The organism is Streptosporangium sp. NPDC050855 (assembly GCF_044456585.1).
In the GTDB taxonomy this organism is placed as follows: Bacteria; Actinomycetota; Actinomycetes; order Streptosporangiales; family Streptosporangiaceae; genus Streptosporangium; species Streptosporangium longisporum.
The window spans coordinates 1-182,879 of record NZ_JBITFY010000018.1 but is presented as its reverse complement, the minus strand read 5'-3'; the positions used below and the strand labels follow the sequence as shown (position 1 = coordinate 182,879).

144 protein-coding genes and 2 pseudogenes are annotated in these 182,879 nt (G+C 71.9%); 73 read left to right on the top strand and 73 right to left on the bottom strand.

What is annotated here, in order from left to right; all coding sequences use genetic code 11:
• The first annotated feature begins 693 nt into the window (after window positions 1-693).
• The 6 genes and pseudogenes from ACIBCT_RS31025 to ACIBCT_RS31000 form a co-directional block, all read left to right on the top strand.
• Window positions 694-7,071 (top strand): amino acid adenylation domain-containing protein, encoded by a 6,378-nt coding sequence (locus ACIBCT_RS31025; protein WP_399194609.1) that lies wholly within the window; start codon window positions 694-696, stop codon window positions 7,069-7,071.
• Between the two features lie 192 nt (window positions 7,072-7,263).
• Window positions 7,264-8,304, top strand: a complete 1,041-nt coding sequence (locus ACIBCT_RS31020) for a cysteine synthase family protein (protein ID WP_399194607.1) — start codon at window positions 7,264-7,266, stop codon at window positions 8,302-8,304.
• An 80-nt stretch (window positions 8,305-8,384) separates the two neighbouring features.
• Window positions 8,385-9,380, top strand: coding sequence for an arginine beta-hydroxylase, Fe(II)/alpha-ketoglutarate-dependent (vioC, locus tag ACIBCT_RS31015; RefSeq protein WP_399194605.1), 996 nt, complete (start codon window positions 8,385-8,387; stop codon window positions 9,378-9,380).
• A complete protein-coding gene (vioD, locus tag ACIBCT_RS31010) occupies window positions 9,377-10,531 on the top strand; it encodes a capreomycidine synthase (RefSeq protein WP_399194603.1) in 1,155 nt (384 codons plus the stop codon). The genes vioC and vioD overlap by 4 nt, the downstream gene beginning before the upstream one ends.
• The gene (locus ACIBCT_RS31005) at window positions 10,528-11,874 is read left to right on the top strand and encodes an MFS transporter (RefSeq protein WP_399194601.1); all 1,347 of its coding nucleotides are present in this window, start codon (window positions 10,528-10,530) and stop codon (window positions 11,872-11,874) included. The genes vioD and ACIBCT_RS31005 overlap by 4 nt, the downstream gene beginning before the upstream one ends.
• A pseudogene (locus ACIBCT_RS31000) lies at window positions 11,871-13,268 on the top strand (amino acid adenylation domain-containing protein); the annotation flags it as partial. The gene ACIBCT_RS31005 and the pseudogene ACIBCT_RS31000, both read left to right, overlap by 4 nt.
• A 254-nt stretch (window positions 13,269-13,522) precedes the next feature.
• Here the strand turns inward: ACIBCT_RS31000 and sigJ are convergent.
• Window positions 13,523-14,407, bottom strand: coding sequence for an RNA polymerase sigma factor SigJ (sigJ, locus tag ACIBCT_RS30995; RefSeq protein WP_399194599.1), 885 nt, complete (start codon window positions 14,405-14,407; stop codon window positions 13,523-13,525).
• A 106-nt stretch (window positions 14,408-14,513) separates the two neighbouring features.
• Between sigJ and ACIBCT_RS30990 the strand changes: the two genes are divergently transcribed.
• Window positions 14,514-15,320 (top strand): SDR family oxidoreductase, encoded by an 807-nt coding sequence (locus ACIBCT_RS30990; RefSeq protein ID WP_399194597.1) that lies wholly within the window; start codon window positions 14,514-14,516, stop codon window positions 15,318-15,320.
• Between the two features lie 62 nt (window positions 15,321-15,382).
• On the opposite strand, the gene ACIBCT_RS30985 is transcribed toward ACIBCT_RS30990, so the two are convergent.
• From ACIBCT_RS30985 to ACIBCT_RS30975, 3 genes are all read right to left on the bottom strand, one after another.
• A complete protein-coding gene (locus ACIBCT_RS30985) occupies window positions 15,383-16,528 on the bottom strand; it encodes an alpha/beta hydrolase family protein (RefSeq protein WP_399194595.1) in 1,146 nt (381 codons plus the stop codon).
• A 297-nt stretch (window positions 16,529-16,825) separates the two neighbouring features.
• Complete coding sequence (locus ACIBCT_RS30980) at window positions 16,826-17,461, bottom strand: transcriptional regulator (protein ID WP_399194593.1); 636 nt, start codon at window positions 17,459-17,461, stop codon at window positions 16,826-16,828.
• The gene (locus tag ACIBCT_RS30975) at window positions 17,458-17,853 is read right to left on the bottom strand and encodes a DNA-binding protein (protein ID WP_399194591.1); all 396 of its coding nucleotides are present in this window, start codon (window positions 17,851-17,853) and stop codon (window positions 17,458-17,460) included. Before ACIBCT_RS30975 ends, ACIBCT_RS30980 begins: the two co-directional genes overlap by 4 nt.
• Before the next feature lie 59 nt (window positions 17,854-17,912).
• Between ACIBCT_RS30975 and ACIBCT_RS30970 the strand changes: the two genes are divergently transcribed.
• From ACIBCT_RS30970 to ACIBCT_RS30960, 3 genes are all read left to right on the top strand, one after another.
• Window positions 17,913-19,208: a PEP/pyruvate-binding domain-containing protein gene (locus tag ACIBCT_RS30970; protein WP_399194589.1), complete on the top strand. Its 1,296-nt coding sequence runs from the start codon at window positions 17,913-17,915 to the stop codon at window positions 19,206-19,208.
• Window positions 19,209-19,387: 179 nt separating this feature from the next.
• Window positions 19,388-20,002 (top strand): histidine phosphatase family protein, encoded by a 615-nt coding sequence (locus ACIBCT_RS30965; protein WP_399194587.1) that lies wholly within the window; start codon window positions 19,388-19,390, stop codon window positions 20,000-20,002.
• A 43-nt stretch (window positions 20,003-20,045) separates the two neighbouring features.
• Entirely contained in the window at window positions 20,046-20,828 is a 783-nt protein-coding gene (locus tag ACIBCT_RS30960; protein WP_399194585.1) for an aminoglycoside phosphotransferase family protein, read from the top strand.
• 138 nt (window positions 20,829-20,966) lie between these two features.
• Here ACIBCT_RS30960 and ACIBCT_RS30955 read toward each other — a convergent pair whose 3' ends face one another.
• The 4 genes from ACIBCT_RS30955 to nadE all read right to left on the bottom strand — a co-directional run bounded on the left by ACIBCT_RS30955 (window position 20,967) and on the right by nadE (window position 26,067).
• Complete coding sequence (locus ACIBCT_RS30955; RefSeq protein WP_399194584.1) at window positions 20,967-21,563, bottom strand: hypothetical protein; 597 nt, start codon at window positions 21,561-21,563, stop codon at window positions 20,967-20,969.
• Window positions 21,521-23,278, bottom strand: a complete 1,758-nt coding sequence (locus ACIBCT_RS30950) for a PHP domain-containing protein (protein WP_399194582.1) — start codon at window positions 23,276-23,278, stop codon at window positions 21,521-21,523. The genes ACIBCT_RS30955 and ACIBCT_RS30950 overlap by 43 nt, the downstream gene beginning before the upstream one ends.
• 205 nt (window positions 23,279-23,483) lie before the next feature.
• The gene (gene betA, locus ACIBCT_RS30945; RefSeq protein WP_399194580.1) at window positions 23,484-25,139 is read right to left on the bottom strand and encodes a choline dehydrogenase; all 1,656 of its coding nucleotides are present in this window, start codon (window positions 25,137-25,139) and stop codon (window positions 23,484-23,486) included.
• Between the two features lie 76 nt (window positions 25,140-25,215).
• Window positions 25,216-26,067 carry an ammonia-dependent NAD(+) synthetase gene (gene nadE, locus ACIBCT_RS30940; RefSeq protein WP_399194578.1) on the bottom strand — a complete coding sequence of 284 codons (852 nt, stop codon included), beginning with the start codon at window positions 26,065-26,067 and terminating at the stop codon, window positions 25,216-25,218.
• 200 nt (window positions 26,068-26,267) lie between these two features.
• Between nadE and ACIBCT_RS30935 the strand changes: the two genes are divergently transcribed.
• Together ACIBCT_RS30935 and ACIBCT_RS30930 are read left to right on the top strand one after the other, a co-directional pair.
• A complete protein-coding gene (locus ACIBCT_RS30935; protein WP_399194576.1) occupies window positions 26,268-27,089 on the top strand; it encodes an SAM-dependent methyltransferase in 822 nt (273 codons plus the stop codon).
• Between the two features lie 90 nt (window positions 27,090-27,179).
• The gene (locus tag ACIBCT_RS30930; RefSeq protein ID WP_399194613.1) at window positions 27,180-27,293 is read left to right on the top strand and encodes a DUF397 domain-containing protein; all 114 of its coding nucleotides are present in this window, start codon (window positions 27,180-27,182) and stop codon (window positions 27,291-27,293) included.
• A 255-nt stretch (window positions 27,294-27,548) separates the two neighbouring features.
• Here ACIBCT_RS30930 and ACIBCT_RS30925 read toward each other — a convergent pair whose 3' ends face one another.
• A complete protein-coding gene (locus ACIBCT_RS30925) occupies window positions 27,549-27,935 on the bottom strand; it encodes a VOC family protein (protein WP_399194574.1) in 387 nt (128 codons plus the stop codon).
• A 63-nt stretch (window positions 27,936-27,998) separates the two neighbouring features.
• Between ACIBCT_RS30925 and ACIBCT_RS30920 the strand changes: the two genes are divergently transcribed.
• Window positions 27,999-28,964 carry a helix-turn-helix transcriptional regulator gene (locus ACIBCT_RS30920; protein WP_399194572.1) on the top strand — a complete coding sequence of 322 codons (966 nt, stop codon included), beginning with the start codon at window positions 27,999-28,001 and terminating at the stop codon, window positions 28,962-28,964.
• A 228-nt stretch (window positions 28,965-29,192) separates the two neighbouring features.
• Here the strand turns inward: ACIBCT_RS30920 and ACIBCT_RS30915 are convergent, their stop codons facing one another.
• Window positions 29,193-29,999 carry a hypothetical protein gene (locus ACIBCT_RS30915; RefSeq protein ID WP_399194570.1) on the bottom strand — a complete coding sequence of 269 codons (807 nt, stop codon included), beginning with the start codon at window positions 29,997-29,999 and terminating at the stop codon, window positions 29,193-29,195.
• Window positions 29,986-30,501 carry a SigE family RNA polymerase sigma factor gene (locus ACIBCT_RS30910; RefSeq protein WP_399194568.1) on the bottom strand — a complete coding sequence of 172 codons (516 nt, stop codon included), beginning with the start codon at window positions 30,499-30,501 and terminating at the stop codon, window positions 29,986-29,988. Before ACIBCT_RS30910 ends, ACIBCT_RS30915 begins: the two co-directional genes overlap by 14 nt.
• 184 nt (window positions 30,502-30,685) lie before the next feature.
• Here ACIBCT_RS30910 and ACIBCT_RS30905 point away from each other — a divergent pair, with 184 nt between their 5' ends.
• Both ACIBCT_RS30905 and ACIBCT_RS30900 read left to right on the top strand, forming a co-directional pair.
• Window positions 30,686-31,063: a hypothetical protein gene (locus ACIBCT_RS30905; protein WP_399194566.1), complete on the top strand. Its 378-nt coding sequence runs from the start codon at window positions 30,686-30,688 to the stop codon at window positions 31,061-31,063.
• Between the two features lie 221 nt (window positions 31,064-31,284).
• Window positions 31,285-32,571 carry a glycosyltransferase family 4 protein gene (locus tag ACIBCT_RS30900; protein ID WP_399194564.1) on the top strand — a complete coding sequence of 429 codons (1,287 nt, stop codon included), beginning with the start codon at window positions 31,285-31,287 and terminating at the stop codon, window positions 32,569-32,571.
• 113 nt (window positions 32,572-32,684) lie between these two features.
• Here ACIBCT_RS30900 and ACIBCT_RS30895 read toward each other — a convergent pair whose 3' ends face one another.
• Entirely contained in the window at window positions 32,685-33,536 is an 852-nt protein-coding gene (locus ACIBCT_RS30895; RefSeq protein ID WP_399194563.1) for an NAD(P)H-binding protein, read from the bottom strand.
• A gap of 52 nt (window positions 33,537-33,588) precedes the next feature.
• On the opposite strand from ACIBCT_RS30895, the gene soxR reads away from it, so the two are divergent.
• Window positions 33,589-34,062: a redox-sensitive transcriptional activator SoxR gene (soxR, locus tag ACIBCT_RS30890; protein ID WP_399194560.1), complete on the top strand. Its 474-nt coding sequence runs from the start codon at window positions 33,589-33,591 to the stop codon at window positions 34,060-34,062.
• 74 nt (window positions 34,063-34,136) lie between these two features.
• Here soxR and ACIBCT_RS30885 read toward each other — a convergent pair whose 3' ends face one another.
• The 4 genes from ACIBCT_RS30885 to ACIBCT_RS30870 all read right to left on the bottom strand — a co-directional run bounded on the left by ACIBCT_RS30885 (window position 34,137) and on the right by ACIBCT_RS30870 (window position 39,376).
• Window positions 34,137-36,455, bottom strand: a complete 2,319-nt coding sequence (locus ACIBCT_RS30885) for an FdhF/YdeP family oxidoreductase (RefSeq protein WP_399194558.1) — start codon at window positions 36,453-36,455, stop codon at window positions 34,137-34,139.
• A gap of 293 nt (window positions 36,456-36,748) precedes the next feature.
• Window positions 36,749-37,393 (bottom strand): response regulator, encoded by a 645-nt coding sequence (locus ACIBCT_RS30880; RefSeq protein WP_399194556.1) that lies wholly within the window; start codon window positions 37,391-37,393, stop codon window positions 36,749-36,751.
• Entirely contained in the window at window positions 37,384-38,520 is a 1,137-nt protein-coding gene (locus ACIBCT_RS30875; RefSeq protein WP_399194554.1) for a sensor histidine kinase, read from the bottom strand. The genes ACIBCT_RS30880 and ACIBCT_RS30875 overlap by 10 nt, the downstream gene beginning before the upstream one ends.
• A gap of 112 nt (window positions 38,521-38,632) precedes the next feature.
• Window positions 38,633-39,376, bottom strand: coding sequence for a sulfite exporter TauE/SafE family protein (locus ACIBCT_RS30870; protein WP_399194552.1), 744 nt, complete (start codon window positions 39,374-39,376; stop codon window positions 38,633-38,635).
• A gap of 224 nt (window positions 39,377-39,600) precedes the next feature.
• Here ACIBCT_RS30870 and ACIBCT_RS30865 point away from each other — a divergent pair, with 224 nt between their 5' ends.
• From ACIBCT_RS30865 to ACIBCT_RS30850, 4 genes are all read left to right on the top strand, one after another.
• On the top strand, window positions 39,601-40,437 hold the full coding sequence (locus ACIBCT_RS30865) for a carotenoid biosynthesis protein (protein ID WP_399194550.1): 837 nt from the start codon (window positions 39,601-39,603) through the stop codon (window positions 40,435-40,437).
• Window positions 40,425-41,897, top strand: a complete 1,473-nt coding sequence (locus ACIBCT_RS30860; RefSeq protein WP_399194548.1) for a phytoene desaturase family protein — start codon at window positions 40,425-40,427, stop codon at window positions 41,895-41,897. The genes ACIBCT_RS30865 and ACIBCT_RS30860 overlap by 13 nt, the downstream gene beginning before the upstream one ends.
• A gap of 38 nt (window positions 41,898-41,935) precedes the next feature.
• Window positions 41,936-43,156 carry a glycosyltransferase gene (locus ACIBCT_RS30855; protein ID WP_399194546.1) on the top strand — a complete coding sequence of 407 codons (1,221 nt, stop codon included), beginning with the start codon at window positions 41,936-41,938 and terminating at the stop codon, window positions 43,154-43,156.
• 81 nt (window positions 43,157-43,237) lie between these two features.
• The gene (locus ACIBCT_RS30850; RefSeq protein WP_399194544.1) at window positions 43,238-44,026 is read left to right on the top strand and encodes a spheroidene monooxygenase; all 789 of its coding nucleotides are present in this window, start codon (window positions 43,238-43,240) and stop codon (window positions 44,024-44,026) included.
• Window positions 44,027-44,057: 31 nt separating this feature from the next.
• On the opposite strand, the gene ACIBCT_RS30845 is transcribed toward ACIBCT_RS30850, so the two are convergent.
• The 8 genes from ACIBCT_RS30845 to ACIBCT_RS30810 form a co-directional block, all read right to left on the bottom strand.
• Window positions 44,058-44,204 (bottom strand): hypothetical protein, encoded by a 147-nt coding sequence (locus ACIBCT_RS30845; RefSeq protein ID WP_399194542.1) that lies wholly within the window; start codon window positions 44,202-44,204, stop codon window positions 44,058-44,060.
• A gap of 23 nt (window positions 44,205-44,227) precedes the next feature.
• Complete coding sequence (locus ACIBCT_RS30840) at window positions 44,228-45,139, bottom strand: phytoene/squalene synthase family protein (RefSeq protein WP_399194540.1); 912 nt, start codon at window positions 45,137-45,139, stop codon at window positions 44,228-44,230.
• On the bottom strand, window positions 45,136-46,596 hold the full coding sequence (gene crtI / locus ACIBCT_RS30835; RefSeq protein ID WP_399194538.1) for a phytoene desaturase family protein: 1,461 nt from the start codon (window positions 46,594-46,596) through the stop codon (window positions 45,136-45,138). The genes ACIBCT_RS30840 and crtI overlap by 4 nt, the downstream gene beginning before the upstream one ends.
• On the bottom strand, window positions 46,593-47,642 hold the full coding sequence (locus ACIBCT_RS30830; protein ID WP_399194536.1) for a polyprenyl synthetase family protein: 1,050 nt from the start codon (window positions 47,640-47,642) through the stop codon (window positions 46,593-46,595). The genes crtI and ACIBCT_RS30830 overlap by 4 nt, the downstream gene beginning before the upstream one ends.
• Window positions 47,643-47,916: 274 nt before the next feature.
• Window positions 47,917-48,303 (bottom strand): hypothetical protein, encoded by a 387-nt coding sequence (locus ACIBCT_RS30825; RefSeq protein WP_399194534.1) that lies wholly within the window; start codon window positions 48,301-48,303, stop codon window positions 47,917-47,919.
• A 280-nt stretch (window positions 48,304-48,583) separates the two neighbouring features.
• On the bottom strand, window positions 48,584-50,317 hold the full coding sequence (locus ACIBCT_RS30820; RefSeq protein WP_399194532.1) for a S8 family serine peptidase: 1,734 nt from the start codon (window positions 50,315-50,317) through the stop codon (window positions 48,584-48,586).
• Window positions 50,318-50,658: 341 nt separating this feature from the next.
• Window positions 50,659-50,979: a protealysin inhibitor emfourin gene (locus ACIBCT_RS30815; RefSeq protein WP_399194530.1), complete on the bottom strand. Its 321-nt coding sequence runs from the start codon at window positions 50,977-50,979 to the stop codon at window positions 50,659-50,661.
• Window positions 50,980-51,037: 58 nt separating this feature from the next.
• The gene (locus ACIBCT_RS30810; protein ID WP_399194528.1) at window positions 51,038-52,144 is read right to left on the bottom strand and encodes a M4 family metallopeptidase; all 1,107 of its coding nucleotides are present in this window, start codon (window positions 52,142-52,144) and stop codon (window positions 51,038-51,040) included.
• Window positions 52,145-52,468: 324 nt separating this feature from the next.
• Here ACIBCT_RS30810 and ACIBCT_RS30805 point away from each other — a divergent pair, with 324 nt between their 5' ends.
• Both ACIBCT_RS30805 and ACIBCT_RS30800 read left to right on the top strand, forming a co-directional pair.
• Window positions 52,469-53,308 carry a metallophosphoesterase family protein gene (locus ACIBCT_RS30805; protein ID WP_399194526.1) on the top strand — a complete coding sequence of 280 codons (840 nt, stop codon included), beginning with the start codon at window positions 52,469-52,471 and terminating at the stop codon, window positions 53,306-53,308.
• The gene (locus tag ACIBCT_RS30800) at window positions 53,305-53,967 is read left to right on the top strand and encodes a 4'-phosphopantetheinyl transferase (protein WP_399194524.1); all 663 of its coding nucleotides are present in this window, start codon (window positions 53,305-53,307) and stop codon (window positions 53,965-53,967) included. The genes ACIBCT_RS30805 and ACIBCT_RS30800 overlap by 4 nt, the downstream gene beginning before the upstream one ends.
• Window positions 53,968-54,151: 184 nt before the next feature.
• On the opposite strand, the gene ACIBCT_RS30795 is transcribed toward ACIBCT_RS30800, so the two are convergent.
• Window positions 54,152-55,321: a helix-turn-helix domain-containing protein gene (locus ACIBCT_RS30795; protein WP_399194522.1), complete on the bottom strand. Its 1,170-nt coding sequence runs from the start codon at window positions 55,319-55,321 to the stop codon at window positions 54,152-54,154.
• Between the two features lie 136 nt (window positions 55,322-55,457).
• On the opposite strand from ACIBCT_RS30795, the gene ACIBCT_RS30790 reads away from it, so the two are divergent.
• The 3 genes from ACIBCT_RS30790 to ACIBCT_RS30780 all read left to right on the top strand — a co-directional run bounded on the left by ACIBCT_RS30790 (window position 55,458) and on the right by ACIBCT_RS30780 (window position 58,647).
• The gene (locus ACIBCT_RS30790; RefSeq protein WP_399194520.1) at window positions 55,458-57,017 is read left to right on the top strand and encodes a hypothetical protein; all 1,560 of its coding nucleotides are present in this window, start codon (window positions 55,458-55,460) and stop codon (window positions 57,015-57,017) included.
• Window positions 57,018-57,219: 202 nt separating this feature from the next.
• Window positions 57,220-58,428 carry a hypothetical protein gene (locus ACIBCT_RS30785; protein ID WP_399194519.1) on the top strand — a complete coding sequence of 403 codons (1,209 nt, stop codon included), beginning with the start codon at window positions 57,220-57,222 and terminating at the stop codon, window positions 58,426-58,428.
• 81 nt (window positions 58,429-58,509) lie between these two features.
• Entirely contained in the window at window positions 58,510-58,647 is a 138-nt protein-coding gene (locus tag ACIBCT_RS30780; RefSeq protein ID WP_344887910.1) for a hypothetical protein, read from the top strand.
• Here the strand turns inward: ACIBCT_RS30780 and ACIBCT_RS30775 are convergent.
• Window positions 58,609-62,025 (bottom strand): AfsR/SARP family transcriptional regulator, encoded by a 3,417-nt coding sequence (locus ACIBCT_RS30775; protein ID WP_399194516.1) that lies wholly within the window; start codon window positions 62,023-62,025, stop codon window positions 58,609-58,611. The genes ACIBCT_RS30780 and ACIBCT_RS30775 overlap by 39 nt on opposite strands.
• A gap of 486 nt (window positions 62,026-62,511) precedes the next feature.
• The gene (locus ACIBCT_RS30770) at window positions 62,512-65,430 is read right to left on the bottom strand and encodes a carbohydrate-binding protein (protein WP_399194514.1); all 2,919 of its coding nucleotides are present in this window, start codon (window positions 65,428-65,430) and stop codon (window positions 62,512-62,514) included.
• 436 nt (window positions 65,431-65,866) lie between these two features.
• Between ACIBCT_RS30770 and ACIBCT_RS30765 the strand changes: the two genes are divergently transcribed.
• Window positions 65,867-67,468 carry a phospholipase D family protein gene (locus tag ACIBCT_RS30765; RefSeq protein WP_399194512.1) on the top strand — a complete coding sequence of 534 codons (1,602 nt, stop codon included), beginning with the start codon at window positions 65,867-65,869 and terminating at the stop codon, window positions 67,466-67,468.
• Window positions 67,469-67,541: 73 nt separating this feature from the next.
• On the opposite strand, the gene ACIBCT_RS30760 is transcribed toward ACIBCT_RS30765, so the two are convergent.
• The 4 genes from ACIBCT_RS30760 to ACIBCT_RS30745 form a co-directional block, all read right to left on the bottom strand.
• Window positions 67,542-68,045 (bottom strand): LLM class flavin-dependent oxidoreductase, encoded by a 504-nt coding sequence (locus ACIBCT_RS30760; RefSeq protein ID WP_399194510.1) that lies wholly within the window; start codon window positions 68,043-68,045, stop codon window positions 67,542-67,544.
• Between the two features lie 105 nt (window positions 68,046-68,150).
• Window positions 68,151-69,374 (bottom strand): SfnB family sulfur acquisition oxidoreductase, encoded by a 1,224-nt coding sequence (locus ACIBCT_RS30755; RefSeq protein ID WP_399194508.1) that lies wholly within the window; start codon window positions 69,372-69,374, stop codon window positions 68,151-68,153.
• A gap of 172 nt (window positions 69,375-69,546) precedes the next feature.
• Window positions 69,547-70,398, bottom strand: coding sequence for a glycerophosphodiester phosphodiesterase (locus ACIBCT_RS30750; protein WP_399194506.1), 852 nt, complete (start codon window positions 70,396-70,398; stop codon window positions 69,547-69,549).
• 207 nt (window positions 70,399-70,605) lie between these two features.
• Complete coding sequence (locus ACIBCT_RS30745) at window positions 70,606-71,607, bottom strand: hypothetical protein (protein WP_399194504.1); 1,002 nt, start codon at window positions 71,605-71,607, stop codon at window positions 70,606-70,608.
• A 659-nt stretch (window positions 71,608-72,266) separates the two neighbouring features.
• Between ACIBCT_RS30745 and ACIBCT_RS30740 the strand changes: the two genes are divergently transcribed.
• The gene (locus ACIBCT_RS30740) at window positions 72,267-72,665 is read left to right on the top strand and encodes an ATP-binding protein (protein ID WP_399194502.1); all 399 of its coding nucleotides are present in this window, start codon (window positions 72,267-72,269) and stop codon (window positions 72,663-72,665) included.
• 137 nt (window positions 72,666-72,802) lie between these two features.
• On the opposite strand, the gene ACIBCT_RS30735 is transcribed toward ACIBCT_RS30740, so the two are convergent.
• The 4 genes from ACIBCT_RS30735 to ACIBCT_RS30720 form a co-directional block, all read right to left on the bottom strand.
• Complete coding sequence (locus ACIBCT_RS30735; RefSeq protein WP_399194500.1) at window positions 72,803-75,061, bottom strand: S9 family peptidase; 2,259 nt, start codon at window positions 75,059-75,061, stop codon at window positions 72,803-72,805.
• A complete protein-coding gene (locus tag ACIBCT_RS30730; protein ID WP_399194498.1) occupies window positions 75,061-76,848 on the bottom strand; it encodes an N-acetylglutaminylglutamine amidotransferase in 1,788 nt (595 codons plus the stop codon). Before ACIBCT_RS30730 ends, ACIBCT_RS30735 begins: the two co-directional genes overlap by 1 nt.
• On the bottom strand, window positions 76,829-79,366 hold the full coding sequence (locus ACIBCT_RS30725; protein ID WP_399194496.1) for a glutamate--cysteine ligase: 2,538 nt from the start codon (window positions 79,364-79,366) through the stop codon (window positions 76,829-76,831). The genes ACIBCT_RS30730 and ACIBCT_RS30725 overlap by 20 nt, the downstream gene beginning before the upstream one ends.
• A 373-nt stretch (window positions 79,367-79,739) precedes the next feature.
• On the bottom strand, window positions 79,740-80,294 hold the full coding sequence (locus tag ACIBCT_RS30720; protein ID WP_399194494.1) for a hypothetical protein: 555 nt from the start codon (window positions 80,292-80,294) through the stop codon (window positions 79,740-79,742).
• A 307-nt stretch (window positions 80,295-80,601) separates the two neighbouring features.
• On the opposite strand from ACIBCT_RS30720, the gene ACIBCT_RS30715 reads away from it, so the two are divergent.
• From ACIBCT_RS30715 to ACIBCT_RS30700, 4 genes are all read left to right on the top strand, one after another.
• Window positions 80,602-82,068: an amino acid permease gene (locus tag ACIBCT_RS30715; protein WP_399194492.1), complete on the top strand. Its 1,467-nt coding sequence runs from the start codon at window positions 80,602-80,604 to the stop codon at window positions 82,066-82,068.
• Window positions 82,069-82,172: 104 nt separating this feature from the next.
• Window positions 82,173-82,817 carry a class I SAM-dependent methyltransferase gene (locus ACIBCT_RS30710; RefSeq protein ID WP_399194490.1) on the top strand — a complete coding sequence of 215 codons (645 nt, stop codon included), beginning with the start codon at window positions 82,173-82,175 and terminating at the stop codon, window positions 82,815-82,817.
• 97 nt (window positions 82,818-82,914) lie between these two features.
• Window positions 82,915-83,970: an LLM class flavin-dependent oxidoreductase gene (locus ACIBCT_RS30705; RefSeq protein ID WP_399194488.1), complete on the top strand. Its 1,056-nt coding sequence runs from the start codon at window positions 82,915-82,917 to the stop codon at window positions 83,968-83,970.
• 103 nt (window positions 83,971-84,073) lie between these two features.
• Window positions 84,074-85,033, top strand: a complete 960-nt coding sequence (locus tag ACIBCT_RS30700; RefSeq protein ID WP_399194486.1) for an endonuclease/exonuclease/phosphatase family protein — start codon at window positions 84,074-84,076, stop codon at window positions 85,031-85,033.
• Between the two features lie 65 nt (window positions 85,034-85,098).
• Here ACIBCT_RS30700 and ACIBCT_RS30695 read toward each other — a convergent pair whose 3' ends face one another.
• Together ACIBCT_RS30695 and ACIBCT_RS30690 are read right to left on the bottom strand one after the other, a co-directional pair.
• On the bottom strand, window positions 85,099-85,929 hold the full coding sequence (locus tag ACIBCT_RS30695) for a hypothetical protein (protein ID WP_399194484.1): 831 nt from the start codon (window positions 85,927-85,929) through the stop codon (window positions 85,099-85,101).
• A complete protein-coding gene (locus ACIBCT_RS30690; RefSeq protein ID WP_344907165.1) occupies window positions 85,926-86,306 on the bottom strand; it encodes a hypothetical protein in 381 nt (126 codons plus the stop codon). The genes ACIBCT_RS30695 and ACIBCT_RS30690 overlap by 4 nt, the downstream gene beginning before the upstream one ends.
• Before the next feature lie 313 nt (window positions 86,307-86,619).
• Between ACIBCT_RS30690 and ACIBCT_RS30685 the strand changes: the two genes are divergently transcribed.
• The 4 genes from ACIBCT_RS30685 (at window position 86,620) to ACIBCT_RS30670 (ending at window position 91,536) form a co-directional block, all read left to right on the top strand.
• On the top strand, window positions 86,620-88,110 hold the full coding sequence (locus tag ACIBCT_RS30685; protein ID WP_399194482.1) for a serine hydrolase domain-containing protein: 1,491 nt from the start codon (window positions 86,620-86,622) through the stop codon (window positions 88,108-88,110).
• The gene (locus tag ACIBCT_RS30680) at window positions 88,107-89,216 is read left to right on the top strand and encodes a sensor histidine kinase (protein WP_399194480.1); all 1,110 of its coding nucleotides are present in this window, start codon (window positions 88,107-88,109) and stop codon (window positions 89,214-89,216) included. Before ACIBCT_RS30685 ends, ACIBCT_RS30680 begins: the two co-directional genes overlap by 4 nt.
• Window positions 89,213-89,869: a response regulator gene (locus ACIBCT_RS30675; RefSeq protein WP_399194478.1), complete on the top strand. Its 657-nt coding sequence runs from the start codon at window positions 89,213-89,215 to the stop codon at window positions 89,867-89,869. Before ACIBCT_RS30680 ends, ACIBCT_RS30675 begins: the two co-directional genes overlap by 4 nt.
• Before the next feature lie 296 nt (window positions 89,870-90,165).
• Window positions 90,166-91,536, top strand: coding sequence for a hypothetical protein (locus tag ACIBCT_RS30670; protein WP_399194476.1), 1,371 nt, complete (start codon window positions 90,166-90,168; stop codon window positions 91,534-91,536).
• Window positions 91,537-91,643: 107 nt separating this feature from the next.
• On the opposite strand, the gene ACIBCT_RS30665 is transcribed toward ACIBCT_RS30670, so the two are convergent.
• Window positions 91,644-92,990 (bottom strand): MFS transporter, encoded by a 1,347-nt coding sequence (locus tag ACIBCT_RS30665; RefSeq protein ID WP_399194474.1) that lies wholly within the window; start codon window positions 92,988-92,990, stop codon window positions 91,644-91,646.
• A gap of 463 nt (window positions 92,991-93,453) precedes the next feature.
• Here ACIBCT_RS30665 and ACIBCT_RS30660 point away from each other — a divergent pair, with 463 nt between their 5' ends.
• From ACIBCT_RS30660 to ACIBCT_RS30640, 5 genes are all read left to right on the top strand, one after another.
• Window positions 93,454-95,331 carry an ABC transporter ATP-binding protein gene (locus ACIBCT_RS30660; RefSeq protein ID WP_399194472.1) on the top strand — a complete coding sequence of 626 codons (1,878 nt, stop codon included), beginning with the start codon at window positions 93,454-93,456 and terminating at the stop codon, window positions 95,329-95,331.
• A complete protein-coding gene (locus ACIBCT_RS30655) occupies window positions 95,328-97,319 on the top strand; it encodes an ABC transporter ATP-binding protein (RefSeq protein ID WP_399194470.1) in 1,992 nt (663 codons plus the stop codon). Before ACIBCT_RS30660 ends, ACIBCT_RS30655 begins: the two co-directional genes overlap by 4 nt.
• A 174-nt stretch (window positions 97,320-97,493) precedes the next feature.
• Entirely contained in the window at window positions 97,494-98,093 is a 600-nt protein-coding gene (locus tag ACIBCT_RS30650; protein ID WP_399194467.1) for a DUF305 domain-containing protein, read from the top strand.
• Window positions 98,094-98,198: 105 nt separating this feature from the next.
• Window positions 98,199-99,092, top strand: a complete 894-nt coding sequence (locus ACIBCT_RS30645; RefSeq protein ID WP_399194465.1) for an MEDS domain-containing protein — start codon at window positions 98,199-98,201, stop codon at window positions 99,090-99,092.
• On the top strand, window positions 99,089-100,042 hold the full coding sequence (locus ACIBCT_RS30640; protein WP_399194463.1) for an anti-sigma factor RsbA family regulatory protein: 954 nt from the start codon (window positions 99,089-99,091) through the stop codon (window positions 100,040-100,042). Before ACIBCT_RS30645 ends, ACIBCT_RS30640 begins: the two co-directional genes overlap by 4 nt.
• A 187-nt stretch (window positions 100,043-100,229) precedes the next feature.
• On the opposite strand, the gene ACIBCT_RS30635 is transcribed toward ACIBCT_RS30640, so the two are convergent.
• Window positions 100,230-101,174, bottom strand: a complete 945-nt coding sequence (locus ACIBCT_RS30635) for a sulfite exporter TauE/SafE family protein (protein WP_399194461.1) — start codon at window positions 101,172-101,174, stop codon at window positions 100,230-100,232.
• Between the two features lie 478 nt (window positions 101,175-101,652).
• Between ACIBCT_RS30635 and ACIBCT_RS30630 the strand changes: the two genes are divergently transcribed.
• From ACIBCT_RS30630 to ACIBCT_RS30620, 3 genes are all read left to right on the top strand, one after another.
• Entirely contained in the window at window positions 101,653-103,518 is a 1,866-nt protein-coding gene (locus ACIBCT_RS30630; protein ID WP_399194459.1) for a pentapeptide repeat-containing protein, read from the top strand.
• A gap of 168 nt (window positions 103,519-103,686) precedes the next feature.
• A complete protein-coding gene (locus tag ACIBCT_RS30625) occupies window positions 103,687-104,250 on the top strand; it encodes a YybH family protein (RefSeq protein WP_399194457.1) in 564 nt (187 codons plus the stop codon).
• Window positions 104,251-104,334: 84 nt separating this feature from the next.
• The gene (locus tag ACIBCT_RS30620) at window positions 104,335-105,306 is read left to right on the top strand and encodes an alpha/beta hydrolase (protein ID WP_399194455.1); all 972 of its coding nucleotides are present in this window, start codon (window positions 104,335-104,337) and stop codon (window positions 105,304-105,306) included.
• 61 nt (window positions 105,307-105,367) lie between these two features.
• On the opposite strand, the gene ACIBCT_RS30615 is transcribed toward ACIBCT_RS30620, so the two are convergent.
• Window positions 105,368-106,345, bottom strand: a complete 978-nt coding sequence (locus ACIBCT_RS30615) for an aldo/keto reductase (protein WP_399194453.1) — start codon at window positions 106,343-106,345, stop codon at window positions 105,368-105,370.
• Between the two features lie 131 nt (window positions 106,346-106,476).
• On the opposite strand from ACIBCT_RS30615, the gene ACIBCT_RS30610 reads away from it, so the two are divergent.
• From ACIBCT_RS30610 to ACIBCT_RS30600, 3 genes are all read left to right on the top strand, one after another.
• Window positions 106,477-106,986 carry an ArsR/SmtB family transcription factor gene (locus tag ACIBCT_RS30610; protein WP_399194451.1) on the top strand — a complete coding sequence of 170 codons (510 nt, stop codon included), beginning with the start codon at window positions 106,477-106,479 and terminating at the stop codon, window positions 106,984-106,986.
• 84 nt (window positions 106,987-107,070) lie between these two features.
• Window positions 107,071-107,199 (top strand): hypothetical protein, encoded by a 129-nt coding sequence (locus tag ACIBCT_RS30605; RefSeq protein WP_344907219.1) that lies wholly within the window; start codon window positions 107,071-107,073, stop codon window positions 107,197-107,199.
• 129 nt (window positions 107,200-107,328) lie between these two features.
• The gene (locus ACIBCT_RS30600; RefSeq protein ID WP_399194449.1) at window positions 107,329-108,405 is read left to right on the top strand and encodes a TauD/TfdA family dioxygenase; all 1,077 of its coding nucleotides are present in this window, start codon (window positions 107,329-107,331) and stop codon (window positions 108,403-108,405) included.
• Window positions 108,406-108,561: 156 nt separating this feature from the next.
• Here the strand turns inward: ACIBCT_RS30600 and ACIBCT_RS30595 are convergent, their stop codons facing one another.
• From ACIBCT_RS30595 to ACIBCT_RS30550, 10 genes are all read right to left on the bottom strand, one after another.
• Window positions 108,562-108,990: an ester cyclase gene (locus ACIBCT_RS30595; RefSeq protein WP_399194447.1), complete on the bottom strand. Its 429-nt coding sequence runs from the start codon at window positions 108,988-108,990 to the stop codon at window positions 108,562-108,564.
• Window positions 108,972-109,424 carry a VOC family protein gene (locus ACIBCT_RS30590; RefSeq protein ID WP_399194445.1) on the bottom strand — a complete coding sequence of 151 codons (453 nt, stop codon included), beginning with the start codon at window positions 109,422-109,424 and terminating at the stop codon, window positions 108,972-108,974. Before ACIBCT_RS30590 ends, ACIBCT_RS30595 begins: the two co-directional genes overlap by 19 nt.
• 58 nt (window positions 109,425-109,482) lie before the next feature.
• A complete protein-coding gene (locus ACIBCT_RS30585; RefSeq protein ID WP_344907232.1) occupies window positions 109,483-110,397 on the bottom strand; it encodes an ABC transporter permease in 915 nt (304 codons plus the stop codon).
• A complete protein-coding gene (locus ACIBCT_RS30580) occupies window positions 110,394-111,572 on the bottom strand; it encodes an ABC transporter permease (RefSeq protein ID WP_399194443.1) in 1,179 nt (392 codons plus the stop codon). The genes ACIBCT_RS30585 and ACIBCT_RS30580 overlap by 4 nt, the downstream gene beginning before the upstream one ends.
• Window positions 111,569-113,155 (bottom strand): ABC transporter ATP-binding protein, encoded by a 1,587-nt coding sequence (locus tag ACIBCT_RS30575; protein ID WP_399194441.1) that lies wholly within the window; start codon window positions 113,153-113,155, stop codon window positions 111,569-111,571. Before ACIBCT_RS30575 ends, ACIBCT_RS30580 begins: the two co-directional genes overlap by 4 nt.
• A 1-nt stretch (window position 113,156) precedes the next feature.
• Window positions 113,157-114,263 carry a BMP family ABC transporter substrate-binding protein gene (locus tag ACIBCT_RS30570; protein ID WP_399194439.1) on the bottom strand — a complete coding sequence of 369 codons (1,107 nt, stop codon included), beginning with the start codon at window positions 114,261-114,263 and terminating at the stop codon, window positions 113,157-113,159.
• A 117-nt stretch (window positions 114,264-114,380) separates the two neighbouring features.
• The gene (locus ACIBCT_RS30565; RefSeq protein WP_399194437.1) at window positions 114,381-115,049 is read right to left on the bottom strand and encodes a flavin reductase family protein; all 669 of its coding nucleotides are present in this window, start codon (window positions 115,047-115,049) and stop codon (window positions 114,381-114,383) included.
• Window positions 115,046-116,614, bottom strand: coding sequence for an amidohydrolase family protein (locus ACIBCT_RS30560; RefSeq protein ID WP_399194435.1), 1,569 nt, complete (start codon window positions 116,612-116,614; stop codon window positions 115,046-115,048). The genes ACIBCT_RS30565 and ACIBCT_RS30560 overlap by 4 nt, the downstream gene beginning before the upstream one ends.
• Window positions 116,611-117,639 carry a zinc-binding dehydrogenase gene (locus tag ACIBCT_RS30555; RefSeq protein ID WP_399194433.1) on the bottom strand — a complete coding sequence of 343 codons (1,029 nt, stop codon included), beginning with the start codon at window positions 117,637-117,639 and terminating at the stop codon, window positions 116,611-116,613. The genes ACIBCT_RS30560 and ACIBCT_RS30555 overlap by 4 nt, the downstream gene beginning before the upstream one ends.
• A gap of 377 nt (window positions 117,640-118,016) precedes the next feature.
• A complete protein-coding gene (locus ACIBCT_RS30550) occupies window positions 118,017-119,489 on the bottom strand; it encodes an aldehyde dehydrogenase family protein (protein WP_399194431.1) in 1,473 nt (490 codons plus the stop codon).
• A 74-nt stretch (window positions 119,490-119,563) separates the two neighbouring features.
• On the opposite strand from ACIBCT_RS30550, the gene ACIBCT_RS30545 reads away from it, so the two are divergent.
• The 3 genes from ACIBCT_RS30545 (at window position 119,564) to ACIBCT_RS30535 (ending at window position 123,547) form a co-directional block, all read left to right on the top strand.
• Window positions 119,564-120,646, top strand: coding sequence for an NAD(P)-dependent alcohol dehydrogenase (locus tag ACIBCT_RS30545; RefSeq protein WP_399194429.1), 1,083 nt, complete (start codon window positions 119,564-119,566; stop codon window positions 120,644-120,646).
• A gap of 155 nt (window positions 120,647-120,801) precedes the next feature.
• The gene (locus ACIBCT_RS30540; protein WP_399194427.1) at window positions 120,802-123,012 is read left to right on the top strand and encodes a cytochrome P450; all 2,211 of its coding nucleotides are present in this window, start codon (window positions 120,802-120,804) and stop codon (window positions 123,010-123,012) included.
• Window positions 123,013-123,064: 52 nt separating this feature from the next.
• A complete protein-coding gene (locus ACIBCT_RS30535) occupies window positions 123,065-123,547 on the top strand; it encodes a hypothetical protein (protein ID WP_399194425.1) in 483 nt (160 codons plus the stop codon).
• A 113-nt stretch (window positions 123,548-123,660) separates the two neighbouring features.
• On the opposite strand, the gene ACIBCT_RS30530 is transcribed toward ACIBCT_RS30535, so the two are convergent.
• From ACIBCT_RS30530 to selA, 4 genes are all read right to left on the bottom strand, one after another.
• Window positions 123,661-123,930 (bottom strand): hypothetical protein, encoded by a 270-nt coding sequence (locus ACIBCT_RS30530; RefSeq protein ID WP_344907264.1) that lies wholly within the window; start codon window positions 123,928-123,930, stop codon window positions 123,661-123,663.
• Between the two features lie 119 nt (window positions 123,931-124,049).
• On the bottom strand, window positions 124,050-125,273 hold the full coding sequence (gene fdhA / locus ACIBCT_RS30525; RefSeq protein WP_399194423.1) for a formaldehyde dehydrogenase, glutathione-independent: 1,224 nt from the start codon (window positions 125,271-125,273) through the stop codon (window positions 124,050-124,052).
• A gap of 284 nt (window positions 125,274-125,557) precedes the next feature.
• Entirely contained in the window at window positions 125,558-127,384 is a 1,827-nt protein-coding gene (locus ACIBCT_RS30520; RefSeq protein WP_399194421.1) for a SelB C-terminal domain-containing protein, read from the bottom strand.
• Complete coding sequence (selA, locus tag ACIBCT_RS30515; protein ID WP_399194419.1) at window positions 127,384-128,673, bottom strand: L-seryl-tRNA(Sec) selenium transferase; 1,290 nt, start codon at window positions 128,671-128,673, stop codon at window positions 127,384-127,386. Before selA ends, ACIBCT_RS30520 begins: the two co-directional genes overlap by 1 nt.
• Window positions 128,674-128,889: 216 nt before the next feature.
• Between selA and ACIBCT_RS30510 the strand changes: the two genes are divergently transcribed.
• Together ACIBCT_RS30510 and ACIBCT_RS30505 are read left to right on the top strand one after the other, a co-directional pair.
• Window positions 128,890-129,717: an NAD(P)H-binding protein gene (locus ACIBCT_RS30510; protein ID WP_399194417.1), complete on the top strand. Its 828-nt coding sequence runs from the start codon at window positions 128,890-128,892 to the stop codon at window positions 129,715-129,717.
• A 323-nt stretch (window positions 129,718-130,040) separates the two neighbouring features.
• A complete protein-coding gene (locus tag ACIBCT_RS30505; RefSeq protein WP_399194415.1) occupies window positions 130,041-130,541 on the top strand; it encodes a TIGR03618 family F420-dependent PPOX class oxidoreductase in 501 nt (166 codons plus the stop codon).
• Between the two features lie 102 nt (window positions 130,542-130,643).
• Here the strand turns inward: ACIBCT_RS30505 and ACIBCT_RS30500 are convergent, their stop codons facing one another.
• Genes ACIBCT_RS30500 through ACIBCT_RS30490 form a run of 3 tightly spaced genes read right to left on the bottom strand, consistent with a single transcriptional unit; the run spans window position 130,644 to window position 136,869 of the window.
• Window positions 130,644-131,888 carry an MFS transporter gene (locus tag ACIBCT_RS30500; RefSeq protein WP_399194413.1) on the bottom strand — a complete coding sequence of 415 codons (1,245 nt, stop codon included), beginning with the start codon at window positions 131,886-131,888 and terminating at the stop codon, window positions 130,644-130,646.
• 8 nt (window positions 131,889-131,896) lie between these two features.
• Window positions 131,897-133,270, bottom strand: a complete 1,374-nt coding sequence (locus ACIBCT_RS30495; protein ID WP_399194411.1) for a serine hydrolase domain-containing protein — start codon at window positions 133,268-133,270, stop codon at window positions 131,897-131,899.
• A 2-nt stretch (window positions 133,271-133,272) separates the two neighbouring features.
• A complete protein-coding gene (locus tag ACIBCT_RS30490) occupies window positions 133,273-136,869 on the bottom strand; it encodes an amino acid adenylation domain-containing protein (protein WP_399194409.1) in 3,597 nt (1,198 codons plus the stop codon).
• A gap of 171 nt (window positions 136,870-137,040) precedes the next feature.
• Here ACIBCT_RS30490 and ACIBCT_RS30485 point away from each other — a divergent pair, with 171 nt between their 5' ends.
• The 11 genes from ACIBCT_RS30485 (at window position 137,041) to ACIBCT_RS30435 (ending at window position 152,476) form a co-directional block, all read left to right on the top strand.
• Entirely contained in the window at window positions 137,041-138,672 is a 1,632-nt protein-coding gene (locus ACIBCT_RS30485; RefSeq protein ID WP_399194407.1) for a condensation domain-containing protein, read from the top strand.
• Window positions 138,673-138,756: 84 nt separating this feature from the next.
• Window positions 138,757-142,008 carry an amino acid adenylation domain-containing protein gene (locus ACIBCT_RS30480; RefSeq protein ID WP_399194405.1) on the top strand — a complete coding sequence of 1,084 codons (3,252 nt, stop codon included), beginning with the start codon at window positions 138,757-138,759 and terminating at the stop codon, window positions 142,006-142,008.
• Window positions 142,005-142,793, top strand: coding sequence for a thioesterase II family protein (locus ACIBCT_RS30475; protein WP_399194403.1), 789 nt, complete (start codon window positions 142,005-142,007; stop codon window positions 142,791-142,793). Before ACIBCT_RS30480 ends, ACIBCT_RS30475 begins: the two co-directional genes overlap by 4 nt.
• A complete protein-coding gene (locus ACIBCT_RS30470) occupies window positions 142,790-144,457 on the top strand; it encodes a condensation domain-containing protein (protein WP_399194401.1) in 1,668 nt (555 codons plus the stop codon). The genes ACIBCT_RS30475 and ACIBCT_RS30470 overlap by 4 nt, the downstream gene beginning before the upstream one ends.
• Entirely contained in the window at window positions 144,454-145,626 is a 1,173-nt protein-coding gene (locus ACIBCT_RS30465; protein WP_399194400.1) for an acyl-CoA dehydrogenase family protein, read from the top strand. The genes ACIBCT_RS30470 and ACIBCT_RS30465 overlap by 4 nt, the downstream gene beginning before the upstream one ends.
• Window positions 145,627-145,679: 53 nt before the next feature.
• On the top strand, window positions 145,680-146,762 hold the full coding sequence (locus ACIBCT_RS30460) for an ornithine cyclodeaminase (protein WP_399194399.1): 1,083 nt from the start codon (window positions 145,680-145,682) through the stop codon (window positions 146,760-146,762).
• Window positions 146,759-147,685 (top strand): ornithine carbamoyltransferase, encoded by a 927-nt coding sequence (locus tag ACIBCT_RS30455; RefSeq protein ID WP_399194398.1) that lies wholly within the window; start codon window positions 146,759-146,761, stop codon window positions 147,683-147,685. Before ACIBCT_RS30460 ends, ACIBCT_RS30455 begins: the two co-directional genes overlap by 4 nt.
• On the top strand, window positions 147,682-148,992 hold the full coding sequence (locus ACIBCT_RS30450; RefSeq protein WP_399194397.1) for a condensation domain-containing protein: 1,311 nt from the start codon (window positions 147,682-147,684) through the stop codon (window positions 148,990-148,992). The genes ACIBCT_RS30455 and ACIBCT_RS30450 overlap by 4 nt, the downstream gene beginning before the upstream one ends.
• A gap of 39 nt (window positions 148,993-149,031) precedes the next feature.
• A complete protein-coding gene (locus ACIBCT_RS30445) occupies window positions 149,032-149,223 on the top strand; it encodes an MbtH family protein (protein ID WP_399194396.1) in 192 nt (63 codons plus the stop codon).
• Window positions 149,220-151,064 (top strand): amino acid adenylation domain-containing protein, encoded by a 1,845-nt coding sequence (locus ACIBCT_RS30440; RefSeq protein ID WP_399194394.1) that lies wholly within the window; start codon window positions 149,220-149,222, stop codon window positions 151,062-151,064. Before ACIBCT_RS30445 ends, ACIBCT_RS30440 begins: the two co-directional genes overlap by 4 nt.
• A gap of 2 nt (window positions 151,065-151,066) precedes the next feature.
• Window positions 151,067-152,476 carry a KamA family radical SAM protein gene (locus ACIBCT_RS30435; protein ID WP_399194611.1) on the top strand — a complete coding sequence of 470 codons (1,410 nt, stop codon included), beginning with the start codon at window positions 151,067-151,069 and terminating at the stop codon, window positions 152,474-152,476.
• A gap of 35 nt (window positions 152,477-152,511) precedes the next feature.
• Here the strand turns inward: ACIBCT_RS30435 and vph are convergent, their stop codons facing one another.
• On the bottom strand, window positions 152,512-153,393 hold the full coding sequence (gene vph, locus ACIBCT_RS30430; RefSeq protein WP_399194392.1) for a viomycin phosphotransferase: 882 nt from the start codon (window positions 153,391-153,393) through the stop codon (window positions 152,512-152,514).
• A 71-nt stretch (window positions 153,394-153,464) separates the two neighbouring features.
• Between vph and ACIBCT_RS30425 the strand changes: the two genes are divergently transcribed.
• Complete coding sequence (locus ACIBCT_RS30425) at window positions 153,465-154,445, top strand: Rieske 2Fe-2S domain-containing protein (RefSeq protein WP_399194390.1); 981 nt, start codon at window positions 153,465-153,467, stop codon at window positions 154,443-154,445.
• A 38-nt stretch (window positions 154,446-154,483) separates the two neighbouring features.
• On the opposite strand, the gene ACIBCT_RS30420 is transcribed toward ACIBCT_RS30425, so the two are convergent.
• Window positions 154,484-155,098 (bottom strand): DNA-binding response regulator, encoded by a 615-nt coding sequence (locus ACIBCT_RS30420; RefSeq protein WP_399194388.1) that lies wholly within the window; start codon window positions 155,096-155,098, stop codon window positions 154,484-154,486.
• A gap of 854 nt (window positions 155,099-155,952) precedes the next feature.
• Between ACIBCT_RS30420 and ACIBCT_RS30415 the strand changes: the two genes are divergently transcribed.
• Entirely contained in the window at window positions 155,953-157,167 is a 1,215-nt protein-coding gene (locus ACIBCT_RS30415) for an alkaline phosphatase (protein WP_399194386.1), read from the top strand.
• Window positions 157,168-157,560: 393 nt separating this feature from the next.
• Window positions 157,561-159,345, top strand: a complete 1,785-nt coding sequence (locus tag ACIBCT_RS30410; RefSeq protein WP_399194384.1) for an IS4 family transposase — start codon at window positions 157,561-157,563, stop codon at window positions 159,343-159,345.
• A gap of 115 nt (window positions 159,346-159,460) precedes the next feature.
• Here ACIBCT_RS30410 and ACIBCT_RS30405 read toward each other — a convergent pair whose 3' ends face one another.
• Window positions 159,461-159,715 (bottom strand): helix-turn-helix transcriptional regulator, encoded by a 255-nt coding sequence (locus ACIBCT_RS30405; protein WP_399194382.1) that lies wholly within the window; start codon window positions 159,713-159,715, stop codon window positions 159,461-159,463.
• 143 nt (window positions 159,716-159,858) lie between these two features.
• Here ACIBCT_RS30405 and ACIBCT_RS30400 point away from each other — a divergent pair, with 143 nt between their 5' ends.
• Complete coding sequence (locus tag ACIBCT_RS30400; protein ID WP_399194380.1) at window positions 159,859-161,250, top strand: hypothetical protein; 1,392 nt, start codon at window positions 159,859-159,861, stop codon at window positions 161,248-161,250.
• A 76-nt stretch (window positions 161,251-161,326) separates the two neighbouring features.
• Here ACIBCT_RS30400 and ACIBCT_RS30395 read toward each other — a convergent pair whose 3' ends face one another.
• Window positions 161,327-161,698 carry a winged helix-turn-helix transcriptional regulator gene (locus tag ACIBCT_RS30395; RefSeq protein WP_399194378.1) on the bottom strand — a complete coding sequence of 124 codons (372 nt, stop codon included), beginning with the start codon at window positions 161,696-161,698 and terminating at the stop codon, window positions 161,327-161,329.
• Between the two features lie 291 nt (window positions 161,699-161,989).
• Here ACIBCT_RS30395 and ACIBCT_RS30390 point away from each other — a divergent pair, with 291 nt between their 5' ends.
• Window positions 161,990-163,399, top strand: coding sequence for a hypothetical protein (locus tag ACIBCT_RS30390; RefSeq protein ID WP_399194376.1), 1,410 nt, complete (start codon window positions 161,990-161,992; stop codon window positions 163,397-163,399).
• The gene (locus tag ACIBCT_RS30385; RefSeq protein ID WP_399194374.1) at window positions 163,396-164,139 is read left to right on the top strand and encodes a hypothetical protein; all 744 of its coding nucleotides are present in this window, start codon (window positions 163,396-163,398) and stop codon (window positions 164,137-164,139) included. The genes ACIBCT_RS30390 and ACIBCT_RS30385 overlap by 4 nt, the downstream gene beginning before the upstream one ends.
• Before the next feature lie 77 nt (window positions 164,140-164,216).
• On the opposite strand, the gene ACIBCT_RS30380 is transcribed toward ACIBCT_RS30385, so the two are convergent.
• The 6 genes from ACIBCT_RS30380 to ACIBCT_RS30355 all read right to left on the bottom strand — a co-directional run bounded on the left by ACIBCT_RS30380 (window position 164,217) and on the right by ACIBCT_RS30355 (window position 174,432).
• Complete coding sequence (locus tag ACIBCT_RS30380) at window positions 164,217-165,131, bottom strand: hypothetical protein (RefSeq protein WP_399194372.1); 915 nt, start codon at window positions 165,129-165,131, stop codon at window positions 164,217-164,219.
• A gap of 121 nt (window positions 165,132-165,252) precedes the next feature.
• Window positions 165,253-166,044: a hypothetical protein gene (locus ACIBCT_RS30375; protein WP_399194370.1), complete on the bottom strand. Its 792-nt coding sequence runs from the start codon at window positions 166,042-166,044 to the stop codon at window positions 165,253-165,255.
• A gap of 33 nt (window positions 166,045-166,077) precedes the next feature.
• Window positions 166,078-167,568 (bottom strand): hypothetical protein, encoded by a 1,491-nt coding sequence (locus tag ACIBCT_RS30370; RefSeq protein ID WP_399194368.1) that lies wholly within the window; start codon window positions 167,566-167,568, stop codon window positions 166,078-166,080.
• Window positions 167,569-167,615: 47 nt separating this feature from the next.
• A complete protein-coding gene (locus ACIBCT_RS30365) occupies window positions 167,616-168,398 on the bottom strand; it encodes an AAA family ATPase (protein WP_399194366.1) in 783 nt (260 codons plus the stop codon).
• A complete protein-coding gene (locus tag ACIBCT_RS30360; RefSeq protein WP_399194365.1) occupies window positions 168,395-169,981 on the bottom strand; it encodes a Mu transposase C-terminal domain-containing protein in 1,587 nt (528 codons plus the stop codon). The genes ACIBCT_RS30365 and ACIBCT_RS30360 overlap by 4 nt, the downstream gene beginning before the upstream one ends.
• A 680-nt stretch (window positions 169,982-170,661) precedes the next feature.
• Complete coding sequence (locus ACIBCT_RS30355; protein WP_399194363.1) at window positions 170,662-174,432, bottom strand: hypothetical protein; 3,771 nt, start codon at window positions 174,430-174,432, stop codon at window positions 170,662-170,664.
• Window positions 174,433-174,603: 171 nt separating this feature from the next.
• Here ACIBCT_RS30355 and ACIBCT_RS30350 point away from each other — a divergent pair, with 171 nt between their 5' ends.
• A complete protein-coding gene (locus ACIBCT_RS30350; RefSeq protein ID WP_399194360.1) occupies window positions 174,604-174,771 on the top strand; it encodes a hypothetical protein in 168 nt (55 codons plus the stop codon).
• A gap of 807 nt (window positions 174,772-175,578) precedes the next feature.
• Here the strand turns inward: ACIBCT_RS30350 and ACIBCT_RS30345 are convergent.
• Window positions 175,579-175,971, bottom strand: a pseudogene (locus tag ACIBCT_RS30345) (transposase); the annotation flags it as partial.
• 50 nt (window positions 175,972-176,021) lie between these two features.
• Between ACIBCT_RS30345 and ACIBCT_RS30340 the strand changes: the two are divergent.
• Complete coding sequence (locus tag ACIBCT_RS30340) at window positions 176,022-177,170, top strand: IS701 family transposase (RefSeq protein WP_399194358.1); 1,149 nt, start codon at window positions 176,022-176,024, stop codon at window positions 177,168-177,170.
• A 554-nt stretch (window positions 177,171-177,724) separates the two neighbouring features.
• On the opposite strand, the gene ACIBCT_RS30335 is transcribed toward ACIBCT_RS30340, so the two are convergent.
• Both ACIBCT_RS30335 and ACIBCT_RS30330 read right to left on the bottom strand, forming a co-directional pair.
• Entirely contained in the window at window positions 177,725-178,609 is an 885-nt protein-coding gene (locus ACIBCT_RS30335) for a hypothetical protein (protein ID WP_399194356.1), read from the bottom strand.
• Window positions 178,606-179,184 carry an RNA polymerase sigma factor gene (locus ACIBCT_RS30330; RefSeq protein WP_399194354.1) on the bottom strand — a complete coding sequence of 193 codons (579 nt, stop codon included), beginning with the start codon at window positions 179,182-179,184 and terminating at the stop codon, window positions 178,606-178,608. Before ACIBCT_RS30330 ends, ACIBCT_RS30335 begins: the two co-directional genes overlap by 4 nt.
• 545 nt (window positions 179,185-179,729) lie before the next feature.
• On the opposite strand from ACIBCT_RS30330, the gene ACIBCT_RS30325 reads away from it, so the two are divergent.
• Genes ACIBCT_RS30325 through ACIBCT_RS30315 form a run of 3 tightly spaced genes read left to right on the top strand, consistent with a single transcriptional unit; the run spans window position 179,730 to window position 180,980 of the window.
• The gene (locus ACIBCT_RS30325; protein WP_399194353.1) at window positions 179,730-180,077 is read left to right on the top strand and encodes a hypothetical protein; all 348 of its coding nucleotides are present in this window, start codon (window positions 179,730-179,732) and stop codon (window positions 180,075-180,077) included.
• 26 nt (window positions 180,078-180,103) lie between these two features.
• Window positions 180,104-180,463 carry a helix-turn-helix domain-containing protein gene (locus tag ACIBCT_RS30320; protein ID WP_399194351.1) on the top strand — a complete coding sequence of 120 codons (360 nt, stop codon included), beginning with the start codon at window positions 180,104-180,106 and terminating at the stop codon, window positions 180,461-180,463.
• Window positions 180,396-180,980, top strand: coding sequence for a cupin domain-containing protein (locus ACIBCT_RS30315; RefSeq protein ID WP_399194349.1), 585 nt, complete (start codon window positions 180,396-180,398; stop codon window positions 180,978-180,980). Before ACIBCT_RS30320 ends, ACIBCT_RS30315 begins: the two co-directional genes overlap by 68 nt.
• 23 nt (window positions 180,981-181,003) lie before the next feature.
• Here ACIBCT_RS30315 and ACIBCT_RS30310 read toward each other — a convergent pair whose 3' ends face one another.
• The 3 genes from ACIBCT_RS30310 to rpmF form a co-directional block, all read right to left on the bottom strand.
• A complete protein-coding gene (locus tag ACIBCT_RS30310) occupies window positions 181,004-181,816 on the bottom strand; it encodes a class I SAM-dependent methyltransferase (RefSeq protein ID WP_399194347.1) in 813 nt (270 codons plus the stop codon).
• Between the two features lie 31 nt (window positions 181,817-181,847).
• Window positions 181,848-182,612 carry a methyltransferase domain-containing protein gene (locus tag ACIBCT_RS30305; protein WP_399194345.1) on the bottom strand — a complete coding sequence of 255 codons (765 nt, stop codon included), beginning with the start codon at window positions 182,610-182,612 and terminating at the stop codon, window positions 181,848-181,850.
• Between the two features lie 76 nt (window positions 182,613-182,688).
• Window positions 182,689-182,853 carry a 50S ribosomal protein L32 gene (gene rpmF / locus ACIBCT_RS30300; protein ID WP_399194343.1) on the bottom strand — a complete coding sequence of 55 codons (165 nt, stop codon included), beginning with the start codon at window positions 182,851-182,853 and terminating at the stop codon, window positions 182,689-182,691.
• Window positions 182,854-182,879: the final 26 nt, after the last annotated feature.

The window sequence follows — 182,879 nt, the reverse complement described above, 5'->3', positions numbered from 1 at the left end:
CCGGCGGATACGACTTCATCGCCACGTGGAACTCCTTGTCTCCGGATTTTCATCATCCGGCACTCAAGGTGTCCACACATCGGGGTGAGGGCCCAGGTGCCGGGCCTGCCACAGCGGTCCGATCTCGGTCACCAGTTCCGCGATCACCTCAGCCGACAGGCCCGTGATCCGCCGGTTCTCCAGGATGATCGTCCGTCCGAGTGTTCTTACCACGTCTGGCCCAACGAGCCAGGGCCTCAAAGGCCACGGCTAATCATGCACGAGGTCGTTAGACCGAATCCACTGGCCTCTCTTGGACCGCGCGAGGAAAACATGTGCTGCTTCCAGCAGTCGCACGCAGTCATGTTCTAAGTACTTTAAATCCGCTTCGAAGTTATCAACCACTCTGCACATATTCCACTTCCTCGGTTTCGACAAATAAACAGGTTTATATCATTGCTTAGTCCCGGCGACATGCTAATTAAACCGCCGTCAACGGTAGAATTCGGGGAAGGTGCTCCTCGACCGATTCTCCTGATAGCAGAAGAGCACTGGTCCTCTCGGTGGAGTCCGTCCTGCCACCAAAGTAGTGGGGCCTGGACCATCGAAGGAGCCGGTACGCGCAGCGACGAAAGAACAATTGATTGAGATTCCCTGGCATACGCACCATGGAACGGTTGCAGTAAGCGAGCCCAGTGCCGGGAGTTTCCCTGTATGGAATCCAGAGATGACGTACGTCACCCATTTTCCCTGACCGCATCGATTGCCACGGCGCCGGCTGGCCCGGTTGACCACGACGCGACGTTGCACGAGCTCGTCGGCGCTCAAGCCGCCGCAACACCCCGGGCAACCGCCGTTGTCCACGACGACGGGCTGCTGACCTATGCCGAGCTGGACGAACGGAGTACGCGGCTCGCCCATCGACTGCGGGCCCTCGGGATCCGAGATGAGGCTCCCGTCGCAGTGATGCTGGAACGCGATCCCGAGCTGGTCGTTGCGCTGCTGGGTGTGCTCAAGGCGGGAGGTGCGTTCGTACCCGTCGATCCGGCTTATCCCGCTGAGCGGATTCGCCACATGCTGGACGACTCAGGGGCACGAGCCGTCGTACTGCGCCAGGTCCTGCGTGCTCGGCTGCCGGAGGATTTACGTGATGGGGCAGGGCGGGTCTCGGTGCTCCAGGTGGACCGAGAAGCCGAGAGCGAGACCGTGACGTCTGACCACTGTTCGGTCACGCCGGTCGAGTCAGCTACGCGGCCCGAGAACTTGGCGTATGTCGTCTACACATCGGGCTCCACTGGATTGCCCAAGGGGGTGATGGTCGAGCACCGTGGCATCGTCAGCTATCTGCTGGGCATGTTGCGGCACTTTCCGATGGGGCCACACGACCGGATGCTGCAGGTCACCTCGTTCTCTTTCGATGTCTCGGTGTATGAGATCTTCCTGCCGTTGCTAACCGGCGGCGCCACCGTGCTGCCCCGCTCGGGCAGCCACACGGACGCTCGTTATCTGAGTGGGCTGATAGCTGAGCATGGAGTGACGTCTTTTCACATGGTGCCCTCGCTGCTGCGGACCTTCGTGGACGGACTCGATCCCCGGCGGTGCGCCGGGCTGAGCCGGATTTTCGTCAGCGGAGAGGCGCTCGACCCCGCGCTGGTGGCCGATGTGCATGACCGTCTCCCATGCGACCTGGTGAACCTGTACGGAGCGACCGAGGTCTCCGTCGACTCCACGTGGTGGACGGCACCACGGGACCGCTCGGACACGCCGGTGCTGGTCGGCCGTCCCATGGCCGGAGCCACCGCGTATGTCCTGGACGACGAGATGAGGCGGCTGCCTCCGGGCGAGGTGGGAGAGGTCTACCTGGGCGGGGCCAGCGTGACCCGGGGGTACCACGGGCGTGCAGCTTTGACCGCACAGCGTTTCCTGCCCGACCCGTACGGACCTCCCGGTAGTCGGCTCTACCGCACCGGTGATCTCGGCCGCGTGGAGGACGGCGGCGAGCTGCGACTGCTGGGGCGCATCGACGATCAGGTGAAGTTGCACGGTCACCGGATTGAGCCCGGCGAGATCGAGGCGGCGATGACCGCCCATCCGCAGGTCTCCCTGGCCGCCGTCGTCACGGCGGGCAGCGGTACGGAGGCGGTCCTGACCGGATTCTTCACCGGCGCGATGGCCGACGTTCACGAGCTGCGCCGGTTCCTCGCACAGCGGCTGCCAGCCGCTCTCGTCCCCGCGCGGCTCATCCCGCTGGACACCCTGCCCTTGTCCCCCAATGGCAAGACCGACCGGAACGTGCTGGCCGAACTCGCCGCCCGGCAGGACATGCCCATGGCATCGGTCGTGCCCGAGGGCGCCGACCCCGTCCTGCGCACCGTCCTCGAAGCCGCAGCCGACGTCCTGGGCGGCACCCCTGTCGCCCCGCACGAGAACTTCTTCGACAGGGGTGGCAACTCACTGCATGCGACCCGGCTCGTAGCAAGGTTGCGCGCGGCCCTGGGCACAACGATCGGCGTACGCGCGGTCTTTGAGCATCAGTCCCCGGCCCAATTGGCTGACGCCCTACGCTCCACGTCCGCCGACCCCCTCGGGGGTGGCGCGCAGATCGCTTCGACAAGCAAACTGTCCGCTGCCCAACACCGCATGTGGCTGCTGGCGCAGATCTCCGAGACCCCCGCCGAGTACGCCATCACCCTTGCCCTGCACATCACAGGCGCCCTGGACACCGAGGCGCTGAGCTGGGCCGTCGACGCGGTGGTACGGCGGCACGACTCGCTTCGCTCATGCTTTCCCGACCGGGGCGGTGCTCCTGTGCGGGCCGAGACACCGGCCGAGGCATTACGGCTGCGCCATGCGCCACCGGAGCCGGGCGGAGACCCGGACGAGGTGGTGCGACGGGTGGTCACCGAACAGACGGCCGACCTCGACCTGGTGACCGGACCGCTGTTTCGCCCGGTGCTGGTGCCCCTCGGCGCCAAGGAACACCTTCTGGTGATCGTCCTACATCACATCGTGGCGGACGGCTGGTCCACCGAGGTGCTTTTGGAGGACATCGCCGCGCATTACCGAGCCCGGACCACCGAAGAGCCCGCACCCCGGCGGCCGGTCGTCAGCTACCAGCGCTATGTGGACATCGAACGCCGCAACGAGCGCGACGGCGTCACCGACCGGGACCTGGAGTACTTCACCACCGCGTTGCATGGCGTCCCTGAGGAGGTCACCCTGCCCCTGGACAGGTCCCGGCCCGTGCAGCGCACAGGGCGGGGTGCGACCCTGCGGTCGGCGTTCGGACCTCGTGGTTCCGACGCCGTGCGTGCGCTCGCAGCCGCGCACCGCACGACGCCGTTCGTGGTCCTGCTCACCGGGTTGAGCATCTTGCTTCACCGGGCGGGCGGTCACAAGGACGTGGTGATCGGCAGTGCGGTCGCCGGTCGTTTCGACGCCGAGCTGGACGACCTCGTGGGCTTGTGCCTCAACTCGGTGGCGCTGCGCTGGCCGATCGACCCTGATACCCCGTTCGCCACGGTGGTGGAGCGCGCCGAGCAGAGCCTGCTCGACGCCATGGACCACTCAGCCGTGCCCTTCGCCCGGGTCGTCGAGAAGCTGGGGATCCGCCGCGACGCGCGCCGCACCCCCGTCTTTCAGATCATCGCGCTGTATGACGACTTCCCCGACGTGCCGGACCTGCCCGGTCTGTCGGTGCGCGCGCTGGAGACCGACGACGGCTCCGCACAGTGCGACGCGTTGTTCACCTTCCGGCCACCGACCGATGACGGCATGGCCCTGAGCATCGAATTCAGCACGGATGTCTACGACTACACGACCGTGCAGCGCTGGGTGGAGCAACTGGAAACCCTGTTGACCGCCGCGGCGGACAGCCCCGGTACTGAGGCGGCCCGGCTGCCCCTGCTGTCCGGCTCCGCGCTGGATTCGCTCCTGGCCCTGGGCGAGGGCCCTGCGCGGCCGCTGCCGAACGATCTCTCACTGACGGAAATGTTTGCCCGCCAGGTGGCTCTGGCCCCTCAGCGCACCGCCTTGACCTGGCGGGACGCCACCGATACGGTCGCCACTCTCAGCTACGGGGATCTCGACGAGCGCTCCTCCCGCCTCGCGCATGCCCTGCGCGAGCACGGTGTCTGCGCCAATACACCGGTCGCCTTGTGCCTCACCCGCAGCGCCGATGTGCTGACCGCCGTGTACGGAGTACTCAAGGCGGGCGGTGGCTATGTGCCGGTCGAGCCGGACAACCCGCCCGAGCGGATCGCTGGCCTTGTTTCCGACAGCGGAGCCCGCCTCCTCCTCACCCAACGGCAGCTGGCCGTCTCGCTGCCGGAGCTGCCGGACGTGACCGTTCTCCTCGTCGACGACCACGAGGCGTTGAGCCGCTTCCCGGCCACGCGCCTCGAACCGGCACCGCGCCCGCAGGACCTCGCGTACGTCATCTATACCTCGGGCTCCACCGGCCGCCCTAAGGGTGTGATGATCGAACACCGCAGCGTGGTCAACTATCTCACGACTCTTCAAGAGAAGTTCCGGCTCACTCCCGACGACCGGCTGCTGCTGAAATCGCCACTCTCCTTTGACGTGTCCGTGCGTGAGGTCTTCTGGGCCCTGAGCACGGGCGCCACGCTCGTCGTCGCGGAGGCCGGGCGGCACGCCGACCCGGACTACCTGATCGAAGTGATCGAACGGGAGCAGGTGACCGTCGTCCACTTCGTGCCCAGCATGCTGCACGTCCTGCTGGAGACGCTCGACGGGTCGGGACACTGTCCCACCCTGCGCCAGGTGATGACCAGTGGTGAGACCCTGCCCGTGCGGACCGCGCGGCGCTGCCTGGAGCTGATCGGTGCGGAGCTGCGCAACATGTACGGCCCCACCGAGACCACGGTCGAGATGACCGACTTCGACGTCCGGGGCCGTACTGACATCGAACGGCTGCCGATCGGCCGCCCCTTCCCCAACACGCGGGTGTACATCCTCGATGAGGAGCTGCGCCCCGTGCCGCGCGGGACGGTGGGCGAACTGTACGTCGCCGGGGACCCGGTCGCCCGGGGCTATCGGGGCCGACCGGCGCTGACCGCCGACCGCTTCCTGCCCGACCCCTATGGACCACCCGGCACCAGGATGTACCGCACGGGCGACCTGGGGCGGTTCACCGGGGAAGGACTGCTGGACTTTCAGGGCCGCAGCGACTTCCAGGTCCAGCTGCGCGGCCACCGCATCGAACTGGGCGAGATCGAGAGCGTGCTGTGCGAGCAGCCGGGGGTGACCGCCGCCGTGGTCGTGGTCCGCAGGCCGGACAGCCCCGAGGCTGCGCACCTCGTCGCCTACGCGGTGCGGGCCCACCCGCCACACGGCCCCGATCAGGCGCTGCGTGCGAGGCTGGCGCAGTTGCTGCCGGGCTACATGGTGCCCACCGCCGTCGTCACAGTGGAGGCGCTGCCGCTGACGATCAACGGCAAACTGGACCGCGCGGCGTTGCCCGACCCGTGGGAGGCGCGCACCGCCACGGACTCCGGCTTTGGCGACACGGTGCCACCGACGCTGAGCGGGCCCCGAGAGCAGGCTCTGGCGAGGATCTGGCGAGAGCTGCTGGACATCGACGAAGTCGGCCCTGAGGACAACTTCTTCGGTCTGGGCGGTCATTCGCTGCTCGTGGCCACCTTGTCCGCCCGGGTCCACGCGGAATTGGGGATCAGGGCGCCACTGCTGCTGTTCCTGCGCCACCCGGTGCTGCGCGACCTGGCCGCTGCCTTGCCCGAGCCGGTCGGCGACCGGGCGCCGGGGGACGACACCGGTCTGCGGCCGCGCGGCACCGACCGCGCACCGCTGTCCGCAGCACAGCGCCGGGTCTGGATCGACGAACAGTTGTGGCCCGGTACCGCCGCGTACACCGTCCCGGAGGCATTCCGGCTGCGTGGTCCGCTCGACGAGGCGGCCTTCGAGGCGGCCCTGCAAGATCTAATGCTTCGTCACGAAGCGCTACGCACACGGATCGTGGGCGGTGAGGATCCCGAACTGGCCGTGGACGACCAGGTGACCGTACGGCTGTCGAGGACCGATGTACGGGGAGCCGGTGAGGCGGCGGTGCAGCAACTGCTGGAGCAGGCCGGTTGCAGGATCTTCGGGCTGGACGGTCCTTTGGTGGAGGTGTTCCTGGCGAGAACCGGTGCCCAGGAGTGGGTGTTCGTCTTCACCGCGCACCACCTGATCGTCGACGGCTGGTCCTTCGACATCTTGTGGCGGGATCTGGAGGCCTTGTACCGGCAGCACGCCACAGGCGGCGACCCGGGGCTTGCGCCGGTGCGGCTCACCTTCACCGACTACGCCTGGTGGGAGAGTGAACGCGCCGCAGCAGGCACCTACCGGCCCCACCTGGCCTTCTGGCGGCAGGAACTGGCGGGCCTTCCGCCCGGTGTCGGCCCGGCGGGCGACGCGGACACCGACCGGGCGGGCGGCAGCCGAGCCGTGCGTCTCGGTGCCGAGCTGTCCGAGCAACTACGGCTCGTCGCCGCCGAGCTGGGTGTGACACCGTTCATGCTCACACTCACGGCCTTCGCCATCGCCGTGACCGCCGAGGGCCCCGCGGAACAGGTGATCGGTGTCGAGGTCGCGGGCCGCGCCGACCAGCGAGTGGCCGACATCGTGGGCCTGTTCATCAACCACGTACCGCTGCGCTTGCGCCGGAGGCCAGGGCTGACGGCACGGCAGGCCGTCGCCGCCCTGGACGAGACCTGGCGCGGGGTGCTCGAACACGCCCACGTGTCCTTCGACGCGATCGTGGACGAGTTGAGCGGGCAGCGTGGCGCCGGTCGGGGTCCGGGCAGCGACATCGCCTTCTCCTACCTGGACTCCCGCACCCTCCCACGCCTCGACGACATCGCCGTTACCCCGCTGGAGCCGGTGTTCAATGGCACGGCCAAGTTCGGCCTGCTCCTTGAGGTGTTCGACACCCGCGATGGGCTGGTCGGGGTCTTCGAGCACCAGCTCGCGCGGTTCGGTCACAGCCGAATGACCCGCATCAGGAACCAGTGGGAGACGGTCCTGCTGGGTCTCCTCGCCGACGTCGACGTCCCGCTGGACCCACAGAGCTGAGCCTCGTCGCCCCAAGACCGACGCACCGCATCATCCCCAGGACAGAACCTTCACCCGTACGTGCAGGATCGAAAGGAGGGCGAGGAGATGCCACCCACTTCGCCGCCATCGGCAGCGGCGGCCACCCATGGCGGCACCCCCTGCCACCCACCGGCATCCGGCAATCCCGTACTGGAACACATTGGCCGTGCCATGGCCGCCTATCCGATCACTCCGGTCCGCACGGTCCGGGTCGAGATCGCCGGCATTCCCAGGACCATCACCCTCAAGCTGGAGGGCCACTCGCCCTGGCGGTCGATCAAGGGCCGCACCGCGCTCAGCCTGATCCAATCGGTGGCCGGTGAACTCACCGTCCCCGGTGCCACCGTCGTCGAATCGACCTCGGGCAACCTCGGACTGGCGCTCTCCGCGATCTGCCGGGACCTGGGATTGCGCTTCATCGCCGTCGTCGATCACAGGCAGTCCCCCGTCATCCAGCAGGCCATCGAGGCCAACGGCGGGGAACTGGACTGGGTCAGGACGCCCGACGACGCCACCACCCACCTCCAGGACCGGCTAGCCCGGGTGCGTGAACTAGTGCGGGACTTGCCGTACGCCGTGTGGCCCAACCAGTACGAGAACGACGCCAACTGGCACATCCACGAGACCTGGACCGCCCCCGAGTTCGACGCGCAGGCCACGGACGGCGCACAGGCCCTCTTCGCCGGGGTCTCCACCGGGGGTACCCTCGCCGGGCTCTCCCGCCACTTCCGGCGCACCCGGCCCGGGCTGCTGATCGTCGCGGTGGACGTCAAGGGTTCTACCGTGTTCGGAGGAGTGCCCCGTCCCCGCATCCTGACCGGCATCGGCGCCAGCCGGCGGTCTGCGTTCCTCACCGCCACCAGCACCGACGATGTGCTGCTGGTCGACGAACGGCAGGCCGTGGCCTGCTGCCACACGCTGCGAGCGGACACCGGCATCGCGGTCGGCGGTTCCAGCGGCGCGGTGCTGGCGGGTTGTCTGGAGTACCTCTACCGCCATCCCGAGGTACAGCACGCTCTGTGCCTGTGCCCCGACCTGAGCGACCACTACGGTCCCACCCTCTATCACCCGGCATGGCTGGACCGGATGGGCCTGCCCGCCGAGGCGTACCGGCTGCGACACCGCATGGGAGCTGCCTGTTCAGGCTTCGAGCCGGTCGACGACATCACCCCGATCCCCAGCGCGCCATCCGAGGAGGATGCATCGCGATGACCGACCTTCCCACGACAGACCACGGCATCACGCCGCCGAACCCGGTCGCCACACCTGTCCGGCCGTGGAACGAGTTACGGTTGACCCCTGACGAAGCTGCGGCCGCCGCCGCGCTGGCAGCTCGATGCGCCCAGCGCTATGACGATGCCGACGCTCCTGACTTCCTCCTCGACGCCCCCGTCATCGCCCACGAATTGCCCAGGCGGCTGCGGACGTTCATGACCCGGGCGCGTCTGGATGAGCGGCCGCACGCCCTCGTCGTACGGGGCAACCTCGTCGACGACGTATCGCTCGGTCCCACCCCTGCTCACTGGCGCAGCGCCCGCACCCCCGGCTCACGTCCGCTCTCCTTCCTGCTCACGCTCTACGCGGGACTGCTCGGTGACGTCTTCGGCTGGGCCACCCAGCAGGACGGTCGGATCGTCACCGACGTCCTACCGATCAAAGGCGGGGAGCACACCCTGGTCAGCTCCAGCAGCCGGCAAGAGCTCGGCTGGCACACCGAGGACGCCTTCTCGCCCTACCGAGCCGACTACGTAGGCCTGCTCTCGCTGCGTAACCCCGATCGGGTGGCCACCACACTGGCCGGCGCCCCTGTGGACGAGTTGGACGAGCGGACTCTCGACGTGCTCTTCCAGGAGCGGTTCCTGATCCGGCCCGACGACTCCCATCTGCCTGCCAACAACTCCGCGGTACAGCGGACATGGGCGGAGTTCGACGACATCGTCCGGGCTGCCGACCAGCCTGAACCGGTGGCGATCCTCACCGGTCACCATACCGCTCCCGACCTGCGGATCGATGGAGACTTCAGCGCGCCCGTCGAGGGCGATGAGGAGGCCGCGGTGGCCTTGGAGACCCTGCGCGAGCTGATCGATACGGCCCTGTACGAGCTCGTGCTCGACGTGGGCGACGTGGCCTTCATCGACAACCGCAGGGCGGTGCACGGCAGGCGTGCCTTCCAGCCCCGGTACGACGGCCGGGATCGCTGGCTCAAGCGCATCAACGTCACCCGCGACCTGCACCGGTCACGCCAGGTGCGGGCCGACGGTGACTCGCGGATCTTGGGGCAGCGGTGACCGGCCCGCTTACGCTGCCTGCGGCGCCCCTGGAGAACTGGCTGCGCGAGCGTTACTTCCAGGCGAAGATCGACATCAGCAGCAGCGGCGTGCACAACTACACCTTCGGAGAACTTCGCGCCCTCGACCCCGCGCTGCTCGGTACCGCAGAGCTGGACCGGTTGATGTTTCGTGACGGCCCGTCGCTGGGCGACGAGCGGCTGCGCGCCGCCGTGGCGGCCCGGGTACGTCCCGGCCCCGGCCATGTCGTGATGACGACCCACGGCTCCAGCGAGGCACTGTTTCTCGCCTTCACCGCACTAGTGAGCCCCGGGGACGAGGTCGTCGTCACCATGCCCGCCTACCACTCGCTGTCGGCCCTCGCCACCGCGGCCGGCGCGGTGCTGCGTCCCTGGCCGCTGCGGCCGGAGAACGACTTCGTGCCGGACCTGGCCGATCTGCGGGCGGTGCTCGGCGGGCGCACGCGTCTCGTGGTGGTGAACTTCCCGCACAACCCCAGCGGTTCCTGCCTAGATCCGCAAGGTCGTGCGGATCTGCTCGACCTGGTGGCGGGCAGCGGAGCGACCCTGATGTGGGACGGTGCGTTCACCGATCTCGTCTATGACCATCCACCGCTTGCGGACCCGTCCCGCGACCTCGACCGCGTCCTGTCCTTCGGCACCCTGTCCAAGGCGTACGGCCTGCCGGGACTGCGGGTCGGCTGGTGTGTCGTCCCCCGGGGCCTGGCCCATGAACTCGTACGGATCCGGGACTACCTGACGCTCAGCCTGTCTCCTTTGACCGAACGGATCGCGACTGTCGCCGTGGAGCACGCGGACGCCCTGATCGCGCCACGGCTGGCCGAGGCGCGAGGCAACCGGGAACTGCTGCTGCAGTGGGTTGCGGCGAGCGAAGGGGGCATTGAGTGCCCCGTCACGCGCGGTGGGGTCACGGCCTTCCCTCGTTTCAACGCGCACCCGGACGTCACCGGCACCTGCGAAAGGCTGCTGTCCGAGCACGGCGTGCTGGTGGTCCCCGGCCAGGTCTTCGGGTACGCCGACCGGATGCGCATCGGGTTCTCCTGCCCGCGCGCGCAGCTAGAGCACGGTCTGGCCGCTCTCACCGAGGAACTCGGTGCGCACGCGCACGGTCGGCGCTGGGGAACACGATGACCTCGACGCCTTCGGGCAGAGCTGCGGAGCACAAGGCTCCGTCCGACCGCGAAGCGATCGACGAGAAGCCCGCGTCGCTACGGCGCAACCGCGATTTCCGGCTCTGGTGGGGTGGCACCATGCTCAGCGCCGTAGGCGACGAGGTCACCGCCGTCGCCCTGCCGCTGATGGTGCTACTGCTGACCGGTTCCCCGCTCCACGCCGGTCTCGTCGGCAGCGTCGAGTCGATCCCTCCCCTGCTGTTGAGCCTGCCGCTCGGCATGCTGGTCGACCGGGTCTCGCGGCGGCTGGTGATGATCACGGCTTCCCTGCTCAGCGCGGCCTCGATCGCCACCGTGCCCATCGCCTACCTGATGGACGGGCTGAGCCTGCCGCAGCTGTACGTGGTCGCGTTCGTCAACAGCTTGGCCGCAACGGCGTACCGCATCGCGGACACCGCGGCACTGCCCGGGATCACCGGTCCCCACAAGCTGGGCGAGGCGGCGAGCCAGAGCGAGACGATCTTCGGCACCTCGGCGCTGATCGCACCGCCGCTGGCAGGCCTGATGTTCGAGAGCATGAGCCCTGCCGCGCCGTTCCTCCTTGACGCACTCTCCTTCGTGGCCATCGCCGCAGCCATTCTGGCGATCAGGTCGCGGCTCGGGCCCGAGGGCACTCCTGAGCCGCTGCGCTGGCGCCGCGAACTGACCGCCGGCATGCGGATCACCGCACGGCTGCCACTGGTGCGCACCCTGACCCTGCTGACGGCCGTGGGAGACTTCCTCTTCGCCGGGATCGGGCTGCTGCTGATCGTATTGGCCAAGGAGAGCGGCGCGTCCGGCTTCGAGGTGGGCGCCGTCTTCACGGCCGCGGGCGTGGGCAGCCTGCTCGGTGCGGCGCTCGCCCCGCGCATCGAGGCGGGTATCGGGCTGCGGGCCGCTGTGGTCGGCAAGCACTGGCTAACCGCGCTGCTCTTCCCGCTGCTCCTGGTCGACCTGCCCGGATGGGGCATCGGCCTGGTCTGGGGAGCGGTCGCCTTCCAGGTCGCCGTACTCAACGTGATTCAGATGAAGTACCTGATGAGCCAGGTCCACAGCGCCCAGCTCGGCCGGGTGCAGGGCTTCATGACCTTCCTGTCGAAGAGCAGCCTGCCCCTCGGCTACGCCCTCACCGGCTTCCTCCTCGACCGGTGGGGGTCCTGGGGCACCGTGTTGTTCTTCGAGGCCGTGCTGGTTTGCCTCGCCGTGTACGCCCTCATGGGGCGCGCTCTGCGCGCCTGCCACGTGACCAAGAGCACCGAAGGCGCCGGGACCGGCGCGCCGGACGACCAGCCACTGCCGAACCGACGGGGAATCGAGCGATGACGGATCTGGACTTCACCCGCTGGGACCTGCGCACCGAGGCCGACCGACGGGTCTTTCCCGGCGGACTGGACGGTCCCGCGCCCCTCTGGGACACCGATACCACCCTGGTGCGGATCGTGCTCGAGCAGGTGGCACGCACACCGGAGGCCGAGGCCGTACGCGTGGGCCGTGTGGCTTTGACATACCGGGAGTTGGCCGAGTCGGCGGCCCGGGTGGCGCGCTGGGCGGCCGGACTGCCTACCGGCACGGGACAGGGCTTACGCGTTGGTGTGGTCGCACACCGGTCACTGCCCGTCTACCCGGTGCTGCTCGGGATACTGGCCGCGGGAGGGGCCTACGTGCCACTGGACCCGGGGGCACCGGTGCGGCGGCTGCGCGAGATCACCCGGCGGGCGGAGCTGGCGGCGATGGTCACCGACGCGGAGGGGTGGGCCACGCTCGGCCTCTCTGAGATCGCCGGGCTCCTCCTCGACCGTGCGCTGCCGTTCCAGCGCGGCAGAGTCGGCTCAGGGCGGCTCACGGAGTTCGACGCGCTGCCCGAGGCCGACGACACGCTGCCCGCAGCCGGGTTCCGCGCCTCGCCGCAGCCGGACGACGTGGCGTATGCGATCTTCACCTCGGGTTCCACCGGAGTGCCCAAGGGCGTGCTCGTCGAGCATCGCGGCGCCGTCAATCTGGCACGGTGGGTGGCCCGTACCGCGGACCTCGGACCGGGCAGCCGGGTCACCCAGAACGCCTCCTTGCACTTCGACGCCTCGGTGCAGCAGATCTTCTCCGCCTGGTCGGCCGGGGCGACCCTGCTGCCGGTGCCCGAGCCCGTGCGGGTCGACGGCGCGCAGCTGTACGGCTGGCTCGCCGAACAGGGCATCACCCACTGGGACTCCGTACCCTCCCTGTGGGCCCCGGTCGTGGAACACTGCGCCGAGCGCATCGCTGCGGGCCAGACCGTCCTGCCCGCCCTCAAGGCCGTCCTGCTGGCAGGCGAGGCCCTACCGGCCGCCCGGGTCAACGCGTGGCGGCCCTGGCAGCAGGGGCACCGGCTGTTCAACATCTACGGCCCCACCGAGGTGACCGTCGACGCCACCGCGTACGAGGTGACCGGACCCGTCACCGGCGCCGCACCACCCATCGGCCGCCCCCTGCCCGGGCTGCGGGCCCTGGTCCTCGACGCAGGCGGGCATCCATGCCCGCCCGAGGCCGACGGTGAGCTCCTCCTCGGCGGTATCGGCCTCGCACGCGGCTACCTCGGCGATCCGGCGCTCACTCGTGAACGGTTCGTCATCCGTGAGGGCACCCGCTGGTACCGCACCGGAGACCTCGTCCGATACACCGCGGCAGGGGACCTGGTGTTCACCGGGCGTCGCGACGACCAGGTGAAGGTACGCGGCGTACGCATCGAACTCGCCGAGGTGGAGCGAGCGTTGCAGGCCGACCCGCGGGTCGCCGAGGCGATCGCGGTGGTGCTGGATGACGGCGGGGGGGGGGGGGGGGGGGGGGCCCGCCCCCCCCCCCCCCCCCCCCCCCCCCCCCCCCCCCCCCCCCCCCCGCACCGGGAGACCTCCCGCCTGCGCGTAACGGGGACGTCCCGCCTACGGGCACCGGGGACGTCCCGCCTGCCCGTACCGGAGGACGTCCCGCCGGCGGGTGCTCAGGCCCCGGGGACCGCCAGATCGAGCCGGTCCAGGCGTTCCGGGTCGGACAGCACGTCGATGGCGAGGATCCTCCCGCCCGTGACGGTGAAGGCCATGACGGACAGCGGCCTGCCGTGCGCGGCGACGACGACCCCGGCGGCCCCGTTGACCAGCGCCGGTCGCGCGAGCGGGAAGAGCCGCCCGAAGGTGAGCGCCCGCTCGGCCACGTTCCGGGAACCGGTGATCACGACCGTGTGCCGGGCCCGCGCGGCGCCGCCGTCGGAGCGCAGCACGACGCCGGGGTCCAGCACGGCGACGAGCGCGCCGAAGTCGCCGTCGCGGGCGGCGGCGAAGAACGCGTCGACGACGTCACGCTGACGGGCGAGGTCGGGGTCGGGAACCGGGGCCTGTCCCCGCACCCGGCGGCGGGCGCGGCTCGCGAGCTGCCGCGCCGCGGCCGGGGACCGGTCGATCATCGGGGCGATCTCCTCGAACGGCACGGCGAACATGTCGTGCAGCACGAACGCGAGCCGCTCGGCCGGGGTCAGCGTCTCCAGCACCACCAGCAGCGCCAGCCCGACCGAGTCGGCCAGCACCGCCTCCCCCTCGGGGCCGGTCCCGTCCTCGTGGCCGATGATCGGGTCGGGCATGCGCACCCCGAGCGGGTCCTCGCGCCGCCGCTCGCGTGAGCGCAGCACGTTCAGGCAGACCCGGGCCACCACGGTCGTCAGCCACGCGCCGAGGTTGCGCACCTCGCCGGTGTCGGCGCGGCCGAGGCGCAGCCAGGCGTCCTGCACGGCGTCCTCGGCCTCGCTCACCGAGCCGAGCATCCGGTAGGCCACGGCCTGCAGCCGGGCCCGGTGCTCCTCGAACCGCTCGCTGAGCCACTCGCGCTCGTCCACCGTGTCACGTTCCTTCCTCGGGTGGGGTCGTAAGGGTAGACACGCGCGACCCCGCCGATGTGACCGGGAGGACGAACTCCCGGAACGACGAGTTCGGAGAGACCACATGACCTCACCCATTCTGATCACCGGTGGCACGGGCACGCTCGGGCGCCTCGTGGTGCCGCTCCTGCGGGACGCGGGCCGGGAGGTGCGGGTGCTCAGCAGGCACGACCACGAGAACGGGAACGGCGTCGAGTACGTCACCGGCGACCTGCTCACCGGCGACGGCGTCGGGCGCGCGGTCGACGGGGCCGGGATCGTCCTGCACCTCGCGGGCGGTCCCAAGGGCGACGACGAGGCGACCCGGAACCTGGTCCGGGCCGCGTCACGGGCAGGGACGCGGCACCTGGTGTACATCTCGGTCATCGGCGCGGACCGGGTTCCGCTGGCCTGGATGAGGTCCAAGCTGGACGCGGAGCGGGCCGTGGCCGGCTCCGGGCTGCCGTGGACGACGCTGCGGGCCGCCCAGTTCCACGACCTGGTCCTGAACGTGGTGCGGAAGATGGCGGCGCTGCCGGTGATACCGATCCCGGGCGGGCTCCGGTTCCAGCCGGTCGACGCGCGCGACGTGGCGGCCCACCTGGCGGAACTGACGCTCGGCGAGCCGGCCGGCCTGGTGCCCGACCTGGCCGGGCCCGGGGTGTACGGGCTGGACGAGCTGAGCCGCGGGTACCTGAGGGCGCGCGGCGGGCGCCGGCCGACGGTGCCGGTCCGGATGCCGGGAAAGGCCGGACGCGCCTACCGGGCCGGGGACAACCTCACCCTCCGGGGGGCCGCCCTGGGCACCCGGACCTGGGAGGACTTCCTGGCCGAACGGGTACGGCCGGGCCGGCCCGGCCGGCCGGAGGCGGCCCTTCCCGGAAGGGGCTGACCCCCGCGTCGCCCCCCGGCCTCCCCCGCCCGTAACCGCCCGCCCCCGGTCGTCGTCGGCCGCTACCGTGGCACGTCCCCGCCCGCGTCCAGGTGTGAGGAGAGCCAGCCGAAGACCCGCTCCTGCGCGCCGAGACCGAAGGCGTGTCCCGCCTCGGCGAACACGCCCGTGTACTCCCGCGGGGAACTCCGGTAGCGGGCCGCGATCATCGTGTGGGCGCGGCGCATCCCGCTCGGCGGGAGGATCTCGTCGTGCTCGGCGTACCAGACCAACAGGGGCCGGGGGAAGGCGCAGGCGACCAGGTCGGGCAGGTCGCAGAGCCGGGACAGCCCCGGCGGGTACAGCATCCACGTGTGGCGCGCGACGTACCCGTCCAGCAGGTCCCGGTAGGAAGAGATCATCGCGACCACGGCGACCGCCCGCACGCCGGGGTCGAAGGCGCCGAGCAGGGTGGCGCGCAGCCCGCCGCCCGACAGCCCGGCGCATCCCACGGGCCCGACGTCGGGACGCGAGCGCAGGTAGGCGGTCGCGGCCAGGTCCTCCCCCGCGACGACGCCCGCGTAGGAGGTGCCGAGCACCGTGCAGTACTTGGCCAGGACGTTCTCGTACCGCCCGGCCGCGGCGTCGTAGCGGTCGGCCTCTCCGAGCCCGGGATCGTCGCCGGGGGCGCCGGCGACGTTCTCGGGCATGTCGGCGAGCGGGATCCTGCGGCTGCCCCAGCCCAGCACGTCGGGCACCAGCACGGTGAACCCCCGCCGGGCCAGCTCCCCCGCCCAGGCCCTGCCGTCGTAGATCGCGGCCCGCAGCCTCGCCACCTCCGGTGAGGGCCCCTGCGGACCGTCGGCGATCTTCTCCTTGCCCGCCCACTTCATCCCGGCGTGACAGTGCAGCGCGACGACGCCCGGTAGCGCCGCGCCGCCCGCCTCGCGGGGACGCAACACGTAGGCACGGGTCCTGGGGCCGAACCCGACGTCCCAGGAGACCTCCTCGCCGGACAGGTCGCCCGACGTCCAGGTGCGCTCGGTGCGCACGCTCGACGCGGTCAGGTCGAGCACGCCCAGGACGTCGCGCGCCCGCTCGCTCAGCCGCGGGCCCGGCGGGGGGAACAGGCCGCGCTGGGCGGCGGCGATGTCGGCCAGCCCGGAGAACTCCCCGAGGTGCCGCAGGCGGCGCGGGTCCGCGTGGTCATGGGCGGCGTCGGACGGCACCGCTCAACCGGCCGCGGCGCGGGCGCCACGGCCCCGGAGGGCTCCGGGACGGCTCGTCATCGGGGGACCTCCGGCTGTACGCGATCGGATAGCGCTTTCCTGCATGATCCCCTTCCTACAAGAGCCGAGGGAGGAGCGTCAACTTTCCTCAGCCCCCGCACCCTTCGTCGACGTGCCGTCGCTCGCGTTCTCCCGGCTCACAAGACCGGCGACGACCGCACGGGGACGAGCGCCGCCGATCCGTGTCGTCCGACGTCACGACCGGTCGCGACGAAGGAGGAGCAGCCCTGGGCCGGGTCAGGAGCGCGCGTTCCGGTCGAGGCCGAGGGTGGCGATCAGGTCCTCGTGGAGCTGGAACCAGACGCGATGGCAGGAGTCGACGTCGGTGCGGTCCACCCAGGCGCCCTCCCCGGCCCGGGCGCGCGCCAGGGCCGCGGCGAACCGGGTGTCGTACCCGCCCAGCCGTCTCAGGACGTTCCCGAGCCGGCCGGCCAGCGGTACGAGCGCGCGGCCGATGCCGGCGAGCTCGTCGAGGACCCTGGCGTCCCAGGCGGGGTCGCCGTGGTCGTTGACGGCGAGCCGGTCGCCGGCGACGGGCCGGAGCTGCCAGTCGGTGCAGGCCCGCAGCAGGAGGGCGTTCAGCGGGAGGAACGCGCGGTGGACGTCCAGGACCTCGTCGGCGCCGCCGGCGCGTGCGAGCTCGGCCGCGAGCAGCCGCTCGTTCTCGGCCCGGCCCGTTTCGGTCAGCGACCAGCCCGCGGTGCCGCCGAAGGAGGTGTACCCGACGTGTCCGTGCGCCTCGGCGTCGCGCAGCAGCTCCTCGGTCAGGGCCGGGTCGAGCCCGTACCGCCGAGCGACCGCCGGGGTGTCCGCGAACCCGAGGACGCGCACCGCGTGCAGGACCAGCAGGCCGGGCGGGGAGTCGCGCGTCACGAGCCGCCGTCCCGCCGCGCCGCCAGGCGGGTGTAGTGCTGCTGGCACGCCTGGGGGGAGTTGAACCCCATCGTGCTCGCGATCTGTGCCCAGGTCAGCCCGGCGTCGCGGGCGATGAACAGCAGGGCGGACTCGAGTCCTTCGACCTCGGCGTGCGCGGCGGGCAGGAGGGCCAGCGCGCTCAGGACGTCCTCCGGGTCCAGGTCCGCGTTGCGCCAGACGGCGAACTGGACGAGGTCGACCGCCGACGGCGGGGCCGGCGGGGGGCGCCACGGACGGGCGTCGAGCGCGTCCGCGCCCAGGCGCAGAAGGCGCTCGCCCGCCTCGTGCTCACGGTCGGCCTGGGCGTGGTCCGCGCGCCCGGTGCGAGTGATGTCCTGCTTGCGCGTCATGCCCTCCATGATCCACAATCAAGAAATTGTTGTCAATATTTTGTTGAAAGGTGGGATGGATGATCGTACCCCTCAGGTCGGCCGTCACCGGGACGTGCGGGGGCAAGGCCGGTGCGCTCGGCGCGTTGCTCCGCGCGGGACTGCCGGTCCCCGACGGCTTCGTCGTGCCGTTCGCCGCCTACCGCGCCGCCTACCGCGCCGCCGTCCGGGACCTGGACCCGGACCCGGACCTGGATTCGGACCCGGACCCGGACCCGGAGCGGTTCACCGGCGGGCCGGACCGTCTCGACGTCGTGCGGCGGGCGATCGGGACCCGCCCGGTCCACGCCGCCCTGGCCGGCGCGCTCGGGCGCGCCCTCGACGGGCTCGGTGATCCGTCCGTCGCGGTGAGGTCGTCCGCCGCGCACGAGGACACCGGCAGCGCATCGGCGGCCGGCCTGCACGACAGCTTTCTCGCCGTACGCGGAGCCGGCGCGGTCACCGACGCCGTACGCGCCTGCTGGGCCTCACTGTTCGGCCCGCGCACCGTCGGCCACCCGGGCGGCTCCGGTCGCGGCGGCCCGCCCTTCGCCGACCTCGCCATGGCCGTCCTCGTGCAGCGCCACCTGGACGCCGAGGTGTCCGGGGTCATGTTCACCCCCGCCGACCCGAACGATCCGGTCCGCATCGAGGCCTCCTGGGGACTCGGCCCCAGCGTCGTCGGCGGCACGGTCACCCCTGACGCCTACCGCGTCGCCGGGGACGGGTCGGTCATCCGCACGGTCGCGCGCAAACGGACCCGCCTCGACCGGCACGGCAGGCGGCTCGTCACGTCCGACGTGCCCGCCCGCGACCGCGACCGGCCGGTGATCGACGACGCGACCGCCGTCCTCCTCGCCGGGCTGGGCGGGCAGATCGCCGCCGTACGCGGTGGACCGCAGGACGTCGAGTGGGCGATCGCCGGTGGACGCCCGTGGGTCCTGCAGGCACGGCCGGTCACCGCCGCGCTCCCGGAGTGGCCCTCGCCCGCCGGTCGCGCCCCGGCCGCCGCGCCCACGCTGACCGGGACACCGGGCAGCCGCGGGGTGGTGACCGGTCCCGCGCGGATCGTCCGCGGCCTGGGCGACTTCGCGCGTGTGCACCCGGGCGACGTCCTCGTCTGCCCCTTCACCGACCCCGCGTGGACGCCGCTGCTGCGCATCGCGGCCGGTGTGGTCACCGAGACCGGAGGCGTGCTCTCGCACGCCGCGATCGTCGCCCGCGAGCACGGCATCCCCGCGGTCCTCGGCGTCCCGGACGCGACGGGCACGCTCCACGACGGCGGCACCGTCACCGTCGACGGCACCGCCGGCACCGTCACGGCGGCCGGCACGTGATCGGTCCCCCGCCCTGCCCGGCCGGGGAGCCGTCCCCCGCAAGCCGTCACCCGGGCCGTCCCCCCGGAGCCGCACCCGCACCCCCGTCACCCGGGAACCGCACCCTCGTCACCCACCCCGCCCTCGGACCGGAAGGAGACGGGGAGCGGGCCGACGCGGGCACCGCTCCCCGGCCGCTCATGACCACACGACACCTCTACCTGGCACGACACGGCGCGGCCGACGCGTTCGGGAACCTCACCGGCATCGGCCACCGGCAGGCGGGCCTGCTGGGCGAACGGCTCGCCGGCCTGCCGATCGACGCCGTGTGGCACTCCCCGCTGCCGCGCGCCGCGGCCAGCGCGCACGAACTCGCCCGGCACCTGCGGAACGCGCCCGTCGCCGAGGCCGCCGAACTCGTCGACCACGTGCCCTACGTCCCCCGGGCGGCCGAGACGCCCCCGTCCTGGGCCGGATTCTTCGACGGCTACGACGACGCCGAGGCGGCCGCGGGCCTGAGGCTCGCCGACGCCCTGGTCGCCCGGTTCGCGAGGCCCCCCGGCACGACCGCGGCGGGCGCCCGGCGCGACACCCATGAGGTGCTGGTGACGCACGCCTACCCGATCGCGTGGCTGGTACGGCACGCCCTGGACGCGCCGCCCTCCCGGTGGCTCGGCCTGAACAGCGCCAACGCCGCGCTGACGGTCATCGACTACCGCCCCGAACTGCCGCCGACGCTCGTGATGTTCAACGACACCGGCCACCTCCCGGCCGACCTGCGCTGGACCGGGTTCCCCGACGGCGTGAGGCCGTGAGATCCCGGTGGAACCCGGTCGCTCCGCGCGCCAGGATGGAACCATGGTCGAAGAGCACAGACTCCCCGGGGGGAACACCGGCGGAGCGGTCCGGGTCGGTGACACCGTCCGCCGTGTCCCGGGCCCCTGGACGCCCTCCGTGCACGCGCTGCTCCGGCACCTGGAGACCGTCGGCTTCGCCGGGGCCCCACGGGCGCTGGGATTCGACGAGCAGGGCCGGGAGGTGCTCTCCTTCCTGCCCGGTGACGTGGTCGGGACCGCACGGCCGTGGCCCGGCTGGGTGCACGGCGACGACGCGCTCCGCCAGGTGGGCCGCTGGCTTCGCGACTTCCACGCCGCCGTAGCGGGCTTCGTCCCTCCCGCGGACGCGGTCTGGCGCGAGGGGGGCGTCTGGCGGCCCGGCATGATCGTCGGCCACAACGACGCCGCTCCCTACAACGCGGCCCGGGCCGACGGGCGCCTCGTCGGCTTCTTCGACTGGGACTTCGCCGCTCCGGTCACGCCGGAGTGGGACCTCGCCTTCACCGCCTTCGCCTGGGTGCCGCTGCACGCCCGTCACGTCGTGGCGGCGGAGGGCTTCACCGCGTTCGCCGACAGGCCCCGGAGGCTGCGGCTGTTCCTCGACGCCTACGGCTGGAGCGGACCGGCCGGGGAGTTCGTCGACACCGTCCGCCGGCGGGTGAGCGCCTCGGCGGAGGGCATCCGGCGCACCGCGGCGGCGGGCGACCCGGCCTACCGGGCCATGGTGGAACACGGCGTCGACGCCGCGCTGGAGACGGCCGTGGAGGAGCTGGCCGGCTTCCCGTGGTCCCCGGACCCGGGGTGACACCGGGGAGCGGCCGGTCGTGACACCGGGCATCCCGGATCGGCGGGCACCCCGGATCGGCCGTGTCGCCCGCCGATCCGGGACCTCGATCCGGGACCCCGGGCCGGGCCCGCGGTTCACGGCCCCGGGCGCGCCGTCTCAGCCGTGGTCGGCGCAGCAGGGCGTCGGGTCGCGTACCTCGGCGGGCATGAGGCGCCCGTCCGCGGCGGGCATGGTCAGCAGGACCACACGCCCGTCGCGCAGCTGCGGCCGTACGTGGTCGCCGGTCGTGACGAGGGTGTCCGGTGACGGCTCCTCGGCCTGGGCCAGCACGGCGACCCGGTCGATCGCCGAACGGGCCAGGATCTCGGCCACGCTGAGCGTGCCGGTCAGCTCCGCCCGGCCCGGGTACACGACCAGGCGCCCTCCGGACCCGGCGGCGTGCGCGGCCGCGGCGAGCGCGGCGCCCCGCGCCGCCTCCTCGGGCCCGGTACGGTCCTCGCCGGACGCGGCCCCCACCCCGTCGGGGAGCGCCGCGAGGTCGATCGTCTCCCGGACGGCGAGCGAGCAGGCCACGTGCGGCGTGCCGTCCGCGACGCGTACGAAGTGCGTGCAGCCCACGATGCCGTCCGGGAGGCCGAGCGTCTCCACCACCCGGTGGAGAAGGTGCTCGGCCTCCGCGACCGTCCGTGAGCCTCCGTCGAGGCCGATGATCATCCGCGCGGCACGACCCAGATCGGGTTGCTGTAGAACCACAGGTCCTTCCACGGGTCGGCGTCGCCGAAGACGTCGATCCGCGGTCCGGCCGGGTCGATCGCCGCGCCGAGCAGCCCGGGGGCGCTGCGGTTGCCGTCGGTGCCCCGCAGCCGCACGTAGACCGGCCGGTCGACGGCGCCGAGCCGGTAGGTGAACCTCACGGTCCCGGTGTTCTTGCCGACCTCGAAGGAGGTCACGACCTTGGTGGCCGGGGTCGTGAAGACGTCCCGGTCGGACGCGGGTCCGGTGACGTCGCCCTGGATGACGTCCACGCGGGCCAGGGCCGGGACGTACTGCGCCCAGTTCGGCCGGTTCGCCAGCGTGATCTCGATGTTGAGCTCGACCTTGGCGCCCTTGCGGATGTGCAGGGTGTCGCCGAGCGAGACGCCGCGCTGTCCCCTGTCGGCCTGCCGCGCGCGCACGACCAGGCCGCTGATGAGGCCGCCGTGGTCCACCCACACGCGGCCCTCGCGGATGGCGTCCATGACCGCGGTGTAGGAGAAGTTCCTGGCGCCGACGTGGGTGCGGCTGTAGTACCCGGGCCAGAAGTCACCGGCCGTCAGGTTGGGAGTGCCCCGGTAGACGGGGTCCTCGTACCTGCCGTCGGCGTTGAAGTCCCCGCCCGGCCCGCGGTCGGTCGTGTCGGCGTAGACCGAGTGCGAGTCGGAGTTGGCGGTGATCCACCAGCTCTTGCCCTCGGCGAGCAGGCTGTCCCAGAGGCCGCCGACGGTCGCGGTCATCCAGTCGAAGCCGCCGAAGGTCTTGTAGCTCTCGGCGGGGTAGGCGGGGAAGGAGTCCGCGCCCGGGTTGCTGTCGTAGAAGCCGCGTCCGCCGCCCGGCCCGTGCGGCTTGGGGATGCCCGCGGCCTGGTGGCCCGGCGCTCCCTCCATGCCGACGGCGATGTCCGGCTGGGCGTCGCGCCAGCCCCGGATCTCGTGCGGGGAGTCGAGCCCCTTGCGCGAGGGGTGGTTGGCGAGGAACAGCGCGTCCCCGACGCGACGGCGCCTGACGGCGTCGGCCAGGAAGTTCAGCCCGGCGATGGCCAGGGCCTCGTTCTGCGGGGTGGAGGCCGAGGCGCCCTTCACCGAGCCGTCGAAGGAGTTCTCGAACTCCTTGAGGGTGGCCGCCTCGCCCCGGCCCGGGGCCACGAACACGGTGCCGTGCTCGGCGCCCGGGATGTTCCATTCCAGTCCCTGGAAGACCAGGGTGTCCCTGACGGCCTGCCGCGCGGCGACGATGTCGGGGTTGACCTTGTCGACACCGATCTTGGCGTGGGTGGCGCCCCCGTGGTCGGTGATGACCATCCAGTCCAGCCCGTACGCGTTCCCGTGCCGGACCTGGTCGCTGACCTTGTAGATCCCGTCGGAGCTGTACTGGGTGTGGATGTGGTGGTCGCCGGCGAGCCAGAGGTAGCCGTCGCGGGGCTCGGGGCCGTGCGGGGTCCGCGTGCCGGTGGCGGCCGCGGCGGCCTGGCCCTGCGCGCCGAGGACGCCGGCCGCGCTCAGGCCGGCGCCCAGCAGTCCCGCGCGGCGGAACATCTGGCGCCGCGAGAGCTGGCCGGGAGAGAGCTCGGCGTCGGGAACCGAGAGGTCGACGATCGGCGCCGTGTCGCCCTGGTCGAGGGCGTGCCCGGCACCGTGAGCGTGGTCGTGCGGGTGAGCATGAGTGTGATCGTGAGGGTGATCGTGCCCGTGGCCCATGGTGTGCCTTTCCATCCCCGCCGGAGAGAGCGCTCCGGCTACCCGTGGACCCTTGCAAAACCACCTGAATCACTCATTAACGCTATATATCCCTCAAGGGGGAAAATACCGACGTCCGACCGCCGGACGGGGCCGTCGGGCGGGATCACGGGGCGGGGTCGGCAGGCGCGGTCATCCGAGGTGAGTGGACGCGGTCGGCGGACGCGGCCGGCGGACGCGGTCAGCGGGCGGGCTCGCCGCGGTGCCGGTGGAAGGGCGTGTGCTCGGCCGCGAGCGGGGTGTTGCCCAGGATCAGGTCGGCCGCCTTCTCCGCCACCATCATGACCGGCGCGTAGATGTTGCCGTTGGTCACGTACGGCATCACCGAGGCGTCCACCACACGCAGTCCCTCCAGGCCGTGCACCCGCAGGGAGAGCGGGTCCGTCACGGACATGGCGTCGACGCCCATCCGCGCGGTGCACGAGGGGTGCAGCGCGGTCTCCCCGTCCCTGGCCACCCAGTCGAGGATCTCCTCGTCGGTCTCGACCCCGGAGCCGGGTGAGATCTCCCCGGCGTTGAAGGCGTCCATGGCGGGCCGGTTCAGGATGTCGCGCGCGATCCGGACGGCCTCCACCCACTCGCGCCGGTCCCGCGCGGTGGACAGGTAGTTGAAGCGCAGCGCCGGGTGCACCCGGGGGTCGGTGCTGGTGATCTTCACCGAGCCGCGCGCGTCGGAGTACATCGGCCCGACGTGCACCTGGTAGCCGTGCCCGCCCGCGGGCGCGGAGCCGTCGTAGCGGACCGCGACGGGCAGGAAGTGGAACATCAGGTTGGGATAGTCGACCTCGTCGTTGCTCCGGACGAAGCCGCCCGCCTCGAAGTGGTTGGTCGCGCCGGGACCGCTGCGCAGGAACAGCCAGCGCGCGCCGATCCACGGCCGGTTGCGCCACCTCATCGCCGGTTGCAGCGACACCGGCCGCCCGCAGGCGTACTGGATGTAGACCTCCAGGTGGTCCTGGAGGTTCTCGCCGACGCCCGGCAGGTGGTGCACGACGTCGACGCCGAGGGCCTCCAGCTCGGCCGCGTTCCCCACCCCGGAGAGCTGGAGCAGCTGCGGGGAGTTGAACGCGCCGCCGCACAGGATCACCTCGCCCGCGCGGACCGTCCGGCCGCCGCACTCGACGCCGACGGCGCGCCCGCCCTCGAAGAGGATCCGGGTGACGAACGCCCGCGTCCTGACCTCCAGGTTGGGGCGTCTCCCGACCGGGTGCAGGTAGGCACGGGCGGCCGACAGGCGTCGTCCGGCGCTGATGGTGCGGTCGAAGCGGGCGAAGCCCTCCTGGCGGTAGCCGTTGACGTCGTCGGTCAGCGGGTGCCCGGCCTGCTGCACCGCCTCGAAGAAGGCCCCGAACAGCGGGTTGCGCACCGGCCCGCGCTCCAGCACCAGCGGCCCGCCCCGGCCGCGCATCGGATCGCCGGGGTCGGCGGCCACGCAGTTCTCCATGCGCCTGAAGTACGGCAGGCAGTGCGCGAAGTCCCAGGTCCCCATCCCCGGATCGGCGCCCCAGCGCTCGTAGTCCAGGGGGTTGCCCCGCTGGAAGATCATCCCGTTGATGCTGCTGGAGCCGCCCAGCACCTTGCCCCGGGCGTGGTAGATCCGGCGGCCGTTCATGTGCGGCTCGGGCTCGGAGACGTACTTCCAGTCGTAGAAGCGGTTCCCGATCGGGAAGGGCAGGGCCGCCGGCATGTGGATGAGGACGTCCCAGGGATGGTCCGGGCGGCCCGCCTCCAGCACCAGCACGCGGTTGGCGGGGTCGGCCGACAGCCGGTTGGCGAGCGCGCACCCCGCCGAACCACCCCCGACGATGACGAAGTCGTACACGGCCGCCCCCCTCATCTCAGGAGGATAGGCAGGCGGACGTAAAGCGTACGGCGCGACAGGGTGCGCCGTACGCAACGAGGACCGCCGACGGTCACGCGTCCGTGGTCCGCCACCAGTCGTCGGACGGGCCGACCGGAACGGTCCGCTTGTGTCGGGTCGCGAGGTAGTGCGCCTCCAGCTTCGCCGCCGCCTCCGGCGCGATCTCGGCGCCCTCCAGGTAGTCGTCGATCTGGGCGTACGTCAGGCCGAGCGCCACCTCGTCGGGCAGGGCGGGCCGGTCCTCCTCCAGGTCGGCGGTCGGCACCTTCTCCCAGGTGCTCGGCGGTGCTCCCAGCTCCCGCAGCAGGGCGGCGCCCTGACGCTTGTTCAGCCCGGTCAGCGGGGTGACGTCCACGCCGCCGTCGCCGTACTTGGTGTAGAAGCCGGTCACCGCCTCGGCCGCGTGGTCGGTGCCCGCGACGAGCAGGCCCAGCTGCCCGGCGATCGCGAACTGGACCACCATGCGCTCGCGGGCCTTGACATTGCCGCGCACGAAGTCGCTCAGCTCGAACCCGTCGCCCTTGAGCTCCCGCAGGCCGAGCGCCGTCTGGGCGGAGACGGCGTCCGCGCTCGGCTTGATGTTCACCGTGATCGACCGGTCGGGCCGGATGAACTCCAGCGCGATCTGGGCGTCGTGCTCGTCGGCCTGCACGCCGTGGGGAAGCCGTACCGCGACGAAGGTGGCCTCACGCCCCTCGGCGCGCAGCTCCTCGCAGGCGAGCTGGCACAACCTGCCGACCAGCGTGCTGTCCTGGCCGCCGCTGATCCCGAGCACGTAACCCTTGGCCGGGGTCGACCGCAGGTAGTCCTTGAGAAAGTCGACCCGTTGCCTGATCTCGACCTCGGGGACGATGGTCGCCTTGACGCCGAACTCGGTGAGAATCTGCTTCCTTACGTTCGCCATCCGTGTACCTTACCGACCGGAATCGGGCCGCGAGGAAACGGGTTCGGGCCGAGCCCGCGGAGCGGCCCGCCGGGATCACCACGGCGGGTCAGGGTGCTCTCACCGTGAGATACACCACCCGAAAAGGTGGCGTTCGCCGGAAAACAACGGGATCATGACGGAGTTCAGCACGCGGAGACGAGACAGACGGCAGGACGCTGATGACGAAGGAGCAGGCGCCCCAGGGGGTGGATCCGCACATCCCGAACGCTGCCCGGATGTACGACTACTTCATCGGCGGCAAGGACAACTTCCGGGCCGACCGGGAGCTCGCCGAGATGGTGCTCAGCGTGCTCCCCGAGACCCGTGACGGCGCCCGGGAGAACCGCAGGCTGATCGGCCGGGTGGTGGAGTACCTCATCGGCAAGGGCGTCAGGCAGTTCCTCGACCTCGGCTCGGGGCTGCCCGCGCAGCAGAACGTGCACGAGGTCGCCCTCCGGCTGGCCCCGGACGCGCGCGTGGTCTACGTCGACCACGACCCCGTGGTCTGCGCGCACGGCCGCGCCCTGCTCGCCGGGGGCGACGGGGTGGCCATGGTCCAGGGGGACGTGCGCGACCCCGGGAGCATCCTCGGCGACCCCGAGGTGCGCGAGCTCATCGACTTCGACCGGCCCGTCGCGGTCCTGATGATGTTCCTGCTGCACCTCATCTCCGACGAGGACGACCCGCAGGCGTTCGTCGCCGCCTACCGCGAGGCCGTGGCGCCCGGAAGCTACCTGGCCGTCTCCCACGTCGGCAGCGACGCCGCCCCCGAGCGCACCGCCCGGATCAGCGAGTTCTACCAGAAGGCGAACACGCCGTTCTGCCCCCGTACGGGCGAGGAGATCGCCCGGTTCTTCGGCGACTTCGAGCTCATCCCCCCGGGCCTCGTCAACGGCCGGAACGCGGAGGGCATCGAGCCGTTCTCCGACCCGGACACGGAGCTGCAGGTCGACGAGGAGATGGCCCGGATGGGCTACGTGGGGATCGCGCGCAAGCCCTGACGGCCGCGTACGCGTCACGGCCGCCGACCGGTCCCCCGCCGGGTCCGACCGGCCGACGGTGAGCGGACGGGGCTCGGGAACGCCACCGGCCTGGTCGCCGTACGCGACTCCAAGGACACCGGCGGTCCCGCGCTCCTGTTCACCTCCGCCGAGTGGGGCACCTTCCTCGACCGCGTGAGGACCGACGGTCTCGGCCTCGGCTGACAGCGCCTGTGACCTCGGCCCGGTGATGTACGAACACCGAGCCCTTTTTCAGCCTGACGGTGCCGGTCAGGCTGGGGCCTTCCTCTGCCTCCTTCTTCCACAGCCTGCGGCAGGTGAATACCGATACCGACTGATCTCCGTCCTTGACGACGAAGCCGGAATGGCGTGCGCACAGCCGCCCTCCTGCTGAGGACGACGATGAGTTCGCCACCTTGCGTGGGCGCGTGGGCGTGGTCGTCGGCCGACCGCCGACGCTCAGTCCTGCGTGGAGATGCAGAAGGGGTGGCCCGCGGGGTCCAGCAGGACCCTGCGCTGATCGGGGTGCGGTTGGACAGGGGGTTCCATGGCGCCCAGTGCCAGCATCCGTGCGTGGGCGGCGTCCAGATCGTCGACGCCCAGTTCCATGTGAGCCTGCTTGCCCTGGGACGGGTCCGGCCAGGTCGGGCGCCGGTAGTCGGCCACCCGGATGAAGCCCAGTCCAGGTGAACCCTCCCGGCCGAGCAGGACGAAGTCGTCGCTGGAGTAGGCGACGGGCAAGCCGAGCGCGTCGCCGTAGAAGCGGGCCAGCTCGGCGGGGTCCGGGCAGTCGAAGTCGACGGACAGCAAGCGGATCGCGGGTCCGGATGTGGGTTCGGTACTCATGGGGAGGAGGCTATGACGGGACCAGGACAGTTCCGGTCCTGGTCATGGGGAACACTTCCGGATGTGATCAGCACCTCCGCCCGCCTGCTGCGACTGGTCTCGCTGCTGTCCACCCGACCGGCGTGGACCTGCCGCGAGCTGGCCGAGCGAATGGCGGTCACCGACCGCACGGTCCGGCGGGATGTCGCCCGGCTGAGGGAACTCGGTTACGGCATCGAGTCCGACCCCGGACCCTGGGGCGGCTACCGCCTCGGCGGTGGCACCCGGGTGCCGCCGCTGATCCTCGATGACGAGGAGGCACTCGCCGTGGCCGTCGCGCTGCGAGAGGCCGCGCTCAGCGGCGTCCTGGGCGGCGACCAGGCCGCGCTGTCGGCGCTGTTGAAACTACGGCAGGTCCTACCGTCCCGGATCGCGGACCGGCTGGGGGAGATGGATGCGACTTTCGTACACACTCCCAGGCCCGAGGGACGTCAGATCTCACCCGGCGCGCTGCTGGAACTGGCCGCCGCCTGCCGTCGTGGCGAGCGTGCCCGGCTTTCGTACCGCGACCACGCGGGGAAGGTCACCGTTCGGGACATCGACCCCTACCGCCTGGTGCACACCGGCCGCCGCTGGTACTTCGTCGCCCGGGACGTGGCCCGGGATCAGTGGCGGACGTTCCGGGCCGACCGGGTGGTACAGGTACAGCCGACCGGACATACCGTCGAACTCGTCGACCCGCCCGACCCGGCGCTCCTCGTCTCTCGGTCCATCGCGGGCGTCGTGTACCCGCTCTATGTCACAGTCCGGCTGGCGCACCCCATGGACCAGGCGCTACGGCTGGTCCCGCCCACGATCGGCACCCACCGCCCGGACGGCCCCGATGCCACCATCGTCGAGATCGGCGGCAACGACGCCGACCAGCTCGCCGCATATCTCCTCAGCCTGGGCACCAGGCTACGGATCCTGTCACCGGACCACGTACGGGAGGCGCTGCTGCGCCGTACCCGGGACCTGTTCGAGGACAACGGGGGCGGTCAGCCCCGGTAACGGGCGGGGACGCGTCCGGTGGCGCCGCGGCGATACCGGTCTGGGAGGGGAGCCTCATCGCGATCGGGCTCGCCGGGGTGGCCGTCGGGCCGGCGATCGGTCTCCGGCCTACCTGCGGGAGCGCCGGCCTCACGGTGGCGGTGGTCCAGCACGCCCTGGCCGCCGGCGCGGGCGCCGCCATGCCGGCCGGGATCGTGCGGACCTACCGCGACCGCGCCGCCGGGCGGGTCAGCCGACGGCGCTGAGACCCGTGGCGATCCTCCTCAGTTCGCGGTCGATCACCTTGGGGCTCCCGAGGTCGTCGGCGTAGCCGGGACCGAGCATGACCTCGACCCGCCGCCCCTCCCCCAGGCTCAGGAAGAGGGTCGGGGTGCCGTTCCCGCCGTCCTCGCCGACCCACTGCCTGACCAGGTAGCCGGTCCTGTCGTCGCCGAAGGTCACCTCCTTCCCCGTCCCCTCCTCGCGGTACTCCCGGACGCGCTCGTCGGCCTCCTGGACGGCCCGGCCCTCGTGGACGTAGATCTGGACGCAGTAGGCGCCGTTCCCGTCACCGTCGTAGTCCCACGAGGTCGTGTACTCCTCGCCCCGGTTCAGGGACCGGTTGGACCACAGCAGGCCCTCGGGCAGGTACCCGACCCGGATGCTCCTGAAGGCCCTTCCGTCGCCGAGGTCGCCGAGGTCGCCGGGCCCGGACGCGGGGGGCGGTCCGCTGTCGTCGATGGCGGGAGGTTCCGGCGTGGTCCCGGCGGTGACGTCCGGCCCCGGTGTCCCGGAGACCGTGATCCGCCCGGCGGGCCGGGATCCCCCGGTGGCCGAGCCGTCCGGGCCGAGGTCGAGAAAGAGGGGGGTCACCACGCCGACGACGGCCACGGCCACGGCCAGGGCGGTGAACCTGATCCGGTTCGCCCTTTTCCTGCGCGAGGCGCGCAGGACCCGCTCCACCAGGTCCGGCGGGGCGTGCAGCCTCTCGACCTCGTCCGCCATGATCCGCCGGAGGTCGTCAGGCGCGCGGAGGTCACTCTCAGGCGCGGACATTCCCGATCACTCCTTCCGCTGCTTCCGGGCCGATCGCCGCGCGGAGCTTGGCGAGCGCCTTCGATGCCTGACTTTTCACCGTGCCCGTCGAACAACCGAGGATCTCCGCGGTCTGCGTCTCGCTGAGGTCCTCCCAGTACCTCAGGACGACCACCGCGCGCTGCCGGGGAGGCAGTGCGCGCAGGGTGTCCATCAGCACGTGACGCAGGTCGACGTCGGTCTCGCGTGCCGCGGACTCCGGAGGGGTGTGCATCGGGACGATCCGCATGATCGCCCGGCGCCGGGCACGGCTGATGGAGGCGTTGACGATGATGCGGCGGACATAGGGCTCGGGGTTGTCGTACCGCACCCGGTCCCAGTGCTGATAGGTGCGCTCCAGTGCCGTCTGCACCAGGTCCTCCGCCTCCTTCTCGTCACCGCAGGCGAGGTAGGCGACCCGTAGCAGGCTCGTGCCGCGTGCGGCCACGAACGCCGCGAACCCGTTGTCCTCGGCCTCGCTCACTCCTGTCCGTCCAATGTCATGCCCCCTGATACGCCTGCGTCGCACCGCGCGTTGCCCGCGACCTCCGGCGATCTCACATTCCGTCGCGTCACCCCGCCGGGGTGAACGCCCTGCAAACCCGGATCGCGCAAATTCAAGATCGTACGCGGGCAACCTCCCCGGGGGGCCGGGCGTATAAGGGGTCATGACATCGCATGACCGAAGACAACAGACGAAGGCCGCGACCTCACCGGCCCGGTCGCTGACGGCGATCGGGGCCGTCCTGCCCGCGGTGTGCGTGTTCGGGTCCCGGAGGCTGGGGACGCGGCCGAAGAGCCCCGCCGACGAACGGGCGTGGCGCCGCGACGGCTCCCCGGCCACGTGGAACCGGTCGGCGGACGGCATGACCGTCGTCCTGTCCACCCGGCCGGACAAGGGCCGGGCCGGCGCCGCGAAGGGCCGCTCGGACGCGTTCCACGTGGCCGGTCAGCAGCTGTCGTACGAGGAGCTGCAGCGGCTGCCCGCGGACCCGGCCGGGCTGAGGGGGTGGATCGAGAAGGCCGTACGGGTCCGGAAGGCGTGAGGACCACGATCGACGGCAGGCCGTTCGCGAACAAGACGTCGACGGAGATCGTGCTCCACGCCGGCTGGACCGACGCGGCACCGTCGGTCCCCGCACTGCCCTGACCGACCGCCACACCGACCGATCCGCGCTCTCCTGCCAAGGGGCCGTCGCGATCCCGGAGCCGGGCAGGCCGCGGGATCGCGACGTGGGACGAGCACACCACTCGAACGGGACTTTCGATGACGGGGAAGATTCGCAGGCTGCTCGTGAACGCGGCGCTGTGGTCACTGAGGAGGATCAATGCGAGAAGGGCACGACGGGCGCCCGCGCCCGACACGGGAACGGTCCGGATCCTGCTGCACCACGCCTACGGGATGGGCGGCACGATCCGGACCGTGCTGAACCTGGCGGGGTACCTGGCGCGGGAGCGGGACGTGGAGATCGTCAGCGTCGTCCGCGCGGCCGAGGAGCCGTTCTTCCCGATCCCGCCGGGGGTGCGGGTGTCGTTCCTGGACGACAGGATCGGACCGCGCGGACCGGCGGCCCGGCTGCTCTCCCGCTTCGCCAGCAGGCTGGTCCCCGAGCAGGAAAACGTCCACCAGGCCGTCACGCTCTGGACCGACCTGCGCCTGCTCCGCTTCCTGCGCTCGCTGGACGGCGGCGTGCTCATCGCCACCCGCCCCGCGTACGCCCTGGCCACCGCGCTGCTCGCGCCCCCCGGCGTCATCACCGTCGGGCAGGAGCACGTCACCCTGCAGACCCACAAGCCCGAGATGCTGCGGCTCATCAAGAGGCGGTACGGCAGGTTCGACGCGTTCGTCACCCTCACCGAGGCCGACCGCAAGCAGTACGCCGGGGCGCTGAAGAACAACGCCCCCCGCCGGCTGCTGCGCATCCCCAACGCGGTCCCGCCCCTGGCCGGGGAGATCTCCACGCTGCGGGAGAAGACGGTGATCGCCATCGGCAGGGTGGTGTACGCCAAGGGCTTCGACCGCCTGGTCAAGGCCTGGAAGGACGTCGCCGAGGCGCACCCGGACTGGGTCCTGCGCATCTACGGCGGCGGCACCCCCGAACGGGAGCAGCGGCTGCGCGAGCGGATCGAGGAGGGGGGCCTGTCCGGGAAGGTCTTCCTGATGGGCAGCAGCAGGGAGATCGGCGAGGAGCTGGCCCGATCCTCGATCTACGTGGTCAGCTCCCGGTACGAGGGCTTCGGCATGACCATCCTGGAGGCGATGAGCAAGGGGGTGCCGGTGGTCAGCTTCGACTGCCCGCACGGCCCGCGTGAGATCATCACCCACGAGCACGACGGCCTGCTGATCCGCTCCGGCAAGCCGTCCGCGCTCGCCGAGGGCGTCCGCCGCCTGATCGAGGACGAGGACCTGCGCCTGCGGCTGGGGAGCAACGCGCTGCGCACCGCCTCCCGCTACGACCTCGACGTCGTCGGCGCCGAGTGGGACGCCCTGCTCGACGATCTGGGCAGGCGTTCCCACCTGCGGCCCTGCTCCCTGGGCACCGCGGTGTGGTGACCGGACGGGGCGGCCCGTAGCGGAGGACGCGTGCGGTGACCGGAGACGGTCACCGCACCCGTCCCGGCGGCCGTTCCCCGAGCCCCGGCCGTCGCCGCGTACGCGTGCCGGGCCTACCGGAAGCCGGCCGCGTGGTCACGTGCCCACTCGCGGAACGTACGGGCGGGACGGCCGGTCACCTCCTCGACGTCCGCGCTGACCGGCTCGGGCTCGGTGACGATGGAGGCCCAGTAGTCGAGCGAGGCGTCCACCACCGCCGGGTCGCCCCAGGCGGCGATCATCTGCTCGCGGGCCTCCTGCCGCGGCTGCTCCTCGAAACGCAGGGGACGGCCGATGACCTCGCCGATGACGCGGAGCTGGTCGGCCTGGGTGATGACCTCCGGCCCGGTGAGCACGTAACTCCGGCCGCCGTGCCCCTCCTGCGTCAGCGCCAGGAAGGCCACGTCGGCGATGTCGGCCTCGTGGACGAGCGAGCGCGCCGCGCCGGCGTACGGTGCGCGCACCACGCCGCCGTTCCTGATCTCGTCGGCCCAGGCGAGCGTGTTCGTGGCGAACCCGCCGGCCCGCAGGAACGTCCACTCCGTCCCGGACCTCCGCAGCAGCTCCTCGACCTCGCCCCACACCCCGTTCTGCACCGCCTCGTCCCCGTCCCGTACGGAGAAGGCGGAGACGTAGACGACGCGGCGGGCGTGCCGGGCGATCACCTCGACGACGGCCTCCGCCCCGGCGGCCGAGAAGGACGGCCACAGCAGGAACACCGCGCCCACGCCCTTCAGCGCCGCCTCCAGGGTCTCCGGCTCGGTCAGGTCCCCGCGTACCACCTCGACGCCGCCGGGCAGCTCCGCCCGCCGCGGATCACGGGTCATTGCCCGCACCGGGACGGCCGCCTCGGCGAGCAGGGACACCAGGTGCCCGCCGATGTTCCCCGTCGCGCCGATCACCAGGATCTTCTCTGAAGTGTTCATGCGACCATGGTCGAACTTAAACCAATGTTGAAGTCAAGTTAGGCTGGCGGGCATGACGAACGCCTCCCCGCCGGACGCCTCCCCCGCGGCCAAGGAGCTCACCATCGGCCAGCTGGCCGAGCGCAGCGGCGTGCCCACCTCGGCCCTGCGCTTCTACGAGCGGCAGGGCCTCGTCCGCAGTCGCCGCACCACCGGCAACCAGCGCCGCTACCACCGCTCCACGCTGCGGGTGATCGCCTTCATCCGCGCCTCCCAGTCGGTCGGCATCCCGCTGTCGGTGATCGGCGACGTGCTCGCCCTGCTGCCGGAGGGGACGCACCCGACCCCGGAGTTCTGGCGGCGGGCGTCGCACTGCTGGAGCGAGGAACTGAACGCGCGCATCGCCCGGCTGGAGCGGATGCGCGACCTGTTCACCGACTGCGTCGGCTGCGGCTGCCTGTCGTTCGAGCAGTGCGCCCTGGTCAACCCCGGCGACCGCCTGGGCGGCGAGGGCGCCGGGCCGCGCCGCCTGCTCGAACCCCGCTGACCCGGAGGGCACCGTCACCGGCGAGCCCCCCGGACACGGTCACGGGCCGTCTCCGGGGGCGCGGAAGCCGCGTGTCAGGGGCGCTCCGGATCGTCGGCGCGCAGGACGAGCCTGACCACGACGCTCTTGGAGGTGGGGGTGTTGGAGGTGTCGGCGACCGAGTCCAGCGGCACCAGCACGTTGGTCTCCGGGAAGTACGCGGCGCAGCAGCCGCGCGCGGTCGGGTAGGCGATCACGCGGAACGCCTCGGCCCTGCGCTCCCCGTCGGGCCACTCGCTGACCAGGTCCACCAGGTCTCCGTCGGAGAGGTTGCGCTCGGCCAGGTCACCGGCGTGCACGAAGACCACCCGGCGCCCCCCGCGCACGCCCCGGTAGCGGTCGTCCATGCCGTAGATCGTGGTGTTGTACTGGTCGTGGCTGCGGACCGTCTGGAGCAGCAGCCGGCCCGGCGGGACCCGCAGCACCTCCAGCGGGTTGACGGTGAAGTTGGCCTTCCCCGTCGCGGTCGGGAAGCGCCGCTCGTCACGGGGCGCGTTGGGCAGCGCGAAACCGCCCGGGGCCCGGACGCGGGCGTTGAAGTCGTCGAACCCGGGCACCACCCGGGAGATGCGGTCGCGGATGACGTCGTAGTCGGCCGCGAACTCCTTCCACGGCACGTGCGGGTCGTCGCCGAAGAGCTCCGCCGCCAGCCGGCAGACGATCTCCACCTCGGAGAGCAGGTCGGCGGAGGCGGGCGCCAGCCTGCCCCGGGAGGCGTGCACCAGGCCCATGGAGTCCTCGACGGTGACGAACCGCCCGTCACCGGCACCGCCGTCGGGGCCGGTGTCGCGTTCGGTGCGGCCCAGGGTGGGGAGGATCAGCGCCTCCCGGCCGCACACCGCGTGGGAACGGTTGAGCTTGGTGGAGACCTGCACGGTCAGCCGGGCACGTCGCATCGCCTCCTCGGTCACCGCGGTGTCCGGGGTCGCGGCCACGAAGTTGCCGCCCATCGCGACGAAGACCTTGGCCCTTCCCGACCGGAGCGCCCTGATCGCCTCCACGGTGTCGAACCCGTGCTCGCGGGGCGGTTCGAAACCGAACTCCGCGCGCAACGCGTCCAGGAACCAGGCCGGTGGCCGCTCGTAGATGCCCATGGTGCGGTCGCCCTGGACGTTGGAGTGACCGCGCACCGGGCAGACCCCGGCTCCCGGACGGCCCACGTTGCCGCGGAGCAGCAGGAAGTTCACGACCTCGCGGATGGTGGCGACGGAGTTCTTGTGCTGGGTCAGGCCCATCGCCCAGCACACGATGACCGACCTCGCGCCCAGCACCTCCCGTACGGTCTCCTCGATCGCCGGGCGGTCCAGCCCGGTCGCCTCCTCGACCTCGGCCCAGTCCAGGGAGCGCAGGTCCTCGGCCCAGGCGTCGAACCCCAGGGTGTGGGTCTCGACGAAGTCGCGGTCGGCCACGGTGCCGGGCGCCGCGTCCTCGGCCTGGAGCAGGAGCAGCGACATGGCCTTGAACAGCGCGAGGTCGCCGTTGAGGCGGATCTGCAGGAACCGGTCGGCCAGCGTCGTGCCCTTCCCCACCAGGCCGGAGATCCGCTGCGGGTTCTTGAAGCGGAGCAGCCCGGCCTCGGGCAGCGGGTTGACCGCGACGATCCGGGCACCGCCGCGCTTGGCCCGCTCCAGCGCCGAGAGCATGCGGGGGTGGTTGGTGCCGGGGTTCTGGCCGACGACGAAGATCAGGTCGGCCCGGTGCAGGTCCTCCAGCGAGACCGTGCCCTTGCCGATGCCCAGGGTCTGGTTCAGCGCCGAACCGCTGGACTCGTGGCACATGTTGGAGCAGTCGGGCAGGTTGTTGGTGCCGAACCTGCGGACCAGGAGCTGGTAGGCGAACGCGGCCTCGTTCGAGGTACGGCCGGAGGTGTAGAACAGCGCCTCGTCCGGGTCGTCGAGCGCGCGCAGCTCCCGCGCGACGATGGAGAAGGCGTCCTGCCAGCTCACCGGGACGTAGTGGTCGGAGCCCGGGGCCCTGTGCATCGGCGAGGTGAGGCGCCCCTGCTGGCCCAGCCAGTGGTCGGTGTGACGGGCCAGGTCGTCCACGCCGTGCCGGGCGAAGAAGTCCGCGGTGACCCTGCGGACGGTGGCCTCCTCGGCCACCGCCTTGGCCCCGTTCTCGCAGAACTCCGCGGGGCTGCGATGATCACCCTCGGGCCAGGCGCACCCGGGGCAGTCGAAGCCCTCCTTCTGGTTGACACCGGCCAGGGTCAGCAGGGTACGGCCGGCGCCCATCTGGGCCTGGGCGGCCAGCAGCGACCGGGTCACCCCCGGGATGCCGGCGGCCCACTCCTTGGGCGGGGAGACCTTGAGGCCGTCCTCACCGGCCTCGTCGCGCGGTGCCTTCCTGGCCATCTCACTCCTGTCTATGGCGACGCTTCGCGTCGCGGTGAGACCGCTCTGACCCGGCTCCTTCCCTCGTCGCTCATCCGCTTCGCTCCTTCGCTCCTCGGTCCAGTCGCCGGCGCGGTCTCACGGGTTCGGAACACTATAAGGGTGGGGCGGTTGGCGACCGGCTCGGGATTCTGGGCGGTGCGGTCTCACGGGCCGGTCATCGGCGCGGTCTCACGGGTTCGGAACACTATAAGGCTGGGGCGGTCGCCGGGCCGGCTCGGGAGGCCGGGCGACGCGGGAGGTGCAGAGGCGATTCAGGAGCCCAGGTAGTGCAGGACGGCCAGGACCCGGCGGCTGTAGCCGGTCGTGTGGGACAGTTCCAGCTTGTCGAACAGCGCGTTGACGTGTTTCTCCACCGCGCTCTGCGACACGTGCATGGCCTGGGCGATCGAGGCGTTGGTCATGCCCTGCGCCATCAGCTCCAGCGTCTCGCGTTCGCGGACGGTCAGCCTGGTCAGGGGGTCGGCGTGGCTGGTGCGCGCGAGCAGCTGCCGTACCACCTCCGGGTCGAACGCCGCTCCCCCGGCCCCCACCCGCTCCAGGGCGTCCAGGAAGTCGCCCACCTGCGCCACCCGGTCCTTGAGCAGGTAGCCGACGCCCTCGACGTTCGCGCTCATCAGCTCGGTGGCGTACCGCTTCTCCACGTACTGCGACAGGACCAGGACCTTGACCTCCGGACGGCGTCGCCTGATGTCCAGGGCGGCGCGCAGTCCCTCGTCGGTGTGGGTGGGCGGCATCCGCACGTCGACCACCACCACGTCCGGTTCGCAGGCGTCCACCGCCCCGACCAGCGCGTCGGCGTCACCGACGGCGGCGAGTACCTCGTGGCCCTCCTCGGCCAGCAGCCGCACCAGGCCCTCGCGCAGCAGGGTGGAGTCCTCGGCCAGGATCACCCGCACGGCAGTTCCGCCTCGATCGTGGTGGGCCCGCCGGGCGGGCTGGTCACCGTGAAGCGGCCGTCCAGCGCGGCCACCCGCCGCGCCAGCCCGGACAGGCCGCCGCCCTGCGGGTCCGCCCCGCCCACACCGTCGTCCCGTACGCGCACGACGACCATTGTGTCGTGCGCGCGGACCTCGACGGTGACCGCGGCGGCGCCGGCGTGCTTGGCCGCGTTGGTCACCGCCTCGCTGACCACGAAGTACGACGCCGTCTCCACCGCCGTCGGCGGCCGTACCGGCAGATCGACCACGACCTTGACCGGGACGCCGGAGCGCTCGGCCACCCCGGCGAGGGCGTCGGCGAGGCCGAGGGAGTCCAGTCCCGACGGGTAGACCCGCCAGGCCACCTCGCGCAGCTCGGCCAGGGCCTGCTGCGCCTGCTCGTGCGCCTGTTCCAGCAGCTCGGGACGTCCCCGGCGGGCCCGTCCGACCAGCATGGACAGCGCCACCAGCCGCTGCTGCAGCCCGTCGTGCAGGTCGCGTTCGATCCTGCGCCGCTCGGAGTCGACGGCCGTGAGCACGCCCGCGCGGCTCTCGGCCAGCTCGGTGATGCGCCGCCGCAGCGCCTCGGTGGGGTCGGACCCGAGCATGCGCGCGGCCAGCCGCCGTTCCAGCGCGTGCACCCCCGCCACGCCGCACAGGTCCAGGAACAGCAGGACGAGACCTCCCAGGAAGGCGTAGGCGAGCAGCGGAGCGGTCGGGGTCATGCCGTCGAACGGCAGGCCCCGCCCCCAGGACCACGCGAGCGCGACGGCCGTCCCGGCGCCGATGACGAGGAGGGCGACGACCAGGCCGCCGAGCACGCCCACCGGCACCCTGGCCGCCAGGTAGCGCAGCTCCCGCCCGTCCGGGCGTCCCGCGTCGAGCCCGAGGGCGACGGGGTCCAGGCGCAGGCGGCGGGCCTCGAACACGGCCAGCCGCCGCGCCGCCCGCGACACGGCCGGCCGGCCGGCGAACGCCAGCGCGGGCAGCGCGAGGGCCAGGCCCAGCAGGGCGGTGGCCGCGCCGAGGACCACCGTCCACAGCAACCGCGCCCCCTCGGCGGCGACGCGCGTGCCGTCCCCGGTGCCGTTCGGCCGATCCGTCATGCCCAGAGGCTACGGACGATCGGGGCACGGCGGGAATGAGGTGCGCGGCCGGCGCGGGGTGCGGAGAACCACACCCCTGCGTACGCCTCGGTGACGGCCGGCACGGGATCGCCTACGCGTAGGCGTCGAGGCCGAGCTTGACCGCGACGGCCAGGCCGCAGGCGGCGGTGCCGAGCTGGAGCGCGCGGCCGGGCAGCCGACGGGCGATCGGCGGGCCGAGCAGGCCGCCCAGGAAGAACCCCACCGAGAGCGGGGCCACCGCCGTCCACTGCACCGGCCCGAAGAAGGCGAAACCGATCATCGCCACGGCGTTCGCCAGCGAGGACACGACGGACTTGAGGGCGTTGGCCCTGACCGGCGTCTCGTCGAGCACGGCCGAGAGCACCGCGAACATGAGGATTCCGCCCGCCGCCCCGAAGTAGCCGATGTAGAGCGCTACGGCGAACATCGCGGCGCGCGCCGCCCACCCGTCCTCGCCGCCGAGCCCGCGTCCCACCTTGGGCGGGAGGACCAGCAGCAGCGAGGCGAACGCGATCAGCCACGGCGCGATCGCCTCGAACAGGGTGGAGGGGGTCGCCAGCAGCAGTGCCGCCCCGGCCGCGCCGCCGAGCAGGGTGACCCCGCCCAGCCGCACGACCCGGGAGCCCTGCCCGGTCAGCTCGGGCCGCGAGCCGATGGCCGACCCCACGCCGTGGAAGGTCAGCGCCACGGTGTTCGTCACGTTGGCGGCCAGCGGCGGCAGGCCGAGCGCCAGCAGCGCCGGGTAGGAGACGATCGAGGCCAGGCTCACCACGGTGCCGACCACCCCGGCGAGCGTCCCGGCTCCCAGCAGCCACAGCACCTCGGCGACGTCCACGGTCGCACAGCCAATCACATCCCCGGTCGCCGCCCGCCACCACCCCTGCACCCTTCCGGCACCCTTCCGGCACCCCTCCGGCATCCTTCCGGCGCTGCCCGCCGCCGCCTGCCGCCACCCGGCGCCGTCCCGCGGCACCGGCCGGGCCGGGGGATCGGGGACCCGGAGCGAGATCGGGACCTCAAAGTGAATCTGACCGCGCCCAGCCGCTCGAATGACCGTTCATGGGGCAGAGCCAACAGGTGAACGGCGGACGGCAGGGGCTCGGCGCGCTGCGGGAACGGCCACCACCGGAAGGGCCGGGAACGGTGCGCGCCAGGCGGGCGGCGGGCGCGCTGGGTGTGGTGCTGCTGGCCGCGATGGTGGCCGCGCAGGTCGCCTCGGGACTGCAGCCGAGGCCGATCGCGCTGACCGGCGTGGTGGTCCTGCTGCTGGCGGGGAGCGCGCTGGCCTTCGCCTCGGTGACCCACGGCGCCGCCAGGGCCGCGCCGGCGTTCGCCGCCGTGGTCGTGACCGGGTACGCGGCCGAGTGGGTGGGGATCAGGACGGGCGTGCCGTTCGGCGGTTACCACTACACCGGTGTGCTGCGCCCGCAGCTCGGCGGGGTGCCGATGATCGTGGCGCTGGCCTGGGGCGGCATGGGGCTGGCCGCGCACGCGGTGGCCGCCGCGGTGGCACCGGCGAGCCGGGCGGCGCGCGTCGTGCTGGGAGCGCTGGCGCTGACCGCCTGGGACCTGTTCCTGGACCCGCAGATGATCCGGCTGGGCCTGTGGGTCTGGCACGAGCCCGGCTTCTACCGGGGTGTCCCGCTCAGCAACTTCGCGGGCTGGATCCTCGTCTCGCTGCTGGTCATGGTCGCGGTGGAGCGCGTCGTGGCCCGGCCCGCGGCGTGGAGCGGGGGGCTGGTCTCGATCTACACGGTGATGGCGGTCATGGAGACGGTGGGGTTCGCGGCGGTCTTCGACCCGCCGGACCCGCTGGTCGCCGCCGCCGGAGGGGTCTCGATGGGATTGTTCGCAACGCTCGCCCTGCTCTCCAGGAGGCACCGATGCCGGACGTGATCGTGATAGGCGGCGGCGTGGGGGGCATGGTCTCCGCCCTGCTGCTGGCCGGGCAGGGGCACCGGGTGCGCCTGTACGAGCGGCTTCCCCGGCTGGGCGGCAAGCTCGCCGAGCACACCAGGGACGGCTTCACCTTCTCCCTGGGCCCCTCGCTGCTGACCCTGCCCGAGATCTTCACCGGCCTCGGGCTGGAGCTGGACCTGGTGGAGCTCGACGAGCTGTGCCGCTACCGGTTCGCCGACGGCTCGACGCTGGCGGCCCACCGCGACCCGGCCCGGATGGCCGCCGAGGTCGACCGGCTCGCCCCCGGTCAGGGCCGCTCCTGGCTGGCCTTCCACGACTGGGCGCGGAACTGCTACGAGGCGTCGCGGCGCACGTTCTTCACCGGGCCGCTGACCTCGCCGCCCGCCGAGGCCCGCCTGGCGGACCTGCTGGCGGTGGCCCCCGGCCGTACGCTCGACGGCCTGGCCCGGCGCTTCTTCACCGATCCGCGCCTGCGCCAGTACGTCGGCCGTTACGCGACCTACGCGGGCTCCGACCCGTACCGCGCCCCGGCCGCGCTGGGCTGCGTGCCGGCGATCGAGCACGGCGAGGGCGGCTGGTACGTCCCCGGCGGGCTGCCGCGCATCGCCGACGCCCTGGCGCTGATGCTGGAGAAGGCGGGCGTGGAGGTCGTGCCGGGCACCGCGGTGGAGCGGGTGCTCGCCGACGGCGACCGGGTCACCGGGGTGCGCCTGGCCTCCGGGGAGTCCGAGCGGGCCGACATCGTGGTCGCCAACACCGACGCGGCGGCGCTGTACGGGAGGCTGCTGCCGGACCGGCGCATGCTGCGGCGCGTCGCCGGGCTCGGCACCTCCTCGTCGGCGTTCCTGCTGCTGGCCGGGGTGGAGGGCAGGACCGAGGGGCTGGGGCATCACTCGGTGGTCTTCTCCGCCGACTACCGGCGGGAGTTCGGCGACATCTTCCGGCGTCGCAGGCCCCCGGAGGACCCGACCGTCTACATCGGCTGCTCGGTGGTGGACGACCCGTCGCAGGCGCCGCCGGGCACGGAGAACTGGGTCATGCTGGTCAACGTCCCGTCCCGGGATCCGGGGCGGTGGCCGATGTCGCCGGAGTCGTACCGGGACCTGGTGCTGGAGCGGCTGGCGGGCAGGGGGTACGACCTGTCGGGGCGGCTGCGGTTCGTCGACCTGTTCACCCCCGCCGACCTGCGCGACCGCTACGGCGCGTGGGGCGGCTCGATCTACGGCGGCGCCTACTCGGGGCCGCTGGCCCCGTTCCGCCGTCCCGGCAACCGGGGTCCCCGGCGCGGCCTGTACCTGGTGGGCGGTTCGGTGCACCCGGGCGGCGGGCTGCCGCTGGTGGCGATGGGCGCGAAGATCGTGTCCTCCCTGGTCGGCGAGGACTTCCCCGCGAGGACCGCGGGCTCCACCGGCTCCCCGGCCCGGGGGCGGGCATGAGATCCGGCGCACGGACGACTCGGCGTGGAGGTACGGCGATGGGAATCCTGAACGTCCTGCAGGCGGCGGCCGCGGTGGCGGTGGCGGCGCGGCTGGCCAGGGGACGGCGGCGGCTGCCCCCGCTGGCCGCCCCGCGGACCCCCGCGCCGACGGCGACGGCACGCGTCTCGGTGGTGATCCCCGCCCGGGACGAGGAGGCCCGGCTGGGGCCGTGCCTGTCGGCCGCGCTCGCCGATCCGGCCGTCACCGAGGTGATCGTGGTCGACGACGAGTCCCGCGACGGCACCGCCCGCCTGGCCGCCGGTCTGGGGGCGCGGGTCGTGGCCGGGACGCCGCCGCCCGAGGGCTGGATCGGCAAGCAGTGGGCGGTGCAGCAGGGCATCGAGGCGGCCGGGAACGAGGTCGTGGTGACCCTGGACGCCGACGCCCGTCCCTCTCCGGGGCTGTTCGGCGCGCTCGCGGCGGCGCTGGAGGAGTACGACCTGGTGAGCGTGGGCCCCCGGTTCGTCTGCGAGGGCGTGGCCGAGCAGGCGCTGCACGCCTCGTTCCTGACGACGCTGGTCTACCGGTTCGGCCCGATCGGGCCGTCGGCGCCGCCCGCGCCGCACCGCGCAGTGGCCAACGGCCAGTGCCTGGCCTTCCGCCGCACGGCGATGCTCGACGCGGACGGGTTCGCGCGGGTCCGCGGCAACATGGCCGACGACGTGGCACTGGCCAGGATCCTGGCGGCGGGCGGGTGGGCCGTGGGGTTCCTGGACGGCGGGGGCCTGCTGGAGGTCGACATGCACGACTCGGCCGGCGGGGTGTGGCGGGAGTGGGGACGGTCGCTGTCGCTGCGCGACGTCACCGGGCCCGGCTGGCAGGCCGCCGACCTGGGGGTGGTGTGGCTGGCCCAGGCGCTGCCCGTGCTGCGGCTGGCGGCCGGCCGCCCGACCCGGCTCGACCTGGGTCTTCTGACGGTACGGTTCCTGCTGGCCGGCGCGCTGCGCGGCAGCTACGCCCGGCCGGGGCCCGGGGTGCTGCTGTCGCCGCTGCTGGACCCGGTGGCGGCCCTGCGGCTGACGCAGGCCACGCTGCGGCCGGTACGCCACTGGCGGGGCCGCACCTACCCGGCGAGCACGACGGACGTCCGGCCGGGCCGCTCCCTGCCGTTCCAGAAGCCGGGGTCGCGGTCGCCGACCTCGCGAGGATCGAACCCGTACGTGCGGGCGACCAGCACGGCGACCGGCACGGCGACCGGCACGGACCCGAGAAGGTAACCGCCGATGACCGAGACGAGCAGGGGAACCATCGTTTCCTTCCATCTGACGAGATATCCGGATTTAGGGGGGATGCCGTACATGGCGTTCGACCGTCCGGTGCTGGCGCGGACGCCGGGGCTGCTGTTCTGGCGGATGCTGGGCTCCGGCCGCGGGGCGTCGACCAGCCTGGGGGCGGACCTGCGGCGCTGGGCGCTGCTCGCGGTCTGGCGCGAGGAGGGTGACCTCGACCGCTTCCTGGACGTCTCTCCGATACCGGCCCGCTGGCGGCGCGAGGCCCGGGAGTCCTGGCAGGTACGGATGGTCCCGCTGGCCTCGCGCGGCAGGTGGAACGGGGTGGAACCGTTCGGCCCGCTACCGGGCGCCGGGCGGCCCCCCACCCCCACGGGATCCTCCGGCCCCGCAGGATCCTCCGGCCCCGCGGGATCCTCCGGTCCGGCCGGGACGGCCGACCTCGGCGGGACGGCGGAAGCGGCCGTCCCGAGCAGGACGACCGGCACGAGCGGGACGACCGGCACGGGCCGGGCGAGCGGTACGGGCGGACCGGTGGCGGTGCTGACCCGGGCGTCGATCCGGCCCTCCCGGCTGGTGCCGTTCTACCGTTCGGTCCCCGGGGTGGACCGGCTCCTGGCCGAGCAGGACGGATGCCTGGCCTCGGTCGGCGTCGGCGAGTGGCCGCTGGCCCGGCAGGGCACGTTCTCGCTCTGGCGCGACGAGGACGCGATGCGCGGCTTCGCCCACCGGGGACGCGCGCACCGCCGGGTGATAGGCCGGACGCGCGCGGAGAGCTGGTACTCCGAGGAGCTGTTCGCCCGGTTCGCGCCGTACGCCAGCGAGGGCACCTGGGACGGCGCCGACCCGCTGGCCTGAGAGGGCCGATGCGCGGCTCAACGGGACCCGTTCAACGGACGGGTCCCGCACCGAACAGGTCACCGGACCGCTCGGCGGCCCCGCCCTCGGAGAGGTCGCGCGCCACCGCGCAGGCGACCGTCTCGACCGGTCCGTGGTCTCCGCCCATGGCGTCGACGACCACAGGTCGCGATGACACGGTGGCCGTTCCGTTCGACCGGCTCACGGGACCTCGACGGTCACGCGGCGCTCGGCGCGGTCGGCCGCGGAGGCGGCCAGCAGGTGCCGTACGAAGATCGCGGCTCTGCGCCGCTTGGGCACCGCGGCCCTGCCGCCGAGGACGTCGTAGCGGGCGGCCTCGATCCGGTCGAGGATGCCGCCGTACAGCGCGACGGCGGCGCGCAGGCACGGCCGGGAGGAGGGGGTGAGCATGTCGATGCCCTCCTCGGCCCGCGCGTAGTGCTCCCTGGCCCGGCGGGTCTCGAAGGCAAGCAGCTCGCGCAGGGCCGGGGTGGGGGCGGCGCCTCCCAGGTCGGCCGGTCCGACGCCGAACTTGTCCAGGTCCTCCATGGGCAGGTAGACCCGGCCGCGTTCCAGGTCCTCGGCGACGTCGCGCAGGAAGTTCGTCAGCTGGAAGGCCAGCCCGAGCTGGCGGGCGGGTTCCCGCGCCTTCCCGGCCAGGCCGGGCAGCGGTTCGAGGACGGGCAGCATCATCGTGCCGATCACCGCGGCCGAGCCCTCCATGTACTCCAGCAGGTCGTCGTAGGTGGAGTAGCGGGTGACGGTCAGGTCGGCCCGCATCGAGCGCAGGAACGCCGTGACGTCGCCGTGGTCGATGCCGAACGAGCGGACGGTCTGGGTGAACGCCGGGATCACCGGGTCACCGGCGGCGTCCGCGGGGGCGCCGCCCGCCAGCGCGCCGGACACCCGGACGGTCAGGTCCTCCAGCGCCCGCGCCCGGTCGCCGGTCATCGTGAACGAGTCCACGATCTCGTCGGCGTAGCGGGCGAAGCCGTAAAGGGCGTGCACGTGCGGGCGTTTCCAGGCCGGCAGCAGCAGGGTGGCCAGGTAGTAGGAGCGGCCGTGCCGGGCGTTCAGTCTGCGGCAGAACTCGTAACTCGCGGTCAGGGTCATCGGGGGGTCTCCAGTACGCGTTGCGCGGCCAGCCGGCCGGAGATGAGGACCGGGGGCACCCCCACCCCCGGTGCGGTGTACATTCCGGCGAAGTGCAGGCCGGGGACGCGCCGGGCCGCGCCCGCCGGCCGGAACCAGGCCGTCTGGCTGAAGCGGTGGTCCAGGGCGAACGGGGTGCCGGCCGAGTGGCCGAGCCGCGCCCAGGCCGGTGGGTCGATGGTGAGCCTCGGCGCCGAGGACAGGTCGCCGTAGCCGAGGTCGGCGAGCCTGCCCAGCAGCCGGTCCTGCAGCCGCGGGCTCAGGTCGTCCCAGTCGGCCTCGCCGCGCAGGTTGGCGGTCGGCTCCAGCACGGTGAGCGTGGCCTGGCCGTTCGGCGCGGCACCGGTGTCGGACTCGGGGTAGGTGACCAGCAGGTTGGGGTCGGGCTGCGGCCGTCCGGCGCGCAGCGCGTCGAAGGTGGCGTCCCACTGGGCGCCGAAGTGCAGGGTGTGGTGGGCCTGGCCGGCCAGTTTCCGGTCCAGGCCGAAGTGCAGGACCAGGCAGGACGGCGAGTAGCGGGGACGGCGCAGCCGCCAGTCGCCCGCCCCCTCGGGCAGCAGCCCGGTGTGGGCGCGGGGCAGGTCGCAGGCGACCACCACGTTCCCGGCCGCCAGGCGCTCCCCGGTGTCCAGCCGGACGCCGGTGACGCCCGAGGCCCCGGTCTCGATCTTCAGGGCGCGCACCCCGTACCGGATCTGCGCTCCCGCCTTCTCGGCCAGCGCCGCCAGGGCGCGCGGGATGGCGTGCATGCCGCCGTCGCGCGGGAAGAAGACGCCGCCGACGGTGTCCATGTGGGCGATGACCGCGTAGATGCCGAGCGCGCGGCGGGGCGGCAGGCCCACGTACAGGGCCTGGAAGGTGTGCGCCTTGACCAGCCGTTCGTCGGTGACATGGCTCTTGACCAGGGCGCCCATGCTGCGGAAGCCGCCCAGGGCGGCCAGCCGGGCCAGCACCCGCGGCCGGGCCAGGTCGCGCAGCCGGGTCATGTCGTGGTCGATGAACGCCGGCCACTCGGCCTCGAACAGCTCCCCCAGGCGGGCGCGCAGGCGCCGGTAGCGGTCGGCCTCGGCGGCGCCGCTCAGCGCGCGCACCTGCTCGGCCATGGCGTCCTCGCCCTCGACCACGTCCAGGTGCGAGCCGTCGTGGTAGCGCAGCCGGTAGTAGGGGTCCAGCCGCCGCAGCGGCAGCAGGCTCTCCATGTCCTCGCCCACGGCGGCGAAGACGTCGGCCAGCACGTCCGGCATGGTCAGCACCGACGGGCCGGTGTCGAAGCGGTACTCGCCCAGGGTGGCGGTGCCGCAGCAACCGCCCGGCACCTGGGCCGCCTCCACGATCGTGACGTCGCGGCCGGCCGCGGCCAGCCGGACCGCCGCGGCCAGGCCGCCGAGACCTGCGCCGATCACCACGACGGGACTCACGCGCTCCTCCTGGTGGCCAGGTCGGCGAGGTCGGCCAGCCCGTCCACGGCCTCGGCCGGGACGCCGCCCGCGTCCAGGGCCGTCACCGCCCGGGTGACCAGGTCGGTGATGCGCTCCTCGGCGGCCTCCAGCGCGCCGGTGGCCACGATCAGGGCGCGCGCGGCCTCCACGCCCTCGGCGTCGGCGACGTCGTCCAGCAGGGCCGCGCCGTACTCCCCGGCCCGTTCGCGCGCCACCGCGGTCAGCCAGGTGTGCTTGCCCTGCAGCAGGTCGGCGCCGACGGGCTTGCCGGTGGTGGCCGGGTCGCCGAACACGCCGAGCACGTCGTCGCGGAGCTGGAACGCCTCCCCCAGCGGGAGCGCGTACGCGCTGAGCACCGCGCGCAGCCGGGGAGGCCCGCCCGCGACGGCGTGGCCCAGGTGCAGGGGGCGCTCGACGGTGTACTTGCCGGACTTGTAGGTGGAGATGCGCCCGGCCTCCTCCACGTCCCCGCCCCGCCGTGCGGCGTGGACCAGGTCGAGGTACTGGCCGCCCACGACCTCGCTGCGGAGCCGGTTGAACACCTCCAGGGCGGCGGGGAGCCCGTCCCCGCAGCCCAGCAGGGCCACGTCGGCCCAGGTGTAGGCGAGCACGCCGAACAGGGTGGCGGTGGACTCCCCGAACCGTCCCGGGTCGCCCAGCCAGTCGCGGGAGCGGTGGTGACCGGCGAGCACCAGGTGCGCCGTGGTCCGCCCGCGCCGCGTGGCGGCCTCGTCCATGACGTCGTCCAGGATGAGGGCGCAGGCGTGCATCAGCTCCACCGCGCAGCCCGCGGCGAGCACCGCCTCGTCCTCGGGGGAACCGCCCGCGGCCCGGTGGCCCCAGTACACGAACGAGGGCCGCAGCCGCTTCCCGCCCGCGCGGACGAAGCCGAGCAGCACGTCGCGTATCACGTCCAGGTCGTCGCCGAGAAAGGCGAGCTCGGCCGCCTCACGTTCGAGAAGCCGGTCGAGATGGTCGTCCATCCGCTCACGGAGCCGGTCGGTCTCGCGGGTGACGGCGGCCATGGGCATCACTCCTTTGCGTCGATAGAGGAATTCGCAAGCGGGACCGCGTTCGGATGCGTCTTCCGGCGGCAGGCTCGCGACCCGTGGCCGACGGCGTCGGGCGACCCATCCCCGGGGCGGGCTGCGGGTAAATCAACTCATCGCGCAAGAAGGCGTAAAGATGCTGCGAAACCATGCGGATCGCCCGCGCCGGGACCGGGCGCGAGGGCAGGGTGCGGGAGGCGTCCGCGGGCGACGGGCGCGGACGCCGAAGGCGGGACGGCCGCGCTGCCGGTCAGCCCGTTGTCATACGGCCGCGCAGGCGGTCGCCGAGCACGACGGCGTGCGGGAGCGACCTCAGCGTGTCCGGGTCCGCCGCCACGCCGCGCTCCCGCAGAGCGGCGGCCAGGTGCGTCCAGTACGCCACCGCCGCCTCCTCGTGGGTCCCGCCCTCGGCCGGCTCGTCCGGGCCGACGACGGTCAGAGCGGTGGCCTCGATCTCGCCGGCCGTGGTCGTCTCCCACAGTCCGGTGCTGCCCCACCCCCGGTCGTCGAGCAGCGTGATCCGGCGGCCGTCGTCGAGAACGGCCGAGAGCGTCGCCGACGCCGACACCCGGCGCGGGTCGTCGTCGTGCCGCTCGTCGAGGTCGACGAAGGTCTCAAGGTGAACGACCGTGGTCATGAGGCCATTCTGCCCCGGCCGGGGCCCGCTCCGGGGGCGGATGAGCCGTTCGCCGTCGACGGCGACGTCGTGGCACCCCCCCGGCCGGCCGGGTCCGGCGATCGCGGCACGTCCCTGCGTGCCGGGACGTGAGACGGGCCCGGGTGCGGCCGTGAGACGGGCCCGGGTGCGGGGGGACAGGCCCGGGTGCGGGCGGGAACGCGAACGGCCGTCCGGCCACACCGGTGATGACCGGGTGGCCGGACGGCCGTCGTGACGGGCGCGGAGCGCCGGGGTCAGGTCAGCGGACCGCCCTCAGGGCGTCGACGATCCCGTGACCGTAGAAGCCGTTGCGCAGCTTGCTTCCCTCACAGGTGTGCGTGGTGACGCTCGTGGTGCCGTCCGGCAGGTGCCTGGTGTAGGTGTAGGCGGGCGGGGTCGGGCAGGCCGTCCTGGTCGCGGTGGCCTTCAGGACCGTCTCCACCACGGCGGGCGCGAGCTTCTTGCCGCCGTGCGCCCGGTCGGGCAGGCCGAACCTGCTGACGATCAGCGCGGCCACGCCCGCGGCGCGCGGTGAGGCCATCGAGGTGCCCTGCAGGTACTGGTAGTAGGCGCAGACGTCACCGCGGCAGCTCCGGACCACGTGGGCGACGTTGGGCGTGCCGTCGGCGTTGAGCTCGCCACGCTCCTCGGCCAGGGCCCTGGGGTAGGCCGACAGGGTGCCCTTGGTCACGTCACGGGTGTTCGCCGGGGTGTCGTAGACGTCACCGCCCGGGGAGGCGACGTCGATGTAGCCGTTGCCGTAGTTGGAGTAGTACGCCTTGCGCTTGCTGATGCCGGTCGAGGAGACCGAGACGACGTGCTTGCCCTCGGCCGGCATGGAGACGCAGCTCGGGGGGATCGTGCGGGTGTAGGGGCGCTCGCCGGGCACGCTGGCGAAGTCGGGGCTGGAGGAGTCGATGAGCTCCTTGGTGTAGTCGCTGGCGCCGTTGCCCGCGGCCGCCACCAGGGTCACGCCCTTGGCGTGCGCGTAGTTCAGCGCCCGCTGGGTGGCCTTGATGACGGTGGCCTGCTCCAGCTGGTCGGCCGGGGAGTCGGCGGGGTTGTCGACGCAGTTGAACAGCCACGGGTCGAGGTAGTAGCTCATGTTGACCACGTCGATGCCGTTGTCGGCGGCGTAGGTCAGCGCGTCGACGCTGGGCTGCAGGAAGAAGTAGCCGGAGTCCTGGCCCGCCCGCAGGTTCACGATCGAGACCTTGGGGGCCACGCCCGCGATGCCAAGCCCGTTGATGGGCGAGGCGATCGACGACGCCACGTGCGTGCCGTGGTCGTTCTCGTCGACGTCCGCGGCGTCGTTGCAGGAACGGTCGGCCTCGGCCTCGCAGGGACCGTCGACCTCGGCGCCGTTCGCGTCCACGGGGACGTCGACGGTGAAGTTGCGGCTCAGCCGGCTGTTGAAGTTCGGCGCGATGTCGGGGTGGGACCCGTCCACGCCGGTGTCGAGGATGCCGACCAGGACGCCGCGGTCACCCTGCTGGTAGCGGTAGGAGCCTTCCACGGTCGCGCGGATCTGCTTCATGTCCCACTGCAGGTCGGCCAGGGGCTCGGCGGCGGGGGCGGACTTGCCGGTGGCGGCGGCGGAGGTGGAGGCGGGCGCGCCGTGACCGTCCTTCTCCACGGCCTTGGCCTCGTTGGCCGTCCGGGTCGCGACACCCTTCCTGGCGGTGGGCACGCTGCCGATGGAGCGGTTGTGGGCGGCGCCCTCGATCGAGGCCGCACCGCGCATCGCCTCGGCGAAGCCGGTGTTCGTCGTGGTGACGGTGGCCAGGCCGACCGCGGCGTTCTCCTTGACGATGCTTCCGCCGGCCGCCTTGATGGCCTGCTGGGCGTCCGCGGGGTTCGCCCCCTCGCTGTACAGGACCACGTACTCGGTCTCCGCGCCCTGTACGGCGACGGCCTGCCGAGCCTGCGCCGGTGGCACCAGCGCGGTCGCCGCGAGGGTGGCGACGGCCGCGGTGATGATGAAGCGTTTCACATATACCTCCGTATATCCGAAGTGCTCCTGGTTAATCTGATTTCAAACGCGCCAATTATCCAGGCGTAACAACAATCGCCGCCAAGGTGTAATAAAGGAGGGGATCCGGGGCCACCCCCGCGGGGTGGGCCGCGCACCGGTCTCCGGCGGCCCGATTCACCGGAACGTTCCCACCGGAACCGGTGACGGTACGGAGTATCAGGTGGTCAAGGACGTGCGGCGGGGCGGACGGGCGAGGGACGCGGGCGGACGACGCGGGCGGGGCAGGGGGCCGGCCCGGTGGGCGAGGGACGCGGGATGGTGGCGGGGGCCGACCGGGCGGGGGTGACGAGGGCGGAAGGTCAGCCGGGCGGGCCGATCCGCTGCTGCCGGCCAGGGAGCGAGGTCACGTACGAGATGAGCGAGCGCAGCGGCGCCGACAGGGTGCCCTCGCTCGCGCGCACCGTGTGCACGCCGCTCTCGTCCTCGACGGTCAGCTCGTAGTCGAAACGGTCCGGGCGGGCGGTGACCGGGGGCGGCGAGGGCGGCTCGCCGGTCAGCCCGGCCCGCTCCACCCGGGCGCGCAGCTCGGCGGCCTCCGGCCGCGACAGGGACGCGGAGTCGGCCGTGACGACCGTGACGAGGCCGGCGATGCCGCCGCCACGGACGATCGAGACCTTCATGGGCACGATCCTAGACGGCCCCGGACCGGTGCGGCCGGGCGCGGGGAGCCGTTCCCGGTCAGAGGACCCCGACCTGCCGCCACGCGTCGCGCACCTTCGCCTGCTCGTCCCCGCCCTCGCCGAACAGTTCCCCGGCGACCTCCACCGTCGCCTGGGCCGCCTCGGGGAAGTCCGAGCGCGAGCGGAGCCGTTCGGTGAGCGTGACGTACCAGATCCGGCCGGCGCGTTCCCAGGCGTGCCCGCCGATGGCGGTGGCGGCCAGGTAGAAGGCGTGGTTGGGGATGCCCGAGTTGATGTGCACGCCGCCGTGGTCGTTGGCGGGGTCGCCGTCGTCGGGCAGGTCCACGTAGTCGCGCATGTGCGCGGGCTGGCGGTCACGCCCCCCGCCGGAGGTGGACCAGGCGGTCCCGGGCGCCTTCATCGACCGCAGGGCCGTCCCGCGCAGGGCGCTGCCCAGGATGCCGTCACCGATCAGCCAGTCGGCCTGCTCGGCGGTCTGGCCCCGGCCGTACTGCTTGACGAGGGAGCCGAACACGTCGGAGAAGGACTCGTTGAGCGCCCCGGACTGCTTGCTGTAGAGCAGGTGCGCGGTGAACTGGGTGATGCCGTGGGTCAGCTCGTGGGCGACGATGTCGACGGCCCTGGTGAGCGACCCCCTGGTGAAGATCTGCCCGCTGCCGTCACCGTAGATCATCTGGAAGCCGGTCCAGGCGGCGTTGTCGTAGTCGGTCCCGTAGTGGACGGACGAGACGATCTCCAGCCCCCGCCCGTCGATGCCGTCGCGGTCCAGGACCGTCCGGTAGAAGTCGTAGGTGACGCCCGCGCCGTCGTAGGCGTCGTCGACCGCCGGGTCCCCCGAGGGCGGGTCGCCCTCTCCGCGGCGCCTGCGGCCGGGAAGGTCGAAGTCCCCGCCGTTCTCCACGTCGTAGACGGTGCGCACCATACCGGGCGCGGGCGCGACGTCGGAGATGGTGAGGCCGAGCTGGCGCAGCACGCCGGCGACCGAGGCGCGCTGCGCCCGGGCCCTCTCCGACGTGGCCAGGGTCCTGAGCGCGGCCCGGCGCTCGGAGGGGTCGCCCCGCCCGGCCACCGCCTCCAGCAGGTCGGGAGGCGCGATGTGACAGGGCGACGGGGGGTGGGGGACGGTCGTCCGTGCGGTGGTCATGGGTCCAGAATCGCCGCTCCGCCCGGCGGACGCACGGGTATCGTGCACTCGTACGCCGACCGGTATGGGTCACCTCGCGGGCCGTCTCCCGGGCCGTCCCGCGGATGGTTCCGCAGCTGGTTCCGCGGCCGGTTCCAGAGGTCGTTCCGCGGGTGGTTCCGCGGCGGGGCGGGGTGGGGCGGGGTGTGCCGCCGGGGGGCGGTCATGAGAGGGTTCCTTTGCCGGTGGATCGCTGATCCGTGACCGGCCCGGGGAAGTCGGGGAAGCGCGCTGGACGGAGGCGACGGTGCTCGTGGACGAGGGAACGCGCGGGACGGGCGGGGCATGACGTCACTGCTGGCCATAAGCGACCTGCACATCGGCTACCAGGAGAACCGCCGCATCGTCGAGGAGCTGCGGCCCGTCTCCGCCTCCGACTGGCTGCTGGTCGCCGGCGACGTGTCCGAGAAGGTCTCCGACGTCGAGTGGGCCCTCGGCCTGCTCGCCGAGCGGTTCGAGAAGGTGGTGTGGGCGCCCGGCAACCACGAGCTGTGGACCCATCCCAGCGACCCGGTCCAGCTCCGCGGCGAGGAGCGCTACCGGCACCTGGTCGAGCTGTGCCGCGGCCTGGGGGTGACGACGCCCGAGGACCCGTACCTCACCTGGACCGGCCCCGAGGGCCCGGTCACCGTCGCCCCGCTGTTCGTGCTGTACGACTACACCTTCCGCATGCCCGGGGTGGCGACCAAGGAGGAGGCGCTGGCCATCGCCTACGACAAGGGCGTGGTCTGCACCGACGAGATGCTGCTGCACCCCGACCCCTACCCGACCCGCGACGCGTGGTGCGAGGCCAGGGTCGCCGAGACCGAGCGGCGCCTGGAGGCCAGGACGCCCGGCGTGCCGACGGTGCTGGTCAACCACTACCCGCTGGTCCGCGACCCCACGCTGGTGCTGTACCACCCCGAGTTCGCGATCTGGTGCGGCACCGAGCGCACCGCCGACTGGCACCTGCGCTTCGACGTCCACACGATGGTCTACGGCCACCTGCACATCCCCCGCACCACCTGGTACGACGGTGTCCGCTTCGAGGAGGTCTCCTTGGGCTACCCACGCGAATGGCGTCCCCGCTCCACCCCGCCCGGCAGGCTGCGGCACATCCTGCCCACCCCGCAGCCCGTCGCATGATCGAGAAGATCCTGCCGCCGTGGGTGGTGAGCGCGGAGGCGTTCGAGGACCCGCCGGACGTCGTGCTGTTCCCCGAGGAGGAGGCGGTCATCGCCCGCGCGGTGGAGAAGCGGCGGCGCGAGTTCGCCACCGCCCGCCACTGCGCCCGCCAGGCGCTGGCACGCCTCGGGGTGCCGCCGGCACCGATCCTGCCCGGTGAGCGCGGCGCCCCCGGCTGGCCGGACGGGGTCGCGGGCACCATGACCCACTGCGCCGGTTACCGCGCCGCGGCCGTCTCCCTCGAGGCTCTGACCGTCGGCATCGACGCCGAGCCCCACGAACCGCTCCCCGACGGCATCCTGCCCTCGATCTCGCTGGACGAGGAGCGGGCCGAGCTGGCGGGTCTCGGTGGCGGCGTGCACTGGGACAGGTTGCTGTTCAGCGCCAAGGAGAGCGTCTACAAGGCGTGGTTCCCGCTGGCCAGGCGCTGGCTGGGGTTCGAGGAGGCCCGGCTGTCCTTCTCGCCGGACGGCACGTTCACCGCCCGCCTGCTGGTGCCCGGTCCCCAGGTGGACGGCCGGGAGGTGACCGGCTTCACGGGCCGCTGGCTGGTGGCCGACGGCCTGCTCGTCACCGCGATCGCCGTACCGGGAACGGGCGGGTCCGGGAACCCCGGGTAGCGCGGCACGACGGGGACCGGGGACCGGCCGCGATCGGGCGGCGGGCCCGGACACCGGACGGTGATCCCGAACGGCGGGCACCGGGGACCGCGCGGTGATCCCGACCGCCGGACACCGGACGGTGATCCCGGCGGGCACCGGCCGGTCGCCGGCGGGTCTCGTGAGCACCGGCCGGTGGCGGGTCTCAGTCCGGGTGGGTGAGGACGAGGTGCCGGGAGGGGACGAGCCCGGCGATCGGTTCCCTGCCGGTGACGATGATCCCGGTGAACCCGAGTGCCAGCAGCGGCTGCACCCGGCCGGTCGCCGATCCGTCCCAGCGGCCGTCCGCGTCGTCGGCCAGCAGCAGGCACCGCCCGCCCGAGGCCGGGGACGCCGCCAGGCCGAGGCGTGCCAGCCGCAGGGCCGCGCGCAGCTCGCGGGGGTCGCGTCGGTCGCGGCCCAGGTCGACGAAGAGCGCGTCCAGGCCCATCCGCTGGCGCAGCACGTGGGCGCACTGGGTGGCCAGGGTGGTCTTGCCGGTCCCGGCCGGGCCGGTGACGGTCACCACCGCGGGCCCTCCGCTGCAGGAGGCGATCATCACCGCGTCCTCGATCTCGCGCAGCAGCGGGAGGCGGCTCAGCGCGACGCTGTCGCTCACCGCGGGCAGCGCCCATTCCTCCGTCCTCTCCACTGCGACCCGCGCGGGGAACGAGGCCCGCTCCGGGACCGGGAGCCGCTCCGGGGTCGGGGTCCGGCCCGGGACCGGGAGCCGCTCCGGGGTCGGGGTCCGGCCCGGGACCGGGAGCCGCTCCGGGAAGGAGGCCGGGACCGGCCGCCGCTCCGCGAAGCGACCGCGCCCCGGGAAGGGGACGCGCTCGGGGGACGGACCGCGTTCCGGAGAGAGGCCGCGTTCCGGGGACGGGGCGCGGTCCGGAAAGGAGCCGCGCTCCAAGGAGGGACCGCGCCCAGGGAAGGAACCGCGCTCGGGGAAGGAACCACGTTCCGGGGAGAGGCCGCGCTCGGGGAAGGGGACGACGCGCTCGGGGAAGGCGAGCACGTCCCGTTCCCCGAAGGGGAGCGCCGCGGGCGCTCCGGAGGGCGGCCCGGTCATCCCGGGAAGCGGCGCGAGCGGGCGGGGCTGCGGGGCCGCCTCGAAGGTCAGCCGGTCCTCACCGGTCAGCTCCAGGGCGGTCGCCAGGCGGCGCACCGAGGTGCGGTGCGGGTAGCGGGTGCGGCCCCGTTCGAGATCGCGCAGGGTGCGCACGCTCAGGCGGGCGCGTTCGGCCAGCTCCTCCTGGGTCAGCCGGACCCGGCCGCGATGGGTGCGCAGCAACTGGGCGAACACCAGGCCCTCGGACGGCGATACAGACCTCACGTGAACCCCCCGGCGGCGACCAGATGCCGTCACGGTAGGAAAAGTCGGTCATCTCCCGCTCTCGTGTTGGTATCGCGCGGATATCGCCGGTCATTCCTCCTGGTCACCCCCGGTGGGCACGGGCAGCGTGGGACCCATGGCTGCCACCGGACGGACACGGCGGGCCCTGACGCGCCCGCTCCACGACCTCGACGACCTCGGGCCCCTCGGGGACCTCGGCGGTCCCGGTGACGCGGTCCCGGCCCGCCCGCACGGCGGGGAACCGCATCCCCTGCTGCGCCACCACCGCTGGATCGAGCTGGCCAGGATCGGTGAGTACGCCCGCATGGGGCTGCTCGGCCCGCAGACCGCGGAGCGGATCCGGCGCGCCGTGCTGGCCCTGTCCCTCGAACCGGCTACCGGTCCCGGGACGGCCGTGCTCCCCGATCCGCTGCCGGCCCTGGAGGCGTGCGTCCGGTCGCGCCTTCCCGACGACGCACGCGTATGGCACGCCGACCCGGTCCGTGACGACGTGCGGGCGTGCGCGCGGCTCATGCGGGGCAGGGAGCGGCTGCTGGCGACGGTGGCGGCGGTGAGCCGCCTGTCACGTACCTCGATGGAGGTCGCGGCCCGGCACAGCGGGTCGGTGATGCCGGGGAGCCCGCGGCGCGGGGACCGGCCCGCGCAGGCCATGACCTTCGGCTTCTACCTGGCCGCGCTCGCCGAGGCCACGGCCGGGGCCGCGGAGTCGCTGCAGGCGCTGTTCGACGCGGTCAACCTCTGCCCGCTGGGATCCGGCGCGATGACCGGGCTGGAGGCGCCGTGGGACCGGCACCGGCTCGCCGTCGCGCTGGGGTTCGACGGGCCGCAGCCGCACGCGCTGACCTCGGCCGCCTCCGGTGCCTGGGTGCTGCGCCCGGCCGGGGAGCTGTCGGTGCTCGGCACCACGCTGAACCGTTTCCTGAACGACCTGGTCCGGTGGAGCGGTCCCGGCCGCCGGTTCGTCGGCCTGCCGGACGAGCTCTCCGGCCCCTCCCCGGCCGGGACGCGCGCGCCGGTCCCGGTGGTCCTGGAGGGCATCCGCGACATGACCCGCCACCTGGCCGGTCTCTCGTACGAGATCATGGCCGCCCAGCGCGACATCGGGTACGCCGACCCCGACGGGGCCGGCCGGGAGGGCGGCCACGACGGCCACGCGGTGGAGGAGCTGTTCTCGACCTGCGGCACGATGCTCGCGCTGCTCGACCGGGTGGTGGCGAACCTGCGCTTCCACCCGGAGCGGGCGAGCCGCGCGGTACGGGAGGAACCGGTGGCCGTCCCGGTCGTCGCCGCGCACCTCACGCTGGAACACGGCGTACCGGACGGGACGGCGCGGGCCGTCGTCGACGCGTGGGCCTCGGCGTCCGGGGGGAAGGGCGGCCCGGCCGGGGCGCTCACCCCCGCCCGGCTCTCGGCGTCGGGCCTGGCCGCCGCCGGCGAGCGGTTCGGGATCGCGCTGAACGTCGGGGAGGCCGAGGTCCGCGAGCTGCTGGACCCGGAGGTGGGCGTGCGGCGCAAGAGGACCGCGGGCTCGACCGGCCCGGAACAGGTCCTCCTCCTCCTGGAGCAGGTCGGCGACCGGCTCGCCGCTGTCGACCGGGGCACCGCGCAGCGGTCCGGGTGGCTACGGGAGGCCTGGGAGCACACCACCGGCACGAGGACGGGCGAGGCGTCGTGACCGTTCCGCCCCCGGAGCCCGCCCTCGCGGCGAAGACGACCGACTCGCCTCCGGAACCCGCCCTCATGGCGGGGACGACCGATCCGTCTTCTGCATCCGCCCTCATGGCGGGGACGACCGATCCGGGCCCCGGAGCCGTCCCCGCACCGGCCGTGACCGGCCCGGACCCGGAATCCGCACGCGTACGCGCATCGGAGCGGGCATGAACCTGGTCTTCATCGGGTCCGGCGCCGACGGCCTCGGGACCCCGGCCTTCGCGAGGGCCGCCGCGCTGGGGTTCACCCCGGTGCTGGTCACCGCCGATCCGGCCCGCCGTACCGGGGCGCGGGCCGCCGGCGTGCGGGTCCTGGCCTGCGACCTCGACTCCCCCGACTCCCCCGCCGCCCTGGCCGGACGGCTGCGCCACGCCCTGGGGGAGATCGCCGGGGTCACCGCGGCCGACAGGGCGCACGCCGTCACGGCCGCCCGGGTCGCGGCCCGTCTCGGGCTGCCCGGCAACCCACCGGAGGCCGTCACCACCTGCGCGGACAGGGTGCTGACGCGCCGCGCGCTGGTGGCGGCCCGGCTGCCCTCCCCCGCCTTCGAACCGGTCGGCCCGGACGACGACCTCGACGCGCGGGTGGTGGCCGCGCTGTCGCGCATCGCGCTGCCCTGCGTCGTCAGGCCCGCCCTCGACCTCACCGCCCTCGACCTCACCGGCCCCGCCCTCAGCGTCCCCGGCGTCCCCGGCTTTCTCGGCACCCCCGACGCCCCCGGCACTCTCGGGCCCGGCACCGGATCCGGTGGGGCGCCCGGCCTCGTGCTCTGCTCCACCTACGGCGAGGTGACCGCGCACTGCCGCCGGATCGTCTCCCCCGCCGCCGGTACGGGGATCCCGGCCGGGACCGCCGTCATCGAGGGCCGCCTGCCGGGGCCGGGGTTCGGCGTCGAGACCGTCGGCGCCGGAGGGTTCCACCGGTGCGTCGGGATCACCGCCGGGCGGGTGACCGCCCCGCCGCACCTGGTGGAACGCGGACACGTCCCCGCGATGCCGCTGCCGCCCGACCGGGTCCGGACGCTCACCGCGACCGCGACGCGGGCCCTGGCCGCCGTGGGCCTCACCCACGGCGCCGCCCACGTCGAGATGAGGCTCGCCGGCGACCACGCCTACGTCGTGCGGATCGACGCCCACCCCGCGGACGGCGCGGTCCGTGCGTCCTTCGCGCGGGAGTGCGGGTTCGACCTGCTCGACGCCCACCTGAGGGCCGTGACCGGCCTGGACCAGCTCCCCCTGCCCGGCAGTCCCGTCACGGCGGGGAACGCCTTCCCGGGCGCGCATCCGTTCCCCGCTGCCTCACGCGCCCGCAGAGTGCGCCGCCTCGGGGCACCCGGCGCGGGAGCGGGGATACCGGCCGGGGATGCCGGTCGATGACCGATGCGATGCCGATGCGATTCCGCCTCGCCCTACGTTCGTCGCCGAAAGCAGCCGACACGAACGAACGAGGTGGAAAAGATGTCCCGGTGGATCACCTGGGCCGCGAAGGTCACCGCCACTGCCGCGCTCCTCACGCTCCCCATGGCCGCGAGCCACGCCGCGCTCGGCATGGCCTCGTCAGTCGCCTACACCGCCGGCGACAGCACGTGGACCTGACGCGTCCGCGGACACCCGCGACAGGACCGCCAGCCGGGCCCTGATCCGCCGGTCGTCCTCGGGGCCGGTGCCGGTACGGCAGTCCAGTGCACGGCTCAGCGCGTCGAAGGCCGCGGCCTCGTCCCCCTTGAGGAGGAACACCTCCCCCAGGGCGGACAGGGCCCGGAACCGCCACAGCCGGGTGTCCAGCTCGGTCGATATCTCCAGGGCCTGCAGCAGGTGGGTCACCGCCTCGTCGAACCGGCCGCACCGGGCGTGGAGCTGACCGAAGGCCAGGTGGATGCGCGCCTCCACGAAACGCTCGCGCACCCCCCGGGCGATGACGAGCGCCTCGCCGAGGCTCTCCGCCGCGGCCTCCTGCCGGTCCTGCCGGAGCTGGGCCTCCCCCAGCCCGCACAGGATGTACGCCTGCCCGATACCGTCCTGCCGGTCCCTGACCAGGGTGAGCGCGGTCCTAGCGATCTCCTCGGCCTCCTGTGGCCGGTCCTGACGCAGCAGGACCTCTCCCAGCCTGTTGAGGATCTGCGCCTGCCCCCGCTCGCTGCCGAGCTCGCGGAAGACCCCGAGGGCCTGCCTGAGCAGCGGTTCGGCGAGGTCGGTCCTGCCGCGGTCGGTGTGGACCTGCGCGATCCCGCCGAGCACGTGGGCCTCGGCGAAACGGTCCCCGAACTCCACGAAGATGCCCTTCGCGGTGTGGAACCTGTCGAGGGCCAGGTCGAAGCGGCCCGCGAGCCGGTCCGGCAGGGAGAGGTTGCGCAGCGTCAGCGCCAGCCCGTAGGAGTCCCCGAGCCGCTCGAACAGCTCGTGGGCCGCCCGCAGGCGCTCACCGGCCCTGTCCGGTTCCTGCTGGAAGAGGTACATGCTCCCCAGGGAGCACAGAACGGCGGCCTCCCCGCGCTCGTCACCGCTCTCGCGGGCGAGGGTCAGGGCCGTCTCGTGGGTGGCGCGCCAGTCGTCGAAGTGGCTGCGCGCCTCGAACAGGGTGGTGGCGGTGACGGCGAGGTCCCAGCACAGCTCGGACGCGCCGAGGTGGGCGGCCTGGGAGATCGCGGCGACGAGGGCACCGCGCTCGGCCTCCAGCCAGTCGAGCGGCCGTTCCAGGAGCTCGTCCGCGTCCTCGGGCCGCCACCGGGGCACCGTGCCGTGCAGCTGGGTGAAGGCGCCGCCGTACTCCCGCTGGTGCGCCTCCTCGGCCAGCGCGAGCCAGCAGCCCAGCGCGCGGGCGACCGCGGCGTGGCGCTCCTCGGCCGTCTCCTCGGCGTGGGCCCGCTCCCTGGCGTACAGCCGGACCAGGTCGTGGAAGCGGTAGCGGATCTGGTCGGCACCGTCGCGTCCCAGCACCTCGACGAGCTGTGCGTCCACCAGCCGGTCGATCAGGTCCTCGGCGTCGAGGGCGTCGATGCCGAGCAGCGCCGCGCCCGCCCAGGAGGCGAAGTCGGGCGCCTCCAGCAGGCCCAGCCTGCGGAACATCAGCGCCGCCTCCGGGCTCAGGTCGCGGTAACTCAGGGCGAAACCGGCCCGTACGGTCAGCTGGCCGTAGCTCAGCTCGTCCAGGCGGCGCCGTTCGTCGGCGAGCCGCCGGGCCAGCCGGGCCGGGGTCCAGTACGAGCGGGCGGTGAGGCGGGCGCCCACGATCCGCAGGGCCAGCGGCAGCCCGTCGCACAGCTCGCCCAGCAGGGCCGTGGACCCGGGGTCCTCCCCCATGACCACGGGGTCGGCCACCCCGCGCAGCAGGGCCGCGGAGTCGTCCGGCCCCAGCACCTCCAGGTGCATGACGCTGGCGCCCAGCGAGGGGGCCAGGTCCCCCAGCGGGTCCCTGCTGGTCACGATGACGCAGCAGGTGCCGGAACCCGGGAGCAGCGGCCTGACCTGCTCGACGGCGCGGGCGTTGTCCAGCACGAGCAGCAGCCTGCGCCTGCCGATGACGGTGCGCAGCAGGCCCGCGCGCTCGTCCAGGTCCTCGGGGATGCGCTCGCCGCCGATGCCGAAGGCGCGCAGGAAGCGGTCCATGACCGCGCCGGGGGCCAGGGGCGGCGCGTTGAGGTCGTACCCGCGCAGGTTCACGAAGAGCTGCCCGTCGGGGAAGCGGGAGGCGACCCGGTGCGCCCAGTGCACGGCCAGCCCCGACTTGCCGACCCCGGCGACCCCGGTGATGAGCGCGATGGTCAGCAGGCCCTGTCCGGTCCGCTCGTCCAGCAGGGCGTCCAGCTGGGCGATCTCGGCGGTCCTGCCGACGAAGTGCGGCACGTCCGCGGGAAGCTGCGCGGGGACCACCCCGTGCTCGCCCGGCGTCGCGGGTCCGGCGGGCGCGCGTCCCGCGGGTCCGGGGCCGGCCGGTGCCGGGGCACCGTTCCCGGGAACGGCCGGGGCGGGCGCGACGGGGGCGAGGACGAGGGACGCGGGATTCGCGGGCACGGGCGGCGCGGGCGGTACGGGACCGGCGGGCGCGTACCCGGCGGGCGGGGATCCGGTGGGCACGGGTCCGGTGAGTGCGGATTCTGCGGGCGCGTACCCGCCGGGCACGGATCCGGCGGGTGCGGGTGCCGCAGGCGGGTGATCCGCGGCCGGCCGCTCCGTCTCCGTGGCGCTCCCCCGGGCGGGGGGCGCGGACGGCGTGGCCAGCTCCGGGTCGTCGCGGAGGATGGCGTCGTGCAGGGCCTGCAGCTCGGTACCGGGCTCGATACCGAGCTCGTCGACCATCTGGGCCCGCCCGATCCGGTAGGTGTCGAGCGCCTCGGCCCGCCGCCCGCACCGGTATCGGGCCAGCATCAGCTGGGCGCGCAGCCGCTCGCGCAGCGGGTTGGCGTCGACGAAGACGGCGAGGTCGTCGATGAGTTCGCGGTGACGGCCCAGGGCCAGCTCCAGCTGGACGCGCTCCTCGGTCAGCGTCAGGTGCCGGTCGTCCAGCCGCCGCGCCTCGGCCTCGGCGAACGTGCTCTCGATACCGGCCAGGGCCGGGCCGCGCCACAGGCCGCACGCCTCGGCGAACCATCGGGCCGCACCGGTCAGGTCGCCCTCGGCCTCGGCGGCCCGCGCCTTCGCGGCGAGCCGCTCGGCGAGCAGGACGTCCACGTCGTCCGGACCGGCCTGCAGGACGTACCCGGGCGGGGAGGTGACGAGCAGGTCCGGGGACGCGCCCGCCTCCTGGAAGGCGCGGCGGAGCCCGGACACGCAGATGATCACCTGGCGGCGGGCGGTGGGTGGCGGGTGCTCGCCCCAGATCGCCTCGGCGATCAGGTCGACGGGGACGACGCGTCCCGCGCGCAGGACGAGGGTGGCGAGGGTGATCCGCTGGCGCGCCCCTCCGATCGAGACTCGTCGCTCACCTACCAGGACTTCGAGTGGGCCGAGAACTCGAAACGACAGAGCAGTGTCCATGCGCCACCATCAGAAAGTGTTCGACTGCCCTCACGCAGGATTAATTGTTTTCACTAAAAACACCATTTGAGCAGTATTTAACGTGGCATGTCCAGTGCTAATTCGCGGGTCCGTGGGACGGCAGGTCACACACGGGTTTTCCGGGACGCCCGGTGACCGGAGTCCGTATTCGCATCTCACCGTACGGCATGTCGCGCTACGGCATGGCGTATCGGGAGGCGTCCGGGAAGGGCCGGGAGCGGGTCCGGCCCGGACCGGGGCGTGACCCGGCGCGCTCGTGCCCCCGGCCGGTTCGCCGCCGACCGGGGCGTGTCCCGGCCGGGCGGTGAACCGGCCGGGAAGCACCTCCCGGCCGGGACATGACCGGCCGGAAGGCGACGTGACCGGCCGGAAGGCGACGCGGCCGCTCGGGAGAACGCGCGGCCTGCCGGAAGGCGACGCGGCCGGAAAGGCGACCCTGGACCGGTCAGGGGATTCCCAGGACCGTCATCGGGTGATGGTGAAGGTGTCGACGTCGAACAGGAAGCCCGAGCCGCCGGTGAAGACCAGGAACACCGGACCGCTGCCACTGCCGCTCAACGGGGCCGAGACGTTCTGGAAGGTGTCCCAGCTCCCGGTCACCGGCACGCTCACCGACCCCAGCAACGCCCCCGTCGCCGACCCGGCCCGCACCTGGATCGTGCCGCCCGAGCCCGCAGAGGAGACCCGAGCCGCGAACGTCCGCGCACCCGCCGCGCTCGTCGACGCATACCCCGCCCAGTCCCCGTTCTCGATGTAACCCGCCGTCGTCCCCCCGCTCGCCCCGGCATGACCGGCCGGCTGCACCCCCGAGGTCGAGGAGTACGCCTCCGCCTCCACCGTCGCCGGACCGGAGGTGGTGAAGGTGAAGGCGTCCAGGTCGAAGAGGTTGCCCTGGCCCGTCGGCCCGGTGAAGACGAAGTAGAGGGTGGTGGCTCCCGCCGGGGCGCCGGTCAGGGGGGCCGAGACCTCGACGAAGGTGTCCCAGCTTCCGGTGACCGGGACGGTCGCCGACCCGAGCAGCGTCCCGGTGGCCGATCCCGCGCGCACCTGGATCGTGCCGCCCGCACCGGCCGAGGAGACGCGCAGGGCGACCGAGGTCGCGTCGCGCAGCGCGTACGGCCGGAAGGAGATCCAGTCGCCGTTGTCGACGAACCCGACGGTCCTGGCCCCCTCCGCCGGGCCGTGCTCGGCGATCTGGACACCGGACTGGGCGCCGAAGTGCTCGGCCTGGCGGTGGCGGGGCTGCAGGGTGCGCCTGCTCTCGCCTGCCAGCCCGCCGGCGTCGGTGTAGCGGGCGACGAAGACGCCGTAGATGTTGGCGGCCTCGTCGTGCTCGCCGTCGCGGGGCACGGTCAGGGTGCCGGAGCAGCCGCTCCTGGCGGTGATCTCGTGCGCGTGGCTGTCGTGACCCAGCATGTAGACGACCCTGACCCTGGTGCAGTCGATCGAGGAGTCCTCGGGGTCGGTGACGGTCACCTGGAAGGGCACGGTGTCGCCGAAGGAGAACAGCTGCCCGTCCGCGGGCAGGGTGAGGTTCACCACGGGCGCGGTGTTGCCGACGGTGACGGTGACGTCGGCCGTGCCGGTCAGGCCGCCGGGGTCCCTGACGGTGAGCGTGGCGGTGTAGGTGCCGTTGGACGTGTAGGTGTGGGTGGGGTCGGCCGCGGTGGAGGTGGCGCCGTCACCGAAGGTCCAGCCGTAGGTCAGGGCCCCGCCCTCGGGGTCGGAGCTGCCGGCCGAGGAGAAGGTGACGGCCAGCGGCGCGGGTCCGGAGGTCCTGTTCGCGGCGGCCTTGGCGACGGGGTTGCGGTTGCCGCCGCCGATGTACTCGATCCGGAACAGCGTCTGGTTGCCCGAGCCGGTGCCGTAGTCGAGCACGTACAGGGCGCCGTCGGGCCCGAAGGTCAGGTCCATCACCTGGGTCCCGGTCCACGGGAAGGCGGCGATCTCGCCGGGCGCGCCGGAGGAGGTGACCTCGATGGCCTTGATCCAGCGACGGCCGTACTCGGCGGCGAAGAACCGGCCGTTGAGCGAGGCGGGGAACTTGACCGAGGAGTTCAGGGCCGCGTCGTAGCGGTAGACCGGGCCGCCCATGGGCGACTCGGAGCCGCCGCCGAACTCCGGTGGCGAGCCGGCCTCCCCGCCGTAGCGGATCCAGCTGGGCTTGGCCGGGGGCAGGGTGGGCAGGCCGGTGTTGCGGAAGGAGTCGTTGGCCGGGCCGCCGGCGCAGTCGTACCTCGCCCCGGACGGGCCCGAGGGGAAGGTGTACTCGTTGTAGGTCTCGGCGGCGGTGTTGGTGCCGGTGCAGTACGGCCAGCCGTAGTTGCCCGGCCCGGTGACGCGATTGAACTCCACCTGCCCGCCGGGGCCGCGCGCGGGGTCGGGCCCGCCCGCGTCGGGGCCGTAGTCGCCGAGGTAGACGATGCCGGTGGCCTTGTCGACCGACATGCGGAACGGGTTGCGGAAGCCCATCGCGTAGATCTCCGGACGGGTCCTGGCCGTGCCCGGGGCGAACATGTTGCCCGGCGGGATCGTGTAGGTGCCGTTCGCCTGGGGCTTGATGCGCAGGATCTTGCCGCGCAGGTCGTTGGTGTTGCCCGAGGAGCGCTGGGCGTCGAACTGCGGGTTGCGGTCGGCGCGCTCGTCGATGGGGGTGTAGGCGCCGGACTCGAACGGGTTGGTGTCGTCGCCGGTGGTCAGGTACAGGTTGCCGGAGGCGTCGAAGTCGATGTCGCCGCCCACGTGGCAGCACTGGCCCCGGTCGTTGGGCACCTGCAGCACGACCTTCTCGCTCGCCGTGTCCAGGGTGCCGTCTGCCCTGAGGGTGAACCTGGACAGGTTCAGGTGGCCCTTCCACTGCTCGAAGGTGGCCGCGGTGCCGGTCGTGGGGGCGTCGCCGGCCGGGGTGGACAGCCGGGGCGAGTAGTACACGTAGACGTACCGGTTGGTGGCGAAGCCCGGGTCGGCGGCGATGCCCTGCAGGCCCTCCTCGTCGTGGGTGTAGACGTCCAGCCTGCCCGCGACCGCGGTGTCACCGGCGGCGGTCGTACGGCGGATCGTGCCGTCGCGCGCGGTGTGCAGCACCGACCTGTCGGGCAGCACCGTCAGGGACATGGGCTCGCCCAGCTCGGCCGGGCCGGTGGCCAGGGAGACCTGCTGGTAGTCGGAGGGCGGGATGTCGGCCGCCGTACCGGAAACGGTGGCACCCGCGGCGTTGGTCGTCGCGTTGGTCGTCGCGTTGGTCGTCGCGGTGGCCGTCGCGGTGGCCGTCGCGGTGGTGGGGAGGGCGGCGGCGTGGGCCGTGGCGGCCGGGGGCGCGGCACCGGCGAGGAGGAGCAGGACGGCGGCGAGCGGGCCGGCCCATGGGCGAGGACGGGGGGACATGGGGTCCTTTCCTGACATGGGGGAGGTCAGAGAAGACCGGGGAGGAGAAGGGGCCGGAAAGGGCGGGAACGGTGGATGGGAGCGGCCCCGGAGAACGAACAGTCCACTTTTTTCATGACTTGATCGTTCTTTTACTGGTTTTTAACACGCGGGTAACATGGTGTAAATGCCCTGTCAGGATTTCCCTGTCCGGTGTGGCCCCCCCGTGACGCCCCGTCCCGCCCCCCGTGACGCCTCGTTCTGTCGCCCGTGACAGCTCTCGTCATCCCCCTAGGAGCGGTCCGGAGCCTCCGGTCTCTCACCTCCCGCCCGCGGCTGGACGGCGCGGCCCGTTCCGGTCTCACGCCCGCCGCCCGGCGCCGAGTGGGCTCCGGCCTCCCCGGGAGCGCCTGGCGGCCCGGGTGAGATCACGTAAAAACCGGGTAGATCCAGGCCGATGACGGAAGACAAGTGGTTTCTCGCCCCCGAGGAGCGCGGCAACCCGGCGTCCCGGATCGACACCCGGCGCGACGACGGGCTCGCCTGGTCGCGCGGCAACACCGTGCGCCCCATCCCGCACGGAGCCCCCTACTTCGCCGAGCTGCTCACCCGCGTCCGTGAACTGCGCGCCGGGGACCTGCTGCTGTTCACCGACTGGCGCGGCGACCCCGGGGAGCGGCTCGACGGCCCCGGCACCGAGGTCGCGCACGTGTTCGCGGACGCCGCCCGGCGCGGCGTCGTGGTCAAGGGCCTGCTCTGGCGCTCGCACTGGGACCGCCTGTTCTTCAGCGCCGAGGAGAACCGCCACCTCGGCGACGCCATCGAGGCCGCCGGCGGGGAGTGCCTGCGCGACATGCGCGTCCCGGTCGGAGGTTCGCACCACCAGAAGCTCGTGGTGCTGCGCCACCGCGACGACCCCCGGCGCGACATCGCGTTCGTCGGCGGCATCGACCTGTGCTGGAGCCGCCGCGACGACGCCTCCCACAGCGGTGACGTCCAGGCCGCGCCCATGGCCAAGGTCTACGGCGACCGCCCGCCCTGGCACGACGTGCAGGCCGCGATCCAGGGCCCGGCCGTCGGCGACGTCGAGGCCGTCTTCCGCGAGCGCTGGGACGACCCGCAGCCACTGACCCGCAACCCCGTGCACCGCGTCGCCGACCTGATACGGCACGAGGACACCCTGGCCGACCCGATGCCCCCGCAGACCGCCGACCCCCCCGCCTGCGGCCCGCACGCCGTACAGCTGCTGCGCACCTACGCCCACCGCAGGACCCGTTACGCGTTCGCCCCGCAGGGGGAGCGCAGCATCGCCCGCGGCTACCTCAAGGCGCTGCGCCGCGCCCGCGGCCTGATCTACATCGAGGACCAGTACCTGTGGTCACCGGAGGTCGCCAAGTCCTTCGCCGAGGCGCTGACGGCCAACCCCGACCTGAGAATGATCAGCGTGCTGCCGCTCCACCCCGACCAGGACGGCCCGATCGGCGGCGTCCCGCAGATCCTGGGGCGCAACCAGGCCCTGGACGTCCTCAAGCGCGCGGGCGGCGACCGGGTCGCGGTCTACGGGCTGGAGAACCGGGAGGGCACGCCGGTCTACGTGCACGCGAAGGTGTGCGTCGTCGACGACGTGTGGGCGACCATCGGCTCGGACAACTTCAACCGGCGCTCGTGGACCTACGACTCCGAGCTGACCTGCGCGATCCTGGACGAGACCCGCGACGACCGGGAGCCGGCCGACCCCGGCGGCCTGGGGGACGGCGCCCGCCGCCTGGCCCGGGACCTGCGGCTGACGCTGGCCCGCGAGCACCTGGAACGGACCGGCGACTCCGACGCGGACCTGCTCGACCCGGTCTCCTTCTTCGACGCCTTCGCCTCCTGCGCCGCCGCCCTGGAACGCTGGCACGCCGGGGGCCGCCGCGGTCCGCGTCCACCGGGACGGCTGCGCACGTACCGGCCGGCACCGATGTCCCCCTGGACCGCGGCCTGGGCCACGCCCTTCTACCGCATCGTCTGCGACCCCGACGGGCGCCCCCGCACGATGCGGCGGGCCGGGCGCTACTGAGCCGTCCCCCTGCCCCGGCCCTTCCCCGCCCCTGTCCGGGACCGTCCCGGTCCCGGCCCGTGCGGGCCTCCTCTCAGCTCGACCCGGTGGACGCGAACGGGATCGACGCGGGCTCGTGCGCGCCCGCCGCCGCGGGGTGCTCCCACAGGCCGCGCCCGCGCAGGATCGGCAGCACCCCCTCGCCGAACCAGTACGCCTCCTCCACGTGCGGGTGACCGGACATGACGAACTCGGTGATGCCGCGGCCGCCCGAGTGACGCTGGAAGGTGGCGCCCATTTGCGCGGCCAGGGTCGGCGTGACGAGGCCGGGCCGGAACGCGACCAGGAACTTCAGCCGTTCGGTGGTCTCGGTGAGCATGGCCGTGGTCAGCCAGGCGTCCTCGCACCACGCGCCGGTCGGCGTCAGCGCGCCGACGAAACCGAGGTGCTCGGCGGCGTGCACGATCTGCCGCAGGTAGGCCGGCGTGGCCGGGCGCGCGCCACCGGCCGCGCCCGGGGGCAGGCCGTGACCGCCGCCGACGATGTCGCGGCTGTCGCCGTAGGTGGGCAGGAACCAGTGGAACGTCAGGTGTGTCATGGCACTTCCGTGGTCGGTCGCCGGTCGGTCACCGGCCGGTCGTCGGTCGCCGCCGGCCGGTCGTTCCGGCGGGTCGCCGGCCGGTCGTCGGGGCGGCGGGATGCGTCAGAGCAGGCCGTGGCGGGGTGGGAGCCGCCCGTTGAGCATGTAGCGGCCGATGTGCTGGACCTTCCAGCGGGCCGGGTCGTGCAGCGTGTGCGTCCTGGCGTTGCGCCAGTGACGGTGGAGGTTGAGCCCGTCCAGGGCGGCGCGGGTGCCGCCCAGCTCGAAGATCGCGCCGCCCAGCTCGACCGCGACCGGATCGACGTAGGCCTTCGCGGTGGCCACCGCGATGGAGGCCGCGGCCGCGGACTCCTCCGTCAGGTCCGCCGCCGCCGCGTCCACCTGGCGGCCCGCCACGGCCAGCAGCGCCTCCGCGGCCCGCACCTTGATCGTCAGCTCGCCCGCCCGCTGGACGGTCAGCGGGTCCTCCGCGGCGCTGTCCAGCCCGCTCTCGAACCAGGGCCTGGCCCGGGTGCGGACGAAGTCCAGCGCCTCGGCCAGTGCCCCGCCGGCGATGCCCACGTCGATCGCGGCGTGCAGGAGCTGGGCGACGGCGCCGTGGAGCTGCGGCCCGGTGAACGTCAGGTGGTGCGGCACCACGCGGTCGGCGGGCACGCGCACGTCGTCGAGGCGCACGGTGCCGCTGGCCGTGGTCCGCCGGCCCATCCCGGCCCAGTCGTCGACCACCGTCAGCCCGTCGGCGTCCCTCGGCACGTACGCCACGTGCAACGTCTCGTCCTCGCGCCGGGCCAGCACCGGGATCCAGTGCGCGAACAGCGCGCCGGTGCTGTAGTGCTTGACCCCGCGCAGCAGGAAGCCGTCCTCGCCGTCGGGCACCAGCCGGGTGCGGTAGTCCTGCACGTGCCTGGTTCCGGCCTCGGACTGCGCGTTGCCGAGCCTGGCACCGGCGAGCACCTCGCCGAAGAAGAACTTCTGCTGCTCGGGGGTGCCCTGGTGGCGCAGGACGTTGACGTAGACGAAGTGGCTCTGCGGGATCTGCGCGATGTTCGGGTCGGCGGCGGCCAGCAGGCGTACCACCTCGGCCAGGGTCTCCGCGCGCACGTCGGCGCCGCCGAACGCGCGCGGCACCGTGATCGCGAGCAGCCCGCTCACGGAGAGCCGGTCCAGCTCGGCGACGGGCAGCAGCCGTTCGGCGTCCCGCTCGGCGGCGCCGGTCGCGAACTCGGCCGCCAGCGCGCCGGCCGTGGCGATCGCCTCCGCGTCGTCGGCGATCACGTGCGCCCCGGGCCGGTCGGGGATCTGGGACGCCGTGCCGATGATGCTCATGCCGGTGTCCGTTCTCCCTGTCGCATGAGATCACCCTAATCCCTCTATAAACGGTAGGAATACCTGATTTACGACATTCCTGCCGAACCGGACGGTCGGCGCGGGGGCGTACGGCGCGGTGGCGTACGGCACGGCCCACCGCTCGGGCCCGTGCGACGGGGCCCGAAGCGGCTCAGGCCGCGCAGGACGGGAGCGGTGAGCGCATCAGGTCGGGCCTGTTGGTGATGATGCCGTCCACCCGGTAGGAGGTCATGCGCCGCATGACCGCCGGATCGTCCACCGTCCAGGTGAAGACCTCCATGCCGTGGCGGTGGACGCGTCCGACGTACTCCGGGGTGACGTCGCGGTACGGCGGGTTGATCTGGTCGGCGAACCTCGCCAGCGTCGGGAGCTCCGCGACCGCCGGTGTGCCGAGCAGGCCGATCGCGACCTGGGGCATGGCCCGGTGGAACGTGCGCATCGAGTTCCAGTCGAACGACTGCACCGCGAGCCTGCCGGGAGCCAGCCACGAAGGATGGCGCCGCAGCTCGGCGGCGACACGGGCCTCGATGCCCGGGTAGAGCCGTGGCGCCTTGATCTCCAGCAGCAGGCCGAGCCTGCTCTCCCCCATCGCGCGCAGCGCCTCCCCGAGCGTGGGCACCGGCTCGCCCCTGTACTCCGCGTCGAACCACGAGCCCGCGTCCAGCCTGCGGATCTCCGCGAGCGTGAGGTCGCCGACCCTCCAGGGGGCCCGGTCCGGGAAGACCCTCTCGGCGTCGGTGGTGCGGGCCAGCGTCGTGTCGTGCATCAGGACCAGCCTGTGGTCCCTCGTCTCCTGGACGTCGAGCTCGAACATGTCGGCGCCCTGCTCGCGCGCCAGCTCGAAGGCCGCGACGGTGTTCTCCGGCGCGTACGCGGACGCCCCGCGGTGGGCGACGTTGAGGGGTGTCGAGGACTGCGCCGCGGCGGCCGGGGAGACGGGCACCACCGGCGTGGCCAGCATCGCCAGCGCGGTCGTGAGCGCGATACCGAGTCGTCGGAACATGGGTCTCCTCAGAGGTGGAGAATGTTCTGTGACCCGAACCTGACAGGTCTTCATGACATCCGGTCGACGGTTCAGTGGTCCGCCGATGCCCGGCAGGTGAGCAATCGCCGCGACACCGCCGTACCGCGATCGCGGCCGACGTGGCCGGCCCCGCCGAGCGGCCGGACGTCGCCCCGGCCACCCCCGCGTCCCGGCAGGCGGGCTCGGCTAGGGCAGGCCGTTCCTGCGCTTGTAGTCGTTCCAGACCCGCACGCAGTAGGCGTACCGCCAGTCACCCGGGGGCAGGTGGCGGCACGCGTAGGCGGCGCTGATACCCGTGGCCGGTCGCCCGCCACCGGTGGCCTGCGGAGACGGCGACCTGGGCGCGCGGGACCGCGCCCCGTCCCCCGCCGGTCCGCTTCCCGGCGGCCCGGTCCGCGGTCGTCCCGTCCTGGTGGTCCGTGGTCTCTCGCCGGCGTTCCGGCCGGAACCCGCGCTCTCCGGCGCACCCGCCCCCTCCCGCGGCCCGGCACCCCCGCCTCCCCCGGAGGCGCCGTCCGGACGGCTCGTCCCGCCGCCTCGCGGACCGGCATCACCCCGCGAACCGGCGTCGCTCCGCGGACCGGCGTCGCTCCGCGGACCGGTGCCGCCCCGCGGACCGTTCGTCGCGGAACCGGCCCCCGGGGGACCGTGTCCCCCGCCGGAGCGTCCGGCCCGCTCGTTCGCCCCCATCCGCCGGACCCACTCGTTCCCGTCGGGTTCCGCGGCCCGGGAACCGGCCCGGGAGCCGGCACCGGACAGGGCGCGCCCGGACGGCAGTGCCCGGCCCCGTGGTGAGGCCTCGTCCCGGCCCGCTCGCCCCTCCCCCGCGCCGGGCTCGCCGTCCGCTGCGGGTTCCCCCTCCTTCGCGGGAGGCGCCTGCGGCCCGCCGGTCGTGGCCGGGGCCGACGGCGGGACGGTCCGCGTTTCGTGACCGGCCAGGACACGCCCCCCGGTGGGCGCGGACGTCGTACCGGAGAGCGGCGTCCCGGTCCACGGTGACCAGCCGGAGGACCAGACGCCGACCCCCGCGGCGGCGAGGAACCCGGCGATCAGCGCCGGTCGCAACAGCCGGTCGCGGGAGAACCGCGACCAGGGCCGGTGCCACGGGCCGGGCGGCGGGGGCATGGAGAACGGCCGGCTGTCGAGATACGTCCAGGCGCGCGCCGCCGCACGCTCGTCGGCCGCCACCTCTCCCCCGTCCGGAAGGGCCTCCGGGGACGGGGACGGGGACGGCTGCGGAGACGGGGACGGCAACGGGGACGAGGGCCGTCCGGGCGGCGGGTCGCCGTACGGCATGCGACCCCGCGGCCTTCTCGGGCCGTGGCCGTGGGTCCGGTCGTGCCCATCGAGCATCTCGCCTCCCGTATCGCGTCCGACCACCCCAGCCTGGCAAAAGTCACCCAGTGTATGCGGGCCATGACAGTACGGTCTTACCGATCTGTTATCAGCACCGGCCCGCAAAGAGGGGGAAATGAGGGGAAGACCGGCTTCATCCGGTGCGGACAGGAGCCACGAAGCCCGGGATGCCTGGACCACCCTCCCGCCGCACGGTCACGCCTCCATGGGTCCCGCGTTCTCGGTGCGCGGGTGCCCTTCCTCATCGTGAGTTTCATGGACCATGCCCTTTACATTGTAGATTCGCTATGTCGTCCTTTCCCGTCACGGGCTTCCGCGAGCCGGAATCGGAACGCTCTGATCAGCACCGGGAGCGCTCCCAGCGATGATCGATGGTTAGGCAGGTCAGCGAGGGTAGTTACCTGGACGTAATACTTCAGCGACCGTTCGGATCCTGGTCGACGTACCGGTAGCCCCCCGGCGACGACATGGACGCACATGGGGGGATCGACGTGAGAACCAGCAGCCGAGCACAGTGGCCGATCACGAGCGACCTGACCGGCCTGCGCAGGCGGCTCGCTCGCTACGCCGACCAGGTGGGGCTGACCGGCAGGCGACGCGACGACCTGCTGCTGGCCGCTCACGAGGCCACCATCAACGTCCTGGAGCACGGTGGCGCGTCGGGCACGGTGAGCGTCTGGCAGGACGAGGAGACCCTGACCGTCGACGTCGCCGACGACGCCGGCCGCCTCGCCCCCGGCGACGCCCGCCGCGACCGCCCCTCGCCCCGCGCGACCCGCGGGTTCGGGCTGTGGCTGATGGGCCAGATATGCGATGAGTTCACCATCCGCCAGGCCGACGGGCGCTCCCACGTGCGGCTGCGGATGAAGCTGACCAGCGGCGCCCGCTGACCGGCCCCGGCACGCCGATCCCCGGTCGCCGGCCGAGCAGGGACCCTGATCTCGTCGTCCCGGCCCGGGGCGTCGGCCGGGCCGACGCGCCCGGCGGCGTGGCACCCCAGAGCCGGTCCTGCCCTCGGGGCCGGTCCTCACCCCCGGTCGGGGACGGCCAGGTGCCAGCCGAACCATTCGACGACGTTCTTGACGAAGGTCGCCCGGTTGACCGGCTGCCGGATCTCGTGCCCCTCGTCCTCGAACAGCAGCAGCTCGCAGGGCACGTCGCGGTCCCGCGCCGCCCGCAGGGCCTGCTCGGCCTCGTACAGCGGGACGTTGGTGTCCTGGGCGCCGTGCACGATCAGCAGCGGGGCCCGCAGCCGGTCGAAGGAGTGCAGGGGCGACAGGGCCCGCAGCAGTTCGCGGTCGGTGACGGGGTGGCCGTACTCGCTGACGGCCGCCGCGGCGATCCACGGCTCGGTCCGCTCGTAGAAGGTCTCGAAGTCGGCCATCCCGCAGACGTCGACACCGGCGCGGAAGAGATCCGGATGGGTGACCAGGGCGGCCAGCGTCAGGTAACCGCCGTAGGAACGGCCCATGCAGGCGATCCTGCCGGGGTCGGCGACGCCCGTACGCGCCAGCTCCACGGCGCAGTCGGCCACGTCGTGGATCGCGTCGAAGCGGAGCGCGTGGTTGTCCGCGTTGCGGAAGGCCCGGCCGAAACCCGACGAGCCCCGGACGTTCGCCGCGAGCACCCCGATCCCGGCGGCCAGCAGGTTCTGGAACAGCGGGTTGAAGGTGGGCCGCTCCTGGCTCTCCGGGCCGCCGTGCAGGTAGATGACGCAGGGCGTCGGGCCGGACGCGTCCGGGACCCGGTAGAGCCAGCCGGTCAGCTCCATGCCGTCGCGCGCCTGGAAGCGCATCAGCTCGGCCCCGGCCGCCTCGGCGATCCGTCCCGACCCCGCGACCCGCCGGTAGCCGCCGGTCTCCAGCTCGCACAGCAGCACGTGCGGGGGCCGGTCGGGTCCCTCGGCCGCGAGCACCGCCAGGCGGCCGTCCAGGGAGATCCTGATCGAGGTGACCACCTCGGCGGGCGGTGGCGGCAACGGCCGGGTCAGGCCGGTGTCGAGCTCCATCACCTCCATCTCGGAGCGGCCGTCGACGTTCCAGACCAGGACGACGCGGTGACCGTCGGCGCTCAGCGCGAACTGGTCCAGCTCGGCGTCCCGGCGCTCGGCCAGCACCTCCGGAACGCCGTCCTCGTCCACCGCGACCAGCGCGGCCCGGTCGCGGCCGACGTCGGAGAGCAGGTAGGCGGTCATCCCGTCGGGCGAGAGGATGCCGTAGTCGGTGGTGCCGGTCAGCCCGGCCAGCAGCGGTCGTTCCCCGGGGCCGGGCAGGTCGCCCGCGGCCTCGTCGGGCAGCCCGGCCGGAAGGCCGGGCGGCACGTCGGCGAGATGACCGGCCGGCGGTTCCGAGCGGAGCCCGGCGGGCGGCAGCGGCGAGGGGAGGGACCCGGCCCCCGGGACGAGATCGTCGGGAAGGCCGGGAAGGCCGGGACCGGGAAGCGCGGGCGGGCCGGGGAGAAGGTGCTCGGGGCCGGGAAGGGCCGCGGCCAGCCCCGTGGTCCCGGGAACGGGCAGGGCGCCGGCCCCCTCGGGGCTCCCGCCGTTCCCGTTGGTACCGCCGCTCCCGTTGGCGCCGTTGGTTCCCACGGTCTCGGCCGGCCAGGCGGGGTGGGCGAAGGGGAAGTCCTCGTCGTGCCCGATCGGCGGGACGGCCGGGAGCCCTCCGGGAAAGGCGTGCAGGTCGGCCACGTACATCCTGCGCACGCCGCGCGGGCCGCGCCGCAGCAGCATCCGCCGGTGGTCGCGGCTGACCGACGCCGGGTGCATCAGCGCGCCGCCGGCGATGACCTCCCGGCCGCCGGAGCCCGCGTCGATCAGCACCGCCTCGGTACGCCCGGAGGCGGTCACCTCGGCGACGAGGAGGATCTCCCCCTGCCCGGTCCAGCGGACGAACGAGGCCGACCCGCCCTCCGGTGCCGACAGCGGCCGCAGGTCACCGCCCTCGGGCCGGACCGTCCAGACCTGGCCGTGCTCCCCGCCGCCGGGGACGATCAGGACGGCCAGCCGCCTGGCGTCGGGGGACCAGCTCACGTCGGCGACGGGCTCGGAGCCGGTGTCGACCGGCCAGGCCCCCCTGCCGGGCGGCGTCTCGGGCCCGTCCTCCCCTGGCGTCCACTCCTCCAGGTCCGCCCCCAGGGGCTGGATCCAGACGCGCGGCGAGCCGTCCCTGTCGTCGATGAAGGCCACCGCGCTCACGTCGGGCGCCAGAGCGGGTGCCCGGCAACTCCGAGCCGTCAGGCCCGTTCCCATCGAGGGACGGGAACGGGCACCGAGGATTTCGACCATCAGACTCCTTGTGCCTGCAACCACAGCTCCAGGAGTCCGAGTTGCCACAACGCGTTCGCACCCAGGGTAGTGCGATGTTCGTCCGGCGCCGTCAAGAGCTTCTCGACGTAGGTCTGCTCGAACAGCCCCCGCGAGCGGGCGGCCTCGGAGGTGAGCGCGTCGGCGACCATCTCCAGGAACGGTCCGTGCAGGTGCCGGATGGCCGGGACCGGGAAGTACCCCTTGGGCCGGTCGATCACCTCGGCGGGCAGCAACCCCCTGGCGACGTCCTTGAGCACTCCCTTGCCGCCGGAGGCGAGCTTGAGCTCGGGCGGGCAGGCCGCCGCCAGCTCGACCAGCTCGTGGTCCAGGAACGGGGTCCTGGCCTCCAGCCCGAAGGCCATGGTCATGTTGTCCACCCGCTTGACCGGGTCGTCGACGAGCATGACCTCGGTGTCCAGCCGCAGGGCCGCGTCCAGGGCCGTGTCGGCGCCGGGCCCGGCCAGGTGACGCCGGACGAACTCCCCGCTGACGTCCCCGTCCGGCATGTACTCGGGCGTGAGGATCCCGGCCAGCGTGTCGTGCGGGCGGTCGAAGAACTCCCGGGCGTAGACCTCGGCGGCGCGCTCGCGCGGGACGCCGGCCAGCGGCGGGTACCAGCTGTACCCGGCGAACACCTCGTCGGCGCCCTGGCCGGATTGGACGACCTTGACGTGCCGGGAGACCTCCTCCGACAGCAGGTGGAAGGCGACGCAGTCGTGGCTGACCATGGGTTCGCTCATGGCCCCGACGGACCGCTCCAGGGCGGGCAGCAGGCGCGCGTCGTCGATCGGGATGCGGTGGTGGTCGGTGCCGAACTCGGCGGCGATCAGGTCGGAGTAGCCGAACTCGTCGCCCTGCTCGCCGCCCGCCGGGGCGAACCCGATGCTGAACGTCGACAGGCCCGTCTGCCCCTCCTCGGCCAGCAGCGCGACGATCAGGCTGGAGTCCAGGCCGCCGGAGAGCAGCACCCCCACCGGCACGTCCGCGACCATGCGGCGGCGTACGGCCGTGCGCAGCCGGTCCAGCACGGCCTCGCGCCACTCCGCGGGGCTCGCTCCGGCCAGGTCCGGCAGGGCCGAGCGGGTGTAGGACGGCCGCCAGTAGCGGTGGTCGGTGACGCTCCCGTCGGGCTCGACGGTGCGCACGGTGGCCGGGGGGAGCTTGCGCACCCCGGTCAGGACGGTGCGCTCGCCCGGGACCACCGAGTGGAAGGTCATGTAGTGGTGCAGGGCCGTCCGGTCGATGCCGGTGTCCACCTCCCCGCCCGCCAGCAGGGCGGGCAGCGTCGAGGCGAACCGGAGCCGGTCGGCGTCGTGGGAGAGGTAGAGGGGCTTGATGCCCAGGCGGTCGCGGCCGAGCGTCAGCCGCCCGGTGTCCCGCTCGGCCACGGCGAAGGCGAACATGCCCGCGAAGTGGTCGACGCAGCCGGCCCCCCAGCGGTGGAACGCCTTCACCAGCACCTCGGTGTCGGAGCTGGAGAAGAAGCGGTACCCGTACCCCTGCAGTTCCTCGCGGAGCTCGCGGTAGTTGTACAGGCAGCCGTTGAACACCGCCGTCAGGCCGAGGTCGGCGTCCGTGATCGGCTGGGCGCCCCGCTCGGACAGGTCGATGATCTTCAGTCGCCGGTGGCCGAAGGTGATCGGCCCCTGCGACCACAGGCCCGCCCCGTCGGGCCCCCGGTCGCACATCGTCTCGCTCATCCGGGTCACGGCGGCGACGTCCGCCGGACGTCCGTCGAACCGGAACTCACCGCTGAGGCCGCACATCGGCATCCCCCCTCAGAAGCCACGTGTCCTTGGATCCGCCTCCCTGGGACGAGTTGACGATCATGCTTCCGGCCGGCGCGACGCGGGTCAGCGCCGTCGGCGGCACGGTCGCGGTCTCGCCGAAGCAGACGAAGGCCCGCAGGTCCACCACGCGCGGGCTCAGCCGCTCGCCGTCGAAGCTCGGGTGCGTCGACAGGTGGACCGTCTCCTGGGCGACCCAGCCCTCGGGCGCGGCGATGATCGTCTCCCTGACCCGGTCCAGTTCCTCGGCAGAGGCGTCGGGGCCGACCACCACGCCCTGGCCGCCGAAGCCGTCCACCGGCTTGACCACCAGCTCGGGGAGCCGGTCCAGCACCTGCTCGCGGTCGTCGGCGTCCCGGCACAGGTAGGTGGTGACGTTGTCGATGAGCGGCTGCTCGCCGAGGTAGTACTCGATGAGGCGCGGCACGTACCGGTACAGGCACTTGTCGTCGGCCAGCCCGTTGCCCGGGGCGTTGGCCAGGACGAGCGCGGACCGCTCGACGGCGTCCATGATCTCCAGCCCGAGCGTCCCCGCCAGCAGGTCGTCCTCGTCGATCCGCCGGTAGAGCACCGTGATCCGGCGCCCGGCGACCTCGAGGTGGCCGTTCCTGAAGGACAGCTCGGACGGGAGCACCAGGGGTACGCCCATCTCCTCGGCGAGCATCCGGTGCTCGTAGTGGGCGGAGTCCCCGGGACCGCCGGTGACCACGGCCAGCCTCTCCGGGTCGCCTCCGGCCGCGGCCAGGAGCGCCTCCCGGAGCGTGTGCAGGCCCTCGGCGGGGTCGAAGGCGGCGTCACCGGGCAGGAGCTCCGGCAGCACCTCGGCCATCAGCCGCCTGTTGGTCACGGAGTACCCCAGGCCCGAGGGCACCCGGAGGTTGTCCTCCAGCACCGCCCAGCGGCCGACGCTGTCGCGGACCAGGTCCAGCCCGGCCACGGTGCAGCGCACGGTGCCGTTCGGCACCCTGCGGCCGGACTTGTGGTACCCGGGGGACTCGTCGACCACCCAGGCGGGGATCGCGCCGTCCCGGATGATCCTGCGCTCGCCGTAGGCGTCGTGCAGGAACGCCTCCAGCGCCCGGATCCGCTGCGGCAGCGCCCGCTGGACCTCGGTCCACTCGTCGGCCGGCACCAGCCTGGGGACCAGGTCGAAGGGGAAGATCCGGCTCTCGCCGCCGCCCTCCACCTGGAAGGTCATGCCGTGGCTGCGCTGGTGGTCGTCGCGGCGCCGCTCGGTCTCGCGCAGGCCGTCGACGCCCATCCGGTCCAGGACGCTCAGGATCGGCTGATAGGACTCGCGGACGGTGCCCTCGATGATCGCCTCGTCGCCGGGGGCCTCGTAGCCGTCCAGGAGGCTGGTGTGCATCCTGGGCATCGGCCCGCCGAAGGCGGTCTCCCACTCCTCGGAGCGCGTCTCGGCGACGACCAGGTCGACCACGTCGGCCAGCCTGCCGCTCCGGGCGAACGCCTGGCGCTGGCGGGCCGCGGAGCTGCCCCTGGCCAGCGACTCCCGGGCCAGGGAGGTGACGAGCTCCCAGTCGCCGCACTCCTCCAGCTGCGGCCGCAGGCCGTTGATCATCCGCCGGACCACCTCGGAGGCGGGGCCGGGGGTGCCCTCGATCGGGTCGACGAGCTCGCCCTCCAGCCCGGAGCGGGCCGCCCTCCAGGACGCGGCGCGGACCATCTCCAGCCGGACCGTACGCTCCGGGCCGTTCTGGACGGCGTCCAGCTCCCGGGCCACCAGTGCCCGGAACAGCCCGGCGATCAGCACGATGTCGCCCACCCGGGGGCAGGCGTCGCAGACCCGCAGCTCGATGGTGGGCAGGTGGTCCGAGGGCCGGATGTCGAAGTAGATCATGCCCGGGTCGGTGATCACGCCGGAGGCGATGAGGTCCTGCACCACCCGGTCGTACTCCGCGGCCGACTCGAAGCGGGGAACCGGGCCCGCCGTGGGCCAGCGCTGCCACAGCAGCGGGCGGTAGCTGGCGTAGCCGGTGTCGGAGCCCAGCCAGTACGGCGAGCTGGAGCTCAGCGCGAGCAGCGGGGGCAGCCAGGGGGCCAGCCGGTGCGCGACGGCGACGGCCAGGTCGCGGTCCTCGACGTCGGCGTGCACCTGCGTCCCGCAGATGAGCTGCTCGCGGGTGAGCAGCTGGTAGTCGGCGAGCATCTGCTCGTAGCGGGGGTCGGGGGAGATCTTCAGCGCCTCCAGGTCGACCAGCGGCACGCTACCGGCCGCCACGATCCCCAGGCCGAGGTCGTCGGCCGCGTGGATCACGGTGCGGCGCAGCGCGGTCAGGTCGTGGCCGAGGTCCTCCAGGCGCACGAACGGCCTGCTGTTGGCCTCCACCACCGAACGCTGCAGCTCGTGGGTGAACCGGTCGGCCGGTAACTGCTCCAGCAGTACGCCGGCCCGTGGAACGAGGTGCCGGGTCTCCACATCGACGACGTGAAACTCCTCTTCGACGCCGACTGCGATCGGCCCCGCCAGACCCGCCATTTCATCACTCCAGAAGTAAGCCGGTTCATCGGGATTTTTTGTTCTTTGCCCGAAAAAAGAGGTTCCGCACTTCACGGGCCACTTCTGGGAGAAGTGAGGCGATCGGCTCACGCAGCGTGGTCGGACGCGTCCACCTCTCCGGCTCGGGCGGTCATGGCACCTGCCCTCACCAGAAAACTCTACGCGTCGGCAGATATCCGATCTTGGGTGGGTTCGTCCCCAGGAGTCGGATCGGAGCAGGTCAGGGCGTGAATCGGCGCGGGGACGGGGGCGGAGCCAGGCGCGGGCCGGGGCCGGGGCCGTAGCGTTGACGGGAGCTCGCGCCGGGCCGGGCCCGGGGTGGTGCCGTCCGGTGGGTGAGGGGCCGGGTCCGCTACGGCGACGGCGGTGCCGCCCGGCCTTCGGTGCCGGTCGCCTCTTCCCGTCCGGTCGCGTCTTCCGGACCGGACGCGTCTCCCGGGCCGGACGCGTCTTCCGGATCGGTCCTCTCCTGCGCGCCGGTCCCGTTTTCAAGGACGGCGGCGCCCTGCGTGCCGGTCGTGTCCTCCGCGCCGATGGCGTCCGCCCAGACGCTCGCGCCTCCCGGACCGGCAGTCTCGTCGGGACCGGCGGCCCCGGGATCCTCCGGCGGGTCCAGCAGGTGACGTACCGGCGGGCTGTCCAGGAACGTGGAGACGGCGCCGGCCACTCCCTCCCCCAGGGGGCGGAAGGCGTCCACCACCGCCTGGGCCGGCGGGCCCAGGCGGGCCTCCACCTCGTGCAGGAGATTCTCCAGGACCTGCGGGAACGGCGGCACCGGCAGGGAGCGCACGGGTTTGGACTGCACCTTCTCCGGCGGCGTCCAGCGCATCGAGTCGTCGCTCATGGCGAGCCACTCGTCGACGGCGCCGTCGATGGAGTCGAGCACGTGATCGGAATCGTCTGGCATGGCGGCTTCCCCTCATGACCGGGACCCGATAAGACGACGGTACCTCGCCTCGCCGCCGCCGGGCAGGGGCCGGGACGATCCGAGTTCCGCGACTCCGGGTGATCGAGAAGATACTCTCGGCGAACGGGGAGATCGCGTACCGGAACGGGTATGGGCGGATGGTCGGGCGAGTCGTCGCACCGGTCGTCACGTGGCCCGGGTGGTCCGGGTGGTCCGGGTGGTCCGGGTGGTCCGGGTGGTCCGGGTGGCCGGGGCGCGGGCGTGCGGGCGTGCGGGCGTCGTTCCGGTCGTCGGGAGAGGATGCGTCATGGCTGTGACCCGGGGCGGGTCGGGGGTGTTCCGCCGGAAACCGATCGAGGACATCGAGGAGGGCGAGGAGGGCCAGGCCGGCCGGCTCACCCGCGTGCTGGGGCTCTGGCAGCTCACCGCCATCGGGGTGGGCGGCATCATCGGCGCGGGCATCTTCACGCTGGCCGGGACCGTGGCCAACGGGGTGGCGGGGCCCGCCGTCGTGGTGTCGTTCCTGATCGCCGGGGTGGCGAGCGCCGCGGCGGCGCTCTCCTACGCGGAGTTCGCCGGCCTCATCCCCAAGGCCGGATCAGCCTACACCTACGGGTACGCGGTGCTGGGCGAGCTGGTGGGCTGGTTCATCGGCTGGGACCTGCTGCTGGAGTACACCGCGATCGTCGCGGTCGTGGCCATCGGCATCTCCGGCTACTTCTCCTTCCTCCTGACCGACCTGGGGCTGCAGCTGCCCGCCTGGATGCTGGGGGCGCCGGGCACCGGTGCCGGGCACCGGGTGGACCTGTTCGCCGCCGTGCTCTGCCTGCTGATCGCCGGCCTGCTCAACCTCGGCATGCGCAGCGCGGCCCGTTTCGAGATGGCCGTCGTCATCCTCAAGGTCGCCGTCGTGGTGGTGGTCATCGCCGTCGGCGCCTTCTATGTCAGGTCCGCCAACTACACGCCGTTCTTCCCGTACGGCATCGGCGGTGCCTTCACCGGAGCGGCCACGGTCTTCTTCGCGGTCTTCGGCTACGACGCGATGAGCACGGCCGCGGAGGAGTCCAAGGACGCGAGGCGTCACATGCCCCGGGCGATCGTCTACTCCCTGGCCATCTCGATGGTGCTCTACGTGCTGGCCTGCCTGGTGCTGACCGGCATGCAGAAGTACACCGAGATCGACCCCGAGAGCGGGTTCTCCACGGCGTTCCAGTCGGTGGGCCTGAGGGTGCTGGCGGACCTGATCGCCGTGGGGGCCATCATCGGCATCCTGACCGTCATGTTCACGTTCATGCTCGGCGTGACCCGGGTGTGGTTCTCGATGAGCCGGGACGGCCTGTTGCCGAAGTGGTTCGCCAGGACGCACCCGACGCGGCACGTGCCGACGCGCGTGACCTGGATCGCCGGTGTCATCTCCGCGATCATCGCCGGGTTCCTGCCCATCGCGGAGGCGGCCGAGCTGACCAACATCGGCATCCTGCTCGCCTTCGTGGTCGTGTGCGCGGCGGTGATCATGCTCAGGCGGCGGCGCCCCGACCTGCCCCGGACCTTCCGCTGTCCCGGGATGCCCGTGGTGCCCGCGGTGGGAATCCTCTTCTCGGTCTGGCTGATCACCTTCCTGCAGTGGCAGACCTGGATACGATTCCTGACGTGGTTCCTGATCGGCCTGGTCGTGTACTTCGCCTACTCCTACCGGCACTCCGCGCTCGCCGGATCGTCGTCGTCCCGGGGCGCGACGCCGCCCGAGGACGACGGTCCGCGAGGCGTCCGGTGATCCGTGCGGCCCTGACGCCCAGGTCCGGCGCGGGTGGCCCGGACCACTCCATCAAAGCCCGTTGAAACTGGCATAACCCTCTCAACTGGGGGAATGAGCTGGCGATGCTGTCTGAAACTCGTCCCGCCGGTGGTGACACGCTCACCTTCCTCGGCGCGATCATGCGTAATCCCCAGCAGCTGGGAGCGATCGCGCCCAGCTCGAAGGCCATCGCCCGCCTCGCGGCGTCAATCGTCCCGGACAGCCCCGGCGCCGTGGTCGTCGAACTCGGTGCCGGAGGCGGAGTGATCAGTGACGCCATCCGCGACCGGATGCCCCCGGGCGGACGGCAGCTCGCCCTGGAGATCAACGAGGGCATGGTGCGTCATCTCCGGCGCACCCGGCCCTGGCTGGAAGTGATCACCGGTGACGCCGGCGACCTGGGCAAGATCCTGAGGGAGGCAGGTCTCTCGCACGCCGACGCGATCGTCTCCTCGCTCCCCTGGACCCTGTTCGACGACGCGCAGCAGAGGCTCATCCTGGAGGAGATCGCGTCCTCGCTGGCCCCCGGCGGCAGGTTCAGCACGGTCACCACGCTGACCGTGATGCCGTTCCAGCGGTTCCGGAACTTCCGCGGGCTGATGCACTCCACGTTCGCGACCGTGGGCACCCTCGGCCCGGTGTGGCGCAACGTTCCTCCCGCCCTGATCTACACCGGTGTACGGTCACCCGACCTGCTGGCCGAGGACGCGTCCGGCGAGACGGAGTAGCGGTACCGGTCCCGGGCCGGGGTTCCCGGTCCGGGACCGTCCCGACGGAGAAGCCGGGGGGTGAAATAAACCCCCGGCCCACCGGGTTGCCGCCTTCATGGCTCAAGACGACATCCGCGGGACGGCCCGCGGCTCCAGTGAGGTCCCCCTGTCGATCCTGGAGCTGGCCGTCGTCGGCGCGGGGATCACACCCACCGAGACGCTGAGGGCGAGCACCGAGCTGGCCAGGCGGGCGGAGGGGTGGGGGTACCACCGGATCTGGGTGGCCGAGCATCACGGGATGCCCTCGGTGGCCAGCTCGTCCCCGGCCGTGCTGATCGCCCATCTGGCCGCGGCGACCACGTCCATCCGGCTCGGTTCCGGCGGTGTCATGCTGCCCAACCACGCCCCGCTGATCGTCGCCGAGCAGTTCGGCACCCTGCACGCCCTGCACCCCGGCCGCATCGACCTCGGCCTGGGCCGGGCCCCGGGCACCGATCCCGCCACCGCGCGGGCACTTCGCCGGCACGGCCCGGACGCCGACGACTTCCCCGAGCAGCTGGCCGAGCTGACCGCCTTCCTGGACGGCGCCTTCCCCGCGGGGCACCCGCTGGAGCGGGTCGTCGCCACCCCCCGCTCCCCCGAGTCGGGCCGCCCGCCGATCTGGCTGCTGGGCTCCAGCGGCTTCAGCGCTCGGCTCGCCGGCATGCTCGGCCTTCCGTTCGCGTTCGCGCACCACTTCAGCGCGGGCAACACCGTCCCGGCCCTGGAGCTCTACCGGTCCTCGTTCCAGCCCTCGGCCGTCCTCGACCGGCCCTACGCGATGATCGGCGTCTCGGCGGTCGCCGCGGACACGTCCGATCAGGCTCTGCGTCTGGCCCGTTCCGGCGGCCTGTCCATGCTGCGGCTGCGCCGCGGCGCCCCGCAGCCGGTCCCCACGCCCGAGGAGGCCGAGAACCACCCCTACAGCCCGATCGAGAGGGACTTCCTCGACGACTACCTGTCCAAGGTGGTGCTCGGGGACGCCGGCGAGGTTCGCCACGGGCTGGAGGACCTGCGCAAGCGGACCGAGGCCGACGAGCTGATGATCACGACGATGGTCCACGACCCCGCCGACCGGATCCGTTCCTACGAGCTGGTCGCCCAGGCCTACGACCTCACCCGGGAGCGCTGACCGCCACGGCGGACCCGCAAGAGGGGCGATCCGCCCGCGTCTGCGCGGATAAACGCCATGATCTTCACGGAAACTGCACGGGTTGTCGTTACCCTCCCGATACATGATCAGATCGAGATGGGTGAGCGTACCGGTCTGGCTGGCGGTGCTGCCGTGCGCGGTGTGGGCGGTGCTGAGGGCCGGCGGCTGGACCCCGGTGTGGCAGTGGGTCCCCCTGGTGGCGTTCACGCCGTACGTGGCGGCGGCCTCGGTGCTGCCCCTGCTGATCGCGCTGGGGCTGCGCCGCCGGGCCGCCGCGGCCCTCGCCCTGGTCGCGAGCGTGGTCCTGGCGGCCACCGTGCTCCCCCGCCACTTCGGTGACACCGCCGGCCCCGCCTCGGACGGACGGCTCCGGGTGCTCGCCGCGAACCTGGCCGTCGGCGCGGGGGACACCGACGCGCTGATGAGGCTCGTACGCTCCCTCGACCCGGACGTGCTGGCCCTCCAGGAGATCACCCCCGCGGCGCGCGGGCGCCTGGAGAAGGCCGGCCTGCGCGAGAGCATGCCGCACGTCGTGGACCGCGCGGTCGAGGGGGTGCGGGGCTCGGCCGTCTACTCCAGGCACCCCGTCACCGAAAGCCCCATGATCGAGCTGGGCGGCTTCCGGCAGGCGCGAGGGGTGATCAGGCATCCGAGCGGCCACGAGATCGAGGTCGTCTCGGTCCACCCCTGCGCGCCCCGGTTCGACCACAAAATCCCGTGCTGGGACGCGGGGCTACGGGCGCTGCCCCGGGCGGGCGGCCGGCTGCGGGTGCTGGCCGGCGACTTCAACGCCACCCTCGACCACCGGCAGGTACGCGACCTGCTCGGCAGCGGCTACCGGGACGCGGCCGACGTCACCGGGCACGGCCTGACGCCCACCTGGCCGCAGCAGGGCTGGTCACCGGTCCCCGGTGTGACGATCGACCACGTGCTCGCCGACTCGCGCATGGCGGTGCGGGCCTTCGGCGTCCACGCCCTGGCGAACACCGACCACCGCCCGGTCTTCGCCGAGCTGGGCCTGCCCCGCCCCGTCGGCCGCTGACGCGGCCCGGCGGCCCCGCCGTGACGAGGTGACCGGGGACGGACCCCGGCCACCTCGTCGTGGCGTCAGGAACGTTCGGGCTTCCGGTAGATGCCCTTCCGGAGGCCGATCTCCCATATCTTCCCGAGGTGCTTGGCGAGCTCGTCGGAGAGGTCCTGCGGATTCGCCGGGTTGAGGTGGATCTCGCCGGTGTGCTTGTCCAGCACGGCCACGATCTTGTGCGGCGGGACCATGTGCACGACGGTCTCCATCTCGGCGATGTCGATGTTCCCGAGCTGGTTCGGCATGGCGTAGCCGTAGCCGTCTTTGATCACCGACATGTACCGGTCGGTCATGTCGAACGCCGGCCCCTCGTCGTCCCCCCAGACCGCGACGTGACAGGCACCGTAGAAGGCGTCGTCCGTCCTCTCCCGTGCGACGGTGCGTCCCTGGTGCCTCCGCAGGTCGAAGTCGTCGCCCGGAGCGGGCATGCCGTCGCGGAACAGCACCTCGGGCGGCACGCCGTGCGTGCGGTAGAGCCTCTCCAGGCGGCCGGGACTGCACGGGATGCCGTACCTGTCGACGGCCGTCCACGTCGCCTCGCCCGCCCACGGGTCCGCCGGTTCCTTGCGCGACCGGTCGTCCGGAGCCGTGACGGGAACCGAGGCCGGGGCCGGGGTGGCGGGCGTGGTGGCCTGCGGGGGCGCGGCCGGTGACAGGTACTCGCTCAGGAAGGAGACGGTGTTGCCGATCAGTTCGGCCAGGCCGAACCCCGGCGGGCGTACGCCGGTCCCGTACGAGCGCACGGTGATCCTCTGAGGGGTCACCCCGGTGATCATCCTGCGGGTGGCGTGCCCCCGGATCGTCTCCCTGCCGATCACCCGCGCAGAGGGCGTCAGCAGCGTCAGGATGCTCATGCCGTGGCCTTCAGCAGCGTGCCCACCGCGGTGACCTTCGCGCCGAGCGCCCTGGTGACCGCCGAGCGCAGCACCTCGCGCTGCCCGGCCGGCACCGCCACGAGCTCGCCCTCGAGTTCGATGAGCACGTCCTGATCGTCGGCCGCGCCGACGAAGAGGCTCTCGGCCAGCGAGGAGGAGATCAGGTCGACCGCCCGCAGCGGTTCCAGCGCCCGGAGTTCGGGACGCTCGGCCAGCGCCTGCTGGAACGACGGCAGTCCGATGACATCGACGATCTTGGCGGCGGCGGTGTCCAGTGTCGTGCCGCTCGCGTTGATCGCGGCGACGGTGGCCTTCATCTCCTGGGTACCGGTGGAGGCCGGGGCGGAATGGGACATCGCAGTCCTTCTCTTCTCTTCTGGAAGGGGTGGAGCTCCACCGTGCGTCTTTCCGGGTGGGCGGCTCCGGGATGACCGAAGTCTCCACCGCCGTCATCGACAGGGGATTGCAGGGCGATTACACGGCCCGGGAGACCCCCGACGGCCGTCCGGGCGGCCGGTGCCCGAGGGGCCGGCGATGCCGTCGAGGCCGTCGAGGCCGTCGAGGCCGTCGAGGACGCGTCCGGGCCCGGAGGGGACCCGACTTTCGTCAGGGGTGGTCGTGGCCGATCGTCGGATTCCCCCGGGGCCGCGGGTTCCTAGGTTCTTCGTCATGAAACGCACGCTCATCGGCTTGGCGGTGGCGATCGGCACGGTCGTCCTCCCCCTCGCCGTGTCCCCCGCCGCGCGGGCCGTCGCCCCCTCCACCACCCCCTCCACCACACCGTCCGTCGCAGCGTCCGCCGCACCGCCCGCCGAGCCGGCCCCGGCCGCCGTCGACGCCTACCTCGGCGCGGTCATGGAGTCCACCGGCCTGCCGGGGATGTCCGTCGTCGTGACCCACGGGGACAGGATCGTGCACGCCGCCGGATACGGGCGCGACTCGAAGGGCGAGCCGGTCACCGAGCGGACCCCGATGCGCGTCGCCTCGATCAGCAAATCCTTCACCGCCATGGCCGTCATGACGCTGGTCGAGGACGGCAGGATCTCCCTGGACGAACCGGTCGCCGGGCGACTGCCGGAGTTCCGGATGGCCGATCCCCGCGCCGCCCGCATCACCGTGCGCCAGCTGCTCAACCAGACCTCGGGCCTGTCCGACACCACCGTCGACATCGGCGCGGCACAGGCGGCGGGATCCCTGGCCGCCTACGTGTCCACGCTGGCCACCGGCACCCTGGCCTCCGACCCCGGTACGCGCTGGGCGTACTGCAACGTCAACTACGACCTGGCCGCCCGGCTGGTCGAGGTCGCCGGGGGGCGCGCCTTCGGCGACCACCTGAGGGAGCGCGTCCTCGGCCCGCTCGGCATGACCGGCAGCGCCGTCGGCGACCGGGCCGTCACACCGTCCGAAGGGTTCAACTCCCTGTACGGCGCCTGGGTGGCGCGCCCCGAGCTGCCCGCCTTCCGAGACGGCGGCAGTGGCGGCCTCGTCACCACCGCGGCCGACATGGGCCGGTGGCTGATCGGCCAGACCGGTGGCGGCGGGCGGCCGGTGACGCCGGAGAGCCTGAAGACCATGCACGCGCCCTCCGTGGTGGGCGACTACGGCATGGGCTGGGGCGAGGAGAGGCTGAACGGCACCAGGCTCCTCGTGCACTCGGGCAACCTGTTCACCTACACCGCGGTGCAGGCGATCGTCCCGGAGACGGGGTACGGGTTCGCGGTCATGACCAACAGCGCCGCCCTCCACGACGACACCTACAACGTGCTCGCCGGTCTCGTCGCGATGAGCGAGGGCCGGACCCCCGAGGTGCCGGGCGGTGAACGGCAGACGTTCGAGCTGGTCCTGGGCCTGATCGCACTGGCCGCGACGGGGCTGGGCGTGCTGGGCGTGCTGCGGGCCCGCCGCTGGGCGAGCGGCCGGGCCGGTAGCCCCCGCTGGTGGATCGGGGCGCGGCTGCTGCCCGTGCTGCTGCCGGTGCCGCTGTTCGCCCTCTATCCGGACCTGATCTCCTTCCTCACGAACGGCCGGACGGTCACCTGGGAGCAGCTCGTCTACTTCGCCGCACCGCTGACGATCACCTTCGCGGTCGTGGCCGCGGCCGGGGCCGTCACCACCGCGGTACGGCTGGTCAGGTTGCGATCGGTAGTGTCGGGCAGGTGAGAAACGGTGTGATCCTGGCGGTGATCGCGGGATCGGCCCTGCTCAACGGGCTGTACCTCGACCACGTCCCGCTGTGGCGGCAGCTGTTCCTCATGCTGCTCGTCGTGGCCGCCTACCTGCACGGACGCCACCTGCCGGTACGGCGGGGCTGGGAGGTCCTGGCCGCCGTCGCGCTGCCCGGGGTCGTCGCCGGCGCGCTGGACCCCTCGGTCGGGGCCGGTGCCCTGCTGGTGCTGGCGCTGTTCGCGGTGCTGCCGTGGCTGGCGGGCCGCTTCCGGCGCCAGCAGGCCGACCTGGTGGAGGCGGGCCGGGAGCGGATCGCCCGGCTCAGCCGGGAGCGGGAGTTCATCGCCGAACGCGTCGCGCTGCGCGAACGCGCCCGCATCGCCGCGGACCTGCACGACTCGCTGGGCCACGAGCTGGCGCTGATCGCGTTGCGCGCCGGGGCCCTGGAACTGGCCGCGGACATGACCGAGGAGAACCGGCAGGCCGCGGCCCGGCTGCGGGCCTCCGCGGTCACCGCGACCGACGAGCTCCGCCACACCCTCGGCGCGCTGCGCGAGAGCGGCACCGCCTCGACCGAGCCGCCGGACGAGTCCGTCGAGGCGCTGGTGGACCGCGCGCGCGGCGCCGGGATGGCGGTCGCCCTCCGTCGCACCGGCGAGCGGACTCCCCTGCCGCCGCTGGTGGACAGGGCGGCGCACCGGGTGGTGCGGGAGGCGCTGACCAACGCCGCCCGCCACGCCCCCGGGACGGACGTGCTCGTCCGCGTCCAGCGGACCCGCGACACGGTCACCGTCATCGTGTCCAACCCCGTCCCCGTGCCCGTCGCACCGCCCGCCGGCCCCGGCCCCGTGACCGGTGCCGTACCCGGTTCCGCGTCCGGTGCCGTGCCGGTGCCGCCGGGCGGCGGGAGCGGGATAGCGGGCCTGCGCGAGCGGGTGCGGCTGCTCGGCGGCACGCTGCGGGCCGGTCCGGGCGACGGAGCGTTCACCGTGACGGCGCGGCTGCCGTACGACCGCGCAGGGGTTCCGTCCGGCCGGGGCGCACCCTCCTCCGGTGAGGGTTCGCCCGAGGACCGGGAAGGAGGCGGGGAGAGCCGATGATCAGGGTGGTGCTGGCCGACGACGAGGCCATGATCCGGGCGGGGGTGAGGGCGATCCTGGCCACCGACGAGGGCGTCGAGGTGGTCGCCGAGGCCCGCGACGGGCGCGAGGCGGTCGAGCTGACGCGCGCCCACCGGCCGGACGTCGTGCTGCTGGACATCCGGATGCCCCGCCTGGACGGCCTGTCGGCCGCGGCCGAGGTGCGTGCCGCCATGCCGGAGGTCGCGGTCGTCATGCTGACCACGTTCGACGAGGACGAGTACGTCGCCAGGGCCCTCGACGAGGGCGCGAGCGGGTTCCTGCTGAAGGCGGCCGACCCCCGCGAACTGATCATCGGGGTGCGGGCGGTCGCCGACGGCGGGGCGTACCTGTCACCGAGGATCGCGCGGAAGGTCATCGCGCGGCTGGGCGGCAGGCTCGCCAGGGCGGGCACCGCGCGCGGGCGGGTGGAGTCGCTGACCCCGCGCGAGCGCGAGGTGCTGGCGCTCATCGGCCGGGGCATGCCCAACCAGGACATCGGCCGCGCGCTGTTCCTGTCGGAGGGCACCGTCAAGGCCCACGTCAGCGCGATACTGCAGCGTCTCGGCGTGAACAACCGCGTCCAGGCGGCGATCATCGCCTACGAGGCGGGCCTGGTGGACACGGACGCCTGACGTCCGGGGGCCCGGGGGTCCGGGGCCGGGTGACAGGGGCCGAGCGGGACGGAATGCGCCGGAGCCGGTGAGGGCCGTCCCGAGGCTCCGGTGGGCCCCGGGCCCGGGACGGCTCGTGAGCACGCGCCCGTGATCCGGTCGTCGCGGGAAGAGCCGGGCCGTCACGGTGACGACGCAGGGAGATCATCAGGGCCCGGCCGCATCGGGAACGCCCTCAGGGAAGACTCTCCTGTCGGCCAGGTGTGTTCGATCGCCCGCAGGTTAGGGAAGCCCTTCCGGGGTATCGGGAGGATGTCATGATCATCGTCCGGCGAGAGGTCACCACCACCCCTGCGGTCCTGCTCGCGGGGGTGGCGCTGCTGTACCTCACCGCCCAGCTCCTCATCCCCACCCTCGGCATGGGGATCGGCTGGGACGAGGCCGTCTACGCCTCACAGTACGCCGCCCACGCGCCGCCCGCCGTCTACTCCGCCCCGCGCGCCCAGGGAGTGCCGCTCCTCGTCGCGCCGATCGTGGCGATCACCGACGAGGTGGTCGTGCTGCGGATCTGGCTGACCCTGGTCTCCTCCGCCGCCCTCTTCGGCGCCTTCGCCGTCTGGTTGCGGGTCAGGAACCACTGGGTCGTGCCGCTGGCCGCCCTGCTGCTGGCCGGATGCTGGTTGTCCCTCTTCTACGGCAACCAGGCGATGCCCAACCTCTACGTCGCGCTGGGCGCGGTCGCCGCCACCGGCTTCCTGCTGACCGGGACGCCACTGGGCCTGGGCGCCTCCATGGTGCTCGTCTCGCTCATGCGGCCGACCGACGCGCTGGTGCTGGCGGTGCCGCTGGCCGCCTACGCCCTGTGGCAGCGGCGGTTCCGGGAGCTGGCGGCGCTGGCCGCGGGGCTGGCGATCGGCTGGGGCCAGTGGACGGCCGAGGCGATCGCCCGGTTCGGCGGGGTCACCGAACGCCTCGGGGCGGCCGGGGAGCACAACGACACCGGGCTGACCGTCACCCTGGACGAGCACGCCCGCGCCCTCGACGGGCCGACGTTGTGCCGCTTCGGGGTCGAGTGCGGCGGCGTGTCCCCCGTCCTGCTCATCTGGTGGATCGCGATCCCGCTGGCCGCGGGCGCGGGCCTGTGGGCGGCTCGGAACACCCCGTGGTTCCGCGCGCTCGCGCTGGCGACGGCGACGGCCGTGGCGATGGCGCTGCCGTACTTCTTCTACGTCGACTACGCCGCCCCTCGCTTCCTGCTCCCGGCGTACGCCCTGCTGGCCCTCCCCGTCGCGACCGTCGCGAGGTCGGCCCCCGTACCGATGGTCCTGGCCGGGGTGGCCGCTCACCTGATCCTCCAGGGCACCGTCGCCGTCGCCATGTCGTCGGGTGTCCGCGCCGACCGCGACGTCATGAACGCCGCCGCCGAGGAGCTCAGACCCCGGATCAAGGGGCCGTGCGTGATCTACGGGCAGGGCGGCGCCCAGCTCGGCTACCTGCTGGGCTGCGAGTCACAGGCCATCGCTCAGCGGTTCGGCGACACCATGCCCCGGCGCATCCAGAAATTCCGGGAACGCGGCCACGACATCATCGTGACCTACCGGGGCGTCAGGCCCCCGTCCTACACCGACGACTGGGAACGGCAGGACCTGCCCGGGCCGTGGCGGGCACGGTTCGGCGAAACCTCCTGACGTCCGGTCTCCCGGGCCCGGTACTCCGGCATCGGCGCGTAACGCCCGATCCGAGGGACCGGGCGCCGGGAGACCGCGGGTCAGGAGGACGCCCGGCCGGTCAGGCGTCAGTCACCGCCCGGTCCCGCGGGCGAGGGCCGGCTTCCCCGTCCCGAGGCGTCCGCGCCGGGCCGGGCGGCCCTCCGCGAGCGGGTCCCGGTGACCAGGAGCATCAGGGCCAGGGCCGCGTACGGCACCGCCGAGGCGGCGAAGATCGCGTCATGGCCGGCGAACGTCGAGGCCGCGGCGTAGCCCCCGTAGACCAGGACGGCGCCCAGCTCGGTGCCCAGCCCGGCCAGCGAGGTCACGGTGGCGCGGGCGGGGCCGGTGATGCTCTCCTGGAGCCGTACGTCGGCGAGCACGCTCGCCACCTGGAAGGCGCAGAAGGCCGCCGCGACCGCGACGAAGCCCGCCACGCTCCCGCTCATGGCCCCCGCCCCGAGCGCCAGCGCCCCGGCCGCCAGGATCCCGGCGAGTCCCCGGTCCCCGGCACCGCGCGCGAAGGTCACGAGCACACCTCCGGCCGCGATGCCCACGGCGACCAGCAGCACCAGGAGCGGTACGACGTGCGTGGCCACGCCGACGCCGAGCGCGAGCAGCGGGGTGTACTCCTCCAGCGAGCCCCAGAGCGCGGTCACCACCGGCACCAGCAGCAGGGCCCGCCGCGTCGTCCGGTCGGTGCGCGCCAGCCGCAGTCCCTCGCGCAGGATCGCGGCGTAGCCGCCCGGCGCCTCCTCCTCGGGGGCGTCGCGATCGATGCCCCGGGCGGGTGCCGGGACGTCGTCGTCGCGGCCGGGCTCGTCCCGCGGCGCGGTCCGTCCGCGGTGCTCGGGGAAGGTCAGCGCGACCGCCGCCGCGAGCAGGCAGGCCAGGACGCTGCCGATCGCGACCAGGGGATAGCCGCCCAGCGCGAACACCGGGGCCGCCACGGCCATGGACGCCATGGCCGCGCCCGTGCCGATCGCACGGGCACGTCCCATCACCGCGCCGTAGCGACCGGCGGCGCCGAGCCGGTCCAGCTCGGTGTAGACCAGCGCCTCGAGCGCCCCCGACTGCAGGGCACCGGAGAGGCCCCACAGGACGAAGCCGACGGCGAACAACCAGTAGGAGGAGGAGACGGCCAGCAGCGTGAAACCGGCCGCGGCTGGCAGTGGCGCGAGGGCGAGCAGCAGGCGCCGCGAGACGGCGTCGGCCAGCACCCCCGAGGGGACCTCCATCACGACGGAGGTGATCGACCAGATCGCCATCAGCGAGGAGATCTCGGCGGTCGACAGGCCCGTCTCCACGAACAGCAGCGCGTAGAACGGGTACAGCAGGACGAACTCGTCAAGGAAGGCGTAGGCGTAGAGCGTCGCGGCCAGGCGCCTCGCGCGCTCGGCGGGCACGCCGGACGTGCGTGAAGAGAAAGTGGTCATGGGGTCCTTCTCGCGGAAACCGTACGGACTCGGGATGCTCGGCATCTCCGGGGGTCCGCGGCAGCGCGTGCCGGACCGACCTCGTGTTCAGGATCAATGTCGCCAGGTCATGTCGCCGACCCTACAACCATGCGGCTCGCCGTCGCCTCCCCTTTTCTCGCGGCGCTCCGCCGCCCCCGCAGAGATCCCGCGGCCCGGGTAAAACCGGGGTCGCCGGCGGAGTCATCAGGTCGCCTGACCTGGTGGTTACGGGATGGGAACCGTCAAATCAGTTGCCGCCCCCGCGGCGCGGAACGGAGACTGGAGGTTCGCCCGTGCCGTACGGGCGACGGTGATCCGGCGGGGCGGCCACCGGCGGCGGTGGCACGGGTGAGATCCGGCTGACAGAACACGGGGTTCCGGCCCGCCATGCCCTGAACGGTCACCGTCCCGGTGAACACCGTAAGGAGCGTGTCATCTGCCGATGCCCCCTGATACCGGAGCCACCGAAACGACCGACGCCGACACCGACGCCACCGACACCACCGACACCGACACCGACACCGACACCGGGTCTCGCACCCCGCGCGCCCCGCGGCCGGCGGCCCGGCCCGGTGGCAGGGCCGCCTCCCTGTGGAGGCTGAAGTCCTATCTCCGCCCCTATGCCGTCCGCCTCGTCCTCATCTGGGTCCCGGCGTTCGCCGCGGTCGGGATCGGCATCGTCATCCCGCTGATCGGCCGGGAGATCATCGACGGCCCCGTCGCCCGCGGCGACAGCACTGGCGTGCTCCCCCTGGCCCTGCTGGCCCTGGTCCTGGGCGTGATCGAGGCGGTGCTCGTCTTCCTGAGGCGGTGGATGCTCGCCGAGGCCGTCCTGGGCCTGGAGACCAGGATCCGCGACGACCTCTACGCCCACCTGCAGCGGCTGCCGATGGGCTTCCACGCCGCCTGGCAGTCGGGCCAGCTGCTCTCCCGCGCCACGACCGACCTGTCGGCGATCCGCCGCTTCCTCGGGTTCGGCCTGCTCTTCCTGGTCCTGATCGCCGTCCAGATCGTCACGGTGACCGGGTTGCTGCTGCACATGTACTGGCCGCTCGGCCTGCTCGTGGTCGTCTCGGCGGTGCCCATCATGGTGACCTCGCTGCGCTTCGAGCGCCGGTACATCACCATCTCCCGCCGGGTCCAGGACGAGCAGGGCGACCTGGCCACGGTCGTCGAGGAGTCCGCGGCCGGTATCCGGACCATCAAGTCCTTCGGCCGCGGCCGGTACGTCTCCGGGATCTTCGAGGAGGGGGCCAGGAAGGTGTACGGGACCTCGATGGAGAAGGTGGGCCTGTCGGCCAGGTTCTTCACCTTCCTGGAGGTGATCCCGAACATCACGCTCGCGCTCGTCCTGCTGCTCGGTGCCCTCGCGGTCGGCTCGGGCACCCTCACGCTGGGCACGCTGGTGGCCTTCGCCACCCTGATGCTCCAGCTGGTCTGGCCCATCTCTGCGCTCGGCTTCATCCTCACGATGGGCCAGGAGGCGATGACCGCGGCCGACCGGGTGATGGAGGTCCTCGACACCGAACCGGAGATCGTCGGCGGGGACCGCGCGATCGAGCGTCCCCGCGGGCACCTGCGCTTCGAGGGCGCGGAGTTCCGCTTCCCCGGTGCCGCCGAGCCGGTGCTGCGCGACGTCCGGCTGGAGGTGCGGCCGGGTGAGACGGTGGCCGTCGTGGGCGCGACGGGCTCGGGCAAGACCACGCTGGTCTCCCTGGTCCCCCGGCTGTACGACGTCAGCGCCGGGCGGATCACCATCGACGGCGTGGACGTGCGCGACCTGCCGCTGCCCACGCTGCGTTCGATGGTCGCCACCGCCTTCGAGGAGCCGACGCTGTTCTCGATGAGCGTCAGGGAGAACCTCACGCTGGGACGGCACGACGCGAGCGAGGAGGAGATCACCGAGGCGCTCCGGGTCGCCCAGGCGGGGTTCGTGTACCGGCTGCCGTGGGGGCTGGAGACCAGGATCGGCGAGCAGGGCATGTCCCTGTCCGGCGGTCAGCGGCAGCGGCTCGCGCTGGCCCGCGCGGTCCTCAGCCGTCCCAGGATCCTGGTTCTGGACGACACCCTGTCGGCGCTGGACGTCGAGACCGAGGCCCTGGTCGAGGAGGCGCTGCGGCACGTGCTGCGCGAAGCCACCGGGATCGTCGTCGCCCACCGGGCCTCCACCGTGCTGCTCGCCGACCGGGTGGCGCTGCTGCTGGACGGCACGATCGCGCACGTGGGCCGCCATCACGAGCTGATGGCGAGCGTGCCCGAGTACCGCGCGCTGTTGTCGGCCGACCAGGACGCGCAGGACGCGCAGGAGGTGCTGCGATGAGCAGGAGCGAACCGGCCGAGCGGACCGGGACCCGTACGGAGCCGGAGGCGGTCACGACGACCGAACCGGCCGCACCGGCCCGCCCCGTGGGGACCGGGCCCGCGGACGGGACGACCGGGCCCGCCCCCGGGACCGCGACCGCGACCGGGAACGGGAACGGCGACGGGACGCGGGAGTGGCGCGGGGTCGCCGCCGAGGACCAGGACGAGCTGTCGGAGCAGGTGTCGTTCCTGCTGCGCGACAGGTCCCGTCGGCTGCTCGGCGACCTGCTCAGCCCGTACCGCAGGCAGATCATCGTGCTCGTCGCGATCATCGTGACCTGCAACGTCGCCTCGCTCTCCATCCCCTACCTGGTCAAGGTGGGCATCGACGCGGGCATCCCGCCGATGCTGGCGGGGTCCGGCCCGGGGACGCTGGTGACGGTCGTGGCGGCGATCCTGGTGGCCGCGGCCGTCCAGCTGGTGACCCGGCAGGTGTTCCTCAGGATGGCCGGGCGCATCGGCCAGGGCATCCTGCTGGAGCTGCGGCGGCGCGTCTTCGACCACTTCCAGCGGCTCTCGCTCTCCTTCCACGACGGCTACACCTCGGGCCGGGTCGTCTCCCGGCTCACCTCGGACATCGACGCGATCTCCGAGATGCTCCAGTCGGGGTTCGACGACCTCGTCACCGCCGTGCTGACCCTGGTGGGCACGGCCGTGCTGCTGCTGGCGCTGGACGTCCACCTCGGCCTGGTGGCGCTGCTGCCGCTGCCGGTGCTCGCGCTGTTCACCCGCTGGTTCCGGCGGCAGTCGAGCATCGTCTACCGCAGGACCAGGGAGACGGTGGCCCTGGTGATCGTGCACTTCGTGGAGTCGATGACCGGCATGCGCGCGGTGCAGGCGTTCCGCAGGGAGCCGCGCAACCAGGCGATCTTCTCCCGGCTCAACACCGACTACCGGGACGCCAACATGCGCAGCATGCGGCTGATCGCCGTCTTCTCGCCGGGCGTCAAGCTCATCGGGAACGTGACGATCGCGGCCGTGCTGCTGTACGGCGGCACGCTGGCCGTCCAGGGCGAGGTCACCGTCGGCGTGCTGGCCGCGTTCCTGCTCTACCTGCGCCAGTTCTACGAGCCCATGCAGGAGATCAGCCAGTTCTATAACACGTTCCAGTCGGCAGGGGCGGCGCTGGAGAAGCTCTCCGGCGTGCTGGAGGAGCGCCCGGACGTGGCCGAACCGGCCGACCCGGTGGCGCTGGACGATCCCCGCGGCAGGATCGAGTTCCGCGACGTGGAGTTCTCCTACCTGGACGGCACCCCGGTGCTGCCCCGGCTGAACCTGGTCGTCCCGGCCGGGCAGACGGTGGCGCTGGTCGGCACCACCGGGGCGGGCAAGACCACGCTGGCCAAGCTCGTCTCCCGGTTCTACGACCCGGTGGCCGGGCGGGTGCTGCTGGACGGGGTCGACCTGCGCGACCTCGGCGAGGAGACGCGGCACGCCGCGATCGTCCTGGTGACCCAGGAGAACTTCCTGTTCAGCGGCACCGTCGCGGACAACATCAGGTTCGGGCGGCCGGACGCGAGCATGGCCGACGTGGTGGCCGCGGCCCGCGCGATCGGCGCGGACACGTTCGTCTCGGCGCTCCCGGAGGGGTACGACACCCAGGTCGGCAAGCACGGCGGCCGGCTGTCGGCCGGGCAGCGCCAGCTCGTGGCGTTCGCCAGGGCGTTCCTGGCCGACCCCGCGGTGCTGATCCTCGACGAGGCGACGTCCAGCCTGGACGTCTCCAGCGAGCGGCTGGTGCAGCGGGCCATGCAGACCGTCCTGACGGACCGGACGGCCCTGATCATCGCGCACCGCCTGTCGACCGTCGAGATCGCCGACCGGGTGCTGGTGATGGACGGCGGCAGGATCGTCGAGGACGGCCCGCCCGCCGAGCTGATCGGCGGTACCGGCCGCTTCGCCGGCCTGCATCGCGCCTGGCTGGACAGCATCTCCGAGCACGGCTGATCCGCTCACCGGCCGGGCCGGTACAGGGCCGGACCGGGCACCCCGGAGCACCGTCCGGAGATCTCGCGGCACGATCTCCCGCGGAGCCTGAACCACCGCGGCGGAGGCCGCGTATCTCACGGTGGAACGGCACGAACGATCCTTCCCACCCGTACGAAAGGGGCAGTGATCACGATGAGCACCCGGCGGTCGCGCAGACGACGGTCCCTGACCGCCACCCTGCTGGTCTCCGCCATGCTGACCGCCGGGTGCTCGTCGGTGGCCGCGGCGCCGCCTCCCGTCCAGGCGATGGGGGTGGGCTCGGACCGGGGCGACGCGGACGTGCGGTTCTCCCAGGAGATGATCTCCCACCACCGCTGCACCATCCGGCTCGCCGGCCTGGTGAAGGACAGGACCGACGACCCGTACGTGCGCGGCCTGGCCGCCGCCCTCGTCCGCAGCGAGACGGCCGACATCGACCTGATGACCGGCTGGCTGCGGTCGTGGAAGGCCGAGGTGCCCGCCGAGCGCGACCCGGACGACCACGGGGCCCACGGGGCCCACGGCATGCCGGGCACGGTGTCGGCCGCGCAGTTCTCGTCCCTGGAGAGACGTTCGGGAGCCGACTTCGACAGGAGGTGGCTGACCGTGCTGGGCAGGCACCTCGACAGCGGCGTCCGGATGTCCCAGGTGGTCATCGCCCTGGGCAGGCACCGTCCCACGGCCCGGATGGCCGGCAGGCTCGTCACCGAGCAGCGGGCCCGGATCAAGGAGATCGGCGGAAAGCTCACCTGAACATCGGGCAAACCTTATATTTCAGACATCCAATGCCCGGTATAGGCTGAGGGAGAAGAACCACGAGACCCTTCAGGGACCCCGTGTTCCCCCGGCGAGGCGGTGATGGGTGCAGTGGTGCGCCAGGTCAGGGACGTGAGACCCGGTGATCATCTCTATTCGGCGTTCTCGCACGAGAGCGAGCAGCGCGAGGTGGTCACGGCCTTCGTCGGCGACGGGCTGGAGTCCGGGGAGCGGGTGCTGTACCTCACCGACGACCCGGCGGGCGAGCGGGTGCGCCGCTGGCTGGGGAGCGCCGGGATCGACACGGCCGCGGCGACCCGGACCGGCCGGCTCACCCTGAGGTCCGCCGAGGACGGCTACCTGCCCTCGGGCCGCTTCGACGTCGACGCGACGATCGCCATGCTGAGGCGGGAGGTGGACTCCTGCCTCGCCGCGGGGTTCACCGGGTTCCGGGTCAGCGGGGAGATGGGCTGGGCACTGCGCGGCGCCCCGGGGACCGAACTGCTCGACACCTACGAACGCCGCGTCACCGCCCTGTTCGACGAGGGCCTGTCCGCGGCGATCTGCCAGTACGACACCCGCCTGTTCCCCTCCGGGCGCCTGGACGCCCTGGTCGGCTGCCACCACGACGGCGTGCAGGCGAACGCGCTGTTCCACGACGGCCGGTTGCGCATCACCCCGGGCTCCGCCCCCTCGGGCGCCCCGCTGCTGCGGGTGGCCGGCATCGTGGACCAGGACAACATCGCCGCCCTGCGCACGGCCCTGGAGGCCCTCCTGCGCGACGGCCCGGACGACGACGTACGGCTGGACATGGCGGACCTGGAGTTCATCGACGTGGCCGGGCTGCGCGACCTGGCGAGCACGGCCGCGCTCCTTCCCCGGGGACGGCACCTGCGGATGCTGAACCTGGCCCCCATGCTGGGCGAGGTGGTCCGCCTAGTGGGCTGGGACCGGACCCCCGGCCTGATCCTCGACCCGGAGGTCGTCCCCGCATGAGCACCCTCACCGACGACGCGACCGCCCCCGGGCTCGTCCACCAGGCGCTGATCTACGACGACGACCGGGCCTTCCTCGCGGCGACCACCGGTTTCTGCCTGGACGGCCTGGCCGGCGGCGACCGGGTCCTGGCCGTGACCACCGAGGCCAACGCCGGGCTCCTGCGCACCGCCCTGGGCGGCGCGGCGGACGAGGTGGAGTTCGCCGTCGCGCGGGACTGGTACGACGCACCAGGGCGGACCCTGGCCGCCTACAACGCCTACGTCGAGACCCACTCCGCCGCCCACCGGCGGATCCGCGTCATCGGCGAGCCGGTCTGGCACGGCCGCGACGGGCGGCAGGAGGCCGAGTGGACGCGCTACGAGTCGGTGATCAACGTCGCCTTCGCCGACAGCCCGGCCTGGATCCTGTGCCCCTACGACACGCGGACGGTCCCCGGGCGCGTCGTCGCGGACGCCCGGCGCACCCACCCTGAGCTGCTGGACGGCTCCGGCGCGCACCGCAGCGACGCCTACGCCGATCCGGCGTCCTTCACCCACGCCGCCGACCGCCTCCCCCTGCCGCCCCCTCCCCCGGGGGCCGGGGTGACCGTCCGGTTCGGCGCCGACCTGGCCCGGATGCGGGAGCGGGTGGCCGCCTGGGCGGGGACGCTGGGCCTTCCCGCCGAGCGGGTCGAGCGGCTGGTCCTCGCGGTCAACGAGGTCGCCACCAACGCGGTCGAGCACGGCGGCGGGCACGGCGAGATCCGGCTGTGGGCCGACGCCGGAGCCGTGCACTGCGACGTCACCGACCCCGGGTCGATGGACGCGCCCTTCCCCGGCCATCTCCCGCCCGCCCTCCCCGGGGGGCGGGGCCACGGTCTCTGGGTGGTCCGCCAGGTCTGCGACCTGCTGGAGATCCGTACCGGCCGGCCGGGCACGCAGGTCCGCCTGCGCCTGACGCGCGGCTGAGCCCGGCGCGCCGGCCTCCCCTGCCCTCCCCGGCCGCCCTCCCGGTCCCGGCTCTCGCGTACCCGATCCGGCCCGAACACCCTCGATGCCGCCCGGACACCCCTCGGGGCCGCCCGGACACGCGAACGCCCCCTCGCCGAGGCGAGGGGGCGTTCCGGACGGGGTGACGGATCTCCCGACCGGGCTGTCAGCCGATCGTGCCCGCGGTCTCCTGCTCGGCGGCGCGGCGCCGCTCCTCGGCCTCGATCGCCTCGGCCGTCTCGTTGTCGCGGTCGCGGCGGTACTCGCGCACCGAGTAGGCGATGGCCGCGGCCCAGATGACGGCGATGGTGATGTACGCGATCGCCTGGATGCTCCCGGAGGCGTCGATCCAGTCGCTGCGCAGCAGGGTGCGCACGTTGGTCAGGATGATGACGCCGCCGACCGCGGAGCCCAGGATGCGCGGCGGGATGTGCCGGACCAGCCAGGCGGCGATGGGGGCCGCGATGACGCCGCCGATCAGCAGGACGGCCACCCAGGAGAAGTCGATGTTCTCCGAGCCGATGCCGAAGAAGAAGCCGACGCTGGCGGCGATGGCGACCAGGAACTCGCTGGCGTCGATGGAGCCGATCACCTTGCGCGGGGCCAGGCGGCCGCTGGCCAGGATCGCCGGGGTGCCGACCGGGCCCCAGCCGCCACCGCCGGTGGCGTCGACGAACCCGGCCACCAGGCCGAGGGGGGCGAGGAAGCGCTTGCGCAGCGGCTTGCCCAGGTTGCCGCGCGGGAGCCCGAACGCGGTGAAGCGGATCAGGACGTACAGACCCAGCACGAGCAGGATGATCGACATGATCGGGGCGGCGACCTCGGTGGAGAGGCCGGACAGGAAGGTGGCTCCCGCGAACGCGCCGATCGCGCCGGGGATACCGATCTTGGCGACGACCTTCCAGTCGATGTTGTTGAACCGCCAGTGAGAGATGCCGGAGGCGAGGGTGGTGCCGATCTCGGCGAGGTGAACGGTGGCCGAGGCGGCGGCGGGGTTGGTGCCGATGGCCAGGAGCAGCGTCGTCGAGGTGACACCGTAGGCCATGCCCAGGCTGCCGTCGACGAGCTGCGCGGCGAAGCCGACAAGACCTAAGAGGATGAGCGCACGCACGACGCCCCCCTTCCTGTTTTTCCTACTGTGCTGATAGGGATTATGGTGATTGAAGGGTACGGCGCCGTCAAGTCACGTTTCAAGCAGGCGTCTCAGCCCATGGACACCCCGTCTCGGCGGCGACGGCCGTGGACGGGGGGCGAGGACGAGGGGCGGGGGCGGCCGACGACCGGACGGATCCGGCCGAAGGCCCGGCGGGGCCGGGGATGCAGGTCCGCGGGCCCTTCCCGCGCGGGTCCCGGGCCGTCTGCGTGACGCGCGGACGGGTCCTGCGGAGGCGGCCGTCAGGTGATCGGCAGGCGGTTCGCAAGCGGCCCGCAACCGGGCCCCCCTAGAAAAGGTCCCGTTCCCGTATGGTCGTCGGGCGATTCCCCGCGAGGAGCCGTCCGTACCGACCCGTCAGCGAACCACCCGCCCGGCGCCGCCTCTCCCCCGCCGGCCGGGTACGCCCGTCCCGGGGGGAGACAGTGAGAGAGACATGCCCAGCCCTGCCCCCCTGCTCGCCGGTGCGATGATCCTGTTCGCGGCCCTGCCCTCCGGGCCCGCGTCCCCGCTGCGGACCTCGGACGCGGCCGGTGCCGTCCGCGTCGCTCACACCGCCGTCCACGCGGGCGGCCCCGCGGCCCCCGCCGCCCAGGGCGCGCCCGCCACCCGGTCCGCGGGCGCCGGGGCGCCGTGCAGGCCGGGCAGCGGCCCCAGGCTGGCCGGCAGGAACCTCACCCGGGCCACGCTGCCCGCCGACCTGTCCTGCGCCGACCTGCGAGGGGCCCGGCTGGACGGGGCGGTCGTGCGCAGCGTGCTGACCAGGGCCGACCTGCGGGGCGCCTCGCTCAAGGGCACCCGGCTCGGGCATGCCGAGATGGCCGGGGCCAGGCTGGGCAAGGCCGACCTGACCGAGGCCGAGCTGTACTACGCGAACCTGCGCGGCGCCGACCTGCGCGGGGCGGTCATGGACGACTCCCTGCCGTACGGCGCCCACTTCGAGGAGGCCGACCTGAGCGGCGCCACGATGGTGCGCGCCAAGACCTACGGCGCCCAGTTCGACGACGCGAAACTGGTGGGCGTCGACCTGAGCGACGCCGACGTCTACGGCGCGGACATGCGCCGGGCCGACCTCACCGGTCTCAAGGCGGCCAAGGCCCGCATGTACGGCGCCACGCTGCTGCGGGCCGTGTTCCGGGACGCCGACCTGCGCGGCACGCAACTGCGCCAGTCGGCGATGAACGGCGCGACGTTCAAGGGCGCCGACCTCGGCGGGGCCGACCTCGGCGACGTCACGGGGGCGCGGCTGGAGGGCAGCAAGGGCATGCCCAAGACCCTGCCGGCCCCCGACCCGGCGTGCGAGCCGGGCAGCGGGCCGCGGTTCGCGGGCTGGGACCTCACCAAGGTCGCCGAGTTCCCCCGCGACCTGAGCTGCGCCGACCTGACCGGCGCCAGGCTGGAGGGGGTCGACCTGGGCTCGGTCAAGCTGGACCGGGCGATCCTGCGTGACATCGTGGCCACCGGGGCCACGATCCGCTACGCCAAGGGGGCCGACCTGCGCGGCGCCCTGCTGGAGCACGCCAACTTCGGCAGCGCCGAGCTCATGGGCGCCGACCTGAGCGGGGCCCGCATGTCCGGGGCCCGCTTCGGCAGCGCCAAGCTCGCCGGGGCGAACCTCGCGAAGGCGGAGCTGTCGGGGGCGTCGTTCGGCAGCGCCGACCTGACCGGGGCCCGGCTGGGCGGCGCCGACCTGCGCGACACCGAGTTCGGCAGCGCCAGGGCCGACCGGGCCGACTTCACCGGCGCCAGGATGGAGCGGGCCGACCTGTCCAGCGGCGAGTTCCGCGACGCGGTCTTCCGGGGGGCGACGCTGAGCGGCGCCGACGCGGGGTTCACCGAGCTGCGGGGAGCCGTCTTCGCGGGCGCCGAGGTCACCGGCCTGGACACCGGCGGCGCCGAGGGCGCCGACCTGTCGGGGTCGTCCAGCAGGATGGCGTTCGGCTGGGTGGTCTTCCTGTCCGTGACGGGACTGGTGGTCCTCTGGGTGGTGTTCAAGACGGTCGCGCGCGCCCGGCGCCGGGTGAGGCTCACCAAGGCCGAGACGGCCGAGCAGGCGGTCCGCTTCGAGGAGGCCCGGGGGGTCCAGGAGGAGAACGTGACGCGGCTCGGCGAGAAGATCGACCGCCTGGCCGACGGGGGTGGCGGGGACGCGATCGACTGGAACCGGGCCCTGGACTGCTACGACGCCGCCAAGGAGGCGCTGGCGACCGCGCAGGACCTCGGGGACCTCAAGGCGGTGGACGTCATCGTGGCCCGGGGCCACAACGCCCTGACCCGTCCCGATCGCCGGACCGGGAAGTGAGGCGGGCCGGACGAACGGGCCGGACGAACGGGGTGGACGAACGGGGTGGACGAACGGGGTGGACGAACGGCACGGCGGATCCCGGTCCGTGGTCCGCGATGATTTCCGGGAGCCGCCCGGGTTGTAGTCCTGACCGATGACGGCGACCCGGAAGGACCGTACCGACCGATGACGACCGATGACGAGCAGATCCGCACCCTGATCCGGCGATGGGCCGAGGCGGTCGACGACGGCGACCTCGACGGCGTCCTCGCCGACCACGACGACGACATCGTGATGTTCGACGTGCCGCCCCCGTACGAGGGCGTGCGCGGCATCGACGCCTACCGCGAGACCTGGCCGTCCTTCCTGCGGTGGCAGACGCAGAAGGGCGTGTTCGAGATCGAGACGCTGGACGTCACCGCCGGTGACGACGTCGCCTTCGCCCACGCCCTGGTGCGCTGCGGCGAGAAGGAGCGGCTCACCGAGGAGCCGCGGGCACGCCTGCGGCTGACGCTGGGCCTGCGCAGGCGGCAGGGCAGGTGGGTCGTCGCCCACGAGCACCACTCGTTCCCCCTCGTCGAACCGGCCCCCGCTCCGGAGGTCACCGCCGGCGGCAAGGTCGGCGCGGACGGCGAGGGCACCGCGGAGGACCGGGCCGGCGCGGACGACCGGGGCACCGTGAACGACGCGGAGGACCGGGTCGGCGCGGACGGCGGGGGCACCGTGAACGACGGGGTGACCGGGGGCTGAATTTGTGACGGGACGGCGGCTCGCCCATGATCTGAGGAAGACCCATCGTGAGCGGGCCCGCCGTTCTCGACGAAGAGAGGCGATATGACACTTCACCGGAACCTCGATCCCGGCCTCGCCGCCGCCGTACGGGAGGGCAGGCTGCCCGCTCTCGACCTCGGCTCGGTGCGGGTGGAGGACCTGCCCGGAATGCGCCTGCAGATGAGCGAGGCGCTCGCCGCCATGGAGCCGCTCCCGCGGGACGAGCGGGTGACGATCGAGGACCGGACGGTCCCCGGCCCCGACGGCGACCCCGACGTCCGGCTGCGGATCTACCGCCCGGCCTCCCCTACCGGGACGATCCCCGCCCTGTACTGGATCCACGGCGGCGGCATGATCTTCGGCCAGGTCGAGATGGAGGACCCGGTCCTCACCGAGTACGTCGTCGCGCTGGGGTGCGCGGTCGTCTCGGTGAACTACCGTCTGGCCCCCGAGCATCCGGACCCCGCACCGGTCGAGGACTGCTACGCCGGGCTGGTGTGGACCGCCAAGAACGCCGCCGAGCTCGGCATCGACCCGGCGCGCATCGCGGTCGGGGGGATCAGCGCCGGGGGTGGCCTCGCCGCGGGGACCGTGCTGCTGGCCCGTGACCGGGGCGGCCCGGCCGTGGCGTTCCAGCTGCTGATCTGCCCGATGCTGGACGACCGCAACGTCACCCCGTCCAGCAGGGAGTTCACCGACGCCGTCGTGTGGAACCGGGCCGCGAACCTGCTGGGCTGGAAGGCGCTGCTGGGCGAGCGGGCCGGTGGCGAGGACGTCTCGGTGTACGCGGCCCCGGCCAGGGCGGCCGACCTGTCGGGCCTGCCGCCGGCCTACGTCGACGTCGGCGAGCTGGAGGTGTTCAGGGACGAGTGCGCCGAGTACGCCCTGCGGCTGGCGCAGGCGGGCGTCTCCACCGAGTTCCACCTCTACCCGGGGGCCTTCCACGGCTTCGAGGGGCTGGTCCCGGAGGCGGAGATCAGCCGCCGGGCCGCCGCGGAGCGGGTGGTCGCGCTGCGCCGGGCCCTGTTCGACTGACGGGCACGGCCGACGGGCACGGCCGGGCGGTCCGCGGAGCGCGGGCCGCCCGGTCCCGCGGTCACCAGCGGTCGTGGACCTGCGGGCGGATCAGCTCGTCGTAGATCTCCCGTACGCCCCGGAGGGTGGCCTCGGGCAGCGGGACGGCCTCGGCGGCGGCCGCGTTGGCGCGGGCCTGCTCCGGGTTGCGGGCGCCGGGGATGACCACCGAGACGCCGGGCTGGTCGATGATCCAGCGCAGTGCGAACTGCGCCATGGTCATGCCGGGCGGCACCAGGGGCGCCAGGCGGCGCACCGCCTCCAGGCCGGTGGCGAAGTCGACCCCGGAGAAGGTCTCGCCGACGTCGAAGGACTCGCCGTGCCGGTTGTAGGTGCGGTGGTCGTCGGCGGCGAAGACGGTGGACTCGTCGTACTTGCCCGACAGCAGGCCGCTGGCCAGCGGGACGCGGGCGATGATGCCGACCCCGGCCTCCACGGCTGCGGGGAGCACCTTCTCCAGCGGCTTGAGCCGGAAGGCGTTGAGGATGATCTGCACGGTGGCCACGCCCGGCCGGGCGATGGCGGTCAGCGCCTCGGCGCAGGTCTCCACGCTCACCCCGTAGGAGGCCACCCGGCCCTCCTGGACCAGCGTGTCGAGGGCGTCGAAGACCTCGTCGGAGGAGTAGACCGGGGTCGGGGGGCAGTGCAGCTGCACCAGGTCGAGGGTGTCGACGCCGAGGTTGGCGCGGGAGCGGTCGGTCCAGGCCCGGAAGTTGTCCAGGGTGTAGGCCGAGGGCTCCTGGGCGACGCGGCGGCCCATCTTGGTGGCCACGGTCAGGCCGGGCCTGTCCTTGATCAGCCGCGCGACGAGCTGCTCGCTGCGCCCGTCGCCGTACACGTCGGCGGTGTCGACGAAGGTCACCCCCGCGTCCACCGCGGCGCCGAGGGTGGCCAGCGCCTCGTCCTCGCCGACCTCACCCCAGTCGGCCCCCAGCTGCCAGGCGCCGAGTCCGACGACGCCGATGTGCCTTCCGGTCCTGCCCAGTTCACGCTTGTCCACATCGGTGATGGTAGTCCGCGTGGCGCTCCCGGACGGCACCGCCCCGGCCCGGGGCCGCAGTAGGGTCGATCGCGTCGGATCCGCCCGGCTCGGAGTCCCCCTCGCGAGCCGACACTTCAGGCAGTGAGGCCATGCACGCGCTCGACGTTCTCGGCGATCCGGTCCGGCGCCGGATCCTGGAGTTGCTCGCCGACGGTGAGCGGGCGGCAGGCGAGATCAGCGCCGTGGTGCAGGAGGAGTTCGGGATCTCCCAGCCCGGCGTCTCGCAGCACCTGCGCGTCCTGCGCGAGAACGGGTTCACCACCGTGCGCGCCCAGGGCACCCGGCGCCTGTACGCCGTCGATCCCGCCCCGCTGCGGGAGGTGGACCTCTGGCTCGACCGCTACCGGCACTTCTGGACCCAGCGTCTCGACGCCCTGGGCACCGAGATCGCGCGCGGGCGACGGGCACGGCGCGCCGCCCAGGCCGCGGACCCGCCCCCCGGCGACGCCCGCGAAGCCCGTGACGTCAGTGACGTCAGTGACGACGTGCGCGACGACGCCCCGGCCTCCCTGACGTCCTCGTCCTCCGACGGCCCCGCCGGCGACGCCGCGACCTCCGGCGCGTCCGCGGGCGAGGCCCCCGACGACACCCGGTCGTAACGTAGCGCGAGACAGCGTCTCTATTGACGGAATGTCAGGCGCGGTCTAGCGTGGTGGGACAACCACGAGCCGCAGGAGAACGCCATGACCCAGGAAGCCGTGCCAGGCTCCGGGTCCGTCCTGTCCGGCCGCGGGGACTCGATGCGGGTCGACCCGCCGCGCAAGGGCCTGCGCCCAGGTACCGCCGCCGGGGATCCGCAGACCCCCTTCTGACTCCGGCGCGGCGGCGGGTGCCGCCGCGCGGACGTCCGCGCGACCTCTCCCGCCGTCTCCGGCCGGAATCACGCACCGCCCAGGCGGGCCCTTCCTGAGACGACCCCGAGCATTCGGAGCGCATCGACCATGACCACAGACATCTCCATGTCCCCCATCACCGGACCCTCCGCCTGGCGCGGCGACGAGCTGGCCGGATCCACCGAGTGGATCTACGTTCTCAGCGACGCCGAGCGCGAGGAGCTGGAGGCCGTGGGCCGCCGGTTCGTCGAGGACGACCCCGACCTGCGGACCGTGTCCGCCGGGAGCTACCCGCTCTCGGTCTCCCACGCCATGATCGACGAGTGCGCGCGGCAGATGGACTCCGGCCGCGGCTTCGTGCTGGTGCGGGGCCTGCGCACCGACGAGTACGGCGACACGCTGGCCGGCGCGATCTTCTTCCTGATGGGCCTGCACCTGGGCACGCCGATGGAGCAGAACCAGCTCGGCGACGTGCTCGACCACGTCATCGCCACCTCCAACAAGACGCTCGACGACGCGGGCGCGCTGCCGTCGCGGGTGCGCGACCGGCTGCCCTTCCACTCCGACAGCTCCGACGTGGTCGCGCTGATGTGCCTGCGCGCGTCCAAGGAGGGCGGCTCCAGCAGCCTGGTGAGCGGCACGACGATCTACAACGAGATCCTGCGCCGCCGCCCCGACCTGGCGCCCCTGCTCTTCGAGCCGTGGCACTGGGACTGGCGGGGCCAGGACCCCGACGCCCCCGCCGACACCTACGTCTCCCCGATCTGCAGCTACGTCGAGGGGACCTTCAGCACCTACGCGGGCAGCTCGATGATCTTCTCCGCGCAGAAGTACCCCGGCGTGCCGCAGCTGACCGACGCCCAGGTCGAGCTGCTGCACCTGTACGACGAGATCACCCAGGAGCCGGGGCTCGCGCTGGACATGGACTTCCAGCCCGGTGACGTCCAGTGGCTGCTGAACTACGCCGCCCTGCACTCGCGCACCGGTTACGTCGACTGGCCCGAGCCCGAGCGCCGCAGGCACCTGCTGCGCCTGTGGCTCAAGCGCGACGTGGGCCGCCCGCTGGTGGAGGGGTTCGGCAAGAACGTGGTGAAGGAGCGCGGCGAGGAGGCGGCGCAGCCGCTGCCCGGCGGCAACTTCAGGATCACCGAGGCGGTCGTGCCCAACATGGACTGGGGCAACTGACCCGAAAGTGCACACGAAAGGCCGGCGGGGACTTCCCCGCCGGCCTTTTCGGTGTCGTCCGGTGGACACCCGTGCCGTCCGGCGGGATGACGCTCCTCCGCGGCGGCCGGAGCCCACCGGGCCGTCTCCGTGCCGGCCGGTGGGCATCGGGCCTTCTCAGGCCGAGGGGTCGAGCTGCCGCCGCACCTCGCCGCTGTCCCAGTAGTCGACGCGGTGGGCGATCAGGCCGTCGGGGCCGACCCGGAACCGGAACACCCCGCGCACCCGCACCGTCCCGGCCCCGGGCACGGCGGGCCGGAACGACATCAGGTACGCCAGGGCCGCCCGGTCGTCCTCGACCACGAGGTCCTCGACGTCGTAGCGCAGGTCCGCGAAGTCGGCCAGGAAGACCGTGAGGTTGGCGCGGTAGTTCGCCCTGCCGGTGACGTCGCGCCCCATCGCCGAGGTGTGCTCGTTGACGAAGTCCTCGCTCACCCGGGCCGCGATCGCGTCGGCGTCGTGCGCGTTGAGCGCCTCGACGTACCCGAGGACCGCGGCCCGGGTGAGGCCGGCGTCGGGGCCGGCGTTCAGGAGGGGGTCGCCCACAGCCTGCGTACCGTGTTGAAGACCTGCTGGTTGTGGGAGATCTCGACGACGTTGCCGTCGGGGTCCTTGAGCGCGCAGATGTAGCCGACCGGGTCGGGCATGTCGCGCGGCTCCCAGTGCAGGCAGCCCAGCTCGCGCGCCCGGTCGGCGATGCCGTCCACGTCGGCGCGCTCGGGCACCTCGATGCCCAGGTGCGCGAACGGCGTCAGCAGCCCCAGCTGCCCGCCCTTGTCCTTGTTGAACGAGACCAGGACCAGGACCATCGGGGTCTCGGCCTGCTTGTCGTTGGAGAGCCAGGCGCTCTCGCCGTCGGCGTCCCGGAACCGCTCGACCACCACCAGGGGGGTCAGCGAGGTGTAGAACGCGATGGCCTTGTCGAGGTCGCCGGTGGGCAGCGCGACGTGCGTCCAGCGAGCCTGGGTGAGATCACTCATGGTTCCTCCATTTGTTCTATTCATACCTGTATGACCGAGAAAGTCCATATATGTGCCGTCAGGTGGAACCTCGTTCGAAGGGCTGGCCCAGTGCCCTGGGTTCGCGGTGCTGGTTGGCGAAGATCAGCATCGCCAGCAGGGCCAGCAGGTAGGGGGCCACCACCAGCAGCTGGGAGTTGAGCGTCAGGCCCAGCGCGGGCAGCGCCAGGCGCATGGCGTCGGCCAGGCCGAACAGCGCGCAGCCGAGCAGGGTCCGGCCCAGCCGCCAGGCACCGAAGATCACCGCTGCGATGACGATGTACCCGCGCCCCGCGGTCATGTTCTGGTTGAACGAGCCGACCTCGCCCACCGCCAGGTACGCGCCGCCGAGCCCGGCCAGCGCGCCGCACCACAGCAGCGCCTGGCGGCGGCGCAGGTTCACCCGGATGCCGGTGACGTCGGCCGCCTGCGGCTGTTCCCCGACCGCCCGCAGTTCCAGGCCCCACCTGCTGCGTTCGACCAGCCACCAGGTCAGCGGGATGATCACGATCAGCAGGTACACCGGCCAGCGCTCCACGAACAGGGGCTGCCCGATCAGCGGGATGTCGCGCAGCCAGGGGATGCTGACCTGCGCGACCTGGTGGGAGTCGAAGGAGCTGATCGTGATCAGGTAGCTGGTCAGCCCGAGCACGAGGGCGTTGAGCACCAGGCCGACCACGAAGGTGTTGATCGCCAGCCGGTGCGAGAGGTTGCCGTGCACGAGGCCGATCCCCAGGCCGATCACCACTCCGGCCACCAGCCCGGCGGTGGCGCTGCCGGTCGCGCTGGCCACGGCGATCGAGCCGAACGCGGCGCTCAGCATCATCGCCTCGAGGGAGATGTTCATGGCACCGGCCCGCTCGGCGAGGTACTCCCCGCACGCGGCGAAGGCCAGCGGCACGGTGAGCCGGATCCCGCTGGACAGGATGGTGGAGATGTCCTCTGTGGCGATCACAGGGCGGCCCCCTCTGCGACGGGCGCGGGCCGCTGCTCGGCGCGCGCGGTACGGAGTCCGGACCGCCTGCGTCGAAGGGCGGCGACGACGACGGGCGGGGCGACGAAGGCCAGCACGAGCAGGGCCTTGACCACGTCCACCAGGAAGGGGGGCACGCCGGTCGCGGCCAGGAAGCCGCCGCCGGAGCGCAGCACGCCGAACAGCAGGGCGACGGGGATGGTCAGCAGCGGGCGGTTGCGCGCGACCAGGGCGACCAGCAGGCCGTCCCAGCCGATGTTCATCGCGACGCCCGGCTGCAGCCGGTGCACGCCCACCGGGCTGGCCAGCAGCACGGCCCCGGCCAGGCCGGCGAAGGCGCCGGAGATGGCCAGTGCCACCCCGCCCAGCGCGTCGACGCGCACCCCGGCGTGCCGGGCGGTGAGCGGGTTGAGCCCGAGCATGGTGAGCCGGAAGCCCCACCGGGTGCGGGCGATCGCCACCGCGACCACCACGGCGCCGACCAGCGCGAGCACCAGCCCGCCGTTGAGCTGGAGGTTCGGGTACTCCCCCATGGAGACGAGCAGCGCGTTCGCGGGCAGCGGGTTGGACTGCGGGGAGACGACCGCGTCGCCGACCCGTGACTCCTGCAGCAGCCAGGAGGTGTTCACCGAGAACGCGACGAGCTGCTGGGCGATGAAGATCATCAGCAGTGTGCTGACGACGATGTTGACCCCGCGGAAGCGGTACATCAGCGCGCTGAGGGCGGCCCAGGCGCCTCCGGCCAGCGCGGCGGTGACCAGCACGACCACCAGCAGCAGCGGGCCGGGGAGCGCCAGGCGCAGCCCCACCCAGGCGCCGAACAGGGCGCCGACGAGGACCTGGCCCTCCTGGCCGATGTTGAACACGCCCGACCGGGCGCTGACGCACGCGCCGACGGCGACGAGCAGCAGCGGTGCCGCGTACAGCAGCGTGGAGGTCCAGGCCGTCCAGTCGGCCATGCTGCCCTGGAAGAGGGCCTGCACCGAGGCGAGCGGGGACCCGCCGGTCGCGGCGATCAGCAGCGAGGACAGGGCCAGCGCCACGACCACGGCGAAGGCGGTGGCCAGGGCGGTCTGGCGGCCGACCGGCCCGGGGGTGAGGAGGGTGAGCAGACGGCGGCCGGAGGCGTCCGGAACGAGGGTACGGGCTTCGTTCACGCGGCCACCCCGCCCACCAGCATCCCGAGCCGCTCGGCCGTGGCCTGCCCGGTGGGGAGCACCCCGGTGATCCGTCCCGAGGAGATGACCGCGATCCGCGAGGCCAGGGCCATGACCTCCTCCAGCTCGGTGGATATCAGCAGCACGGCCACCCCTTTCGACGCGACGTCGCGCAGTCGCACGTACATGTCCTCGATGGCTCCCACGTCCAGCCCGTGGGTGGGCTGCGCCGCGACCAGGACGGCCGGATGGGCCGACAGCTCGCGGGCCAGCACGACCCGCTGCTGGTTGCCGCCCGACAGGCTGCGCACCGGCGCGTCCACCGACGGGGTGACGATGTTGAACTCGGCCACCAGGCGGCGGGCGACGGCGTGCGCCTTCCTGCGGCTGAGGAAGCCCCGGCCGCTGACCGCGTCCAGGGACTTCATGACCAGGTTGTCGGCGACGCTCATGTCCAGCACCACGCCCGAGCTGTGCCGGTCCTCCGGCACGATGCCCAGCCCGGCCGCGTGCAGCGCGCCCGGGCGGTTCAGGTCGACCGGGACGCCGGAGACCTCGACCGAGCCCGAGTCCGGGGGCAGCAGCCCCGACAGCAGGTCGCCCAGGGTGGCCTGGCCGTTGCCCTCGACCCCGTACAGGCCGACGATCTCACCGGGTGCCACGTCCAGGCTGAGGTCCGACAGCACCCGCACGCCGTCGAGGGTGACGGTCAGGTCGCGCAGCCGCAGCGCGGGCGCCTCCTGTTCCGCGGTCCCGGACGGCTCCGGCCGTACGTCCCCGGGGGTCTCGACCGGCAGCAGGCCCAGCGCCGCGGCCTCGGCGCCCAGGGAGACCTCCCTGCCGACCATCCGCCTGGCCAGCTCCTGCGGGCCGGTCTCGGCGGTGGCGCTGTGGAAGACGACCCTGCCCCTGCGCAGCACGGTCACCCGGTCGGTGGCCGCGGTGATCTCCGCCAGCTTGTGGCTGATCAGGATGACCGCGCGGTTCTCCGAGCGGACCACCCGGCGCAGCACGCCGAACAGCTCCGCCGACTCCGCCTGGGTCAGCACCGACGTCGGCTCGTCCAGGATCAGCACCGAGGGGTCGCGGCGCAGGCACTTGATGAGCTCGACCCGCTGGCGCTCCCCGGCCGAGAGCCGCGCGACCCTGGCCGTCGGGTCGATCGGCAGGCCGTAGCGGGCGGAGACCTCCCGGACCTGCTCGCAGGCGGCGGCCCTGTCGATCCTCCCGGTGTCGCCCAGGATGACGTTCTCCCAGACCGTCAGCGGGTCGATCAGGCTGAAGTGCTGGTGCACCATGCCGATGCCGAGCGCCACGGCCTCCTGCGGGCTGGTGATGTCCACGGGCCCGTCGTGGTGCAGGATGCTCCCGGCGTCCCGGTGGACCAGGCCCAGCAGGATCTTCATGAGCGTCGACTTGCCGGCCCCGTTCTCCCCGAGCAGGCCGTGGATCTCGCCCTGGTGCACGGCGAGGTCCACGGCGTCGCAGGCGACGACCGGGCCGTAGCTCTTGCTGATTCCCCGCAGCCGCAGCGCGGGCGCCGATGGCGGGGTGAGCCCCCTCGCCCGTTCGTCGTCCGTCATCTCAGGAACCGAGCCTCTTCACTTCCGCCTTGGTGTCGATCTTCTTGCTGCCCACGTCGGCGATGAAGGTGTCCAGCTTCTCCTTCTGCTCGGGGGTGGGCTTGCAGATCTTCACGGTGGGGAAGGGGTCGACGCCGAGCGTCCAGACCTTCTCCACGCCCATCTGCAGCTTGGCCTCGGAGAAGTCCTCCAGGGCGGCCCTGAAGTAGTCGCCGGGGCTGAACAGCACCGAGATGTCGAAGGTCGGCCTGGTGGAGGCGCAGCGGTCGGTGCCCGGGGTGAGGGTGAGCACCTTCTTGCTGTTGGCCAGCTCCGCCGAGGCGTCGGTGGCGCCGCCCAGGTAGGGGTAGATGACCTTGACGCCCTGGCTGATCTGGGCCTGGGTGGCCTCCTTGGCCTTGGCCGAGTCGTTGAGGTCGCCGGTGTAGGTCGTCACCACGGTGCCGTCCGGGACCACCAGCTTGATGCCCGCCTTGAACGCGGCGGCCGCGCCGGTGGTGAAGTCGGCCTCGGGGCCGGTGACGAAGCCGGCCTTGGTGTGGCCCGCGTCCTTCATGATCAGGCCGGCCGCGTACCCTGCGGCGAGCATGCTCTGGTCCGCCTCGTCGGTGGAGAGCACGATCTTCGGGGTCTGCGGGATGTTGTCGGACGAGGGCACGTACCAGGCGGTCTTCGCGCAGACCGGCTCCTCCGAGGCCGGGATCGCGTCCCGCAGCTCCGAGGCTCCCAGCGCGACCATGTCGACCTTCTGCTGGCACAGCGCCCGCGCGGCGTTGAGCGCCTCGCTGGTGTTGACGCTGCCGCGCTTGATGATCGTCCAGCCCTGCGCGGTGGCGAACTCCTGCGCGGTGTCGACGAAGCTCTGGTAGTAGCCCTTGTCGTTGATGTCACCGGGGCTCAGCACCCCGATGACGACCTTGCCGTCACCGTTGACGTCGGGCTGGCCCGCGAGCACGGTGCCGCCGTCGGTCTTGGCGCCCGCGTCGCTCGGGGCTGCGGCCGGGGCCGGTGCCGTGGCGTCGTTGCTCGCGCAGCCGGCCAGCGCCAGCGCGCCGAGACAGGCGGTCAGTGCGGCCGTGGACCGGCCCCTTCGATAGTATGCGGCCATGACGATCCTCTCGATCTGATGCACGCGCGCCGCCCGACGGCGCGCAAGGGGGGACGAATCTTGGTCGCCGGCGGGGGTCCGGGCTTTGCCGAGCCCCTCCCCCGCCCGCGAGGCGGGTCAGGCGAGCACCTCCTCGTCGCCGGAGCGCAGGTCGGCGTAGGCGACGCGCTCCTGGTGGAAGACCGTCTCCTCGGTCGCCGCGACGAACCAGGGGAAGCCCATCCGCCCGACGGCGTGCACCCTGGTCGGGTCGATCCGGCCGGGGGAGGACATGATCGACTCGTCCGCGGTGATGCAGACCACCTCGGCGAGCACGATGTGCACCCCCGAGAAGCAGGAGGAAGGGTCGCCCCGGTCGATGACCTCGCGCACCCGGCACTCCAGGTGGGCGGGGCTGTCGGCCAGCGAGGGCGGCGCCACGACCTGTGACGGCACGGTCCGCCAGCCGACGAGGCCGGCCTCGTCCACGCCGGCCGGGTACTCCCTGGCCACCGTCTCGATGTGCTCGGCCAGGGCCGTGGTGGTGACGTTGATGACGAACTCGCCCGAGGCGCTGAGGTTCACCCAGCTGTCCTTGGGCTCGTCGGTCGCCTCCCTGACCGTGCCGATGGTGACCGCGACGAGCGGGGGCTCGCCGCAGATCGGCATGTAGTAGCTGAACGGGGCGACGTTCACGCCGCCCTGCGCGTCCAGCGTCGTGATCATCGCGATCGGACGCGGTACCACGAGCTGGGAGAGCAGCCCCTGCTTCTGCGCCGGCGTCCGGCCGGCGAGGTCGATGATCATCCGCGTACTCCCTGGACGTGTTCCTCCGCGGGCACGGTCCGCCAGCGGTGCGGGACCTCGATGCCGGTCCGGGCGAGCAGCGCGGCGGAACGTTCCCGCGCCTGCCCGGCCAGGTCGTCGAGGTCGACGGTGGTGATCCGGCCGTCGCGCACGACCACCCGGCCGTCGACGAGGACGTCGCGGACGGTGTGGCTGGGCGCGCCCCAGACGAGGTGGGTGGCGAGGTCCCCGCGGGGGATCCAGGCGGGGTCGCGGGCGTCCATCACCACGAGGTCTGCGGCCTTGCCGACCTCGATCGAGCCGACCAGGTCCCCCAGCCCGACCGCGGCGGCCCCGTCGATCGTGGCCAGCGCGAACGCCCGGCCGGCGCCGAGGACCGGACGGGTGTCGCGGTCGCGCTCCAGCGCGGCCAGCAACCGGGCGGCGCCCAGCAGGTCCGGGACGTCCCCGGCGTTGTGCGAGTCGCACCCCAGGGCGAGCCTGCCGCCGCGGTGGACCAGCTCGGCGTGCCGGCCGGCGCGGGCGTAGCCCTGGCCCAGGCGCAGGTACGCCCCGGGGCAGGAGGCCACCGCGGTCCGCGTCTCGACGAGGGCGTCGAGCTCGGCGTCGTCCAGCCAGACGGCGTGGCCGAGGACCAGGTCGGGGCCCAGCACCCCGAGGTCGCGCAGGTGCAGCACCGGCCGGGTCCCGGCCCGGCGGGCGTAGGCGTGGACGTCGGCCTCTCCCGGCGAGATGTGCCAGGTCAGACCGACCCCCAGCCGCGCGGCCAGCTCGGCGGCGCCGGTGAACAGCTCGTCGCTCGCCAGGTCGTGGCCGACCAGGGTGACCCAGCCGGTGACGGTCCCGCCGGGCGGCAGCGCCCGTACGGTCTCCTCCTGCAGGGCCAGGGTCTCGGCGGCGGGCAGCGCGTGCACGGCGCCGGGCACGTCCCAGCCCCAGCGGCCGACCCGGGCGCGGACACCGGCCGAGCGCAGGCCCGCGGCGACCCGCAGCGGGTGGGCGACCGTGCCCGGCTCCAGCAGGGTGGTGACCCCGAGCAGCAGCGACTCGGCGGCGGTCAGGGTGGCCGACAGCTCGTCGTCGTCGCCGGTGACCTTGCCGTGCAGCGGGACGATCCAGTCGAAGATGGACTCCTGGGAGCCGATGTCGTCCGGGATCATGCTGCGGACCAGCGGGTCGGCGGTGACGTGCTGGTGGGCGTTGACCAGGCCGGGGATGACGACGCAGCCGGTCGCGTCCAGCTCGGGGGTGCCGGGGAACGCCTCCCGCAGCACGGCGGCGGGGCCGATCGCGGCGATGCGCCCCGCGGCGACGGCGACGGTGGCGCCGGTGACCACCTCGCGGCGCGGCGACATCGTCACCACGTCCCCCCCGACGATCAGCAGGTCGGCGGCGGTCCCGCTCGGGGTTCCCGGGCCGTCCGGGATGCCGGGGCCGTGCTGAGCGCCGGAGCCGTGCGGGGTGCCGGAACCGTGCTGAGTGCCGGAACCGTCCGGGGTGCCGGGGCCGTGCGGGGTGCCGGGGCCGTCCGGCCGGGGGCCCGGGTACGCGCGCGGCCCGGTCACGGCCGCACCAGCACCCTGCCGACCAGGTCGCGCGAGCGCTCCAGGTCGAAGGTCTCGTACAGCTCCTCCAGGCCGCACTCGGCGGCGCGCACGGTGCGCAGGCCACCGGCGAAGTAGGCGCCGAGCATGGCGGAGAAGTCGGCGGGGGTGTACGCGCCGGCGCCCAGCAGGCGGATCCCGCGGTGGTAGATCTCGGCCAGGGAGAGCGAGACCTGGTCGCCGCCGGTGTTGCCGAACGTCACCAGCCGGCCGCCGATCCGCAGGCAGTCCAGGGACCGCCGCCAGGTGGCGGCGCCCACGTGGTCCAGGACGACGTCGGCGCCCCGGCCGCCGGTGTGCTCGCGGACGGCGTCGGCCAGCGGCTCGTCGTTGCGCACCAGCAGCTCGGCGCCGAGCCCGGCCGCCACCGCGAGCTTCTCGTCGCTGCCGGCCACCGCCACCACCCGGGCACCGGCCCGCCTGGCCAGCTGGACGGCGGCGATGCTCACCGAGCCCGCGGCTCCCTGGATCACCACGAGGTCGCCGGCGCCCACCTCGGCGACGGCGTGCACGGCGTGCCAGGCGGTGCTCCACGGCGTGGGCAGACAGGCGGCCTCGTCCAGGTCGACGTGATCGGGCACCGGGTGCGCCAGGTGGGCGGGGACCGCCACGAACTCGGCGTAGCCGCCCGGGACGTTCCCGCCGATCACCCGCAGCGAGGCGCAGTGGCCGCTGTCGCCGGCCAGGCAGTGCGGGCAGGCGCCGCAGCCCACCGTGGGGTCGACCACGACCCGGTCGCCGGTCCGCAAGGTGGTGACCGCGCTCCCGGTCGCCGCCACCCTTCCGGCGATGTCCATGCCCGCGATGTGCGGGAGGCTGAAGCCGGGCAGCACTCCGGGGCCGCGGCGCTGGAGCATGTCGAGCCGGTTCAGGGCGCAGCCGCCGACCTGGACGACCACGTCGAGCGGGCCGGGCTCGGGGTCGGCGACCCGCTGGACGCTCACCGCCTCCGGACCGCCGAAGGCCGTCTGGACCAGTGCTCGCACGCTACCCCTCCAAGCGATCGTAATTCACGATGGCGTCTCGCATTGTGATTCTGGGTCGCAATGCGTCGTACTCTGCCCCCGCTCCGGGGGCCTGTCAATGCCTCCGGAGCCAAGAGCCCCGCGCGTCACACGCTTGTTACACGAGCGTCGCTCACACTAAATATCCGCAGGTTGGAACGCTCCCGTCCCATGATGAGGGGGTCGGGGGGGTGCTTCGGCGCGGGGGAATCCGGCCGGGGGATGCGCCGTCACGCGAGCGCCCGCCCCGGAGGGGCGCCTCACCGCGGGGACGTCCGGCCGGGAAGAAGGCCTCACGACGGGAGCGCCCGGCCGGGGAGGACGCCTCACGACGGGGGCGTCCGCCCCGGAGGGGCACCTCACCGCGGGGGCGTCCGGTCGAGCAGGCGGACGGCGACCGCCTTCTCCTGGGTGTACTCCCGCATCGCCGCGTACCCGCCGCCCCGGCTGAACCCGCTGTCCCGCTGCATGTTGAAGGGGAAGCCGATGACCCCGGCGTCGGCGAACTGGTTGACCGACACCTGGCCGGAGCGCACCTGTTGGGCCAGGCGCAGCGCCCGGGAGACGTCGCCGGTCCAGATGCAGGCGAGCAGCCCGAAGTCGGTGTCGTTCATCATCTCCAGCGCCTGCCGGTCGCCGGAGAACTCCTGGACCGCCAGCACCGGCCCGAAGACCTCCTGCCGGGACAGCCGGGAGCGCGGGTCCACGCCGTCGAAGAGCGAGGGCTCGACGAACCAGCCGCCCCCCTCCCCCTCGGCGGCCGGGCCGCCCCCGGTGACCAGGCGGGCCCCCTCGGCCGGGGCGCTCTCCAGGAAGCCGAGCACCCGGCGGTACTGCGCCTCGTTGACCAGGGGCCCCATGTCGAGATCGGCGTCCCAGGGGCCGATCCGGACGGCCTTCATCAGCTCGGCCACCCGTTCCACGACCTCGCCGGCGACGGAGGACTCCACCAGAAGTCTGGAGCCCGCGTAACAGTTCTGCCCGGCGTTCTCGGTGATGGAGCCCACGATCGCCGGGATCGCGACGTCGAGGTCGGCGTCGGCGAACAGCACGTTGGGCGACTTGCCGCCCAGCTCCAGCTTGACCGGGACGAGGTTCTCGGCCGCGGCCCGCATGATCGCGCGGCCGGTGGTCGTGGAGCCGACGAAGCTGATGTGGTCCACGCCAGGGTGGGAGGTGAGCGCGGCGCCGGTGTCGGCGCCGATCCCGGCGAGCACGTTGAGCACGCCGGGAGGGAACCCGGCCCTGCGGGCCAGCTCGGCGAGGGCGAACGGCGCCAGCGGGGCCACCTCCGACGGCTTGAGCACCACCGTGTTGCCCGCGGCCAGGGCCGGCGCCACGTTGGCCGCGGTGAGCACCGCGGGAACGTTCCAGGGGATGATGACCGCGCAGACGCCGTACGGCTCCTGCAGGGTGTATCCGAGGTAGTCGGGGGTCCGGGTGGGCAGCGTGACACCGGTGAGCTTGTCGGCGGCGCCGGCGAAGTACTCCACGATGCCCTGGGCGATGAAGACGTTCGTCCGCCCGCCCGACAGCGGCTTGCCGACGTCCCTGGCCTCCAGCCGGGCCAGCTCCTCCACGTGCTCGCCGATCAGCTCCGACCAGCGGCGCAGCAGCCTGCCGCGCTCGGAGGCCGAGGTCGCGGCCCAGCCGGGGAAGGCCCGCCGGGCCGCCGCGACGGCGTCGTCGACGTCGCCGGCGCCGGCGCGGGCCACCGTCTGGATGGTCCGGCCGGTGGCGGGGTCGACGACGGGCAGTTCCCCGGAGTCCCGGGCCGCCGTCCACTCGCCGTCGATCAGCTGCTGGGCGGGAGGGATGAAGAGTTCGGCCATGGTTGGAATCCTTGACCCCTTCCGTTCTGCATGTCAAGATGCCATCTCATTTTATGAAAACAGTTGGGGGATCCGTGCGCATCACCGCCGCCGTTCTGGAGACCGCCGGGGGCCCCTTCGTCCTCCGGGACGTCGACCTGGCCGAGCCCAGGCCCGACGAGGTGCTGGTGCGCGTGGTCGCCACCGGCGTCTGCGGCACCGACCTGGAGTTCGCAGGCTTCTTCCCCACCCCGGCCGTGCTGGGCCACGAGGGCGCCGGGATCGTCGAGCGGGTCGGCTCACGGGTCACGTCGGTCTCCCCCGGTGACCACGTGGCGATGAGCTTCACCTCCTGCGGGGCCTGCCCGGCCTGCCTGACCGGCTCCCCGGCCTACTGCCGCGACTTCGACGCCCTCAACTTCGGCGGACACCGGGCCGACGGCTCCTCGGCGCTCTCGCTGGACGGCGCGCCGGTCAACGGCCACTTCCTGGGGCAGTCCTCCTTCGCCACCCACGTCGTGGCGCCCGAGCGGGCCGTCGTGCCGGTGGACGCGAGCCTGGACCTGACCCGCATCGGCCCGTTCGGCTGCGGCGTCCAGACCGGCGCGGGCGGGGTGTTCAACGTGCTGCGCCCCGGGCCCGGCTCCTCCATCGCCGTCTTCGGGGCCGGCGCGGTGGGCGTGGCGGCGATCATCGCGGCCTCCCTCAGCGGCTGCTCGGTCGTGGCCGCGGTCGACGTCAACCCGGCCAAGCTGGAGGCGGCCCGCTCCTACGGGGCCACGCACACGATCGACTCCTCCGCCGGCGACCCGGCCACGGCACTGCGCGAGATCGCGCCCCACGGGTTCGGGTTCACCGTCGACACCACCGGCCGCCAGGAGGTGCTGCGCACCGCCGTGGAGGCACTGGCCCCGCTCGGCCGGTGCGGCGTGATCGGCGTGGGCCCCAGCCAGGACATCAGCCTCGACTGGCGCAGCGTCCTCAACGGCCGCACCGTCACCGGCATCATCGCCGGCTCCAGCCTGCCGCAGGTCTTCCTGCCCCGGCTGCTGGACCTGTACGCCGCGGGCCGCTTCCCGGTCGACCGGATGATGACCCCCTACCCCTTCGAGCGGATCGGTGACGCGATCGCCGATCTGCGCGCCGGCAGGACCGCCAAGGCCGTCCTGACCTTCTGACCTCGGTGTCCTTGTTCGCGGGGGCGTGATGTCGCCGCGACATGCGAGACATTGTCTCGTGATCCGCACCGGGTTAGACTTCCCGGACCCAGACACCCAGTGGCGCGGCTGGGCAACACCGCGCATCGTTCGTATGGATATGGGGCCTGTGCGCCATGACCCAGCAGACTGAGTTCGACCACCACTCCGCGGCCTGCACCGCCGATCCGGTCGACTACTACCGGTCCTTCCGCGAACAGTGCCCGGTCGGCAGGACCGAGGCCCACGGCGGATTCGTCTACACCACCCGTTACGCCGACGTGGCCAGGATCGCCCGCGACGACGACACCTTCTCCTCCTCCCGGGCCTCCTCGGGCGTCGACCGGGTCGCGATCGTCATCCCCAGCGGCCCCGGCCTGGAGCAGTACCCGATCGAGCTGGACCCTCCGGAGTCCACCGGGTACCGCGACCTGATCAACCCGCTGCTCACCCCGGACGCCGTCGAGTCGCTCCGGCCGATGATCGCCCGTCACGCGACGCGCGTCGTCGACGCGTTCATCGAGCACGGCTCGGCCGACCTCGTCCGCGACCTGACCAACCCGCTGCCCGCGGCGGTCACCCTGGACTGGCTGGGCTTCCCCGAACAGGACTGGGCCCGGCTGGCGGGCCCGATCCACGACATCTTCGCCGCGCCCGCCGACAGCGACCGGGCCCGCCGGGGCGCCGAGGGCCTGGCCTACATGGAACGGCGGATCCGCGAGATCATCCGGGAGCGCCGGGCCGAGCCCACCTCGGACGCGACCAGCGTCCTGGCCGCGCAGACCGGCCCCGACGGCCTCCCGTACGGCGAGGACGAGCTGGTCTCGGTGATCGGGCTGCTCATCGCGGGCGGCGTGGACACCACCACCTCGCTGACCGGCTCGGTGCTGGTGCACCTGAGCCGCCACCCCGGCCAGCTCCGGCGCCTGATCGACTCGCCCGACCTGCTCGACTCGGCGACCGAGGAGTTCCTGCGGGCGTTCGCCCCCTCGCAGTCCATGGCGCGCACCGCGCGCGCCGACACCGAGATCGGCGGCTGCCCGGTACGGGCCGGTGAGCGCGTGCTGATCCCGTGGGTGGCCGCCAACCACGACCCGGCCGTCTTCCCCGACCCGGCCGAGGTGCGCCTGGACCGGGACGCCGCCCGGCACCTGAGCTTCGGCATCGGCACGCACCGCTGCGCCGGGGCGCACCTGGCGCGCGCCATGTTCCGCGAGATGATCACCCAGGTGCTGACCCGGCTGCCCGGTTTCCGGGTCCTGGAGGAGGGGCTCGTCGCCTATCCCACCCGGGGCAACCAGTCCGGCTGGGACGCGATCCCCGCCGTCTTCCCGCCGGGGCCCCGGCTCGGCTCCGGCACACGGTCCGCGGCGTCGCCCTTCGGGCAGGCCCTCTCCTTCGAGGTCGTCGTCGCCGGGGCCGAACCGGTCGCCGACGGCGTGCTGGCGCTGACCCTGACCAGGGCCGGCGGCGGGGACCTGCCCTCCTGGGAGCCCGGCGCGCACCTGGAGTTCCGGCTGCCCTCGGGACGCGTCCGGCAGTACTCCCTGTGCGGGGACCCGGCCGAACGGGACCGCTACCGGGTGGCGGTGCTGCGCGAGGAGAACGGCCGGGGCGGTTCCGCCGAGGTGCACGAGATCGCCCGCGAGGGCGTCGTCGTCGGCGTGCGGGGACCGCGCAACCACTTCCCGCTGGTGCCCGCCGACGACTACCTGTTCGTCGCCGGGGGCATCGGCGTCACGCCGATCCTGGCCATGGCGCGGGCCGTGGCCCGGCGGGGCGGCGCGTTCCGCGTCCTGTACGGCGGGCGCTCCCGCGCCACCATGGCCTTCCGCGACGAGCTGGCCGGGTACGCGGGCGGGAACGCCGAGCTGGTCCCCCAGGACGAGTTCGGCCTGCCCGACCTGGACGCCCTCCTGGGCTCGGCGGGCCCGTCCACCGCGATCTACTGCTGCGGCCCGGCCGGGATGATCGAGGCGGTCGAGCGGGTCTGCGAGCGGCTGGGCGTCTCGGACCGGCTGCACGTGGAGCGCTTCGGCGCCGGGGACGACCTGGAGGCGGTCTTCGACCCGGCGGCCAACGCCGCCTTCGACGTGCATCTGGCCCGGACCGGCAGGACCGTGCGGGTCCGGCCCGACCAGCGGCTCATCGAGGCGGTCCGCGAGGCCGTCCCGGGTCTGTCGTACGACTGCGAGAAGGGGTACTGCGGGGCGTGCGAGACGCGGGTGCTCGCGGGCACCCCCGAGCACCGCGACTCGCTGCTCACCGCCGAGGAGCGGGAGGCCGGGCGGACGATGATGATCTGCGTCGGCCGCTCCTGCTCACCGCGCCTGGTCCTGGACCTGTGAGAGGCCGGTCCGCGATCTGTACGCCCGGCAGGAGACGTCATACGATGCCGCCATGCCGAATCTGGGACCGATCGAGCTCCTGCTCCTCCTCCTGATCGTCGCGATCTGCGTCGGCCTGGTGATGACCCTCAGGAGGGGGTCGCGCGGGTCCTCCGGGGCGCCGACGCCGTCGGCGAAGGCGGCACCGGCCCCGGCGGACCTGCGCGAGCTGGTCACCCGGCTGACCCGCCAGGGGAAGAAGATCGAGGCGATCAGGGAGCTGCGCCGGCACACCTCCCTCGGCCTGGCCGAGGCCAAGGCGGTCGCCGACGCGGTGGACGCGGGGCACGACATGTGGGGTCATCCCCTAATGGCCCGGTTCCGGCCGGTGAACCCCATGGTCACGCCCGCCGCCGGCGCGAACGGGGCCGGTGACCTGGCGAGCCGGGTGCGCGCGCTCAAGGCCGCCGGACGCGCCGAGCAGGCGGTCCACCTGGTACGCGGCGAGACCGGCATGGGCGAGCGCGAGGCCGTGCTGTTCGTCGAGGCGATCTGAGGCCGGGCCTCCGCAGAACGAGCGAGGCCGTCGTCCGGAGACGAGCGAGGCCGTCGCCCGGCGTCCGTCGTGGGGACGGAGGCGGACGACGGCCCCGGTGGGCCCACGGTCGTTCAGTCGTTCAGCGGCTCGACGTAGCGGCCGTCGAGGTGGAGCGTGCTCCGGACGGCGAGGCCGCTGTAGGAGTACTCGACCCCCACCAGCGCCACGTGCTCGCCCACCTTGAACTCCAGGGACTTCTTGCTCATCAGCAGGCGACTCTCCTCCACGACCTGGCCGTCGAGCTTCACCACGATCTTGCCGGTCATGGTGCTGTGCTCGACCTCGATGTCGCGTTCCTGCCCATCGACGTCCAGCCGCCAGACGTTGCTCGCCTCACTCATGCTCGCTCCCTGTTCTCGCTCGATTACGGTCATGACCGCGACCTGCTTTTGAACAGGCTCTTACCATTTTTGCGGCGTATATACCTTCGATCAGGCGGAGCGTCTCCGCGGCGGGCCGGTCAGGCGGCCGTGCCGAGCATCCCGTTCGGGTCGAGGACGAACTTGGACGCCGCGCCCTGGTCGAAGTCCTCGTACCCCTTGGGCGCCTGCTCCAGCGGGATCGGCACGGCGTTGACCGCCTTGGCGATCTGCACCCTGTCGTGCAGGATCGCCTGCATCAGCCACCGGTTGTAGCGCATGACCGGGGTCTGGCCGGTGGTGAAGGAGAGCGACTTGGCCCAGCCCAGGCCGAGCCGCAGGGAGAGCGACCCCTGCTTGGACGCCTCGTCGTGGGCCCCGGGGTCGCCGGTCACGTACAGGCCGGGAATGCCGAGCGCCCCGCCGGCGCGGGTGACCTGCATGAGCGAGTTGAGCACCGCGGCGGGCTGCTCCTCGCCGGATCCGGCGCCGTGACCGCGCGCCTCGAAACCGACGGCGTCGACGGCGCAGTCGACCTCCGGCTCGCCGAGGATCTGCTCGATCTGGTCCTGGGGCTCCCCCTGGGACACGTCCACGGTCTCGCAGCCGAAGCTGCGGGCCTGCTCCAGGCGCTCCTTGTTCAGGTCACCGACGATCACCGCGGCGGCCCCCAGCAGGAACGCCGAGACGGCCGCGGCCAGCCCGACCGGTCCGGCACCCGCGATGTAGACGGTCGATCCCGGCTTCACCCCGGCGGTGACACAGCCGTGGAAACCGGTCGGGAAGATGTCGGTGAGCATGGTCAGATCGAGGATCTTCTCCATCGCCCGGTCCCGGTCGGGGAACTTCAGCAGGTTCCAGTCGGCGTAGGGCACCAGGACGTACTGGGCCTGCCCGCCGACCCAGCCGCCCATGTCGACGTAGCCGTACGCCGAGCCGGGCCGGTCGGGGTTGACGTTCTCGCAGATCCCGGTCTTGCCCTCCTTGCAGTTGCGGCAGCGGCCGCAGGCGATGTTGAAGGGCACCGAGACGAGATCGCCCACCGAGACGAACTCCACCCCCGGGCCGACCTCGACGACCTCGCCGGTGATCTCGTGGCCGAGGATCAGCCCGTGCGGCGCGGTGGTGCGGCCCCGGACCATGTGCTGGTCGCTGCCGCAGATGTTCGTCGCGACCGTCTTGACGATCGCGCCGTGCGGGACCTTGCGTCCCACGTTGGCCGGGTTCACCCCGGGCCCGTCCTTGAGCTCGAACTCCGGGTAGTCGATGGTCTCCACCGTCACCTTGCCCGGCCCCTGGTACGAGACGGCCCTGTTGCTCGGCATGACGTCCTCCCTTTCCCTCGTGGTGCCCTTCCGTGCGCGGTCGCTGCCTGCGGGGGTGGGAGGGGGGTCGTGACGACCGGGTGTTCGAGCCGGAACGATCGGTTCTCCAGGCGTGGCGCTCCACGCAGGTTCTTCCCGTTCTCTCCTTTTTCCACCATATACCTGGGGGTCCTCCTGAACCGTCCGGCTCTCAGGAGGTCCGGCACCGCCGGTGGACGCCGCCGGACCACCCGGTTCCCAGAGGGTCCGGCACCGCCGGTGGACGCCGTCGAGCCACCCGGTTCTCAGGAGGTCCGGCACCGCCGGTGGACGCCGTCGAGCCGCTCGGTGAACCCTCCCCGGTCGAGGTGTTCCAGGAGCGGCACCGCGACCCTGCGGCTGGTGCCGAGGGCCTGCCTGGCCTGGCTGACCGTGAACGGCTGCGGCAGCCGGGCGAGCACCCGGGCCGCCAGGGCGTCCGCGCCGGGCAGCAGCACGATCCCCTCGGCCACCCGCAGCAGCGCCCCCGCCCGTACGGCCGCCGCCACCTCGCGGGGGCCCAGCCCCAGCGCGGCCAGGCGGTCCGCCTCCGGTGCCTGGAAGGGACGGGCGGCCAGGTCGGCGCCGAGCCGTCCGACGGCGCGGGCGACCGGCGCGGGCAGCCCGCTCCGCCCGGTCACGATCCTGCCCTCGGCCAGGGTGAGCGGCGGCCGGACCAGCGCCGCGACCAGCCGCCGTTCGGGCAGGCCGAGCTCGTGGCGGGCCGCCTCCACCGGCATCCCGGGCTCCAGCGGATGATCGGCCGCGTACCGCCGCACCGTCTCGGGCAGCCGCTTCCCCAGCCCCGACCAGTACTCCGGATCGGCGTGCCAGTCGGCGCAGACCGGTCCGGTGCCAGGGACGCGTCCCAGGGCGCGCAGCTCACCGGCGCGCAGCAGCAGGTGGGTACGGAGCAGCGAGGCCGCGTCCGGGGCGGCCCCGGCCAGCTCGGCCGCCCGCTCCCGGGCCGCGCCCCGGCGGCGCAGCTCGGGCGGACGGGGGTCGAGCACGCGGGCCCCGGCCAGCACCCGCACCTCACCGCGGCTGCGGCCGGGATCGCGCAGCAGCAGCACGTCGCCCGCGTGCAGGGGCAGCGGCCGGGCCAGCCGGAGCCGGGCGATCCGCCCGCCGAGCGGCCGTACGGTGCAGACGACCGAGGCGGAGCCGAGATGCGCGGTCAGCCGCCCCGGCAGGTCCGCGGCCCCCCACCCCTCGCCGTGGCGGGCGGCGGCGCCCTCCCCCGGGCGCCCCGCCGGTTCCCCCTCGGAAGGGACGGCGCGCCCGGCCGGGCTCAGCCGCACGTCGACCAGGTCGGTGCGGGTCCACGCGCCCGGGGTGACCAGGGCCGTGCCGCGCTCGGCGGGACCCTGGAGGCGCAGGTTGAGCGCGACCCTGGCCACGCCGTTCACCGAGGTCACCGGCTCCTTGAGGCACTCCAGCGCCCGGACGCGCGCGGGGACGTCGCCGAGGAGCAGCTCGTCCCCCGCGGCGACGGTGCCCGCGGGCAGCGTGCCGGTCACCACCGTCCCGCTGCCGCGCACGGTGAACGCGCGGTCGATCCAGAGCCGTACCGGCGCGGCGGGGTCGGCCGGGGGCAGGGCCGCCACCAGCCGGTCCAGCGCCCGGCGCAGCTCGTCGAGCCCCTGCCCGGTACGGCCGCTCACGGCCAGCGTCTCGACCCCGGCCAGACCGCCCGCGGCCAGCCGGTCCCGTGCCGTACGGGCGGCGGGGGCGGGATCGGCGAGGTCGGCGCGGGTCACCACGAGCAGGCCGTGCCGCACGCCCAGCGCCTCCAGCGCCACCAGGTGCTCCTCCGACTGCGGCATCCACCCGCCGTCCGCCGCGACCACGAACATGACCGCGGGGGCCGGACCGGCCCCGGCCAGCATGGTGGCCAGGAAGCGCTCGTGGCCGGGCACGTCGACGAAGGCCAGCCGCTCCCCCGAGGGCAGCGTCGTCCAGGCGTGGCCGAGCTCGATGGTCAGGCCCCGCCGCCGTTCCTCCTCCAGGCGGTCGGGCTCCATCCCGGTCAGCGCCCGTACCAGCGTGGACTTGCCGTGGTCGACGTGGCCGGCGGTGGCGACGACGTGCATCAGAGATCCGCCCCCAGGACCGCCCGCACCACGTCGCCGTCGGTCCCGGCGGGCACGCCGCGCAGGTCCAGCAGGAGGCGGTGCCCCTCCACCCGGCCCACGACCGCGGGGTCCCCGGTCCGCAATGGTCCGGCGAACCGCTCGGGCAGGCTGACCGCGGCGCTCGGCAGCGTCACCCCGGGTGCCCCGCCGCCGCCCACCGCGGCCTCGCTGGGCACGGCGCGAGCGTCGATCCCGGCCTCGGCCAGCCTGCGGGCGAGCGCGGCGGCGCGCTCGCCCAGCACCGCGGGATCGGCGTGCAGCGCCTGGGCGACCGGGGGTTCGGGGCCGCGCAGGGTGGCCTCCAGCGCGGCCAGCGTCAGCTTGTCCACCCGGAGCGCGCGGGCGAGGGGGTGTCTCCTGCACGTCTCGACCAGGTCGCGGCGGCCCAGCAGCAGCCCGGCCTGCGGGCCGCCGAGCAGCTTGTCGCCGCTGGCCGTGACCAGCGCGGCCCCGGCCTCCAGGGCGCTCGCCGCGTCGGGTTCGTCGGGCAGCAGCGGCTCGCGCGCGAGCAGGCCGGAGCCGATGTCGGCGACCACGGGCACGCCGAGCCCGGACAGCTCGGCGATCCCGGCCGAGCCGGTGAAGCCCTCGATCCGGAAGTTCGACGGGTGCACCTTGAGGACGAACCCGGTCTCGGGGCCCACGGCCGCGCGGTAGTCGGCGTAGGAGGTGCGGTTGGTGGTGCCCACCTCGCGCAGCCTGGCCCCGGTGGAGACGAGCAGGTCGGGGATGCGGAACCCGTCGCCGATCTCCACCAGCTCGCCCCTGCTGACCACGATCTCCCGTTCGGCGGCGAGCGCGGTGGCCACCAGGACGAGCGCGGCGGCGTTGTTGTTGACCACGTGCGCGTCCTCCGCGGCGGGCACGGCCCGGGCGAGCGCGTCCAGCGTGCCCCGTCCCCGGCGGGCGCGGACACCGGTGGCCAGGTCGAACTCCACGTCGGTGTGACCGGCCGCGGCCAGGGCCGCCGTCCGCGCGGCCTCCGACAGGGGCGCCCGGCCGAGGTTGGTGTGGACCAGCACCCCGGTCATGTTGATCACCGTCCGCAGGCTCGCCGGGTACGGCGGCAGCGCCGCCACGGCCGCGTCCGCCACCTCCCGCGGGTCGAGCCCGCCCTGCCGTACGCGCTGCTGGGCCAGCGTGACCGCCTCCTTGACGACGGCACGGCCGAGCCGCCCCACCGCCGCGACGAGCCGGGGGTCGGCGAGGACGGCATCGGTGCGCGGTACGAGCCTTCGTGAGTCCACCCCTCGAAAATAGAGCGGGGACGTACCGGAATCGAAGCCACCGGGCCGCGGGATCCGGCCCGGCCGGTTCCTCGGGCACACCGCCGGGACCGACGGTTCCGGGGGTCCACGACCGGCCGGCCCGATCTTCAGGGGTTTGGTCCGCTCACGACCAGGTATCTCCTCGACCTCATGGGTGTTCCCGGCATGGACCGGTGTCGAAAGGTCAGGCGTGTGATGAACGATCCTTCGCGTGTCCTCGTTCTGGGCGGGACCGGCAAGACCGGCAGCCGGGTCGCCTCCGCGCTGCGCCGCCGCGGCGCCGACCCCGCCGTGGCCTCGCGCCGGGGCCCGGTCCGCTTCGACTGGGCCGACCGCTCGACGTGGGGACCGGCCCTGGACGGCGTCGACGCCGTGTACGTGGTCGACTCCCAGGGGCCGGACGCGCCGGAGGAGGTCCGCGCGTTCGCGGATCTCGCCGCCGGCGCCGGGGTACGGCGCCTGGTCCTGCTCTCCTCCCGCACCCTCGGCGAGATGGGCGAGGACCTCCTCGCCACCGAGCGGGCCGTCAAGGAGTCCGGTGTGCGGTGGACGATCCTGCGCCCGACCTGGTTCGCCCAGAACTTCACCGAGCTGGACTTCATCGCCTCCCCGCTGGACGACACCGGCGAGCTGCGGCTGCCCACCGGCGACGGCCGGGAGGCGTTCATCGACCTGGAGGACCTCGCCGAGGTGGCGGCGGTGGCGCTGACCGGGGACGGGCACGCGGGGCGCACGTACGTCCTGTCCGGCCCGCGATCCCTCAGCTTCGCGGAGGCGGTCGGCGAGATCGCCCGCGCGTCGGGCCGTGCGCTGCGTTTCGTCCCGGTCGGCGAGGAGGAGTACCGTGCCGAGCTCGCCGCCACGGGACGCCCGGACGCCGTGGCCGAGGAGATGATCGCCGTTCTCCGCCATGTCCGCCTGGAGCGCGGCTGGGAGCCGACCGACGGGGTCCTGCGGGCGCTGGGCCGCCCGCCCCGTGACTTCGCCGACTACGTCGCCCGGACCGACTTCGGCACCGGCTGACCGGCGGACGCACAAAATAGTCTGCAACAAATTTATCTGCTACGGTCTCTTCTGTTCCCTTCCGGAGCGGGAGACGGTCACGGTGCGCACCGCGCCTTCCCCGACCCGACCCGACCCGGCCCGACCCGGCCCGGCCCGCACCGGCACCGGCACCGTCACCTCCCGGTCGCGCCGGCCGACGCCCACCGGCCCGGCCGCCGCGATGCCGACGACGGTCCCGGGGGGCGGCATCGCGACCGTGTCGATGCCGGAGGTCCGCTCCGGGACCGCCCGGCCGTCACACGCGGCCCGACGAGACACCGTGCAGACAGGAATCGATGAAGATGACCGAGCCGACCGCCACGAACGAGAACGACCAGGTCTCCGGCCCCGCGCCGCGGGCCCTGACCGACCAGGAACTGGTGAACCTGCTCGGCGAGCAGCAGTTCGGCGTGCTGGCGACCGTGGGGCGCAGCGGCCACCCCCACCTGTCCACCGTCCTCTACCACTGGGATCCCGACGAGCGGGTCGTACGGATCTCCACGACGAACGACCGCCTCAAGGCACGCCGGCTGCGCGACGATCCCCGTCTCGCCCTGCACGTGAACGGGCCGGACGTCTGGTCGTTCGCCGTCGCCGAGGGCGATGCGGAGGTGTCGGAGATGACGACCACGCCCGGGGACGCGATCGGCAGGGAGTTGCTGGCCCTCACCCCGGGCTTCGAGGACCCGGCGCAGGAGGCGGCGTTCCTCGGACAGGCGGTGAGGGAACGACGCGTGGTGATCAGGCTGCGGGTGTCACGCCTGTACGGCACCGCCCTGGACATTCCCACCGGGGACCGGTAGGGCGGGTGGTGGATCGCGCCCGTCCGGTGAGCCCCGGTGTGACGACCGTGCCCGGCACGTGTCCGGGCATGGCCCCCGTCTCGCCGCGTCCCGGGGGGCGGGTCAGGGTGCCGGGAACCGGCGCAGCGTCGGGCTGAGCACCGTACCCGCCGCGACGAGGGCCAGGCCGGCCGCGCAGACCAGCACGGCGGTCGAGCCGCCGGCCGTCATGAGGAGGCCGCCGACCATCGGGCCCAGTGCGGCGGCCCCGCCGGAGAACAGCCCGGCGATGCCGGAGAGACGGCCGCGCAGGTGGTCGGGGGTGACCGTGAGCTGGTAGGTGAGGACCGTGGTGTTCGCGACCGGGGCGAGGAACGCGGCCCCGCCGAGGAGCACCCCGAGGAGGATGCCGCTCGGCACGACCGCCATCAGCGCGGTCATCACGGCCGCGACGAGCGGGAAGCCGACGATGAAGAGGAACGGCGGGAGGGCCGCGTGCAGGCGGGCCGCGGATAGGGCTCCCAGCAGGCCGCCCGCGCCGATGCACGCCATCGTCAGGCCCACCTCACCCGGGCTCACCCCCTCCCCCGTCATCGCCAGGACGATGATGACGAGCGCGCCGAAGACGAGGTTGGACAGTCCCATCCACACCAGCGTCATCCTGATGACCCGGTGTCCCGCCACCCAGCGGAACCCCTCGGCGACACCGCTCCCGGTCACCCGTGCCCGAGGTGACCCCGCCGTGGCCGCCTGTCGCGGCAGGCGCAGGAACAGCAGCGTGACGAAGGAGGCCGCGAGCATGATCGCGTCAGCGCCGAAGGGCGCCGTGTGGTGCAGGGCGAACAGGAAGCCCGCCAGGGCCGGTCCGAGCAGGGTGGCGATGAAGGGCCGCGCGGTGTTGCGGGCGATCGCCAGCGGTAGCTGTGACTCGGGTACCACCTGCGGGAGCGCGGCCTGCTCGGCCGGCTGGAACACCGAGCTGAGGAACCCTTCGACGGCGGCGACCAGCAGGATGTGAGGGAAGCTGTACACGCCCATCAGCAGCGCCACGGCCACGCTGCCCATCGCGAGGGCACGGGCGCCGTGGCACAGCAGCATGACCTTCTTGCGGTCCCACCGGTCGGCGACCACCCCGGCCGGCACGTTCGCCACCATGTGGGCCGTCGCGAGCACCGACGAGACCAGGCCCATGTCCAGCGGTGAGCCCGACATGGCCAGGATGAGCAGCGGGAAGGAGACGAAGGTGATCTCGCTGCCCAGCTCGGAGAAGAGCTGGCCGGTCCACAGGATGTTGTAGTCCCGGTTGCGGGACAGGCGGACCGGCCCGCCTCCGCCCGCGCTCCCCTCCGGTGCCCGTACGCTCCCCATGGCGGACGTCACCCTCCCGCGCCGGAAGCGCCGGGGGCGACGGGAGCGCTGTCGCCGTCACGCGCCCGCCTGGCCAGCCGGCCGGCGACCTGGACGAGATCGACCTCCCCCGTCCCGGGGTCGCGCAGGAACCGGCCGGTGTAGGTGGTACGCCCCCCGGCGGGTTCCCGCATCGTGAAGCGCAGGCCCTCGAAGAGGGTCAGCTCGAACCGCTCCGCCGCGTTCGTCGTCAGGCCGAGCCCGCCGGCGCCGTCGGCGACGACCGTGAACTCCATCTCCCCGTTGACGTACCGGCCCGCGCACTCCGGCGGCCCCGGCGCCCGCGGCCCCGGGTCGGCGGGCCGCGACAGGCCGCGGCCTCCCACGGCCCGTCCCCCCGGGCGGAGCTCTTCCAGCAGGTCCTCCCAGAGCGCCGGTCCGGTGGCGGCGTTCGTGGTCAGCGCGACCACGGTCCCGCCGGCCTGCTCGAACCGCAGGTGGCAGGAGGTTCCCTCGCCCGTGCCGTCGTGTCCGAACCAGTCGGGCCCGGCGTCGCGGTATATCGCCCAGCCGAGCCCCCAGGAGTCGGCCATGCCGAACGGCCCGGCCGTCACGCCCGCGAGCTGGTCGCGGCGCATCTCACGGGCGGAGTCACGGTCGATCACCGCCTGGAACGAGGGGGCACCGAGGTGCATCCGCGCGAACGTGACCAGGTCGGCGGCGCCGAGGGCGAGCCCGGCGCTCGGCGCCGCCACCTTCGGCAGGGTCTGCCCGGTGACCGGCAGCATCCGGTCACGAGCCCGCTGCACGGTGTGCCCGGTCACCACCGGCCGGAATCCCGAGGGCGGGCCGACGACGAACGCGGGCGCGATGTCCAGCGGCTTCAGGATGATCGCCTCCGTCGCCTCCCACCAGCTCATCCCGGTGATCACCTCGACGAGGTGCCCGGCCAGGATGTAGCCGATGTTGGAGTAGGAGAAGAGGGTCCCCGGCGGGTGTACGGCATCGGACTCGCGGCAGTGCCGGGCCACCCACCGGCGCCGGACCTCGGAGTGGTCTCCGCCCTCGTCGATGTTGGAGGCCAGCCCGCCGGTGTGGCTGAGCAGCCGCCGCGCCGTCATCCTCCCGCCGCCCCCCACCTCGGGCACGTACTCGGCCAGCGGCGCGTCGAGGTCGATGTCCCCGCCGGCCGCCAGAGCCATCACCAGCGTCGCGGTGAAGGGCTTGGTGAGCGAACCGAGCGGGAAGGCCGACCGGCGGGTCACCGGCCCGCCGGTCCCACAGGTCTCCTCGCCGGTCTCGGCGGTCACGGTCTCGCCCGCGTGGTGCACGGCCAGCTGCGCCCCCGGTACGCGATGCTCGCGGGCCAGCCCGGCCAGCAGCGAGGGAAGGTGGACGTCCATGCTCACTCCCCTTCCGCGCGGCCGGCGGCCGGGTCGAGGTGCGCGGCGACGGCGCGCAGCGCGGCCAGGAGGTCCTCCGCCAGGCCCGCGACCGTGGCGCCGTCGTAGGCGCCCGCCGCGTGGCTCCAGTCGAACCTCAGCCTGCCGTCCGCCACCGAAGCGGTGATCTCCAGGGCGCGGGCACCCGGCGCGCCGGTGGGCGGCACCGCGCGGAACGAGCGGTAGAGGACGCTATCGCCCGGATCCGGCGGCTCGTGGAAGGCGAAGGCCACCCGTGGCCGGTTCCTCCCGGGCGGTTCCGGGGCCGGCGAGCCCGGCGGGGTGAGGTGGCGCAGCGCTCCGTAGCCGAGGCCGCCGCCCGGAACGGCGCGGAGACGCGCGCGGACGGCCCTGACGATCGCCGGCCAGTCGGCCGTCTCCTCGCCGGGCGCGCCGAGCACGGCGGGGAACGCGGTGGCGAACCGGCCGACGGTGCGGGAGAGGTCGGCCTCGTCGAAGATCTCCTCCCTGCCGTGGCCCTCCAGTTCGATCAGCACGCTGTCACCGCCCGTCCAGCGGCACAGCACCCGCACCAGCGCGCCGAGCAGCACGTCCCCGGTCCCGGCGCGGAACGCCGCGGGCGCCGCGCGCAGGAGCAGCCCGCTCTCGCGTTCCCCCAGGGAGACGGACACGCGCCCGGAAACGGCCGCGGCCGACGGCGCGGGAGCGGGCGGCGGTACGGTCTCGGGCAGCGTCGTCCAGTACGCCGCCTCCTCGGCGAATCCTCCCTCGGCGGCGTACCCGGCCAGCAGTCCGGCCCAGCGCCGGAAGGAGAAGGGCTCCGGCCCCGGGTCCGTCGGCGTCCCGGCCTCCCACCGCCGGTAGGCCCGCTCCAGGTCGTCGAGCAGGATGCGCCAGGAACGCGCGTCGACCGCCAGCGGGTGGACGGTGAGGCAGAGCCAGGGCCGTCTTCCCCGGCCGAGGTCGAGCAGCGAGGCCCGTAGCGGCGCCCCGTCCGGATCGAGGCCGCGGGCGGCCTCGCCGGCCGCGAACCGGTCCACGACCTCTTCCACGTCCGCGACCGCCCGCGCACCGGGGCTTCCGGCCTCCCGCGCGCCGGGTTTCCCCGCCTCCCGTGTCACGGGCCCCACGGCGCCGGACAGGTCGTACCGGCGTAGCGGGTCGCCGGTGGCCGCCGGTGGCGCGGCGTGCTGCTCCCAGGAGCCGTCCGCGTGCCCGAAGCGCGAGCGCAGCGCGTCGTGCCGTGCCACCAGCGCGGCCAGGGCCGCGCGCAGTCCCTCCTCGGTGGTGTCCTCGGCCAGTTCGACGAGCACGGGCCGGGCGAGGCGGTGCGGGGACGACCCGTACGTCTCGACGAACCCGCGCTGGGCGGGGGTCAGGGGCACCGGGCCGGGCGCACCCGGGCCGGCCGTCTCCACCGGTCCCGTCGCGCTCGCGAGGCGCGCCACGGTCTGGTTCAGGAACAGGTCCTTCGGCGAGACGCGCAGCCCGGCCCGCCTGGCCCGGTGGACGACCTGCATGCTCAGCAGCGAGTCGCCGCCGAGGTCGAAGAAGTTGTCCTCCACACCGATCCGGTCCGTCTCGACACCGAGGACCTCGGCCCAGATCCCGGTCAGCAGCAGCTCGGTCGCGTCACGCGGAGCGACGCGACCGGCGCCCGTGGCCGTGCCCTCGGGCGCGGGCAGCGCGTTCCTGTCCGCCTTCCCGCTCGGCGTCAGCGGGAGCTCGTCCAGCGGGACGAAGAAGGCGGGCACCATGTAACCGGGCAGGGATCGCCCGGTGTGCTCGCGCAGCTCGGCGGTGGTCGGCGCGGTGTCCCCGGCGGGCACCAGGTACGCCACCAGCCGTCGGTCGCCCGGCCTGTCCTCCCTGACCGTCACCACCGCGGACGCGACACCCGGGTGGGCGAGCAGGACGCTCTCGATCTCCCCGGGCTCGATCCGGAACCCCCGGATCTTCACCTGGTCGTCGACCCTGCCCACGTACACGAGCACGCCGTCGGCCCGCCACCGGACCACGTCGCCCGTACGGTACATGCGCGCGCCGGCGGGGCCGAACGGGTCGGCCACGAACCGCTCCGCGGTCAGTGCGGGACGGCCCAGGTAGCCGCGGGCCACGCCGTCCCCCGCGATGTACAGCTCCCCCGGGACGCCGGGGGGCACCGGCTGGCAGAAGCGGTCCAGCACGTACACCCTGGTGTTGGCGATCGGCACGCCGATGGGGGGCGCCACCGCGTCTGCGGCCTCCACCATCGCCGCGGTGGACCAGATCGTGGTCTCCGTCGGCCCGTACAGGTTGGTCACCGACCGCGCCGCCTCCGCCAGCGTTCCCGCCAGGTCCGCCGGCAGCGCCTCGCCGCCGACGAGGACGCGCACGCCCGCGAGGACCTGACGGGCCTCCTCGGCGACCGCCCGCCACAGGCTGGGCGTGGCCTGTACGACCGTCACCGACTCCTCGGCGACGACCCGCCGCAGCCGCCGCGGGTCGTGGACCAGTTCGCGCCCGGCCAGGACCACGGCCGCGCCGCTGATCAGCGGCACGAACAACTCCAGGCCCGCGATGTCGAACCCGACCGTCGTCATCGCCAGCAGGCGGTCGCGGGAACCGAGGCCGAACCGGTCCCGCATGTCCACCAGGAAGTTGCGCAGGTTGCCCCGGGAGACCACCACGCCCTTGGGCCTGCCGGTGGAGCCGGAGGTGTAGATGGTGTAGGCCGCGCTGTCCGAGTGGAACTCGGGGTGGGACCCGCCGTCCCGGCCGGCGGGGCAGGCGTCCAGCGCGGCGAGGACCTCGGGGTCGTCGAGGGAGATCCGGGGCACCGCCTCGAAGACGTCCGCCAGCGCCTCGGCCTGCGCCCCGCCGGTCAGCAGCAGCGCCGGGGCGGCGTCACCGAGCACGAACGCCACGCGCTCACGCGGGTGCTCGAGGTCCAGCGGCAGGTAGGCCGCGCCCGTCTTGAGCACCGCGAGCATCGCCACCACCAGGTCCGCCGTCCGGGGGAACGCCAGGCCCACCAGGGTCTCGGGGCCGGCACCGCGCGAGCGCAGGTGACGGGCGAGCCGGTCGGCGCGCCCGTCCAGATCCGCGTACGTGAGCGTGACGTCCTCGCAGACCAGCGCGGTCGCGTCCGGGGTGGCCGCGGCCTGGTCCTCGAAGAGCCGGGACGGGCCGGCGGGAGGCAGGTCGCGGCCGGTGTCGTTCCACTTCACCAGCGACCGCTCGCGCTCGGCGCTGGTCAGCAGGCGCACCTCCGACAGCCGGCGTCCGGGGTCGGCCGCGACGGCGCCGAGGAGCATCGTCAGGTGCCTGGTCATGCGCTCGATCGTGGTCTCGTCGAACAGGGCCGTGCTGTAGGCGACGGCCACGGTCAGCGCGCCCCGGTGCTCGTAGAAGTTCACGATCAGGTCGTGGCTGACCTCGCCGCTCGTGACGGGCAGCGCCTCGACACGGATTCCCGGCAGGTCCATGTCCCGCGCCGGGGTGTTCTCCAGCACCACCATGACCTCGACCAGGGGGGTGCGGCTGGGGTCCCGCTCGGGCCGCAGGGCCTCCACGAGCCGCTCGAACGGGACGTCGTCGTGGGTGAACGCCTCCAGCACCGTCGCGGGGGGGGGGGGGGGGGGGGGGGGGGGGGGGGGGGGGGGGGGCCCCCCCCGCCCCCCCCCCCCCCCCCCCCCCCCCCCCCCCCCGTCACCCGCCGACCGGTCGCCGGTACCGCCCTGCGTGCCGCACTCGCCGACGAACTGCCCGCCGCCATGGTCCCTGCGCGGGTGCTCGTCGTCGATGCCCTGCCGCGCACCACCAACGGCAAGGCCGACCGGAAGGCGAGTGCGCGTATGGTGCGCGACGTCGCGGACCAGGGCGACGACGCTACCTGTACTTCCGCCCTGACCGGCACCGGGCGGCGGCTTCTGACGATCTGGCGCCAGGTGCTGGGAGGGCCGGAACTCGGCCCGGACGACGACTTCTTCCGCAGCGGCGGGGACTCCATCGCCACCATCCGGCTGCGTCACGAGTGCGCCGAAGCCGGGCTGCCCATCCAGGCCATGGACGTGTTCGCGCACCCCACGGTGCGGCGGCTCGCGGGCCACCTGGACCGCACCCTGGCCGACCGGCCCGCAACCCCCCCGACCGTTGCCGGCGTCGATGCGCCGACGCTGCTGCCCGCACAGCGGCGTCTGGCCGTGGCGACGCTGCTCGGCGAACGCACACCGCAGCTAGGACTGGTGCAGGAGAGCCACGAGTACGAGGAGGAACTGGACGTCGACGCGCTGCGCACGGCACTCGATCTGCTGGCCGAGCGGCACGAGGTGTTGCGCACGGGGGTGGAGAGCGGTACCGGCGGCTTTCGTGCCAGGACCGAGGAGCGGGTGACGGTTCCGCTCACCGTGCGCCGGGCCGACGGCATCGGCGCAGCCGCGCGGCGCGAACTCGCCCGCGCCCACGCCGACGTCGCGTTGCAGGAGGGATTCGACCTGTCCGTGCCACCGCTGTTGAAAGTCGCCGCCTTCGAACTGGAACCGGGCCGGTTCACCCTCGTGTGGACGCTCCACCACGTGATCTCGGACGGCTGGTCCTGGGAACTGCTCCAGCACGAGTTCGAGATCCTGTACGCGAGCCTGCGCCAGGGCCGCTTCCGCCCGCTGCCCGCCGCAGTACTTCCCCTGCGCGAACTGACCCGCCGACTCGCCCAGTCGCCGTCCCCGGCGCCCTCGCGGGAGTGGCTTGACGAACTGCGTGCCGTGAGTCCCCTGGCGTTGCCGCCGACCCGCACCGGCGGTGACACCGACCGCGCGCACGTGGACTGGGCCGTCGCGCCGGAGACCGACGCCGCTGTACGGGGTGTGGCCATGTCCGCCGGGTGCGCGCCCAGCACCGGGTACCTCCTCGCGTACGCCGAGGCGCTGGGCCGGGTGTGCCGTCAGAGCCTCTTCCCGCTCGGCGTCGTTTCCTCCGGCCGCAACGTCGACATTCCGTATATCGACACCGCCGTGGCATGCCTGGCCCGCAGCCTGCCCGTGCCGGTCGACCTGTCGGGCACTTCCCATGAGCGTCTGCGGCGTCTGCACCGCCACCTGGCCGCCGTCCTGGCCCAAGACTCCGCTGACCCCGATGACCTGCTGGCCGGGCTGGCCCCGGCCGTGCGCGACCCGGCCGCCGCCTTCGTGTTCCAGAACTACCCCGACGCCCTGTCCGGTCCGGCGCCCCTGCGCCGTGCCCCTGCCGCCTCCTGGTGGCGCGAGACCGGTTCTGAACCACTCGCCCTCGTCTGCCACGAGGAGAGCGGCGAAGGCTTCCACTGCCGTCTGGAGTACGACCCCGCCGAGGTATCCGTTCCCACCGCGACCGTGCTCGCCCGCGAGATCCGCCGGGCCCTGGACCGCCTGGCCGCGGAGGCATAGGCGCTGCCCGCGCTCCCTGCGTCCGGATGCGCCGGAGGCCGATGTCGTGCTGAGCCCCAGCCCCATAGGAAGGACCACAACCTCATGACCGCAACGTCTGATGCAACAACGCAGTCCGGTCTCGCCCTGGACGCTCTGCTGAGCGCCGAGGAGCGGGCGGCCTGGACAGCCCTCAACGACCGGGTCCGGCCCTTGCCCGAGGGGCCCGCCCTGGTACGCCGACTCGAGGATGTCGCCGCGCGGTGCGCCGACGAACCCGCCGTGCAGGCCACGGACGGCACCTACACCTACCGGGAACTCCACGCCGAGGCCGATCGGATCGCCGGGCTGCTGGCGAAACGGGGAGTGACGGAGGGCAGTACGGTGGCCGTCGCCGCGACACGCCGGTGGGCCGAGTACGCCGCGCTGCTGGCCGCGCTCAAGCTGAACTGTGCCTACCTGCCGCTCGATCCCGACGGCCCGGCACGCCGACTGCAGTTCATGCTGGCGGACTCCGCCGCCGTGGCCCTGGTGGCGGACGCCTCCGCGGCGGCCCTTCTCGCCAGCAGTGAGGTCGGCACCGGCCTGACGGCACGGGTGGTGGCCGGGACGAGCCACGTAGTCCCCGTCGGCTGGACCGCCGCCGAAGGCGCTTCGCCGCAGCGCCGACCACCGACCGGGCCACTGCCGAACCAGACCTCATACGTCATCTACACCTCGGGCAGTACCGGCACCCCGAAGGGCGTGATGATCGGCGAACAGGCCCTGCTGAACTTCTGCGCGTGGTACATCGACCGCCATGACGTGCTCCCGCACGATCGGCTGTGCCAGACCGCGCCACTGACCTTCGACCCCTCGGTGCAGCAGTTGTTCCCCGCCTGGCTGACCGGCGCCTGCCTGGTGGTCGTGCCCAACGAAGTGCAGCGTGACGGCGGGGAGTTCCTGGACTGGCTGGCCAGCGAACGGATCACCCACCTGGACATCGTGACCCCGCACTGGGTGCAACTGCTCGACGTGGCCGCGCGGCGCGGCCACGCGGCACTGCCCGCGCTGCGCTGGATCGTCGTCGGCGGAGAGACGTACTTCTTCCACCAGACCCACCGCTGGCACCGCATCGTGGACTCTCCGGCCCGCCTCAACACCATCTACGGGCCCACCGAGGCGACCGTCAACGCCACCGAGTTCCTCGTTGACCCGGGCGTGACAGAAGGCCAGGTCCCGATCGGCCAGCCGCTGCCCAACTACCGCGCCTACGTCCTCGACGAGCGAGGGGCGCTGTGTCCGCCGCACATCACCGGAGAGCTGTACCTGGAGGGAACGGGGCTGGCCCAGCGGTACTGCTCCCTGGAGGCGACCGAGCGCAGCTTCCAGGTGCGCACAGTGGCCGAGGGCGGCACCCAGCGGCTGTATCGGACCGGGGACCTGGCGCGGCTCGTCGAGTTCGACGGGCAGTGGGTGCTCGAGTTCCAAGGCCGCACCGACAGCCAGGTGAAGGTGTCCGGTTACCGTATCGAGCTGGAGGAGATCCAGGCGGCGTTGACCGCGATCCCGGGGATCACCGCGGGCGCCGTCGTCCTGCGTACCGAGCCGGCCAAGCAGATCGTGTGCGGCTATGTCGGCCCTGACCTGTCCAAGGAACAGGTTCGCGCCGAACTGGCCGAGCGACTCCCCGAGTACATGGTGCCGCACGTCATCGCGCCTCTGGCGGCCGTGCCTCTGACCACCAATGGCAAGGTCGACAAGGACCGGCTGATCGCCCTGGCCACCGAACGGCACACGAGCGCGGAGGCGGACGGCGCTGAGCCGCGCGGTCCCATGGAGTCGGCGATCGCCGCCACCTGGGCAGAAGTTCTGGGCGTGTCCCGGGTCGGTGCTGACGACGACTTCTTCGTCCGCGGGGGGTCTTCGCTGCTCGCCTTTCGTGTGGCCGCGCTGTTGCGCGAGAAAGGCGTGACGATCCGCGCATCAGACCTCCTGCAGGCCCGTACGGTGCGGGCCCTCGCCGAGCGAGCCACCGCCGAGCAACCGATCGCCGTGGCCGGTGAGGCGGACGGGCCCGACGACGGCCTGCTGCCGCAAGAGCCTCGGCATGGACTGGCGGACGATGCGGGACTGCCCCTCGACCTGCCCCCGGCGACCTTGCTAGCCCTGCTCGGCGGGGATACCGAGGACACCGGTGACCATGCGCTCCTCAATCTCGGGCTGCCCCGGGACGTCGATCCCGAAGCCGTGCGCGCCGCACTCACCGAGGTCGTCGGACGCCACCCGCTGCTGCGGGCGAGGCTCGACACGAGCCAGGCGCGGCTGCGACTGCGGGCCGTGAACGTCGTCCGTTTCGACCTCCCCGTCATGGAGGGAAACGATTCGTCCCTGATCGATCGGGTGCCTCCGCTGCTTTTCCGCCACACCGGGTTGCGCCACGGACTGCCCGTCGCCGCCGCTCTGGTGAGATTGCCGGGCGCGACGCGGTTGCTGGTGGCAGTGCGGCATCTGCTGGTGGACGGCACCGCCCTGCGCCGGATCACCCGCGAACTCGCCGCCGAACTGGGCTTCGGCGCGCAGCCCACCCCGGTGGCGCCGCTCACCGAGCAGCTGGCGGAACTGTCCGCGCGAGCCCGTGGCATGCACCCGGTGCCGCATCTCAACGCCTTCCTGGAGGCAGAACGGCAGGCTCAGCGGCAGCTGGCGCCCCGCCTCACCGCCGACAGCACCGTGACCGAGGTGACGGTGGGTGAACTGCCCGCGTCGTTCCTCGACGGCACCCGGGACGCTCTGGAGCCGAGGCTCCTCGCGGCGGTCGCGCTCGCCGTGCACCGGTGGCTAGGGCTGACGGCCGTACCGCTGAGCCTGCCTCGGCAGGGGGCCGGCACGGAGGCGGTGGCCAACCTCTCCGACGTGGTCCCGCTGTTGATCACCACGGACGGCGGCGGTGAGGCGGCCCGGTTGCTGGAGGCGGCCACCGCCGCGTGGGCCGAGCAGGCACGGCCGGGCGTCCACTGGGCCGCGGCCCTGCTGATGCACTGCCCCGGCCTCGCGCACCGTTGGCCCGGCCGACGGGAGGCGCTCACCAGTTCGTTCCTGGTCGCGGTGGAGCTCAGGGAGGCCGACGCCGACGATCTCGGCACAGCGGTGCCGGGCACCGGTGGGCGAGTGATCGACTACGACAGTCCCACCGTCGCCGATCCGGCACGCTCGGGAGTCGTCCAGTTCACGATCACGGCCGGTGCCGTCCACCCGTTGCTGCGGCTCATCGGCTGGGACCTGCCCGGGGAGGTCCTCAAGGAACTCGTCCCGCTGTGGCGGGCCGCACTGACCGACGTGGCGGACCTCGAGAAGGCCGGAGGAGACCCGGTATGAGTGAACTGACCGACACCCGGTGGCTGCGCCCGTGCGCAGGGCACTGGCGGCAGGGAGCCGGACCCGTGCTGCTGTGCCTGCCCCATGCGGGCGGCGGCGCCCTGAGCTACGCGGGCTGGGACTGCCACCCACTGGGTGGCTTCGAGCCGGTGGCCGTGTGCCCGCCCGGCCGCGAGGACCGCTTCGCGGAGGACCCCGTCACCGGCTGGGGTGCGCTGGTGTCCGCCATCGCCGACTCCCTCACGCCCCTGGCGCGCCGGCCGCTGGCGGTGTTCGGCCACAGCATGGGCGCGCTGACCGGCTACGAACTGCTGCGCGAGCTGGCACGGCGGGGGCGGCCCACGCCCTTGATCTTCGCCGCCTCCGCGCATCGGGCACCGCAAGAGATGCCGACCAAAAGCGGTCCACCCCGCTCCACCCGGGAGCTGCTCGACTACGTGCGACGGCTCGACCACTCCGGAACGGCCGAGCTGCTCAACGACCCGGAGTGGCGCGACCTGGTGCTGCAACCCCTAGGCGCCGACCTCCGGCTGCACGACACTTATCGGTTGCATGCTGAACCACCCGGACAGCCGCTGCTGTCCACCCCCTTCGTGGTGCTCGCCGGTGAGGACGATCTCACCGTCTCCGAGCGCACCTACGCGGGCTGGTCCGCGTTGACCCGCGGGGCCTGCGTCCGGCGGGTCTATCCCGGCGGCCACTTCTACCTCAGGGAGCATCGGGACCGGTTTCTGACGGAGCTCGGCCGGGACCTGGAGAACGCGATGAGAGGGGAACTGCGATGACAGCGCTCCCGGAGGGCGGGGCACCCGCGCACGTGGTCGCCCCGGGCACGTCGGCAGCCCTGCTGGACACCGCCACCGCGGCCCTGCAGGACGTGCTGGGCCTCGCCCAGATCGACGCAGACGCCAACTTCTTCTCCCTCGGCGGGAATTCACTGCTCGCGGTGCGGGTCGCGGGACGGCTGGGCCGCGCGCTGGAGCGACGGGTCCCCGCGACCGCGGTGCTCAACCATCCGACGGCCCGGGATCTGGCCGACCACCTGGCGGCACTGCCGGTGTCCGAGCCCGAGCCTTTGGCGCCTTCGGCCACACCGTCCGCTCCCGGCGACGCCGACGATGCCGACGCCGTCGACTCCCGCCGCTTCCCCCTCTCCGCCGCGCAGCGGCGCGTCTGGCTGCTGCACGAGGTCGATCCGGAGCGGCTGGACCATCTCGTCACCGTCTCTTTCGAAGTGACCGGCGAATTCGATCCCGTCGTTGCCCGAACCGCATGGCTGCGGGTGGCCAAGCGACACGAGGCGCTGCGTACCCGGTTCGAACCCCCTGCGGCGGGGGGTGAGGAGCCCTGCCAGGTGGTCGATGACGAGCCGCTGACCGAGTTCACGTTCTTGGACACCGTCCGTTTCCCCGAGGCGGTGCGCGCCCGGATCGTCGAAGAACGCATCGCGCTCCTGCGTCGTACCTCGCTTTGCCTGCGTACCGGGCCGCTGTCCCGGGTCGCCTTGCTACGCACGGGCCTGTCGCGCTACCGGCTCGAACTGATCGTGCATCACATCGTCTGCGACGGCTGGAGTCTGGCGATTCTGTGGGAGGACTTCCTTGACGCCTACCGCCGGGCCGCGGCGGGCGAACCGGGTCCTGGCCTTTCCCCTCACCGCTTTTGCGACCACGTCCGCTGGGAACGCGACACCGAGTCGGTCCGGTGGCCGGCGCTGGCCGACCGGGTCGCCCGTCGCTTCGCCGACCGACCGGAGGAACTGCCGCTGCCCACCGACCCCGTACCCGTCGAAGAGCACGCCGACGGCGACGACGTCTCGATGCCGCTGCCCGCAGGACTGGGCGCGGCGCTCGTCCGGGCGGGCGCCGAGGGCGGTCACACCCGGCTGACGCTTGCGCTTGCCGCACTCGCCATCCTGCTGCACCGGATCAGCGGTTCGGACGACCTGGTGATCGCCGTACCGATGGCCGGACGGGTACGTCCCGAGGACGAAGAGATCGTGGGCCTTTTCGTGAACACGGCGCTCGCCAGGGTACGGCTGGCTGGAGCACGTGACGTCCCCACCCTGCTCGCCCGCGCCAAACAAGAGGCCGCCGAGGTGCTGGACTGTCAGACCTACCCCTTCGACCGACTTGTCAGCAGGCTCGGAGTGCCCCGCGACGGTACACGCATGCCGCTTGCCAGGGTGTCGCTGGCTGTCCAGGACTTCGCCGAGGCCCCCACACCCGACCCCGGCCTCGGCTTCCAGTGGGTCGAGCACGATCCCGCCGAGCGGCAAAGCAAGCTGGACCTCGCGTTCAGCCTAGCCGGCGGCACGACCGAGCGGCAGACGCTCACCGTCACCTACCGGCCCTCACTGTTTCGCCGCCGGACCGTATGCGCCTGGGCCGAGCAGTACCTGCTCGCTTTGGAGAACGTCACCCGCGTGGTCACCGGAGGTGCGTCATGAGGCTGGACCGGCACCACGAGCTCTTCCAGAAGTCGGTGCGCGCCGTGCTTGAGCGGCTCGTCATGCCCGAACTGGACGACTGGGAGGAAGCGGCGCACATGCCGACCCATCAGCTCTACCGCTCGTTGGGCGAGGAGGGTCTGCTCGGGCTGACGCTGCCCGTCGGCGACGGTGGCCTCGGGCTCGATATCGGCTATGCCCACGTGTGGGCACGGGAACTCGGCCGGCTCCCGGCGGGCTCCCCGGCCATGAGCCTGTCGGTGCAGACCGACATCGTGCTGCCATTGCTCGCCGAGGAGGGCGGAGCGGACGTCCGTGCCACCTACCTTCGGCCCGCGGTACGCGGCGAGCTTGTCGCGGCCCTGGCCGCCACCGAGCCGGGCGGCGGCTCGGACCTGGCCGCCGTACGGACGACAGCCCTTCGCAGCTCCAAGGGACTGCGGTTGAACGGCGAGAAGGCGTTCATCACCAACGGCTCCGTGGCCGACTTCGCCGTCGTACTCTGCCATCTTCGGGAAGCCGGGACGGATCAGGACGCGAACAGGCCGGGCGGGCTCGACTCGCTGGCCCTGTTATTGGTCCCCACGAACCTCCCAGGTGTGTACCAGGAGCGGTACACCGGAAAACTCGGCAACCGTGCCTGTGACCACGGTCGGCTGACCTTCACCGACGTAGTGGTACCGGAGGAGAACCTGCTGGGCAGGCCAGGCTCCGGATACGAGGCGCTGACCCGTGTCTTCACGCGCGAGCGGACCTTCCTGGCCGCAGTCTGCGCGGCCCGCGCCGAGACGATGCTCGACAGGGCCGCCGCACACGCTCGGGGCCGCGCCGTGCTCGGCAGGCCGTTGCTCGAACATCAGGCGATCTCTTTCCGGCTGGCCGAACTCGACGCCGAACTGGCACTGGTCCAGCAGTACACCGAAGCAGTCTTCCACCTGCTCGACGAGAGCGCCGCGGCGCTACGGCAGGCGAGCATCGCCAAGCTGCGCGCCAGTCGACTGGAGCGCGAGGTCGCTGATCTTCTGCTTCAGGTTCACGGCGGAGAAGGCTACCTGAACGGCGGGCCGGTGGAGCGGGCCTATCGCGACGCACGTGCCTATGGCCTGGCCGGCGGCGCGGACGAGGCGCTGCTGCATCTGATCGCGGGCCATCCGCGCACCGGCATCTGACCCCACGAGTGACCGATCTTCACGCACCGAAGAGCGAAAGGATCCGCACCGACATGACCGTCCAAGCCGTTCCCGACCCCATGACCAGGACGGAGCACCTGCTGTTCCTCGACCGAGCGGCCGTGCGCGCCTGTGCGGCAGACATCGATCCCGTGGCGGTCGTGGAGGACGTGCTGCGCGCCCACGCGGCGGGACACACCACCCTCCCCGCCGAGGGCTACCTGCCCTGGACCAACTCCCACGGGGCGTACTGCCGTTCCCTTGCGATGCTTGGCTCGGTCGGCGACGCCGACCCAACCGCCCCAAGGGCGTACGGGATGAAACTGATCAATGCCGCCACCTCCAACCCGGCTCAGGGCAAGGACCGCGCGGGAGGTGTCAGTTTCCTGTTCGACGCCGAGACCGCACGTCCGGCTGTCGTGGCCGAGGCCGCCTACCTCTCGGCGCTGCGCACCGGCGCGTACACCATGTCAAGCCTGCGCCATCTCGGCCCGGAACACTTCCAGGAGGTGACGTTCATCGGCTGCGGCGCCCAGGCCCGGACCCACGCCGAGCTGCTGGCCCGGTACTTCCCCGCCGTCCACACCCTGCACGTGCACGACCTGCTACCGGAGCGCACGTCCGCGTTCGCCGCCTGGGCGGACGGTAGCGGGCTGCCTTTCACCGTGGTCCCGCACGGCCGGGCCGAGCAGGCTGCGGCGGCGAGCACGGTCGTTATCACGCTGACCGTCACCGACACCGGCTATCTCACTCCGGACGACCTGCGGTCAGGCACGTTCGTCGCTCACGTCTCCCTGGACGATCTGCTGCCCGAGGTGTTCGACCGGGCCCAGGCACTGTACGTCGACGACGTCGAGTTGATCCGCGACAACCCGCGCCGTGTTCTGGGCCGGCTACTGGGCGAGGGCCGGGTGCTCGCTCCCGGCACCACGAAGCCCGGGACGGCCACCATCCGCGGCACCCTCGGTGACGTCCTCACCGGGGCGGTGCCCGCCGAGCGCCCCGGCACCGGGGTCGTCGTCAGCAATCCCTTCGGGATGGCCGTCCTCGATGTCGGCCTGCTGGCCCGGGTGTACGCCACCGCCACCGCCGCCGGCCACGGTACCCGCCTCGACCTCCTGGGAGCCGACCAGTGACCACGCCCCGCGGCCTTTACACCCTGGCCGACCTCGACGACGACAGCATCCGGCACATCGTCCGCCGGACCATTGAACTGCACACCGACCGCGACGCCCACACCCGTCCCCTGACCGGGCTCGTCACCGGGCTTCTGTTCACCAAGACCTCCACCCGTACCCGCACGGCCTTCACCGCGGGCACCATCCGACTGGGCGGGACGTCGATCTCCTTCGGCCCGACGGACCTGCAGACCAACACCGGGGAGTCCGCCGCCGATACCGGCAGGATGCTCGCCGGGATGCTCGACCTGCTCGTCGTGCGCACCACGGGTCCAATGCGGGAACTGCGTGAGCTGTCAGGCGGTGGTGAACTCCCCGTTGTCAACGCGATGTCCGCGGAAGAACACCCCACCCAGGGTCTGGCCGACCTGGCCACGCTGATCCACCACTTCGGTGGCCTAGACGGCCTCGGTGTGCTGTACGTCGGTGAGGGCAACAACACCGCCGTCGCGCTCGCCCGGGTGCTCTCCCGGCAGCCCGGCTGCCACGCCGTGTTCGCCTCGCCACCCGGGTACGAGCTGCCGGCTGCGGTGCTGGCCGAGACCGCGGCCACTGCGGCGCGGCGCGGCGGCTCCGTCATCCAGGTGCACGCTCTGAGCGAGGTGACCGGCGACATCCACGCGGTGTACACCTCGCGCTGGCAGACGACGGGCAGCACCAAACCCGACGCCTCCTGGCGGGATGCCTTCCGGCCCTTCCACGTCGACGCCGCGCTGATGGGCCGCTGGCCGGACGCGGTGTTCCTGCATGATCTGCCCGCTCACCGGGGTGAGGAGGTCTCCGGGGAGGTGCTGGACGGCAAGTCCTCGCTGGCCTGGACGCAAGCTCGACTGAAGGCCGCCGGTGCGATGGCGGTCCTGGAGTGGGTGTCCACCTCATGAGGACGCGCCCCGCGCCCCGCATCGAGCAGGTGGCGCCGCTCTCCCCGGCTCAGCACGGCCTGTGGTTCCTGGACCAGCTGACGGGGCCCTCCAGCGAGTACGTCCTGCCGTACGCGCACCGGCTGCGCGGGCCACTGGACATCCCGGCACTCGAAGACGCTTTGAACGGGTTGCTCAAGCGGCACGAGACCCTCCGTACCCGGGTCGACCAGACGGCGGACGAGCCTCGGCAGACCGTCCTGCGCCACCGCCCGGGAAGACTGCGGCGGCTGGATCTCACGCAGGACCCTGCACAGGCCGGACGGGAAGCGGCCGACTTCGCGCTCCGCCCGTTCGACCTGGAAGGCGAAGACCCCCTACGCACGCTGCTGATTCGGCTGGGCGCACAGGACCACCTGCTGGTCTGCTCACTGCACCACATCTGCTGCGACGGGCTGTCTCTCGCCGTCCTGGGCGAGGACCTTGCCGCGCTGTACCGGGCGGCGTCGCACGGGCAGAAGACCGAGGAGGCCCTGCCACCGCTGCCGCTGCACTACCGCGACACCGTTCTAGCCCGCGCGGAGCAGGCTGGCTCCCCCGCCGGGCGGCTGGCGCTGGCGCGCTGGCGTACACGGCTGGAGGACGCCGCGCCGCTGCGGATGCCCACCGACCATGCCCGGCCCGAGGTCCGTACAGCGCGCGGCGACCGCGTCGAGGTCACGGTCCCCGCCGATGTCACGTCCGCGGCACGCACGTTCGCGGGACGTCACCGGGTCACCCTCTACATGGTGTTGCTGACCGTGTTCGCGATGCTGCTGCACCGGCGCGGCGGCGGTCGGGACCTGTGCGTGGGCACCCCGGTGTCGGGCCGATCCACCCCTGAGGAGGAAGCCCTGGTCGGCCTGTTCACCAACACGGTGGTACTGCGGCTGGACCTGTCCGGCGACCGGGAGCCGGCGGAACTACTGCACCAGGTGCGTGGCCGGGCCCTGGCTGCCTACCAAGACGGCCACGTCCCCTTCGAACACGTGGTGGACGAGTTGCGGCCGCCTCGCGACCTGTCGCGCACCCCCGTCTTCCAGGTGATGTTCAGCTTCCAGGACTTCGAGGAGGACGCCCTGGCCCTCGACGGACTGCGCTGCACGCCCTGGGACATCCCGGTCGGCAGCAGCAAGTTCGACCTGGAACTCGAACTCGGCCGCGACGGTGATCGGCTGCGCGGCTTCCTGGAGTACAGCACCGACCTGTACGAGGCGCACACGGTCCGTGTGATGGCGGACGAGTACCTCGCCCTGCTGCGCGAGGCCCTCGGCCTTCCCGGTGCCTGACCCGCCGAACCTCCACCCTTTCCCCAAGGAGCCCGCACGATGAACGACACCTCCGCAGACGTCACGTACCAGGTCGTCCTGAACGACGAGGAACAATACTCCGTATGGCCGGTAGATCAGCCGCTCCCGGCCGGCTGGAGGCCCGAGGGGACCGTCGGTACGCGCCAGGTATGTCTGGACCACATCGAGACGGTCTGGACCGACCTCCGTCCGCTCAGCGCCCGCGCATGACCGCGTCCCCCACGATCGTCCCGACCGCCGTCCCCACCACGGCCACGGTGCCCGAACTACTCGCCGAGGTGGCCCGCCGCACACCCAACGCCCCTGCGCTGATCACCCCGGACCGCACGCTTACCCACCACGAACTCGACGCCCACACCGCGAGATTGGCCGACGTACTGCGTGAGCACGGCATCGGCAAAGGGCGGCGCGTGATGGTGCTCGCCGACCGTAGCTGGCAGGGCGTCTGCTATCTTCTGGCGGTGCTACGCGCGGGTGCCGCCTATGTGCCCGCCGACCCGTCCGACCCGCCGGACCGCCTGCGCGAGGTGGTCACGCTCACCGCTGCGGGAGCCGTTCTGGGCCGAGCCGTACTGCTCAGCCAGTTGCCTCCACTGGGCATCCCCCTGATCCCCGCCGAGCCGCCCGGCGGCCTCGCCGCCGGAGCCCCGCCGACCGCGCGGACCGAAACCGAGCCACCGTCACCGGACGATCTTGCGTACGTCATGCTCACCTCCGGTTCCACCGGCACTCCCAAGGCCGTCTTGGTGCCGCACCGCACCGTGACCTGCGCCACCGGATCTCTCGGCCCGCTGTTCGGCATCACGCCCACCGATCGGGTCCTGCACTGGACCTCGCTGGTCTGGGATACCAGCGGCGAGGAGATCTACCCCGCTCTGCTCGGTGGCGGCGCCCTGGTCGTCGATGAACGGGTCGAGGCGCGCTCCGTGACAGCCCTGCTCGCGGCGATCGGCGAGCACCGTGTCACGGTCGTCGACCTGCCGACGGCCATGTGGAACGAACTGGTGCACTATCTGGCCGCGGGTTCTGAGGAGTTGTCGCCAGGGCTTCGACTGGTCGTCATCGGTGGCGAGGCTGCCCAGGCCCGAACGGTACGGCTGTGGGCCGAGCGCGTTCCAGACCGGGTGCGGCTGCTCAACACCTACGGCCAGACCGAGACCGTGATGGTCACCCACGCGGCGGAGCTGGGCGGCCCGGCCAGCCGGGCGTTTCGGGACGGCGACCCCGTGCCCATCGGCCGTCCGTTACCCCATATCCACCAGGTCCTGGTCCCCTCAGGGGACGGGCCGGACGAGCTGTGGATCGGCGGGCCCAGCGTCGCCTGGGGGTACGCCGACCGTCCCGCCCTCACCGCGGCGGCTTTCGGCCCGGCCCCCCGCACCGGCGGACGGTTCTACCGCACCGGCGATCTGGTGCGGTCCTTGCCCGACGGCTCGCTCGCCCACGCGGGCCGCGCCGATCGCATGCTCAAGGTGCGGGGGGTGCGCGTCGAGCCCGCCGAGGTGGAACGGGCGATGACGGCCTGTCCGGGGGTCGTGGCCGCCGCCGTCTTCCCCGTAGGGAACGACCCGGAACTCCTGCGCCTGTACGGAGTGTTCGTCCCCGCAGACACCGCTCCCGCCACCGAGCGGGAGGTGACAGAACACTGCGCCCGGCGGCTGCCGCGCGCCCTGCTACCCCACTGGATCACGGCGGTGCCCGCCCTGCCCCTGCTACGTACGGGAAAGATCGACCGGGTGGCGCTGCGGGCCCGCTTCACCGGCGCTGCGGCACCTCCCGAGGAGGCTTCCGCTGAGACCGCGCCCGCCGGACGGTCGATCACCGCGCGGCTGACGGAGCTTTTCGGCCAGGCCCTGGGCGCTCCGTGCAGCGCTGGCGATTCCCTGTTCACACGAGGCGGTGACTCTCTGACCGTGATCCGGCTCATCTCTCTCGTCCATCGGGACCTGGCGGCCGAGCTGACGTTCCAGGACGTGTTCGACCACCCGACCCCGCGCGAACTGGCGCAGTTAGTCGAAGACTCCGGACCCTCCCTAGGAGAGCCCCAGTGACCATGCCGACCGCCCCGCCCTCACACGAGAAGACATCCCGCCCTCAGCCGTACGACTACCGCCGCCGGGAACTCGTGGAGCCCGACTGGCGCAGGCTGCCCGGCTGGCGTGAGGTCACCGCCGCCCAGTGGCACGACGCGCAGTGGCAAAGGGCCCATTGCGTCAAGAACGCACGTCAGTTACGAGCCGTGGTCGGCGACGGACTCGACGACAAGTTCTACGACGACCTGGCGGAAGACCAGAAACATATGGCCACCATGGCCATGTTGATCACCCCTCAGATGCTTAACACCATCGCGCCGAAAACCCCCGCCGACTCCGGCGGTTACCATGACGCCTTCTACACCGACCCGATACGCCGGTACATGATCCCCGTTCGTTCCGACCGCGACCCTCGGTGGCCCAGTCACCCCCTGTCGTCCCGTGACTCCCTGCACGAGGCAGAGATGTGGGTGGTCGAGGGATTGACCCACCGCTATCCCACGAAGGTGCTCGCCGAGTTGGTGACCACCTGCCCACAGTACTGCGGGCACTGCACGCGAATGGACCTCGTCGGCGGCTCCACGCCCAGTATGGGCAAGCAACGACTGACGCTGCGCCCCGCCGACCGGCAAACGGCGATCCTCGACCACCTGCGCCGCACACCGGCCGTCCGGGACGTGGTGGTCTCCGGCGGAGATGTGGCCAACGTGTCGTGGCCACAGCTGGAGTCGTTCCTGCTACGCCTGCTGGAGATCGACTCCGTCCGGGACATCAGACTCGCCAGCAAGGCGCTAGTGGGTCTGCCCCAGCACTGGCTCCAGCCGCAGCTGGTGGCGGGACTGGAGAACGTTGCCGATGTCGCCGCCCGGCGCGGCGTCCATTTGGCAGTCCACACCCACGCCAACCATGTCCAGTCGGTGACACCTCTGGTGGCACAGGCCGCCACTGCCCTACTCGACGCCGGAGTCCGTGACGTGCGCAACCAGGGCGTTCTGATGCGCGAGATCAACAACAGCGCGGCGGCCCTGCTCGACCTGTGCTTCGCGCTGCAGGGCGAGGCGAGCATCCTGCCGTACTACTTCTACATGTGCGACATGGTGCCCGGCGCCGAGCACTGGCGAACCTCACTCGCCGACGCCCAAGACCTTCAGCACGCGATCATGGGCTATCTGCCGGGCTACGCCACTCCGCGTATCGTCTGCGACGTGCCTTACGTCGGCAAGAGGTGGGTGCACCAGGCCGTCGAGTACGACCGGGAGCGGGGCATCTCGTACTGGACGAAGAACTACCACACCGTCATCGAGCGCGACGATCCCGACGCGCTGACCCGCCGTTACCCTTTCTACGATCCGCTGTCCACGCTGCCCGAGAGCGGGTGGCGCTGGTGGGAGCGGCAGGTCACGGCGCCGCGAGGCCAGGCATGCGCCTGACCTCGCGGTCCTGCCGGCACCCGGCCTCGCGGGCTCTACCGGTAGCCGCTGAGGCCGTCGGCGAGCTCCTCCTCGTCACCGTCGCGCCGCGCGTAGAGAGCCTGCTGCAGGGCGAAGGTGCCGCGGATCGCCGAGATGCGCTCAGCCGTTCCATCGCTGGCCCAACCGCCGAGCGCGAGCACCCGGCTGAGCAGTTCGTCGCCGTAGCTCGCCCCGATCGCGGCCAGGTCCTCGGCCGGGTCGCCGATGCCGACCTCATCCCAGTCGACGACGCCGCTCAGACGCGGCACCCCGTCCACCGTCTCCCACAGGACGTTCTCGCCGCCGAGGTCGCCATGAACCACGGCGGAGGCGAGATGGGGCAGGGCATCGAGGGCGGCGAGCTCGCGTTCGGCACGCTCCCGACCGCTGGCGGCCATCAGCGGGAACAGTTCGGCACGCACTCCCGAGGCGAACTCCTGCCATTCGTCCACGGGAGCCACCGGCAGCGCGGCACGCACCTTCTCCTCCCGGCCCGCGGCCGCGAGCCCGCAGAGCAGCGTGACGTACTGCCGGGCCACCGTCTCGGCCGTCTCGGGGTCGTCGAGCGCGTCGTCCTGCAACGGTGCTCCAGGGATCCGGCTCAGCACCAGGTACGGCGGTTCGTCCGTGCCCTGGGCGCCACCCTCGGCAAGCGGTTGCGGGGTGCGGAAACCAAGATCGATCCCGGCGAGAGTGCGCAACACGGCCGCCCTCTCGGGCAGCCGCTTCGCGGCCGCCTCGGTGCGGGCGAAGCAGACCACCCGGTCCGAGCCGATCACCACATGATGGAACTGCCCTTCGTAGACGGTGAGTTCGGCCGCAGTGTCCTCGAGCAGCAGCTGGCTCAGCAGGTTGCGGTGCGTCTCAATGATTCCCATGGTGGGCGAACTCTCCACTTCTTAAGCGTTGGCCGGCTGACGACTGGTGCGCGCCGGCGAGTCGAGTCATTCACAACAGGGGTGTGACGATGGATTCGATCGAACACGAGATGCTGCGGCACATATGGTTCCCGGTCGCCCGGGTCTCCGACCTGGAGAACGGCGTCGCGAGCGGCAGCATCCTCGGTGAGGAACTCGTGCTCTACGGGGACGGGGGTTCCGTCACCGTCGCGCAGGGCTTCTGCCCGCACCGGGGGGTGGCGCTACGGCTCGGGAAGCTGCGCGAGGGGGAGCTGGAATGCCCGTACCACGGCTGGCTGTTCGAAGCGGGCAGCGGGCGGTGCACGCGCATTCCCTCGCTGGCCCCGAGCAGGAGCAGACCGCACGCAGCGCTGCGCACCTATCCCGCCGAGATCGCCTACGGCCTGGTGTGGAGTTGCCTGGACGACCCCTTCCTGCCCCTGCCACGGCTGCCTGAGTACGTCAACGACGGCTGGCGGCTCGGTGCGGGTGAGCCGTACACCCTGAACTGCGGGATGCGGCTGCTGACCGAGAACTTCCGCGACAAGGCCCACTTTCCCTTCGTGCATGCAGCCTCGATGGGCCACGTGGACAAGGTGGTGGAGCCCTACCGCGTCAGCCGAGACGGTTGGCGGCTCGGCTGGTCCTCCTCGCTGGGTTCCGAAGGGGTGCCCGAGGAGTTCAGCCATCGGCTGGACTACCGCATCACACTGCCGGTGTTCGCCTCGATCTGCGTCTCCTCGCCATCCGGCGGACGCCGGCTGGTCGCGCAGGCGGCCACCCCCATCTCGGCGGACGGACTGAAAGTACGGCAGTTCTGGCTGGCGGGCACGGACGCCAGCTCGGCCGCGCAGGGGGCCGAACTGACCGACGTTCTCGCTTTCGAACGGCAGGTCTTCGAGGAAGACCACCCCATCGTGGAGAACCAGTGGCCTGTCGAGGCGCCTTTGGACCTTCACTTTCAGGTGCATACTCCAGCCGATCGATTCAGCATCACCTACCGGCAGGTGTACGCGGAACTCCTGGAGAGTTTCAAGGAGAGACGGTGACATGGGTCGCTGTGACATCGAGCCCGCTCCGGCAGATCTCATGACTGCGGCAGAAGACACGGGACGTCAAGGCCGAGCCGCCACACCAGCTGGGCGGCATGGACCCGGTCACGCAGCTCAAGCTTGGCGAGGATGCGTGAGACGTGGCTCTTAACCGTAGCCTCACCGACCTTGAGCGTGCGGGCGATCTCCCGGTTACTGCGGCCATCTCCAACGAGAAGGAGCACCTGCCGTTCTCGTTCGCTGAGAAGCTCCAGCTCCGCCGGTCTGGCCGTACGGCGGGGCACCAGATGGAAATTCCTGACGAGACGGCGGGTGACATCGGTCGGCAGGAAGGCGCCGCCCGCGGCGACGGCTTGGACCGCGGCATCGAAGTCCTCGCGCGGCGCGCTGAGCGGAACGTAGCTGTGCACCCCGGCCGCGAGCGCGGCGCACAGAAGTTCGTCCGTGTCGTACTCGGCCGCCATGACGGTGCTACCGGAGACGGTGCTGGGCAGCCGACTGACCACCGCGAGACCGTCGGGGAGCACCAGGGAGGACCCCGCGACGACGACATCCGGCATCAACCGGGCCGACTGGTGAACCAGTTCCTCCCGGTCGACCGCGGTGCCCACCACTTCGGCATCGGTGATTTCAGAAAGCAGGACGAACAACCCGTTTCGATATACATCTCTATCCTCTGCTAGCAGGATCCGAACTCTGGCGTCCGACTCTTCTTGCGCTTCCACGTCGCGTGGCCATTGCGACGCGAGCCGGTCTGGGGAGGTCTGCCCCACGTTTCCCCCTTGCTCGCATTGCTGCTCTGTAGGAACCGCCGCGAGCAATGGTAAATCTAAAATTGAGCGTTTTTCAACCTGAAGCGAAAGTTTGTAAGCTCGTTGTCGACAGTGGTTTGCCCTGCAAATACAGAAGCTCTTAGTAGTGGTTTGCCAACTAGGAGCAACGACACTCCGGAAATTTCGAGGTCTTCTCCATTGCTTCTTCCTATCGCCGCCATCCCGCGTCTTGGACCATGCGGTCGACGCGGTCCGCCGCTGTCACATGCTGTCAGCACACACCGACGCAAGGCCCATTCCCGGGCGGCAGACACTTCTCGTACTGTTTCAACTTCGCAAGGGCGAGACGTACGTCGATATCACCGTCGGCTTCGGCGTCCTCACTGTCTGAAGATAATCCCTTTTCGGTCACCCTTACGGCTTGGCGCGCATTTAAGTCTTAAAGACAGCCGTCGAGGCATTAATTGGCATGACCGATTCAGAGCGGCTTGACGGCATTGCACGCGCATTGTAACTATTGCTGTTTTTCGCTTTGCATTACTACTCAGAATAAATTCGTCACGCGAATACCACATCAGCGGAGGTTCGAAACCGTGCAACACAGGGGAGATGGGACCGTCCCTTACACTCGGCGAGCCCTGGCAGGCGCCACCCTTCTCGTCATCGGCATTACGACGGGGCCCGCCACAGCATCAAGCAAAACCGACCGGGGCGCCCCAGCAGCACGCAACGTGATCCTTCTGGTCGGTGATGGAATGGGGGACTCCGAGATCACCCTCGCACGCAACTACACGGTCGGGGCGGCCGGCCGACTCCACCTGGATCGCTTCCCGATGACCGGAACGTACACCACCTACTCCGTGGACAAGCAGGGAAGACCCAACTACGTCACCGACTCAGCAGCGAGCGCGACCGCCTGGGCCACCGGCCACAAGACGGTCAACGACCGAGTATCCAAGACGCCCGACACCAACCGCGGCGTCCCCACGATCCTAGAGCTCGCCCAGCGCAGCGGACTCGCCACCGGCAGCGTCACCACCGCCGAACTCACCGACGCCACCCCCGCCGCGCTCACCTCACACGTCACCGACCGCAGTTGCCAGGGCCCCGCCGACATGGAGCGATGCCCGGCGGACACCCGGGCGGCGGGTGGCCCCGGATCCATTGCGGAACAGACGGTGGCCCACAGCGTCGACGTGCTCCTCGGCGGCGGCAGACAGCGCTTCGAACAGACCATCACAGAGGGTCCCGATCATGGCGCCACCGTCCTCGACCGTGCCCGTCAACGCGGCTTCCAGGTGGTAACGGACGCCAGGGCTCTGGGCGCCGTGCGCCCCGGGCGACCGGTGCTCGGCCTGTTCGCACGAGAGGAACTGCCAGTTGCCTGGATCGGAGCGCCCGCCACGGCCGAAGGCACCGCACCCCAGCGCTGTGTGGCCAACCGCAAGCGTCTCGAGGACATCCCGAGTCTCGAAGAGCTGACCAGAAGGGCGATCACGCTACTGGAGGCCCGGGCACGGCAGAAGGGTCCGGGTAAAGGCTTCTTCCTCCAGGTGGAGGGTGCCTCCATCGACAAACAGAACCACGACGCTGACCCCTGCGGTCAGATCGGTGAGACCGTCGCCTTTGACCAAGCCGTTAAGGCAGCTCGGGAGTACACCGCACGCCATCCGGACACTCTCGTCATCACCACCGCCGACCACGGGCACAGCAGCCAGATCGTGCCGATGGCGGCCAGACCCGCAGGACTGTCCGCAACACTGATCACCGACGAGGGCGCGCCGATGAAGGTCAGTTACGGCACGCACGCGGGCGAGGAGGGACAAGAACACAGCGGCGTACAGGTCCGCATTGCAGCCCAAGGGCCTCAAGCCCACAGGGTGCTCGGCACTACGGATCAGACTCAGCTGTTCACCACCCTGCGCACCGCGCTCAACCTACGCTGACTTCTGCCGTCCCTACAGTGCCTGCCCGGGGCATATTGCGGATTGACCAAACGACCCGCGTCCTGCTACTGAGTGGCTGCCAGACGCCTGCCGCCACGCTGCACGGGTACCAAACGTATCGAGACCTGGCGGAGCATCGCGAGGTTCGCAGTGCCGTCGGCCCCGCCTAGCAGTGCTTTGTTAGGTGGCTAGAGTGGCCGTTGGTAGCCGGGGCAGCGGCTGGTCCAGACGGCCTGGAGTTGCCCCAAGGCCGGGTAGTTAAGGCGCTCGTGGCGCTGTCAAGCACGTGAATCCCTGGGACGCGGGAACGGAGATCCAGTAGACAGGTGATCTTCCATAACCAGCCGTCGAAGAACTGGATCTCCGTTGATCACTGAGTCTGCCAGGACTGCTGTGTCCAGCGCTATCAAGACGAGTAACCCACCCTGGCCAGCAACCGAAGGGGTGTTCGCGCCCGGGCACTTGGGTGAGCTGACCGCGCTCGTGCCGTTCGAACTCGTCGATGCGGTCCTTCACGAGACACGCAAAGTGCAGCGCCGACTGCGTTGTCTGCCCTCGCGGGTCGGGGTCTACTTCCCGCTGGCCATGTGCCTGTTCCCCGAGATCGGCTACCAGTTGGTCTGGCAAAAGTTGACGGCCTCGCTGACCGCCCTGCCCGTCGTGATGCCCACCGCCAAAGCCCTGCGTGACCTGCGCCGCAGGGTCGGCACCGCACCGATGCGCAGACTGTTCGAGGTGCTGTGCGGACCGCTGGCCCAACCCTCAACTCCCGGGGTGCGATTCGGGCCCTACCGCACGGTCTCCTTCGACGGCTGCAGCTCACTCAAGGCCCCCGACACCGCCCGCAACCGGGCCTGGCTCGGCAGCCCAAGCCGCGGCGGCCACCCCCAACTGGAGCTGATGACCCTCATCGAGACCGGAACAAGAGCCCTGATCGGCGCGATCTTCGGCCCCACCAGCGAAGGCGAGACCGGCTATGCCCGGCGCCTGCCGCACCTGCTCACCCCGGACATGCTCGTGTTATGGGACAAAGGCTTCGACAACAACGCCTTTCTCACCCAGGTCAGTGCCACCGGCGCACAGGCCCTGGGCCGGCTGCGCAGCAACCGGCGCACCCCCGTTCTGACCCTGCTCGCCGACGGCTCCTACCTGTCAACGATCGGCACCCTGCAGATCCGCATCGTCGAGGCTCGCATAACCGTGACCTGCGCGGACGGCACCACTTTCACCGGCTCCTACCGCCTGGTCACCACTTTGACCGACGCGGCCCGCTATCCGGCCGCGGCCCTGGTCGCCCTCTACCACCAGCGGTGGGAACACGAGTCGGCCTACTACGCGCTGCGTCACACCATCATGCAGGGGCGGGTACTGCGCTCGGGCGACCCCGCTGGGCTTGAGCAGGAGATGTGGTCAATGCTGACGCTTTATCAGCTCCTTCGTACGGTGATGGTCGACGCCGCCGAGTCTCGGCCCGGCACCGATCCGGACCGCTGCGGTTTTTCCATCGCCCTGCACACGGCCCGCGATCTGATCGTCCGGGCCGCCGGCATCACCTCCTGCGGCATCGCTCTGGTCGGGGCTATCGGGCGCCGTGTCCTGGCCAACTTGCTCCCGCCCCGCCGCCTGCGGGTGAGCACCCGCAAGGTCAAGTCACCGATCTCCCGCTACAACGACCGACTCGACGACGGCCGCCCCGATCGAAGCCGCCCCGTCACCGCTTTGTCCATCGCCATCCTTACGGCTCCGCCCTCGCAGGCCCCCCCTTCCCGCGGTATCCCGAGGCGACCGGCTCACCGCACTGACCGACCGCCGCAGACAACAGGTTTTGGCCCTGCTCCAGCAAGATCCCAGTCGCTCCTGGCGGCCCCGCGATATCGCCCACCACCTGGGCGACATCACCCTAGGCACCATGTACCGGCAGCTCTCACGATGGGCCGAAAGCGGACTCATTCTCAAGATCGGTTCCGGCCTTTACACCGCCACGACGCACTCGCAGACTCCCTTGCCAAGGCCGCAAAAACGCTAACTACCTGGCCTTGGGCCAACTCCAGCCGAAAGGGCGGGGAAGGGCACGCGCGGTACTTAGATAACGACCGCCCTGCAGGTAAAAGCCGTCAGGCGATCATTGAGCCGATCTGGAGGTTTACGATGGTGTCCACTCGTCATCTGATCGGCTGATCGCCGTAGCCTGCGGCAGGCATGCAGGCTATACCTCTGTTGTGAACCTGATCAGTCGCGCCCTGTGAGCTATCGCCTGGCGCCCCCGTCAACGACCGGGATCCCCGCTCTGGTCTTACTCCGCATGCAGGACCTCGCCGCTGTCGAACAGCTCTCTCACCGAAATTTCCAGAGCATCGGCGATCTGGAAGACGCTGTCCAGCCGAGGGCTGTACATGCCGTTCTCGATGCGGTTGATGGTCTTGCGGTCGACCTCGGCGAGTTCTCCCAGGCGTTCCTGGCTGAGCCCTTGTCCTTCCCGCACATCGCGCAGCCGCAGGCCGAACTGTCTGCGCAGCTCAGCGAGGCGTGGCGTGGTCGGGGCGGGCACTCACCCACGGTGGCGTGCATGATCCTCAAAGGTCTGTACCAAGTTTGGTACATATAGCGGAGGGTGATCAGCACCCGCACCCCGGCAGCGAAAAGCTGACAGCGATTGCTTTGCTCGCCCCGGCACACCCTGAAGAGGCAACGATGATCACCACGGAGTCGCGCCGTCCCGCCCGCACGATCGCCCTGCCGCGCCGCAACCACCACGGCGGCCACTCCCCCGCCTGGCTGCTGGTCCAAGCCGCCCAGCTGTCCTGGGAGATCAACTCCATCCTCTCCCTCATCCACGGCGCACGCCTCAACCTCACCGAGGAACTGTCCCTCCAGCACGAGGCCACCCAGGCACTGATCAACGCCGCGCACGCCGGCGTCATCGTCGAAGCCCGCCTACCTCTGGCCCCCTCCTGGAGCAGCGGAGTGCCAAGCCCGCGCTCGGTGTTCGCCCAAGCCCGCGAAGCCGGCAGCGACCCGCAGACGGTCATCCCGGAGATGTACGCCCCCGCCAAACCCGACATCCCCGCCGAGCACCTGCAGGCACTGCGCGAGGCCTCCCGCCCCGACCTGTTCCCGCACGCCCAATGCGCCGGCACCAACGTCAAAGGGGAGCGCTGCGCCAAGCGCATCTTCACCGGCATCGGCGCCGAACACTGCCACGTACATCTGACCACCGCCGAACAACAGCGCCGCGAACAGTTGCGCGAGGCTCGCGAGAAGGTCCGCCAGGCCGAAGAGGATGCGATCGAGTGCCAGCGGGTGGCCCTGGCCCATGACTGGATCGACCGCTACGGCCGGCGCCCCCACCGGGTGGAGCTGCCCACCCTGCCACCGCGCCCCTCCCAGATCACCCTCACCCACCCTGACCTTTCGCGACCGGCGGACGCTCCTCACCCGATCATCGGGGTGCACGAGAGCGGGTGGCTGACCATCTGTCCCCGCGCCGGTGAGATCATCCGCGCCTTCCTCGATGCCCCGTGCGCCTCGCCGCAGGAGATCGCCGCGCACGCCGCGGCTCACAGCCCTGAGCGGTGGGCCGATGCTGAGCAGTGGCTGGCCTCCAGCGTCTGGGACGGCATTCAGCCCCCCTTGGACCACCTGCCGGCCGTCGGCGATGTGCCCGAACTGGATGAATATCCCGGCATCCATACCTTGCGGCTGCAGATGATCGGCGATGAGCGCAACTGGGACCGCTGGGACAGCGGCTTTTCCGCCCTTGTACAGGCCTGTGGTCACCCGGAGGTGGAGACCATGGCTGATCTGCTGGCGTTTTGGCAGCACGTGGGCATCTTGACCCAAACCCAGATCCAAGCTCACACTCCGGCCCAGGTCCGGGGCGCGGGTGTCGGCTCGTGCGCCGAGCCACGGCTGATGATCGCCACAACGGTGCGCTCGCCCTGGCGGGTCCTGCACGCGGCCGGACGTCCCGAGGCTCCGTACGCGCTGCTGCGGGCGGTGCGCTTCCTGACCGAGGCGGCCACTCCGTGGGATCGCGAGATCTCCCCCACCGAAGTCTTCGACCTGGCCCGCATCGCCATCTAGCAAAGCGCCGCGGTACCACAGCGGGATGTGTGACCTCTGGAAACACAAAGGATTTTAAGCCTGTGGGACGGGCAGGTCAGGAAGCGCGAACAGAGTGATGCGTGGCCGCCCAGGCATCGATGTGATCGAAAGCGGCGCGCAGGGCGGCCCCCTGCTCGGTCAGGCAGTAGGTGATCCGGGTGGGCGGCCCGTCCTCGACGATGCGCCGCACCAGCCCTTGGTCGGCGAGTTCACGCAAACGCTCGGTCAGTACCCGCCCCGAAAGGCCCGGTACCGCCCGAACCAGCTGACTGAAGCGAGCCTCGCCCTGACACAACAGATACAGGACCTGCAAGATCCAGCGGCGGCTGAGCAGATCGATCGCCGCCGCGGTCGAAGGCGGCAGCAGAAAGGCCGGAGATTTCACCGAATCGGTGGCGCCGCTGTCACCGGCGTTGTTCACTTCCATAGAGTTACTCCAGATAACCAGGTGATCAGAGATACCCCATGCCGAGGTGGTCCGTGCCCGTCACCGAGCAGCTGCCGGCGCACACCAGCCTAACCATCGCGACCCGAGGCAACCGGACTCCTTTGAGCCGTCGACCGCCCAGCCTGCGGGCGGTCGACGCATCTACCCAGGCAGCCGGTCACATCTGGGCATGAAGGAGAGCACCCGATGTCGAACACGCGCCCCCTATCATCAGCCGACGACCCCTCCGCGACCTCGACCGCGACTGCCTGCGCAGTGCGCGCTCCGGCCGTGACCATCGTGCTCGATCCTCACGACGACCGCGCCGTCACCGACGCAGCTCTGGCCGCGCATGCCCCCGAGCACGGCTGTATCACGGTGCATCCGACCACCGCCGTCACCGACGACCAGATCTTGGCCCATGACGTGTTGATCGCCCTGGGCAAACGGGCCACGCAGCTGAACGTGCAGCACCTGTCCAATGCAGCCTCCGCCTGGGCGGCCGCGGCGACCTGGACGCGCATTGGAGGCGTCACCACGGTGATCGTGCTGCGAGCTCATCGGATGACCCCCCGTCGCTGGCAGCGTCTGCTTCACCTGCGCGCCCTGACCGGCGTGCACCTGATGTTGATCCATCACCACGGCGATATCGCACCAGCGCTGCAGCAGCAGTTAGCGGAAATCGAGCATCACATCAGCTGCGACCCCCACCTCCTGCCAGAAAGACCCATCACCAAGGCACCCATCGACGCAGACGAGCCGGCGACGCCGCTGCCCGAGGTCGTGGCGGCACCGCTACCGTGGTATCGAGCCAATGCCTATCGGTGCTTGAGCGCCACCGCGTTCGCTCGCCTCGACACCGAATATCGCCGGGGACTACACAATGCCTGCCGCTGGCTGAGCGCCCATGACGAGCACGCCTCCCACAAGACCGCCCTTGCCCTCAACAACATCGGCATCAGTTTTGAGGCTTCGAAAGCCTCCACCCTCGTCGATCATCTCCTCGGACGAACCCCCATGGTAGAAGCCACCTCCTCACTCGCCGACGTTTCCGACCGCTCCGTGCGCCCCTGGAGTGACAGCGTCGGCCTGCAGGTATTCTTATCCGGCCTGGTCAGCGACGCGCCTACCCCCGGCCACAGCATTGCGCGCATCCGGGGAGCCCAGGCGGCGTTCTTGCTGCACGGGCTGCTGCTGAGTCCTCCAGAGGACCTGTCGACGGCACACGGACCAGGTTTTGGCCGATCCTCCTTTACCCGCTCGGCCGCTCATCGGATCCGCAGCCAGATCGCCCATCCCCTCATCGCCACCGCGCTCGCCACCGCACTGCTCACCGGTGAGCCCTCACACGAAGTGGCCCAGATGGCTCTACAGACGGTCGACGATGACGCCCGGCGGCTGCGCAGGGGAAACTACCGCTACGCCATCCCTGACCATGGTCGCGACCTGCTGCAGGCCGGTGCACTGTTTCGCCGGATGAGCTCTGCCCGCATCGGCAAGAGGTTCGCCACGCTCATCGGTCGTGACGGGGCCCTGCTGGAGCCGGCCGCTCGCGCCTGCGACGTCGAACTGCACCTCGATGCGCCGCTTGAGCGTCCCTGGCACTACCTCACCGGCTGTTGGCACATCGGCCCCGCGCTGCACCAACGACACCTCGACGCCGACCGGCAACCGGCCTCCCCTCACCAGGAGCGGCCATGACCAGCGCCCGCATCCACTGCGCCCTCGACTTCACCCTGATCGAGTCCCGGGCTAACGACCTCGGCTGGGACAACACCAGCTTCGTCACCGAGATCGGCATCCATCCCCGCGATCTGCAGCGGGTGCTTGCCCCCGAGCGGGTGACGCTCACCTGGCTGTCCGACATCGCCACCGCCTTGGGAGTGCACCCCGCTGACCTGATCACCTCCTCCTGCGGCAGCACGGAGGTAGAGCTCGGCACCGACAGCGACATCATCGAAACTCTGCTCGTCCCCCGCTCGCGCCCCGCCGCAGTGAGCGCCGAAACCCTCTCCATCATCACTGGCTGGCCTTTGCAGCGCGTCTACGCCGCCCTGGAGGCACTCCAGCAGCACCTGCAGCACACCCCGTTCGTGTTGATCCGCGACTCACGCGGATACGTGATCGCCAGCCGCTCTCCCAGCCCTCAAGCCGGCGACAGCCTGCCCGGCATCCGCCGGTGCGCCAATCCGCTCACCCTCGACAGCGCAGGCCTGATCGTGGCCGCCGTGCACGCTCATGCCCCACCGACCACCTGCGGCCAGCTTCAGCCACCCCCAGGTCACGCCACCAGCCATCCACCGCAGCCCGATCCGCCGACACGCGACACTGACGGCCCTGATGGGTATCTCACCCCTACGGGGCTTCACCCCGACATGCTGTTCGCGCTCTTGCTGACCGACGCCCCCGCACCGGCCCCACCGGCCGTCACCGGCCAGTGACCAGCGACCGCCCCCCCTTGGACGACCGAACGACCCGATCACATCGACGGCATGGCGCTGGCGACTCCTTGCCCTCTTCACCGATCGATGATCGACAAGGTGCCCGAGGTGACCACTGCCGCCTCGCCTGCGCCGTGACCACCTGCCTGGCCACGTCTGCCGTTTCGGCTGGACACGGCAGCACCACCAGGACTTAGCCGGGGACGATGCGGCAGACCGCAGTGGTTGGCAAGAGCGCGCAAGATGGCAAGCACGCGCGTGCCGGTCAGCGGAAGGTCGACCAAACCACCCTCTTCCGCGGGAGTGGTAGCCAGCAGCGGCCCGCGCAGCTGCCCCCAGCGCTGTCGCAGCCTGGCTCCGCGCCGTTCCAGATAACCGCGCATTAGCCGATCGGCGTGCTCGGCCAAGACCACCGCCTCACCGTCGTCGGGCTTCACCAGCCGCAATCCACCCAGGGTGGACGTCAGCGCGCTCAGCTCAACAGCCAGCAACGCCGGCGGCGCGATCTCGGTGTAAAACCACACCGCCAACAAGGCCGCATCGCGCCAGGCCCTCTCAGCGGCTACCTCGTCGGCCGTCTCGGTGCCGCACTCGGATGCGCACGCGTCGGCGTAGTCGACCAGCACCGCGCTGGCCATCATGGTGTGAGCGCGCACCCGCGGACGCAGCGGCTCAGCCGACGGCAACTGCACCCCCTCGGTGGGGTCACGCCTGCAGATCCGCTGGTGCAGCAGATGTGCATACCACGAGTGCACGCTCGCCACGCGCTTGCCCACCGGTACCGCTGCAGCACTGCGCTCGAGACCCTTGATCCACCAGATGATGTCCCAAGGGGTCGCCCTCAACGGGTTCACGCGCCCGTCCTGGCAGTGACTGAGCCAGCTGCGTACATCCTCCAGATGGGCGATGCGGGTGTTGTCCTGTTTGCCAGCTAACCAATCAGCTGTTGCCCGCGTGGCCAGATCAAGCGCCGCTTCGGCGTCGGAGTCCACGAGCGGCAGGTGGGCGCCGGTAGCGACGCTGCGCCCATGACCAGGTCCGCTCATCGGTGCCGCCATGGCGGGCGCGAGAATCGAATCGGCGAGTCAGCGCACAAGGCTCGAAGGCAGCCGATCACGACGGGGCCGAGTGGTGATCGGCACAGGTGTCCATAGCCTCATCGGGCATGGACGGCTCACCCGGGCTGAAGGCGAACATGACATCGGGATGCAGCACGAACGGCAGGCTTTCCCCCCGGGAGGTGTGAGCAACACCACGATCATCATTTTTGGAGGTAGCCCGGCCGTAGGGCGCCGCGATGCCGCGCTCAATCAACTCGGTGATCGTGCAGGCGGGAAGTTCGACAGCACCATGCGTGTGAGGAGGTGATGGACGCAATGCGGTGACCAACAGGCACGCCTCCTGTGCAAGGACAGGAAGCGACCAGTCACGACGGGCTCTCAGCGCGTCCGTCACCGCCTTCGACAGTGCATACTTCTCCTCGCGCAGCGATAACACAGCTCCGCTGCGCTGCACCTGTCTTCCAGTCTCGGTTAAAAGCTCTTCCAGTACTCTAAAGGCAGTTTCTAATCTCTCCATGCTCCAGTCGAAGACGGAGATGATCTCTTCATTGGAGAGAGGGCCGAAATGCGTCAGCGCAACATGGAGTGATCTGCCGTCCTTACGCTCTCGCACAAGAGACTTCGCGGCAACAGTGTCGATTCCCGGCAGCAGTTCCTCTGCCGTCAGACCTAGTAAGTGCTGCAGGTTCAGCATCGTTTCGCCGGAGAGCTTACCTAACTCGATTGACTCATCAGGCTGCTTTCGGGTAAGCAAGGAAACAAGCTCAGTATAGTTCGCTCCTCCTGTCCCATTCATCTCAGCGGCTCGACTCCAAATGAGGGTGCTGTCAATTTGCTGGGACATCAGAAATCCTCCCGAGTGCGTAATGATAAAAATTCAGGTACACGCCGGGGACCTGCGAATCGCATGATCGCGAGGATGAAACGGTAACGCCACCCAAAAGCAGCGCATTTGCAGACGCCAATCGTCGCGATGGCGGTCCAACATGAATTCTTGGAGGTTGAGGCCACATCGTTGCGCAGTGTCGGCCAGGGTCTTTCCTCCCACGCCGATACCCGTAGCCAGGAAACGTTCATCGTCGTCGCAGTTCTGTAAGACGGCGAACGCGCGCGCCGCCGCCAGCAGATCCCTTGCCCACAATGGAATCGGGTAGCTTATCTTAAATGGCGTGTACGCGCGCAGAATGGAGGCATCTGGCTCTAGTCTGCACATGGAGATCAGACTCAGCCACCAAGCCGAAAGGCCAGTCGCCAAGAACGCCGTCAAAGCACCCGCCCGCACCGGATCAATAATGTGACTACGGATCTGCTCAGCAACCGCTGGCGTGAGCGGTGGATCAACAAAACCTGGACCGCCAAGCTTTTCCGGATCAGCAGGAATAACAAGATGAATTCCGTGCAACAGGAAGCCTGCTTGCGCACCATGTAAAAGCGCGACGGTATGCGCATGGGAGGGCGCAGCGACGACGAGTTCCGTGACGAAACGCGCGATCGCTTCGCTGTCCTCCCAAGGCCGCGGCAAAGACGCCGACGCCGAAGGCAAGCCACCGATCTGTACCGCTAGGTCATCAAGAGCGAACTTGAGTCTCTCAGCGACTTGACCATCCGGCACGTCACGATCGCCGCTCTCCTTGCCATCGTCATGGAGGTCGGCACCGGCGCTGGTTTGGATCTCCTTGCAGTAGTCCGGATGAGCCGACAAAAAGGCACACGTGGCGTCCATAGCTGAGGTGTAGAGCAAGTCCACGCGCGCGAAGTCCTCACGGCTCAGCGCCCGGAAGGCATTGGCGCGAAAATGCAACACGTTGCTCTGTGGTACCTCGGGCAATGCCTGGCACATCACCAAGCGAGCCTGCTCTTGCCGCTGTTTACTCATCAAGGGTGAACATTGTTGCTCAGGCGCATCAGCAAACGCGGCAACGGGTGGCTGCTGCTCGTCAGCCGCAACCGGTGCGGCGCCTGCCTGCAAGATTCTTATGGTCGCCGTCGGCAGCAGACCTTCCCATGTCGCGGGCGGCCGAGCATGCCAGACCAAAGTCAACGACGTGTTGGCATCCGCGGCCAGTTGCACCAGCCGGGCCAAAGCCGGGCGAGGCAACCGATGAGCCCGCAAGATCACCAGCTGTCGGATGTCCATCCCAATGACCCACGCCGTGGTAGTCATCCACATCGCGGTGGCCGTGAGAGGCTCTTTCACCACCGCTGTCGGTAGTTTACCCAGTGCGACCAAAATGTCTTGGGCCAGTGCCGCCATCGCAGAGATGCCGACCGTGGGATGCACCGTGAGCACACCCTTGGCCACATCGTGCGCCCCCAGGGCGGCGCGGATGATGTGGTAATCATCATCGGCATCCACCACGATCGTCACCGATGGGGCACCAGGAGCGTAGGAGGACGCAGCTCCAGCGGTGGCTCTCACGACAACTCCTTGTTTTCGCGGAGCCTGTCGAACACCCACACCAGCACATCCTTGTCGACCGTCGTGCGCCCCAGCTTCTTGAGCGCGCGAACCGCCAGCACGGTGATCTTTGCCCAGGCACGGAAATTACCGTGCCCGGCCTGGCGATTGGCCAGCAAGATGTCCTCCAGGTCGGCCTCGGCCCAGATCGAGTGGTAGACCGGCATCACCGTCATCACCTCAGCGGCCGTCAACGGCTCGAACTTCTGCCACAGCAGAACGCGAGAAGCCAGCATGCGTTCACGCTGCAACACCTTGTAGCAGTGCGCACCTCCCACGAAAATGATCGTGATATCGGTACCCGGGTCGTCCCACAGATGACGCCACAACTCAAAACAATCGGTGGACAACCACTGCGCCTCGTCACACACCAATACCCGGAACTTCTCCGCCAGCTTCTCTTTGAGAAGCTTGTCGAACTCTAGCGGATAGACCGGTGCAGGTCCCGGTATCTCGAGGGCGTCGAATAACACATTGCGGATATCGCGCGGGTAGGGGTGCGAGCGAAACTGGATGCGCACGGTATCGTCAGGGACGAGTTCGCGCAGTGAGGCATTCACCGACAATGTTTTACCCAGCCCGGAATCACCGTGCACGCACATCATCGCGCGCTCTTCGATCGCGATCTCCACATTGTCCTGGATGCGCTGGAGCGCTTCGGTGACCACTACGCTGGCGCCCTTCAGACGCAAGTAGTGATCATGAGCCTCATCCAGCGGAGATAAAAAGCCTGCATTCACGACTTCTCCTCCTGCTTTTTAGAAGGTCCCTGCGGTGATTTCTTAGGGAGGGTCCAGCCAGGGGCAGGAGGCCGCAACGGAATGATCTCCGAGGCGGCCCGGGCAGGCAGCTTCTGATAATCGATACCCGCCAGCTCGGCCCGGGCCTCTTCAGAGGTCATCGCACCCAGCAACCGAGGGGGTTCGGCTTTGGTGACCGCCCCATACTGGATCCTGCGCTTTTTCGCCGCGGCCTTCAGCGCCCGGGTGACCCGTTTGCTCGCGCTACGGCGCGCGGCCTGAACCGCCGCGACCGCCTGCTTCGGCGCCTGGTCCCCCAAGACGGCCGGGCCCAGATGGCGGCCCGTGACCGCGTCGAACACCTCAATCTCATGATCATGATGAGGCATGTATCGCAAGCGCACCTTCCTTCCCGTCCCGCCAAAGCCCGTCATCCAGGCCCCCACATACTTACGCCCGCGCCACGACACCCCATTGCTCGTGAGAGTCCGTTCACGTCCGTCGTCTTCCAGCATGAACAACCGCAGATCCTCAGCCGGGATGTTATCTATCGGCCACGCGTCATCCAGCCAGGCTTGATGCGGAGTCCGGCCCGACAGAGCCGGCTTGGGAATATCGAAGTTCCACTCCCGCACCCACCCCAGCAGCAACTCAACGAAATCCTCGAACAACAGCACAGGCTCGTCCGGATCGATGGGCTTCCCCCCCGGGAAAGTGGGCCGGCCGACATAGTGCGGCAGCGTGTTGAAGAACATCTTCTCCGCAGCCCCGTTCAACTCCTCGACGGTGCCCTTGAGCCACGGGCAATAGCCCGGTAGGTCCCCGACAACAACGGCGAAACAACTCAACGCCGTCATCACCGTCTTACACAAGAAGTCCTTACCGCGATCGACACGCACCAGTGTCGGCACCCCGCCGAACGGCCCATACTGCTCATCGTGCAAGATCGCGCTGCGAAGCGCAGCCAGGATGCTGGCCCGGTTGGGATACCCAGGCGTCACCGCCAGCCCGCACACGGCATCGGTGGCACAGTCAACGAACCAGGTCACCCACGGCTTGATCAACTGTCCGTCGACATCGACCCTCACCGGAACCTGGACATGGTCGCCTTCCCAGACAGTGTTGCGGTGGTGCTGGTCGGTATCGGTAGGTCGGCGCAGGTAGACATCGAAACGGCGGCGCGCCATCTCCCCCTTGCGGATACCGCTCCACTCACCTGGAGTCAACGCGCGATTGACCGCCCGATACAAGGTGCGCAGGCTGGGTGCGGCAGGGCCCCCGGCGCGTTCCTGCTTGACCAACTCCCGGTGCAGATGCGCGCAGTTGCCTCCCAGCAGCGCGAGCTGGGCCAGCAGGTCATCGGTCAGCGTGAATGCGCTGCGTGGCTTGCGCTCGGTCTTGCCTTCCGCGCGCGCCCGCTCGAGCCACCGCCACACGGTACGTTCCGAGGCGTTCAAGCACGACGCCACAAGCCGCACGTGCTGAGTGGCCAGTTCGCCGCGCGCCTCCAAGGTCATCAATCGCCGGGTAGCCGGCCCTCGAAGCTCGTGCAGGGATCCAAGATCCTGCTCCGACTCGGGCATCACACGATGATCTTCATCAGGGGGAAAAGGGGGCATCTTCACTGGCCTCCGATCCGGCGGGCCGTATCAGGACACAAAACAGCCCACTTCAGCGCTGGTAGATCGCCAATGGCGAGCGGCCACTGCAGGGGCCACCTGGACCACTGAGAAGACCGTCAGCCGTGTGAGCCACGTCACTGCCGAGTCGTATGTTAGTACTGGAAATCACTTGGTGCTACGGAGTAACCACAATAAGTCTCTGAAAACCCCAGTGACCCTCAACGTCTCCATCCAACATCGCCGCCCCCTGAGACATCACCCGGCTTCCAGCGCGCTCGAACCACAGCCACGCCGCCGTAAGTTCCGACAACCCTCTTACCACTACGCCAGCCCCCTGCTCCGGCGACCTCGTATAGGTAAACTCGCCTATGCCGCATTGGGCATCAGAGACAGTCATTGCTCACATGTCATGGCACAAGCCACTGACACCGCGTGGCAAAACTGCACTTCAGAGCACGAATTTCAGTTGTCAGAACGTGGCATTTTGCCAGCCGATGACAGTCCTCTCAAGAGAAGAGATCCACTACAGAGCGCAGCAGTAGGGCCGGGGCAACTCAAAGCCCTCAGAGTAGGAAGGAGCCCGTTCGGACAGCAGGGATGAGGGCCGGATTGCAGGCTTCTTGGATAGGCCCAGATCTGAGTCACGATGCTGTTGAAGAGCGGGGGTTTGATGCGACCTGTCCCGGATCCGGAATGACGGTGTCCGCCTTGGCCAGCGCGGCCACCTGTAGCGCTTCGGTGAACTCTCCAAGCAAGGTCAGCGTTTTGGCCAGTTTGCTGTAACTGTGCGTCAGGAACTCGCGGAATCCCGGATCCTTGCTGGCCAGGCGACGTGCGACCTCCACCTGTCGGCGCGCCACGGGCAAGGCATTCTTGAAGCGCCCCCCAGAGACCAGAGTCGCATACAGGCTCTCGAGCGATCCGGCGTACTTGCCCAGGTAATGGTCTTCGTTCGCGTCGGCGAGCTGTTCGTAGATCTGGTTGCTTTGCTGGCGGCTGTCGACGGCCTCGTGGTACTGGCAGGTCACGAGCTGGAGGTCGGCGAGACTGTGCAGGGCTGCGGCGAGACCGGATCGGTGGTCGTCACCGGCGTCAGTTTCGACGAGTTCCCGGTAGAGCTGCACCGCTCGGGTAAGGGGAGGGAGTCCGTCCTCGGGTCGTCCGAAACTGAAATGAATGTTGCTGAGTATTTTCAGGGCGTAGGCGCACTCGATGCGGTGCTGGGTGGGATCGGACTGGTGTACGGCTTCGCTCAGCCGCACTGCCTCGAGGGCCGCGGTCAGCGCTTCAGTGCGGTGGCCGAGATGAGCGTGCCGGTCGGCGAGCTTGCTCAGGGCAACCGCGAGCGTGACCGGCTGGTCGGCCGTGCGCAGCAGTTCTATCCCTTCCGCGGTACGCGCCAGCGCCTCCGGGAAGTGCTGCAATCGCGCATATCGGTCGCCAAGGTTGACCAAGGCACACGCCAGCTTCAAATTTCCGGAGGCGTCGAGCCGTCGTGCGAAGTCCACGGCCTCAAGCGCCGCGTTCAGGGCTTCGTCCGATCGGCCGATGTCGTCCAGAATCTGACTGAGGTCAGTCAGCGTCGAGGCCAACAGGGGCAGCAAGCGCGGCTGGGAGTCGACGAGCCGCCGGAGCAGTGATTCGGCCTCCAGGCACAGCGGCAAGGCGTCAGCGTATCGGCCCAGCCTGGCGAGCACGCCGATGAGCTGTACCAGCGACTCGGCGAGTTCTGCTTCGGTGCCCTGTCTGGCAAGGGCGACCGCTTCTTCGACCGCTGCGACCGCCTGCTGTGGCTGGGCGAGCTGGAGGTGAAGCTGGGCAACTTGGTTGAGGTTGCGGATCAGCATGATTCGATGGCGTCGTGGGTTCGCCGCACAGGCCTCACGGCTAGCCTCGACCGCGCGAGCCGCATCCGCCAGCGCATCGTCGTAGCGGCCGAGATTCGCCTTTCCTCGCGACAGGTTGTGCAGGTCGTACTGCAGGAGGGCCGAACTGGTGTCCGGCGACTGTTCGGCCAGGCGTTCACGCAGCCGAAATGCCTCAGTGATGGCGGCCAGGGCCTGCTCGTGTTGATGTTGGCCGGTCAGGATGGCACTCTGGAGGATGAGGGCTTCAGCCAGCAGGGGCAGATAGTAGCTGTCGCCCTGATCGGCAAACCGTCGTAGCACAGGCAGCGCCGCGGCGTTGGAGACCAACGCCTCGTCACAGGTACCCAGCTCCATCTGAATACCGCTCAACCGGTGCAGCGCGATGGCGAGCCCGGTGTCCTCTCCCCTGCCACGCTCGGCGAGCCCGCGTTGCAGCGTGACGGCTTCTTCAGCGACCGCGAGCGCTTCCCGGCTCTGGCCGAGTTTCATGTGAGCGGCAGCGAGATTGCTCAGATCAAAGGACAGTTCCGCGAGATAGCGGTCGCGATCTCGGTCGACGAGCTGCCGACTCACTCGCACACTCTCCAAGGTCCACTCGAGCGCCTCCTCCGGTCGGCCCGCCTGCTCGCTGCGGAAGAGCAACTGGCCCAGCATCGTGCGAAGAACCTCAAGGCCGTCTTCTGGGTTGATCTCGGCCAGTCCCCGAAAGACGGGCATCGCCAATCGCATCGTGGTGTACAGCAGTTGCGCGCCACATTCGTGGCTAGCAGGGACGACCCTTTGAAGGTAGGCGCAGGCGAAAGCGAGTTTCAGTTCAGGATCTGGTCGCTCACCGCAGAACACCAGTGCGCTGTCCAAACTGATCGCCAGGTGACCGTCGAGATCATCCAGCGCCTGCTCCAAGAGCGGGGCCAGGTTCTTGACCAGGTAGCCGCGTAGCGCTGAGGACACGCTCGGTCGCTGCTCTGCGGCCAATCGCAGGGTCGCGAGCAGTCGGCTGCGGTGGCGTGTGCTCGTCGCGTCGTGGTCGTGCACGGTGGTGATCACGTCGTCGAGGTCGGCAATGCTGCCGACCGCGGAATCGAGTAGTTGCTCGACCAGCAGGTCCGGCCCGAACGACGCCAGCGGCCGCTCTCCCGGATAGAGGTCGGCCAGCCAGTAGCAGATGCGCCCGCGCCGTTCCCGTTGTGCCGGCCCGGAAAGCTCAGGCAGGGCCGCGAGCAGCTCAGCCGCCTCACCGGCTGAGGGCCCGGTCAGCACCATGGCCAGCACAGCGCGCACAGCATGCGTCTCGTGTAAATCGGCAAGCTGGTGCGCGGGCCGCAAACGAGCCCATCGACTCTGCTCGCGAGCCAGGAGGTGTGCCAGCACTTCCTGGCGCATGGAGTCGGCGGACTCTGTCCCGCCGCGCCGACCATGTACGGCCAGTAAGGCGGCCGCGTGTACGAGCAACGGATTGGCGAAGTCGTCGTCGGTCACATCAGGCACTGCCCCGACCTCGTCGATCCCGAGATAGGAGGCGAATGCCCGCATCGCGGTCTCGGCGTGCTCCCGGCGCTCGTTCGGAGAGAGCGCGTGGGTGATCAGATCGAGGTGTAAATTGCCGAACCCCGTCGCGGTCCGGTGGCTGGTCCGGTCAAGTTCAGCCCACCAGTGCGACCGCGCCGCCCCTTGGCGGGCCAGCAGCAGCACACGCACATGGGGCCCGGCCACTCGGCCGGCCAGCCGTTCCAGCACGCGGCCGAGGACGGCGAGCCACTGCTCCGGATAGTCGACCACCAGCAAGGTGGCAGACCTCGGAGTGAACTCGCTCAGCGCCTCGGTGTTCGGCGCCTGACCGCAGTCCCACCCGCGCTCTTGCATCCGGGTGCCCAACTCGGCGGCGAGCCGGCTCTTGCCGGACCCGCCCTCGCCAGAGATGACGCCGATGCTGAACATGCGGTCCTCGGCACACCATGCCTGTAGGTCCTCAAGCAGGCCTTCTCGCGCCAAGTACGGCACCACGCCGAAGCGGGGCTGTAACAGCCACGCTTCTGGTGCCTCCGGGGGCAGCGGCTGATACAGCGGAGCAAGCAATGACGGCGCTGTCCGGGCTGTTTTCGACTTGACCGTCTGTCCTTCGTCGACCGCGAGCAGCAAGCCCCCTGAATAGGGGCAGTCCTCATCCTCCCGTTCCTCTCGTCGCGGGGCTCTGCGGGGGCCGGGGCTGCCTGCCTTCTCCCAGTGCGTCTTCCACCAGCGATACTCACTCAGCCACAAGGGGTGCTTGAGGTCATACGGCGGCAGGCGGCCGGTCAGTTCCACCATGACCTGGACCAGCGCCCACAACTGCCGGAAATCGTTCGCGACGCTGCCGGTGGCCAGCCAGCCGCTCACCGTCTGCGGGGCCAGCGCCTCCACCCCGAGCTCGGCAAGGCGCTGGTTGGTCAGGTTGACCAGATCCTGCTGAGACAGCTTTCGGCTGTTTTTGACCTGGTCTCGCAGCGCCCGCAGCCCATCACGCAGCTTCTGCCGGTCGGGCGGCAACTGCTTGGGCCCGCTCATCGGCCTCCCACCCGTACGGCGCATCCGGCCCATCCGGCGCAAGAAGCCCTGGATGCCCCCGCCACCTGCGGCTTCGTCGCCCCTATCCGGCCTCTCCGGCTGTTCTTGTTGCCCTGCCGGCCGCTGGCTGAACTGAGGGACATCGCAACCGGACGAGAAAAGGACGACTCGATGAACCTCGACCTTCTGGCGCTGGCCCCGATCATCGGTGTGATGTGCACGGCCCTGGCCGCGGTGCTGATGGTCTTCATTACCACCCGCGCTTCCCGCTCGGCCGACCTGGCTCAGGTGTTGCGCGCTCTTGCCGAGGTACTGCGCGCCATCTGGGGCAGGCGATGACGATACGTACCGTAATGGCAACACTTCCTCGCGTCGAGATCTCAGACGTGGTCGGCATCGGGCGATCGAACTGGCCGACCGGGCCCGACGCGACGCGCACCGGGTCGACCAGTGCCTCGCCGCGGCGCCGCCGCTGGGGGACCTAGATGGCACCCGGGCATCCTGGTCGACGACCGCCTGCCCGTGCTGGCCGAGGACGGCATGATCATCTTGCCCCAGGGGTTCCCGAGTAGAGATCCCCCGCTCTGGTGCTCGCCCTGTCCGCCGCTCTGCAGGCGGCCAGCCGCCACGCCGACCGTGTCGCGGAGCTCGACGCCGCCTCCTCACCCGGCAGCACGGCCGAGGGCCGGTAGCCGCGCCGCTCACCCCGGGGCGGTCTCACCGGCGCGGACCATCAGCCTGCCGTTTCGCGCCGGACGTGACCACACCCGCCGGGTCGATCCACCGGTACCCGGCGTGCTCGTCCGACAGGACGAGGTCGCACCCGGCCCCGGGCCGACATGCAGTGGCACAAGCCACTGACACAAAGTGGCAAAACTGCACTTCAGAGCATGGATTTCAGTTGGCAGAAGGTGGCACCTTGCCAGCCGCTGACAGTCCTCTCAAGGAAGAGAAGAGATCCGCCACAGAGCGCGGCAGTAAGGCCGAGGCAAGTCAGCGCTCTTGGGACAAGAAGGAGTCCACTCTGAGCGATCACTGGAGTTTGCGAAGACGAAACTTCCTGTAGCGCCTTGCCCGCACCAACGCTCCGACCTGCGGACTGACACCTGATGGCAAATCGGCACTGACAGTTTCGTGACAGTTCGCAGTGTTGCGCTGCTCATACAGCTTTGGATCATGGCTGACCGGGCGGCCACCATGGGAACCGCGGTTCTTACGGTGGGCCGCCTGGTCGCTCTTTTCCGGGATGACGGCCTTGATGTGGCGTCGGCGCAGATAGAGGCGGTTGCCGCGGGAGGAGTAGGCCTTGTCGGCGGCTACCGCGGCCGGGCGGGTGCGCGGACGGCCGACGGGTAGGCGGACCTTGATACGCGCCAGGACGGTGCGAAACTGCGGGCTGTCGCCGGCTTGGCCCGGGGTCGAAACGAACGACAGTGGACGACAGCGCCGATCAGCCGACAGGTGGACCTTGCCGGTCAGTCCACCCCGAGAGCGGCCCAGCCCGGCTGCCGTCAGCCGGATGCGGCGCCGTCGGCGTAATACGACAACGACAGGTCGTGATCTAGGGTCACGTGGTAGACGATCTGGTCATGCTGGCGGAGACGGTGGCTAAATGGTCGGCGGGGTTCACGGCGTTCGTCGGCCGGTTCGCGGGCCGGTTCGCGCGGGTGGAGGCGCGTCGCCAGGTGTGCTCCTATGTACGCGGTCTACTCGGTGAGAGTGAGCGCAAGAACGGCTGGACCTTGGCCGAGGCCGCCGGACAGTCCGGCCCGGAGCGCCTGCAGCGGCTGCTGAACTTCTACGCCTGGGACAGCGACGGACTACGCGATGACGTGCGCTGGAGCGTGGTCGAGGTCCTGGGGGATGCCCGCAGCGGGGTGCTGGTGGTCGATGAGACCGGCTTCCTGAAGAAGGGTGTGCGCTCGGCCGGGGTGGCCCGCCAGTACTCCGGCACCGCGGGCCGGATCGACAACTGCCAGATCGGCGTGTTCCTCGCTTGTGCCTCGACGCGGGGGCGGGCATTGATCGACCGGGAGCTGTATCCGCCCCGGGAATGGACCGATGACCGGCCCCGCTGCCGGGCCGCCGGTATCGGCGACGAGATCGCCTTCGCCACCAGGCCGGCGCTCGCCCGCACGATGATCGAACGCGCCGTGGCGGCGGGCGTGCCGTTCGGCTGGGTGACCGCCGATGAGGTCTACGGTCAGGACAGCAAGTTCCGGCTGTGGCCGGAGAGCGCCGGGATCGCCCATCTGGTCGCGGTGCCCAAGAATGCGATGGCGGTGTCGATGCAGCTGACCAAGGTGCGGGTGCACCGCTTGGTCGCCGAGCTCCCGCAGATGGCCTGGCAGCGGCTCAGCTGCGGTGACGGGGTGCGCGGGCCGCGCGTGTTCGCGTGGGCGGCCGTGGAGATCCGGCCGCTGCGCGACCCGCGGCACGGGTACTGGTTGCTGGCCCGCCGGTCGATCGGTGACCCCGCTGACATCGCCTACTACCTGTGCTTGGGCCCGGCCGGCACGGACCTGGCCGAACTGGTGCGGGTGGCAGGGAGTCGGTGGGCGATCGAGGAGTGCTTGCAGATGGCCAAGAACGAGGTCGGCCTCGATCACTATCAGGTGCGCTCGTATCGGGCCTGGTACCGGCACATCACGTTGGCGATGACCGCGGCGGCGTTCTTGGTGGTCGTGCGCGATGGGCTGCAAGAAGGGGGTCTGCGGCCGGTTGCGGAACCGGTGTGATGCCGTGGACGGTCCAGGAGGTGCGGCGGCTGTTCAACCGCATCGCCGCACCGACCGCGCACCCGATCGGTCATGTCCTTGCCTGGTCGGTCTGGCGCCGGCTCAGCCAAGCGCGGGCTCGAGCCAGTCACCATAAGCGAAGACGCTCATAACGGCCTGTCGTTGTCGTACTAAGCCCCGGCGCGGCAGCAGGCAACGCATGTCGCGAACCAGTTGTTGCGTAGATGAGCTCCTGCCCCCCTGGCGGGGGCGTAACGATGTAAAGGTGACCAAGCGACACCGCTACATTGCCCCCTTTCCAGCACCCCGAACCCGGTATCCGCACCACACCCCGCTCACGAGGGGAATCGCCGGCGGCTTCCGGCCGTCCGTCCGAACGCTGTTGATCGGCGCGCCAGGATCATCACGGCAACGTGCACGGGCCCGCCGGCCGCTTGAACGCAGCGGCCGGCGGACCCTACGGGTGCCGGTGTACGTCCTTGGCCCGGGCGGTGCCGCCCGGGCGATACGGACCTGCCCGACCGTGTGGCCCGGCGCCGCCGCGGGTGGCCGGGTCAGTCGCGTGCGGAGCCGCCCCCGGCCGATGTGTTCAGCTGCGCGCTCGTGCGGCCGGTGAGCTCCTCGAGGGAGACGCCCTGCCGTGACCCGTCCTGGAGGATCACCGTGACGCTCCTGACGCCGCCGCGGGGCGAGGCGTTCTCGCGCTCCTCCGTCGTCGGCGCGTCCGGCCACCAGGCTGTGAAGTAGCCGCCGGTGACGGTCGCGGTCACGCTGCCTTTCGCCTCCGTGGAGAGCTCCAGGCCCGCCACGTCGGCACCGACCCTGCCGGTCACGATGCGCACGCTCTGCTCACTCGTGCTCATGACCGCGCCGAGGGTGGCCCGCGCCGACCCTGCGGGAACCGGTGGGAGCGGTCGTGCGTCGGGTCCCGGCGTGCTGCCCTGCGAGCCGACGAGGTCGCCGTCGCGGAGCAGACAGGTGATCTCGGCCAGATGGCCGCTGCCGTCGTTGACGTAGACGAGCGTCCAGGGCCCCCGGCCCTCGGTCACCACGGGCCGGAAGCCGAGTTCGCGCCCGGTCGTGTTCTTGGTGGTGTCCCGGGCGCTGTCGAGGCACGTCTGCTGGGCGTCGGTGGCCCGGTCACCGCTCACCGCGTGCGGCGTCGCGGTCCACGCCGCCATCGCCGAGCCCCCGCCGAACACGCCGGGCAGCAGCAGCGCCGCCGCGATGCCGGCGGCCACTCCTCCGCAGACAGCGGCGAGACGCCCGGCGGTGAGCAGGCGAGGGCCGCTGGTCGCCGGTGCGGGCGCCTTCGTCGGGTCGGTGGCCACCACCCGGGCCAGCAGGGCCCGGGCCCTGGGGTCGGCGCCGACCTCCAGGTCGGAGGGGGTGACGGCCGGGTCGAGGTCGCGCAGGGCCTGGTCGAGGGTGTCGTTCATCGCGTGCTCCGGGAGTTCATGGTGGCGGTCGCCACGGGCTGGGTCGTGGTGGCGGGGGCCGCGTCGGCGTGCAGGCGCAGGGCGCGCCGGGCCCGGGTGAGCCTGAGCCGGAACGCGACGGGGGAAATGCCGAGCACCCGCGCGGCCTGCGGGGCCGTGAGGCCGTCCCACACGGCCAAGGCGAGCGTCTCCTGGTGGCGCGGGCTGAGCCGCCGCCACGCCTGGACGAGGTCGAGCCGGCGTGCCACCGATTCGGGGTCCAGCCCGGCCGCCGCGGCGCCGGTCAGCCGGTCGTCGGCGATGCGGACGGTGAGCGCCTGCCGCCGCTGGTCGGCCCGCAGTCCGTTGCGCAGGGTGCGGTGCGCCACGCCGAACAGCCAGGCCCGCGCCTCGTCCGCCGCCGGCGGCACGTCGTCCAGGCGCCGCCAGGCGACGAGGAACACGTCGGCGACCACGTCCTCGGCGTGGGAGGGGGGGACGCGACGCTCGACGAACCGTAGCAACGCGGCGTACGTCTGCTCGTAGAGCTGGGCAAAGCGCTGGGTGCGCGGCGGCCCGGTATCGGTGACGTTCATGCTCAGGTCATGTCCGGCAGGCCCACAGGTGTATCGCGGACCGTCCCTCCTGTTCGTGTGGGGTTCCAGGGCGCGGTCATAGTGGCGATGTTCCTGTAGTGCGTACCGATTCCCTGCGACAGCGCTGAGCCACGGCGGCGCGGACGGCCGGACGCGGAGACCACTTCGTCACGGCGTTCCGGCTGCGACCGCGCGGGCGTCTCCGCCCGTCGGCACCACGAGCCCAGAAGAAAGCAGCAGCAATGGCTGACAACGTAGCCGGACTTCTTACCCGCTCACTGAAGGGCCGTCAGACGTCCAGCATCGACAGGGCGCCATCACCAGCGTGCGGGTGCTCTCATCCAGGTGGGCCACTGTCTTCGAGCTCAGGCAGTAGTGGCATCCCAGGACGGCGGCGGCCGTGGGGTCGGACCAGATGCGGTGCTCCCAGGACGGCGGCGGCTCGGTGGGCGGGGGGAGGTTCGGCGGGTTCATGCTCGGCGCCGACCCAGCCCCGGCCGTGGCAGCTTCGTGGCCGGCAACACCGTGGTGCCCACCGAACTGGCTTGCAGCCCTCGGCCCAGTTCCTGCACTCGCCGGTCGCCGCCCCGGGCGAGCGGGAGCGGATCCTGCGGTGCGCGGCCGAGGCGGTCGCCCCCGGCGGGCATCTGCTCGTGGTCTCCCATCAGAGCGTCCCCTCCTGGCACCCGGAGATGCCGGAGGGGCTCACCGAGCATCCGATGAACCTCACCGTGCAGACGCCTGCGGAGAACATCGCGGCCCTGCGCCTGGCCGATGGGGAATGGGAGACGATCCGGGCCGAGACCGTCGTCATCGAGGTGACCTCCCCCGCCGGGGAATCGGGCATCCGCGAAGACCACCTTCTGCACCACCGGCGCGAGACCGGGGCCTGACCCCCGGTTGACGATGGGATGTGAGCATGGCGGAACAGCGACAGGCACCCGACCTCACGGACGCGGTCCTGCGTGAGGTCGGGCCGCGGCTGCGCGCCGCGCGCCTGAAACGCGACCTCCCCCTGGAGGCGCTGTCGGGCGCGACCGGAATCTCCGCCTCCACCCTTTCCCGGCTTGAGGCCGGCAAGCGCGCTCCCAACCTCGGGTTACTGCTCCCGATCACCCGCGCGCTGCGGCTGAGCCTTGACGAGCTGCTGATGCGGAAAGCGCCCGACCCGGCGTGTGCGCTCGCGGACCCGGCACTTCGGGAACCTGACCGTGGAGTACCTGTCGCCCGAGTCCGCGCCGATCCAGACCTTCAAGATGACCTTCGCCCCCAGCAGTGAGCCCATCCAGACCCGCAGCCACGAAGGCTACGAATGGTGCTACGTCCTCCAGGGCCGTGCGCGCATCGTCCTCGGCGACCGCGAGGTGATCGTCGAGGAGGGCCACGCCGCGGAGTTCGACACCCGCATCCCGCACGGCGTCGCCGCCCTCGGCGGGCAACCGCTCGAGGTCCTGTCGATCTTCAACCGCGACGGCTCTCCACCTTCCCGGCATCGTCCACCCGTCCTTCCCCGCGCCGGACCGGCCGACGAGGACGACGGTCCTGCCGTGCGGGATCGTGAAGGAGACGCCGCGCAACACCTCGGGCCCGTCGGAGGAGTAGCCGAAGTGCACGTCCTCGAAGACCACGTCCGGGCCCGGTGCGGGCGCGGGACCGGCGGTGGGCGCGAGCACCTCGGCCGGAGCGGTGACCAGGCCGTGGACGCGGGCCGCCGCCGCACGGAATCACCGGGCGACGAGAAGATCGGTGCGCGGCGCGTGGCCGAGCCGTTCCGGCGATCAGGACCGCGGCGGTGATTCCGGTGCCGGTCCGCGCCGGGTCAGGTCACCGTGCCGATCCCGACCAGCGACGTGGCGTCGACCGAGTCGACCCCCTGTTCGGCCAGCAGAGCGGGCAGCCCTTCCCGTACCCGGGCGATCGCTTCCGGGCCGAGGCCGTCGAGCATGCTACGAAAACCGGTGCCGACGACCATGAGCCAGGCCGACTCCGCGGTGAGGGGGACGCTCAACGGGATCGGGTGGACACGAATCCCGGTCAGGCCAAGGCCGGTCAGCCAGGTGCGCATGGTGTCGCCGGTGTCGATCCTGGCCGCCGCGGCCCGGCCGGACGGCGAGTCCGGCGGCAGGCCGCGTTCCCGTCCGACCACCGTGTACAGCGCCCCGCCGAACCGCTCCAGCGCCCCCTTGGCCCAGGTGGTGACGGCGAACCGGCCCCCCGGCCGCAGGAAGCCCGCCAGCCGCGCGGCACAGGCGTCCATGTCCGGCAGGAAGAAGATCCCGTGCACGCACAGCACCACGTCGTAGCGGCCCTCGTCCTCGGGCGCCCACCGGGTCGCGTCGGCTCGCACGAAACGTACCGTCTCCAGCCCCAGGGCCGCGGCCCGGCGTCGCCCGTGCTCCAGCAGCGACTCCGCCAGGTCGATCGCCTCGACACGGCCGCCCGCCCCGCTCGCCACGGCGGCCGGGATCGCCGACGCCCCGGTCCCGCAGCACACGTCCAGCACGCGGTCACCCGCTCCGATGCCCACGGCCCGCACACTGGCCTCACCGATCGGATCCCACAGATACGGGGCCAACCGAGCGAAGTCGGAGTGTGTGGCGTCGAAGACCGCCCCCACCTTCTCAGGATCCATGATTCTTCCTTTCCCACTCGTCAGGGGTATCTCAGCGCACGGCCACCAGGACCACATCGTCCCCGACCTGCCAGACAGGGCCGACCTGGACGAACCCGGCGCGCCGCAGCAGCTCGCCGTGAACGGAGACCGACACCCGGTGGTCGCCTCCGCTCATGACCCGCTTCTCCCGCTCGGCCATGAGCCGGGCCAGAGCCGGATCCCGCGCGGCAGCCTGCCACCAGGACGCCCATTCCTCGCCGTCACCGGCCCTGCCGTGGCGCAATGCCGCGGCGATGCCGGCGATCGCCGGTTGCTCGTCGTAGAGGTTGTCGGCGTTGACCAGGATGCCGCCGGGCCGCATCCGGCCGGCCAGTTCCCGGTACACCTGCGCGAGGGTCTCGACCGGCAGGTAGTGCAGCGCGGTCGAGGACACGACCGCGTCCAGTTCACGATCGAGTTCACGGGCGAGGCCGGGCAGGGCCGACCAGCCCGGCAGGCGCAGGTCCGCCTCGACGAACCGGGCGGCCCCCGGATGAGCGGCGCGGGCCAGGGCCAGGAGCAGTGGATCGTTGTCCACGCCGATGATCTGCGCCGACGGCAGGCGCGCGGCCATCCGCACCGACAGTGAGCCCGGGCCGCAGCCCAGGTCCAGCACGAGAGGGCGGGCGCATCCGGTGAGTGCGTGAGCGAGCACGTCACCGATCACCGCGAACCGCTCCTCCCGGTCGGCGACGTACCGCTCCTGCTGGGCGTCCCACCGGCGCGACCACGCCCTGGCGGACTCCGGATCCAGAAGTGCCGCATCCGATGTCATGAGGTGCCTTCCGTGTCCATGCCGTCCGGACGGCCGCGCCGTCACAGGCGGGGTGATCGGCTGGGATCAGGAGCGATCAGGGAGTGAGGAGTCCACGCTGGTAGGCGCGGATCAGGGGGCGGGGCACCAGTAGTCGCCGTCCCTCGATGGTGATGGGGACCAGGTCGGGGGCGGTGGCCTTCCACTGGGAGCGGCGGTGGCGGGTGTTGCTGCGGGAGGTCTTGCGTTTGGGGACGGCCATGGTTCACCAGCTCGCCTTCGTGATGC

Excerpts from the sequence above, each read along its gene's own strand:
- ACIBCT_RS31025 (WP_399194609.1), top strand. The coding sequence starts at position 694 with ATGGAATCCAGAGATGACGTACGTCACCCATTTTCCCTGACCGCATCG.
- ACIBCT_RS31020 (WP_399194607.1), top strand. The coding sequence starts at position 7,264 with ATGGCCGCCTATCCGATCACTCCGGTCCGCACGGTCCGGGTCGAGATC.
- ACIBCT_RS31005 (WP_399194601.1), top strand. The coding sequence starts at position 10,528 with ATGACCTCGACGCCTTCGGGCAGAGCTGCGGAGCACAAGGCTCCGTCC.
- ACIBCT_RS30990 (WP_399194597.1), top strand. The coding sequence starts at position 14,514 with ATGACCTCACCCATTCTGATCACCGGTGGCACGGGCACGCTCGGGCGC.
- ACIBCT_RS30975 (WP_399194591.1), bottom strand. The coding sequence starts at position 17,853 with ATGACGCGCAAGCAGGACATCACTCGCACCGGGCGCGCGGACCACGCC.
- ACIBCT_RS30970 (WP_399194589.1), top strand. The coding sequence starts at position 17,913 with ATGATCGTACCCCTCAGGTCGGCCGTCACCGGGACGTGCGGGGGCAAG.
- ACIBCT_RS30965 (WP_399194587.1), top strand. The coding sequence starts at position 19,388 with ATGACCACACGACACCTCTACCTGGCACGACACGGCGCGGCCGACGCG.
- ACIBCT_RS30960 (WP_399194585.1), top strand. The coding sequence starts at position 20,046 with ATGGTCGAAGAGCACAGACTCCCCGGGGGGAACACCGGCGGAGCGGTC.
- ACIBCT_RS30950 (WP_399194582.1), bottom strand. The coding sequence starts at position 23,278 with ATGGAAAGGCACACCATGGGCCACGGGCACGATCACCCTCACGATCAC.
- betA (WP_399194580.1), bottom strand. The coding sequence starts at position 25,139 with ATGAGGGGGGCGGCCGTGTACGACTTCGTCATCGTCGGGGGTGGTTCG.
- nadE (WP_399194578.1), bottom strand. The coding sequence starts at position 26,067 with ATGGCGAACGTAAGGAAGCAGATTCTCACCGAGTTCGGCGTCAAGGCG.
- ACIBCT_RS30935 (WP_399194576.1), top strand. The coding sequence starts at position 26,268 with ATGACGAAGGAGCAGGCGCCCCAGGGGGTGGATCCGCACATCCCGAAC.
- ACIBCT_RS30925 (WP_399194574.1), bottom strand. The coding sequence starts at position 27,935 with ATGAGTACCGAACCCACATCCGGACCCGCGATCCGCTTGCTGTCCGTC.
- ACIBCT_RS30915 (WP_399194570.1), bottom strand. The coding sequence starts at position 29,999 with ATGTCCGCGCCTGAGAGTGACCTCCGCGCGCCTGACGACCTCCGGCGG.
- ACIBCT_RS30905 (WP_399194566.1), top strand. The coding sequence starts at position 30,686 with ATGACATCGCATGACCGAAGACAACAGACGAAGGCCGCGACCTCACCG.
- ACIBCT_RS30900 (WP_399194564.1), top strand. The coding sequence starts at position 31,285 with ATGACGGGGAAGATTCGCAGGCTGCTCGTGAACGCGGCGCTGTGGTCA.
- ACIBCT_RS30895 (WP_399194563.1), bottom strand. The coding sequence starts at position 33,536 with ATGAACACTTCAGAGAAGATCCTGGTGATCGGCGCGACGGGGAACATC.
- soxR (WP_399194560.1), top strand. The coding sequence starts at position 33,589 with ATGACGAACGCCTCCCCGCCGGACGCCTCCCCCGCGGCCAAGGAGCTC.
- ACIBCT_RS30885 (WP_399194558.1), bottom strand. The coding sequence starts at position 36,455 with ATGGCCAGGAAGGCACCGCGCGACGAGGCCGGTGAGGACGGCCTCAAG.
- ACIBCT_RS30875 (WP_399194554.1), bottom strand. The coding sequence starts at position 38,520 with ATGACGGATCGGCCGAACGGCACCGGGGACGGCACGCGCGTCGCCGCC.
- ACIBCT_RS30865 (WP_399194550.1), top strand. The coding sequence starts at position 39,601 with ATGGGGCAGAGCCAACAGGTGAACGGCGGACGGCAGGGGCTCGGCGCG.
- ACIBCT_RS30860 (WP_399194548.1), top strand. The coding sequence starts at position 40,425 with ATGCCGGACGTGATCGTGATAGGCGGCGGCGTGGGGGGCATGGTCTCC.
- ACIBCT_RS30855 (WP_399194546.1), top strand. The coding sequence starts at position 41,936 with ATGGGAATCCTGAACGTCCTGCAGGCGGCGGCCGCGGTGGCGGTGGCG.
- ACIBCT_RS30850 (WP_399194544.1), top strand. The coding sequence starts at position 43,238 with ATGGCGTTCGACCGTCCGGTGCTGGCGCGGACGCCGGGGCTGCTGTTC.
- ACIBCT_RS30840 (WP_399194540.1), bottom strand. The coding sequence starts at position 45,139 with ATGACCCTGACCGCGAGTTACGAGTTCTGCCGCAGACTGAACGCCCGG.
- ACIBCT_RS30830 (WP_399194536.1), bottom strand. The coding sequence starts at position 47,642 with ATGGCCGCCGTCACCCGCGAGACCGACCGGCTCCGTGAGCGGATGGAC.
- ACIBCT_RS30825 (WP_399194534.1), bottom strand. The coding sequence starts at position 48,303 with ATGACCACGGTCGTTCACCTTGAGACCTTCGTCGACCTCGACGAGCGG.
- ACIBCT_RS30815 (WP_399194530.1), bottom strand. The coding sequence starts at position 50,979 with ATGAAGGTCTCGATCGTCCGTGGCGGCGGCATCGCCGGCCTCGTCACG.
- ACIBCT_RS30810 (WP_399194528.1), bottom strand. The coding sequence starts at position 52,144 with ATGACCACCGCACGGACGACCGTCCCCCACCCCCCGTCGCCCTGTCAC.
- ACIBCT_RS30805 (WP_399194526.1), top strand. The coding sequence starts at position 52,469 with ATGACGTCACTGCTGGCCATAAGCGACCTGCACATCGGCTACCAGGAG.
- ACIBCT_RS30800 (WP_399194524.1), top strand. The coding sequence starts at position 53,305 with ATGATCGAGAAGATCCTGCCGCCGTGGGTGGTGAGCGCGGAGGCGTTC.
- ACIBCT_RS30790 (WP_399194520.1), top strand. The coding sequence starts at position 55,458 with ATGGCTGCCACCGGACGGACACGGCGGGCCCTGACGCGCCCGCTCCAC.
- ACIBCT_RS30785 (WP_399194519.1), top strand. The coding sequence starts at position 57,220 with ATGAACCTGGTCTTCATCGGGTCCGGCGCCGACGGCCTCGGGACCCCG.
- ACIBCT_RS30780 (WP_344887910.1), top strand. The coding sequence starts at position 58,510 with ATGTCCCGGTGGATCACCTGGGCCGCGAAGGTCACCGCCACTGCCGCG.
- ACIBCT_RS30775 (WP_399194516.1), bottom strand. The coding sequence starts at position 62,025 with ATGGACACTGCTCTGTCGTTTCGAGTTCTCGGCCCACTCGAAGTCCTG.
- ACIBCT_RS30770 (WP_399194514.1), bottom strand. The coding sequence starts at position 65,430 with ATGTCCCCCCGTCCTCGCCCATGGGCCGGCCCGCTCGCCGCCGTCCTG.
- ACIBCT_RS30765 (WP_399194512.1), top strand. The coding sequence starts at position 65,867 with ATGACGGAAGACAAGTGGTTTCTCGCCCCCGAGGAGCGCGGCAACCCG.
- ACIBCT_RS30760 (WP_399194510.1), bottom strand. The coding sequence starts at position 68,045 with ATGACACACCTGACGTTCCACTGGTTCCTGCCCACCTACGGCGACAGC.
- ACIBCT_RS30755 (WP_399194508.1), bottom strand. The coding sequence starts at position 69,374 with ATGAGCATCATCGGCACGGCGTCCCAGATCCCCGACCGGCCCGGGGCG.
- ACIBCT_RS30750 (WP_399194506.1), bottom strand. The coding sequence starts at position 70,398 with ATGTTCCGACGACTCGGTATCGCGCTCACGACCGCGCTGGCGATGCTG.
- ACIBCT_RS30735 (WP_399194500.1), bottom strand. The coding sequence starts at position 75,061 with ATGGTCGAAATCCTCGGTGCCCGTTCCCGTCCCTCGATGGGAACGGGC.
- ACIBCT_RS30730 (WP_399194498.1), bottom strand. The coding sequence starts at position 76,848 with ATGTGCGGCCTCAGCGGTGAGTTCCGGTTCGACGGACGTCCGGCGGAC.
- ACIBCT_RS30725 (WP_399194496.1), bottom strand. The coding sequence starts at position 79,366 with ATGGCGGGTCTGGCGGGGCCGATCGCAGTCGGCGTCGAAGAGGAGTTT.
- ACIBCT_RS30720 (WP_399194494.1), bottom strand. The coding sequence starts at position 80,294 with ATGCCAGACGATTCCGATCACGTGCTCGACTCCATCGACGGCGCCGTC.
- ACIBCT_RS30715 (WP_399194492.1), top strand. The coding sequence starts at position 80,602 with ATGGCTGTGACCCGGGGCGGGTCGGGGGTGTTCCGCCGGAAACCGATC.
- ACIBCT_RS30710 (WP_399194490.1), top strand. The coding sequence starts at position 82,173 with ATGCTGTCTGAAACTCGTCCCGCCGGTGGTGACACGCTCACCTTCCTC.
- ACIBCT_RS30705 (WP_399194488.1), top strand. The coding sequence starts at position 82,915 with ATGGCTCAAGACGACATCCGCGGGACGGCCCGCGGCTCCAGTGAGGTC.
- ACIBCT_RS30700 (WP_399194486.1), top strand. The coding sequence starts at position 84,074 with ATGATCAGATCGAGATGGGTGAGCGTACCGGTCTGGCTGGCGGTGCTG.
- ACIBCT_RS30695 (WP_399194484.1), bottom strand. The coding sequence starts at position 85,929 with ATGAGCATCCTGACGCTGCTGACGCCCTCTGCGCGGGTGATCGGCAGG.
- ACIBCT_RS30690 (WP_344907165.1), bottom strand. The coding sequence starts at position 86,306 with ATGTCCCATTCCGCCCCGGCCTCCACCGGTACCCAGGAGATGAAGGCC.
- ACIBCT_RS30685 (WP_399194482.1), top strand. The coding sequence starts at position 86,620 with ATGAAACGCACGCTCATCGGCTTGGCGGTGGCGATCGGCACGGTCGTC.
- ACIBCT_RS30675 (WP_399194478.1), top strand. The coding sequence starts at position 89,213 with ATGATCAGGGTGGTGCTGGCCGACGACGAGGCCATGATCCGGGCGGGG.
- ACIBCT_RS30670 (WP_399194476.1), top strand. The coding sequence starts at position 90,166 with ATGATCATCGTCCGGCGAGAGGTCACCACCACCCCTGCGGTCCTGCTC.
- ACIBCT_RS30665 (WP_399194474.1), bottom strand. The coding sequence starts at position 92,990 with ATGACCACTTTCTCTTCACGCACGTCCGGCGTGCCCGCCGAGCGCGCG.
- ACIBCT_RS30660 (WP_399194472.1), top strand. The coding sequence starts at position 93,454 with ATGCCCCCTGATACCGGAGCCACCGAAACGACCGACGCCGACACCGAC.
- ACIBCT_RS30655 (WP_399194470.1), top strand. The coding sequence starts at position 95,328 with ATGAGCAGGAGCGAACCGGCCGAGCGGACCGGGACCCGTACGGAGCCG.
- ACIBCT_RS30650 (WP_399194467.1), top strand. The coding sequence starts at position 97,494 with ATGAGCACCCGGCGGTCGCGCAGACGACGGTCCCTGACCGCCACCCTG.
- ACIBCT_RS30645 (WP_399194465.1), top strand. The coding sequence starts at position 98,199 with ATGGGTGCAGTGGTGCGCCAGGTCAGGGACGTGAGACCCGGTGATCAT.
- ACIBCT_RS30640 (WP_399194463.1), top strand. The coding sequence starts at position 99,089 with ATGAGCACCCTCACCGACGACGCGACCGCCCCCGGGCTCGTCCACCAG.
- ACIBCT_RS30630 (WP_399194459.1), top strand. The coding sequence starts at position 101,653 with ATGCCCAGCCCTGCCCCCCTGCTCGCCGGTGCGATGATCCTGTTCGCG.
- ACIBCT_RS30625 (WP_399194457.1), top strand. The coding sequence starts at position 103,687 with ATGACGACCGATGACGAGCAGATCCGCACCCTGATCCGGCGATGGGCC.
- ACIBCT_RS30620 (WP_399194455.1), top strand. The coding sequence starts at position 104,335 with ATGACACTTCACCGGAACCTCGATCCCGGCCTCGCCGCCGCCGTACGG.
- ACIBCT_RS30610 (WP_399194451.1), top strand. The coding sequence starts at position 106,477 with ATGCACGCGCTCGACGTTCTCGGCGATCCGGTCCGGCGCCGGATCCTG.
- ACIBCT_RS30605 (WP_344907219.1), top strand. The coding sequence starts at position 107,071 with ATGACCCAGGAAGCCGTGCCAGGCTCCGGGTCCGTCCTGTCCGGCCGC.
- ACIBCT_RS30600 (WP_399194449.1), top strand. The coding sequence starts at position 107,329 with ATGACCACAGACATCTCCATGTCCCCCATCACCGGACCCTCCGCCTGG.
- ACIBCT_RS30590 (WP_399194445.1), bottom strand. The coding sequence starts at position 109,424 with ATGAGTGATCTCACCCAGGCTCGCTGGACGCACGTCGCGCTGCCCACC.
- ACIBCT_RS30575 (WP_399194441.1), bottom strand. The coding sequence starts at position 113,155 with ATGACGGACGACGAACGGGCGAGGGGGCTCACCCCGCCATCGGCGCCC.
- ACIBCT_RS30570 (WP_399194439.1), bottom strand. The coding sequence starts at position 114,263 with ATGGCCGCATACTATCGAAGGGGCCGGTCCACGGCCGCACTGACCGCC.
- ACIBCT_RS30565 (WP_399194437.1), bottom strand. The coding sequence starts at position 115,049 with ATGATCATCGACCTCGCCGGCCGGACGCCGGCGCAGAAGCAGGGGCTG.
- ACIBCT_RS30550 (WP_399194431.1), bottom strand. The coding sequence starts at position 119,489 with ATGGCCGAACTCTTCATCCCTCCCGCCCAGCAGCTGATCGACGGCGAG.
- ACIBCT_RS30540 (WP_399194427.1), top strand. The coding sequence starts at position 120,802 with ATGACCCAGCAGACTGAGTTCGACCACCACTCCGCGGCCTGCACCGCC.
- ACIBCT_RS30535 (WP_399194425.1), top strand. The coding sequence starts at position 123,065 with ATGCCGAATCTGGGACCGATCGAGCTCCTGCTCCTCCTCCTGATCGTC.
- ACIBCT_RS30530 (WP_344907264.1), bottom strand. The coding sequence starts at position 123,930 with ATGAGTGAGGCGAGCAACGTCTGGCGGCTGGACGTCGATGGGCAGGAA.
- fdhA (WP_399194423.1), bottom strand. The coding sequence starts at position 125,273 with ATGCCGAGCAACAGGGCCGTCTCGTACCAGGGGCCGGGCAAGGTGACG.
- ACIBCT_RS30520 (WP_399194421.1), bottom strand. The coding sequence starts at position 127,384 with ATGCACGTCGTCGCCACCGCCGGCCACGTCGACCACGGCAAGTCCACG.
- ACIBCT_RS30510 (WP_399194417.1), top strand. The coding sequence starts at position 128,890 with ATGAACGATCCTTCGCGTGTCCTCGTTCTGGGCGGGACCGGCAAGACC.
- ACIBCT_RS30505 (WP_399194415.1), top strand. The coding sequence starts at position 130,041 with ATGACCGAGCCGACCGCCACGAACGAGAACGACCAGGTCTCCGGCCCC.
- ACIBCT_RS30500 (WP_399194413.1), bottom strand. The coding sequence starts at position 131,888 with ATGGGGAGCGTACGGGCACCGGAGGGGAGCGCGGGCGGAGGCGGGCCG.
- ACIBCT_RS30495 (WP_399194411.1), bottom strand. The coding sequence starts at position 133,270 with ATGGACGTCCACCTTCCCTCGCTGCTGGCCGGGCTGGCCCGCGAGCAT.
- ACIBCT_RS30480 (WP_399194405.1), top strand. The coding sequence starts at position 138,757 with ATGACCGCAACGTCTGATGCAACAACGCAGTCCGGTCTCGCCCTGGAC.
- ACIBCT_RS30475 (WP_399194403.1), top strand. The coding sequence starts at position 142,005 with ATGAGTGAACTGACCGACACCCGGTGGCTGCGCCCGTGCGCAGGGCAC.
- ACIBCT_RS30470 (WP_399194401.1), top strand. The coding sequence starts at position 142,790 with ATGACAGCGCTCCCGGAGGGCGGGGCACCCGCGCACGTGGTCGCCCCG.
- ACIBCT_RS30465 (WP_399194400.1), top strand. The coding sequence starts at position 144,454 with ATGAGGCTGGACCGGCACCACGAGCTCTTCCAGAAGTCGGTGCGCGCC.
- ACIBCT_RS30460 (WP_399194399.1), top strand. The coding sequence starts at position 145,680 with ATGACCGTCCAAGCCGTTCCCGACCCCATGACCAGGACGGAGCACCTG.
- ACIBCT_RS30450 (WP_399194397.1), top strand. The coding sequence starts at position 147,682 with ATGAGGACGCGCCCCGCGCCCCGCATCGAGCAGGTGGCGCCGCTCTCC.
- ACIBCT_RS30445 (WP_399194396.1), top strand. The coding sequence starts at position 149,032 with ATGAACGACACCTCCGCAGACGTCACGTACCAGGTCGTCCTGAACGAC.
- ACIBCT_RS30440 (WP_399194394.1), top strand. The coding sequence starts at position 149,220 with ATGACCGCGTCCCCCACGATCGTCCCGACCGCCGTCCCCACCACGGCC.
- ACIBCT_RS30435 (WP_399194611.1), top strand. The coding sequence starts at position 151,067 with ATGCCGACCGCCCCGCCCTCACACGAGAAGACATCCCGCCCTCAGCCG.
- ACIBCT_RS30425 (WP_399194390.1), top strand. The coding sequence starts at position 153,465 with ATGGATTCGATCGAACACGAGATGCTGCGGCACATATGGTTCCCGGTC.
- ACIBCT_RS30400 (WP_399194380.1), top strand. The coding sequence starts at position 159,859 with ATGATCACCACGGAGTCGCGCCGTCCCGCCCGCACGATCGCCCTGCCG.
- ACIBCT_RS30395 (WP_399194378.1), bottom strand. The coding sequence starts at position 161,698 with ATGGAAGTGAACAACGCCGGTGACAGCGGCGCCACCGATTCGGTGAAA.
- ACIBCT_RS30385 (WP_399194374.1), top strand. The coding sequence starts at position 163,396 with ATGACCAGCGCCCGCATCCACTGCGCCCTCGACTTCACCCTGATCGAG.
- ACIBCT_RS30375 (WP_399194370.1), bottom strand. The coding sequence starts at position 166,044 with ATGTCCCAGCAAATTGACAGCACCCTCATTTGGAGTCGAGCCGCTGAG.
- ACIBCT_RS30360 (WP_399194365.1), bottom strand. The coding sequence starts at position 169,981 with ATGCCCGAGTCGGAGCAGGATCTTGGATCCCTGCACGAGCTTCGAGGG.
- ACIBCT_RS30355 (WP_399194363.1), bottom strand. The coding sequence starts at position 174,432 with ATGAGCGGGCCCAAGCAGTTGCCGCCCGACCGGCAGAAGCTGCGTGAT.
- ACIBCT_RS30350 (WP_399194360.1), top strand. The coding sequence starts at position 174,604 with ATGAACCTCGACCTTCTGGCGCTGGCCCCGATCATCGGTGTGATGTGC.
- ACIBCT_RS30340 (WP_399194358.1), top strand. The coding sequence starts at position 176,022 with ATGCTGGCGGAGACGGTGGCTAAATGGTCGGCGGGGTTCACGGCGTTC.
- ACIBCT_RS30335 (WP_399194356.1), bottom strand. The coding sequence starts at position 178,609 with ATGAACGACACCCTCGACCAGGCCCTGCGCGACCTCGACCCGGCCGTC.
- ACIBCT_RS30330 (WP_399194354.1), bottom strand. The coding sequence starts at position 179,184 with ATGAACGTCACCGATACCGGGCCGCCGCGCACCCAGCGCTTTGCCCAG.
- ACIBCT_RS30320 (WP_399194351.1), top strand. The coding sequence starts at position 180,104 with ATGGCGGAACAGCGACAGGCACCCGACCTCACGGACGCGGTCCTGCGT.
- ACIBCT_RS30310 (WP_399194347.1), bottom strand. The coding sequence starts at position 181,816 with ATGGATCCTGAGAAGGTGGGGGCGGTCTTCGACGCCACACACTCCGAC.
- ACIBCT_RS30305 (WP_399194345.1), bottom strand. The coding sequence starts at position 182,612 with ATGACATCGGATGCGGCACTTCTGGATCCGGAGTCCGCCAGGGCGTGG.
- rpmF (WP_399194343.1), bottom strand. The coding sequence starts at position 182,853 with ATGGCCGTCCCCAAACGCAAGACCTCCCGCAGCAACACCCGCCACCGC.